The 230686-nt window shown below is 54.2% G+C and carries 197 protein-coding genes and 11 pseudogenes (2 of these 208 running past the window's edge); 150 read left to right on the forward strand and 58 right to left on the reverse strand.

Annotated features, from left to right (window positions below):
• Positions 1 to 86, reverse strand: partial view of an alpha/beta fold hydrolase gene (locus tag D3H35_RS04205; protein WP_119147894.1) — the beginning only. Its footprint begins 727 nt before the window's first position; only the first 86 of its 813 coding nucleotides appear in the window; it begins with the start codon at positions 84 to 86; its stop codon lies off the left edge, out of view.
• An 87-nt stretch (positions 87 to 173) separates the two neighbouring features.
• Between D3H35_RS04205 and D3H35_RS04210 the strand changes: the two genes are divergently transcribed.
• On the forward strand, positions 174 to 638 hold the full coding sequence (locus tag D3H35_RS04210; protein ID WP_325050001.1) for a DUF2500 domain-containing protein: 465 nt from the start codon (positions 174 to 176) through the stop codon (positions 636 to 638).
• A gap of 114 nt (positions 639 to 752) precedes the next feature.
• On the opposite strand, the gene mtnB is transcribed toward D3H35_RS04210, so the two are convergent.
• From mtnB to D3H35_RS04250, 7 genes and pseudogenes are all read right to left on the reverse strand, one after another.
• Positions 753 to 1406, reverse strand: a complete 654-nt coding sequence (mtnB, locus tag D3H35_RS04215) for a methylthioribulose 1-phosphate dehydratase (protein ID WP_119147896.1) — start codon at positions 1404 to 1406, stop codon at positions 753 to 755.
• A pseudogene (locus tag D3H35_RS04220) lies at positions 1403 to 2064 on the reverse strand (2-hydroxy-3-keto-5-methylthiopentenyl-1-phosphate phosphatase). The gene mtnB and the pseudogene D3H35_RS04220 overlap by 4 nt, the downstream one beginning before the upstream one ends.
• Positions 2061 to 3290 carry a 2,3-diketo-5-methylthiopentyl-1-phosphate enolase gene (locus tag D3H35_RS04225; RefSeq protein WP_119147897.1) on the reverse strand — a complete coding sequence of 410 codons (1230 nt, stop codon included), beginning with the start codon at positions 3288 to 3290 and terminating at the stop codon, positions 2061 to 2063. Before D3H35_RS04225 ends, D3H35_RS04220 begins: the two are co-directional and overlap by 4 nt.
• Before the next feature lie 27 nt (positions 3291 to 3317).
• On the reverse strand, positions 3318 to 4190 hold the full coding sequence (gene proC, locus D3H35_RS04230) for a pyrroline-5-carboxylate reductase (RefSeq protein ID WP_119147898.1): 873 nt from the start codon (positions 4188 to 4190) through the stop codon (positions 3318 to 3320).
• Positions 4191 to 4210: 20 nt separating this feature from the next.
• Positions 4211 to 5458, reverse strand: a complete 1248-nt coding sequence (locus tag D3H35_RS04235; protein WP_119147899.1) for a glutamate-5-semialdehyde dehydrogenase — start codon at positions 5456 to 5458, stop codon at positions 4211 to 4213.
• The gene (proB, locus tag D3H35_RS04240) at positions 5455 to 6579 is read right to left on the reverse strand and encodes a glutamate 5-kinase (protein WP_119147900.1); all 1125 of its coding nucleotides are present in this window, start codon (positions 6577 to 6579) and stop codon (positions 5455 to 5457) included. The genes D3H35_RS04235 and proB overlap by 4 nt, the downstream gene beginning before the upstream one ends.
• Positions 6580 to 7704: 1125 nt before the next feature.
• Positions 7705 to 8918 (reverse strand): annotated as a pseudogene (locus D3H35_RS04250) (aminotransferase class I/II-fold pyridoxal phosphate-dependent enzyme).
• A gap of 179 nt (positions 8919 to 9097) precedes the next feature.
• Here D3H35_RS04250 and D3H35_RS04255 point away from each other — a divergent pair.
• Positions 9098 to 9895, forward strand: coding sequence for a carbon-nitrogen family hydrolase (locus D3H35_RS04255; RefSeq protein ID WP_199728460.1), 798 nt, complete (start codon positions 9098 to 9100; stop codon positions 9893 to 9895).
• A gap of 46 nt (positions 9896 to 9941) precedes the next feature.
• Here the strand turns inward: D3H35_RS04255 and D3H35_RS04260 are convergent, their stop codons facing one another.
• A complete protein-coding gene (locus tag D3H35_RS04260) occupies positions 9942 to 10853 on the reverse strand; it encodes a LysR family transcriptional regulator (RefSeq protein WP_119147902.1) in 912 nt (303 codons plus the stop codon).
• Between the two features lie 152 nt (positions 10854 to 11005).
• Between D3H35_RS04260 and leuC the strand changes: the two genes are divergently transcribed.
• The 13 genes from leuC (at position 11006) to gyrA (ending at position 36039) form a co-directional block, all read left to right on the forward strand.
• Entirely contained in the window at positions 11006 to 12427 is a 1422-nt protein-coding gene (leuC, locus tag D3H35_RS04265) for a 3-isopropylmalate dehydratase large subunit (protein WP_119147903.1), read from the forward strand.
• A 17-nt stretch (positions 12428 to 12444) separates the two neighbouring features.
• Positions 12445 to 13044, forward strand: a complete 600-nt coding sequence (gene leuD, locus D3H35_RS04270) for a 3-isopropylmalate dehydratase small subunit (protein WP_119147904.1) — start codon at positions 12445 to 12447, stop codon at positions 13042 to 13044.
• Positions 13045 to 13238: 194 nt separating this feature from the next.
• On the forward strand, positions 13239 to 14762 hold the full coding sequence (locus D3H35_RS04275) for an N-acetylmuramoyl-L-alanine amidase (protein WP_119147905.1): 1524 nt from the start codon (positions 13239 to 13241) through the stop codon (positions 14760 to 14762).
• Positions 14763 to 14843: 81 nt separating this feature from the next.
• Positions 14844 to 17549 carry an S-layer homology domain-containing protein gene (locus D3H35_RS04280; protein ID WP_119147906.1) on the forward strand — a complete coding sequence of 902 codons (2706 nt, stop codon included), beginning with the start codon at positions 14844 to 14846 and terminating at the stop codon, positions 17547 to 17549.
• A 759-nt stretch (positions 17550 to 18308) separates the two neighbouring features.
• A complete protein-coding gene (nth, locus tag D3H35_RS04290) occupies positions 18309 to 19052 on the forward strand; it encodes an endonuclease III (RefSeq protein ID WP_119148096.1) in 744 nt (247 codons plus the stop codon).
• Positions 19049 to 22810 (forward strand): dynamin family protein, encoded by a 3762-nt coding sequence (locus D3H35_RS04295; protein WP_119147908.1) that lies wholly within the window; start codon positions 19049 to 19051, stop codon positions 22808 to 22810. Before nth ends, D3H35_RS04295 begins: the two co-directional genes overlap by 4 nt.
• Before the next feature lie 297 nt (positions 22811 to 23107).
• Entirely contained in the window at positions 23108 to 24910 is a 1803-nt protein-coding gene (locus D3H35_RS04300) for an ABC transporter ATP-binding protein (RefSeq protein ID WP_119147909.1), read from the forward strand.
• Positions 24907 to 26709, forward strand: coding sequence for an ABC transporter ATP-binding protein (locus D3H35_RS04305; protein WP_119147910.1), 1803 nt, complete (start codon positions 24907 to 24909; stop codon positions 26707 to 26709). Before D3H35_RS04300 ends, D3H35_RS04305 begins: the two co-directional genes overlap by 4 nt.
• Positions 26710 to 26842: 133 nt before the next feature.
• The gene (locus D3H35_RS04310; RefSeq protein WP_119147911.1) at positions 26843 to 27664 is read left to right on the forward strand and encodes a GDSL-type esterase/lipase family protein; all 822 of its coding nucleotides are present in this window, start codon (positions 26843 to 26845) and stop codon (positions 27662 to 27664) included.
• 14 nt (positions 27665 to 27678) lie between these two features.
• The gene (locus D3H35_RS04315) at positions 27679 to 28632 is read left to right on the forward strand and encodes an ABC transporter ATP-binding protein (RefSeq protein ID WP_119147912.1); all 954 of its coding nucleotides are present in this window, start codon (positions 27679 to 27681) and stop codon (positions 28630 to 28632) included.
• Position 28633: 1 nt separating this feature from the next.
• Positions 28634 to 29614, forward strand: a complete 981-nt coding sequence (locus tag D3H35_RS04320; RefSeq protein ID WP_119147913.1) for an ABC transporter permease — start codon at positions 28634 to 28636, stop codon at positions 29612 to 29614.
• Between the two features lie 1909 nt (positions 29615 to 31523).
• Positions 31524 to 33497 carry a DNA topoisomerase IV subunit B gene (parE, locus tag D3H35_RS04330; protein ID WP_119147915.1) on the forward strand — a complete coding sequence of 658 codons (1974 nt, stop codon included), beginning with the start codon at positions 31524 to 31526 and terminating at the stop codon, positions 33495 to 33497.
• Between the two features lie 64 nt (positions 33498 to 33561).
• Positions 33562 to 36039 (forward strand): DNA gyrase subunit A, encoded by a 2478-nt coding sequence (gene gyrA / locus D3H35_RS04335; protein ID WP_119147916.1) that lies wholly within the window; start codon positions 33562 to 33564, stop codon positions 36037 to 36039.
• A 31-nt stretch (positions 36040 to 36070) separates the two neighbouring features.
• Here gyrA and D3H35_RS31245 read toward each other — a convergent pair whose 3' ends face one another.
• On the reverse strand, positions 36071 to 36247 hold the full coding sequence (locus tag D3H35_RS31245; protein ID WP_199728461.1) for a hypothetical protein: 177 nt from the start codon (positions 36245 to 36247) through the stop codon (positions 36071 to 36073).
• A 199-nt stretch (positions 36248 to 36446) separates the two neighbouring features.
• Between D3H35_RS31245 and D3H35_RS04345 the strand changes: the two genes are divergently transcribed.
• Positions 36447 to 36941, forward strand: a complete 495-nt coding sequence (locus D3H35_RS04345; protein ID WP_119147918.1) for a MarR family winged helix-turn-helix transcriptional regulator — start codon at positions 36447 to 36449, stop codon at positions 36939 to 36941.
• A 382-nt stretch (positions 36942 to 37323) separates the two neighbouring features.
• Here the strand turns inward: D3H35_RS04345 and D3H35_RS04350 are convergent.
• A pseudogene (locus D3H35_RS04350) lies at positions 37324 to 38342 on the reverse strand (CapA family protein).
• 31 nt (positions 38343 to 38373) lie between these two features.
• Between D3H35_RS04350 and D3H35_RS04355 the strand changes: the two are divergent.
• On the forward strand, positions 38374 to 38649 hold the full coding sequence (locus D3H35_RS04355) for a hypothetical protein (RefSeq protein ID WP_147355737.1): 276 nt from the start codon (positions 38374 to 38376) through the stop codon (positions 38647 to 38649).
• Here the strand turns inward: D3H35_RS04355 and D3H35_RS04360 are convergent.
• Entirely contained in the window at positions 38646 to 39515 is an 870-nt protein-coding gene (locus tag D3H35_RS04360) for a class I SAM-dependent methyltransferase (RefSeq protein WP_119147921.1), read from the reverse strand. The two genes, D3H35_RS04355 and D3H35_RS04360, sit on opposite strands and share 4 nt — an antisense overlap.
• 24 nt (positions 39516 to 39539) lie before the next feature.
• Entirely contained in the window at positions 39540 to 40280 is a 741-nt protein-coding gene (locus D3H35_RS04365) for a response regulator transcription factor (protein ID WP_119147922.1), read from the reverse strand.
• Between the two features lie 136 nt (positions 40281 to 40416).
• On the opposite strand from D3H35_RS04365, the gene D3H35_RS04370 reads away from it, so the two are divergent.
• Positions 40417 to 42435, forward strand: coding sequence for a sensor histidine kinase (locus tag D3H35_RS04370; protein ID WP_158593941.1), 2019 nt, complete (start codon positions 40417 to 40419; stop codon positions 42433 to 42435).
• A 56-nt stretch (positions 42436 to 42491) separates the two neighbouring features.
• On the opposite strand, the gene D3H35_RS04375 is transcribed toward D3H35_RS04370, so the two are convergent.
• Positions 42492 to 42830 (reverse strand): helix-turn-helix domain-containing protein, encoded by a 339-nt coding sequence (locus tag D3H35_RS04375; RefSeq protein ID WP_119147924.1) that lies wholly within the window; start codon positions 42828 to 42830, stop codon positions 42492 to 42494.
• Between the two features lie 178 nt (positions 42831 to 43008).
• Here D3H35_RS04375 and D3H35_RS04380 point away from each other — a divergent pair, with 178 nt between their 5' ends.
• The 3 genes from D3H35_RS04380 to D3H35_RS04390 all read left to right on the forward strand — a co-directional run bounded on the left by D3H35_RS04380 (position 43009) and on the right by D3H35_RS04390 (position 45275).
• Positions 43009 to 43284: a hypothetical protein gene (locus tag D3H35_RS04380; protein WP_119147925.1), complete on the forward strand. Its 276-nt coding sequence runs from the start codon at positions 43009 to 43011 to the stop codon at positions 43282 to 43284.
• 152 nt (positions 43285 to 43436) lie between these two features.
• Positions 43437 to 43910 (forward strand): ferritin-like domain-containing protein, encoded by a 474-nt coding sequence (locus D3H35_RS04385; RefSeq protein ID WP_119148097.1) that lies wholly within the window; start codon positions 43437 to 43439, stop codon positions 43908 to 43910.
• Positions 43911 to 44042: 132 nt separating this feature from the next.
• Positions 44043 to 45275 (forward strand): aminopeptidase, encoded by a 1233-nt coding sequence (locus D3H35_RS04390; protein WP_119147926.1) that lies wholly within the window; start codon positions 44043 to 44045, stop codon positions 45273 to 45275.
• Here D3H35_RS04390 and D3H35_RS04395 read toward each other — a convergent pair whose 3' ends face one another.
• Genes D3H35_RS04395 through D3H35_RS04405 form a run of 3 tightly spaced genes read right to left on the reverse strand, consistent with a single transcriptional unit; the run spans position 45276 to position 48348 of the window.
• Positions 45276 to 46418 (reverse strand): DHHW family protein, encoded by a 1143-nt coding sequence (locus tag D3H35_RS04395; protein WP_119147927.1) that lies wholly within the window; start codon positions 46416 to 46418, stop codon positions 45276 to 45278.
• A 24-nt stretch (positions 46419 to 46442) separates the two neighbouring features.
• On the reverse strand, positions 46443 to 47825 hold the full coding sequence (locus D3H35_RS04400; RefSeq protein WP_119147928.1) for an MBOAT family O-acyltransferase: 1383 nt from the start codon (positions 47823 to 47825) through the stop codon (positions 46443 to 46445).
• Between the two features lie 4 nt (positions 47826 to 47829).
• Positions 47830 to 48348: a DUF4358 domain-containing protein gene (locus D3H35_RS04405; protein ID WP_119147929.1), complete on the reverse strand. Its 519-nt coding sequence runs from the start codon at positions 48346 to 48348 to the stop codon at positions 47830 to 47832.
• 409 nt (positions 48349 to 48757) lie between these two features.
• Here D3H35_RS04405 and D3H35_RS04410 point away from each other — a divergent pair, with 409 nt between their 5' ends.
• Together D3H35_RS04410 and D3H35_RS04415 are read left to right on the forward strand one after the other, a co-directional pair.
• Positions 48758 to 49642, forward strand: a complete 885-nt coding sequence (locus D3H35_RS04410; RefSeq protein WP_147355738.1) for a hypothetical protein — start codon at positions 48758 to 48760, stop codon at positions 49640 to 49642.
• Between the two features lie 162 nt (positions 49643 to 49804).
• Complete coding sequence (locus tag D3H35_RS04415) at positions 49805 to 50503, forward strand: helix-turn-helix domain-containing protein (protein ID WP_233567756.1); 699 nt, start codon at positions 49805 to 49807, stop codon at positions 50501 to 50503.
• A 92-nt stretch (positions 50504 to 50595) separates the two neighbouring features.
• On the opposite strand, the gene D3H35_RS04420 is transcribed toward D3H35_RS04415, so the two are convergent.
• Complete coding sequence (locus tag D3H35_RS04420) at positions 50596 to 51024, reverse strand: VOC family protein (protein WP_119147931.1); 429 nt, start codon at positions 51022 to 51024, stop codon at positions 50596 to 50598.
• 225 nt (positions 51025 to 51249) lie between these two features.
• Here D3H35_RS04420 and D3H35_RS04425 point away from each other — a divergent pair, with 225 nt between their 5' ends.
• From D3H35_RS04425 to D3H35_RS04435, 3 genes are all read left to right on the forward strand, one after another.
• Positions 51250 to 51966, forward strand: a complete 717-nt coding sequence (locus tag D3H35_RS04425; protein WP_158593942.1) for a stalk domain-containing protein — start codon at positions 51250 to 51252, stop codon at positions 51964 to 51966.
• Positions 51967 to 52158: 192 nt separating this feature from the next.
• Positions 52159 to 53100 (forward strand): PAS domain-containing protein, encoded by a 942-nt coding sequence (locus D3H35_RS04430; protein WP_119147933.1) that lies wholly within the window; start codon positions 52159 to 52161, stop codon positions 53098 to 53100.
• A 17-nt stretch (positions 53101 to 53117) separates the two neighbouring features.
• Positions 53118 to 53708, forward strand: coding sequence for a GGDEF domain-containing protein (locus D3H35_RS04435; protein WP_119147934.1), 591 nt, complete (start codon positions 53118 to 53120; stop codon positions 53706 to 53708).
• Between the two features lie 866 nt (positions 53709 to 54574).
• On the opposite strand, the gene ssuD is transcribed toward D3H35_RS04435, so the two are convergent.
• On the reverse strand, positions 54575 to 55693 hold the full coding sequence (gene ssuD / locus D3H35_RS04440) for an FMNH2-dependent alkanesulfonate monooxygenase (protein WP_119147935.1): 1119 nt from the start codon (positions 55691 to 55693) through the stop codon (positions 54575 to 54577).
• Positions 55694 to 55830: 137 nt separating this feature from the next.
• The gene (locus D3H35_RS04445) at positions 55831 to 56439 is read right to left on the reverse strand and encodes a TetR/AcrR family transcriptional regulator (protein ID WP_119147936.1); all 609 of its coding nucleotides are present in this window, start codon (positions 56437 to 56439) and stop codon (positions 55831 to 55833) included.
• A 233-nt stretch (positions 56440 to 56672) separates the two neighbouring features.
• On the opposite strand from D3H35_RS04445, the gene D3H35_RS04450 reads away from it, so the two are divergent.
• From D3H35_RS04450 to D3H35_RS04490, 9 genes are all read left to right on the forward strand, one after another.
• A complete protein-coding gene (locus tag D3H35_RS04450) occupies positions 56673 to 57131 on the forward strand; it encodes a DUF2269 family protein (RefSeq protein ID WP_119147937.1) in 459 nt (152 codons plus the stop codon).
• 59 nt (positions 57132 to 57190) lie between these two features.
• Complete coding sequence (locus tag D3H35_RS04455; RefSeq protein WP_119147938.1) at positions 57191 to 57940, forward strand: SDR family oxidoreductase; 750 nt, start codon at positions 57191 to 57193, stop codon at positions 57938 to 57940.
• Positions 57941 to 57991: 51 nt separating this feature from the next.
• Entirely contained in the window at positions 57992 to 60040 is a 2049-nt protein-coding gene (locus D3H35_RS32045; protein ID WP_233567757.1) for a helix-turn-helix transcriptional regulator, read from the forward strand.
• Positions 60041 to 60291: 251 nt separating this feature from the next.
• Positions 60292 to 64440, forward strand: coding sequence for a hypothetical protein (locus tag D3H35_RS04465; protein WP_119147939.1), 4149 nt, complete (start codon positions 60292 to 60294; stop codon positions 64438 to 64440).
• Between the two features lie 21 nt (positions 64441 to 64461).
• Complete coding sequence (locus D3H35_RS04470; protein ID WP_119147940.1) at positions 64462 to 65184, forward strand: exonuclease/endonuclease/phosphatase family protein; 723 nt, start codon at positions 64462 to 64464, stop codon at positions 65182 to 65184.
• Positions 65185 to 65224: 40 nt separating this feature from the next.
• Positions 65225 to 67231, forward strand: a complete 2007-nt coding sequence (locus tag D3H35_RS04475) for a radical SAM protein (protein WP_119147941.1) — start codon at positions 65225 to 65227, stop codon at positions 67229 to 67231.
• Between the two features lie 36 nt (positions 67232 to 67267).
• On the forward strand, positions 67268 to 68557 hold the full coding sequence (locus D3H35_RS04480; RefSeq protein WP_119147942.1) for an insecticidal delta-endotoxin Cry8Ea1 family protein: 1290 nt from the start codon (positions 67268 to 67270) through the stop codon (positions 68555 to 68557).
• 385 nt (positions 68558 to 68942) lie between these two features.
• Complete coding sequence (locus tag D3H35_RS04485; RefSeq protein WP_119147943.1) at positions 68943 to 72563, forward strand: starch-binding protein; 3621 nt, start codon at positions 68943 to 68945, stop codon at positions 72561 to 72563.
• A 322-nt stretch (positions 72564 to 72885) separates the two neighbouring features.
• Positions 72886 to 73647 (forward strand): carbohydrate-binding protein, encoded by a 762-nt coding sequence (locus tag D3H35_RS04490; protein WP_119147944.1) that lies wholly within the window; start codon positions 72886 to 72888, stop codon positions 73645 to 73647.
• 191 nt (positions 73648 to 73838) lie between these two features.
• Here the strand turns inward: D3H35_RS04490 and alr are convergent, their stop codons facing one another.
• The 5 genes from alr to D3H35_RS04515 all read right to left on the reverse strand — a co-directional run bounded on the left by alr (position 73839) and on the right by D3H35_RS04515 (position 78429).
• Positions 73839 to 75032 carry an alanine racemase gene (gene alr, locus D3H35_RS04495; protein WP_119147945.1) on the reverse strand — a complete coding sequence of 398 codons (1194 nt, stop codon included), beginning with the start codon at positions 75030 to 75032 and terminating at the stop codon, positions 73839 to 73841.
• On the reverse strand, positions 75016 to 76449 hold the full coding sequence (locus tag D3H35_RS04500) for a UDP-N-acetylmuramoyl-tripeptide--D-alanyl-D-alanine ligase (RefSeq protein ID WP_119147946.1): 1434 nt from the start codon (positions 76447 to 76449) through the stop codon (positions 75016 to 75018). Before D3H35_RS04500 ends, alr begins: the two co-directional genes overlap by 17 nt.
• A complete protein-coding gene (locus D3H35_RS04505; protein ID WP_233567759.1) occupies positions 76446 to 77531 on the reverse strand; it encodes a D-alanine--D-alanine ligase family protein in 1086 nt (361 codons plus the stop codon). The genes D3H35_RS04500 and D3H35_RS04505 overlap by 4 nt, the downstream gene beginning before the upstream one ends.
• A 169-nt stretch (positions 77532 to 77700) precedes the next feature.
• The gene (locus tag D3H35_RS04510; protein ID WP_119147947.1) at positions 77701 to 77982 is read right to left on the reverse strand and encodes a DUF2653 family protein; all 282 of its coding nucleotides are present in this window, start codon (positions 77980 to 77982) and stop codon (positions 77701 to 77703) included.
• A 6-nt stretch (positions 77983 to 77988) separates the two neighbouring features.
• Positions 77989 to 78429, reverse strand: coding sequence for a hypothetical protein (locus D3H35_RS04515; RefSeq protein ID WP_119147948.1), 441 nt, complete (start codon positions 78427 to 78429; stop codon positions 77989 to 77991).
• A 165-nt stretch (positions 78430 to 78594) separates the two neighbouring features.
• Here D3H35_RS04515 and D3H35_RS04520 point away from each other — a divergent pair, with 165 nt between their 5' ends.
• Entirely contained in the window at positions 78595 to 79134 is a 540-nt protein-coding gene (locus D3H35_RS04520; RefSeq protein ID WP_158593943.1) for a DUF309 domain-containing protein, read from the forward strand.
• 396 nt (positions 79135 to 79530) lie between these two features.
• On the opposite strand, the gene D3H35_RS04525 is transcribed toward D3H35_RS04520, so the two are convergent.
• Both D3H35_RS04525 and D3H35_RS04530 read right to left on the reverse strand, forming a co-directional pair.
• Positions 79531 to 80124 carry a beta-class carbonic anhydrase gene (locus D3H35_RS04525; RefSeq protein ID WP_119147950.1) on the reverse strand — a complete coding sequence of 198 codons (594 nt, stop codon included), beginning with the start codon at positions 80122 to 80124 and terminating at the stop codon, positions 79531 to 79533.
• A gap of 48 nt (positions 80125 to 80172) precedes the next feature.
• Complete coding sequence (locus tag D3H35_RS04530) at positions 80173 to 80496, reverse strand: iron-sulfur cluster biosynthesis family protein (protein WP_158593944.1); 324 nt, start codon at positions 80494 to 80496, stop codon at positions 80173 to 80175.
• Between the two features lie 97 nt (positions 80497 to 80593).
• Between D3H35_RS04530 and D3H35_RS04535 the strand changes: the two genes are divergently transcribed.
• The 20 genes and pseudogenes from D3H35_RS04535 (at position 80594) to glnA (ending at position 105772) form a co-directional block, all read left to right on the forward strand.
• Positions 80594 to 82126: a carboxypeptidase M32 gene (locus D3H35_RS04535; RefSeq protein ID WP_411675126.1), complete on the forward strand. Its 1533-nt coding sequence runs from the start codon at positions 80594 to 80596 to the stop codon at positions 82124 to 82126.
• A 171-nt stretch (positions 82127 to 82297) separates the two neighbouring features.
• The gene (locus tag D3H35_RS04540) at positions 82298 to 83812 is read left to right on the forward strand and encodes a methyl-accepting chemotaxis protein (protein WP_119147952.1); all 1515 of its coding nucleotides are present in this window, start codon (positions 82298 to 82300) and stop codon (positions 83810 to 83812) included.
• 12 nt (positions 83813 to 83824) lie between these two features.
• Entirely contained in the window at positions 83825 to 84928 is a 1104-nt protein-coding gene (locus D3H35_RS04545; RefSeq protein ID WP_233567760.1) for an aromatic acid exporter family protein, read from the forward strand.
• 144 nt (positions 84929 to 85072) lie between these two features.
• Complete coding sequence (locus tag D3H35_RS04550; protein WP_119147953.1) at positions 85073 to 85633, forward strand: outer spore coat protein CotE; 561 nt, start codon at positions 85073 to 85075, stop codon at positions 85631 to 85633.
• A 242-nt stretch (positions 85634 to 85875) separates the two neighbouring features.
• Positions 85876 to 86514 (forward strand): hypothetical protein, encoded by a 639-nt coding sequence (locus D3H35_RS04555; protein WP_119147954.1) that lies wholly within the window; start codon positions 85876 to 85878, stop codon positions 86512 to 86514.
• A complete protein-coding gene (locus D3H35_RS04560) occupies positions 86487 to 87326 on the forward strand; it encodes a putative amidoligase domain-containing protein (protein WP_158593945.1) in 840 nt (279 codons plus the stop codon). Before D3H35_RS04555 ends, D3H35_RS04560 begins: the two co-directional genes overlap by 28 nt.
• Before the next feature lie 599 nt (positions 87327 to 87925).
• A pseudogene (mutS, locus tag D3H35_RS04565) lies at positions 87926 to 90644 on the forward strand (DNA mismatch repair protein MutS).
• 4 nt (positions 90645 to 90648) lie between these two features.
• Complete coding sequence (locus D3H35_RS04570) at positions 90649 to 92097, forward strand: S41 family peptidase (protein WP_119147956.1); 1449 nt, start codon at positions 90649 to 90651, stop codon at positions 92095 to 92097.
• A gap of 44 nt (positions 92098 to 92141) precedes the next feature.
• A complete protein-coding gene (gene mutL / locus D3H35_RS04575) occupies positions 92142 to 94100 on the forward strand; it encodes a DNA mismatch repair endonuclease MutL (RefSeq protein ID WP_119147957.1) in 1959 nt (652 codons plus the stop codon).
• The gene (locus D3H35_RS04580) at positions 94100 to 94879 is read left to right on the forward strand and encodes a class I SAM-dependent methyltransferase (protein WP_119147958.1); all 780 of its coding nucleotides are present in this window, start codon (positions 94100 to 94102) and stop codon (positions 94877 to 94879) included. Before mutL ends, D3H35_RS04580 begins: the two co-directional genes overlap by 1 nt.
• Positions 94872 to 95864 (forward strand): tRNA (adenosine(37)-N6)-dimethylallyltransferase MiaA, encoded by a 993-nt coding sequence (gene miaA, locus D3H35_RS04585; RefSeq protein WP_119147959.1) that lies wholly within the window; start codon positions 94872 to 94874, stop codon positions 95862 to 95864. Before D3H35_RS04580 ends, miaA begins: the two co-directional genes overlap by 8 nt.
• Positions 95865 to 95919: 55 nt before the next feature.
• The gene (hfq, locus tag D3H35_RS04590; protein ID WP_119147960.1) at positions 95920 to 96162 is read left to right on the forward strand and encodes an RNA chaperone Hfq; all 243 of its coding nucleotides are present in this window, start codon (positions 95920 to 95922) and stop codon (positions 96160 to 96162) included.
• Positions 96163 to 96312: 150 nt separating this feature from the next.
• Complete coding sequence (locus D3H35_RS04595; protein ID WP_119147961.1) at positions 96313 to 98751, forward strand: transglycosylase domain-containing protein; 2439 nt, start codon at positions 96313 to 96315, stop codon at positions 98749 to 98751.
• Positions 98752 to 98938: 187 nt separating this feature from the next.
• Positions 98939 to 99499, forward strand: a complete 561-nt coding sequence (locus D3H35_RS04600; RefSeq protein ID WP_119147962.1) for a ribonuclease FAU-1 family protein — start codon at positions 98939 to 98941, stop codon at positions 99497 to 99499.
• 1 nt (position 99500) lies between these two features.
• Complete coding sequence (locus D3H35_RS04605; protein ID WP_233567761.1) at positions 99501 to 100175, forward strand: YdcF family protein; 675 nt, start codon at positions 99501 to 99503, stop codon at positions 100173 to 100175.
• 73 nt (positions 100176 to 100248) lie between these two features.
• Complete coding sequence (locus D3H35_RS04610; RefSeq protein WP_119147963.1) at positions 100249 to 101241, forward strand: AAA family ATPase; 993 nt, start codon at positions 100249 to 100251, stop codon at positions 101239 to 101241.
• A 46-nt stretch (positions 101242 to 101287) separates the two neighbouring features.
• A complete protein-coding gene (gene hflX, locus D3H35_RS04615) occupies positions 101288 to 102574 on the forward strand; it encodes a GTPase HflX (protein ID WP_119147964.1) in 1287 nt (428 codons plus the stop codon).
• Between the two features lie 51 nt (positions 102575 to 102625).
• Positions 102626 to 103894, forward strand: coding sequence for a methionine gamma-lyase family protein (locus tag D3H35_RS04620; RefSeq protein WP_378124713.1), 1269 nt, complete (start codon positions 102626 to 102628; stop codon positions 103892 to 103894).
• A 98-nt stretch (positions 103895 to 103992) separates the two neighbouring features.
• Positions 103993 to 104412: a MerR family transcriptional regulator gene (locus D3H35_RS04625; protein ID WP_119147966.1), complete on the forward strand. Its 420-nt coding sequence runs from the start codon at positions 103993 to 103995 to the stop codon at positions 104410 to 104412.
• 31 nt (positions 104413 to 104443) lie between these two features.
• The gene (gene glnA, locus D3H35_RS04630; protein WP_119147967.1) at positions 104444 to 105772 is read left to right on the forward strand and encodes a type I glutamate--ammonia ligase; all 1329 of its coding nucleotides are present in this window, start codon (positions 104444 to 104446) and stop codon (positions 105770 to 105772) included.
• 561 nt (positions 105773 to 106333) lie between these two features.
• On the opposite strand, the gene lexA is transcribed toward glnA, so the two are convergent.
• Entirely contained in the window at positions 106334 to 106954 is a 621-nt protein-coding gene (gene lexA, locus D3H35_RS04635; protein WP_119147968.1) for a transcriptional repressor LexA, read from the reverse strand.
• A gap of 162 nt (positions 106955 to 107116) precedes the next feature.
• On the opposite strand from lexA, the gene yneA reads away from it, so the two are divergent.
• The 4 genes from yneA (at position 107117) to D3H35_RS04655 (ending at position 109295) form a co-directional block, all read left to right on the forward strand.
• Complete coding sequence (gene yneA, locus D3H35_RS04640) at positions 107117 to 107560, forward strand: cell division suppressor protein YneA (RefSeq protein ID WP_119147969.1); 444 nt, start codon at positions 107117 to 107119, stop codon at positions 107558 to 107560.
• A 123-nt stretch (positions 107561 to 107683) separates the two neighbouring features.
• Entirely contained in the window at positions 107684 to 107878 is a 195-nt protein-coding gene (locus D3H35_RS04645; RefSeq protein WP_378124714.1) for a DUF896 domain-containing protein, read from the forward strand.
• A 59-nt stretch (positions 107879 to 107937) separates the two neighbouring features.
• Positions 107938 to 108471, forward strand: coding sequence for a hypothetical protein (locus tag D3H35_RS04650; RefSeq protein ID WP_119147970.1), 534 nt, complete (start codon positions 107938 to 107940; stop codon positions 108469 to 108471).
• Positions 108472 to 108503: 32 nt separating this feature from the next.
• Positions 108504 to 109295, forward strand: coding sequence for an HAD family hydrolase (locus D3H35_RS04655; protein ID WP_119147971.1), 792 nt, complete (start codon positions 108504 to 108506; stop codon positions 109293 to 109295).
• 68 nt (positions 109296 to 109363) lie between these two features.
• Here D3H35_RS04655 and D3H35_RS04660 read toward each other — a convergent pair whose 3' ends face one another.
• On the reverse strand, positions 109364 to 109903 hold the full coding sequence (locus D3H35_RS04660) for a 1,2-dihydroxy-3-keto-5-methylthiopentene dioxygenase (RefSeq protein ID WP_119147972.1): 540 nt from the start codon (positions 109901 to 109903) through the stop codon (positions 109364 to 109366).
• Positions 109904 to 110047: 144 nt separating this feature from the next.
• Between D3H35_RS04660 and metH the strand changes: the two genes are divergently transcribed.
• The 15 genes from metH to D3H35_RS32055 all read left to right on the forward strand — a co-directional run bounded on the left by metH (position 110048) and on the right by D3H35_RS32055 (position 127731).
• On the forward strand, positions 110048 to 113500 hold the full coding sequence (gene metH / locus D3H35_RS04665) for a methionine synthase (RefSeq protein WP_119147973.1): 3453 nt from the start codon (positions 110048 to 110050) through the stop codon (positions 113498 to 113500).
• Between the two features lie 197 nt (positions 113501 to 113697).
• Positions 113698 to 114666 carry a metal-dependent hydrolase gene (locus D3H35_RS04670; protein ID WP_119147974.1) on the forward strand — a complete coding sequence of 323 codons (969 nt, stop codon included), beginning with the start codon at positions 113698 to 113700 and terminating at the stop codon, positions 114664 to 114666.
• Positions 114667 to 114905: 239 nt separating this feature from the next.
• Positions 114906 to 117191: a DEAD/DEAH box helicase gene (locus tag D3H35_RS04675; protein ID WP_119148102.1), complete on the forward strand. Its 2286-nt coding sequence runs from the start codon at positions 114906 to 114908 to the stop codon at positions 117189 to 117191.
• The gene (locus tag D3H35_RS04680) at positions 117188 to 118684 is read left to right on the forward strand and encodes a ribonuclease H-like domain-containing protein (protein WP_119147975.1); all 1497 of its coding nucleotides are present in this window, start codon (positions 117188 to 117190) and stop codon (positions 118682 to 118684) included. The genes D3H35_RS04675 and D3H35_RS04680 overlap by 4 nt, the downstream gene beginning before the upstream one ends.
• Positions 118685 to 118800: 116 nt before the next feature.
• A complete protein-coding gene (locus D3H35_RS04685; protein ID WP_119147976.1) occupies positions 118801 to 119667 on the forward strand; it encodes an HAD-IIA family hydrolase in 867 nt (288 codons plus the stop codon).
• Between the two features lie 25 nt (positions 119668 to 119692).
• Positions 119693 to 120511 carry a DNA-formamidopyrimidine glycosylase gene (mutM, locus tag D3H35_RS04690; protein WP_119147977.1) on the forward strand — a complete coding sequence of 273 codons (819 nt, stop codon included), beginning with the start codon at positions 119693 to 119695 and terminating at the stop codon, positions 120509 to 120511.
• Between the two features lie 3 nt (positions 120512 to 120514).
• On the forward strand, positions 120515 to 121357 hold the full coding sequence (locus D3H35_RS04695; protein ID WP_119147978.1) for a deoxyribonuclease IV: 843 nt from the start codon (positions 120515 to 120517) through the stop codon (positions 121355 to 121357).
• Complete coding sequence (locus D3H35_RS04700; protein ID WP_119147979.1) at positions 121354 to 121701, forward strand: cyclic-phosphate processing receiver domain-containing protein; 348 nt, start codon at positions 121354 to 121356, stop codon at positions 121699 to 121701. Before D3H35_RS04695 ends, D3H35_RS04700 begins: the two co-directional genes overlap by 4 nt.
• A complete protein-coding gene (locus D3H35_RS04705) occupies positions 121694 to 121921 on the forward strand; it encodes a thioredoxin domain-containing protein (protein ID WP_119147980.1) in 228 nt (75 codons plus the stop codon). The genes D3H35_RS04700 and D3H35_RS04705 overlap by 8 nt, the downstream gene beginning before the upstream one ends.
• 102 nt (positions 121922 to 122023) lie before the next feature.
• Complete coding sequence (locus tag D3H35_RS04710) at positions 122024 to 122806, forward strand: ABC transporter ATP-binding protein (RefSeq protein WP_119147981.1); 783 nt, start codon at positions 122024 to 122026, stop codon at positions 122804 to 122806.
• A complete protein-coding gene (locus D3H35_RS04715) occupies positions 122803 to 123828 on the forward strand; it encodes an SAM-dependent methyltransferase (RefSeq protein ID WP_119147982.1) in 1026 nt (341 codons plus the stop codon). The genes D3H35_RS04710 and D3H35_RS04715 overlap by 4 nt, the downstream gene beginning before the upstream one ends.
• Before the next feature lie 120 nt (positions 123829 to 123948).
• The gene (locus D3H35_RS04720; RefSeq protein ID WP_119147983.1) at positions 123949 to 125598 is read left to right on the forward strand and encodes a serine/threonine-protein kinase; all 1650 of its coding nucleotides are present in this window, start codon (positions 123949 to 123951) and stop codon (positions 125596 to 125598) included.
• A 74-nt stretch (positions 125599 to 125672) separates the two neighbouring features.
• Complete coding sequence (locus D3H35_RS04725; RefSeq protein WP_119148103.1) at positions 125673 to 126368, forward strand: response regulator transcription factor; 696 nt, start codon at positions 125673 to 125675, stop codon at positions 126366 to 126368.
• Entirely contained in the window at positions 126365 to 126973 is a 609-nt protein-coding gene (locus tag D3H35_RS32050) for a hypothetical protein (RefSeq protein WP_233567762.1), read from the forward strand. Before D3H35_RS04725 ends, D3H35_RS32050 begins: the two co-directional genes overlap by 4 nt.
• Complete coding sequence (locus tag D3H35_RS32055) at positions 126916 to 127731, forward strand: sensor histidine kinase (RefSeq protein ID WP_233567763.1); 816 nt, start codon at positions 126916 to 126918, stop codon at positions 127729 to 127731. Before D3H35_RS32050 ends, D3H35_RS32055 begins: the two co-directional genes overlap by 58 nt.
• A gap of 106 nt (positions 127732 to 127837) precedes the next feature.
• On the opposite strand, the gene D3H35_RS04735 is transcribed toward D3H35_RS32055, so the two are convergent.
• From D3H35_RS04735 to D3H35_RS04745, 3 genes are all read right to left on the reverse strand, one after another.
• Positions 127838 to 128326, reverse strand: coding sequence for a C40 family peptidase (locus D3H35_RS04735; RefSeq protein ID WP_119147984.1), 489 nt, complete (start codon positions 128324 to 128326; stop codon positions 127838 to 127840).
• A 449-nt stretch (positions 128327 to 128775) separates the two neighbouring features.
• Positions 128776 to 129531: a hypothetical protein gene (locus D3H35_RS04740; RefSeq protein ID WP_158593946.1), complete on the reverse strand. Its 756-nt coding sequence runs from the start codon at positions 129529 to 129531 to the stop codon at positions 128776 to 128778.
• A complete protein-coding gene (locus D3H35_RS04745; RefSeq protein WP_119147986.1) occupies positions 129471 to 129704 on the reverse strand; it encodes a transposase in 234 nt (77 codons plus the stop codon). Before D3H35_RS04745 ends, D3H35_RS04740 begins: the two co-directional genes overlap by 61 nt.
• Positions 129705 to 130063: 359 nt before the next feature.
• On the opposite strand from D3H35_RS04745, the gene D3H35_RS04750 reads away from it, so the two are divergent.
• Genes D3H35_RS04750 through D3H35_RS04765 form a run of 4 tightly spaced genes read left to right on the forward strand, consistent with a single transcriptional unit; the run spans position 130064 to position 133134 of the window.
• Positions 130064 to 130927, forward strand: coding sequence for a carbon-nitrogen hydrolase family protein (locus tag D3H35_RS04750; RefSeq protein WP_199728462.1), 864 nt, complete (start codon positions 130064 to 130066; stop codon positions 130925 to 130927).
• Positions 130928 to 130954: 27 nt separating this feature from the next.
• Positions 130955 to 131635: a GNAT family N-acetyltransferase gene (locus D3H35_RS04755; protein ID WP_119147987.1), complete on the forward strand. Its 681-nt coding sequence runs from the start codon at positions 130955 to 130957 to the stop codon at positions 131633 to 131635.
• Entirely contained in the window at positions 131635 to 132312 is a 678-nt protein-coding gene (locus tag D3H35_RS04760) for a GNAT family N-acetyltransferase (protein ID WP_119147988.1), read from the forward strand. The genes D3H35_RS04755 and D3H35_RS04760 overlap by 1 nt, the downstream gene beginning before the upstream one ends.
• A 48-nt stretch (positions 132313 to 132360) precedes the next feature.
• Positions 132361 to 133134 (forward strand): MBL fold metallo-hydrolase, encoded by a 774-nt coding sequence (locus D3H35_RS04765; RefSeq protein WP_119147989.1) that lies wholly within the window; start codon positions 132361 to 132363, stop codon positions 133132 to 133134.
• Here the strand turns inward: D3H35_RS04765 and D3H35_RS04770 are convergent.
• Complete coding sequence (locus D3H35_RS04770) at positions 133131 to 133817, reverse strand: thiamine diphosphokinase (protein ID WP_233567764.1); 687 nt, start codon at positions 133815 to 133817, stop codon at positions 133131 to 133133. The genes D3H35_RS04765 and D3H35_RS04770 overlap by 4 nt on opposite strands.
• 139 nt (positions 133818 to 133956) lie before the next feature.
• Here D3H35_RS04770 and D3H35_RS04775 point away from each other — a divergent pair.
• From D3H35_RS04775 to D3H35_RS04785, 3 genes and pseudogenes are all read left to right on the forward strand, one after another.
• Positions 133957 to 134582: pseudogene (locus D3H35_RS04775) on the forward strand (trimeric intracellular cation channel family protein).
• Positions 134579 to 135055 carry a low molecular weight protein-tyrosine-phosphatase gene (locus tag D3H35_RS04780; protein ID WP_119147990.1) on the forward strand — a complete coding sequence of 159 codons (477 nt, stop codon included), beginning with the start codon at positions 134579 to 134581 and terminating at the stop codon, positions 135053 to 135055. Before D3H35_RS04775 ends, D3H35_RS04780 begins: the two are co-directional and overlap by 4 nt.
• Before the next feature lie 23 nt (positions 135056 to 135078).
• Positions 135079 to 135588, forward strand: a complete 510-nt coding sequence (locus D3H35_RS04785) for a hypothetical protein (RefSeq protein WP_147355739.1) — start codon at positions 135079 to 135081, stop codon at positions 135586 to 135588.
• Between the two features lie 75 nt (positions 135589 to 135663).
• Here D3H35_RS04785 and D3H35_RS04790 read toward each other — a convergent pair whose 3' ends face one another.
• Entirely contained in the window at positions 135664 to 136410 is a 747-nt protein-coding gene (locus tag D3H35_RS04790) for an alpha/beta hydrolase (RefSeq protein WP_119147992.1), read from the reverse strand.
• A gap of 246 nt (positions 136411 to 136656) precedes the next feature.
• Here D3H35_RS04790 and pdhA point away from each other — a divergent pair.
• The 10 genes and pseudogenes from pdhA to D3H35_RS04840 all read left to right on the forward strand — a co-directional run bounded on the left by pdhA (position 136657) and on the right by D3H35_RS04840 (position 147003).
• Positions 136657 to 137759: pseudogene (pdhA, locus tag D3H35_RS04795) on the forward strand (pyruvate dehydrogenase (acetyl-transferring) E1 component subunit alpha).
• A gap of 52 nt (positions 137760 to 137811) precedes the next feature.
• Positions 137812 to 138789, forward strand: a complete 978-nt coding sequence (locus tag D3H35_RS04800; protein ID WP_119147993.1) for an alpha-ketoacid dehydrogenase subunit beta — start codon at positions 137812 to 137814, stop codon at positions 138787 to 138789.
• Between the two features lie 23 nt (positions 138790 to 138812).
• Positions 138813 to 140126, forward strand: a complete 1314-nt coding sequence (locus D3H35_RS04805) for a dihydrolipoamide acetyltransferase family protein (protein ID WP_119147994.1) — start codon at positions 138813 to 138815, stop codon at positions 140124 to 140126.
• Positions 140127 to 140129: 3 nt separating this feature from the next.
• Entirely contained in the window at positions 140130 to 141551 is a 1422-nt protein-coding gene (gene lpdA, locus D3H35_RS04810; RefSeq protein ID WP_119147995.1) for a dihydrolipoyl dehydrogenase, read from the forward strand.
• A gap of 114 nt (positions 141552 to 141665) precedes the next feature.
• The gene (locus D3H35_RS04815) at positions 141666 to 142172 is read left to right on the forward strand and encodes an acyl-CoA thioesterase (RefSeq protein WP_119147996.1); all 507 of its coding nucleotides are present in this window, start codon (positions 141666 to 141668) and stop codon (positions 142170 to 142172) included.
• A gap of 42 nt (positions 142173 to 142214) precedes the next feature.
• Positions 142215 to 143008, forward strand: a pseudogene (gene thyA / locus D3H35_RS04820) (thymidylate synthase).
• A gap of 271 nt (positions 143009 to 143279) precedes the next feature.
• Positions 143280 to 143714 (forward strand): dihydrofolate reductase, encoded by a 435-nt coding sequence (locus tag D3H35_RS04825; RefSeq protein ID WP_233567765.1) that lies wholly within the window; start codon positions 143280 to 143282, stop codon positions 143712 to 143714.
• Positions 143715 to 143892: 178 nt separating this feature from the next.
• Positions 143893 to 145382, forward strand: a pseudogene (locus D3H35_RS04830) (glutamate synthase subunit beta).
• 92 nt (positions 145383 to 145474) lie between these two features.
• A complete protein-coding gene (locus D3H35_RS04835) occupies positions 145475 to 145801 on the forward strand; it encodes a hypothetical protein (protein ID WP_119147997.1) in 327 nt (108 codons plus the stop codon).
• Between the two features lie 176 nt (positions 145802 to 145977).
• The gene (locus D3H35_RS04840) at positions 145978 to 147003 is read left to right on the forward strand and encodes a hypothetical protein (RefSeq protein WP_119147998.1); all 1026 of its coding nucleotides are present in this window, start codon (positions 145978 to 145980) and stop codon (positions 147001 to 147003) included.
• Between the two features lie 54 nt (positions 147004 to 147057).
• On the opposite strand, the gene D3H35_RS04845 is transcribed toward D3H35_RS04840, so the two are convergent.
• Complete coding sequence (locus tag D3H35_RS04845; RefSeq protein ID WP_119147999.1) at positions 147058 to 147810, reverse strand: HAD family hydrolase; 753 nt, start codon at positions 147808 to 147810, stop codon at positions 147058 to 147060.
• A 200-nt stretch (positions 147811 to 148010) separates the two neighbouring features.
• Here D3H35_RS04845 and D3H35_RS31250 point away from each other — a divergent pair, with 200 nt between their 5' ends.
• Positions 148011 to 148148 carry a hypothetical protein gene (locus tag D3H35_RS31250; protein ID WP_199728463.1) on the forward strand — a complete coding sequence of 46 codons (138 nt, stop codon included), beginning with the start codon at positions 148011 to 148013 and terminating at the stop codon, positions 148146 to 148148.
• A 39-nt stretch (positions 148149 to 148187) separates the two neighbouring features.
• Here the strand turns inward: D3H35_RS31250 and D3H35_RS04855 are convergent, their stop codons facing one another.
• A complete protein-coding gene (locus D3H35_RS04855; protein ID WP_119148001.1) occupies positions 148188 to 148418 on the reverse strand; it encodes a hypothetical protein in 231 nt (76 codons plus the stop codon).
• Between the two features lie 141 nt (positions 148419 to 148559).
• Here D3H35_RS04855 and D3H35_RS04860 point away from each other — a divergent pair.
• A pseudogene (locus D3H35_RS04860) lies at positions 148560 to 149287 on the forward strand (phosphonate ABC transporter ATP-binding protein).
• A 90-nt stretch (positions 149288 to 149377) separates the two neighbouring features.
• Here the strand turns inward: D3H35_RS04860 and D3H35_RS32060 are convergent.
• Complete coding sequence (locus D3H35_RS32060) at positions 149378 to 149512, reverse strand: DUF6254 family protein (RefSeq protein ID WP_233567766.1); 135 nt, start codon at positions 149510 to 149512, stop codon at positions 149378 to 149380.
• A 90-nt stretch (positions 149513 to 149602) separates the two neighbouring features.
• On the opposite strand from D3H35_RS32060, the gene D3H35_RS04865 reads away from it, so the two are divergent.
• From D3H35_RS04865 to D3H35_RS04880, 4 genes are all read left to right on the forward strand, one after another.
• Positions 149603 to 150295, forward strand: a complete 693-nt coding sequence (locus tag D3H35_RS04865) for an MOSC domain-containing protein (protein ID WP_119148002.1) — start codon at positions 149603 to 149605, stop codon at positions 150293 to 150295.
• Positions 150296 to 150617: 322 nt separating this feature from the next.
• Positions 150618 to 151625: a 2-oxoacid:acceptor oxidoreductase family protein gene (locus D3H35_RS04870; protein ID WP_119148003.1), complete on the forward strand. Its 1008-nt coding sequence runs from the start codon at positions 150618 to 150620 to the stop codon at positions 151623 to 151625.
• A 20-nt stretch (positions 151626 to 151645) separates the two neighbouring features.
• Positions 151646 to 153955, forward strand: a complete 2310-nt coding sequence (locus D3H35_RS04875) for a thiamine pyrophosphate-dependent enzyme (RefSeq protein ID WP_119148004.1) — start codon at positions 151646 to 151648, stop codon at positions 153953 to 153955.
• A gap of 18 nt (positions 153956 to 153973) precedes the next feature.
• Positions 153974 to 154264: a hypothetical protein gene (locus D3H35_RS04880; protein WP_119148005.1), complete on the forward strand. Its 291-nt coding sequence runs from the start codon at positions 153974 to 153976 to the stop codon at positions 154262 to 154264.
• Positions 154265 to 154694: 430 nt separating this feature from the next.
• Here the strand turns inward: D3H35_RS04880 and D3H35_RS04885 are convergent, their stop codons facing one another.
• Together D3H35_RS04885 and D3H35_RS04890 are read right to left on the reverse strand one after the other, a co-directional pair.
• The gene (locus D3H35_RS04885) at positions 154695 to 155639 is read right to left on the reverse strand and encodes a serine hydrolase domain-containing protein (protein WP_119148006.1); all 945 of its coding nucleotides are present in this window, start codon (positions 155637 to 155639) and stop codon (positions 154695 to 154697) included.
• 32 nt (positions 155640 to 155671) lie between these two features.
• Complete coding sequence (locus tag D3H35_RS04890) at positions 155672 to 156184, reverse strand: hypothetical protein (RefSeq protein WP_119148007.1); 513 nt, start codon at positions 156182 to 156184, stop codon at positions 155672 to 155674.
• A gap of 144 nt (positions 156185 to 156328) precedes the next feature.
• Here D3H35_RS04890 and D3H35_RS04895 point away from each other — a divergent pair, with 144 nt between their 5' ends.
• The 11 genes from D3H35_RS04895 to D3H35_RS04945 all read left to right on the forward strand — a co-directional run bounded on the left by D3H35_RS04895 (position 156329) and on the right by D3H35_RS04945 (position 166508).
• Positions 156329 to 156856 carry an ADP-heptose synthase gene (locus D3H35_RS04895; RefSeq protein WP_119148008.1) on the forward strand — a complete coding sequence of 176 codons (528 nt, stop codon included), beginning with the start codon at positions 156329 to 156331 and terminating at the stop codon, positions 156854 to 156856.
• Between the two features lie 80 nt (positions 156857 to 156936).
• Positions 156937 to 159090 carry a tetratricopeptide repeat protein gene (locus D3H35_RS04900; protein WP_147355740.1) on the forward strand — a complete coding sequence of 718 codons (2154 nt, stop codon included), beginning with the start codon at positions 156937 to 156939 and terminating at the stop codon, positions 159088 to 159090.
• On the forward strand, positions 159027 to 159344 hold the full coding sequence (locus D3H35_RS04905) for a YbjQ family protein (RefSeq protein ID WP_119148010.1): 318 nt from the start codon (positions 159027 to 159029) through the stop codon (positions 159342 to 159344). The genes D3H35_RS04900 and D3H35_RS04905 overlap by 64 nt, the downstream gene beginning before the upstream one ends.
• A gap of 28 nt (positions 159345 to 159372) precedes the next feature.
• Positions 159373 to 160287, forward strand: a complete 915-nt coding sequence (locus tag D3H35_RS04910) for an aldo/keto reductase (RefSeq protein WP_119148011.1) — start codon at positions 159373 to 159375, stop codon at positions 160285 to 160287.
• A gap of 15 nt (positions 160288 to 160302) precedes the next feature.
• Positions 160303 to 161337, forward strand: a complete 1035-nt coding sequence (locus D3H35_RS04915) for a CobW family GTP-binding protein (RefSeq protein ID WP_119148012.1) — start codon at positions 160303 to 160305, stop codon at positions 161335 to 161337.
• A gap of 165 nt (positions 161338 to 161502) precedes the next feature.
• Positions 161503 to 162330 (forward strand): GerAB/ArcD/ProY family transporter, encoded by an 828-nt coding sequence (locus D3H35_RS04920; protein WP_158593947.1) that lies wholly within the window; start codon positions 161503 to 161505, stop codon positions 162328 to 162330.
• A 38-nt stretch (positions 162331 to 162368) separates the two neighbouring features.
• Positions 162369 to 162605 carry a hypothetical protein gene (locus D3H35_RS04925; RefSeq protein ID WP_147355741.1) on the forward strand — a complete coding sequence of 79 codons (237 nt, stop codon included), beginning with the start codon at positions 162369 to 162371 and terminating at the stop codon, positions 162603 to 162605.
• Positions 162586 to 164013, forward strand: a complete 1428-nt coding sequence (locus tag D3H35_RS04930; protein ID WP_119148015.1) for a spore germination protein — start codon at positions 162586 to 162588, stop codon at positions 164011 to 164013. Before D3H35_RS04925 ends, D3H35_RS04930 begins: the two co-directional genes overlap by 20 nt.
• Positions 164010 to 165158 (forward strand): Ger(x)C family spore germination protein, encoded by a 1149-nt coding sequence (locus tag D3H35_RS04935; protein WP_119148016.1) that lies wholly within the window; start codon positions 164010 to 164012, stop codon positions 165156 to 165158. The genes D3H35_RS04930 and D3H35_RS04935 overlap by 4 nt, the downstream gene beginning before the upstream one ends.
• A 26-nt stretch (positions 165159 to 165184) precedes the next feature.
• The gene (locus D3H35_RS04940) at positions 165185 to 165631 is read left to right on the forward strand and encodes a GNAT family N-acetyltransferase (RefSeq protein WP_119148017.1); all 447 of its coding nucleotides are present in this window, start codon (positions 165185 to 165187) and stop codon (positions 165629 to 165631) included.
• 82 nt (positions 165632 to 165713) lie between these two features.
• Positions 165714 to 166508, forward strand: a complete 795-nt coding sequence (locus D3H35_RS04945; protein WP_119148018.1) for a hypothetical protein — start codon at positions 165714 to 165716, stop codon at positions 166506 to 166508.
• Positions 166509 to 167446: 938 nt separating this feature from the next.
• Here the strand turns inward: D3H35_RS04945 and D3H35_RS04955 are convergent.
• The 3 genes and pseudogenes from D3H35_RS04955 to D3H35_RS04960 form a co-directional block, all read right to left on the reverse strand.
• Positions 167447 to 168415 (reverse strand): sensor histidine kinase, encoded by a 969-nt coding sequence (locus D3H35_RS04955; protein WP_233567767.1) that lies wholly within the window; start codon positions 168413 to 168415, stop codon positions 167447 to 167449.
• Between the two features lie 37 nt (positions 168416 to 168452).
• A complete protein-coding gene (locus D3H35_RS32065) occupies positions 168453 to 168920 on the reverse strand; it encodes a hypothetical protein (protein ID WP_233567768.1) in 468 nt (155 codons plus the stop codon).
• Positions 168917 to 169599, reverse strand: a pseudogene (locus D3H35_RS04960) (response regulator transcription factor). The gene D3H35_RS32065 and the pseudogene D3H35_RS04960 overlap by 4 nt, the downstream one beginning before the upstream one ends.
• Positions 169600 to 169751: 152 nt before the next feature.
• On the opposite strand from D3H35_RS04960, the gene D3H35_RS04965 reads away from it, so the two are divergent.
• From D3H35_RS04965 to D3H35_RS05005, 9 genes are all read left to right on the forward strand, one after another.
• Complete coding sequence (locus tag D3H35_RS04965; protein WP_119148020.1) at positions 169752 to 171473, forward strand: efflux RND transporter periplasmic adaptor subunit; 1722 nt, start codon at positions 169752 to 169754, stop codon at positions 171471 to 171473.
• Entirely contained in the window at positions 171473 to 172201 is a 729-nt protein-coding gene (locus tag D3H35_RS04970) for an ABC transporter ATP-binding protein (RefSeq protein WP_119148021.1), read from the forward strand. Before D3H35_RS04965 ends, D3H35_RS04970 begins: the two co-directional genes overlap by 1 nt.
• Complete coding sequence (locus D3H35_RS04975) at positions 172179 to 173354, forward strand: ABC transporter permease (protein WP_119148022.1); 1176 nt, start codon at positions 172179 to 172181, stop codon at positions 173352 to 173354. Before D3H35_RS04970 ends, D3H35_RS04975 begins: the two co-directional genes overlap by 23 nt.
• A gap of 29 nt (positions 173355 to 173383) precedes the next feature.
• Positions 173384 to 173971, forward strand: coding sequence for an RNA polymerase sigma factor (locus tag D3H35_RS04980; RefSeq protein ID WP_119148023.1), 588 nt, complete (start codon positions 173384 to 173386; stop codon positions 173969 to 173971).
• Between the two features lie 99 nt (positions 173972 to 174070).
• A complete protein-coding gene (locus D3H35_RS04985; RefSeq protein ID WP_119148024.1) occupies positions 174071 to 175231 on the forward strand; it encodes a metallophosphoesterase in 1161 nt (386 codons plus the stop codon).
• 43 nt (positions 175232 to 175274) lie between these two features.
• Positions 175275 to 176333, forward strand: coding sequence for a histidinol-phosphate transaminase (hisC, locus tag D3H35_RS04990; RefSeq protein WP_119148025.1), 1059 nt, complete (start codon positions 175275 to 175277; stop codon positions 176331 to 176333).
• 16 nt (positions 176334 to 176349) lie between these two features.
• Positions 176350 to 176805: a GNAT family N-acetyltransferase gene (locus tag D3H35_RS04995; protein ID WP_233567769.1), complete on the forward strand. Its 456-nt coding sequence runs from the start codon at positions 176350 to 176352 to the stop codon at positions 176803 to 176805.
• 63 nt (positions 176806 to 176868) lie between these two features.
• On the forward strand, positions 176869 to 177264 hold the full coding sequence (locus D3H35_RS05000) for a RidA family protein (RefSeq protein ID WP_119148026.1): 396 nt from the start codon (positions 176869 to 176871) through the stop codon (positions 177262 to 177264).
• Positions 177265 to 177266: 2 nt separating this feature from the next.
• A complete protein-coding gene (locus tag D3H35_RS05005; protein ID WP_119148027.1) occupies positions 177267 to 177797 on the forward strand; it encodes a YfiT family bacillithiol transferase in 531 nt (176 codons plus the stop codon).
• A gap of 347 nt (positions 177798 to 178144) precedes the next feature.
• On the opposite strand, the gene D3H35_RS05010 is transcribed toward D3H35_RS05005, so the two are convergent.
• The 6 genes and pseudogenes from D3H35_RS05010 to D3H35_RS05030 form a co-directional block, all read right to left on the reverse strand.
• The gene (locus D3H35_RS05010) at positions 178145 to 180013 is read right to left on the reverse strand and encodes an EAL domain-containing protein (RefSeq protein WP_158593948.1); all 1869 of its coding nucleotides are present in this window, start codon (positions 180011 to 180013) and stop codon (positions 178145 to 178147) included.
• Positions 180014 to 180115: 102 nt separating this feature from the next.
• Positions 180116 to 180271: a winged helix-turn-helix domain-containing protein gene (locus D3H35_RS33985; protein ID WP_325050002.1), complete on the reverse strand. Its 156-nt coding sequence runs from the start codon at positions 180269 to 180271 to the stop codon at positions 180116 to 180118.
• A complete protein-coding gene (locus D3H35_RS05015; RefSeq protein WP_325050003.1) occupies positions 180268 to 180831 on the reverse strand; it encodes a response regulator transcription factor in 564 nt (187 codons plus the stop codon). The genes D3H35_RS33985 and D3H35_RS05015 overlap by 4 nt, the downstream gene beginning before the upstream one ends.
• A gap of 68 nt (positions 180832 to 180899) precedes the next feature.
• A complete protein-coding gene (locus D3H35_RS34620; protein ID WP_411675127.1) occupies positions 180900 to 181301 on the reverse strand; it encodes an Hpt domain-containing protein in 402 nt (133 codons plus the stop codon).
• Between the two features lie 68 nt (positions 181302 to 181369).
• Positions 181370 to 181846 (reverse strand): annotated as a pseudogene (locus tag D3H35_RS34625) (response regulator); the annotation flags it as partial.
• Positions 181831 to 184746 carry an ATP-binding protein gene (locus tag D3H35_RS05030; RefSeq protein ID WP_158593950.1) on the reverse strand — a complete coding sequence of 972 codons (2916 nt, stop codon included), beginning with the start codon at positions 184744 to 184746 and terminating at the stop codon, positions 181831 to 181833. The gene D3H35_RS05030 and the pseudogene D3H35_RS34625, both read right to left, overlap by 16 nt.
• 141 nt (positions 184747 to 184887) lie before the next feature.
• On the opposite strand from D3H35_RS05030, the gene D3H35_RS05035 reads away from it, so the two are divergent.
• A complete protein-coding gene (locus tag D3H35_RS05035) occupies positions 184888 to 185238 on the forward strand; it encodes a response regulator transcription factor (RefSeq protein WP_119148031.1) in 351 nt (116 codons plus the stop codon).
• A 23-nt stretch (positions 185239 to 185261) separates the two neighbouring features.
• Here D3H35_RS05035 and D3H35_RS05040 read toward each other — a convergent pair whose 3' ends face one another.
• The 3 genes from D3H35_RS05040 to D3H35_RS05050 are packed head-to-tail and all read right to left on the reverse strand — an operon-like array spanning position 185262 to position 188994.
• Positions 185262 to 186515 (reverse strand): sensor histidine kinase, encoded by a 1254-nt coding sequence (locus tag D3H35_RS05040; RefSeq protein ID WP_119148032.1) that lies wholly within the window; start codon positions 186513 to 186515, stop codon positions 185262 to 185264.
• Complete coding sequence (locus D3H35_RS05045) at positions 186512 to 187186, reverse strand: response regulator transcription factor (RefSeq protein WP_119148033.1); 675 nt, start codon at positions 187184 to 187186, stop codon at positions 186512 to 186514. Before D3H35_RS05045 ends, D3H35_RS05040 begins: the two co-directional genes overlap by 4 nt.
• 17 nt (positions 187187 to 187203) lie before the next feature.
• Positions 187204 to 188994, reverse strand: coding sequence for an ABC transporter ATP-binding protein (locus D3H35_RS05050; RefSeq protein ID WP_119148034.1), 1791 nt, complete (start codon positions 188992 to 188994; stop codon positions 187204 to 187206).
• A 167-nt stretch (positions 188995 to 189161) separates the two neighbouring features.
• Between D3H35_RS05050 and D3H35_RS05055 the strand changes: the two genes are divergently transcribed.
• The 5 genes from D3H35_RS05055 to D3H35_RS05075 all read left to right on the forward strand — a co-directional run bounded on the left by D3H35_RS05055 (position 189162) and on the right by D3H35_RS05075 (position 193144).
• A complete protein-coding gene (locus D3H35_RS05055) occupies positions 189162 to 189779 on the forward strand; it encodes an HD domain-containing protein (protein WP_119148035.1) in 618 nt (205 codons plus the stop codon).
• A gap of 33 nt (positions 189780 to 189812) precedes the next feature.
• The gene (locus D3H35_RS05060; RefSeq protein ID WP_119148036.1) at positions 189813 to 190382 is read left to right on the forward strand and encodes a GNAT family N-acetyltransferase; all 570 of its coding nucleotides are present in this window, start codon (positions 189813 to 189815) and stop codon (positions 190380 to 190382) included.
• Between the two features lie 511 nt (positions 190383 to 190893).
• Positions 190894 to 192192, forward strand: a complete 1299-nt coding sequence (locus D3H35_RS05065) for a stalk domain-containing protein (RefSeq protein WP_119148037.1) — start codon at positions 190894 to 190896, stop codon at positions 192190 to 192192.
• Between the two features lie 78 nt (positions 192193 to 192270).
• A complete protein-coding gene (locus D3H35_RS05070) occupies positions 192271 to 192879 on the forward strand; it encodes a DUF3990 domain-containing protein (protein WP_119148038.1) in 609 nt (202 codons plus the stop codon).
• Positions 192848 to 193144, forward strand: a complete 297-nt coding sequence (locus D3H35_RS05075; RefSeq protein ID WP_147355743.1) for a hypothetical protein — start codon at positions 192848 to 192850, stop codon at positions 193142 to 193144. The genes D3H35_RS05070 and D3H35_RS05075 overlap by 32 nt, the downstream gene beginning before the upstream one ends.
• Before the next feature lie 49 nt (positions 193145 to 193193).
• On the opposite strand, the gene D3H35_RS05080 is transcribed toward D3H35_RS05075, so the two are convergent.
• On the reverse strand, positions 193194 to 194786 hold the full coding sequence (locus D3H35_RS05080; RefSeq protein WP_158593951.1) for a helix-turn-helix domain-containing protein: 1593 nt from the start codon (positions 194784 to 194786) through the stop codon (positions 193194 to 193196).
• A 226-nt stretch (positions 194787 to 195012) separates the two neighbouring features.
• Here D3H35_RS05080 and D3H35_RS05085 point away from each other — a divergent pair, with 226 nt between their 5' ends.
• The 7 genes from D3H35_RS05085 to nrdF all read left to right on the forward strand — a co-directional run bounded on the left by D3H35_RS05085 (position 195013) and on the right by nrdF (position 202618).
• The gene (locus D3H35_RS05085; protein WP_119148041.1) at positions 195013 to 195486 is read left to right on the forward strand and encodes a hypothetical protein; all 474 of its coding nucleotides are present in this window, start codon (positions 195013 to 195015) and stop codon (positions 195484 to 195486) included.
• Positions 195487 to 195513: 27 nt separating this feature from the next.
• Positions 195514 to 196797, forward strand: a complete 1284-nt coding sequence (locus tag D3H35_RS05090; protein WP_119148042.1) for a stalk domain-containing protein — start codon at positions 195514 to 195516, stop codon at positions 196795 to 196797.
• Positions 196798 to 196802: 5 nt separating this feature from the next.
• Positions 196803 to 197822, forward strand: a complete 1020-nt coding sequence (locus tag D3H35_RS05095) for a FecCD family ABC transporter permease (RefSeq protein ID WP_119148043.1) — start codon at positions 196803 to 196805, stop codon at positions 197820 to 197822.
• On the forward strand, positions 197819 to 198811 hold the full coding sequence (locus D3H35_RS05100) for a FecCD family ABC transporter permease (RefSeq protein WP_119148044.1): 993 nt from the start codon (positions 197819 to 197821) through the stop codon (positions 198809 to 198811). Before D3H35_RS05095 ends, D3H35_RS05100 begins: the two co-directional genes overlap by 4 nt.
• A gap of 350 nt (positions 198812 to 199161) precedes the next feature.
• On the forward strand, positions 199162 to 199521 hold the full coding sequence (gene nrdI / locus D3H35_RS05105) for a class Ib ribonucleoside-diphosphate reductase assembly flavoprotein NrdI (RefSeq protein ID WP_119148045.1): 360 nt from the start codon (positions 199162 to 199164) through the stop codon (positions 199519 to 199521).
• Positions 199508 to 201592 carry a class 1b ribonucleoside-diphosphate reductase subunit alpha gene (gene nrdE, locus D3H35_RS05110; RefSeq protein WP_119148046.1) on the forward strand — a complete coding sequence of 695 codons (2085 nt, stop codon included), beginning with the start codon at positions 199508 to 199510 and terminating at the stop codon, positions 201590 to 201592. The genes nrdI and nrdE overlap by 14 nt, the downstream gene beginning before the upstream one ends.
• 57 nt (positions 201593 to 201649) lie before the next feature.
• Positions 201650 to 202618, forward strand: a complete 969-nt coding sequence (gene nrdF, locus D3H35_RS05115; RefSeq protein WP_119148047.1) for a class 1b ribonucleoside-diphosphate reductase subunit beta — start codon at positions 201650 to 201652, stop codon at positions 202616 to 202618.
• A 464-nt stretch (positions 202619 to 203082) separates the two neighbouring features.
• Here nrdF and xerS read toward each other — a convergent pair whose 3' ends face one another.
• From xerS to D3H35_RS05130, 3 genes are all read right to left on the reverse strand, one after another.
• Entirely contained in the window at positions 203083 to 204156 is a 1074-nt protein-coding gene (gene xerS / locus D3H35_RS05120) for a tyrosine recombinase XerS (protein WP_119148048.1), read from the reverse strand.
• Between the two features lie 120 nt (positions 204157 to 204276).
• Positions 204277 to 205665 (reverse strand): class II fumarate hydratase, encoded by a 1389-nt coding sequence (fumC, locus tag D3H35_RS05125; RefSeq protein ID WP_119148049.1) that lies wholly within the window; start codon positions 205663 to 205665, stop codon positions 204277 to 204279.
• A 146-nt stretch (positions 205666 to 205811) separates the two neighbouring features.
• Complete coding sequence (locus tag D3H35_RS05130) at positions 205812 to 206882, reverse strand: PdaC/SigV domain-containing protein (protein ID WP_119148050.1); 1071 nt, start codon at positions 206880 to 206882, stop codon at positions 205812 to 205814.
• 351 nt (positions 206883 to 207233) lie between these two features.
• Between D3H35_RS05130 and D3H35_RS05135 the strand changes: the two genes are divergently transcribed.
• The 13 genes from D3H35_RS05135 (at position 207234) to D3H35_RS05185 (ending at position 220671) form a co-directional block, all read left to right on the forward strand.
• Positions 207234 to 209300 (forward strand): DUF7408 domain-containing protein, encoded by a 2067-nt coding sequence (locus D3H35_RS05135; RefSeq protein ID WP_119148051.1) that lies wholly within the window; start codon positions 207234 to 207236, stop codon positions 209298 to 209300.
• Complete coding sequence (locus tag D3H35_RS30250; protein WP_147355744.1) at positions 209273 to 209506, forward strand: hypothetical protein; 234 nt, start codon at positions 209273 to 209275, stop codon at positions 209504 to 209506. Before D3H35_RS05135 ends, D3H35_RS30250 begins: the two co-directional genes overlap by 28 nt.
• Before the next feature lie 113 nt (positions 209507 to 209619).
• Entirely contained in the window at positions 209620 to 210552 is a 933-nt protein-coding gene (locus D3H35_RS05140) for an ABC transporter ATP-binding protein (RefSeq protein WP_119148107.1), read from the forward strand.
• Positions 210549 to 211475, forward strand: coding sequence for an ABC transporter permease (locus D3H35_RS05145; protein WP_119148052.1), 927 nt, complete (start codon positions 210549 to 210551; stop codon positions 211473 to 211475). Before D3H35_RS05140 ends, D3H35_RS05145 begins: the two co-directional genes overlap by 4 nt.
• 56 nt (positions 211476 to 211531) lie before the next feature.
• Positions 211532 to 212986: a hypothetical protein gene (locus D3H35_RS33400; protein ID WP_158593952.1), complete on the forward strand. Its 1455-nt coding sequence runs from the start codon at positions 211532 to 211534 to the stop codon at positions 212984 to 212986.
• Positions 212983 to 213261, forward strand: a complete 279-nt coding sequence (locus D3H35_RS05155; protein ID WP_119148053.1) for a hypothetical protein — start codon at positions 212983 to 212985, stop codon at positions 213259 to 213261. The genes D3H35_RS33400 and D3H35_RS05155 overlap by 4 nt, the downstream gene beginning before the upstream one ends.
• A 30-nt stretch (positions 213262 to 213291) precedes the next feature.
• Positions 213292 to 214281: an AAA family ATPase gene (locus D3H35_RS05160; protein ID WP_119148054.1), complete on the forward strand. Its 990-nt coding sequence runs from the start codon at positions 213292 to 213294 to the stop codon at positions 214279 to 214281.
• Positions 214278 to 214523, forward strand: a complete 246-nt coding sequence (locus D3H35_RS32075) for a hypothetical protein (protein WP_233567770.1) — start codon at positions 214278 to 214280, stop codon at positions 214521 to 214523. The genes D3H35_RS05160 and D3H35_RS32075 overlap by 4 nt, the downstream gene beginning before the upstream one ends.
• Positions 214454 to 215188 (forward strand): DUF58 domain-containing protein, encoded by a 735-nt coding sequence (locus tag D3H35_RS05165; protein ID WP_233567774.1) that lies wholly within the window; start codon positions 214454 to 214456, stop codon positions 215186 to 215188. The genes D3H35_RS32075 and D3H35_RS05165 overlap by 70 nt, the downstream gene beginning before the upstream one ends.
• Before the next feature lie 55 nt (positions 215189 to 215243).
• The gene (locus tag D3H35_RS05170; RefSeq protein ID WP_158593953.1) at positions 215244 to 217205 is read left to right on the forward strand and encodes a vWA domain-containing protein; all 1962 of its coding nucleotides are present in this window, start codon (positions 215244 to 215246) and stop codon (positions 217203 to 217205) included.
• On the forward strand, positions 217189 to 220017 hold the full coding sequence (locus D3H35_RS05175) for a VWA domain-containing protein (protein ID WP_119148056.1): 2829 nt from the start codon (positions 217189 to 217191) through the stop codon (positions 220015 to 220017). The genes D3H35_RS05170 and D3H35_RS05175 overlap by 17 nt, the downstream gene beginning before the upstream one ends.
• Before the next feature lie 79 nt (positions 220018 to 220096).
• Positions 220097 to 220414: an MTH1187 family thiamine-binding protein gene (locus tag D3H35_RS05180; protein WP_119148057.1), complete on the forward strand. Its 318-nt coding sequence runs from the start codon at positions 220097 to 220099 to the stop codon at positions 220412 to 220414.
• Complete coding sequence (locus D3H35_RS05185) at positions 220411 to 220671, forward strand: hypothetical protein (RefSeq protein ID WP_119148058.1); 261 nt, start codon at positions 220411 to 220413, stop codon at positions 220669 to 220671. Before D3H35_RS05180 ends, D3H35_RS05185 begins: the two co-directional genes overlap by 4 nt.
• 162 nt (positions 220672 to 220833) lie before the next feature.
• Here the strand turns inward: D3H35_RS05185 and D3H35_RS05190 are convergent, their stop codons facing one another.
• A complete protein-coding gene (locus tag D3H35_RS05190) occupies positions 220834 to 222435 on the reverse strand; it encodes a response regulator (RefSeq protein ID WP_119148059.1) in 1602 nt (533 codons plus the stop codon).
• Entirely contained in the window at positions 222416 to 224092 is a 1677-nt protein-coding gene (locus D3H35_RS05195) for a sensor histidine kinase (protein ID WP_147355745.1), read from the reverse strand. The genes D3H35_RS05190 and D3H35_RS05195 overlap by 20 nt, the downstream gene beginning before the upstream one ends.
• Before the next feature lie 331 nt (positions 224093 to 224423).
• Here D3H35_RS05195 and D3H35_RS05200 point away from each other — a divergent pair, with 331 nt between their 5' ends.
• The 6 genes from D3H35_RS05200 (at position 224424) to D3H35_RS05225 (ending at position 229983) form a co-directional block, all read left to right on the forward strand.
• Positions 224424 to 225797, forward strand: a complete 1374-nt coding sequence (locus D3H35_RS05200) for an ABC transporter substrate-binding protein (RefSeq protein ID WP_158593954.1) — start codon at positions 224424 to 224426, stop codon at positions 225795 to 225797.
• Positions 225798 to 225891: 94 nt separating this feature from the next.
• Positions 225892 to 226782, forward strand: coding sequence for a carbohydrate ABC transporter permease (locus D3H35_RS05205; RefSeq protein WP_158593955.1), 891 nt, complete (start codon positions 225892 to 225894; stop codon positions 226780 to 226782).
• A gap of 14 nt (positions 226783 to 226796) precedes the next feature.
• Positions 226797 to 227636: a carbohydrate ABC transporter permease gene (locus tag D3H35_RS05210; RefSeq protein ID WP_119148063.1), complete on the forward strand. Its 840-nt coding sequence runs from the start codon at positions 226797 to 226799 to the stop codon at positions 227634 to 227636.
• Positions 227637 to 227677: 41 nt separating this feature from the next.
• On the forward strand, positions 227678 to 228589 hold the full coding sequence (locus D3H35_RS05215) for a dihydrodipicolinate synthase family protein (protein ID WP_119148064.1): 912 nt from the start codon (positions 227678 to 227680) through the stop codon (positions 228587 to 228589).
• A 28-nt stretch (positions 228590 to 228617) separates the two neighbouring features.
• A complete protein-coding gene (locus D3H35_RS05220; RefSeq protein ID WP_119148065.1) occupies positions 228618 to 229454 on the forward strand; it encodes an SDR family NAD(P)-dependent oxidoreductase in 837 nt (278 codons plus the stop codon).
• A gap of 46 nt (positions 229455 to 229500) precedes the next feature.
• Entirely contained in the window at positions 229501 to 229983 is a 483-nt protein-coding gene (locus tag D3H35_RS05225; protein ID WP_119148066.1) for a YhcH/YjgK/YiaL family protein, read from the forward strand.
• 370 nt (positions 229984 to 230353) lie between these two features.
• Here D3H35_RS05225 and D3H35_RS05230 read toward each other — a convergent pair whose 3' ends face one another.
• Positions 230354 to 230686: the 3' portion of an IS110 family transposase gene (locus D3H35_RS05230; protein ID WP_233567771.1), read on the reverse strand. It continues 99 nt past the right edge of the window; only the last 333 of its 432 coding nucleotides appear in the window; the start codon falls outside the window, past its right edge — the gene reads right to left on this strand; the stop codon is at positions 230354 to 230356.

Here is a 230686-nt window from a genome sequence, read left to right on the forward strand (position 1 = left end):
CCATGCACGAACAGGATCGGTCTGCCGGCTCCGATATCTTCCACGAACAGCTTGACTCCTTGCTCCACTTGAACGTAGTAGCCCACATTCAGCCCTCCTTTTGACTAACGCGGTTCTCCCAACCATCGTATGAGCCGGTGCCCAATAAAATAATTCAGGAGGGAAGTAACTTTTTGGGAAATAGGTCGTACAAATGGAATAGAGAGAAAAAGCGGGCACAACCGGACAGGGAGTGGTGGCTCATGGGGACGGGATTTTCGGATATGTCGGGATTCGGGGCGATGGGCGGACTGTTTACGGTGTTTTTTGTCGTCGTTATCGGATTTGTCGCATTCAGAATGATAAGAGGAGTCGCGCAGTGGCAGCGGAACAACGATTCGCCGCAGCTGTCCGTCGACGCTAGAATCGTAAGCAAGCGGACGAACGTCAACCATCACCATCATGCGGGAGACGCCGCGCACCATTCGACGACGACGAGCTACTACGTCACATTCGAAGTCGAGAGCGGGGACCGGATGGAGTTTCACGTGAACGGCCAGGAATTCGGCATGCTGGCAGAGGGCGACTTCGGCAAGCTGTCGTTCCAGGGGACTCGTTATTTGGGCTTCATGCGAAACAGGCGAGCGGAAGCCTATTAGTGAGAATAGCACAGCAAAAAAGAAGGCCGGTTCCCGGACAATATCCGTGGAGCGGCCTTTTTGTTTTGGCTCGGTGCCGTACAGTCGTCGAATCGTTGCCAAAAGACATTGCGATTAGGCGCGGCCTTTCAGCAGCTCCCACCGATAGACGTATTCGAACAGAAATTCAAACGCTTCGAGATGCTTCTTCGCCTCGAATGCGTCCTTGCCCCAAGCGCAGATACCGTGTTTGCGAATGAGAAGGCCGGGGATGCGGGGATCAAGCCGTTCGGTAATTTCGGGAACGATGCGCGGCACGTCCGCATAATTGGTCACAATCGGCACGTCGATGGCGGCATCCTCGTCCCAAATGTTGAACGCCTTGATTAGCTCGACGCCTTCGATCGGAACGGAGCGCCGCTCCCAGAACCATTCGGAGACGATATTGTTGAATACGCTATGAATATGGAAAATGGCGCCGGCGCCCGTCAGGCGGTAAATTTCGCGATGAAGCGACGTTTCGGCCGATGGACGGAGGGAGGTCGTCTCGCATGCTTTGCCGTCCTGATCGACGAAGAGAAAGTCTTCCGGCGTCGACCGGGTTTTGTCCTTGCCGCTGGCGGTGACGGCGAAGAAGAATTCGTCCGGCGAATAGGGGCCGATTCGCATCGACAGGTTGCCGCCCGTTCCGGCGAACCAGCCGCGCGACGCGAAGTCCGCTTTGATCGCGGTGAATTCCTCCAGCACGCGCCGTTTCTCTTCCAAGGGAATGCTCGCGAAGGCGCTCATGCTTCAAATCCTCCTTCGTTCAGATGACGAATAATGTCGTGGAACGTCTCGAACGGAACGTGCGGAAGGCCGAGCTCGCGGCATCTCTCGGTCAGGTGCGATCTTGAATAGACGAGATCGACAAGCTTCGCTCCCGCGAAATCGGTAATGCTGTCGCCGATCAATATCCGATAGTAGCGGTCGGAAGGAAAGCGCCGGATAACCGCCGTCTTGCACATGCCGCAATCGTTCGAGCATTCGCCGTCGCAAGCGTGCGGCCATGTGATGCGAATATTTTCGCCGCTGAAGTCGCTACCGTTGCAGTAAATATGATCGGCGGGAATGCCGAACGGCTCAAGCAGCGGATAGACGAAAAAATCAATGCCGCCGCTCGTGACGAAAAATTCAACCTCGTGCTCCTTGCACCATTCGAGCAGCTCGGGAAGCCGGGGCGTATGCCCGCCGTTTCCAGCACGTAACGACGAACGTCCTCTTTGCTGGAAGAAGGGAGGAGCGCGAACATTTCACCGACGCCCTGGCGGATCGATTTTGTCTCCGAGACGATGCCCCTGACGATCTCCTCCCAGCCCGGAGGGTTGAAATGCTTCATTAACGATACGATATTGTCGCTCAGCGTGATGGTGCCGTCAAAATCGCAAAACAAGACGGGCTTTCTCATGATGTATGTACCCCCCAGCGCTCGATGGCAAGGCGCAGCTGTTCGTTGTTTTTCGCATACTCTTCAAGCGATTGTCCGGCGAGAACGGCGTCTACGGCTTGGCGAAAAGCTTGTCCGCCCGCGGCAGCTCCGTTCGGATGACCGTGCACGCCGCCGCCCGCGTTAACGACCACTTCCGTTCCGAAATCGCTCAGTATAAGAGGCGTTAGTCCCGGATGAATGCCGGCCGAAGGAACCGGAAACGCCTTCTTCTGCGGCAGTTCGTCGGTGACGAGCGCTTGCTGAACCGCCAGATTCTCTTCCTTCGGCATGACGACCGAGCCGTAAGGGGAAGGGAACAGCGATAGATCGGCTCCCGCGATCCGCATGAGCTTGCCGAGCAGCAACGGAGCCGCGATGCCGTGGTGCGCGGAAGGATAGTACGCTCCGGCCATAGCCGGGTGGGCCGCGATCGGCACATTAATGGCCGAATCGGCTGCCAGCTCGGCGAGGGCGTCGAAGCCGTAGGCGAGGACGTTGAACAGCAAGCCGTTCGCTCCGGCATCGATGGCGCGCAGCGCATTTTCGCGGAGCTTGAACGTCGAGCCCGTCAGGTTGGCGAAATAGATCAGCTTCTGGCCGGTCGCTCTCTCCGCTTCGCGAGCGGCGTCCATGCATGCTTCGACGCGCTTTTCCAGAGGCGTAAGCGGGTTTTCGAACAAAATTTCGTCATCCTTGATCAGGTCGACCCCGCCGAGAGCCTGTTGTAAAAATTGCTCGCGAAGACCGGCCAGATCATGGCCTATGACGGATTTGAAAATGCTCATGACGAGCGGACGATGCGGGACTCCGAGCAAGCCGCGAACGCCTTCGATTCCGAATTTCGGCCCCGGGAACGCGGACAGGAATTCGGCGGAAGGCTGCAAATCGAGCAGCTTGATTCGTCCGTCCATCGACAGCTTGCCGAAGACGGTGACGAGCAGGGCGGGAATGTCGCGGCTGAAGTTCGCGTCCGGATAAGCGATCGTAATGTCCGCATAGCGCTCTCCAGGCTGTGCGCCGTCCGGCTCGTGTACGTCTACCGACACGACTTCCCCGAGATGCTTCTTCATATGCTGCTTGGCCGCTTCGGGCAGCTCGGTCCAACTGCCTACGGTCAGACCGACGGCGATGCCGGTCGCTTTTTTGTTGAAATCGGCTTTATCGTCATAGAGGCGGTAAGTCGCCTTCGAATAGGAGGAGTTCATCTTCTCGCAATCCTTCTTTCCTGATCTTTACGATTTGGACGCTTCTTCGCGGATGGCGGCGCCCAGCTCCCGCGCGCGCTCGGCGCAGCGGACGATCGCTTTGTTCATGCCTTCCTGAAAAGAGAACGACTCCAGCGTCTCGATAGCCGCTTGCGTCGTTCCGTTCGGCGACGTCACTTTGCGGCGAAGCTCGGCGGGATCTTCACCCGTCAGGCGAACCATCTCGGATGCGCCGCGAACCGTTTGGATCGTAAGATCGCGCGCCGCTTCAGGCGTGAGACCAAGCTCCACGCCGGCCTGGATCATCGCTTCCATTAAGTAATAGACATAAGCAGGCCCGCTTCCGGACACGCCGTTCACCGCTTCGATGAGAGGCTCCTCTACGACGGATGTCATGCCGACGGCGTCAAACATCGCCAGCGTCAGCTCGCGATGCGTGGAGGTGACGGAGTCGGAGAAGCTAATGCCCGTAGCGCCAAGGCCGATCGTACTGGACGTGTTCGGCATCGTACGCGCAATCGGCCTTTTGCCGCCCAGCAGCTGTTCGATCGTAGCGATCGGGAGACCCGCGATGACGGAGACGATCAATTGGTCGGGACGAAGCAGCGGAGCAAGCGAACGAATGGCTGCAGCCGCATCCTTCGGCTTCATGCCGAGGACGACGACATCCGCTTCTTTCAAGCCGCGCTGTTTGGCCGTATCGTCTCCGGCGCCGATGACGCCGTAGCGGCTCTCCAGCTCGCGAAGACGTTCGGCGTTCTGGCGGTTCGAGACGGTAATCCGCTCGGGAGCGGTCAGCTTGCCTTCCACGAGCCCGCGGAAAATCGCTTCCGCCATCGAACCGGCTCCATAAAAATAAATCGTCGCATTCCCCAGCGGGGAAGAAGTAACAGCGCTCATCGGTTTAATCTCCTTCTTGATCAGCCTCGGGTTTGTCCGGTTCCGACGACTTTATATTTCGTAGAAGTCAGCGCAGGCAGCCCCATCGGTCCGCGAGCGTGAAGCTTCTGGGTGCTAATGCCGATTTCGGCGCCGAAGCCGAATTCGAAGCCGTCGGTAAATCGCGTAGATGCATTATGGTAGACGGCCGCGGCGTCGACTTCCTGCAGGAAGCGGTCTGCGTTCGCTTGCGACTCGGTCACGATACATTCGGAATGCATCGTTCCAAAGCGGCGAATATGGGCAAGAGCCTCATCCAAACCGTCCACTACTTTGATGTTCAAAATGTAGTCGTTATATTCCGTTGCGTAATTTTCGTCGGTTGCGGGCTTGATTTCCGGAGCGAGCTTCGCCGTTATTTCGCAGCCGCGCAGCTCGACGTTCAGCTCGCGGAATTTGGCCGCGAGGGCGGGGAGATGACCGGCTGCGAAGCCGGATTCGAGCAGCAGCGTTTCCATTGAATTGCAGACGGAAGGGCGCTGAACCTTGGCATTGACGGCAATCGCTTCGGCCATTCCGTAATCGGCCGAGTTCTCGACGTAAGTATGGCAAATACCGGCTCCCGTCTCGATGACGGGCACGGTTGCGTTTTGGACGACGTTTTGGATGAGGGATGCGCCGCCTCTTGGAATGATGACGTCCAGCAGTCCGTTCAGCTTGAGCATTTCGTCGACGGAGCTGCGCGAGGCGTCTTCGATCATTTGCAGCGATTCGGGCGGCATAGCCGTCGCGGACATCGCGCCGCGCAGCACCTCGGCAATGCGGCGATTGGACGAAAGGGCGGCGGAGCCTCCGCGCAGAACGACGGCATTGCCCGTCTTCAGGCAGAGAGCGGCGGCATCTACGGTAACGTTGGGACGAGCCTCGTAGATCATGCCGATGACGCCGAGCGGAACGCGGCTTTTGACGATGCGAAGACCGTTCGGACGTTCGAACGCTTCGAGCACATCGCCGACCGGATCGGGCAGCTCGACGACTTGCCTTACGCCGTCCGCGATGGCGGCGATTCTGTCGGGCGTGAGCCTCAGCCGGTCGAGCATGGACGGAGACGTTCCGTTCGCCCGTCCGCGCTCCAAATCCTCCTCGTTCGCAGCAATCAAGGAAGCTTGCTCGGTTATTAGCGCATCGGCCATATGCAGCAGCGCTTCGTTCTTCTGTTCGGTCGTCAAGCGGTTCAACACGGCTGCCGCTTCTTTGGCCAGCGTCGCTTTCGTTACGACTTCGCTCATTTGCTCTCCGCCTCCTTCATAATAGGGGTCGCGACCCATTCGTCGCGATGAATGACTTCAATGCGGGTTGTTTCGATGCGCCGTCTGGCTTCCTCGCTCGAAAGTCCGGCTACGGCTGTAATTTGCCAGGAGGCGTAATTGGATAGTCCGCGTCCAAGCACTCTGCCGTCGGCATCGACGACTTCGACGACGTCTCCGGGATGGAAGTCGCCCTCCGCAGAGGAGACGCCGGCCGGGAGCAGGCTGCGCCCTCCGTGCAGCAGCGCTTCTTCCGCTCCGTTGTCGACGACGATCCGTCCTTGCGGAACGGAGAGGAAGCCGATCCACTGTTTTTTGGAGGACAGGGAGTGGAGGGAGGAGGAGAAATACGTTCCTCGACCGGATCCCGCGAAAGCGGCTTTCAGATCGCCTTCGTCGGCTACGCTTCCGATGAAGGTGCTGACGCCGCCTTGCATCGCGATGCGTGCCGCCTCGATTTTCGAGCGCATGCCGCCTGTTCCTACGGATGACCCGGCTCCTCCTGCGATCCGGTACAGCTCGTCGGAGATGACGTCGACTCTCTCGATCTTGACCGCTTCCGGCGATATGCGCGGGTCTGCGGTGTACAGACCGTCCATATCCGTCAATATGTACAGTCCGTCGGCTTTGACGAGGTTGGCGACGAGAGCGGATAGCGAATCGTTTTCCCCGAACTTGAGCTCGTCTATCGCTACCGTGTCGTTTTCGTTAATGATAGGAACGACTCGCTGCTTCAGCAGCTCCTCGATCGTGCGATGGGCGTTCTGCGCGCGCCCACGATTGCTGAAATCAGGACGAGTCAGCAAAATTTGAGCGACGGCGATTCCTTCTGCTCCGAACGCTTCTTGATAGGCTTCCATGAGCAGCGCTTGACCGACTGCGGCTGCCGCTTGCTTTTCGTGCATGAGCTTCGGTCTTGAGGTATACCCAATCCGGCGAAATCCTGCGGCTACAGCGCCGGACGTAACTAACAGCACCTGATTGTCCGCTGCCTGCAAAGCCCCGAGCTCGCGGGCGAAAAATCGGACCTTGTCGCGATTAAGACCGCCTTCGTCGGAAGTCAGAGAGCTGCTGCCGATTTTGACTACGATTCGCTTGGCCATCGTAACTTTTCATCCTTTCGCAGTTCCGGGAAAATACAAAAAGCTTCCGTCCGATAAAGGACGGAAGCTGAGCATCCGCGGTACCACCTTCATTGACGACGCATCGCTCCCGCGAGGTCGTCCACTCTTGCTCCCGGTAACAGCGGGCGCTGTCCGGCTCGTCGCCGGCCGCTCAGGGTCTGGGGGGCGGGGTCATGGCAAATTCTCGCAGCCTGTCGGAATTTGCTCTCTGGTCATGCCCGGTTCCGCTTTGTTTCCCGTCGAAGCGTTTCGTTCGGTTGCGCCTCGTTGCCGGGGCGCGAATTAACCTAAGAATACCATGCGCCGCCCGCTATTGTAAAGGAACGATAGCCGTCTCCGAAGGGAGCGAACCGCATGGAGTCCGTGCTCGGCAGTCATTTGGAAAGTCAGCGCAGCTCTTGAGCGGAGGTGTCAAAGCCAAAGTGCGCCAACAGCGGTACCACGTACCATACATCGAACAGAGAAAGCGCGCCAACAGTGGTACCACGTACCATACATCAAGCGAAAGTTAGCCAAAGCGCGCCAACAGTGGTACCACGTACCATACATCAAGCGAGAGTTAGTCAAAGCGCGCCAACAGTGGTACCCAGTACCATACATCGAACAGAAGTTAGTCAAAGCGCGCCAACAGTGGTACCCAGTACCATACATCGAACAGAAGTTAGCCAAAGCACGCCGACAGTGGTACCCAGTACCATACATCGAACAGAAGTTAGCGAAAGCGCACCAACAGTGGTACCCAGTACCATACATCAAGCGAAAGTTAGCGAAAGCGCGCCAACAGCGGTACCACGTACCATACATCAAGCGAAAGTTAGCGAAAGCGCGCCAACAGCGGTACCACGTACCATACATCGAACGGAAGTTAGCGAAAGCGCGCCAACAGCGGTACCACGTACCATACATCGAACGGAAGTTAGCGAAAGCGCGCCAACAGCGGTACCACGTACCATACATCGATCGGAAGTTAGCGAAAGCGCGCCAACAGCGGTACCACGTACCATACATCAAGCGAAAGTTAGCGAAAGCGTACCAACAGTGGTACCCCGTACCGTACATCAAGCGAAAGTTAGCCAAAGCGCGCCAACAGCGGTACCCAGTACCCTACGTCGAACGTTGAGCCGCCTTGGCGGGCTCATTCCGAAAATGTAAGCCAAGCCGCCCGATCCGTTCCGCGGCTTCGCGCAAGCGGCTTTCCGGGGCAAGAAGCCCGAGACGGACGTAGCCTTCGCCGCTGGTGCCGAAGCCGTTGCCCGGCGCGACGACGATGTCGGCTTTTTCGAGGAGCAGGTCGGAGAACTCCATCGACGTGTAGCCCGCCGGTACGGGAAGCCAGCAGAAGAACGAGCCGGCCGGCTTGTCGGCATGCCAGCCGATGGACGCAAGCGCGTCGTACAACGTGTTCCGGCGCCGCTCGTAAGTGGCGACCAGCTCTTCCACCGACTGCTGCGGACCCGTCAGCGCTTCGGCCGCGGCTTCCTGAATGCCGCCGAACAGGCTGCAATAGTAATGATCCTGAATGAGATTGATCATTTCGACGATCTGGCTGTTGCCCAGAGCGAAGCCGACGCGCCAGCCCGCCATGTTGTACGTTTTGGACAGTGTGTAGAACTCGACGCCGACTTCCTTCGCGCCAGGCGTCTCCAGGAAGCTGATTGGCTTGACATCGTCGAACCCGAGGGCACCGTATGCAAAATCGCTTGCGACGACAACGCCGTTTTCGCGGGCGAAGGCGACCGTTTCTTCGTAAAATTCACGGGAAGCCGTCGCAGCCGTCGGATTGTTCGGATAATTAAGGAACATGAGCTTGGCGCGCTTGACCGCTTCCGGATCGAGCGCTTTATAATCCGGTAAAAATCCGTTTTTCGCGAGAAGAGGCATGAAGGACATTTCCGCGCCCGCCAGCGCGACGCCGGACCAATAGTCGGGATAGCCGGGGTCGGGAACGAGACAGACGTCGCCGGGATTGAGCAGGCATTGGCTTATTTCCACCAATCCCGTTTTGCCTCCAAACAAGATGGCGACTTCTTTGACCGGATCGAGCTCGACGCCGTAATCCTCCTTGTAGCGCTTGGCGACGGCTTCCTTCAGGAACGGAAATCCGCGAAACGGGGATACTTATGGTAGAGAGGATTGTCCGATGCGGCTTTCATTCGATCGACGATGTTCGCAGGCGTCGGCAAATCCGGGTTGCCCTGCCCGAGATTGATGACATCGTGGCCTAAGGCGATACGAGCGCTCGCTTTGGCGGCGAGAGCGGCGAAAAACTGCTCCGGCAGCGTATTCAGCCGGGAAGCGGGAGTAATGGCGAAAGACATGTATCGATTCACGCTCCGATTAATTTGATAGGGATAGATTGAATGTAGCATACAAAAGCGGCAATCGGCAACGGATTCGCGCACCTGTCCGTATTGCCTCAATGTCATCCATCGGGTACGATAGTTTCATAATTATGCTCGCATTTGAGTCCCGCGACGACAAAGGAATGATTAATTCGATGAACAGTGTCTTGAAGCTGGCCGTTATCCAGATGAATATTGAAGCGGGAAATCCCGACGCCAACTACGCGAAGGCGCAGCGCTATCTTGACGAAGCGGTGGCGGCCGAGTCGAAGCCGGACGTCATTGTCCTTCCCGAAATGTGGAATACCGGCTATGCGCTGACTGAAATTCAACAGTTGGCCGACCCGCGCGGACAACGAACGAAAGCGATGATTTCCGAATTTTGCCGTCGACATGCCGTTAACGTCATTGCGGGCTCGATCTCCGAACACCGCGGCGACGGCGTTACGAATACGATCTACGCGTTCGACCGCGAAGGGAAAGAAGTGCTGGAATATTCGAAAATCCATCTGTTCCAGCTGATGAACGAGCATTTGCACTTGCAAGCCGGAGATGCAGCTGGAGCTTTCACGCTTGAGAGCGCACCGGCCGCCGCTATGATTTGTTACGATATCCGGTTTCCGGAGCTTGCCCGCAAGCTTGCTCTCGGCGGAGCCAAAATTTTGTTCGTGCCCGCCGAGTGGCCTCACCCAAGGCTTCACCACTGGAGAACGCTTCTTCAAGCGAGAGCGATCGAAAATCAAATGTATGTCGTCTCGTGCAACACGGTCGGAGAAAGCGGCGGAACGTCCTTCTTCGGGCATTCGATGGTAATCGACCCATGGGGCGAAGTTCTTGCGGAAGCGGCCGAGGAAGAAACCATCGTTCGGGCCGAAGTCGATCTGGGTCTGGCCGACGAAGTGCGCGGACGCATTCCCGTGTTTTCCGATCGCAGACCGGCTTTATATGAATGAATAATGAAAAAGGGGTGACCGGCGCGTCTCCCTCTTTTTTTGCCCATCAAGGCTTTACTCGTTCTATCGTTTCAAGGAAGGTCGAGATGAACGCTTCCGCGGCGTTGGACAGATAGCGTCCCTTTCGGTAAGCGATGACGAGCGTTCTCGTCGGGCGGCCTTCGAGGGGAAGGTAGACCGGGGAACCTTCGGCGCCGTTCTTGCGCGCGATCATGCGAGGCACGAACGAGATCCCCATTCCCGCGCCGACAAGCGCCTGCACCGTTTCGATATTCGTGCTCTCGAATACGGTTCGCGGCTCAAACCCGGCTTGCCGGCAGATGTTGTAGGCGATGTAACGAAAGCCCTGTCCTCGTTTGAGCAGCACGAACGGTTCGCTGCGCAGATCGGAGACGGCGACGGCGGAGGGAGAGCCTTCGGCATGTCGCCGCGCTAGTGGGTGATCGGGCGGCACGGCGAGGCAAATTTCTTCGTCCAGAATAGGCTCGTAGGCGAGCGCGGGTTCCTCAAGAGGCAAGGAGAGAAGGCTGACGTCGGTGCCGCCGCTGGCCGTCAATTGTTCAAGCTTCTTGGTCGATTCCTCGATCAGGGCGACTTCGATTTCCGGATAGGCCGCGCGAAAAGCGGGCAAAACGTGCGGGAGCACCTGTGCACCCGTCGTAGGCAAGCTCCCGACGACGAGGCGTCCTTTGCGCAAATCGGCAATATCCTCCATCTCGCGCCGCAATTGCTCGGTCATATCGACGATTTGCTGCGCTTTGTCCACGAAGACGGAGCCGGCATAGGTCATCTCGACGGAATTGGTGCTTCTTTTGAAGAGCAGGACACCCAGTTCCTTCTCTAGCTTTGAGAGCTGTTGGCTAAGAGAGGGCTGAGCGATATGAAGCTTCTCCGCCGCGCGGGAGAAGTTGCGTTCGGCGGCGATCTGGATGGCGTATAGCAGTTGACGGAATTCCACGGAGATCGGCTCCTTCGATTTCGATGATTATTCGTTATGGCATATTATAGCTTGGAACTATTAACCTTATAGATATTATATCTTGGAACAATGAAAGATGAAATGGTATGATGGGTTCATTAGAAAGCAGTTATTCATGGGGTGAATATGACATGAGCAAAAAGACAATGTTCGAGAAAATTTGGGACAATCACGTCATCGTGTCGGAAGAGGGCAAGCCGAGCATTCTGTACATCGACCTGCATCTCGTCCACGAGGTAACGTCCCCGCAAGCGTTCGAAGGGCTGCGCATGACCGGCCGCAAAGTACGTCGTCCGGATCTGACGTTCGCAACGATGGACCATAACGTTCCGACCAAAGACCGCTTCAACATCGCGGACCCGATTTCCAAGCAGCAAGTCGACACGCTGACGAGCAACTGCCGCGAATTCGGCGTCACGTTGTACGATCTGGACTCGCTCGATCAAGGCGTCGTCCACGTTATGGGACCTGAGCTGGGCTTGACTCACCCGGGCAAAACGATCGTCTGCGGCGACAGCCACACGTCCACCCACGGCGCTTTCGGCGCTCTCGCTTTCGGGATCGGTACGTCCGAGGTTGAGCACGTTATGGCTACCCAATGCTTGCAGCAAGCGAAGCCTAAGACGATGGAAGTCCGTTTCAACGGCAAGCGCAAGCCGGGCATTACGGCGAAGGATCTGATTCTCGGTCTGATCGCCAAATACGGCACCGATTTCGCAACCGGCTACGTTATCGAGTATACGGGCGAAGCGATCCGCGGTCTGTCCATGGAAGAGCGCATGACCGTCTGCAACATGTCGATCGAGGGCGGAGCCCGCGCAGGTCTGATCGCACCGGACCAAACGACATTCGACTACTTGAAGGGCCGCGAGCACGCGCCGCAAGGCGAAGCGTTCGAAGCAGCCGTCAAGCGTTGGGAAGCTCTCGGCACCGACGAAGGCGCCACGTACGACACGACGGTCGACTTCGACGTCGATTCCCTCGTTCCGCAAGTAACGTGGGGCACGAGCCCGGGAATGGGCACCGACATAACGTCCAAAGTGCCGGTTCCTGCCGAGCTGCCGACCGAGAACGAACGCAAAGCCGCCGAGAAGGCGCTTGAATACATGGATTTGCAGCCGGGCACACCGATGCAGGAAATTCCGATCGACTACGTGTTTATCGGCTCCTGCACGAACGGCCGGATCGAGGATTTGCGCGCGGCGGCAGCCGTGGCGCGCGGCTATCAAGTAAGCTCCAACGTGACGGCGATTGTCGTTCCGGGCTCCGGACGCGTCAAGATCCAGGCGGAGAAGGAAGGGCTCGACCAAATCTTCACCGCTGCCGGCTTCGAATGGCGCGACGCGGGCTGCAGCATGTGCCTCGCGATGAATCCGGACTATTTGCTGCCGGGTCAGCGCTGCGCTTCGACGTCGAACCGCAACTTCGAGGGTCGTCAAGGCCGCGGCGGCCGCACGCACCTCGTATCGCCGGAAATGGCCGCAGCAGCAGCCGTTAAAGGCAAGTTCACCGACGTTCGCAACTGGGAATTCAAGTCCGAAGTGACGGCATAACAAAGGAGACGACCATCATGCAACCATTTACGAAACTGACGGGTCTCGTCACTCCGGTCGACCGGGTGAACGTCGATACCGACGCTATTATTCCTAAGCAATTTTTGAAACGGATCGAGCGGAGCGGCTTCGGCCAGTTTCTGTTCTTCGAATGGCGCTGGGACGAGAAGGGGAACGTCATTCCCGAATTCAGCCTGAACCAGCCGCGTTACCAAGGCTCTTCCGTTCTCATTTCCCGCGCCAACTTCGGCTGCGGCTCCTCCCGCGAGCATGCGCCATGGGCGATATTGGACTACGGCTTCCGCTGCGTCATCGCGCCGTCGTTCGCCGATATTTTCTACAACAACTGCTTCAAAAACGGAATTTTGCCGATCAAGCTGAGCGAAGAGCAGGTCGAAGAGCTGTTCCAACGGACGAACGCGAACGAAGGCTACGAGCTTAACGTCGATCTTGAGAGCAAAGTTTTGTCCGACGGCAAAGGCTTGACGATCGCATTCGAGCTGGACGAGCACCGTCGTCAATTTTTGCTTCAAGGGCTGGACGATATCGGTCTTACTCTTAAGCACGAAGCGGCGATTTCCGAATATGAAGCGAAGCGGGCGGCAGCCGGCGTATAACGGTTAGATTGCAAGCTATTCGACAAATTTGAAGGCTTTTAGACTCCGAAACGGGAACTTTCGGGTCTAAGAGCCTTTTTTCCTTTTTATTCGCAACTTTTTCCTGAAACTTACGTCTAAAATGTCGTGGACAAGCCGGATTCGCAAGCGCGGACCGGTGCGGTCGCAACTTATTTTTCGCATCGAGGTGAAGCATGAAGAAGTGGTCTTTCTTGTTGTTCGTCGTCGCATTCGCACTGTTCCTGAACGCGGGCGTTATTCATGCCGCCGTTAAAGCGCCGGTCGAGCCTCCCGCTCCGCCTACGCTTGTTCTGGACGGCACCGTTCTGAAGCCCGTTACCGCTCCGATCATCCTGAACGATTACACGATGGTTCCCGTACGCACGGTAGCGGATAATTTGGGGTACTTAATCGATTACGACAACAAGAAAAAACAAGTGACGGTAACGAAGGACAGCACCAAAATTCTTATGACGATCGACGATAAGACGGCGTTCGTGAACGGCGCGAAGCTGACGCTTCAACAAGCGCCGACGATCAGATCCTCTTATACGCTCGTTCCGCTGCGGTTCATCGAATCGTTCGGCGTACAAGTATATTGGGACAGTCCGACGAGATCGGTATTCATGTTCAGCGGCAAAAGCAACGGCAACGGAAATTCCGGATCGGGAGACGGCGGCCTGATCGGCGTAGTCGACCCGGACGAAGACGGATCTTCCGGCGGCGTCGTCGACGGAGGCAACCCTTCGGATGGCGGCGAAAGCGGCAATCCTTCGGATGGAGGCAATCCGCCGGACGGCAACGGAACGGTTACGACGCCTGATCTTAAAGGGCAAATTCACGAGATTCGCTACGATGCGGACACGATTACGGTCAAATACGACGGCTCGCTTACGCCTGTTACGTCCGTATTGAAAAGTCCGGACCGAATCGTCATCGATTTGCCAAGCTCCGAGTTCGCGGCGGATTTCGTTCCCGCGCTTCCCGTAACGGCGTCCGCATCCAAATCGGGAGAGCTTGCGGTAACCGGACACGAGGCGCTGCAAAAAATCCGCTACGCCATCAACACGGTTAATCCGCTGACGATGCGCATCGTGCTCGATTTGAACCAGCAATGGAACTTTAGCGTGACGGACGATGCTGCGGCCCATGAATTGAAGATCGCGCTGAAGAAGCCTGATCCTCAGGTGTACACGGTCGTTCTGGACGCGGGTCACGGAGGCTCGGATCCGGGCGCGAAGAGCATTACCGGCAAATGGGAGAAGCAGTTCAATCTGTCCGTCGTATTGAAGGTGCAGGCGCTGCTCGCGAAGGAATCGCGGATCAATCTCGTGCTTACCCGCCAGGGAGATACATATCCGTCGTTGGACGATAGGGTCAATCTAGCGAACAGCCTGAAGGCGAACTTATTTTTATCCGTTCATGCCAATAGCTACAAGCCGGAAATCAACGGTACGGAGACGTATTACAACCGCGCCGACAGCCTCGAATTCGCCAAACTGCTTCATAAGAACGCCGTCGCGGCGGCCGGGCTGAAAGATAACGGCGTTCGAACGGCCGGCTACAAAGTAATCAAGTATACGACGATGCCCGCGGTTCTGCTCGAAGTCGGCTACCTCTCGAACAAGAACGACGAGAAGCAGCTGTACGACGATGCATTCCAGAATCGCGTCGCCCAAGCGATAGCCGCATCGATCAAGCAATATTTCGGTTTATAGGATTGGACTTGCGCATCCGGCCTTTCGAGCTTCATTCGAAGGCCGGCTTGCTCTTATTCGGAGAGAGGAGACTGGTAGGCAATGAATAAGGAAACGTCACGATTGAAGCAAGGCATGATCGGTCTTACGGCCGCTGCGCTTATTACGACGGGTGTTCTCGGCACGGGAGCTTCCTCCTTTGCGGCATCGAATCCGTTCAGCGACGTAGCAGCCGGACATTGGGCGGAGAAGCACATTACGAAGCTGGCGCTGCAAGGTATCGTCCTTGGGAGCAACGGCAAGTTCCGACCAAGCGACAAAGTAACCCGCCAGGAAGCGATTATTATCGCGTTGAAGTTCATGGGACTGGCCGATCAGGTAGACGACAGCGGCGTCTTGGCGTTTCCAAGCAGTCTCGTCATCAAGGACGATTACAAGAAATTTTTGAAGGCGGCTTTCCTGAACAAGCTTCTTATTCCCGAAGAGGAAATCGCTTTGGCTGAATCGGAAAAAGGCAAGAAATGGGGATACGAGCCGGCTTCCCGCGAATGGTTGACCCGCTTGCTCGTGAGAGCTATAGGCAAGCAAGAAGAGGCGGCTTCCAATACGGGCAGCACAGCCTTTGCAGACGATTCCTCGATTGACGACGCGCTTCGCGGCTATGTCAAAGTGGCTGTGTCCGAAGGGCTGGTCAGCGGGATGACGGCGACGACGTTCGAGCCGAAAACCGCGGTTAATCGCGCCATGATCGCAAGGCTGTTCAGCTTGGCCGAAGCGAAAACGAAGGTTGCGTATTCCGGTCAAGCGTCGGGAACGATTATCGATGTGTCGGATACGAGCATCACGGTGCTTCACGATGACGGCACGATCAATGAGCGCGTATTGACGCCGGACACGGTTTTTTATCGCTTCGATTCCGATAAGCCGATAACGATAGCCGATTTGAAGCTGTTCGGAAAAGCGAGCTTGATCAGTGACGGCGACGGAGCGATCGGTTATGTGGAGCAAACGGACGATACGCCGCAGGTTAAGTCGTACGACGGAACGCTGACTTTGAAAAATACGACAACCGGGAAGCTTACTCTTCTCATTGGCGAAGAATATAAGCCTTTTACCTACGATCTTTTGCATCCTCCTGTCATTAAGGATTTCACCGGCAAGACGATTTCGGCGGCCGATCTTCCGGTCAATGTGGACGTTTCGGTTCAAGTGGATACGATTCGCGCGGAAGGGAAAGTTTTGACGGTAACCGTCAAACAAGCCGTCGAGAACAAATCCGGCAGCGGAACGGTTGTCGCATGGGATCCTGCGGCGCTGTCGCTGGAAGTGAAGGACGCCGTATCCGGCGTAACGGAGAAGCTGAAAGTTTCCACGCAAGCGACGTACGTCAGAGGCGACGTGCCGGTCAAAGCCGACAATTTGAAGGTCGGCGACGCCATCTCCTACGACGTGAAGCTTGGCGCAGTCTCAAGCGTCCAAATCGCCCAAGCTGCGGTTACGTCCGTAACGGGCAAATTCGTATCGCTCAACAAGTCGGAGAAGATCATTACGTATAACGACGGCAAAGGGCTCGCTTCCAAGTACGTGATTGACTACCCTTCGGTCAAAATCGACGGAATGACAGACGCAACGGTGGAAGATTTGCAAAAAGACGATCAAGTGACGCTGTCGTTGAACGACGCCGACAAGGTGACGCAAATCGCTGTGAACGATCGGTCGGTTATCGTCACTTCCGCTACGGTCGCCGGTTATATCGCCGATACGAGAACGCTGTCGCTCATCGATGCCGCAGGCAAAACGCGCAATCTCATATTGCCGAGCAACGTCCGTTACGATATGAACGGGACGAGCTTGACGGAAGCAAGTGCGCTGGCGCTAGTCGGCGTCAAAGGCAAAAAAATCGTAGTCGCCTACAGCGGCGAAAATGTCGTCTATGTGTCGATCGTCGCCAAATACAACGGAACGGTCGTCGAGAACAATACTTCTTCCCGCACTCTTAAAATCAGTCTGACTGGAACGACGAATCAAACGGTCACCGTTCCTTACAGCTACCCGGCTGTCGAATGGTTCGGCACGAACGCCAAAACGTACGCAGACGTTAAAGTCGGCGACGTGGTGTCGGTTCTGCTGAACGGCAACCAGGATCAGGCTTCTATCATTCAAATGCAAAAGACGGTTCAGTTGGAGATCGTCTCGGTAGACGCTATTAATAACAAAATCCGGACGAAACGCGCGGACGGCGTTCTCGACGATTGGTACATTGCTACGTCCATCGGCTTGCAGGACGAGAGCGGTAACGCCGCCTCGCTTGGCGCCTTTACGGCGGGAGCCGTCGCGAACGTTACGTTCGTCGGCAATACGCCGGTCAAATTCAAGCAGGTAAGCGTCCAATACGGCACCATCAAATCGGTTAATACAGCCGCTTCGACGGTCGAGCTGACGCTTCCGAACGGGTCGACGGTTACGAAATCGGTCGGCGCTTCGCCGCTGATTACAATTAACGGCGCCACCTCCTCGACGCTAAGCAGCGTCCAGGCGAACGACCGGGTCGAAATTCGCAAGGACGAGAGCGAGCGTACCGTCATTCAAGTCGTTCCGGCTCTATCCAAGGTAGTGTGGACCGTCGAGCTCTCCACGCGCACGCTGAACGTCAAACGTGCCAATTTGACCGAGAACTACTCGTTCCCGGTTCCGGCGCAAGCCTACATTCATCAAGGCGCCACGACGCTGACATTGAGCGATTTGAAGCCGGACGACACGATCAAGCTGTACATCCTCCGCGGCGTTGTCGTCGAAGTGTCCAAATAGGATTCGTCTTAATGGGGGTCGCCTTCGGGCGGCCTCTTTATGTTGCGCGGCGCGGTTGGTCGGAACACGCTCGCATGGCACGAATAGCCCTACGCAGAAAGGCTAAATGGTTGGAACACGCTCACATGGTACGAATAGCCCTACGCACAAAGGCTAATTGGTCGGAACACGCTCAGGTGGTACGAATAGCCCTGCACAGAAAGGCTAATTGGTCGGAACACGCTCGCTTGGCACGAATAGCCCTACGCACAAAGGCTAATTGGTTCGAACACGCTCGCATGGCACGAATAGCCCTACGCAGAAAGGCTAAATGGTCGGAACACGCTCGCATGGCACGAATAGCCCTACGCAGAAAGGCTAATTGGTCGGAACTCGCTCGCATGGCACGAATAGCCCTACGCAGAAAGGCTAAATGGTTGGAACACGCTCACATGGTACGAATAGCCCTACGCAGAAAGGCTAATTGGTTCGAACACGCTCAGGTGGTACGAATAGCCCTGCGCAGAAAGGCTAATTGGTTCGAACACGCTCGCATGGCACGAATAGCCCTACGTAGAATGGCTAATTGGTCGGAACACACTCACATGGTACGAATAGCCCTGCACAGAAAGGCTAATTGGTCTTGGTCTTATTTGCCTCCGAATGGTTTCGGAGTTGCCCATTTGCGGTTGGGGCCGATTGCCGGAGGATGACCTATTGCCGAAAGACAGGCAATTCCGGTACACTTGGAATGACTTTTACGTTGTGGGGAGTATGCTTATGAACGCCAAAACGATGCGTCACACGCTCGATATTATTGCCGAAATGTTTCCCGACGCGCATTGCGAGCTGAATCATCGCAATCCGTTCGAGCTGACCATAGCGGTATTGTTAAGCGCGCAATGCACGGATGTGTTAGTGAACAAGGTAACGGCGGACTTATTCGAAAAATATCGAAGTCCGGAAGATTACTTGCGCGTTCCGCTCGAAGAGCTGGAGAACGATATTCGCCGAATCGGTTTGTTCCGGAATAAAGCCGCGAACATCCAGAAGCTTTGCCGGATATTGATAGAAAAGTACGACGGAGAAGTGCCGCGCGAGCACGAAGCGCTGACCGGTCTGCCCGGAGTCGGACGCAAGACGGCGAATGTCGTCGTCTCCAATGCGTTCGGAGTGCCTGCGATCGCCGTCGATACGCACGTGGAGCGGGTGTCGAAGAGGCTCGGGGCCGCGAAGCCGGACGATTCCGTCCTTGAGGTGGAGAAGAAGCTGATGAAGCTCGTTCCCCGCGAGGAGTGGACGCTTACTCATCACCGCCTTATTTTTTTCGGGCGATATCATTGCAAGGCGCAAAATCCCCAATGCGAGGTATGTCCGTTAATGGAGCATTGCAAAGAGGGAAAGGCACGCATGAAGGCGGCGCTTCGCGCGCCGACCCAGCCGAAATCGAGGTCGTCTTCGGCAACGAAGAAGGCTGCGGTCAATGCGGATAATAAAAAGAACAAAAGGAGCGTTTCGTCTTGAGCAGTCGTCTTACGGATCGCGGAACGGAGGGGCTCTCCTTGCCGGGAACAGCCGCTGCCGATCCGCTCGTTGCAAAATATAGATTAGCTTTGGAAGAGATGGCGAGACATACGGAGGAAATGGGCGATGCCGTGCAGGCGGAAAAATTCGCCGAGCTCGTCGCCAAGCTGGCCAAGGAACGGCTGACTTGCGCATTTTGCGGCCATTTTTCGGCAGGGAAGTCGACGCTCGTCAACGCGCTATGCGGCGCGGAGCTGCTGCCGTCCTCGCCGATTCCGACGAGCGCGAACGTCGTTACGATCGCAAGCGGCGAACCGTCCGCCCGCATGGTTTTCCGCGACAAGGACGGGCATGTGTCCGAGCCGGAGACGTTCCCCGTCGATCGGCTGCACGGCTTTGCCGTCGATGGAGAAGGAGTCGCTTCTATTGAAGTGACCTATCCGATTCCGCTGCTTGGCGATCACGTGGCAATCGTCGATACGCCAGGCGTCGATTCCACCGACGGAGCTCATCGCGCGGCGACGGAATCCGCGCTGCATTTGGCCGATGTCGTTTTTTACGTGACGGATTACAACCATGTGCTGTCCGAGGTGAATTTCCGGTTTTTGCGCAGCTTGGCGAAGTGGGGAAAGCCGACCTACGTTATTGTCAATCAAGTGGACAAACACCGAGAGGAAGAAGTGTCGTTCGCCGCTTTCCGCGCGGGATTGAACGACGCCATGGAGCAGTGGCGAATCGAGCCGGCCGGCATTCTGTTCTTGTCGCTGCGAGAGAAAGATCATCCGTTGTCGCAATGGCGGGAGCTTACGGGGCTGTTCGCCCGATTGGCTCCTTATCGGACGGAGCTTGCGGTCGCTAGCGCGGAGCGGTCCGCTCGTTACTTGAGCGACCAATTTCGGGAGACGCTGCATAACCGCCGCCATTCGGAGCGTGAAAAGCTGCAGCTTGTTCTCGGAGCTGAAGGAGCGGAGCTCGTGGCAGCGCGCAAGTCAGAGCTGACGGCAAAGCTTGCTGCTGTGAAATCCGCCTCAGATCTTAGACGCGAAGCGTTGAAGCGGGAGCTGGACCGGCTGCTTGGCAATGCAAGCTTGACTCCCGCGGAGACGCGCGATAAGGTTCGGGACGTGCTCGAGGGCATGCAGCCCGGCTTCAAGATCGGCTGGATTGGCAGCGCCGCCAAGACGCAAGCGGAACGGGAACGCCGCTTGAGCGTGCTGACCGCCGATTTGAACCGCCAAATATCGGCTAACGTCAACGGTCACGTGCGCACGCTGCTTCGGCAAACGGCGAAGGAAGCCGGTTTGAATGGGACGGATGAAGCGAACATGGAAGCGTCGCTCGAAGCCGCATTTCCCGAGCTGACGGACGAATGGATCAGACAGAGAATCAAGCCGGGCGCAGGAGCGGACGGACAGGCGACGCTAACGTTTTCCTCTGAGCTGAGCTCCGACATCAAGGCGATGTACCGCAAGCAATCGATGGAATGGAACGATCGCTTGGAGGAGAGCCGCAAGCCGGAACGCGAGGCGGCCGAGCGCGAGCTGCTTCAACAGCTTAAGGAGCTTGAGCCTCAATCGGCGGCGGCAGCCGAGCTTGCCGCCATGTCGGATGAAGAGCGCGAGGAGCAGCGGAAGCTGCTCTTGCGGCTTCCGGTGCTCGACGAAGCCGTCGTTTCGAAGCTGGCGGAGCTTCCTTCGCCTCAGCCGCTGAACGCGGAAGCTCTCGCGAAGATTGCAGGCGAGAACGAGCGCGGGGCTGCGGCACTTAGTTGGTCCGACGCGGCCGGCTCGCGCCGGATGGATGAGGGGCTGGAGGAAGCCGCAGAGATTGCGGCGGACGGGACGACGGAGCGGCAACCGGACGAGGCGCTCGGGGTGCCGAACGGAGCGGCTGAGCGCCTCGGGAAAGCGGCGGAGCTGCTCTCCCGCATTCCGGCGCTCGCCCGGACGGCGGAAGGCTTGGCCGCGAAGGCGGAGAGGCTTCGCCGGAGCCGGTTCACGATTGCGCTGTTCGGCGCGTTCAGCGCAGGCAAGTCGTCTTTCGCCAATGCGTTGGTCGGAGCGCCGGCGCTTCCCGTGTCGCCTAATCCGACGACGGCGACGATCAATCGGATTTTGGCGCCGGAAGAAGGCAAGCCTCACGGGACTGCGCTCGTAACGATGAAGGCGATGGAAGCGATGCTGGAAGATATTCGGCATTCACTTGGGCGTCTCGGCATTGCCCGGGATGCGGTGGAAGCCGCCGGCAACGATGCGTCTGCGCTGTTCGCGCTTGCCGCGAAAATGTCACCGGACGAGGTTCACCCGCGCGGCAGACCTCATCTCGCTTTTCTCCGGGCGGCTTCGAATGGCTGGCCGAAATTCTCGGAGCTGCTGGATACGAAGTTTTTGGCCGATCACGCCGATTATCGCCGATATGCGGCAGAGGAAGAGACGTCGTGCTTTGTCGCCGAAATCGATCTGTTCGTCGATTCCCCGCTTACCCGGAGCGGAGCGGTTCTCGTCGATACGCCGGGCGCCGATTCCATCAATGCGCGGCATACCGGAGTGTCCTTCGAATATATCAAGAACGCCGATGCCGTCTTGTTCGTTACCTATTACAACCATGCTTTCACGGAGGCGGACCGGCAATTTCTCAATCAGCTCGGCAGCGTGAAGGACGTTTTCGAGCTCGATAAAATGTTTTTCGTCATTAACGCCGCGGACCTCGCTTCGTCGGAGACGGAGCTGAAGGCGGTCGAGGAGCACGTCGCAACCCAGTTGTTGAAGCACGGCATCCGGAAGCCGCGTCTGTTCCCGGTATCCAGCTTGCACGGTCTGAAAGCGAAGCTGGCCAGAGACGCCGGAACGCTGGAATCGTCGGGCTTAACGGCTTTCGAACGGGAATTCCGCCATTTTGCGGCCTCCGAGCTGGGTGGTCTTGCCTTGAATGCCGCCAACAAGGAGCTCGAACGGGCCGGCTTGCTGCTCGAAGGCTTCGCGCGTTCCGCCGAGGAAGACGGCGTGTCCCGCGCCGCCAAAGCGGATCGGTTGCTTGCAAAAGCGCGCGCGTGGAGGGAGGAAGGCTCTTCCTCCGCCATTCCGGAGACGGCGGTTCAGCCGCTCGTTCAAGAAATAGGGGAGCAGTTGTACCATTTGAGACAAAGGGTTTACTACCGATTTAACGAGCACTTCCAATCCGCCTTTCATCCGTCGGCGCTGCAGGACGACGGCCGCGATTTGAAGGCGATGCTAACCGCTTGCGGCGATGATTTGACTCGGTCGCTCGGCGAAGACTTCCAGCAGGAGCTTCGCTCTTCGGGGCTAAGGCTCGAAATAACGGTGCAAAAGCTGCTCGAAGAGCGAATCGCGCTGGGCGCGGCGGCTCTTGCGGAGGAAGGCTTCGTCCCCGAGCAGCCCGATCGCGGACCGTTAACCTTGCCGATCGGCGATCCGTTCGCCGATCGCCCCGTATCGGACGGCCGCAAGCTGTGGAGCGCATTCCGTTCTCCCAAGCATTTTTTCGAGAAGGATGGAAAAAAAGCGATGCGGGAAGAGCTGGAGTCGATCTATTTTCAAGCTGCGGACGACTATTTGGCAAAGCTGAAAAACGAGTGGAACGACTCGGCGATAGATGGATACCGCTCTTCGCTGAAGGAAGCCTCGGAACGTCTTGCGGCCGAGCTGTCGGCCTTCGCCCAAAGCCTCGGCGAATCCATGAGCAAGCCGGGCGAAGAAGCCATTCTGTCGGACGTTCGCGCCGCATGGAATAACCTTTAAAACGGGAAATCCGTACCATCGCGCAAAATGCGATATTCGTTCATAATCGGCTCCTTTCCATCGTCTAAGCGATGAGAAGGGGCCTTTTCTTTTGTTCATATCGTTATTCTTCGCTATTCGTTAAGAGTAGGGGATGTTGGGTACGATGCCGGACTATTAAGGAGATATAGGAAGGAATTCCCGTTCTCCCGACACCATCGCCCGGTTGAGTGGCCTGTAGAAGGCGTTAAGACGATTGCCGTATTTGTGACAATTCGGTTAAAATGCCGTGGAATGCACCGAGGGGGAGGCCTAATTTTGGACATTTTTCGCAATTTGAAAGCGTATTTTTGGCAGGATAAAGGGTTTATGTTCGGCTCGGTGTTCGGATTGGCCGTCGCGACGGCGCTTGGTATGGTCTACCCGCTTCTGCTTCGAACGCTTATCGATGACATGATCGTGCCGGGCAAGTTCGACGGTGTTCTCGGTTTGGCGCTGCTGGCGGTCGGAATTATCGTCGTCAAAGCCGCTTTCCAATTTTTGCACGGCTTCAGCGGGGGCAGGCTGGGCAATCGGCTCGCCTATCGACTTCGAAACGCCTGCTATTCCAAGCTTCAGGAATTGTCCTTCTCATTCTACGATACGGCGAGGACGGGAGATTTGATGTCGCGGCTGACGGCGGACATCGAAGGGATTCGAAATTTTATCGGCTTCGGTCTCGCTCAATTGATGAACACCGTATTCCTCGTCATTTTCGGCTTCTCCATGATGTTCGCCATCGATTGGCAGCTGGCGCTTATGACCTTCGTTATGATTCCGATTCTAGGCTTCGTGGCTATCCGGTTCGAGCAGCAGATCCATCCCGTTTTCCGTGCGATCCGCAGCTCGGTCGGCAAGCTGACCGTTAGCGTGCAAGAGAACATAATGGGGGTTCGGACGGTGAAATCGTTCGCGCGCGAGCCGTTCGAGGTAAAGAAGTTTTCGGTCAACAACGACGAGTACAAACGTTATAACGTCGAAATATCGGGCGTGTGGGCGAGATTTTTTCCGCTTATGGAGTTCATCGCCAATTTCAGCGTGGCGATTCTCATTCTTGTCGGCGGCTGGCGCGTCATCGAAGCTTCGTTGACGCTGGGCGAGCTGGTCGCCTTGAACGGCATGCTCGGACTTATCGTAGCTCCGCTGTGGACGCTGGGATTCCAAATTAACAACTACACCCAATCCAAAGCGTCCGGGGAACGGCTTCTCGAGCTGCTGAATCAGCCGATATCGGTGCGCGATGATTCGCATAGCATGCCGCTGGACGAAAATGCCGTAACCGGACATCTTAAATTCAACGATGTCCGGTTCCGTTACGCGAACCGGGAGGACCATCCTTCCGCGCTCGTCGGCTTCAATCTCGACGCTCCCGCCGGATCGGTCATCGGTCTGCTCGGAGGAACGGGGGCCGGCAAGTCTAGCGCGGTAAGCCTTCTATTTCGCGCATACGACGTAACGGAAGGAGCCATTACGCTTGACGGCATCGACATCCGGCATATCGAGCTGGAAAGCTTGCGGAGCCGGACGGCTATCGTCTTCCAGGAGTCGTTTCTGTTCTCGACGACGATTCAAGAAAATATTTCCTATGGCTGTCCCGGCGCAACGATGGACGAAATCGTGGAAGCAGCGCGTCTCGCTCAGGCGGACGGGTTCATCCGAGAGCTTCCGCTAGGCTACGATACAGTCGTCGGAGAGCGGGGCATGGGGCTGTCCGGCGGACAGAAGCAGCGGATCGCCATCGCAAGGGCGCTGCTCCGCAAGCCGAAGGTGCTCATTCTGGACGACGCGACGAGCGCGCTGGATATGGAGACCGAGCAAGAGATCCAAAAAGCGCTGCTTACCGTCATGAAAGGTCGGACGACCTTTATTATCGCCCATCGGATATCGTCACTGCGCCACGCCGACGAAATCGTCGTGCTCGACCGGGGAAGAGTCGCCCAGAGGGGCAATCATGAGAAGCTGCTTCGTCAGCCGGGCTTGTACAGAGAGACGTTCCGCATCCAGTTCGCCGACCGTCCGGAGGAACTGGACAGCTCACCTGTTGCTTCTGGCGGCGAGAACGATAGGAGAGTGACGGGATGAGCCGCAAATTCGTATATCAAGACGACGAGTTGATCGAAAAGCCGTTTAACTGGAAGCAGGTCGGCAGACTGTTCTCGTTCTTCCGTCCTTACCGCGCTGGCGTCGCCAAGGTCGTGTTCGTCATGACGGTATTCGGCATGCTGTCCCGATTGGCTATTCCGTTCTTGATGAGCAAAGCCATCGACGGCGCAATCAGTCCCGGAGACGGGCAAAAGGGCGACTTTACGCTGCTCGCCGCTCTGGTAGCGGCCATGCTCGTCTTGTACGGCTTGCGATGGTGGGCGCAGCATTATACGATCGCCCACACGAATCTCATCGGGCAGAAGGTCGTATTCGACCTCCGTACCGCGTTGTTCAAGCATATTCAATCGCTGTCGTTCCGATTCTTCGATAAGAGGCCGGCCGGCTCCGTGCTCGTTCGGGTAACGAACGACGTCAACTCCTTGCAGGACATGTTCTCCAACGGCGTCGTCAACACGGTCATCGACATTTTGCAATTGATCGGCATCTCGATTATTTTGCTTGTGCTGGAGCCGAAGCTCGGTCTTGCGGTCATGATAACGGTACCGCTCATGTTCATCGTATCGACTTCGCTCCGAAAGCGGATCCGGTTCGCCTGGCAAGTCGTTCGGATTAAGCAATCGCGAATCAATTCGCACTTGAACGAATCGATTCAGGGGATGCGCGTCACGCAATCTTTCGTGCAGGAAAAGGAAAACAAGCAGTTTTTCGAGAGCATGAACCATGGCAACATCCGTTCGTGGAACACCGCTTCCGCGCTTAACCAGCTGTTCGGGCCCGTGATCGAGGTAACTTCGGCTGTCGGGACGTTGATCTTGCTGGCCTACGGTACTTACTTGATTCAATCGGATGCCATGACGGTCGGCGTTCTGGTCGCGTTCATTACTTACGTCGGCAGCTTCTGGGAGCCGATCAACCGGCTTGGCATGATGTATTCGCAGCTGCTGATCGCCATGTCGTCCTCGGAGCGCATTTTCGAATATTTGGACGAGAAGTCCGCCGTTCCGGAAAAACCGGATGCCATAGCGATGCCTCCGATACGAGGAGCCGTTCGATTCGAAGGAGTTACGTTCGGCTACGAAACGGACCGACCGGCGCTCAAAGGAATCGATTTGGACATCCAACCGGGCATGTCGGTCGCGTTGGTCGGACATACGGGCTCGGGCAAGAGTACGATCGTCAATCTGTTATGCCGATTCTACGATACCGTGGAAGGCAAAGTCCTTCTGGACGGAATCGATGTGCGGGACGTGACCATCGAAAGCTTGCGCTCCCAGGTCGGCATTGTGCTGCAGGATACGTTCATCTTCTCGGGCACGATTCGCGACAATATCCGTTACGGACGTCCGTCCGCGTCGGATGCGGAGGTCGAGGCCGCCGCCCGGTCGGTTCTTGCGCATGATTTTATTACCCATCTTCCGGATGGCTACGACACGCAAGTAGAGGAGAGGGGGAGCGCTTTGTCCGTCGGGCAGAGACAGCTGATTTCCTTCGCGCGCGCGCTGTTGGCGAATCCCCGGGTGCTCATTCTCGACGAAGCTACCGCAAGCATAGACACCGAGACCGAAATGCGCATTCAGGAAGCGCTCGGCACGCTGCTCGAAGGGCGCACCTCCTTCATCGTTGCTCATCGGCTGTCCACGATCCGGCATGCGGATAGGATCGTCGTTCTCGATCACGGCGTTATCGTCGAGCAGGGCAACCACGAAGAGCTCATGCAGCGTCCCGGCCACTACCGCAATTTGGTCGATGCGCAATATCGCGTTCTTTCCGCATAATTGCAAGAGTAAGGACGTCTTCCGGCCGGGCCGGAGGGCGTCTTTTTTTCGCGCCGCCAAGCGTTAATTTGAAAAATGTCGGTAGAACCGTTATCGTGGAGAAAAGCGGTAATTCGGGAGGAGGGGCGGCGAATTGAGATCGAACGTATGGCTGTGGCGCATATTGGGGCTAACGACGCTTGTTTGTACGATCGCGCTGGTCGGCGGCTTCGGATGGGCTCTCAAGGACAACTGGTTTCCGTCGTCCGGCTTGTTGATATCCGATACGGGACAAGCCGAATCGCCAACGGCAACGGGCGGAGCGTGGACGGACAAGAAGGAATTGATCGTCACGGCGCTCGGCGATTCGCTGACGGTCGGGACCGGGGACGTTAACGGCGAAGGGTACGTCCGCGATGTAACGGACGGATTGTCGAAGGCGTTGGACAAGCCGGTGCGGTTGCTCAACAATATGGCGGTCGGCGGTTTAAGGGCCGACGAATTGGCAGAGCTGTTGGACGAGAAAGGATACCGGAACGGAGTCGGTCAAGCGGATATCGTACTGCTCACGATCGGCGGCAACGACATGTTCCAGATCGCGGGCAGCGGAGGCTCCGTAGCGGAAGGCAGCGATTTATCTCCGGAGCTGCTTCAGCAGCGTCTGCCCGAAGCCGAACGGCGGCTTGCGTCCGTGTTCAAGAAGCTGCGAGCTATAAATCCGAACGCGCGAATCGTCTATATTGGGCTGTATAATCCTTTTTACGATTTGCCGGCTATGAGACCGGCCAGCGATATTATTTTGGATTGGAATGCGGTTGCGCACAAGCTCGCAGAGGCGGACGGCAACGCGACGGTTGTGCCGACATACGATTTGTTCGAGACTCGCATTACCGATTATTTGTCTTCGGATCATTTTCATCCCAACACGTTCGGATACGCCAGAATCGCGCAGCGCGTCGTGCAAGCGCTGCATTGAAGGAGGCTCGTCGCATGACCGTAGTGCTGTCGGTAGAAGGATTGAAAAAAAAGATTGGACGAAAAACGATCATTCGCAATGTCTCCTTCGACGTTCGCGCAGGCGAAATATTCGGCTTTCTTGGTCCGAACGGCTCGGGAAAAACGACGACGATCCGTATGCTCGTCGATCTGATCAAGCCGACCGAGGGTCGGATTCTCGTCTGCGGGGAAGACGTCAACCGCCATCCCGAAAGAGCGCTGAAGCATGTAGGCTGCATCGTCGAAAACCCGGAAATGTACGGCTATATGACAGGCTGGGAGAATCTCGAGCATTTTGCCGGGATGCAGGCGGGCATTACGCCGGAGCGGATCGGAGAGGTCGTCGGCATCGTCGGAATGGATAACCGGATTCACGACAAGGTGAAGACGTATTCCCTCGGCATGCGCCAGCGTCTGGGCATTGCCCAGGCATTGCTCAACAGACCTAAACTGCTCATCCTGGACGAGCCGACGAACGGGCTGGATCCGAAAGGGATCAAGGAGCTGCGGGAATTCATCCGGATGCTTGCGGAGAGCGGGATGAGCCTGTTTATTTCCAGCCATTTGCTCAGCGAGATTCAACTGATGTGCGACCGCGTCGCCATTATCGCCCACGGCGAGGTTCTGGCGGTCGGAGAAGTCGACGAGCTCGTATCGCAAGCGGGGACGTATACGGTTTGGCAGCTCGACAAGCCTGACGAAGGGCGGCGATTGTTCGGAGCGGCGTCCAGCGAGCCGATTCTCGTGCCCGACTCCGAGCATCGCATCGACGAAGCGCTCCTGTCGTCCATTCGCGATCCGATCGTCACAACGATGGATGAGGAGAGCATTCCGTCCTGGGTCGAGACGTTCGTGAGCGCCGGCATCGGTGTATTGTCGGTGCAGCGGGTCGCGCCGACGCTGGAGGAGCTGTTCCTGACGCTTACGGAAGGGGAGGACATCGACTGATATGCTAGCGCTCATAAGGAACGAAACGATCAAGGTGTGGAAAAAGAAACGGTTTGCCGTCATCGTACTTATTTTGTGCGTGCTCATTCCCGTCTTCGTCTATGCCCAAATAAAGATCGCCGAGAATAACCGGGAGAAATTCAACGAGGACTGGCGAACGCAGCTGCAGAACCGGATTACCGACAATACGAGAGCGCTCGGCAGCGACCGGATTCCCGAAGAGTGGAAAAAATGGCGCAGAGCTCTCGTTCAACAGCTGCAATACTATTTGGATCATGACATTAACCCCGAGACGCCTAACGGAGTCACGTTTACGAAAAATTTCATGGACAACGCCGTGACGCTCTTTATTCCTCTTATGGTGCTTGCGATCGCATCAGATCTCGTCTCCTCGGAGCGGTCGACCGGAACGATCAAGATGCTGCTGACGCGTCCGGTCAGGCGATGGCGGATTCTCTTCTCGAAGCTGGCGGCTTTGACGTTGTACGTATCGCTCGTCGTCGCCACTACCTACGTGCTCGCGTATTTGATATCGGGACTCGCATTCGGCTTCGCCGGGTGGGGCGAACCCGTCTTCGTAGGGTTTCGGGTGAACGGAGGAGACGTCGATACGTCGGGCGTTCACGCGATTACTCAGGCCGCCTATTTGCTCATGCAAGCGGGGCTTGTCTGGTTCTCTTCGATGGTCGTCGCGATCATTGCGCTCATGGTGTCCGTGCTCGTGCGAAGCACGGCGGCTAGCTTCGTCACGATGATGGCGACGATTATCGCCGGTACGATATTGGCGAACATGGCCTCCTCGTGGCAAAGCGCGAAATATTTGTTCAACGTAAACATGGAATTGACCACGTATTTGCGCGGAACGCCTCCTCCCGTCGAAGGGATGACGCTGGGTTTTTCGCTGATTGTGCTGGCAATTTGGGCGGCTGCCGCATTGACTACCGCATTCGCCGTCTTTACGAAGCAAGATATATTGAATTAGCAGTCCTCGAAAATGGGGCAGGTCACGCTGCGATTGAGCATCATCGAAAAATAGTAATGCAGGAACGAGTTTTGCACCACTTTTCACGATGGCCTGGCGGCCACCGCCATGAATGAAAATGAACTTGGCCTGTGAGCCTGCGTGTTCCATACTGGAACTGCAGGTCACAGGCCGATACTTTTTTGGTAGGACAATCACTCTGAGTCTCAAACTGGCTGAATGTACGGTACCTGTCCCACTGATGCGCGCTTGACCGCACTTCTCGCCGAAAGTACGGTACCTCGTCCCACTGATGCGCGCTTGACCGCACTTTTCGCCGAAAGTATGGTACCCCGTCCCACTGATGAGCGCTCGACCGCAATTCCCGCCGAAAGTATGGTACCTCGTCCCACTGATGCGCGCTTGACCGCACTTTTCGCCGAAAGTATAGTACCTCGTCCCACTGATGAGCGCTTGACCGCACTTCCCGCCGAAAGTATGGTACCTCGTCCCACTGAAGCGCGCTTGACCGCACTTTTCGCCGAAAGTATAGTACCTCGTCCCACTGATGAGCGCTTGACCGCACTTCCCGCCGAAAGTATGGTACCTCGTCCCACTGAAGCGCGCTTGACCGCACTTTTCGCCGAAAGTATGGTACCTCGTCCCACTGATGCGCGCTTGACCGCACTTCCCGCTGAAAGTAAGGTACCTCATCCCACTGTTGCGCGCTTGACCGCACTTCTCGCCGAGAGTATGGTACCTCGTCCCACTGATGCGCGCTTGACCGCACTTTTCGCCGAAAGTAAGGTACCTCATCCCACTGATGCGCGCTTGACCGCACTTTTCGCCGAAAGTATAGTACCTCGTCCCACTGATGCGCGCTTGACCGCACTTCCCGCCGAAAGTAAGGTACCTCATCCCACTGATGCGCGCTTGACCGCACTTTTCGCCGAAAGTATAGTACCTCGTCCCACTGATGCGCGCTTGACCGCACTTCCCGCCGAAAGTAGGGTACCTCGTCCCACTGATGCACGCTCGACCGCACTTTTCGCCGAAAGTATGGTACCTCGTCCCACTGATGCGCGCTCAACCGCACTTTTCGCCGAAAGTACGGTACCTCGTCCCACTGATGCACGCTCGACCGCACTTCCCGCCGAAAGTACGGTACCTCATCCCACTGATGCGCGCTTGACCGCACTTTTCGCCGAAAGTAAGGTACCTCGTCCCACTGATGCGCGCTCGCCCGCACTTTTCGCCGAATGTAAGGTACCTCGTTCCACTGATGCGCGCTTGACCGCACTTCCCGCCGAAAGTATGGTACCTCGTCCCACTGATGCACGCTCGACCGCACTTCCCGCCGAAAGTATACATTTCATCCCCGCTGGAGGAAATCCGCTAGTGCTGTGGGCATTGCAAGGCAAGCTTTATCCGGAGAACGTAATCGTCCTGGGAAGCGTCTAAGCGGCTGAGGGAGCCGGCAAAGGATTTGGGACAAAGTTCCTGATTCATTGATGAGGTATGTTTTAATCCTTATTTTTTTGTCATTAAAACCAAGTAAACGACTTGATTAACAATTATTTCGCAGCTTCCTAAACCTTATGGTCGGGGGGCTGTTTCTATATAATAAGAAAATGATTTTAGGCGAAACGGGGGAGCAATCCGTCCGTTGAAAAATGGATGCCGGAACATGAATTCGAACGAAACTGCACGGACCTTCCGCGAATAAAGGCAGAGTATGTTTGCGCTTATGTCCAGCCATCCTGTGAGTGAGCAATCTTTGTTGAATAGGGATGAATATCTATGAACATCGAGTTTCCGCACATAAAATAGTTTGAACACCTTTGGACAAGAATTACCTTTTGAATTAGAATGAACAAATGACAAGCCTTTGCAGAAGGCTCTTATAGAGAGAACGTAAGGAGGTCCATTCGTGACCGATCAACTAGACCTGTTCGCGAAGAACGCGGTTCGGGGAGAAACGGAATACGGCGCGGACGATATCCAGGTGCTCGAAGGATTGACAGCGGTACGGAAGCGTCCGGGCATGTACATCGGAAGTACGACGGCATCGGGCCTTCATCATCTGGTATGGGAAATCGTAGACAACGCGGTCGACGAGCATTTGGCCAAGTACTGCTCCAAAATCGACGTTACCGTCCATTCCGACAATTCGATCACCGTATTCGACAACGGCCGGGGCATTCCGACGGGCATGCACAAAACCGGAATACCGACCCCGCAGGTCGTGTACACGATCCTGCACGCAGGCGGCAAATTTGGCGGCGGGGGCTACAAAAAGTCCGGAGGACTGCATGGCGTAGGGGCTTCCGTAACGAACGCCTTGTCCGAATGGCTGGAGGTTGAAATCTACCGCGAGGGCAAAATACATAAAATGCGGTTCGAGACGTGGACGGACGCGGACGGCAAAGAGCATGTCGGCGAGCCGGTCGGCGGCTTGCAGGTGACGGGCAACACGAACCGGACCGGCACGAAGGTGACGTTCAAGCCGGATCGCAAAGTTTTCCACGGCCACGTGAGCTTGAACTACGATACGCTGTCCGAGCGGCTTCAGGAGATCGCTTTCCTGAATTCGGGACTGAAGGTTACGCTGACCGACAAGCGCAGCGGCAAAGATGACGTCTTTCATTATGAAGGCGGAGCTCGCCAGTTCGTTCAGTTTCTGAACGAAGAGAAGACGGTGCTGCACGATGTCATTCATTTCTCCGCGGAGCGGGACGACATCGAGGTAGAGGTTGCCTTGCAATACAACGACGGCTATACGGAGACGCTTGCATCGTTCGTTAACGCCATTCCGACGCGGGGCGGCGGTACGCACGAGACCGGCTTCAAGACGGCGTATACCCGGATTATGAACGAATACGCGCGCAAGACGGGCCAGCTCAAGGAGAAGGAAAAGAATCTCGAGGGCAACGATCTGCGGGAAGGCATGATGGCCGTCATCAACATCAAGATGTCGGACGTCGAATTCGTCGGTCAGACGAAGGATCAACTAGGCAGCGCATCGGCGCGCGGCGTCGTCGACGCCATCGTCGCGGAGAAGATGGCCGTCTTTCTCGAGGAGAATCCGCAAGTGGCCGGCATGCTGCTGAAGAAGTCGATCCAGGCGTCGAAAGCTCGCGAAGCGGCGCGCAAGGCGCGCGAGGAAATTCGCAGCGGCAAGAAGCGCAGCGAGAGCGCGAGTCTGGGCGGCAAGCTGTCTCCCGCGCAGTCCAAGGACGCTTCCCGCAACGAGCTGTTCATTGTCGAAGGCGATTCGGCTGGCGGCTCGGCGAAGCAAGGGCGCGATTCGAAGCATCAGGCCATCCTCCCGTTGAAGGGGAAGCCGATGAATCCCGAGAAGTCCAAGCTGCTGGATATATTGAAGAACGACGAGTACAAGGCGATTATTGCCGCTATCGGAGCCGGGATCGGCTCGGAGTTTGACGTCGAGGAATGCAATTATTCGAAGATCGTCATCATGACCGATGCCGACACTGACGGAGCGCACATTCAGGTGCTGCTTTTGACGTTCTTTTATCGTTATATGAAGCCGCTTATCGACGCGGGACGGGTATTTATCGCCCAGCCTCCGCTCTATAAGATTACCCGCAAGTCCGGCAAGCTGGAGACCGTGCGGTATGCGTGGACGGACGATCAGTTGAACAATTACCTCAAGGAAATCGGCAAAGGCGCCGAACTGCAACGATACAAAGGGCTCGGAGAGATGAATCCGGACCAGCTGTGGGAGACGACGATGAACCCGGAGACGCGCACTTTTTTGCAGGTGCAGATCGAAGATGCGGCCAAGGCGGAGCGCCGGGTGTCGACGCTTATGGGAGACAAGGTCGATCCGCGCAAGCGCTGGATTATCGAGAACGTCGATTTCACCGAGTACGCGGAGTGAAATTAGCGGTACCTTCGGCTCCGCTCCGAAACAGATTCAGCCGAAAGAGTGAACGGGGGATAAAATGAGTCTTCTAGAACAGTTCTTGCCGGCGTTCCTCGAAGAAGTTGTCGGGGACCGCTTCGGACGCTATTCCAAATATATTATTCAAGACAGGGCGATACCCGATGTTAGGGATGGCCTGAAGCCGGTGCAACGCCGAATCTTGTACGCGATGTACGATTCGGGCAATACACCGGACAAACCGTATCGCAAATCGGCCAAGACGGTCGGCGACGTAATGGGGAATTATCATCCGCATGGCGATTCGTCGATTTATGACGGCATGGTGAGGATGGCGCAGCCTTGGAAGCTCGCGCATATGCTTATCGACGGCCACGGCAACTGGGGATCGATGGACGACGATCCTCCGGCGGCGATGCGTTATACGGAGGCGCGCTTATCGACGATTGCAATGGAAATGCTGCGCGATATCGAGAAAAGAACCGTTCAGTTCAAGGACAACTTCGATAACTCGACCAAGGAACCCGTCGTTCTGCCTTCGCGTTATCCGAACCTGCTTGTGAACGGGGTCAGCGGCATTTCGGCAGGCTTTGCGACGGAAATTCCGACGCATAACCTGCGCGAAATTATCGATGCGTGCATTGCCGTTATGAACAAGCCGGATATTACGGTAGCGGAGCTCATGACGATTGTCAAAGGGCCGGATTTGCCGACCGGCGGCATCATTATGGGCGAGGAAGGAATCCGTGAAGCTTATGAGACGGGAAAAGGACGTATGTACGTTCGTTCGAAGACCGCGATTGAGGATCTTCGCGGCGGCAAGCAGCAAATCGTCGTAACCGAAATCCCTTATCAGATCGTCAAGTCGAAGCTGGTTAACGCCATCGATAACCTGCGCATCGAGAAAAAGGTCGAGGGCATCGCCGAGGTGCGCGACGAAAGCGGCCGCAACGGCTTGCGAATCGTCATCGAGCTGAAGAAGGATGCCGATCCGCACGGAATACTCGCTTACTTGCTGAAGAAGACCGATCTGCAAATTACTTATAGTTTCAATATGGTCGCTATCGTCAACAAAGCGCCGCGCCAGCTAGGCATCAAGCCCATTCTGGAAGCGTACGTCGAGCATCAGAAGGAAGTCGTCACGCACCGGACCCAATATGATTTGGAGAAGGCGGAAGACCGCGCCCACGTGCTCGAAGGGCTCGTCAAAGCGCTGAATCTGCTGGATGCCGTCATCGAGACGATCAAAGCATCCAAAAACCGTCAAGATGCGCAAAACAATCTCGTCGCCAAGTTCGGCTTCTCCGAGCGGCAAGCCGATTCGATTTTGACGTTGCAGCTGTACCGATTGACCAATCTCGAAATTACGTCGCTCGAAAAAGAACATGCCGATACGCTCAAGAAAATTGCGCAGCTTCGCTCCATTTTGGACAGTCCGCGCAAGCTGCTCGGCGTCATCAAGGACGAGTTGACCGAAATTCGCGACAAATACGGCATCGATCGCCGTTCCGTCATTCAGGGCGAAGTGGAAGAAATTAAAGTCAACCTGGAAGTAACTGTACCGGCCGAGGATGTGCTCGTCACGCTGAGCCGGGAAGGCTATGTGAAACGGACGAGCTTGCTCTCGTTCACTCGTTCGGGCGGCGAGCTTGGCAGCGCCGGGGTGAAGGAAGGCGACGTTATCCGCTGGAGCCTCGGGGTAAGCACGCTTGATCCGCTCTTGCTGTTCACGCAGAAGGGGTCCTATTTTCTGCTTCCGGTCCATCAGATTCCGGAGTTCAAGTGGAAGGATACCGGAACGGCTGTCGTCAATTTGCTGCCGCTCGCGAAGGACGACCGGATCGTAGGCATTATTCCCGTCAAGCCGGCCGAGTTTGCCGCAGCTCCATCCGCCGGTGAAGACGCAGCCGGTCCAGCTCTCGTATTCGTGACGAAGCGCGGCCAAGTGAAGCGCACGCTTCTTACGGATTACGCAACGACGCGAAGCATGGCCATAGCCGCTTGCAAAGTCGCGGAGGGCGATGAAATTATTAAAGTGTTCCGCAGCAGCGATTCGTCGGAAGATTTGATGCTTGTAACCGAGCAAGGAATGAGCATCAAGTTCGGCTTAGGCGAGGTAAGCCTGCAAGGGCGAGTCGCTGGCGGTGTCCGCGGCATCGCGCTTAAGGAGAACGACGCGATTGCGGATGCGATTCCGGTTGCCGGGGACGAAGGCGAGATTATGGTGCTGTCCGATTACGGCTATGCGAAACGGACGCTGCTTCTTGACTATCCCGTTCAAGGACGGGGAGGAAAAGGCATTCAGACGTTCGAATTCAAGGAAGGCAAGCGAGTTCGTCCGAACGGAACGAAGCTCGTCTCGGCGTTCCACGTTAAGGAGGCCGTCACCGTGCAAGCGATGACGGCCGGAGGAACGCTGACCGAATTCCATTCGGAATCCGCTCCGATCGAGGATCGAAGGGGACAAGGGAAAGCGGTCGCGGCCGCGGAACGGTCCGATCTGTTGGTCGAATCCTTCCTGAAGCCGTTGCAATCCTGATCGACGCTTCAGGGCGGATTGGAACGAATTCTTAGTCGAACGGCTCGTTCTGCGAATCCGACTGGTCGATCCAGCGGAGCAGCATATCCAAGACGACCCACAGGGGCACCGGCTCTTCGAGCCGTTCCAGCCACTGGGGGTCTTCTATTAAGCCGGCGTTGCGGGCCATCTGACCGATCATTTTGATGCGGCTGTCCAAAGAATTCATGAAGCTCGCCTCCTCGCGAAGCAGAGTTGTTCTGTCGCGTTTCACCATTTTTTTCGATAGTATATGTCGTAGGCAGTCGCCTTGTTCGTCCTTTTGCAGATTTATGTCGTAAATATTTAATTGCATTAAACTATCTTTCGACAGGGGCTCTGCGTATAATTAAAGTGAAGGCATCGTTCGGGATGAAAGGGGCGTACCTATGGAGCCGGCAGCGGATTTTGTGAAAAGCTGGATGAAGCTAACGAAGGATTGGAATGCGCTTCTCGAAGCGGAGCTGGCTCCGCAGCTGACGGCCGGTCAGCTCGAGGTGCTTGAGCTGCTGCTCGCGCACGAGCCGATGAAGCCGTCCGATTTGCTTCCCTATTTGGAGACGACTCCGGCGGCCATTACGACGCTTCTCGACCGGATGGAACGCGCGGGTCTGGTCGTGAGAAATCGGAACGAGGGCGATCGGCGCATCGTCTGGGTCACCATGACGGAGCTCGGCCGTTCGGAAGTGGAGAGAGGCGTCAAGGTTCGGACGGATGTGGCGAACCGATCGCTTGATCGGCTGTCCTCCCATAACCGTCAATTGCTCGTTTATTTGATCAGCAAAGTCGCGGGCACAAGAGATGCAGCTGCTGCCGCTGAACGTCAGGCGTCCGCCAAGCCCCAATCGGAGGACGAGACGGAAGTCGGAACGAACGCTTCTTGATGGGAGGCTGAGCTGCAGCTTTGGCACGATAATTGAAACGCTCTGCGGGACCACGGAATTGTCGGTCGCCTCAGAGCGTTTTTTGGTATCGTGTTGGCGGAGCAAGCTAAAGCGATGTTGTTGATTGATCCCGGTGTGGCTGTAAGATCTTCCCGGCAAACCTAACTGTATTTCATACAGGCAATTTGCACAGATAAGGGATAGCTTTGTAATTTCCCGCAAAATGTGCAGTTAACTAAGAAGGATTTCATTATGCCGGTCTTCTTTAGCTCGAATAACGGTACGCAATGCAGGTATTGTTCAACGCAGAGGAAGCGATCCTCCAATTAACGGCAGCTTTTGCAGCTAGTCGATTTCGTGTACATCGTCTATTCATGAAACGCTACTTTACCAAGCTTTGCAGATGTTTATTCAAGCTTTCGAGCTGTTTGGTCATGCGAGTGTAATCTTGAGCGGTTAGCTTCGGATTATTATGAGCTTTAATCGACTGTTCCATCGGCAGAATCGTATAATACTTCTTTTTGTTCACGCGCTGCATATGGACTTTGGTGGGAGTTAAGCTGATCGCGTCCCATTCCGTGCGGGACTCTCCGTTCGCATCGGTCGTCTTCGTTAGCTTGATGCCAAAAATAAGTCCGACGTCCTGCCACTCCTCGGACTGGTTGGATATGAAGTTGCCGAGCGAGTAAATGACGACGCCTCGATGCGGCTCTCCGTCCGCGCTGTCGGCTGCGGATACTTCAATGATGTCGTAAGGCTGAACGACATGAGGATGAGAGCCGAGCACGACATCGGCGCCTGCGGCGACGACATCATGTGCGATTGCGATTTGCTGTTCGTTCGGCATTCGCTGGTATTCCGTACCGAAATGAAGCGATACCGATACGGCGTCGGCTCCCGCTTCCCGCAGTCTGTGTATATGCTCCCGAATCGCAGGCAAGTCGATGAGGTCTACCGCGTATTTCTTATCCTCGGGCACCGGAATGCCGTTCGTCCCGTAGGTGCAAGCGAGCAGGCCAAGCTTGATGCCGTTTCTTTCTTCGATAACGAGGCGCTCGGCGTCTTCGGGAGACGAGGATGTGCCGAACGGCACCAAACCTGCCTGGCGCACGTTGCGGAGCGTACGGACGATGCCGGTGAAACCCCGATCCATCGAATGATTGTTGGCGGTAGATACGAGCTGCACCCCGCGCCTTTCAAGGCATCGGCCAATTCCGCCGGTGCATTGAACCTGGGAAAGCCTGTATACTTCAGGTCCGCGCCGGCCAGAGGCGTCTCCAGATTGGCGATTACCCAGTCGGCTTGCATGAAGATCGGGGCGACCCGCTCGAACCAGGGAGACATATCGTATGTGTTGCTCTTGGCATCATAATAAGCCGGAAGCTGGGGAGAATGGACCATAACGTCTCCGACAGCCAGCAGCGTCGCGGTATTGATTTCGGGAGGTCTGACGTCTTCAGGTTTGGAATCGTCCGAAGACGAGGCCGTCGGAGGAGCGGACACGGAGCCGGAAGGAGCGGGGGAAGCCGCTGGCTTCCCGGAGGGAGAAGAGGAAGGGGAGAGGGGGGATGAAGTCGCCGAACAAGCCGTCAACAGTCCCACGGACAAATACATAGCCAGCAAGTACGTCTTTCGCGGCCCCCTCATTCTCCCACCTCTTTCAACCGTCCGCTGCTTGCGGTCTTTTTCTAATTTGCGCATACGTTAACGATCGCTTTCCCAACGTCCATAGATGCCGCACGGCAGAGTTAGTCCGCTCTTCGTAATGGGCAGCCCGATTTCTCCGCAATCCGATTTGCCGCCGAACTTGCGGCCGATGGCCATATCCAGCAAGTTGTTCAGCACCGTAGGGGACAACCCGGTCGTGTACGAATTGACAAGTATGAAGAGCGGATTGTCCGATAAAATCTCGGTGCACGACTGCAGGAACGGGAACAGGTTTTCTTCCAGCTTCCACATTTCGCCGTTCGGGCCTCGTCCGTATGACGGAGGGTCCATGATGATGGCGTCGTATTTGCGTCCGCGCCGCTGTTCGCGTTGCACGAATTTGAATACATCGTCCGTAATGTAACGAACGGAAGCATCGGCAAGCCCCGACAGCTGGGCGTTCTCCTTGGCCCATTGAACCATCCCTTTGGAAGCGTCGACGTGGCAGACGTCCGCTCCGGCCGCGGCGGACGCGACCGTCGCTCCGCCTGTGTACGCGAACAAATTAAGGACGGAAATCGGACGGTTCGCGCTCCGAATTTTGTCCATCATCCAGCTCCAATTGACCGCTTGCTCGGGGAACAAGCCCGTATGCTTGAAGCTCGTCGGCTTAATGTGGAAACGGAGCGGTCCGTAGGAGATGCTCCACCGCTCAGGCAGCGTCTTCCGGAACGTCCATTGGCCGCCTCCAGAGGAGCTTCTGTGATAATGGCCGTCGGCCTGCTTCCAAGCGCCGGACTCGGATGCGATCGGCCAAATGATTTGGGGATCCGGACGCCGCAGGATGACGTCACCCCAGCGTTCCAGTTTTTCACCGTTGCCGGTATCGAGCAGTTCGTAATCTTTCCAATCGCGTGCCATTCTCATGAGGGGGCGTTCTTCCTTTTGTCGTCAGATAGGTAGCTTGTCGTCCGGCTGCGATAGCAGTCCGGGGCAAAAACGGTAGCCGAAGCCGCGAACGGTCTGAATCCATACGGGATTGGACGGATCCGCTTCGATTTTTTTGCGAAGATTGCTGATGTGCACCATCAGCGTGCGGGTATCTCCCATGCTGTCGGTGTTCCATACTTTGCGGTAGAGCTCTTCGAGAGAGAAGACTCGGTTCGGCTGGCGGCCAAGAACGACGAGCAGCTCGAACTCCTTGACGGACAGCGTGACGAGCTCGCCGTTCATTCTAACCTCGTGATTGCGAAAATCGATGTCCAGCCCTTCGAACGAAAGCGAGTCGGACGGCTCGTCGGCCAATCTCTCCCGCTGCCTTCTTCGGCGAATGTGAGCTTGAACCCGCGCGACCAATTGGCTCGGACTGAACGGCTTCGTGATGTAGTCGTCTCCGCCTTCGGACAAGCCGCGGATAATGTCGCAGTCCTCGCTTTTGCAACTGAGGAATAAAATCGGAACATCGGCGCAAGCGCTTGCGCGAAGCGATCGGCATACTTCGATGCCGTCCGGCTTCCCTAGCAATATGTCTAAAATAATCAAGTCGGGACGAAGCGAATCGGCCAATAGCAATGCTTCTTCGCCATTCGATGCCGTATGGACGACGAACCCCGATTTCTCTAAATAGAGGGTAATCAATTCGGTAATTTCGCGCTCGTCGTCAACGACAAGCACGGATCCGCTTTCACCCATTTGTCTCGATCCCCCAAACGACTGTTCTCCCAAGGTCATTACCTATTATAACGAAAGCGTTGACGAGGAAGCAATGCACCGTTACAATGGCGTACGAATGGGGGCGGTTCTGTTGCATAGGTGGTTATTGCTCGTAATGGCATTTGGAATATTATTGACCGGCTGCTCCTTCAAGGAAGAACCCCGGTCTTATCCGAAGGCGCAGAACGGCAGATTGGATTTGACCGACTGGTCGTGGGAAAAAGGCGGCATCATGCCGCTTGACGGAGAATGGAGTTTCGAATGGCACGAAAGCCGCAGCGCCGACGCACGGGAGATGAAAATCGAGGTTCCGGGAATGTGGGGAGCGATGCGCGACGACCGGCACCCGGGCTTGAAGGATCAAGGCTTCGGCATTTACCGGCTGACTCTTGTTCACCTTCCTACATATGAGATTATGGCGATTCGGCTGCCTAACATTTCTACCGCTTATTCATTGATTATTAACGGGTATCGTGTTATGACCAAGGGGATCCCGGGTATGGAAGCGGAGGAAACAATCCCGAGCCAAAAGCCGGAAATCGTCTTCTATATGACGAAAGGCAGACAGACGGATATCGAAATCCGCGTTGCCAATTTCGATCATCGCAACGGCGGAATCCGCACTCCGATCATTCTCGGAAAAGCGAAGCAAATCGAAAAGCTGCAAGCAAGTCACTCCCGGATGGAATTCATCGTGTTCGGCTCTCTGTGCATGATCGGCATCTATCATTTGGGACTATACCTGCTGCGCAGAAAGGAAGGAACGAATCTCTTTCTGGCGCTTCTCTGCTTATTCGTCGCGCTTCGGGCCGGTCTGATCGGAGAAGGCGTAATCGTTCAATGGTTTCCTTTCATCGATTGGCAAATCGCTACCAAGCTTGAATATATCGCGTTCGCGGCCGCGGGCTGGTCCGGCTTCGCCTTTCTCGGGCATATGTTCCCGAGAGAGTTCGGGAAGCGTTGGCTGCAAGCCTCGAACGCGCTGGTTCTCTCATTAAGCGTATTTACAGCCGTACTGCCTACGTTATGGTTTACGTCGTGCCTGGTCGTATTCCAGCTGTATGCGCTTGTATTCGGCTTGCGCGCGCTCATCGGCCTCATTGCCAGCACATTTCGCAATCGAGAGGGAGCCAAGCTGGCATTGATCGGAATGGCGGGCTTCCTGCTCACCATCGTGAATGACATTTTGTTCTACAACGGCTGGTGGCGGTCGCTCGATCTCGTTCCTTTCGGCCTCTTGTTTCTGATCGTAATGAACGCTTTCATCATATCCATACGTTCTTCCCGTACGTTCGAAAGAGCCGAGCATCTGTCCGCGGAGCTGAAGGAATGGAACGACAGGCTGGAAGGAAGAATCGCGGAAAGAACCGAGGAGCTTCGCCATTCCTATATGACATTGGAGGAAGCGAAAATCGGCCTGGAAAGAATGGAGCAGTCGAGACGTCATTTGGTCAGCAATATTTCGCACGATTTGCGAACTCCGATCACTCTGCTGCAGGGCTACTTGGAGGCGTTGAGGGACGGGGTTATCGATGAGCCGGAACGCCGCGACGCAACGATTCGGCTCATGCTCGGCAAGGTGGAAGGGCTGGGGCGGTTGATCCAGGATTTGTTCGAGCTTTCCGTGCTGGAGGCTAGAAGGGTAGAGCTATCCCTCGAGACAATTACGCTAGGCGAATGGACGGAGCGGCTCGCCGAGCAATACGGACTGGAAATGCCGGAGAGCGAAGTCGACTTCCGATGCGAAACGGCCAGCCTCGATGCGGCATCAGCAACCGTATCGGTCGACGTTCACCGGATGGACAGGGTGTTCGCCAACCTCATCTACAACGCGGTTCGCTACACGCCCAAAGGAGGGACCATCGCCGTCAAGTTCGATATGGAGGAGGATGGGAGTCATGCCCTTATTTCATTATCGGACAACGGCTCGGGCATACATCCCGACGATTTGCCCCACATTTTCGACCGGTTCTACAAAAAGGATAAGTCCCGGCACTCCTCCTCGGGAGGCAGCGGGTTGGGTCTCTCCATAACGAAGGAAATAGTCGAGCTTCACGGCGGTGTGATAACTGTCGTAAACTTGCCGGAAGGAGGAAGCGAGTTTCGCATCAGGCTTCCTATCGCGGCAGTCTGAAGACGCGCGTACGACGAATGACCCCGGAATGAATTCCGGGGTTTCTTTGCGTCCGGTCAAGCTCCGTTTTCGGCCCGATTGTTATGAATCAAATCGTTCATAAGTCGAATCGATGCTTGACGCTGCTCGGGGTCCATCGTCTGCAGCATCCGGAGAATGTGCAGGACATCCTTCGTCTCTGTCGTCTCCGACGCGGCGGGTACCCCTCCGACGATATAATCCAAGCTTACATCAAAAAACGTGGCCAGCTTGATCAACGTTTCGTAAATCGGCTGTCGGTTGTTGATCTCGTAATGACTGTAAGCCGAACGGGTGATCCCGATGTTGCGGGCCACTTCCTCCTGCGAAATATTGCGGCGAAGCCGCAATTCCCTCAGGCGCTCTCCCATTTTCATAAGCAAAACTCCTTGAAACATATTTCGTTCTATAAGTAATCTATGATACAAATTGTATCGATGTCAAGTGTTTTGCAACCGTTTTCTCAGACTATTTCGATAATAGATACAAATTGCGGTGCAAAAGCGGCAATTATGATAAAATGATCATAAACTACGAAGAAACGGAAGGGTCAACGTGAACATTCGCATCCTGGCAGCAACGATGAAACACGACGAATCTAACGGCTATTTGGGTCATGTTCGCTTCGAGGCGGAAGGTCATAAGCAGCCTTACGAATTAACGCTTCAGAGCGATAAGCGCATCGACGATTGGAATTACGCCCTCAACTTTCTGGACGAATCCGGAAGCGAGCAGCAGATCGAAGCCGTCGAGAAAGCGCTGGAGGAAGACGACGACATATTCGATTCCTTGGTCGACGCGGCGCTTGCAAGCTTGGATGACGCGAAATAGCGAATAGTGATTATCGGGAACCTTCGCGAGGCCATTAGGCTCGCGGAGGTTTTTTTGTCGATCGGCGAAGAGGTTAGGGACGTTCACCCACTTGCCTTCAACGGCATACTTTGCCTTATCAACGTTGAACAGGAGGGGAGTCTGTGCTGCCGATGTATTACGTATGGTACGCGCCGTTATACCGGAATTCGATTGTTTCTGCCGATTCCGCCTGTCTCCAGACTGCCATTCAGCTCATAGCGGAAGCGGTGGGCGGGGAACGGGAGGATGAATTGTTTTATCAATATTTGATATCGATTGCTCCCGCAAAGGACGAGAAGGAAATCATCGCTTCGATCCAAGCCGACGAAAAAAAGCATAATCGGATGTTTCGTTCGATTTACCGCGAGCTGACGGGGCAAGAAGCGGTCCCGAAAAACGAGGAGCCTTTTGTGCAACCGGCAAATTATGCGGACGGCATCCGAAAAGCTTTGTTCGGGGAGCTGCGCGCTGTCGAGAAATATCGGAAAATCCGAGAGTGTTTGCCTCGCGAAGGACCTTACAGGGATATGCTGTTCGAGATCATCACAGACGAGTTGAAGCATGCGGACAAATACAATTTTTTGTTTACTTTAAACCATGTGTAGAGGGAATCGGCACTTTAGTTCCTAAAGGAATCGATCAAGGTCTCGAAGCGTTGAGCGCGCTTCGGCCTTTTTTGATATTGGGCGATTATACGTTTAAGATAAGAGGAAACCGATTAGCTGGAGGAAACCGATATGGAACAATTCGCAGAACGATTGAAGCAATATGCGGCTCTTGCCGTCGAAGTGGGAGTGAACGTTCAGCCGGGTCAGACGTTATGCATCGTTTCTCCGGTAGCAGCAGCCGAATTTACCCGTCACGCGGCAAGACGCGCTTATGAGCTCGGAGTCAAGTATGTGCATGTGGAGTGGAGCGACGAGCAAATTACGCGAGCCCGCTTCGAGCTTGCGCCGGAGGAAGCGTTCGCGGAATTCCCGTCATGGCTGGCGCAAGGACGGGTCGAGATGGCGGAAGGGGGGGCCGCATTCCTGTTCGTTATTGCGGACAATCCGGATTTGTTGACCGGGATCGATTCCAAGCGCATTGCCGCCTCGACGAAAGCGGCGCAGGAAGCGCTGCAGCCGTTCCGTCAATTCACGCAGTTCAACAAGGTCGCTTGGTCGATTGTGGCCGTTCCTTCGCAGGCATGGGCGGACAAGGTGTTCCCTGGCACCGTGGAGTCGGAGCGGGTCGATGCGCTGTGGAACGCCATTTTCTCGGCGACACGCGTATACGAGGCCGATCCGGTCGCGAACTGGCGCGGACACGCGGAGACGCTGCAGAGCAAAGCGTCGCGTCTCAACGAGCGCAAGTACCGCTCGCTTCGTTATCGGGCTCCGGGCACGGATTTGACGATCGGCCTGCCGGAAGGCCATCTGTGGGTTAGCGCCGGTTCCCGCAACGCGAACGGCACGGCATTCATTCCGAACATGCCGACCGAAGAGGTGTTCACGTCTCCTTCGCGGGAAAGCGTGAACGGAACCGTGTCGAGCAGCAAGCCGTTAAGCTACAGCGGCAATCTCATTGACAACTTCTCGCTTACGTTCGAAAACGGCAAAATCGTCGATTTCAGCGCGGAGCAAGGCTACGATGCGCTCAAGCGGCTGGTCGAGACCGACGAGGGCTCCCGCTATTTGGGCGAAGTCGCGCTCGTTCCTCATCGCTCTCCGATTTCGGATATGAATCTCGTCTTTTACAATACGCTGTTCGACGAGAACGCAGCCTGCCACTTGGCGATCGGCTTCTCGTTCCCGTTCTGCCTTGAGGGCGGCACCGCTTTGAGCAAGGAAGAGCTGAGCGAACGCGGCTTGAATCAAAGCTTGACTCATGTCGACTTCATGATCGGACGAGCGGATCTGGATATTGACGGAGTGCTGGCGGACGGCAGCGAGGAGCCTGTGTTCCGTTCCGGCAACTGGGCATTCTGATCAGTCGTTCAGCTTGAGCAGGCTCGCATTGTCGACGAAGGTTGCCGTATTGAACAACAGCAGCACGTTCCGGATTCCATGCTCCTTCATATAGCCGTCGATACTGCCGTTATAATAACGAATGTCGATGACGTGGATGTCCGGCACGTGCAGCGTCAGAAAAGGAATAACGCTATGCGCGTACGAGTCCTTAATAACGAGCAGCTTGTCCAGGCTGGAGGCTTCGGGCGCCAGCTCCGTTTTGATTTCCATTAACGCATGGACGCCTCCGAGAAAATAGGAATACTTGTCTTTTTTGTCCAAATACTCGGGGGCGTACAAGCTGTCGAACGTTTCATCGGTATCCGCAACATAAGCGGTCGTCTTCACAGGCTGCTTGGGCAAGTAAGCTTGAATAGAATCGGGCGATAGTCCGCTGAACTGGCTCTTCGTATGATAGCTGCCCAGGAATGAGCTGGTGACCGTTCGAATGTCGAACTCGGACTCGGGTTTCGGCTTCCAGCCCATTTCCTTGGCGTAAGCGCGGTAAGCCAAGTAGGCGCCGTAGGTCGTCCAGTGATGATCCGTTCGATAATAAAGCGGTTTGTCCGAATCTGGGGAAAGGAAATCGTCCCCGTTCAGAAACGTTGGGCCGCCTTCCGTTTTATTCGCTATATACGCATTCACTTTGCTCTGGGGGTAGGCGGAAGCCAGCCAGGGAAGCCGTTCGGCATAGACTCCTATGGATGTGGGAGCGAGCACAAAGGTTGCATTGGCTTGTGGATTGCGTTCGGCGAATCGTTTGATCGCCTCCGCGTATTTGGCGGCCTTCTCGTAATCGGGCTCCGCGAATTTTTCGAACAAATAACCGTCTTTGCCTTTGTAGATGCCGTTGTTCTCCTGCTGCAGACGGATTTGCTCCAAGCCCGACTTCATCCAGACCCAGCGATCCCGGAACGGAAAGTGATCGGTTACGTAATTTTCAGCCTCCTCGGCGAATTTCTTGGACCACAGATTGCTCCACGTCAGCTTCGGAGACGATTGCAGAGTACGGTTTTCCGTCTCGGAGAACGCTTGATTCGGCAATGCGACGAAAGCGAAGGACATGGAGAACAGAGCGGCAATGAAGCCGTAAGCAAGAGCACGATCCGTCTTTTTGTTCATTGGTTGGTTCAATCTCCTCACAAGCTAGAAGCGAAAATATAAGAACGGGTTGAAGGTCGCATCGACCAAGTAGGCGAGGGACATGACGAACAAAGCGGCATACCAGCCAAGCTGCAACGGAGCGAATCGACTTCGGAGGCGATCGTCCAGCGAGATGGACGCAACGGCCAAAATACAAAGAAGAATAGCGTTCGTGTAGAGCAGGTACAACGTGTCGTCGTTCCAGATCGGCTGATCGTTCCGCCCGAACATCGCCGCAAAATAGCTTACGACGTTCGACAGCTGATCGAAGGCGAAAAATACCCAGCCGACGAGGATGAGCAACAGGGAATAGACATGTCTCATCCATCGAGGCAGCCGCTTCAGCCGTTTCAGCACCCACATTTTCTCCACAATTAGAACGATCCCGAAATACAGCCCCCATAAGACGAAATTCCAGCTTGCCCCATGCCAAAATCCGGTCAAAAGCCAGACAATGAGAATATTTCGGAGCTGCAGCCACTTGCCTTTGCGGTTGCCGCCTAGCGGAATGTAGACATAATCGCGAAACCAACTGCTTAGCGATATGTGCCATCTGCGCCAGAAGTCCGTTATGCTCTGAGAAACATAAGGCTTGTTGAAGTTCTCGTTGAAACGAAAGCCGAACATGAGACCGAGGCCGATCGCCATGTCGGAGTAGCCGCTGAAGTCGAAGTAAATTTGAAAAGCGAAGGCGATGATGCCCAGCCATGCGGTGAGAGCGGGCATCGTATCCAAATTCGAGCTCGATACGGTATGCCAGAGCATTCCGATGTTATTGGCAAGCAGCACCTTCTTGGCTAGTCCAATGACGAAGCGCCGAACGCCTGCAGCGAACATCTCCACGTTGACGGTCCGGTGACGCAGCTGCTCCGCCACGACCGAGTACTGCACGATAGGTCCGGCGACAAGCTGCGGGAACAGGGCGACGAACGTTCCGAAGTCGATCCAGTTGCGCTGAGCTTTGGCTTTGCCCTTGTACACGTCGATAATGTATGACATCGATTGAAACGTATAGAACGAGATGCCGATCGGCAGCGGGAGATCGGTCAGCGGTATGCTCGTTCCAAGCGATGAATTAACGTTGTTAATTAAAAAATCAGCATACTTGAAATAAGAGAGCAGTCCGAGGTTCACGACGACGGAAACGGCGACAATCGTCTTGCGCTGCCGGTCGTTCAGCGTCGGTCGGCTTAGAAGCAATCCGAAGCTGTAATCGGTAACGGTCGACAGCAGCATGATGACGATGTAGACAGGCTCTCCCCAAGCGTAGAAGACGAGACTCGTTAGGAAGAGAATCAGGTTCTTGATTCGCCATGGCGCGCCATAGTAGAGAGCGAGTACGGCGGGCAAAAACAGAAATAGGAAGAGCAGGCTGCTGAATACCATGCCGTCAGCTTTGGGCGAACAATTCGTCGAAGGCTGCCGCTAGCTGATCGGCCGATTCCGAAATGACGTAAAGGACATAAACACCTTTGACGATGATTTTGAAGTTTTGGGCGTTCTCGTACTGATCGGGCAAATATGTTTCGAATTGCTTCTGAACGTCGGCAGCGCGTTGCTTAAGAGCGGTTTCGACAGCCGGAATATCTTTAATGTCATTAATTTTGAGAATAGCGATTTCGTTCGATTTGACGTTCATGAGCGGCATTTTTATCGAATAGTCGGCGAGCAGCGAGGCGTCCAAATGAAATTGATCCTTAACCGAAGCGGCATCGATATCCATGAGCTGCGGCTGTTCCACTTGCGCGAGCAGCTTGTCGGTCATCTCCTTAGCGGATAAGCTTGATTCGTACGTCGGCTGTTTGCCGGCTGTGTCTGAATCGGTGTTGTTATTCGTCTTATTGGAGCATGCGGACACGAGCAGACCGATTACGACAATAAGCAGTAGAAGAGAATAGCGTTTTTTCATGATGTTTAATCTCCTTGGTGTGTGTGGTAGGTAGGTAGGCGTTACAGTTACTAGAAACGCGATAGCTGCGGAATAGGTTGCAGCAGGCGCCATGCAAAACTTGGCATTCTTATGATTGCAATTCAATATGGAGAAAAGTAGAATATCCAAAGGCTGGAAACATCGCCTGCTATAGAATCGGCGGAATGTAATTGAATGCAGGGGAGAGCAGGACATGAAATCATTAATGCTATTAATTATGTTATTTTTAAGTGTTGTTGCGGGTTGTGCGCGACATGATGCGGATGCTCCCGGTAAGACAGGAGAATTGTATGCAGCTTCGCCCGAACCGCCGTCATCCATTCCTTCCTTGTCCGCAGCTGCAAGCGAAACGTCATCGGCCCCCGCTTCGAACTCAGCAGACCTAAGCTTGTCTTCGTTTTTGGATTCTATAAAAGAAGATCCGAAGGATGTGCTGCTCTTCAACGAGTCGGCCGACTTGGACGGGGACGGCATAGAGGAGAGGGTCGTCGCTTTCGGACAATCCGATGACATCAAAGATCCGGATATAAACGATTCGTATATTAATCAAATTTATATGATCAGCGAACAAAATGGAAAGTTCGAGCGATTGGGCGGTAACTTGGCCGGAGAGACTTATTATTCTTACTCTATCGATATCGTTCGGCTTCAGGACAGCCCCCAAAAATATGTTTATACGCGGGTTACGAACGGGGCGTCGTTGTCCGGTTTTATTTTGTACGAATTAAAAGAGCTTCAGCCCGAGGTGATAGAAGCGAGCTCATCCGCAACCGGCGTCGGCGGTGACGAGCTAATCGATTCCGATGACGACGGTCGTTATGACTCGTTTATACAAATGCGGGACAGTTACGATGTTCTATACTATCCGGTTACGCGAAGCTTTATTTGGAAGCAGGGGAAATTCGTCTATGAAGGAGCGAGCGTGGCGCTGCCCGATTATCCGACCGCTGTTCGTGAAATCATTACCCAGTATATTGGCTTAAAACTCATCGATGCGGCGAACTCTCCGGAACGCGAAGAGCGGCTTAAGGAGCTTTGCATTAACGAGAGCGCCGTTAAGGCGGAATTCACATGGAATGATTGGTCGCTTCCAGCGACTGTTCTCGGCTTTGAAGACTCGGAAGACTTTAAGATCGACATCGAGGAACAAGCCGACTCCGCTCGCGCGATCGTTACCATTTCGGCAGATTCAGGCAACAAACATGAGTATAAGTTTCAATTGAAGAAGACGGAGAATAAATGGCGGATCGTTTCGATCTCGGATGGCAGATAAATTAGCGCTCCTTTATACTATATTCATTAGAGCCGTAAGGAAGCGGGGGGAAACAATGGATTCGACCGTTGGCACGACCGGCAAGGGGATTCTGAATGCAAAAGCGGGAGAGCAAAAATACTCTTTATCCCGCATCAACCGTCAGAGGAATTAAGCGGCTTCGTGCAACATTATTGGGTTGTCCGTTGGGATTTGCGCGGACAGGAGCCTTATCGGCAAACCGTTCTTACGCACCCTAACGTAAATCTCGTCTTTGAAAAAGATTCGACGCGAATATACGGCATATCGAGAGCGACAACGACACGTCTTGTCGAAGGTTTCGGAGGCGTCGTGGGTATCAAATTCAAGCCGGCAGGCTTTTATCCTTTTTGGAAAACTTCGATGTCGGAGCTTACGGATCGTTCGATCAGTCTGAAAGAAGCGTTCGGCGTAGAGAGCGGGCAATTGGAGGATGAAATATTATCCCATGACGAAATAGAGCCTGCGATCGAAAGAGCGGAATCGTTTCTAATCGAACGTTTGCCCGAGCCGGATTCTAACGCTGAACTTATCAATGAGATTGTTCGCACGATACGGGACGATCGGAAAATCGTTAAAGTGGAGGATGCCGCGAGTCGTGCCGGTATGCATATCCGAACGATGCAGCGTCTATTCGACAGGTATGTAGGCGTTAGTCCAAAGTGGGTCATTAAGCGCTATCGGCTTCACGAAGCCGCGGAAGCGCTGGAGAAGGGCGAGGCTCAGGATTGGGTTCAGCTGTCCTTGGAGCTTGGCTATTACGATCAGTCCCACTTTATTAGAGATTTCAAAGCGGTCGTTGCCCGTTCGCCGGAGGAGTATATACGCGGACTCCATGCGTGATTAACGATTGCTTCCGATACAACAAAGACGCGATGCTCCTCTTCGAGCACCGCGTCTTTTCGCATTCTTAACACCGGATCGGGTCCGGCTATCTACATGCCCGACTCGCCGTCGTCATGGCTGAACTGCCAATGGATTCCGAATTTATCGATTGCGCTGCCGTAGCATTTGCTCCAGAACGTTTCTTGGAGCTCCATCGTCACTTTGCCGCCTTCTTTCAGTTGGTGAAAGTAAGTCTTCAAGTTGTCCGGGTTTTTGTCGACGACAGCTAGACTAATGTTATTGCCTTCGATGAAAGGCATGCCTGGAAATACGTCGGAGAACATAACCGTACTGCCGCTTATTTCCAAGCGAGTATGCATAACCAAATCTTTAGCTTCCTCGGGGAGCGTGAAGTTCGGATCGGGCGGCGTTTGACCGAATGTCATGATTTGCGGGCTTTCCGTACCGAACACTTTCGCGTAGTACTCGACAACTTCTCGACAATTCCCATTGAAATTAAGATACACATTAACGGCCAATTCAGTCACTCCTTTGGATTAGGTGGCGCACGAATACAGTTTATCATTTCTTTCTGAATGTTAATATATACCGCCGGAACTAGTTGTCATATCGAACAATGACAGCGCCAATTTAAATGATGACAACTTCCATAACCGCAGTAACTATTCTCATAAGCGATGATTGATTACTATTGGGGGAGGTTTCGCTAAGAAACGTTATTACGAATGTGGAGGTTGTCGGAAGTGAAACGATTGAAAACGAAACAAGGATTCGTAACGGCTATGCTCGTTGCGGCTTTATCGGTGAGCGTGCCTATGAATGTGTTCGGCGCGGGAGCATTGACGGAAATCAAAGTATTTCTTAACACGGGCATTAAGGTCATCGTGGAGGGCAAATCTTTCAACCCCGCTTTGGAAGACGGAACGAAGCTCGTACCGATCACTTACAAGGGTTCCACTTATTTGCCTCTAAGAGCGGTAGCCGAAGCAACCGGACTCAAGGTATCCTGGGATCCTAATACGTCGACGGCTTATCTGGGCAAAGTCGAGGGCGACATTGCGAAGGAAGAAACAAGTTATATTCGGGCATCTTCCGAATTTGTCTATAACGGGGAGGCCACTTACCGATTGTCCAGCAGAACGCCTGAGCAGCTAACGACGGACGATGGCACGGTTTTCGGATTTGGATACGTTACGGGAGGCAGCCGATCCGTCACTATCGAAGTCGAAACGAAGTTCGCATACAGCAAATTCAAGGCAAAAATATGGTCGGCGGACTCGTTGACCAAAGACGATCTGAAAATTGAGATTCGCGATGAAAACAATATTTCCGTTAAAGAGCTGAAGGTGAAAAACGGCGGGATTACGGAGCTGGAGTTGGACATCAAAGATACGAACGCTTTAAGAATCTACGTTCAAGGCGACAAGAGTATTATTGGCGAGCCTATGCTGCGCAAATAGATGCTTAATCCTATAAATCAAAAACGGAAGTTGCAGCGCAGTTCAACAGGCGCTTCGACTTCTTTTTTGTGCGCTATTGAATACTGTAATAACTTGACGAAAATAATCTTATTTTGACACAAAACTAATTAAATACGCTAATATTAGTGAAGAGATCGCCATACGAACGATGGAAAGAGAAGTGGTTGTCGCTTGAGTCTATCTCAGGTTATCATTCCGTTATTTACGCACTTATTGCCTGTTCTCTTTTTTGTTTATATGGGCGTCGATGTGTTGCTGCGAAACCCGGGCAAAGTCGAGCATCGCTTGGTAAGCGCCATTATTTTGTGCTGTATGTTGTTGTTTATGGAAGAGTATGTTAGAAATCTGCTTCCGATCGAGTACAGTCCAACGCTGGCCGCCGCCTGGTTCAGCACCGTCGGCATTATGATCCCCGGATTGGGCTTTCATTTATTTATCAAGCTTGCGCGTCTGAAAGAGAAGATGCCTAGAATAGTCTATCCGTATTTTTTTTATTTGCCGGCGATTATTATTTTGATTAATCTCCTTGTAGACGACAGCATCATCTCAGCGAACGAATTCTATCAAGAGGGTCTGTGGAAGGTTCCGGTCTATAATCAGTCCTATTACATAGCCATGATTTCGAGCAATGTCATTAATTTCTTGTACATGATTCCGCTTGCGAAGGGGAGAGCGAAGGCCGGAACTCGCGAGCTTAAAGCAATATATAACCAGTTGATTCTAGGTGTGACGCTCTCCACGTTATGCAACATGGTGTTCGGTTTGATTGATTATGGAAGCAGCTTGCCTCCATACCCTTATCTCTATGGGTGCGTGGTCTGGTGCTTCATTCTTCGGCACACGATGAAGACGTACGATTTTCTGAACTTCATGGACAAGCGGTACGAGAAATTGTTTAATCTTAATCCGGCTGCGATTATGCTCGTCGACCTTCAAGGCAACATTAAGGAAGCCAATCCGAGCGCCAAGCAGTTTTTCGATAGCATCGGTCTCGAACAAGCGAATTTTTATGCGACCTTGCACGACGATTTCAAAAATCGAATTCAGGCGAGGGAAGCGATTGCGAATTGCGAGATGACGATCTGGAATGAAAAAAAAGGCGGGACGTTCTGATCAACGGCGATTACGTCATGGTCGAATATCAGCCTCATCTCATTCTCATCGTGCGCGATGTAACGGCTCAGAAGGAAAATCAAAGAGAAATTACTTTTTTGGCCTATCATGATCCTTTGACGCGATTGCCGAACCGAAGGTATTTCTATGAGAAGCTGGAAGCGGCCCTCAAGGATGCCGACAATCAAAGCCATAAGCTTGCGGTCGTCCTGTTCGACCTCGATCATTTCAAAGAAATCAATGACAGGTACGGGCATCAGATCGGCGACAAAGTGCTGCTGCACGTTGCCAATATTGTTCGCGAGATCGTCTCGTCCCAGGGGATGGCGGCAAGGCTGGGCGGGGACGAGTTCGTATTTTTCCTTCATCCCGTTGCATCCGAGAATCTTGTTCTGGAGCTGATCCATCGGCTGCGACAAGTCATCGAACGGAACAAGCTGCTGGTGGACAATGAAGCGATTCCGATTACCTTAAGCATTGGAGCAAGCTTTTATCCGGTGAACGGGGTAGACGGGGATGGGCTGTTGAATAGCGCGGATAAGGCTTTGTACGAGGTCAAGCGCAAAGGAAGGAACGCTTATCGGATGCTGTCCGAAGGCAAGGTGTAAGCTATTATCGGCTTGTTGTATTACGAAACGTACTTACTTTACAAAGGCGTCGCTTCCGCGAGATGGGTGCGAAGCCTTTTCTTCAAATATGAAAGTGTAAAATTCTCGATACTTTTCGGAATGAGAGGCGTTTTTGCGAGCAAATGAAAGCTGGGGTCCGAATTTGCCGAGCTAAATGGTTCCGTCGTACCGCCGTAATGCTTCAATTCGTTTCGATGGGGAGCAGTTTGTATTTCGCCACCTCAAAAAAACGAATGAAAGGGATGGAGAAGATCAATAACCTCGAAGCCCCAATAGACCGTCAGGATGAGCTTTCCTGACGGTCTTTCTTATCATATAAGAAAGTATAAAATCACCACCCTATTTCAGCGTCTACACAACAAATTCGCCGAAAGAGTGGGATGGCGTCCTATTGTTGAGCCTCTACACAACAAATTCGCCGAAAGAGTGGGATGGCGTCCCATTGTTGAGCGTCTACACAACAAATTCGCCGAAAGAGTGGGATGGCGTCCCATTGTTGAGCGTCTACACAACAAATTCGCCGAAAGAGTGGGATGGCGTCCCATTGTTGAGCGTCTACACAACAAATTCGCCGAAAGAGTGGGATGGCGTCCCATTGTTGAGCGTCTACACAACAAATTCGCCGAAAGAGTGGGATGGCGTCCCATTGTTGAGCGTCTACACAACAAATTCGCCGAAAGAGTGGGATGGCGTCCCATTGTTGAGCGTCTACACAACAAATTCGCCGAAAGTGTGGGATGGCGTCCTATTGTTACACGACCATAAGGGCTGCCTGTCTACGACAAAAACGCGATTCTTCGTCCAAAGGACGCTGAAGGCGTTTTTGCTTGAAGACTTTCTCTCGATTAACGGCTATCGGGTTTGTAATGATAGGCGACAATTTCACCCTTCGGAATCGAGGATTCCTGCTGCGATTGCAGCTGCAGCTTGGGAAACAGAAGCTCCGCGACCCGATAGGCTTCCTCCAGGTGAGGGTAGCCGGATAGAATGAAGGACTCGATTCCGAGATCGGCATACTCCCGAATTCGAGCGGCGACATTGTCTGCGCTGCCTACCAATGCTGTACCGGCGCCTCCGCGAACGAGCCCGATTCCGGTCCACAGATTGGGACCGATGACTAGATTGGACCGGCTTCCGTTGTGGAGCTGAGTCATTCGCTTCTGTCCGTGCGAATCCATTCTCGCATAAATCTGCTGGGCGCGGGCAATGGTTTCGTCGTCCAAATGGCGAATTAAATCGTCCGCTGCGGCCCAGGCTTCGTCCTCGGTTTCTCTGACAATGACGTGGAGACGAATGCCGAAGCGGATCGTGCGACCTTCCTCTTCGGCACGCGCTCTAACGTGAGCGATTTTCTCCGCGACCTGCTCCAGAGGCTCGCCCCATGTCAGGTAGTGATCGGCGTGCTTCAAAGCCGTGTCGATTGCGGCGGGAGACGAACCTCCAAAAAAGACAGGAGGGTGCGGACGCTGCAGAGCGGGGTAGAAGTTGACCGCATCCTTGATCCGAATGTGGTTACCGTCGAAATTGACCGATTGCTGCTGCAGCAGCTCGCGCCAAACCGTCATGAACTCATCCGTCAGCGCGTAGCGTTCGTCGTGCTCCAGATGAATGCCGTCGGCTTCCAGCTCGGCGGGATCGCCCCCAGCTACGACGTTAATGAGCAATCTTCCGTTGGAATGGCGGTCGAAAGTCGAGGCCATACGCGCGGCAAGCGTAGGGGACATGAGACCGGGACGGACGGCGATCAAATACTTGAGCTTGCGCGTCACCGGCACGAGCATCGATGCCAATACCCACGAATCTTCGCACGAGCGGCCGGTAGGCAGCAGAACGCCATGGAAGCCCAGGTCGTCCGCCGCCATCGCGACCTGCTGGTAATAGGAGAGGGAGGCGTTGCGCGAACCGAGGCCGCTTCCGATATAGCGGCCATCGCCGTAAGAAGGAACAAACCAGAACAATTCCATAGGAGACACCCTTTGCAATGTGGAGTTTCGATAGTGCGGAAAGATATTGTGAATAAATGTTCACTTTGTGGGAATATCATATGGGATTTATCGGATTTAAGTCAACACATTTTTCAATTCTCCTTCGGCAATGCCGCCTAGCTTGGATCGTGTTCCCGTAGAAGAAGCAGTCCCAACGCCTTGTCGGGAGTTCCCGCATTGATCTCTTGCACGCCCGGAAGATTGTGGAGCGTCAAGCCTTCCATCAGGGAAACGTAGAGCAGTGCAAGCTCAAGCGCATCTCCGGCTACGAATGTGCCTTCCGATTGGCCGTCCTTAATAATATCCGCCAACGGCTTCAGATTATCGAGGAAACGGCGGCTGACCTCCAGCTTAAAATGTTCCGGCACCGCTTCCGAAGTGCGGGCGTATTGAAGAAGGATCGTTATTGCCCATTCCTTTTTGCCTAACCATTGCTGCGTATACCATCGCATCCGTTCCAGAGCGGATCCCGACCGCGCTCTTACCTCTGCGACGAACTCCCGATAGCGAAGCTGCCCTTCTTCTACGAGTTCCATGAACAGCTGTTCCTTCGATTCGAAATACTTATAGACATAGCCGACGCTGACTCCGGCCGAGGAAGCGATATCGGCAACTTTGGCAGCAGAGAGCCCGCGGCGGGCAATGACTTCCAATGCAGCCTCCCTAAGCTGCTCCCGTCGTTCTTCTCTAAGCAGCCGGTCACGATCGGCGTTTCTTGGCGACATGACGGTGAACCCTCCGCTTCCATTGAAAATTGCTTTCTTCTTTTGCACTATCGCATGAAAGGTTCTCTTCACGCAACCGTTCGTACCGAAAGTATCGAGACGTCGAATGCGGTCGCTACTACCTTTTTACTACCTGAGGATAATACCGCCCTCCGTAACTCGAATGATAAAGTAAAGAGGTTCTTGGATGACGCGTCTGCGGAACGAATGATAAAGCTTGGGAGTGGACGAAGATGGAATGGCTTGTTGCAGTTCACGTAATATCGGCGATCGTTGGCATTGGGCCGACGTATTTCGGTCATGTGTTGTTTAGAAAGAGGCAGCGGATGGAGCAGCTTCGGCAATCGCTTGCGTTGTTTGATCTGCTCAACTATTTTCCCAAAATAGGCGGTTCGATTGCCGTCGTGTCGGGTGTGGCGCTCGTTGGTTTCTCCGGCTGGGAATTCGCGGATTTATGGATTTGGATTTCCCTCGTGCTCTATGTACTCATTCAGATTGTTGCGGTAGGGATTCTCGGTCCGGTTGTCGGACAATTAATACATGCACTGAACGGCGGGGATGAACAAGAAGCCGGATCGGCTGCTGTGACGAACAAGGCAGCGTTTCTTCTGGCGAAAGCCAACCGACTCTTCAATATCGTGTCGTTCTTAGGGCTCGTATTAATTGTTCTAATGATTGTAAAACCGATGTAATGAACGGCAAAACGTTCGCCAAGAACGATAGCGTCTATTAATGAGGAGGAAACAAGGAAATGAACTTACAAGGAAAAGTAGCTTTCGTCTCGGGCGGCGCGCGAGGAATCGGAGCGGCCGCAGCGCTGTTGCTGGCCGAGCGGGGAGCCCGCGTAGCGGTAAATTATATTCAACAGGAGGATTCCGCCCAGGCAATCGTGGATCTTATCCGGAGTGCCGGGGGTACCGCAGAGCTGGCAAGAGCGGATGTGCGCGATCCCGACCAGGTGCATAGTGCAATATCCCATATTCAGTCTACGCTTGGCGGCATCGACATTTTGGTTAGCAATGCGAATATGTCCTTTGTAATGAAGCCGCTGCTCGCGATGCCATGGGAGGAATTCGCCCAGAAGCTGAATGATGAGATGAAGGCTACATTTACGTTGACACAAGCCGCATTGCCTGCTATGATTGCCCAAAAATATGGAAGAATCATCTATATTTCCAGCAATGCGGCAGATGTCGCCTTGCCTTATTTTGCCGCACACGGCTCTGCCAAGGCAGCGCTTAATGCGTTCGCGAAATACGTTGCGCTGGAAAGCGCCCCCTACGGAGTTACGGCGAACGTCGTTTCTCCGGGGCTTGTCCAGACAGACGCATCAAGCTCTACGCCGGAATCGGTCAAGCAACAAATTGCGGCCATGACGCCTTTGCAGCGAGTAGCCGTGCCGGATGACGTGTCTGGCGCAATCGCTTTCCTGGCAAGTGAAGAAAGCCGCTTCTTAACGGGAACTTGTACGTATGTGAACGGCGGATTGCTTATGGCGTAGAAGCTCACCGCAGCGGCGGTACTTAGAGGAAGAAGGGTGCGTTTCGGAGGCATGTCGAAGGACAAGGACAGCGCTAGTGACGTCGGGGCTCGATTCGTTCATGAAATCGATCAGATTGAACGGCATTTTCTGGTGGGCAGGCAGAAGGAGGTTCAATTTTTCCGTGAACAGCTTGCGGAGAAGAGGCATAGAGGACGTATTCTCAATATTTATGGCACTGGCGGCGTCGGCAAAAGCTACCTCCTCGACGAATTCCGCCGAATTGCCCATCATGCATGTACGCGATTCCTGCTGCTCGACAGCAGGGATTTTCCGCATACCCCTCATGATTTTTGCCTTCATCTGCTCCGGCTGCTTCGTTACGACATCTCTAATGTTGAACAAACGGATCATTTGAACGGCTTGATAGAGCTTTGTCAGGAAGCGATCCGGCATATACCGGAGTCGGGCGGAGCCATTCTGGCGCTGGATACGTTCGAGGAGCTGGGGGAACTGGAATACTGGTTCCGCGAAGAGTTTCTGACGCAGCTGCACTCCAAGGTGTTCGTTGTTATATCCGGCCGCTATCCGATTCAAGGCGCTTGGCTGTCCTCGCCCGCATGGCGCCAGTTGATCAATCATATGCCTATCGGGGATCTGGATTATTTCTCGGTCAAGGAATATTTGCACCGTTCCGGAATTACGGCAGAAGACGATATCCATCGGATTTGGAGCAAGACCAAGGGGCACCCGCTGACCTTGTCCCTATTCTTGTCTACGCCGCTTTCCCATGCGAATCAGTTCATTCTGTTCGAAGAAAATAGCAACGTGTTCGCTCAAGTGGTGCATGCCTGGCTGAAAGAGCTGCCGGATCCGCAGCTACGCGAGCTAGTCGAAGTGGCTGCCGTACTGCGTCATTTCAATCAGGAGTTTCTCGCCAATGCTATTGGAAGTCCGGTCCCGACGGAGCATTTTCTTAAGCTGGTCGGACTTTCCTTTGTCCGTCGGGTGGAGCGGGGGTGGCTGCTGCACGATCTCATGCGGGACGCGATCACTCACGAGCTCCGAGTGCGCGCGCCGGAGCAATACCGCGGCATTCGGAAGCGCTGCGTCCTCTACTATTACGATCGGATCAAGAAATCGGTACACAAGAAATCGGTCGCTTGGGAGACGGCTGAATGGTTCTATTATATTGGCGATCCGGCGATCCTTGCCTTTTTCTATCAGAATTCGGGCATCCATCGGTGGGAGCCGCTTAACGAATCCAACTGGCTTGAGGCGGAGCTTTACATCGAGAACAGACGTTCCTCAGCCAAAGAAGCGAAAATCACTTATACCCATCCGGAAACCTCGGAACGATACGATTACGTCATTTCTGCCGAAGAAAACTTGTACACGTTGAAGCATATTCATCTTCGAGAGCTGTACGAGCTGGATACGAGCATCGTCAAGCTCATCCGCAACAGCAAAGGCGATTTGTCGGGCCTTTCGGTCATTATTCCGATTAACGCGCACACGTTGGACTATCTGCTTACGCAGCCTCTGTCCTCGGCTTATTTTACCGGCTTGTCTGAGCAGAGGATAAAGGAAATGAAAGTACCGAAGGAGACGAAAGCGGGATATTTCGTCAAGACGATCGATATTCCCGATTTCTCCGACCAGTCGATGCGTGCGGCTGCCGGCTTAACGTTCATTACGCATATCATTTCAGCCGGGTTCATCCTCGCTTCGCCTCCAGCCAATCCGTTGTTCGGAGAAATCCACTTAGGACTCGGGTGTCAGATTGCCGGACATGTTGTCCATTTCGATTATGACGGGGTAACGCCGACACCCTATTATGTGATTGATACGAGAGGCAACAAATTGCAGAGCTACCTGAACAAAATGCTCGCGAGCTTCGGCATGCCGGACGAACAGAGAGAAGCGCAAGAGGAGCTAGCCTCGCTGTCAAATCGCGAGAAGGAAGTTGTCGAGCTTATTATTAAAGGGCATACCAATATGGAAATTGCCAGTCTTCTCTACCTCAGCGAGGTGACGGTGAAGAAGCATCTAACGAATATTTTCAGAAAGCTGGACATTAAAAATAGAAGTCAATTGGTTATTCTGATGGGGAAGCGTTAATAGAACAAAACAAACCGGAGCGCGATCGTATTGCGCCCCGGTTTTTTATTTTGTCATAATTCAAACGAAAGTGTCGAAAATTAGGAAATAAGAAGGAAGACTAGCAATTTTGTCGAATTATGAGAGGGAGAATGGGCGAAGGAGTGATAATGAATAGAGGAAATAAGACAAAATTTCCTTGCAGGTCTAAATCAAGAAGATTCATATCCGCATGAAGAACTAAATATGTAGTCATGAAGAAGGAGGAAATAATGGATATTAATGCGCTGGATCAAGCTCTGGTCATCAATGCCGGGTCTCTGACATTAACGGGAACAACGCTTCAAGGGTGCCCGTTGCAGGACATTCTGACTACTTACAATGCAGGCGCACCGCTTACGATTGAGAATGCTCAAAAGCAGCTTACGTCGGATGCGGTAATTGTAACGGGAGCCGCAAGCTTCCTAAACGTTCCAAACCTGAAGGTCGAAGCTGCTTTTACGCTCGATAGCGCGGGCAATCCGATCGGTTCATTCGTTTTCCTATTAATTGAAAACGGCTCGGTGACTTCAAATCCGTGGACGTTCGGCACGAGCTTTCCCAATCTCCCCGATTTCCCTAACTTCACCGAGTCTTCATATGCCGCCAACTATAGCGTATTAAATCGTTTGGTCTTCTCGGAAGCATCGTTTATTCTTCAAACAGCCGCCGGAATAGACAGCAAAACGAATGTTCCTCTAGCATACGGACTGAATTTCGTATCCCGCGTAAATCCTGCCAGCTTGCTAGGGCTAATGGCGCCTTTGCTTGGAAGCGGCACGACGATTCTCTACGGAACGATTACATTGCCGACGCCCGCTCAGCAGACACGGCCTCTTCCCGTGCTGAAAGAACCGTGGAATGAACTCGGATGGACCGTTCCCGGCATACATCTTCAATCGGCGCTCGATTTTGATTTTACGTTAGGAAAGTTAACGGTTGAAAAGCCCTTATTTCGAATTTATAGTCCTATATCCACCGATTGGTTGGCGAACAACCGTACATACCAGCCGGAGTTTGCCTTGACGAGCACAATGACCGTGCCGAGCGCAGACATCAAGCTGGATCTGACAACGCTGTTTAATCCGAATCAGATTAGCATCGGCGGAATATTCTCCGGCATTCAGTTGGACAATCTGGCTCACCTGACCGATTTCGTTCAAGGCAGCGATTTGTTCAGCCGGCTCCCAGCCGATGTGCAAAGCATCGTATCCGGGCTTGGCGGGCTAAGTCTGACAGCCGCAGGCCTATCGCTGAGCGGAGGCATCTCTAGCTCTTCGGTAGATTCGGTCTACGCGACCGTCGGTTTTCCTGATGTCAAATGGACCGTCTTCCCCGGAATCGATATCGAAGCCGTATCCGCTCAGTTCACCGTACTGGAGCCGTTCAATCAGGCGGGAAGATCCGTCAACGTCACGCTGCAAGGAACGATCAGCTTTGGCGGGGCTTCTTTCGATGTGTTCACTATGTATCCGGGCTTTACGGTTCAAGCCGATTTGCAGCACTCCACTCCGGTTTCCTTGAGCGGCCTGTTCCAGCAAGTTTTGCCAGAGCTTCCCGTGCCTCCGGACTTGACGATCAGCGATATGCAAATTTTCGTCGATCCGGGCAAGTCCTACTTTTTCACGGCGACGATGCTGGACAAGCCTGCCTGGCAATTCGATCTGGGGCCGTTCGGTCTTTCGATCGGCAATGTTCAGCTTACGTTGAACAAACAGACGGGAAGCCCCGCGAGCGGAAGCTTCTCGGGAAGGCTGCGAATCGGCAGCCAGCTTATCGTAGATGCGGTGTACGATCTTCCGGGCCATTTCTTTGTGCGGGCCGAGCTTCCGGATTTGAAGTTGTCGCAAATGATCGCCTTGTTCGATCAAATCGGCATTAAGCTGCCATCCGGCTTTGAGATTGAGCTTAAGCAGTCCTATGTGCTTCTTTCCACCGAATCCGGCGGCTTTACTTTTACGGCGGCGACTTACATATCGGATATCGGCTTGCTTGCCATTACCGCGCAGAAGGAAGGCGGCCGTACGGGCGTTGCTTTCGGCATCCAACTGGACGTTGCAAGGCTATGCGCCGTGACGGGCTTGGAGGCGTTGAAGGCGCTGGACGAGCTGGTAGGTTTGGAACAAGTGATGCTGCTCGTATCGTCGCTCGATCAGCCCGGCTTTCAATTTCCCGATATGGCGCATTTTCAAGCGCCACCTCTCGCCGGCAAAAACTTGAAGCTGCCGGCTCAAGCCAGCGGCGTCGTGCGCGGCTTGAATTTCTACGCCCGCTTGAACACGACGAAGAGCCAAGGGTTTCAGGCGTTGGCGAACTATTTGGATATTCCGCTTGACGGCTCGATCGGCATAACGGTTGCGGTCAGCATGCCCGATCCGTCTTCGAACTCCAAGCTGTTCCTGTCCGTCACGAATAGAATCGATTCGGTAACGACGTTGACGGGCGATTTCGGCATACTTATGCTGCACGGCCAGCCGGGCGCCTTTTTGACGGGTCACGTGGATACGCAATTGCAAGGCAGCCCGATCCGCTTCGATGTAACGGCTATGGTGCTGGCAAATGGCGTATTGATTTCCGGCACGATGCTCGGGTCTATCCAATTCGGCGACCTGCCCGTCCATCTTTCCAACGTGGCGCTCGTCATCGGAATGGACTGGGAAGGAATTCCGAGCTTCGGCTTTGCCGCGACGTTGGACGTGCAAGATTTCAACAGCTCGATCGCGGTGTTCTTCGATTCCGTCGATCCATCGCAATCGATGTTCGCCGGGGCGATCAGCGATTTGTCCTTGCGTGATGTGGCCACGACGTTGGCCGGGCAAGATACGCTGCCTTCGGAGCTGACCGACGTGCTGACGCTAATCGGGCTCAAAAGCCTCAAATCGTTCACGATGCCATCTTCGTGCGCCGCCGATTTGGACGGACGCAACCTGTCCGCCATCGCAAGCGCCTTCCAGCAGTACGGAAGCAAATCGATTCCTTCCGGCAGCAACTCCATCCTGCTGACGATCAATTCGGCCGGGTCGGTCTGGAGCTTGACGGATATGACGACAATGACGCATTATCGTCTGACGCTTGAAGGCGACCGGATCTCGGTCGGTCTGGAGCCGCAAATTTATTTCGCCCCGACCGACACGCGAATCGGCTCTATACCGTTTAATGCGGGTTTTCACGTGGAAGCCGCTATCGACTATTTGGTCATTCATGCGCAACTAAAAATTTCGATCGATACGAGCAAGGGCATTGCCGCTGACGCTTCGATCAATCCGATTACGATATTTAACGACACATTCTTCTCCGTTACTTCGGCGGACGGTAAAACCGGGCCATCGCTTTCCTTGGCGACTTACTCCCAGCCCGATTTGCCCAAGGAGCTGCAAGGTCCTCATTTTCTCGTTAGCGGCAATATTCGTTTGCTGGGCTTGGATATATCCAGAACGTATATTTCGGTTGGCGAGGACGGACTGGCCTTCCGTGTAACCGAGCAAGTATCGCCTGTAGTGAAGCTCGATGTACAAGGCGCCTTCAACAGCTTGACGAATCTTGGCGTGAACGGCGGTATCGTCGTCGGCTTTGACGAGCACCTGGATTTGGGCCAGCTCGGCAATATCCATTTCGCGGCGAACGTGGACGGACAATTGTCCATTGGTTATAAGAACGATTCCGCTTTCGCTTCGATACAAGGCGGCTTTCATTTTGGCGGGGTGGATTGCTCCATACCGGCGCTCACATTGGATGTTAGCGGCCCCGCGCTTGCGAACATCGCGTCGACGCTGTGGGAGCAAGTCAAGGACATTATCGAGAAGCTGCTGACCAATCCCGATCAGTGGCTGAGCTGGGTCAAAGGCGGCGCTGTTCAACTGGCGGATCAAAGCGCGCAGGCGATCGGTAAAATTCTCGGCGACTGCTACGATTATTTATCGGCCAACGACATCGCTAGCAAGACTAAGGAAATTATGGACTACGGCATCGATGAAGTGACCGCAGCGTTAAAAGGAGCGGGGGAGACGGCCGAAGAGGCCGTTCAGGCGCTGGCCAGCGTCGGATTCGCGGCCGAGGAAATCGGAAAGGCGATCGTATCCGTCTTTTCGGGCATTCATGTCGACACCAGCTTTGGCCATATCGACCAGTCGGCCCCGCATTTGGATACGCCGCAAATTCATGCGGATGTCCCTTCCATCCATACGGACGCGAGTACGCACGCGGACATCGGAGGTCATATCGACAAAGGGAGCGGCTGGCTTCATATCGACACCGGCGCTCCCCACGCAGATACGACTCCGCATGTGGACCAGACGATTACGCCGCATGTCGATACCGACACGCCGCATGTCGACACGACTCCGCACGTGGATACGGGAACTCACATCGATGTAAGCAGCTAACTTATTCGGGAGGATGCGAAGATGGATAACAGCTTTATGTTCTGGAACTTGCAGCGATTGGGAGCCAGCACCGATGCCGAAGTCGTGACGGGCATTACGGCTATTGCGAGCGCCCAACAAGCAAACGCCGAAGGCTATTGCGAGCTGACGACGGCTTGTACCGCCATGACGCCTCACAATATTACGTACCGCAAGGAAACCTCGCATCAGCTATGCTATAGCGCAAGAGATTACGCACAATTGCCGAGTCCGATCGTATATCCGATTCCGACCCAGCTCGCGCTTACCAGAATCGAGCCCGAATCGACGGCGGCGTACGAGCAAGCCGGCTACGACGGAGGCAAGAACTTCAAAAACTTGTGCGACCGCGCTCCAGCCTATGTCGGCGGCGGGCTTATTGGCGGAGTCAACGTCTTCATTTTTCACGCTCCTGCCCATGCGGATTCGGCGGAGAGAGCGGTTGCGTTCATCGCCTGCTACTTGCAAGATTACTACACCACAAATCCGGCCCCCTGGCTATTGATCGGGGATCTGAACGTGGAGCCGAAGCAGCTTGCGGGCTCCAAGGTCGGCATTTCGTTGGAAGACTACATCATTAGTTCGGGGCAGCCCACCCATAAAAAAGGGAAAGAGCTCGATTACGCTTTGACCAACTACCCGAACGCTATCAAGCTGAAACGGGTTCATGCCAATAAGCGATTCGAATATTCGGATCATATTCCTATCGTAGCCGTTTGGGGGTAATACAGCTCATAGAGGCCAATAGGCAAGGAGGGAACGCATCATAGCCGTAGAATTAAGACCGCTTGGCGTCGCATGCAACATTTCTTGTCACTACTGCTATCAGAATCCGCAGCGGGAAGCCGGCAACGTGCCCCATTCGTACGATTTGGAGCGAATGAAGAAAGCCGTCGAACGGGAAGGGGGTCCCTTCACGCTGTTCGGCGGAGAAGCGCTGCTTATCCCGATCAAAGATTTGGAGGAGCTGTTTCGCTGGGGACAGGAGAAATACGGACACACATCGCTTCAGACGAACGGCGTCCTCATTGACGACGAACGGCTTGCACTGTTCAAAAAATACAACGTATACGTGGGCGTCTCGATCGACGGCCCCGACGAGCTCAACGATTTGCGCTGGCAAATCAATCAGGAGCGAACCCGCCGCAGCACGGAACGCACGATAGCCAACATTATTCGATTGTGCCGCGAGCACAGACCGCCCGGACTAATCGTTACGCTGCATCGGATCAACGCATCGGCAGAGCGGCTGCCGCGGCTTCATGAGTGGATTCGCGAGCTGGACGCTCACGGAATTCGCTCGGTTAGACTTCATTTGCTGGAGTCGGAAACGGAAAGCATACGCGAGAAATACGGCTTAACCGACGAGGAGAACGTGCAAGCGCTCCTTGGCTTTGCAGAGCTGCAAAAAGAGCTGAAAAACATTCGCTTCGACGTGCTGGACGAGATGGAACGCGGGCTTATGGGACGCGACGGTGCGACCTCCTGCGTCTGGCACGCATGCGATCCTTACTCGACAATGGCCGTTCGCGGAGTGGAAGGAAACGGGCAATCGAGCAATTGCGGCCGAACGAACAAGGACGGCATCGATTTTATTAAAGCGGACAAGCCCGGATTTGAACGGTATACGGCGCTCTATAACACGCCGCAAGAAGAGGGCGGCTGCAAAGGCTGCCGGTTTTTCCTCATGTGCAAAGGCCAGTGTCCGGGGACGGCCATCGATGGAGATTGGCGCAACCGTTCGGAATTGTGCGAGGTATGGACACAATTGTTCATCCATGCGGAAAAGCAGCTCATTGCAAGCGGTCAGGTTCCTCTCTCCATCGATCCGAGACGACCGCGGCTGGAGCGTCAGATGGTAGCGTTGTGGAAGCGGGGAAAGAATAGTTCGATTCAGCAGCTTCTAAAGCTGCAACAGCCTTCATTGGACGATCTTCCAGACTGCGAGAGCATGGAGAAGGAAGCGTCGTCACTGGAACGATTTTTCCGCTTTGCATTTGTGGGCGAATCGCAAAGGGCAGTATGGGCTCCCCGTCTAACGGCGATTCGATCGGCGCTTGCCCGGATTGAAGTTCTCGCTGTAGCGAAAAAAATGGCGAATGCCGTGATCGTTCATTTAGAGCCTGCGGAAGTGTTTCAATTTCATCAATATGCCGCAGAGCATGGACTGCATTGCCGACTGCTGAACGAAGGGCGCAGGGAACGCTGGGCACGGCTAATCGTCGGCAGTCAGGAAGTCGTTGCGGCTGGCGAACGTTGGACTTCAAACGCGACGGAAAGCCGCTTGCCGCAGCTGCCGATTATGCCGATCTGCTGCCGACAGGCGAATGAAGAGAGGCTTCGTGCGGGCATTATCGATCCCGTCTGGCATGCCGCCGCTAGTGTTGGCTCGGACGAGGAGGCCGTAGATCAAGTAGATGTGAAAGGCCGGAATGCTCTCAATCCATTCCTTCGTCCGCTGGGAGCGAATTTGCTAGGTTATCAGCCTTGCTCGTTCGCTTGCGAAGAAAGCCGCTCCGTGGAGTCGGCCAAGCTTGCACTGGGAAGAGAAGCCGGGCTGCACGAGGAGATGGACTGGCTGGAAGAGATGCTGCAATGGCCTGTCGAATGGAAATCGCTGCACGGCATTGCGGAAGTAAAGACAGGGATTCTTCGGTACCAATACCATACCGACTACTCGTCCAAAGCTTTGAAGATCCGATACCACGGAAGCTCGCTCGCTTCCGATGCGGCCCAAGGACTGTCTTTTGCTTACAGGCGTCCGCGCAGATAAATCGAATACCATTTCACGAAAAAGGCGGTTGAACGAATGGAAACGAACGAGGAATTGAAATTGGGCTTTAGCATCGATTGGAATACCGCAATGAAAGAAATTAGCGTCGATTTTTCCGCAGCCATACCGGCAATTGGCGGCGCGATCAGCTTGTTGCTAAAGATTTTTTGGCCGGCAAGCAGCGAGAATATTTGGGACGCTATCAAGGATCAAGTTAAGAGCTTGGTTGACGAAGCAATTCTGAACAAAGAGATGGAAGAACGCAACGCGGAGCTGAACGGCTTGCGCGATACGATGACCCACTACACAGCCGCCAAAAGTAATGAAAAAGGCGCATTGATGGCCAATTTAATCGGCAAGACGGACGATTTGTACGAAAAGCTAACGAAATCGTCCAACCAAATTCATCTTATTCCTTTTACGGTTGCCGCATCGCAGCTGCACCTTATTATTCTTCGGGAAAGACTGGAACATGGCATCGAAATGTATAAGGAGGACAACACGCAGCAGTGGGAAGAAGAGTTGAAAACGATGTACAACAACTACTTTGAATTTTTCAAGAAAATTTACCCTCAATGGCTTTCCTGGAGAAGCAGTAAAATTGTAGTAAATTGCTATACCGATAAAAATCCGACCACAATCCCGCCGTTTTTTTATTGGACTTCGCATGGAGAAGTTTCCGACCAAATAACGGGTGAGCATCTGAGCTTTTCGAAAGATTGGCTGGATAGCGCGGAATATTTTAGACCCGCCTGCAACGCTCACGCCGAAAGAATGAGGAATCAGGCCATAGCGCAAATGGCGGGAACGCTTACGACTACGTTCGGGCTGCACCGTTATCTAAAGGGAAGAGAGAACGATCCGCCCATTGTGGACGAAAATTTGAAGGTGATTTACCAAGGTCCATACGGCGGCAGCAAGCTGGACGTTACCGACCAGCCGGGAAAAATAATCGAAATTAATGTAAGAGAATGGAATTCAATCGATTGCATTCAGTTTATCTATTCGGACCATCAGGGCCATTCTATCGGAAATCCGGGAGGCGGGGCTCCTCATTCGTTCAGCGCTACAGACAGCAAATATTTTAACGGAATCAAGATGAAGTTTGATAAGGGCGTTATGTGTCAAATCGAATTGGTCTATTCGGACGGGACTTCTTCAGGGCCGCTAGGGAATAGAGGGGGATGGTCCGGCCAAGATTATGACTCTACGGTCGACTCCGCGTATCGATTAAGCGGAGGGAGCTTTACCAAAGGAAACGGACCGTCAGGCACTGTCGGACCATCGGCCATTAGATTGGAATATCGACATCATTCGACACTTTAGGTTATTTGATATTGTGGAAAGAACCGGTTATTTAGACGGTTCTTTCCTATTTATTCATCAAATTGCGATAAAAGTAGTTCGTATTTCATGTGCCTAAGGTCATGTTTTTTATTGTTTGTAGTTGACAACATATTCCTTTCGATGAGATAATGACTTCGACATAATAATTCAATTTGTGCAAACGTTTTACCAAAGTTGCGCACTTGTACTAGAAGGTGATTTGTAAGCGTTTAAGAGAGAGCTGGAAGCTTTTTTTTAGACTTGAATTGTAAGCGGATACATTACATTTTTTATGGCACGTTGGAATGAAATTTTAGTTTTTTACAGCCAATTCACTGCTCGTTGGCTGCAAAAATAAACTTTTATTTTGTAAAGGAGTGTTGTTATGAAGAAAAAAACAAGATCGTTATGGAGCATAGTTCTATTTCTAGCCTTAGTGCTGCAAGCTTTGAACTTTACTCCAGCAGTTCAGGGAAGCGCATCCGCGGCTGCGTCCGAGGAATACGGACTCCCGGCAAATACGAAAGACGGGCTTATCTTCCACGCTTGGAACTGGTCGTTCGACACGATCAAGGCAAATATGCCAGCTATTGCGGCGGCAGGCTACAAATCCGTACAAACTTCTCCGATTCAAGGCAACAAAGAGAATTTGATGGAAGGAAGCAAATGGTGGGTTCTGTACCAACCTACCAACTTCAAAATCGGCAATGCGCAGCTCGGCAATAGAGATCAATTCAAGGCGATGTGCGATGTAGCCGAGCAGTACGGCATCAGCGTTATCGTCGACGTAGTAGCGAACCATACAGGCAACGCGGGCGGCGGCAGCTTGGAGTACACTCCGGCAACCAATGTCGATCCGGTTATTCGAAACAACCCGTCTTTCTGGCATGAGGCAAGAGGAGTCAGCGACTGGGGCAAGAGATGGGAAGTTACCCATTGGGGCATCGGTCTTCCCGACCTGAACACGTCCAACCAAGATTTGCAAAACATAATCATCGGTTTCTTGAACGATGCAATCGCGCTCGGCGCGGACGGCTTCCGGTTTGACGCCGCCAAACATATCGAGCTTCCTAACGAAGACGGCGGTTCGAACTTCTGGCCTCGCGTGCTCGGCAGCTTGAGCAAACAAAACCTTTATATCTACGGCGAGGTGCTCCAAGGGGGAGCGGACAACTTTGCCGGCTATGCGGGTTACATGAATTTGACAGCTTCTGCCTACGGACATGATCTCATCAAAGCGGTAGGCTTCGGCGCCAACAAAAACGTTGACCTTGCTAGATCCTACAGCTCTGCCGGAGTCAGCTCCTCCAAGCTCGTAACGTGGGTTGAATCGCATGATACTTATGCGAACGACAAAAGCGAAACGACGTATATGACCGACTGGCAAATTAAAATGGGATGGGCTCTCATTGCATCCCGCGCTGAGACAACTTCGCTGTTCCTGGCCCGTCCGGGCGGAAGCGGCAAGTTCGGAACGGGTCTCGGCCAGGCTGGCAAAGAAACGTGGAAAGATGCGGACGTTGCCGCAGTCAACAAATTCCACAATGCAATGGTAGGTCAAGGCGAGTATTTGAGAACGATCAGCAGCGATCTTATGTTGATCGAGCGCGGAACGAAAGGGATGACGATCGTCAACCTTGGCGGCGACGCTTCTATCAACTCCGTAACAAATCTCGCAAGCGGCACTTACGTCAACCAAGCTACGGGCGGCGGCACGTTCACCGTAGCGAACGGTAGAATTACCGGCAACATCGGCGGCGGCAAAATCGCTGTTCTATATCAAGAAGTGAAGCCTACTCCTAAGGTTTCAATCGACGCTCAAGAAGGCGGATTCTACACCGATTCTTTGACCGTTAAGATGACCTATTCGGATACTGTCAGCGCTTCGTACTCGCTTAACAACGGAACGCAAACGGCTCTTAACTCGGGCGATACCGTTACCTTCGGCGCAGGCGCAGCATTCGGTACGACATACTCGTTGAAAATCGTTGCGAACAATGCAGCAGGCCAAACGACGAAAACGTATACATTTACGAAAGAAGATCCGAATGCAGCACTGAAAGTTCATTTCTACAAGCCTTCCGGCTGGGGAACTCCTGGCATGTATTACTACGACGATTCCGTAACGCCGACCAAAATTGGCGCAGCATGGCCGGGAACGGCGATGACGGATGAAGGCAACGGCTGGTACAGCACTCAAGTCGCTGGCTGGAAGCAAGCAAAAGTGATTTTCACCTCCGGCTCCAACCAAATTCCGGGCGCAAGCCAGCCGGGATACACTGTAACAGGTGAAAAATGGATCAAGGACGGCGTCATTCACACTTCGAATCCAGACGTAGTAATCAAGACTCCAACCGTTTCTATCGACAAGGCTGAAGGCGCTTTCTACACGGATAGTCTGGACGTCACGATCAGCTACAACGATGCGACTGCAGCAACTTATTCGTTGAATGGCGGCGCTCCGGTAAGCTTTACTTCCGGACAAAAAGCTACCTTCGGCGCAGGAGCCGCATACGGCACGACGTACACGTTGAACGTAACCGCTTCCAATGCGGACAAAACGACAACGAAATCGTACTCGTTCACCAAAACGAAAACGGCTCTTCCTGCTCCGACGATTTCCATCGACAAAGCGGAAGGCACTTTCTACGGCAACAGCCTGGAAGTTACCGTCAGCTACGCGAATGCCGACGGTGCGACCTACACGTTGAACGGCGGAGCGCAAACGAATGTTGCTTCCGGTCAGAAGATTACGATCGGCGCAGACGGCGCGTTCGGCACGAAGTATACGCTGATCGTCACTGCATCCAATGAAGACAAATCGACGACCAAAACGTTCACGTTCACCAAAGAAGATCCGAACGCTGGCTTAAGCATCCATTTCTACAAGCCATCCGGTTGGGGCACGCCTAACATCTATTACTACAACGATTCCGTAACGCCGACTAAAATTGGCGTAGCATGGCCTGGAGTAGCAATGACGGATGAAGGCAACGGCTGGTACGTATTCCGTGTAACGGGCTGGACGCAAGGCAAAGTGATTTTCAACTCCGGAAGCAACCAAATTCCGGGCGCAAGCCAGCCTGGCTATGCGGTAACGGGCGAAAAATGGATCAAGAACGGCGTTATCTACCAATCCAACCCTGATACCGTCATTCCGGAGAACAAAACTCCGACAATAACGATTGACAAATCGGAAGGTTCTTTCAACAGCGACAGTTTGAACGTCGCGATCACCTTGAAGGATGCAACGTCTGCAACTTACTCGCTTAACGGCGGCGCACCGGTATCGTTCACGTCCGGTCAACAAGTTGCTATCGGCGCAGGCGATGCGTTTGGAACCACTTATACGTTGTCTGTGACTGCTATCAACATTGACAAAACAGCGACGAAAACGTACACGTTTAAGAAAGAAGAAGAACAAGCCATTACGGTTCGTTATTACAAACCGGACGGCTGGGGCACTCCTAACATCTATTACTACGACGAGTCCGTAACGCCGACTAAAATTGGCGTGGCATGGCCTGGAGTTGCTATGCAGAACGAAGGCAACGGCTGGTACTCCTACAAGTTGACCGGCTGGAGCAAAGCGAACGTCATTTTCAACAGCGGCGGGCAACAAACTCCTGCTTCTGGCCAAGCCGGCTATCTCGTAACGAAGAGCGTCTGGATCAAAAACGGCGTGATCACCGATCAAGAGCCTGTTCAAAAAACGGTCGCCGTCACGTTTACTATTAAGAACGCTACGACTGTTTCTGGACAAAGCATCTATCTGGTAGGCAACGTTGCGGAGCTTGGCAATTGGGCTCCAGCTAGTGCAATCGCGACTACGGCCTCGACTTATCCGACTTGGAAGGTTACGGTCAACCTGGTTGAAGGTACGAAGATCGAGTTCAAAGCGATTAAGAAGAACGCTAGCAACGGTGTTGTGTGGGAAAGCGGTCAAAATCGCAGCTATACCGTATCATCCAGCAATCCTACAGTAGAGTTTAATTTCAACAATTAAACCGAATTTGCAGAAATACAAAAGACACTAACCTTGCGTTAGTGTCTTTTGTCATGTAATCGTTAACACGCATAATTCGACATCGTTCAACATAAATACTGTCTTTTTTACTATATACAGTAAATTCCACTAAAGTTATAGTGACAGTAGGAATCAATTTTCCAAATCGTTTGTTTAAATTTAAGGAATTGGTTCCGCTCATTCATAGGAGGGAGGGAAGATTTACTCGCTGTTGTTTTGTTGCAAGGAGTTGTTTTTTGCGCCGTGTCAGACTCGGTGTGAAGTAGAGAAAAAAAATATGGATTAAGAGGAGAGACTACACATGAAAGCAATGAAAAAACTGGTAGCCAGCTTAATGATGTTCACTGTTATTTTCGGTATTTCCTTCGTAGGATCGGCGTTTGCATCCGGCAATGAGGTTAAACTTATCGACTCCACTGTTTTCACTTACAAATATGGCTATGTCTCGTTTAACGGCAATGTTGAAGTTGAAAACTTGGGCTATTCGAAACAAGTTACCATTCATTACACGACGGACAACGTCACCTGGTACGATACAAGCGCCAGCTACGTGGGACCTACGGATGGCACCCATGAAAAATGGAGCTTCAATATTTCCACGAGCTCTTTTACAACGGATCATCCGGAATTGAAAACTCTCACTTTCATAAAGTTCGCAGTTAAGTATGAAGTGAATGGCAACACGTACTGGGACAACAACGGCGGTTCCGACTATTACAACGAACCGTATAGCTTTGGTTCGACTTCCCTTATTCTTGCCAAACCGAACCTGCTCGGCAACTACGGCGAACTGACTAGCAGCGGAACTTTCGTAGGCAACGTATATGTTAAAGACTTGAGCCCGTCCAAGACGGTAAAAGTCAGATACTCAACCGACAACTGGGCAACTTACACAGAGGGATATGCAACTTATACCAGCGATGTCAATAATTTCGGCTCCGTGGAGCTCTGGAGCTTCAGCTTCAGCGTTCCTGGTGCAACCCATCTCGAGTATGCCTTTGCTGTAACGGTAGGCAGCACAACGTATTGGGATAACAACTATGGAAATAACTACTCGCAATAACTACTCGCTAACTTAATTATTTCAGCAAAAGCAGGGTCAGAGGCGGTCTATTCCGCTTTTGATCCTGCTTTTTTGCTTGTCTCCTGCCCCTGCAAAATTCAAAATCAAAAAAATGGGGGTAAAGTACGCAAACTATACGTTTGAATTACCTGGATTTGTGAAAATGAAAAAAGTGTTGTGCGGTAGAAAGTCTATTCGCCCAGCTTGGAGAGCGCAGCCGATAACGAGGAGCTTCGAGACGCCCGGACGAACCGGTCGGCTCGGAGCTCTTGTTTGTCATAGATGCGGCATATTCGGTCTGACAGAGACGTTGACAGCTCCTGCGGGACGCTGTCGAGATGACCCGCCAGTTCGGCACAGGTGATCCGTTCGTTGCCTTGTTTGCCGATCAGCGTTACCTTCGTGCCTTCGGGAACGTAGTGAGGCAACCGGATCATCAATTGATCCATGCCGATCTTGCCGATGACGGATACCCGTTGACCCTCGACAAGGACATCGGAGTCTCGAAGGCTTTGCGCCCAACCGTCCGCATACCCGATCGGTACGGTGCCGATCCATTCCTCTCCATTGGTCCGGTAAGCAAGATCGTAGCCGACAAATTCGCCTTTCGATAGCTTTTTTGTCTGGACGATTCGGCTATGCAAGCTCAATGCCGGCTCCAGATCGACGGACGGAACGAGCCTTCCCGGGTAAAAGCCGTACATCGCAGCGCCGATCCTCACTATGTCCATGGCAAGCTCCGGGAATCGCAGGGCGGCAGCGCTGTTGGCGCAATGAAACCGTCCAAAGGCAAGGCCGGATTGTTTGACCCAAGCTTTCATCTCCTCGAAACGGGCAGCTTGTTTACGAAGAAATGTCGTCTCCGGCTGAGAAGCCGTCGCAAAATGAGTGTAGACCCCATCGACAACAACGTCATCCTCAAGCAGCCAGGGAAGCAGCCTTTCCCAATCCTGCTTTTCCCGAATACCGATTCTTCCAAGTCCCGTATCCATTTTCACATGTACAGCCAGCTTATGAGAAGACCGCATGGACTTGTAACGTCGCGCTTGCTCGAACCAGTCGGCGGAAGCGACAGTCAGCATAAGCCCGGATCGGACAGCGAGAGGTACATCTTCCGGCCGGATGGGCGTCAAAACCAGCATCGGCTGCTCGAAGCCCTGATTCCTTAACCGAAGCGCTTCGCTTAAGTAGGCCACCGCCAAATAATCGGCACCCGCACGAATGGCGGCTCGCGCCGTCTCCGCATCCCCGTGTCCGTAACCGTTCGCTTTGACGACTGCCATAAGCTTGACCGCAGGAGGAAGCTTTCTCTTGATCGCCTCAACGTTGCGGCGGATGCACGAGAGATCGACTTCCGCCCAGGTATCCCTATACGTTCGCTTCATGGAAGTCCCAGCCTTTCTTCGCCGAATCCAAGGATTTGCTCTGCAGCAGGGCTGCGACGACCTCCTCCAGCATCAGCTCGCGCGAAGCCTTAACGAGAACGACGGAATTCGGATCGATATGCCGGAGCAGATCGCGAATCATTTCTTGCTTGTCGGAGTAATGAAACACTCGGCCCGGCGGCATGAGCTTTCGCGCGCAATCGGCTGTCGAAGCGGAGCGGGGACCGTATGCAAATAAATAGTCCAATTGCGCTGGATCGGCGAACGAGCCGACATGGGCGTGAAGAGAAGTCTCTTCCTGTCCCAAATCGAGCATGTCGCCGAGAACCGCGATTTTTTGTCGATAATCCTGCAAGCCGTACAGCGTATCCAAGGCGGCGACCGCGCTGGCCGGATTCGATTTGTAAGTATCGTTAATGATCGTCATGCCATCCGTTCGGATTACCTCGTTACGCATTCCCGAAATCCGGACATTCGCCAGGCCGTTGCGAATTTGGTGCAGCTCCATGCCGAGGAGGAGCGCCGTTTCGACGGCAGCCAAGGCGTTCAGCACTTGGTGCTGGCCGTGAAGCGGGACGAACAGACGGATAGAAGGGTCGCTTGCCACGAAAAAGGACGAACCTCGCTTCTCCCGCACCATCGAGAGTCCTTGGCAATCGTTCGACGGCTCCATTCCGAACGTTCGCGTCCGAAAAGGCCATTCTTTCCCGGCAAGCGCCGCCGATAGATAGGGATCGTCCCCGTTGTAGATGAGCGTGCCATTGTTTTTCAATCCATGCATAATTTCAAGCTTCGCCCGCAAAATGTTATCCTTGCTGCCCAGATCGCCCAGATGAGCATCGCCGATATTCGTGACGATGGCATAGTCTGGCATAACGAGCGAAGACAATAGCGCGATTTCTCCGAAGCCGGACATGCCCATCTCGACGACTGCAACCTCCGTATCTTCGGCTAATTGCAGCAGAGTGAGCGGAACGCCCAGATGATTGTTAAGGTTTCCTGGCGTTTTGTGAGTTTTGAATCGTTCGCCCAGCATCCAGGCCAGCATATCCTTCGTTGACGTTTTTCCATTGCTTCCCGTGATGGCGACTACTGTGCAGGGGAGCTGCGAACGATAAGTGCTGGCAAGCAACTGGAGTGCGGACAGCGTGTCGTCCACTCGGATAACGGGAACGTCCTGGGGAGCATGAGGCTCATTGCGGTTCCAGAGTACGGCCGATGCGCCGTTATCGATAGCCTGACGAACGAAGGCATGTCCATTGAATCGGTCGCCGACAATCGGAACGTAAAGATTGCCCGGCCGCAAAGTACGAGTGTCGATCGATACTCCCGAGATCGCGACGCTTGCTTCCAGCTCGGAAAAGGGACAAGGCACGATCAGCATGTCGGTTAATTGCTTAATCGTTCGTTGGATCATTCAGGCTCACCTCTCGTAGCGGATAGATTGCTTTTCCATATGCCGGGCAAAAGCGAAGTCGACGAGCTTGTCGATAAGCTCCGGGAACGTCGTGCCGTCCGTCGACTCCCACATTCGGGATACATGCTGAACGCGGTAAACCCGGGAAACGTGTTAATTTCGTTGAGCAGCACCCGTCCGTCCTTCGTCACGAAAAAATCGACGCGAGCGAGTCCCGAGCCGTTCACCGCTTCAAAAGCGAGAACAGCGTTCTGTCTGATCTGACGGGATACCGATTCCGGCAAGTCGGCGGGAATTGACATCCTAAGCTTGCCGTCCACATACTTGGCGTCGAAATCGAAGAATGCCTTCTCCTGTATGAATTCGCCGGGAAGGGAAACAAGAGGGGCGTCGTTGCCCAGCACGGCTACCTGAATTTCCCGGGCGTCGGCGTCCTTCTCGACGACAATCTTGCGGTCGAAGCGGAAAGCTTCCGCCACACCGTCCAAAAGCTGCTCCCGAGTGTCGCATCGACTAATGCCGATACTGGAGCCAAGAGACGCCGGCTTGACGTAGCAAGGATAGCCGATAGCGTCTTCGACGGTTCTGATCAAGCCGTCCGGGTCCGCTTCCCATTGCCGAAATCGGAACGACCGATAGTCGACTTGGTCAATGGCTGCGTGCGAGATCAATTGCTTGCAGACGTCCTTGTCGAGACAGGCTGCGGAAGGCAAAACCCCGTTGCCGACGTAGGGAATGTCCAGCAGCTCCAGCAAGCCTTGCATCGTTCCGTCTTCTCCGTAGGAGCCATGAAGGAGCGGCAGCGCCGCTTTGCGTCCTTCAAGAGCGAACAGCCGAATCAATATGTCGCCTAACGAGCCGATGACGTCGCGATGCCCGGCGCGCAGAATCAGCTCGTCCGGCTCTTCCGGAGGCTTCGTCAACTGGCCGAGGCTAAGCCAAACGCCGTCGCGATTAATATAGATGGGGTATACGTCGAACCGGGCAGGATCGATCGAACGAATGACCGCAAAAGCGGTTTTCAGCGAAATATCGTGCTCGACGGATTTGCCGCCGTAGAGGACGAACAGCTTGGTGTTCATGGGTTTGACCTCCGTATGGGTTTGTCTATAACCAACATAAACGCCAAAGCTAAAGACGCTAAAAATAAAAACTTAAAGAATTGTAAAGAATTCAAACGAAAATCTTAAATGAACGCAAAAAAGCCTTTCCCCGGATGAAAGGCACCCAGAGAAAGGCTTGCTGACCAGCTTATGCGGACTCGATGTCCGCCCATATTTCGTCTTCCACGTCGAGAGTGATCTGCGAAGGGTAGACGCGTTCGTTGTATTGCGTGAGCATGTAGCGCATGATCGCTTCTTTGAGGTTCGCTTCGATGAGAATCCGGCTGCGGCCTTGAACCCACACCTCGGCGGAAAATCCTTGCTCCTCGTCATACAGCAATTCCACTTCGACGGACGTCGGAGGAACCTCGTGCCTCTCGGCCAAATTCAGACAGACGGCGTTGACGATTTCATCCATTCCAATTCTCATAGACGATTAATACCGGTTGTTCGTATGAGGATTGTTGCGATCGCGTCTGCGCTTGTAGGCGTCGTACACCATACGGAACACCATGAACAAGGCGAACAGGGCGATTACGTTGATCATAAGGCCGAGAATGTTGCCCAGCGCGCCCATTCCTCCGAACAGACCTCCGAACAGCATGCCGGCGAGACCGCCGATCATCAAACCTTTCATTAAGCCGCCGCCGCTGAAAAATCCGCGATTAGCGGTTGTTCCGGCCGTGGAGGACGCTTTGGAGGACGTCGTGCTGTCGCTTTTGTTAACGTTCGATTGCGACTGCGCGGGAGTTTTGCTGAACGATTTTTTACCCGAGCTGAACGATCTTGGCTTGGCGTCGGCGTAATCGGCGAAAGGTACGGTCACCGTCGCGACGAACGCGAACAGACTGAATACGAGCAATGCTTTTTTCCACATGGACGATTACCCTTCTGTTAGTGCATCTTAGATTTGTTACATGTATTCATACGTGATGGTTGCTGGATGGTTTCAGTTTTTTTTCAGGATGCCGGGAAGGAAAAATTAAGTTATGCTGGAGAAGCGGCGCACATACGAGACTGGCGCCATGCAAGGAGCTCGGCTATGAACGTTTCTAACATTTATCCTGCGCCTTATTTGGCTTATTTATCCGAATATCACGGATCGCGCGACTACTTCGAATGCCATGAAATTATGGAGGAATATTGGAAGGAACGCACGGGAGATCCCTATTCCGGCTGCTGGCTTGTATTCATACGGATCGCCGTCGCTTGCTACCATGCCCGCAGAAGCAACTGGTCCGGAGCGCTCAAGATGCTGAACAAAGCAGCGGCCGAAATCGAACCGGAACGGATGGACGAGCTCGGTTTGGACGGTCGGCGGTTATCCGCTATGGTTCATGAACGCGCGGCGGAGTGGGCGGATGAGGACAATCGTAGTTATTCCGATTTGGATTTCCCTTTCGCGGATTCGAGCCTTGAAGAGGAGTGCAAACGGATTTGCGAGCGAAAAGGGTGGAAGTGGCGGCGCGACGATCATTTATCCGAGGACGATCTTGTTCACCGTCATTCCCGCCGCGATCGCTCGGACGTGATCGAAGCGCGCCAAATAGCGGCCGCCGCCAAAAGCCAATCTCGAAGCTAGGGAAGTATTCGGTGCGAGGAGAGAGTAACCATAGAATGTAAGGCTACAGCGCACAGGTGAGGCAGCGAGGAGAGAGTAGCCATAGAAAGTAAGGTTACAGCGCTCGAATGAGGCGACGAGTAAAAAGTAGCCGTAGAAAGTGAGGCTATGGCGCTCGGATGAGGCCGAGAGGAGAGAGTAGCCGTAGAGAGTAGGGCTATAGTGCTCGGATGAGGCAGCGAGTAGAGAGTAGCCGTAGAGAGTAAGGCTACAGCGCTCGAACGAGGCGACGAAAAAGAGCAGCCTCAAACAATACGGCTGCATCGACCGTGCGAATTGCCGAGCCATCAGCGAAAAAGCAAAAAACCAAGCTGCCCGATCGCATTGAGCGGGCAGCTTGGTTGCTTCGCATGACAATTATTCGGAAGCGAGATCGTCAAATTCGGGCTCTACCGAGTATCCATCGCTCACAAGCTCTAGATGTCCGGTTTCCGGATGGATGATCAGGCCGTGAACCGGTGTTCCGGGAGGCAACAGCGGGTGGTCGCGAACGATCTTGGCGCTGTTCACGACGCTGTCCCGTACGCTGTCGAACCCTTTCAGCCAGCGGTTGAAGTTGACGCCCGAATTGCGGAGCGTATGGATAACGTGGTCGGGAACGCCCCGATCGGTCATTTTGCCGACGACTACCTCGGGCTCGATCGCCGTCATGCCGCATTCGTGATGCCCGATGATCATAACCTCGTTCGCCTTCAGCTCATACAAGGCAACCAGAATACTCCTCATAATGTTGCCGAACGGAGAGGTGATGATGGCCCCTGCGTTCTTAATAATTTTGGCGTCGCCGTTCTTAAGGTTCATCGCTTTCGGGAGAAGCTCGGTCAGGCGCGTGTCCATGCAAGTGACGATTACGAGCTTCTTCTCGGGAAATTTGGTCGTCAAATATTGCTCGTATTCTTTGTTCTCCACAAAGCTCTGGTTGAAATTCAAAATCTCTTCGAGTTTATGCATCGATTGATCCTCCATCCATTTAAACTTCCATTAGCGGCCAGCGACTAGTTATCTACGATCGGCCAAAACTAGCCGGGACGTATAGATTTGCCCGTCGCTGGCGAGGCTGAAGCTCATTTTCTCGCTATTGAACGATACTCTCAGTTCGTCGTCGAAAAAGACCGCTTGCCGAGGATCGTGCCACAGCTTGAAAGGCGTGCTGTCGGCAGCCGAATCGTCGGGCTCGGGTCCGGTTACGGCCCATAAGGCCGGAACGCCGTTGACGGCGCAGCCGCAGCCTTCCGTATCGTAAACGAGCCGCCACTCCACCGCATCGTCTCCATAACGGCGGAGAAGCTCGTCCGAAGCTTCGGGACTCCACGATATTTTCAAACCAATCACTCCAATATCCTTTGTAGGCTTAGGTTGATTATAGATTTTACCGAGAGTATGATCAAGAGGTTAGGCAAGCAGCAGAAAGGACGGAGAAATGATGAGCGAACAAAAAATCGGCACGCGGAGCGAGCTTAAGCGCTTTCGGGAGCTGGCGCAACAAATGAAGCAGTACGATGAAATTCTTGGCGTCGTGTATTGGGATATGCGGACCGGCGCTCCCCGCAAAGGCATCGGACTCCGTTCCGAAGCGGTAGGCGCTCTGTCGTCCGAGATTTTCCGCATATCCACGTCGGACGAAATGGGACAGCTTCTGGATACGTTATCCGCTCCCGAACAGGCGGAAGCGCTAAGTCCGGTCGACAAGCGTCTGGTCGAAGAGCAGAAGAAGGAATACGATCGCAACAAGAAAATTCCTGCCGATATGCATCGCGAGTACGTCGTGCTCTCCTCCCAGTCCGAATCGGCTTGGGAAGAAGCGAAGGAAAAGGACGATTTCGAAGGCTTCGTGCCTTACTTGGAAAAAATCATCGATTATAACCGGAAGTTCATCGACCTTTGGGGAGTCAAAAGCACTCCGTACGACACGTTGCTCGACTTGTACGAGCCGGGGCTGACGACGACCGAGCTGGATCGGTTGTTCGGGGAGCTCCGTTCGCGGCTCGTTCCACTAGCCGAAGCGATTGCTTCGTCCGACAATCGTCCGGATACGAGCTTTCTGGAAGGAACGTTCGACAAGGAAGCGCAAAAGAAATTCAGTCGATTCATCTTGAATGAAATGGGCTACGACTTCGAGGCCGGACGTCTCGACGAGAGCGTTCATCCGTTCGCGACGGGGCTCAGTCCGGGCGACGTACGGATTACGACCCGGTATTTGCCGCACGATGTAACGAGCGCATTATTCGGCACGATCCATGAAGGCGGGCACGCCCTCTACGAACAGAACATCGCCGAAGAATTAGCCGGAACTCCGTTATGCACGGGCACCTCGATGGGCATACACGAGTCCCAGTCGCGCTTGTGGGAGAACATGGTCGGAAGAAGCCGCGGCTTCTGGCAGCGGTACTTCCCGGAGCTTCAGAAGCATTTTCCGGGACAGCTCGACCATGTGACGGCAGAGCAGTTTTACAGAGGCATTAACGTCGTGGAGCCTTCGTTGATCCGAATCGAAGCGGACGAATTGACGTACAACCTGCACATTATGATTCGGTACGAAATCGAGCGGATGATTTTTAACGAAGGGCTTGAAGCCCGCGATCTCCCCGAGGTGTGGAATGCCAAATATAAGGAAGCGCTCGGATTAACGCCGCCGACTAACGCGTTGGGCGTTCTGCAGGACGTGCACTGGTCCGGCGGGGCGTTCGGCTATTTTCCATCCTATTCGCTAGGCAATATGTACGGCGCGCAAATGATGAACGTCGCGAAGCGGAAGCTTCCCAATCTGGATGAACGAATTGCGGAAGGACAGCTGCTGCCTCTGAAGGAATGGCTGACGGGGCAAGTGTATACGCACGGGAAGCTGCTGCTGCCGGCCGAAATTATCGAGCGAGTAAGCGGAGAGCCTTTGCGTTCAACGTACTTGTGCGACTATTTGGAGCAGAAATACCGCGATATTTATCGTTTGGGATAACGCTCGATCTCCTCCGCCTTCCAGGCGGAGTTTTTTTATGGCTTGCCCTTTTTCTTTACTAAATTATTAATCAAAAACAGGTCTTAAGAACTGCTAATCGAGCAGGAAAATACCGAAATTCGTCGAATATCAACATCCTTAGCTTAATTTACAAGTAATGGAGGATGCGTCTTGAGCCAACTTTCGAATCAGCCTTTTTTTTCGCGCCAACCGTACGGGAACTTAACGCATCAAGAGCAAGACATCCATAGGCGGAATTTCGTCGTCCTGATCGCTATGGCGGTGACGACGCTGCTCATTCTGGCCAGTTTGGCGACGAGCGGCACGGGTGAGACGGATTCGTCCACCTTAGCGGTACTCATCATGCAGCCAGTGGGAGTTCTTTTATATGGAACGGGCTTTTATTTGCGAAAATTTATTCCTTACATGGGTTACTTGGCAATAGTGCTCACGGCTGCTTCGACGTTGTCGACCGTCTTAATGAGTCCTTCCTTGCAAAATGTTTTTTCCGTGTACTACATGGTCGTCATGGCCCTTATCTTCATGAACTTGCGTATTTTGCTCATTACCACGATATATGGGCTTGGACTCATGATTACGATTCTTTATTACCAATTGGACAGCGCTCAAGCGCCCGATGAGGTCAAGTCCACGTACATTATCTATTACTTGCTCATTTGCACGCTGTTTTTCTGCCTGTACACCGTGTCGAGACAAATGATGCGCAAGATGGAGCAATCGCGCTCCCAGACGGAAGATCTCCTGCGTCAACAGAAGGAACAGAAGGAAGAGCTCGTTCGCGGAATCGCCGCCGTTACTCATCTGATGAACGGGATTTCCAAAGCCGGGGAAGAAACGAGCAGCTCGTTCGAGGAGATGAATTCCGCGTTCCAGGAAATCGCGGAAGGATCGAACGTTCAGGCTGATTCTACGTCTTCCATCAACGATTCGATCTATCAGCTCAACCAACTCGTGAAGGAAATGACGGCGTCGATTGCGACTTTGCTCGATCAGACGCAAGGAGCGGCGCGCCTGTCCGGAGAAGGCAGGCAGAAGATGCATGAATTGTCGGAGACGACGGCGGAGTTCAAGCGGGAAATGGACGGCATGTCGGTCGAAATCCAGCAGCTGATCGAGCGGATCGGCGAGACGGGCAAGTTCAGCGACACGATTCAGGAAATTGCCAACCAGACGAATCTGCTGTCGCTCAACGCAAGCATCGAAGCCGCGAGGGCGGGCGAGCAAGGCAAGGGCTTTGCCGTTGTCGCATCGGAAATTCGCAAGCTGGCGGATATGACGGCCCGTTCGGCGGAGCAAATATCCGAGCACTTGAACCAGTTCATGCTTCAGACGAACTCGACCAAGCAAAAAATCGCAACCGTGGCGCGCAGCATGCAAAAGAGCAACGAGATTACGGAAGAAACGCTGGTCGCCTTCGATTCGATCTCCAACGCGGTAGAGACGCTTCGCGAATTGTCGGTCGGTCAAGACGAGCTCATGAGTCACGTGAACGGTTCGGCCGGCCACATCGGCGACTCGACGAGCCATCTGGCATCGGTAAGCCAGCAAGCGTCCGCTACTCTGGAGCAGCTGTCGGCGACGTTGCAATCGTTGTTCGAAACGAATCGTTCGAGTCTCGCAAGCATCAAGCAAGCGGAATCGAATTTGATGGCCATTGCAAAATAATAAAAGGCGGCTTTGACGGGGCGCCGTACAATTGATACGATCGATTCGGATGGAAGGGCGGATGCCCCGACGTTCGAATCGTTCTTTTTATCGGGGGTATTATTCGTGCTGCTGCGCCGCTGGTTTTATTCTATTCGCGCTTTTCTTGGCTTCCGCGTTCTTAAGACGGCGGCCGCCACGCTTGCCGCCATTTATACGGCTATGCTGTTCGGCGTAACGGGTCCGCTCGGCGCGGGACTGCTCGCGATTCTCGGAGTCGACACGACGAGGTGGCGGGGACTCAAAACCGTATTCGCGCGGCTGATGGCGTCCGTGTTCGCGCTCGCTTTGGCGTCGGTTCTGTTTCAATTTATCGGCTTCTATATATGGGTCGTGGCTCTGTATATACTCCTTTCATTTCCGCTGCTTGCGAGATCCGGTCTGAAGGACGGCATCGTATCCGGATCGGTCGTCGTCTTCCATCTGTTCGCGAAAGGGGAGGTCAGCTTCATCGTCATCTGGACGGAGCTCCAGCTTCTATTCATCGGTCTCGGTTGGGCGACCGTGTTCAACCTGATTTATATGCCGAAGGAAAAAAAGACGTTGGAGAGGCTTCGGCTGCGGACGGAGGATAGCTTCGCGGCCGTATTCGATGGCTTGTCCCGCCATCTGCGGTACCCGGAAACGGTATGGGCAGGAGAAGAGCTGCTGCAAGCTGCGGACGCGATCGAGGCCGGAATCGAAGCTGCCATTCGCGCGAGGGAAAATCGGTTCATTCCGCAGGACGAGCCTTGGCTGCTTTATTTTCGAATGCGGCAGGAGCAGCTCGACTCGATCCAATTAATGATGGAATCCGTCGCCTTCATCTCGCGGAAGGTGCCCCAGGCCGATTTGCTGGCGGACTTGTTCGATCGTCTGGCATTAGACGTCAAATCGGAGTACTACGAAGGGGAGACGGAGAGAATGCTCGAATCGCTGCAAGAGACGTTCCCCCGAATGCCGCTTCCCGCGTCCCGCGACGAATTCGAGACGAGAGCGGCGCTTCTGCAGCTTTCGCGAGAGCTTAAGCGTTGTCTGGCGATTGCCAAACGCGAAAAAAGACGGAAGTCTTCTTCCGTACCGACGGTCATACAATGAAGCGTAAAGGCTGTGCCCGCGAGTAACCGGCCGCAACGATCGCTGCCGGGCAACGGCTGCGGTGTAGGATACATTTTTGTCACTCTAGACGAATGTCCTGCATAGACTTTAAGTGAATTGATCGTATGGAGGAGGTCTACCGAAATGGCTATTGCGGATAAACGGCTGCAGGCTAGGGAAATCATCACGAAAGCGGTTTGCGGCAAAGGCCGGAAGTTCTCGACGATTACCCACACCGTGACGCCGCCGCACCATCCTTCCAGCATACTGGGGGCATGGATCATCAACCACCAGTACGAGGCGGTTAGATCGGGGGACGGCATCGAGGTCATTGGGTCTTACGACGTTAACATCTGGTATTCTTACAACAAGAACTCGCAAACCGATGTCGCGAAAGAAACGCTCTCTTACGTGGAGCTCGTTCCTCTATCGTATGTAGACCCGAAGCATCGCTCTTCCACCGAAGAGGTTTCCGCGGATGCGACGCAGGAACCCAATTGCGTGGAAGCGACGATCAGCTCGGGCGGCTCCTCGGTGCTGATCCGAGTCGAGCGGGAGTTTGCCGTCGAAATGGTCGCGGAGACGAAGGTTTTCGTCGCGGTGTACCCGGGCGGGGTCGACGACGATAAAGACCAGGATTTCGGACTCGTTGACGACGGCGATTACGAAAACCTCGACGCCGACTTGCTGGAAGACGAATTGTAATCGGCGGGTTTCGGCCGGTACTTAAGTCTATGTCGACACGTGGGCAATGTCGAGGGCGAATGCCCTGTCTGAGCAGCGGGATAAGCCCGATTTTTAGCGGAGGATTGCCGGGCGGAGCATGTCGAGCGCCCGGAAAGGCAATAGCCGCCAAGGGGCTGCACAAAGGAAGGGTCATTCGGCTTCGGCGTACACTCGCCGGCGGGACGGCCCTTCCTGTTTTGCATGGGGGGAGGCGCGTAAGGATGGGCTCGGATAGGGGCGAGGTATGGTTATGGTTCGTGGACGGCGAACGCCCGGATTGGATCGAGGGGACGGGGCTGCCCATCCTCTCCGAACGAGGGGTGGCGGGTCCGAACGATTGCGTTCTGCATGTCGGTCGTCCGCCCAAGCGGCACAAAGCGGTTACGGGGGCCGGTGCCGCACGCGGCAGCGGCTTGTCTGCCTGGAGAATGAACGCGGCGACCAGAGCGATTCTCGCCTTGCGGCCGGAGGAGATCGAACGGAGGCTCCGACGCGAAGGCTTGGCCGCGAGAATCTCCGAGCCGAAGCGGGGCGGCGGTTTTGGGAACGGCAAAGGGGCGATGCTTCCGTTTGCCGCGTCCAGAAGGTACGCGGCGACGGTGTTCGGACTCGATGCGGTCGAAATTCGCCGAGCGCATGTCTTCGGGCCAACCTATGATCGGGAGCTGGGCGATAGAGTGCGATGGCTGTTGGCGAAGGCGGCGGCGAGAGCGCTTTACGTGCTTGGCCTTGATTTCGGGCAGGTCGAGCTGGAGCTTACCGATCAAGGACGAGTCGTTATCGTATCGGTAAGCCCCGATATGCGTCCGTCGCCGGGCGGGGAGAGCAACTTTTGGCGCAAACGATTCGTATATTTGTAAAGAGCTGGAAGTCGGAGGCGGAGTCGGGAGTAACGGTCAAGCTCGGCGCAGATCCCGAATTTGTTCTGCTTTCTCCGGAAGGCAAGGTTGTGCCTGCTTCCCGTTATTTTCCTCCGGATGGCGCGGCTGGCTGCGATTCGGTCGTCGTTCGCGGCGTTCGCCGTTGGCCGCTGGCCGAGCTTCGTCCCGAACCGGCGGCTGAGCCGGATGCGCTGGCGGCCGACGTTCGGCGGCTGCTGGCGACGGCCGCCAGAATGACCTCCGGCGAGCCGCTGTCTTGGCTCGCCGGAGGAGCGCCCGTGCGCGGTCTGCCGCTGGGCGGGCATATTCATTTGAGCGGCGCGGCATTGACGGGTGAGCGGCTGCGTGCTTTGGACAACGCGGTAGCGCTTCCGCTCCGTCTGCTTGAGCCTCCTTCGGCGGAGTCGCGGCGGCCGAGGTACGGCTCACTCGGCGATTTTCGCAAGCAGCCTCACGGGGGGTTCGAATATCGGACACCGCCGAGCTGGCTCGTGTCGCGTTTGGTCGCGCGCGGCGTCATGGCGCTATCTAAGGTAGCGGCGGAGCATGCGAGGGAGCTGTCGGCTTTTCGTCCTCTCGACGAGGAAGCGGTTCGGGAAGCCTTTTACGGCGGGGATAGAGAGGTGCTCTCGGCCGCCTGCGAGCGCGTCTATGCGGGTATCGTCCGAACGTCCGGCTACCGCAGCTATGCGGCGTTGATCGATCCGCTGTTCGACGCGATCCGCGATCGCCGCACGTGGAACGAGACGGACGATTTTCGGCGTAAGTGGGGGATCGTCGTGAAGCTTTAGATGTACTGAGCTCCTATTTGCGGGCTAATCGGCGAAGGAGAGGTACAGCGTCCCACTGATATGCGATTGTGCGGATGAAGCGGCGAAAGAGAGGTACCACATCCCACTGATTAGCGATTGTGCTGGCGAAGCGGCGAAAGAGAGGTACAGCGTCCCACTGATTAGCGATGGTGCGGTGAGACGACGAAAGAGAGGTACCACATCCTACTGATTAGCGATGGTGCGGGTGAGACGACGAAAGAGAGGTACCACATCCTACTGATTTGCGATTGTGCGGGCGAAGCGGCGAAAGAGAGGTACCACATCCCACTGATTTGCGATTGTGCGGGTGAGACGGCGAAAGAGAGGCACCACATCCCACTGATTAGCGATGGTGCGGGTGAAGCGGCGAAAGAGAGGTACCACATCCCACTGATTAGCGATTGTGCTGGCGAAGCGGCGAAAGAGAGGTACAGCGTCCCACCAGTGAGCGCAAAAGCGGTTTTTATTTCCAAATATTGGATTGAGTCGCGCTACTGGCTGCCGGGTGAGACACTCGCTGCCGATTTTGATATAATGAGTTGCTAGAGTAGAGGGTTTACGCAATCGGGAGGATCGACATGGCCGGATACACACCCATGATGGAGCAATATCTCGCCGTTAAGGCGGAGGCGCGCGACGCGCTGCTGTTTTTTTCGTAGGCGACTTCTACGAAATGTTTTTCGAGGACGCGATCACCGCTTCGCGCGAGTTGGAAATTACTCTCACGGGGCGAGGCCCGGGCAAGAGGAACGCGTGCCGATGTGCGGCGTTCCCTATCACGCGGCGGAAGGGTACATAGCCCGTTTAATAAAAAGGATACAAAGTCGCGGTGTGCGAGCAGGTGGAGGACCCGAAGGCGACCAAGGGCGTCGTCAAGCGCGAGATCGTCAGGATCGTCACGCCCGGCACCGTCATGGAAGCCAAGTCGCTCGGCGAAGCGGCGAATAACTTCATTGTCGGGGTTGCCGAACGCGATGGCCGTTATGGAGTCGCAGCATGCGACTTAACGACCGGAGAGCTGTACGTCACTTCATTCGCCGCTTCTGCGGAAGCGGTCAAAAATATTTTGAACGTCTACCGCCCGGCCGAGGCAGTCGGGGATGAATCCGCGATCGGCTTCGTCGAACGGGAATCGGCGTCGGGTGTTATGAAGAGCGTATTGTGCACCGTACGAATGCAGGACGACGAACCGCTGCTGCAGGCTCAGTTCCCGGACGAGTCTTGGCAGGCGCACGAGCCGATACGACGAATCGCGGTTGCGCGTATTATCGGCTACTTGAGCGATACCCAGAAGAGATCGCTCGCGCACGTCAGATCGATCAAAGCCTATGAGCCCCAGCAATATATGGCGTTGGACGCGTTCACGAGACGCAATCTCGAGCTGACCGAGACGGTCCGGGACCGCTCCCGCAAAGGCACGCTTCTGTGGCTGCTCGACCGGACGCGGACGGCGATGGGCTCGCGCTTGCTCAAGCGGTGGATCGACCAGCCGCTGCTCGATCGGGGAGCGGTCGAAAGACGGCTCGACGCCGTCGAAGCGCTGCACAGCGATTGGATTCGGCGAGAGGAGCTGCGCAGCGAGCTTCAGGAGGTATACGATCTCGAACGATTAGTCGGACGAATCTCTTACGGTACCGCGAACGCGCGCGATTTGAACGCGCTGAAGGCATCTCTGCAGCGGGTGCCCGCGATTCGTTCGCTATGCAGAGAGCTCGGTACCGGTACGCTGGAACAATTGCGGAATTCGCTGGACCCTTGCGACGACATCGCAAGCGCGATTGAGAGCGCGATCGCCGACGAGCCGCCCGTTACGGTTCGCGAAGGCGGGCTCATTCGGGCCGGCTTCGATGCCAAGCTGGACGAGCTGAGGGAAGCGGGCCAGAACGGAAAGCGCTGGATTGCGGAGCTGGAGAGGAAAGAGCGCGAGGCGACCGGGATCAAATCGCTCAAGATCGGCTTCAACAAGGTGTTCGGCTACTACTTGGAAGTGACGAGATCGAACCTGACGGCTTTGCCGGAAGGGCGTTACGAGAGAAAGCAGACGCTTGCTAACGCAGAGCGGTTCGTTACGCCGGAGCTCAAAGAGAAGGAAGCTCTCATTCTCGAAGCCGAAGACCGGATGATCGATCTCGAATACGAGACATTCATACGTCTTCGCGACGAAATCGCGGCCCAGATTCCGCGGCTTCAAAAGCTGGCCGAAGGGCTGGCGTCGCTGGATTCGCTGCAATCGTTCGCGGAGGCGAGCGCGGAGCGCAGGTTCATCCGCCCGAGCTGGACGGATGGCGAAGGATACGAGCTGCAGATCGACGAAGGCCGTCATCCGGTCGTCGAGGCGGTAACCGACAACGGCGCGTTCATCGCGAACGAGACAAGCCTGCGGTCGGACAGCTCCATCCTTCTGATTACAGGACCGAACATGGCGGGTAAGAGCACCTATATGCGCCAGGTAGCCATCATTTCCATCATGGCGCAAATCGGATGCTTCGTTCCGGCCAAGAGAGCGGTGCTGCCGTTCATCGACCGTATTTTTACGAGAATCGGCGCGGCTGACGATTTGGTCGGGGGACAGAGTACGTTCATGGTGGAGATGAAGGATATTCAGGTCATGACCGAGCAGGCGACAAGCCGAAGCCTCGTCATTATCGACGAGCTTGGACGAGGAACCTCGACGGACGAAGGAATGGCGATAGCGCAAGCGGTCATCGAATACGTGCACGATCATGTGGGCTGCAAAGCGCTTGTTTCGACCCATTTTCACGAGTTGGCTCATTTGGAGAGCTCTTTGCCAAGGCTTCGCAACGGCTGCATGGCGGTGAAGGAAAGCGGAGACGGCGTTACTTTTCTCCGCAAGCTTGTGCCGGGGCCGCGGACTCGAGCTACGGAATTTATTGCGCCCAGCTGGCCGGGCTGCCGGATACGATCGTAAGCCGAGCTTACTCGCTTCTCGAACGATCCGGGTCGGACGAGTCCAGCTTGTCGGTCAAGGAGACGGCGGCTTCGTATTCCGCTCCAACCTCCATTGCCGATGCAGCAGTTCAAGCCGTCTCGACCGAACCGCCCGTCATTGAGGCCGCAACGGCAGCAAAGGAGCCCGAATCGGGCTCGCCGATCGTGCAAATGTCGATGTTCGGTGAGTTGTCCGCTCGTACGGAAGCGACGAAGAAGCCTCTGCCTCCTGTCGGCGAAAAGCTGTTGAACAAGCTTCGCAAGCTGGATGTCATGCGAATGACGCCGCTGCAAGCGCTGGAATGGTTGAACGATGCGAGAAATCAATTGACAGAGAGCGGGGATTAACCGGATGGCGAGTGGACGGAAGCCGACGGCAGCATGGCGCGTATGGCGCATTATATTTGCATTTATTTTAACCGCCGCTATTGCAGGTACGTGGTTTCCGGCGGCTAACGCGAGCGCCGAAACGGCGGAACAGGTGGAGGAAGTCCGCCAACTGCTCGAAAAATATCATCTTAGCAATCCCGACGACAACGATCTTAACCAGAATGCCATCCAAGGGATGGTCGAGTCGCTGAAGGATCCGTACACGCAATATTTCGATGACGACGAGTGGAACGAGTTCAGCAACCAGATGGAGCAGAAATTTACCGGTATCGGAATCGTTATGGTCGAGGACAACGGTGTCGTTTACGTCGAGGATACGATTCCGGGAAGTCCCGCCGAAAAGGCGGGCATTCTTCCCGGCGACGCGCTCGTTACCGCAGACGGGAAAAATCTGAAAGGCCTCTCCACAACCGAGATGCAAGCTCAGTTGCTCGGCGAGGAAGGAACGACGCTTGCGCTTGGAGTTTCCCGCGACGGCAAATTGCTGAAATTCAGAGTCGTTAGAAAAGACATTCAAGTGCCGACGGCGACGAACAAGATGCTGCCCGACGGGATCGGCTACTTGTCATTAACCTCCTTCAGCTCGGATGCGGGCTCCGAATTCGCCAAACAGCTGGCGATTCTGGAGAAGCAAGGGATGAGCTCGCTCATTATCGATCTGAGAGGCAACGGCGGAGGGTACGTCACGGCCGCACAGCAAATCGCGGGGATGTTCGTCGAGGACGGCGTGCTGGCCCACATGAAGGATCGCGACAATAACGACGATCCGCTTACGGTCAAAGGAACGACTAAGCCGTATCCGGTTCGCATTCTCGTCAACGGTCATTCCGCGAGCGCTTCGGAACTGCTATCGGGAGCGCTGCAAGATTACGGCGTCGCCAAGCTGATCGGTACGACGACATACGGCAAAGGCGTCGTACAGTCGATTATTCCCGTCAGCAGCGGAGGCGTGCTGAAAGTGACGATTCAGGAATATTACACGCCGACCGGACGCAAGGTTGACAAGGTCGGGCTTAAACCCGATATTACTATCGAAGGCACCGCAGCGGAGCAGTTGATCGGAGCGATCAAAGACGCCGGAGGCAAGAAGATTACGGTTTCCACGGGCAAGGGTGTCGTGAACGTCGACGGAATCCGCAATGCTCAGACGGATGCGGCCATCTCGAAAAACAACGGCTGGTATGTGAATCTAAGGCTCGGAGCGGCTCTTGCCGGTGCTAAAGTCTCTTACAACAGCAAATCCCATACTATTTCGCTGACCCGCAACGGCAAGTCATACAGCATAACGACGACCGATGCGTCCATCGTCATGAAGAATGGCAAATCGCTCATCGATGTCAAGAAGCTGCAAGGCTGGTTTCCCGAATTGACAGCCTCGGCTTCGGGCGGATCGCTGACGTTGACCAACTAGCCTCCGTATAAGGAAGGCGTACCAGTAAAAGGAGGAATTCCACAATGGGCATCATCCGTCCGCTTGACGAACATTTGGCGAACCAAATCGCAGCCGGCGAGGTGGTGGAACGGCCGGCATCCGTACTTAAGGAATTGATCGAGAACGCGGTGGACGCGGGGAGCAGCCGAATTGACGTCGTGGCTGAAGAAGGGGGGCTTTCGCTTCTGCGTATTACCGACGACGGCGCGGGCATCCAGTCCGACGATATGCTGATCGCCTTCCAGCGGCATGCCACAAGCAAGATCGCCGCCGCCAAGGATTTGTTCCAAATTAGCACGCTTGGCTTTCGCGGCGAAGCGCTGCCCAGTATCGCGGCCGTAGCGAAAATTCGTTGCGTAAGCGCGACGGACAACGGCGGACTCGCGCGCATCGTCGAGATCGAAGGCGGGGCGATCCGGAAGGACGGGGAGACGAACGCGCCGAAAGGAACGGAAATGACCGTCCGCGACCTTTTCTTCAATACGCCGGCTCGTCTGAAATACATGAAGACCGTTCAAACGGAGCTAGGCCATTTATCCGACGTCGTCTACAGGCAGGCGCTGGCCCATCCGGACATCGCGTTTACGTTCCAACACAACGGCTCGACGCTGCTTCGCACACCGGGGAACGGGGATTTGCGGCAGGTCGTCGCCGCGATTTACGGTTCCTCGGCCGCCAAATCGATGGTGGAAATTCAAGGGAGCGACCCGGATTATTCGATTGCCGGCTTAACCGCGTTGCCGGTCGAAACCCGCGCAAACCGGAACGCCGTCACCGTTCTGGTGAACGGACGGTACGTCCGCAGCCAAGCGGTCATGCAGCCTCTTCTGCAGGCGTATCACACGCTGCTGCCTGTTCATCGCTTTCCGCTGTCGGTCGTTCATTTGCGCATGCATCCTTCGCTGCTGGACGTGAACGTGCACCCCGCCAAGCTGGAGGTTCGCTTCAGCAAGGAAGCGGAATTGAGGACGTTCGTCGAAGAGACGGTCAAGCGGGCATTGTCTGCGCAAGCCTATATTCCATCGGGTTCCTCGACGACGTCCCGGACAGCGAAGCCGCAGACATGGACGCAGGAGCAGATCCGGTTCCAATTGCCTCCTGCCGGAGCGCAGGCAGAAACGGCGGCGGCAGGCTATGCGAATTCGCTGCCGAATACCGCCTCTCCGATTGCCGGTCACAATCCGCCCGGCATCGGGGAGTCGTCCGCCCAATACGATGCTCCTTCTCCCGATCGCCGCGCCGAACAGCGTGCCGATCAATCTGCTGATCAACGTGATGAGCGTGGGCAACGATTCGATTCCCGATCGGACTTTCGCTCTGCTTCTCTGCCTGGATCGCCTGTGCCGGAGCGCGTCTGGCAGGCGGCGTTCGAGCCGCCGGCATCGGCGTCTGCGAAGCCGACTTTTCCCGAGCTGAGCTGGATCGGGCAGCTGCACGGCACATACATCGTCGCACAGAACGAGAACGGTCTCTATCTCATCGACCAGCACGCCGCGCACGAAAGAATCAATTACGAATATTACTACGAAAAATTCGGCAAGCCGGAGGAAGCGAGCCAGGAGCTGCTGCTGCCGGTAACGCTCGAATTTGCCCCGGACGAGCATGCGGTCATTCGCGACCGAATTGCATCCTTCGAAAGCGCTGGCGTATACTTGGAGGAATTCGGAGGCAATACCTTTATCGTGAGGGCGGTCCCGCATTGGTTTCCCGAAGGCGACGAAGCCGACATTGTCCGCGAAATGGCGGAATGGGTGCTTCGGGAACGGAAGGTAGACCTGCACGCGCTTCGAGAGAAAGCGGCAATCATGTGTTCCTGCAAAGCGTCCATCAAGGCAAATCAATCGCAATCAAGGGAAGCCGGGGAAAAGCTGCTCGAACGGCTCGGCGCTTGCGGCCAGCCTTATACGTGTCCTCACGGCCGGCCGATTGTCGTCAGCTTCAGCACGTACGAGCTCGAAAAAATGTTCAAGCGGGTGATGTAGTGATCGTTACGACGGCGGAGCGGCCGAGCGCCGTTCTTCTCGCGCGTGCGGAGGCGCTTGCCAAGGAGTTGGGAGCCGACTGTGTGCCGCGGCGCAACGAAACGCTTCGGGGAATGGAACGAATTTACGGGGACGATGGCGTCCTCGTCGTGAGCGAAGGGGGCTTGCGTTACGTCAGGGAGGACGATTCTCCTCTCTTTTTTCATCCGAGCATGGGACTTGTACGAATTAAACGGCTGCGCGACGGCGGAACCGACGTCATGATCGACGTGTCGGGCGCGCAGCCGGGCGATCGGGTGCTCGATTGCACGGCGGGGCTATGCTCCGATGCAATCGTGTTCAGCTATGCGGTAGGCGCCGAGGGAAGCGTGACGGCACTGGAAGCTTCCAAGCTGCTCCACGTCATCGTGCGCGAAGGGCTTGGAGAGCACGATACAGGGCTTGAGGACGTCAATGCGGCGCTGCGTTCGGTCGAACCCGTATTGGGCAATCACGAGCAATGGCTGCGGGGGATGGAGGATCGAAGCGTCGATATCGTTTATTTCGACCCGATGTTCCAGCGGCCGGTGACGACGTCAACCTCGCTTAGACCTCTTCGAGGCCATGCGCATCACGGCACAATCAGCGAAGAGACCGTCAAGCATGCCGTGAGAGTCGCCCGCAAGGCGGTCGTGCTCAAGGATCATCGCGACAGCGGAGAGTTCCGGCGCCTTGGATTTACAGTGCCGAGAAAGACGACGAAGGCCGTCAACTACGGAGTGATCAGAACGAATGAATGAACCGCAACCGGATAACAGGCCGCCGCTGCTTGTCCTCGTCGGACCGACTGCAGTCGGAAAAACCGCGCTAAGCCTGCAAATCGCCAAAGCGTTCAATTGCGAAATCATCAGCGGCGATTCGATGCAGGTGTATCGAGGCATGGATATCGGAACGGCGAAGCTGCCGTTGGACGACCGCGAAGATGTGCCGCACCATTTGATCGACATTTGCTCCCCCGAGCACCCGTTTTCCGTCTCCGAATTCCAAAGTCTTTGCACGGAGAAAATCCGCGACATTCATTCGAGAGGCAAGCTCCCGTTCATCGTAGGCGGAACGGGGCTCTACGTTGAATCGGTCTGTTACGGCTTTCGGTTTCAGGAGCGGGGAGCGGACGAGAAGTTTCGGAACGAAATGGCCGCTTTTGCCAGAGAGAATGGGGCGGAAGCTTTGCATGCCAAGCTCGCCGAGGTGGATCCGGTATCCGCAAGCAAGCTTCATCCCAACGACGAAAGGCGGGTCATCCGCGCCCTTGAAGTGTACAACGAGACGGGAAAGCCGCTGTCCGAAATCCAGGAGCAAAGCCGGGGAGACGAGAGGCGATCGCCTTATCGCCTCTGTCTGATCGGACTGACGATGGATCGGGCGAAGCTGTACGAAAGAATTAACGAACGGGTCGACCAAATGCTGGAAGACGGCCTGGTTCAGGAAGTGAAGACCCTTTTATCCCAAAATGTTCCACGTGGAGCGGTGTCGATGCAAGGGCTGGGCTACAAGGAGATCGCAGCCTACCTTGAAGGCGAGACCGATCTGGAGACGGCGGTATCCACGCTAAAGCAAGATACTCGCCGTTTTGCCAAGAGACAGCTCTCCTGGTTCCGTCATATGAGAGGGCTCGAATGGGCGGACGTTGGCGCTGTGCCAAAAAACAGCGAACTTTTCCGCATGATTTGTGCTATAATAGCAGGAAAGTTTCACTGCGACATGGAATATATTTTTCAAGAATAGACGGCGAATCATTCACGAATATCACTTTTCAATAGGCGATGGGGGTTTTAAGCCAATGAACAAATCCATTAACATCCAGGATACGTTTCTCAATCAACTTCGCAAAGACAGCATCCCGGTTACCGTATATTTGACCAACGGATTTCAAATTCGCGGCGTCGTCCGTGCGTTCGACAATTTCACGATCGTCATCGATAGCGACGGACGTCAGCAAATGGTGTACAAACACGCCATCAGCACGTTCATGCCGCAGCGCAACGTCTCTCTGATGCAGCAGGATCACTCGTCCGACAGCTAGCATTCTGAAGCGATCAAGGTGATTTATGAAACTTTTCACCCCCAAGAAGCGTCTAACGGAATAGCGCGAACCGGAGCAACCCGATTTCGGGTTGTTCTTCTTTTCGCGGGTAAAGTATAGAGAGCAGCATGGAAAGAAGGGGAGAGAAAGATGAACAAACCCGAAACGAACAGGAAGCAACGGGGGAGCAAGGGCAAAAGCAAGCGCCCGAAAAGCCGGAAACGGATCGGGCTTATCTGGCTGTTTTTCGTCGTGCTGGTCGGCGTCGTGTGCGCCGTCGTCGGTTACTTGCTCGTCATTCTGAACGGAGAAAGGATTTTGAGCAACAATGTCAACAAGCTCGACCTCGAGACGGCTACCATTATCGTGGACAAGAGCGACAAGCAGATCGCCAAGCTGTCCGGCGAAGGAAGCAATCGCGAATACGTCAAGTTCAACGACATTCCGAAAAAGGTGACGGACGCGTTCGTGGCGACGGAGGACAAGCGGTTCTATGAGCACGGCGGAGTCGATCTCTTCGGCATCGGCAGGGCGCTGGTCAAAGATATAATCGCGAGAAGCGCGGTCGAAGGCGCAAGCACGATTACCCAGCAGGTTGCCAAAAACCTTTTCCTTAACTCGGACAAAACGCTTTTCCGCAAAGGCACCGAAGCTTCCATCGCATTGGCGTTGGAAAATAATTATAGCAAGGAACAAATTCTCGAGCTCTACTTGAACCGGATTTATTTCGGCAAAAACCAGTATGGCATTAAGACAGCCGCGAAATATTATTTCGGGGTTACTGATCTTAACAAGCTTGAGACGTGGCAAATCGCGACTTTGGCGGGAATTCCGAAAGCTCCGAACGTCTACAATCCGGTAAACAATCCGGACAAGTCGATGGATCGGCGCGCTGTCGTCCTCTCCCTCATGGAGGATCAAGGACTTATTACGGAGCAGGAAAAGCTGGCGGCCGCTGTCGTGCCGTTCGATCCGGATAAAGTGCCAACGAAAAGCAGCCAATACCAAACCTATATCGATTACGTGTTCGACGAAGCCCAGGAAGTGACGGGCTTGTCGGAGGACCAGTTCCTAAGAAGCGGCTATACGATCAAGGTGTCGATCGATACGAAGGCGCAGAAGGCGATGGAAGACGCGTTCGCCAAAGAGTCGATGTTCGAGAAGAGCAAGGACGAGACCAAGATGCAGGGCGCTATGGTCATCATGGACCAGCACGACGGCACGCTCGTCGCGATGGTCGGCGGCCGCGACTACAGCAGGCAAGGCTGGAACCGCGTTACGAAGCAGCGCCAGCCCGGTTCTTCTTTTAAGCCGATCGTCTCCTACGGAGCGGCTATCGAGACGGGCAACTACTTCCCATGGTCGACGCTGCGGGATGACAAAACGTGCTACGACAAGGGCAAATATTGTCCTACCGACTCGAACAGAGTGAAATACGTTGGACCGATCGCCATGACGCAGGCAATCAAGGAGTCGCGCAACCAACCGGCCGTATGGCTGTTGAATGAAATCGGAGTGAGCAAAGGCGTGTCGTTCGCCGGCAAGCTCGGTATCGAACTCGACAAGAGCGACCGCAACCTCGCGATCGCGTTGGGCGGTCTGACCAACGGCGTAACACCGCTGGAGATGGTTACGGCTTACGGCGCTTTCGCGAATGGCGGAACGCTCCAGAATCCGCACAGCGTACTGGAAATCAAAGATAAGAACAACAAGACGATTTACACGTATGATCCTCCGAAGGCGAAGCAGGTTATGGCACAGGAGACATCCTATTACGTTACGCAAATTATGCAGGGCGTTACTCAAACGGGAGGAACGGGCGTCAAAGCCAAAATATCCGGCCGCCCGGTAGCCGGGAAGACGGGGACGACGCAGCTCGGCATCAAGGGCGTAAGCTCGAGCGGCAACCGCGACGTCTGGTTCGTCGGCTACACACCGGAATGGACGGCTGCGGTATGGATGGGCTACGACAAAACGGACGAAAATCATTACGTGAAGCAAAGCAGCGGACAAGCGGCCGCCATGTTCGCGGCCGTCATGTCCAAAGGGCTCGAAGGCAAAGCGAAGAAATCGTTCCCTAAGCCGGGCAACGTGCAGGACGAAGAGAAGCTGCCCGCGGTTTCCGGCTTCACCGCCGCTTACGTTCCGGAGCAAGTATCCATTGAGCTTAAGTGGGGAGCCGTTTCAGCGGAAAACGTCACTTACAGGGTATACAGGAAAGCCGATGGAGAAGCCGACTTCAAGCTTCTCGCCGAGGTCGGCCTGCCGCTGTTCGACGATTTGGCTATCTTGCCGGAGCAGACGTTTACGTACTATGTAACGGCCTACCAAGCATCTAAGAAAAAGGAAAGCGAACCTTCGCCTCAAGCGACCGTGACGGTAACGACGGACTTGAGCGGCGAACCTTCCCCCGGAGACAATGGGCAGCAATCGCCGCCTCCGAACGAATCGGAGCCGCCGGTGGAAGGAGGCGGCGGAGAGTCTCCGTCTCCTACGCCATCGCCATCGCCAAGCGCGAGTCCTTCGCCAGGCGGCGAAGCTTCGCCTGGTTCAAGTCCGACTCCTCCGGTCGAGAGCGCCCAGCCTTAGGCCGCCGCAGTATGCGAAAATACGAACAGAAGCGTTTAAGCGGGAGAGTCCCGGCTTAGGCGCTTCTTTTTTTCGCAAACGTCTGTAATTGCGTCATCTGGTGACAAGAGGCAACTTGTGGTAAGCTTTGTGTACATTGTTTAAGCTCCCCGGACCGAGGACCGGATGGAAAGGATCGTACGAGTGGATGAAACGTAAATTTTCCGACCGAGCCAACTGGCGCCGCATTTTGAAAAAAAGCTATGCCTGCTTCCCGATGGACGATGCCCAATTCCGAGGTTTCGTGACTCTTTACCGAATTCATGATCTGCGGGATCCTTTATGGAAAGATTATAACGGTCGCCGGATGTGCCTGGCCGATCGAGGCTACTTGTGGATGCAGCATTTTCCGAAGGGTGAGCATTTTATCGTTACGACCATGTTCGATAACAACGGGAACGTCGTTCAGTGGTACATCGACATCTGCAAGACGCAAGGACTGACCGATCAGCAGGTGCCATGGTTCGATGACTTGTTTCTCGACATCGTCGTCTTGCCGACCGGCGAGACGCTGCTGCTCGACGAAGACGAGCTGGAGGAAGCGCTTGACGAAGGACAGATTACCGCGCGCGATTCGGCTATGGCGCAGCGGACGGCGGCAAGGCTGCTCGATCTGATCAAGCAGAAGAAATTCCCTTATTTCGACATGAGCTTGCAGCATCGGAAGCACTATCTCGATAAGCTCGGCTGGGAGAAAGGAACTCTCTAGGATGAGGCAGCTTCGGAGCTCGCGGCGGGTTGCGCCGTTTTCGATGTCATCGGGCAAAAAGAAGAACGTGTGGCTGAAGCGATTCGCCTGGTTGGCGGCGGTAGGAATATTGGCTATCGCCGTTTGGTGCGGAACGCTTTATTCGATCATCGTACGGTTCGACGGAATTCCCAATTCGGGTACTCCCGTCCAGGCGGACGTCGGCATCGTGCTCGGCGCAACGCTCTGGAACGACAAGCCGAGCCCGGGGCTGCAGGAGCGCCTTGACCATGCTTTGACTCTTTATCGGCAAGGAGCTTTCAAGCAGTTCATCGTAACCGGCGGTCTTGACGACAACGGAGCGACGCTGACGGAAGCTGCGGGAATGCGCAATTATCTCGTTCTCCAAGGAGTGCCGGAGGCAGATATTGCGCTGGATACCGAATCGCGCAGCACCTACGAAAATTTATTGTTCGCCAAGGCGATCATGGATAAAAGACAGTGGAAATCCGCGGTCATCGTTACACATCGATATCATGGCTCCAGAGCCGGCAGCATTGCCAAGCAGCTTGGCTATTCGCCGGTTCAAGTAAGCGTAACGGATTCCAAAGTGCTGAAGCTTTCGTATCACAAGACAAGGGAAGTTCTCGCGTATACGAAATGGCTGTTGGACAAGGCAAGGATGAGTTTCGGATGACTAGCGCTCGCTTGGCCGGAATATATTGATATTGCGGCTATTTCGTCGACAAATCCACTTGGGGTGAATTGCGATGAATGCGAGGGCGGGTAGTTCCGGCATCCGCGAACCGGCTGCGGCGGCGCTGAGACCGTCCCGGCAAATCAATATCGTGCTGCGCAAAGCCGACTCGGCTGCGGACGCAGCGCAAGGATTGGCCGATTCGGCAGCAGCGGCCAGCGGCGTCAAGGCGATGCCTCAGACAGGGCCATGGTCCGATTGGCACAAAGAGCTCGACAAGATGGTCGGACTCGAGAACGTGAAGGATCTCGTCTACGAAATTTACGCGCTGCTGCAAATTTCCCAATTTCGCAGCGAAGCGGGGCTTCATGCTCACGCACACGTGTATCACATGATTTTCAAAGGGAATCCCGGCACCGGCAAGACGACAGTAGCAAGGCTGCTCGCCAAACTGTTTCAGAACATGGGTCTGCTGACCAAGGGCCATCTTGTCGAAGTGGAACGCGCCGATCTCGTCGGCGAATACATCGGCCATACGGCCCAGAAGACGAGAGAGCTGGTCAAGAAGGCGCTCGGCGGCGTGTTGTTCGTAGACGAGGCATACAGCTTGGCCAGAGGCGGGGAGAAAGATTTCGGCAAGGAAGCGATCGATACTCTCGTCAAAGCGATGGAAGATTACAAAAACCAGTTCGTTCTCATTTTGGCCGGTTACACGATGGAGATCGACGCTTTTCTGCTGACAAATCCGGGCTTGCCGTCGCGGTTTCCGATTGCGATGGAATTTCCCGATTACACGGCGGATCAATTGATTCAGATCGCGGAAGGGATGGCCAAGGATAGGGATTATTCCTTGCTTCCCCAATCCTTGTTCAAGCTTAGAGATTTGATTCTGCAGGAAAAGACGGAATCGATCTATCCCTTCAGCAATGCGCGTTACGTCCGGAACGTCATCGAGAGAGCGATTCGCAATCAAGCAGTCAGACTTCTTGCCGTTTATCCGACGGGTGCTTCTCCCGGCCGGCAAGAGCTGATGGCGCTTAGAGCAGAAGATATTAAAAGTATTTAATGCCGTTAATTGATGAATGAACCGAGAGGGTTGAATGGGTGCTGCTATGATACCAAACACGTATGAGACAGGAGCTGGCGCGGCGGAGAAAGCCATTCTCGTTAGTCTCGTCACCGATCAGGTCAAACGTTCCGGAGCCGATCCGAAGCATTCGCTTGAAGAGCTCGTGTCGCTGACGGAGACGGCAGGGGTTGAAGTTATTGCGACCCTTATGCAGCAGCGCGAGGTTCCCGATTCCAGATGGTTCGTTGGCAAAGGGAAGGCGCAGGAAATCAAAGAAATGGCGGCGGAGACAGGCGCGACTACGGCCGTCTTCGACCAGGAGCTGTCGGGAGCGCAAGTGCGCAACCTGGAGGAAGAGCTGGATTTGAAAATCATTGACCGAACCCAGCTCATCCTCGATATTTTTGCCGGGCGCGCCAAAACCCGCGAAGGCATTCTTCAGGTCGAGCTGGCGCAGCTGTCGTATTTGCTGCCTCGGCTATCGGGACATGGCAAAAATTTGTCGCGGCTCGGCGGCGGGATCGGGACAAGAGGGCCCGGGGAGACGAAGCTGGAAACCGATCGCCGGCACATTCGCGACAGGATCACCGAATTGAAGCGGCAGCTTGAAGCGGTGACGCAGCATCGCACCTTGCATCGCGAACGCCGGCGCAAAGCCGGCGTCGTGCAGGTGGCGCTCGTCGGTTACACCAACGCGGGCAAGTCGACCTTGCTTCGGCAATTGACGGCGGCGGACGTGCTTGTCGAGGACAAGCTGTTCGCGACTCTCGATCCGACGTCCCGTACGCTTACGCTGCCAAGCGGCAAAGAAGTTTTGCTGACCGACACGGTTGGTTTCATCCAGAATTTGCCTCACGATCTGGTCGCGGCTTTCCGGGCGACGCTCGAGGAAGCTAACGAAGCGGACTTGCTGCTCCACATTTCCGATGCGTCTTCTCCTATGCGGGAGCGGCAACAGAAGGTTGTGGAGGAAGTGCTCGGCGAGCTCGGCGCGGCGGGGAAGACAACGGTGCACGTGTGGAACAAGATCGATCTCTGTTCTTCTGCGTCGCTGTCGCTTTTGCCGGGAGGTAACGACTCCTTGCGCATAAGCGCATTTAAACCGAACGATTTGGACAAATTAAAAGAAGCTGTCGAGGACAAAATTCTCGGCGGCGTTTGCATGCTTCGAATACCGGCTTCAAGAGGTGATCTGGCATCTCTGGCTTACCGTGTCGGCGAGGTGATCTTGCAAGAAACCGAGGACGACTGGCTGGTTATGACGGTTCGACTCAATCCGGCGGATATGGAAAAGTGGGGGCATCCGCTGGTTCCTTTTCAAGTTTCGTAAACAATTGTCAAGCACATGCGCGCAAGGCTGAGACAGAGGAGAGACGGCAAGGTGGAAGTAAGGGTAACCGATTGGGAGCGCAAGTGGGAGCAGCTGGCGAAAGAAGCGGAGACGATCGCCGCAGATCGACTGCGAGCGATGGACAGTATCGTCGAACGGAATCAATGGAAAGTGATTCAAGCTTTCCAGAAGCAAAAAGTGAGCGATTATCATTTCGCCGGATCGACGGGTTACGGGTACAACGACAGAGGACGAGAAGTTCTCGATCTCGTCTATGCCGACGTATTCGGCGCGGAAGCGGCGATCGTTCGTCCGCATCTCGTATCGGGCACGCATACGATATCCGCTGCGTTGTTCGGCTGCCTTCGTCCGGGGGATGAGCTGTTGTTCGTAACCGGCAAGCCTTACGATACGCTGCACAAAGTGATCGGGAGCGCCGGGGACGGAACAGGCTCCTTATCGGATTGGGGAGTATCGGTCAAAATGGTGGCGTTGCTTCCGGATGGCCGCGTCGATTGGGACAGCGTAGCGGCAGCCGTAACGGACAAGACGAAAATGTTCGGCATCCAGAGGTCCCGAGGATACGATTGGCGCCCTTCGTTCACGATCGCGCAGCTTCGGGAAATGACCGCGAGACTGAAAGAGCTCAAGCCGGAAGCGATCGTGTTCGCCGATAATTGCTACGGCGAATTTACGGAAGAGCTTGAGCCGCCGCATGTAGGCGTAGATCTTATCGCCGGCTCTTTGATCAAAAATCCGGGAGGCGGCCTTGCCTCCAGCGGGGGATATATTGCGGGGCGCGCCGATTTGGTCGAGCTGGCCGCCTATCGGATTACCGCACCCGGAATCGGCGGCGAAGTTGGCGCGATGTTAGGCACGACGCGATCGATCTATCAAGGGCTGTTCCTCGCTCCGCTGCTTGTCGGACAAGCGGTCAAAGGGAGCATTTTTGCCGCCTGCATGTTCGAAAGCCTCGGTTTTGAAACGCACCCGCGATGGAACGACCCGCGAACCGATCTTATTCAGGCTATTCGGTTCCAATCTGCGGAGCCGTTGATCGCCTTCGTTCAGGCGATTCAAAAAGCGGCCGCCGTAGACGCCCACGTCGTGCCAGAGCCATGGGATATGCCGGGCTACGAGCATCCCGTCATTATGGCTGCTGGAACGTTCATCCAGGGCGGCAGCCTGGAGCTGTCCGCGGATGCGCCGATTCGCGAGCCTTATATTGCTTACATGCAGGGCGGTTTGACATATGCGCATGTGAAGTATGCCGTCAAGCTGGCCATTTCGGAGCTGGGTATCCGAGGATATCTATCATAAACAAATCAAAAACCTAACATTCCTTGACACGTTTTTGGAAGAACGCTACAATGAAAGTGATTTCAAAAACACAAGTCAAGATGGAAGGTTGATACGACATGGCTGGCGATGAGATACGCAGGAATATGGCGCTGTTTCCGATCGGCATCGTTATGAAGCTTACCGATCTGACTGCCCGTCAAATCCGATATTACGAGCAGCACGAGCTGATTCAGCCCGCGCGGACTTCGGGGAACCAACGGCTGTTCTCTTTTAACGACGTCGAGCGTCTGCTCGAGATCAAGTCGCTTATCGAGAAGGGCGTCAATATCGCTGGCATCAAGCAGGTAATGAATCCGGTTGGCGAGAACGAAGACGATTCGACCATCATCAACGAGCAATCCGAGGTTAAGCGTCGCGAGCTGACCGATTCGCAGCTTCATCGGATGCTGAAGCAGCAATTAATGACCGGCAACAAACGGCCGGGACAGGTATCGTTGATCCAAGGGGAGCTATCGCGCTTTTTCAAGCACAAATAAGCCGGCTGCGGCATAATCCGAGGAGGCAATCATGAGTTACTCACGCGAAGATATCGTAAGGATCGCCAAGGAAGAGAACGTTCGTTTCATTCGTCTCCAATTTACCGATTTGCTTGGGACGATCAAAAACGTGGAAATTCCGGTAAGCCAATTGGAGAAAGCGCTCGACAACAAAATGATGTTCGACGGCTCTTCGATCGAAGGATACGTCCGGATCGAAGAATCCGATATGTATTTATACCCGGATCTGGATACATGGGTTATTTTCCCATGGGTTAACCAGAATAAAGTCGCCCGTCTTATTTGCGACATTTACATGCCGGACGGCACACCGTTCGCGGGAGATCCGCGCGGAATTCTGAAGCGTGCTCTTCAAGAAGCCGAAGAAATGGGCTATAGCGCTTTGAACGTCGGTCCGGAGCCTGAATTTTTCCTGTTCCAAACGGACGACAAAGGGAATCCGACGACTGATCTGAACGACCAAGGCGGCTACTTCGATTTGGCGCCTACCGATTTGGGAGAGAACTGCCGCCGGGATATCGTTCTTACGCTCGAGGAAATGGGCTTTGAAATCGAAGCTTCTCACCATGAGGTAGCGCCCGGACAACACGAAATCGACTTCAAATACGCGAAAGCGATCAAAGCGGCCGACCAAATCCAGACGTTCAAGCTCGTCGTTAAGACGATCGCCCGTCAGCACGGTCTGCATGCAACCTTTATGCCTAAGCCATTGTTCGGTATGAACGGATCGGGCATGCACTGCCACCAATCGTTGTTCAAAGGCAAAGAGAACGCGTTCTACGATGCCAACGACAAGTTGGGACTGAGCACCGTTGCGCGTCAATATATGGCAGGAATGCTGCATCACGCTCGCGGTATAGCGGCGATCACGAATCCAACCGTTAACTCGTACAAACGCCTGGTGCCTGGCTACGAAGCTCCGGTCTATGTTGCATGGTCGGCAAGCAATCGCAGTCCGATGATCCGTATTCCGGCTTCTCGCGGACTGAGCACGCGGATCGAGGTCCGCAACCCGGATCCGGCAGCCAATCCATATTTGGCTCTGGCGGTCATGCTCAAAGCAGGACTTGACGGCATCAAGAACAAGCTGTCGCTTCCGGCTCCTGTAGACCGCAATATCTATGTCATGAGCGAAGAAGAGCGTATCGAAGCGGGTATTCCAAGCCTTCCGATCAACCTTCAGGACGCTCTCAACGAGATGCTTCGCGACAATGTCATCTGCGACGCTCTCGGCGATCATGCGTTGAGCCACTTCTACGAGCTCAAGGAAATCGAGTGGGATATGTACCGGACACAGGTTCATCAGTGGGAACGCGATCAATATTTGACCAACTACTAATCGCTACTTATCAGATAAGGCACCGCCTGGGGCGTTTTACCGGGCTGTGCCTTTTTTTGTTTCATCGACTTTTTTGTAAGTTGTGCCAATATCCCCTGGTTCAGAAAATAGGGACTCTTTTGAAAGTGGTGCCATTATCCCTTCGGATCAGAAATAGGTGCTCTTTACGAAAGCGGTACCATTATCCTTCTGTTCAGAATTGAAGATGTTGCGATAAATTGAGCTTGAGAGCAGGCGAGGCTGTTAATGAGAAGAAGGTCTGTCGCTTGTCATTTTGGAGCATGCCTTGGTTTGAAGTGCCTATAAGACGAATAGAGATGCGAATGAGTATTGCGAAAGTGCGACTGTTTGTGATGCTGCCTTTTGAGTGTGAGCTCTTAGGGTACTGTAACGATTTTTCTTGCTGGTTGATTCCTTGCTCCTCGCTTTTCTGAATAAAAGGGATAATGGGACGTTGTGAGTAAGAGGGGGAATCGAATCGTTGAAGGGGGGGTAAATAAAAAGGCGTTCCGCAAGGTCGAGTTGACCAGTGGAACGCCTTTGAAGCGCAGATGCAGAGAATTAGGCGAAGGAGCGGATCAAGCCGATGACTTTGCCGAGGATGCTGACGTTCTTCAGGCGGATCGGCTGCATGGACTCGTTCTCCGGCTGGAGGCGGATATGGTCGCGTTCCTTGTAGAACGTCTTGACCGTCGCTTCGTTCTCCTCGGTCATGGCTACGACGATCTCGCCGTTCGTAGCTGTCGGCTGCTGACGGACGATAACGAAATCTCCGTCATGGATACCGGCTTCAATCATGCTGTCTCCTCTTACGGAAAGCATGAAGACGGTCTGGTCGCCAACCATATGGACGGGGAGAGGGAAATATTCTTCGATGTTTTCCGTAGCGGTGATAGGTACGCCGGCGGTTACTTTGCCAACGACAGGAATTTGGCGTACGTTGGACGTGAAATAGGGAGCGACGACATCGTCATCCAATATTTCGATGGCGCGAGGCTTGGTCGGATCGCGGCGAATGAGCCCTTTCTTCTCCAAACGGTCCAGGTGACCGTGAACGGTAGAGCTGGAAGCGAGTCCGACGGCTTCGCCGATTTCACGAACGGAAGGCGGGTAGCCTTTCTCTCTAACTTCAGTCTTTATGAATTCTAAGATGGCATTCTGACGATTGGACATCTTGGACACTTGAGGCCCTCCTATAGTACGAGTTCATGATGACAAATTATAGCACAGAACCCGAGTTCGCACAAACATTCGTTCCACAGAACAAATGTTCTAAAAAACGTTGACTGGAAACATTTGTTCGTGTTAAGATAACACCAGAACAAATGTTTGGGGTGGCTAATCATGGTACACGCATGGGTAATCGGATCAGCTTCGAAGATGACGACGAATCAATCTGCTGCAACACAGCAACAGGCTCGTTCCTATAGGAAAAATCAATCGACATCGTTGAAAAAAGCGGCGGCGAACAGGGGCGAGAATGCGACGATTAGCGGAATTCGGGTTGTTCGTATTGTGTTCGTACTGGTTGCTTTCCTCATTTTGTTCAGCGGATTTACTCTCGTTCATTCCTTCGCATCGCCGAATGCAAACGTACCGGCGTCGGCAGAGGAAACGGTCGTGTTGGTAGACTCGGGCGACTCCTTGTGGTCGATCGCAAGTTCATATAAGAAGAAAGAGATGGACACTCGCAAAGCCGTTCATCATATTATGAAGCGTAACGGACTTGAAGAGTCTTCGCTGACAACCGGACAGAAGCTTATTATTCCGGTTGAAGTTCATTCGTGATTATTAGAATTCAATCGCAAGAAGACCGGGGCTCCCGGTCTTTTTTGTTTGCCTGTTTCTTGACAATCCCATCGGTAAAATGTCAAAGTAGAAAGGGCAAAACGGAAGGGGGAGACAGCGCAGATGGAAATGGAAAAAATTATCGCTAGAATTAACGAACTATCGCGTAAAAACAAATCGGCGGGTTTAACCGAAGACGAGATCGCGGAACGCGATTCGCTTCGTCGACAATATATCGCCATTTTTAAGGGCAACTTCAAGCAGCAGCTAGACAGCATCGAGTGGACGGACGATAAGCCGCCGTCGCTTCCTCATTAACGATTGCTTGGACACCGAAGCCGGAACTTATCGGCTCGAATAGATGAAGGAGGAACGTCATGTCCCGATCATGGGAACGGATGGTACAGAAAAACTCGAAATCGATTAACAATCGCAGGCGCAAAGAAGGCAAAGACGCCATCGGCTCGACTTCCAAGGTCAAGCCCGACCGTTATCAAGGCCGCAACTATTATGTTCCGGCGTTGCTGCTTTTGTTAATTCTTTTCTATGTCGTCATGCTCCAGCCTTGGAGAGAGCCGAAAGCCGGTGAGCCTACGCCCGATCTGACGATGACATGGGTTACGGTAGGATGCTACGTGTTATTGGCCGTGTTCTATTGGTTCCGGCGTCCGTATTTGGCGGTAACGCGGGATACTTTGGAAACTCGCAAGTTTTCGGGCTATAAGCGGCTTGGCCCGGCCGACATTCGCAAAATCGTTCTTATGCCGGGCTATGTGACGGTGGAGACGGTAAAAGGTGCGAACTGGGTGTTTTCTCGAATGATGACCCGTTATCCGACTGAACAAATGGGAGAACGTCTGAAAGTATTTTCCGAAGTCAACCATATCGAATTGGAAATTAAAGAAAAATAAATCAGAAGAATATCAGGGGAGCAGAAATTATCATGTCGCTTAAAGCTGTGCTGTTCGATCTGGACGATACGTTGCTGTGGGACGACCGTTCCGTCAAGGAAGCATTCGAGGATACTTGCCGTGTAGCGGCGGAAGAGACGGGAGTCGATCCGTCCGCTCTGGAGGACGCCGTCCGTCAAGAAGCGCGTGCGTTATACGAGACTTACGAGACGTTCCCGTTCACTCAAATGATCGGGATTAATCCGTTCGAAGGCTTGTGGGGCCACTTTACGAAGGGCGAGCATCCGATGTTTCGCAAAATGCAGGAGATCGTTCCCGGCTATCGTCGCCAGGCTTGGACCCGCGGTCTGGCCGCCCTTGGCGTTGACGACGCCGGGTTAGGTGAGCGGCTGGCGGAAAGCTTTCCTGCCAAACGCCGTGAGTTATCCCACGTGTATGAAGAAACGTTCCGCGTGCTTGACGAGCTGAAAGGTAAGTATAAGCTTCTGTTGCTCACGAACGGCTCTCCCGATTTGCAGCAGGAGAAGCTCGATGGCGTGCCTTCGCTTATTCCGTACTTTGACGCGATCGTTATTTCGGGCAGCTTCGGGGAAGGCAAGCCTTCTCCGCGCCTATTCGCCCATGCGATGGAGAAGATCGGCATTACGGCAGAAGAAGGCATCATGGTCGGCGACAAGCTGACGACTGACATTAAGGGCGCCAACGGTGTTGGGATGACTTCCGTCTGGATCAACCATCATGGAGCAGAGCCTACCGGGGATATAAAGCCTAGCCATATTATTTCCAGACTTGCCGAGCTTCCGGACTTGATCAAAAAACTGTAACGAGCGATATGCGACAAAAACCACCTCGGAGGAGGTGGTTTTTGTATATGGCTATATGCGATTATGAGTTATTTTATGAATGCAGGATCCTCGTAAGGGGAAGCGACCCAGCCGGCCGGTTCGATGAATAGGCGAACGGCGACGATTTGGCGGTCTTCCATCAGAGTGAAGAAGTGGGGTTGGCCTTCCGGAACGGAAATAACGTCGCCGGGTTCGAGCTCGACGTCGAAATAACCGGTTTCTTCGTCGCCCTTAATGATGAAAATACCGTGTCCGGAAGCGATGTAACGGACTTCGTCTTCCGTATGGGTGTGAACTTGCTCGAATTTTTTCAAAAGCGCCTCGATGTCGGGAGTCGCTTCGGAAAGGGCGACGATGTCCCATGTTTTGTAACCACGACGGCCGGCAATTTCGACGATTTCTTCGTTGTAAGTGGAGAGAATCAACTCTTTCTCTTCGTCGGTTAGAACGTATTTGCCGCGGAGAGACTCAGGCAGCTTGGAAGCGTCCCAGTGCTCGTAAAGTACGTTTTGTTGGGCCAGGAACGAACCGACGTTCTCTTCTCCGGAAATACGTTCGTTCGTGTTGCGGATGCGAATTTCAGCCATTGTAATTCCCTCTTTTCCAATCAGATTATTTGTTGTTATTATAGTCCAAAAAAAGCCGGGTGTCGACACTGCATCTTTCCGACACGGTTCTATTCTGGTACTATAAAGCTTAAACGCTATACACGGGGGAAGATGAATCTAATTATGACTTTAACCGATCTGAAACCGTCTCTGCAAGCCGCGCTAAAAGAGCGTATTTTATTTCTCGACGGCGCAATGGGGACGATGATCCAGCAAGAAAATTTAACGGAGGACGATTTCGGCGGCGCGGAGCTCGACGGCTGCAACGAAATACTTGTTCTGACTCGTCCCGACGTTATTTCCCGCATACATGAAGCTTATCTTGAGGCCGGCTCGGATTTGATCGAAACGAATACGTTCGGAGCGACCAGCGTAGTGCTGGCGGAATACGATATCCCGGAAAAAGCGCGGGAAATCAATTTGGCGGCGACGAAACTTGCGCGCGAAGCTTGCGACAAATATTCGACTCCGGACAAGCCTCGTTTCGTGGCAGGCGCGCTCGGGCCGACGACGAAGACGCTGTCCGTTACCGGGGGCGTGACGTTCGAGGAGCTCGTGGACAGCTACTATGAGCAAGTTGCGGCATTGATCGAAGGGGGCGCCGATTGCATCCTGATCGAGACTTGCCAGGATACGCTGAACGTCAAAGCGGCCAGCATCGGCGTGCGACAGGCGTTCGAGGAAGCGGGAGTGGAGCTTCCGATCATGATCAGCGGCACGATCGAGCCGATGGGGACTACGCTCGCGGGTCAGAACATCGAATCGTTCTACGTTTCGCTCGAGCATTTGAAGCCGGTATCCGTCGGTCTGAACTGCGCAACCGGTCCGGAATTCATGCGCGATCATATCCGGACGTTGTCCGGCATCGCCGACACGGCCGTCAGCTGTTATCCGAACGCCGGTCTGCCGGACGAGAACGGCCATTACCACGAATCGCCCGATTCTCTGGCGAGAAAGCTGCGCGCATTCGCCGAGCAGGGCTGGATTAACATAGCTGGCGGTTGCTGCGGGACGACGCCGGCACATATCGCCGCAATGGCGGAGGCGATGAAGGATCTTCCGCCGCGCAAGCAGGAGGGGCAGCACCCTCCTGCCGTATCCGGTATCGAGACGGTCTTCATCGAGGACGATAACCGTCCGATTATGATCGGCGAGAGGACAAATATTTCGGGTTCGCGGAAATTCAAGAGGCTGATCAAGGAAGGCAAGTTCGACGAAGCGTCCGAAATCGCCCGCTCGCAAGTGAAGGGCGGCGCACATATTATCGATATCAACCTGCAGGATACGGATATCGACGAAGCGTTTGCCGTCAACAACTTTTTGCCGATGGTGACGAAGAAGATCAAAGTACCGCTTATGCTCGATTCGACTTACGATCACATCATCGAGCTAGGTCTGAAATATTCGCAAGGCAAGGCGATCATCAACTCGATTAACCTCGAGGACGGCGAATCGAAGTTCGAGCAAATTTTGCCGCTGATTCACCGCTACGGCGCCGCAGTCGTCTGCATTCTGATCGACGAACGGGGCCAGGCCGTTTCCCGCGAAGCCAAAATGGAAGTTGCCACCCGCTCGTACGAGCTGCTCGTGAACAAGTACGGCATGGTTCCCGACGATATTATTTTCGATCCGAATATGTTCCCGGTCGGCTCCGGCGATCCTCAATATATCGGTTCCGCCGTCGAGACGATCGAGGGCATTCGGATGATCAAGGAGAAATATCCGAGGGCGAAGACGATTCTCGGCTTGAGCAACATCTCCTTCGGCCTGCCGGACGCCGGACGCGAAGTGCTCAACTCCGTCTACTTGTACCATTGCACGAAAGCGGGTCTCGACTACGCCATCGTCAACACGGAGAAGCTGGAGCGTTACGCTTCCATACCGGAAGAGGAGCGCCGCCTTGCGGAAGAGCTGATTTACAACACGAACGACGATACTTTGGCCGCTTTTGTGGCCGCCTTCCGCGAGAAGAAGGTCGAGAAAAAGGTTAAAATAAGCAACCTGTCATTGGAAGAACGGCTGGCGGGTTATGTGGTTGAAGGCTCGAAGGAGGGGCTCGCGGCCGATCTGGACGAGGCGCTGGGCAAATATGCTCCGCTGGAAGTCATTAACGGTCCTCTTATGAGCGGGATGGAAGAAGTCGGCCGTTTGTTCAACGGCAACGAGCTGATCGTAGCGGAAGTTCTGCAAAGCGCGGAAGTTATGAAGGCTGCGGTCGCTCAGCTTGAGCCACACATGGAAGTGAACGAATCGGCGGTTAAGGGCAAAATTATGCTTGCCACCGTCAAGGGCGATGTGCATGACATCGGCAAAAATCTCGTCGAGATCATTTTGTCCAACAACGGATATAAGATTATTAATCTGGGCATCAAAGTTCCGCCGGAGCAGATTATCGAAGCGTACCGGTCGGAGAAGCCGGACGCGATCGGCTTGTCCGGTCTGCTTGTCAAATCCGCGCAGCAGATGGTTCTTACCGCGCAAGATTTGCGCACGGCCGGAATCGATGCGCCTATTCTTGTGGGCGGAGCCGCTCTGACGAGAAAATTCACGAAGACGAGAATCGCGCCGGAATATGAAGGAGTCGTCTTGTACGCAAAAGACGCGATGGACGGCTTGGATATCGCCAACAAGCTGACCGATCCGACTCACCGGGCGCGCATCGAGGAAGATCATTGGGCGGGGCAAGCGGCGCTGGCGGAAGAGGGAGAAAAGCAGCAGGAGAAGCCTACGCTTACGAGAGCGCGCAAGTCCGACATTTCGCAGGACGCTCCGATCTTCACGCCGCCGGATTACGATCGTCACGTGCTGCGGGATTACCCGTTGACCCACGTGCTGCCTTATGTGAACTTGCAAATGCTGATGGGACATCATCTGGGCCTCAAAGGAAACGTGGACGAGCTGCTCGCCGCCGGAGACGAGAGAACCGTTCAGCTGAAGGCGACGATCGACGAAATTATGCGAGAGGCGCAAGTCCACGGCTGGTTGAAGCCGCAGGCGATGTACCGGTTTTTCCCGGCGCAGGCGGACGGCAACGACGTCGTCATCTACGATCCCGCCGACACGTCGCGCGTATTGAAGCGGTTCTCGTTCCCTCGCCAGCAGGTAGATCCTTTCCTCTGCTTGTCGGACTTTCTCAAGACGGTGGAGAGCGGCATTATGGATTCCGTCGGCTTCCTCGTCGTTACGGCCGGCCGGGGAACCCGCGATCAGGCGGAGAAGTGGAAGGAGAGCGGAGACTATTTGCGCTCCCACGTCTTGCTTGCGACGGCGCTTGAAGTCGCCGAAGGAATGGCGGAGCGCGTTCATCACATGATGCGCGACATCTGGGGATTCCCGGATTCGGCTGAATTGACGATGAAGCAGCGGTTTGGCGCTCGGTACCAAGGCATTCGCGTGTCGTTCGGCTACCCGGCGTGCCCGGATCTTGAAGATCAAGGGCCGTTGTTCGAGCTCATGCAGCCGGAGGATATCGGAGTCGAGCTGACGGAAGGATTCATGATGGAGCCGGAAGCTTCGGTATCCGCGATGGTGTTCGCCCATCCGGAAGCGAAATATTTCAATGTCGAAAAAGCTTAATGTCATTAACTAGTGCAATCCCCGAAACGACCTTTGCCTCGGCAAGGGACTCGTAGAGGGGATTGTTTGCTTTTGCGGTACGTTACGGGCGGCGATTCGGCACATCCACACGAAATAACGGCGGCGTAACGCCGCGATGACATCATCTTTACGCATATCCTGTATCGTATTAGTAAAAGAACAGGAGGCGTTGAGCGATGGACACGGGATCACATTTGCTGTTCGGGGCTACGATCGCGGGCCTCTCCCATTTGCAGCCGGAAATTGCGGCGGACCAGACTTTGGCGACAGTCGTGTTGATCGCGGCGCTGGCAGGCTCTCACGCACCGGATTTGGATGCCGTATTCAAGCTGCGAAGCGGCGACGCTTATTTGCGGCATCACCGGGAGTGGAGCCATTCCCTTCCCGCGATGCTCCTATGGCCGGCGGCGATCGGCTCCGCTGCGGCATGGGCGTTCGGCGTTTGGGAGCATTTGCCGACCATCTGCTTATGGACGTTCGCGGCCGTCGTTCTCCATATCTTGTTCGATTGGACGAATGCCTACGGAGTCAAATTGCTGCTGCCCTTCAAGCGAAAATGGTATCATCTCGATGCGCTCTGCTTAACGGATCCAATGTTGATGGGAATGCACGGATTGATCGTCGTCGGATGGGCGGTCGGCTTGTGGTCGAATCCGGCGCGGCTTTGCCTCTGGGCATGGGCTATAACCGCCGTCTATGCCGGTTGGCGAATCGTGCATCACAGGCTCGTGCTGAGGCGGGTTCGCCGAAGATTCCGCAAAGCGCTTGCGATTCACGTTTTGCCCGGCTTATGGTGGTTTCGATGGAGCTACGTCGCCGAAACCCCGGAAGGGTTCGAAATGGGAGGCATTGCTGGAAAACGGATGCTGCCGGCCATGAAGCTGCCTGCCGCGCAAATTCATGAGTGCGTGAATGCGACTCTGCGGTCTTCGGCAGTCAAAACTTTGCGATTATTTTCGAAACGAACTTATTTTTCATGGAATAGAGAGCCCGACGGAGGCTATCTCGTCACTTGGACGGATTTGCGTTTTTGGCGGGAGAAGGATTGGCCGTATCGAGCGGAAATTAGACTGGACGGACAATTGAACGTCGTCGACCAATCGATCGGCTGGTACAAAAAAATGTGGGAAGCTCCTTACGTCTAACCGCCTGAATCAAGGCGGTTTTCTTTTCGCCGTTGGAATTGTCTGACGATTGCTACTTTTCCCGGGAAAGCGCACAACCCGACAACGAATGTCTATCCGGAAAGAATGTAAGCGGATTCAATCATAGGCTGACGATTTCCGGTCGAAAAAGTGTCGAAACGGCATTCAAACGTTCCGTTGCTGGGCGAACGTATATTCTGTACAATGAGAGAAATGGGAAATACCGAGGTGAGGACGTTTTGAACCGTTTGACGGGTAAAACCGAGTCGGTGGAGGAATGGCTGCAGGTGCTGCGCGGGAAACCGGAAATTATGGAGAACGTGACTCATTGGCATACAAAGCCGGCGAGTCCGGCCCGCACTGTGCCGTTCCCGGAGCGAATCCATCCGAAGCTGGCGGAAGCGTTGAGGGCGAAAGGCATCGAAAAGCTCTACACGCATCAAGCCGCTTCTTTCGGCGCCGTCGCGGAAGGCAATCACGTGGTAACGGTTACGCCGACCGCTTCGGGGAAGACGCTGTGCTACAACCTGCCGGTCGTTCAGACGCTGCTCGAGGACGACAGCGCCCGGGCGCTGTATTTATTTCCGACTAAGGCGCTCGCTCAAGACCAGGTGGCCGAATTGCAGGAGCTGGCGAACTTGATGGAGGCTGACATCAAGACGCATACGTACGACGGCGATACGCCTCCGACGGTGCGGCAAGCGATCCGGAACGCCGGGCACATCGTCGTTACTAATCCGGATATGCTGCATTCCGCCATTTTGCCTCATCATACGAAATGGGTAAAGCTGTTCGAAAATATACGCTACGTCATTATAGACGAGCTGCATGCTTATCGGGGTGTGTTCGGAAGCCATGTGGCGAACGTCGTTCGGCGATTGAAGCGGATTTGCCAGTTTTACGGTAGCAACCCGCAATTTTTGTGCGCTTCCGCGACGATTCGCAATCCTCGGGAGCACGCCGAAAGGCTTGTCGGCGAGACGGTCGCACTGGTCGACGACAACGGGGCCCCGACGGGCGAGAAGCATCTCGTGTTCTACAATCCGCCGGTCGTCAATCAGCAGCTCGGCATTCGCCGCAGCAGCGTGCTCGAGTCGCAGAAACTGGCAGCCCTGCTGCTTCGCAACGGCATTCAGACGATCGTGTTCGCCAGAAGCCGCGTGCGAGTAGAGCTGCTGCTAACTTATTTGCAAGAGCAGGTTAAGCACGAGCTAGGCGCGAAATCGATCCGCGGGTATCGGGGAGGCTACCTGCCCAAGCTGCGCCGCGAAATCGAGCGTGGACTGCGCAGCGGAGAAATTCGAGGGGTCGTGAGCACGAACGCGCTTGAGCTTGGCATCGACATCGGGCAATTGCAAGCCTGTGTTCTGAACGGCTATCCGGGTTCGATCGCCAGCACCTGGCAGCAGTCCGGACGCGCCGGACGCAGGCACGGCAGCTCCGTGACTTTTCTCGTGGCCAGCAGCAATCCTCTCGATCAATATTTGATTCAGCATCCGGACTATTTTCTCGGCACTCCGGCAGAGGAAGCGCGCATTCATCCGGACAATCTGCTCATCTTGCTGGATCACGTGAAGTGCGCCGCTTACGAGCTTCCCTTCGAGGAGGGGGATTCGTTCGGCGAGGAGAAGCTGACCGATCTGCTGGAGTTTCTTGCGGAAGAGAGAGTGCTTCACCGGGTAGGCAGCCGCTGGTATTGGATGGAGCAAGCTTTTCCGGCGCACAACATATCGCTTCGTTCCGCCGCCCAGGAAAACTTTGTTATCGTCGACATGACGGAAGGGCACAAGGTGATCGGAGAGGTCGACCGGTTCAGCGCTCCGACGCTCATCCACGAAGAAGCGATCTATATCCATGAGGGCGTGCAATACCAGGTGGAAAAGCTCGACTATCCCGAGAAGAAGGCGTTCGTGCGAGAGGTCAACGTCGATTATTATACGGACGCGAGCCAAGCGGTTGAGCTTAAAGTGCTGCATTCCGATCTCGAAGCTCGGAGCGGGCCGCTGACGAGGCAATACGGGGAAGTCATGATTACGGCGAAGCCAACCATTTTCAAAAAAATTCGGCTGAGGACGCACGAGAACATCGGTTCGGGGCCCATTCATCTTCCCGAGGAAGAGCTTCATACGAGCGGTTATTGGTTTTCTTTTTCGGAAGAGGAGACGGCGAAGCGATCGGCGAACGACATGCAGATGGCGCTGCTCGGCGTTGCGAACGTACTCATCCATCTAGCGCCGCTCCATCTGATGTGCGACCCGTTCGATATTAGAGTCGTGCCGCAGGTGAAGGCGCTCCATACGAAGCGGCCTACGATTTATTTTTACGACCGGTACCCGGGCGGAATCGGTCTGAGCCGCAGACTGTACGATTTGCACGACACGCTGCTGGAGGAAGCCGAGCGGCTCATCCACGGCTGCGGCTGCTTGAGCGGGTGCCCGGCTTGCGTCGGCCCGATCGAAGAGGTCGGCTTGCTCGGCAAGGATCTTGCGCTCGGAATGATTGAAGGGCTGAGGGCGGAGCCATGAGCAGCTTGAAGGAACGGCTGGAGCGGCTGAAGGCTGCGGCAAAAAGTGCGGAACAAGAAGCTAGGAACGAGGCCGCACAAAGTGAAGAGGCTTGCGATATCGGCGATGGTGCCAGCGGAGTTCGAAACGTTAACGTTGCGCTGGAGGCCGGCCATGCTAGCGGCGATTCAGGCGACAAGTGCAGTGCGAACCATGGCAGCGAAGGCGCCGCGGTGTTGCATCCGGACTTTTCGGACTTTGGAATCGAGCAGGTCGAGAACGAGTACGGGACGTTTCTGCTGAGGCGCTTGGAGTATCGGTTTCCTTTTCGACATGGACATTATGGATTGGAGCAGCTGGCGGATTGCGCCGAACGGCTGGCTCCATTGGCCAGAAGGCAGAACAAGAAAAACTTGAAGATCGGCGACCCGGAAGTCGCCGTCGAACCGCAGGGATTGTTATTTCTCGATACGGAGACGACCGGACTTGGCGTAGGAGCGGGCAACGTCCCCTTCATGATCGGAATGGGCACTTACACCGAATGTTCTTTCATTGTGGAGCAGACGCTTATTCGGCATCCGGGGGAGGAGCGGGCGATGCTCGCTTTTTTGGCGGAAAAGCTGAAAAGCCGTACCCATATCGCGTCGTATAACGGAAAAACTTTCGATTGGCCGCTTATTGAGGGCCGCTTCATTATGAACGGCTGGCGTCCGACCGGCGCGGGGCCGGGACATCTCGATTTCCTTCATCCGGCGCGGGCGATATGGCGGAGCACGCTGCCTTCCTGCAAGCTTAGCGTGGTGGAGGGAGCCCGGCTCGGTCTCGCCAGAGAGGAAGACGTACCGGGCTCGATGGCGCCGGAGCTGTATATTCGTTTTCTCGGCGACAATGATCCGCGCCATTTGTACGGCGTATTTGAGCATAATGAGAAGGACGTGCTGTCGCTGGCCGCTTTGGCGATTCACTTCGGCCATCTGCTGGGGGGGCGGCTCGGATCGGAAGCGGCTTGGCCGGAAGAGACGGAGGAGCTGTATCGCGTCGCTCTCTGGCTGGAAAGCTTGGGCCGAGAGGCTGAGGCGGAACGATTGTTCGGCAGCTTGGCCGAGCGCCGATGGGAAGAAGGCTCGGCTTCGTTCGTCTGGCGCATGGCGCTTGCCGTTCGGTTCAAACGGGCGGGTGCTCTTGATCGGGCGATTGAGCTGTGGGAAGAAGCGGCCCGGCTTGCGGAGAAGTCGCGCATTCCTTCTTGGGAAGCTCATGTGGAGCTTGCCAAGCATTACGAGCACCGGATCAAGGATTTCCGTATCGCATTGTTTAATGCGGAGAGCGCCTTGGAGATCGCGCACCGGCGATATTCGTTGATGCGTGAGACGGAAGCCGTTCGCTTGATTAAGACTAGGCTGTTGCATCGCTGCGACAGACTGCGTAAAAGACTGGAGCGGTTGCGGGAGGCGAATGAGACGGCTGAGGGTGTAGCGCATTCATCCGGCCGGGATATGAATTTATGCGAATAGGTTCGTCTATTCGGGTAAAATCGTGTTAAACTGGCGATGTGCGTACATATTCGTTAAGTTATAGATATCGAAAATAGCAAAAATAGCTGGAATGGCAAGGAAGGGGAAACGCGGCGATGATTGACGGCTTGCGCAAGCTGCCGGAGGCGCTGTTGTTCGATTTGGACGGAACTCTGTATCGAGGAGACGAAAGAGTGCCGGGAGCGGATCGGCTCGTGCGAGCGCTGGAAGAGCGCGGCGTGCGATGCTGGTTCGTGACGAACAACTCCAGCCGGACTCCGGAAGAAGTGGCGCTTCATCTCGAAGCGATGGGAATACCGGCAACGCCGGATCAGGTCGTTACGTCGGCGACCGCGGCGGCCGATTACGTTCGTCGTACATATCCCGAAGCCGGCGTTTACGTTATAGGCGAGAGAGGCCTTAAGATGGCGATGGCGGAAGCGGTAGCGTTCGTCGCAAACGAAAGCGGAGAGGCGGCTGGGGCGGAAGCGCCGGATCGCAAGGTCGATATCGTCGTTCAAGGCATCGACCGGGAATTCACTTATGAGCGAATGACGACCGCTGTTCGGCATATTCTGAACGGGGCGGCTTATATTCAGACGAACCCGGACCGGCTTCTTCCTGTCAGCGGCGGGTTTTTGCCCGGAGCGGGAAGCTTGGGCGCCGCGATCGAAGCGGCGACCGGGGTAAAGCCGATCGTTATCGGCAAGCCTTCCCCAATCATTATGGACTACGCGCTTAGGCTTGCCGGCGCTGCGGCCGAAAGGGCATGGGTCATCGGAGACAATCCGCACACGGATCTTGCGGCAGCGCGCGACTCCGGCTGTCCTTCGATTCTCGTTCTGACGGGATTGTGCAGCCGGGACGATTGGCGTTCGCGCTGTGAGGCGGCGGATGTGACTCCGGATGCCGTATGCGCGGGGCCGGACGAATTGGCGGAGCTGCTGCTGCCGCTGCTTGATGGAGCCGATCAGGCTCTTTAATCGATTAATCGGAAGGAAGATCCTCATGCCGGAATGGCCGGAAATGGAAACGTACCGAACCTTGTTATCTCCTCTAGTATGCGGTCGAACGATTCAAAATGTCGAAATTAGCCGCGAGAAGACGATCAATATGCCTGAGAATGAATTCCGGGACTCGATCCTCGGCAAAAAGATTTTGTTCGTGGAACGTCGCGGCAAGCAGCTGCTTTTCCATTTGGACGACGGGTATCGGTTGATGCTGCACCTTATGCTCGGCGGGTACGTGAACTATGGCGAGCAAGGAGCAAAAACCGACGATCACTATCAGGTCATTATCGGACTCGACGACGGGAACCGACTCTTTTTCGGCGGATTGCGGCTCGGCTATTTGCATAGAGTGTCGGCCAAAGCGGTTATCGAGCAGCTGAGGGACTTGGGGCCGGACCCGTTCGATCCGCGGCTGACTCTCGAAGCGTTCCGCAAAAAGCTCGGCACCCGCAGAGGGAAGCTCAAGCCGGTATTGACGGATCAAAAGTTTCTATCCGGCATCGGAAATTGCTACAGCGACGAAATCGCCTTCGATGCGCGCATTCATCCCGAAACGACGATTGCGTCGTTGGATGAAAATGCGTCGGCGCGTCTCTATCAATCGATGCGATCCGTGCTTGAAGAAGCCGCATCGGCCGGAGGCTACATGGAAATACCTTTGACGGCTGACGATGAGCTGACCGGCGGCTATAACGATCAGTGCAAAGTGTATGACCGCGGCGGAGAACCGTGCGTTCGTTGCGGCACGCCGATCGTACTTGAGACACTGTCGTCCCGGAAAATGTTTTATTGCCCCGAGTGCCAGAGGAAAGCGTAACGAGTGCGGATCGGGAGTCATGTAAGCACTCGCCGCGGCTATCGCGAAGCGGCTAAAGCGGTTGCTGCGATGGGCGGCAACGCTTTTCAATACTTTCCAAAAAATCCGCGCAGCCTTCAGCTCAAAGCGTTCGACAGCCGGGATGCGAAAAGCTGCGCCGCTTGGTGCGAAGAGAACCGAATCGTATCGATCGCCCATGGTCCGTACGGCGTTAACCCGGCGGCGGAGGGAGAGGCGGCGCGTCTAATGGCGGCTTGCACGCTCAACGATCTTGAAATCGCGGAAGCGTGCGGGTCGCTGGGCGTTGTCGTCCATTTTGGCGTATTCAAAGGCTCGGATCCGTTGCAGGGCTATCGCAATGTTATACAATGGATCAATACGGTTACGGCGGCTTGGCAGGGCAAATCGAAAGTGCTGCTTGAAAATCAGGCGGGCGATCACGGGCCTTCCGGGACGACCCCGGAAGAGCTGGCTCAAATTCGGGCGTTGTGCCGGGAGCCGGAGAAGGTCGGCTTTTGCCTCGATACGTGCCATCTGTTTGCGAGCGGGGAGTGGGCGCCGGATCGTTGGGCGACATTTGTTGAGCGTGCCACGAAATGCGGTTTTTTCGATGGTTTGGAAGCCGTTCATCTGAACGATTCGCGCTTCCCGTCCGGCTCGCGCAAGGACAGACACGCTCCGATCGGTGAAGGCTGCATCGGGCTCGACGGCTTCAAGCCGATGCTCGCGTCTCCCGAAATCCGCGGAATTCCGCTTTTTTTGGAAACGCCCGCAGGACAGGACGGAACTCACAGGGATCAAATTGAGCTAGTCAGACGATTGGGAAAGGAGGCGGGAGCGGAATGATCAACGTATTTTTGGACGATGTTCGTCCGATTCCGCGAGGGTTTGCGGCTGCGCGCTCGGCGGAAGAATGCATTCTGTTGCTTCGGCACTCGGACGTTGCAGTGCTGTCGCTGGATTTCGAGCTTGGTTACGACCAGCCGAACGGATTGGCGGTCGTTCACGCGATTATCGTCAGCGGACGTTATCCCCGCGAGGTGTATGTTCATTCTTCCAGCCTTATGGGACGTGCCGAGATGGTACGAGCGCTTCGCGAATCCGCTCCGCTGGACGTCGTCATCCACGACGGCCCGATGCCCGAACAAGTAAAAGAGGCAATTGCCGAAGGAAAAATCCGCGATGCGTGAATGGGAGCCGGAAAGCTGGCGAAGGGAATGGACGGCGACAAGGGGACCGTTGGCGGTCTTTATTCATACTCCGTTATGCGGAACGTGCAAGCTGGCCCGCAAAATGCTGGACGTCGTACGCGAGGTGCTGCCGGAAGCGCCGTTGGTCGCCGCGAACTTGAATGCGATGCCGAGCTTGCTCAGTTATTTCGGATTGAAAGCGTTCCGTGCCTGCTTATGAAAAGCGCGGACGGTCATATTGGCAAAATTTACGGCTTCTCGAATGTAGTTGATTTGACGGCCGCATTGAAGCCGCTTTGCAACGGGGAGGAACACGGACATCATGATCCATTTGAACAGCTTAACGCTCCGCAGAGGTGAACGCGACATCTTGCGAGGCGTCGATCTGCATGTGAATGCGGGAGAACACTGGACGCTGCTCGGCCGCAACGGCTGCGGGAAAACGACGATACTCGAAATGATTACCGGATATATGTTTCCGACGAGCGGAACGGTCGATGTGCTTGGCAACCGCTACGGAACGGTCGACGTGCGGGAAGTTCGCAAAAAAATCGGCTACATCGGGCCGACGCTTATCGAAAAGCTGACACTGCGCGATCCGGTATGGGAAATCGTCGTCGGCGGAGCGTTCGCTTATTTGCGTATCTATGAGAAAGTGGAGGACGAGCTCATCGAGAAAGCGTACGAGGAGCTTGACCGTGTCGGTCTTCGTTCGCTCGCCGAGCAGCCTTTCGGTACGCTTTCGCAAGGCGAGAGGAAGAAGGTGCTGCTTGCCCGAACGATGATGGCAAATCCCGAGCTTCTCATCCTGGACGAGCCTTGCGCGGGTCTGGATCTGTATGAGCGCGAGAAGTTCTTGCAAGCGCTGGACAGCTTGGCCGATCGCAAGCTGTCCATTTTGTACGTCACCCATCATATTGAAGAGATCGCACCGCTATTTACGCACGTGGCGCTAATGACGGATGGCCGGATTACAGCTTCCGGTCGCAAGGGCGAGGTGCTGACGCCGCAATTGTTGGAATCGGCTTACGACCTTCCTATCGAAGTCGATTGGGTTGACGATAGACCGTGGATTCGCGTTGGAAAGGGTGGAGCCTCTAGATGACAACTTATATTGGTACGGCGAATCCGGGCTTTGCTCCGTATGCGATGGAGGAACTGCGCAAACGGATACCGGGCTCCGCCGTATCGGGGCTTGCCCCGGGCGAGACTTTCCGTTTTACATCGGGAGGGATGGACGACGCCGCGCTTCTAAAGGAATTGCGGAGGGACGAGCCGGTGTTTTTGCGGCATCTGTTTCCGATCGAAGCGGAAGCTCAATTGACGTCTGATCCGGCTTCGACGGCGGATTCTCTTCGACGTTACGCGGAGACGTTGGCCGACCGTGTAAAAGGACGCAAAATCGCCGTTCAAGTGAGAAAATCGCACGGAAGCCCGTTCCCGTTCACTTCCGTGGAGGGACGAGACTTCGTCGCGGAAGTCATTCGCGAGGCGGGAGCCGAATTGGTCGCCCGCGAAGCGGATTTGATCGTGTCGGTGTACGCCGCGCATAAGACGTTGTATACAGGTTGCTCGGCGCCGAAGGACAACCTGTCCGACTGGCCGGGCGGCGCCGTCCGTTTTCGTCGCGAGGAGGGACTTATTTCTCGCGCCGCGTTCAAGCTGCTGGAAGCGGAACAGGCATTCCGCCTTCCGTTGGACAAATTTACAAATGCGCTCGATCTCGGAGCTGCGCCGGGCGGTTGGACTTCCGTTCTGCTGGAACGAGGGCTTAAGGTGACGGCCGTCGATCCGGCACAGCTAGACCCCGCCCTCGAAGATCATCCGATGCTGCGCCACATCCAGAAGAATGCGTCGGAGATTTCTTTTTCACCGGGCACATTCGACCTTCTCGTTTGCGATATGAGCTGGGACCCTTACAATACTTGCCGCCTCGTTTCCGAGCTTGCTTCTTCCATGACGGCGGGAGCTTCCGGCATTATTACATTGAAGCTCATGTATCGCAAGCCTTTTAACACGCTTCAAGAGCTAAGCCGCGCGTATGGCGAAGTATTCGATATCCGCAGGATCAAGCAGTTGTTCCATAACCGTGAAGAAGTTACAATGTGGGTAAGAAGAAAACCGTAGCTCATTAACCGGGAAAGCATCCCGCGTCGAAGAGGGCCTCGACCTAGCGTCGATAGCCGCTCTCTAATCGATGCGGGATTTTTTATTTTTTAATGTGCAAGCTGGGAGGAGAGACGCAATATGTCAGGGAAAACGCTGCTAGTGGAGCCGGGAGCCATCTTCGCAAATCGGTATCGAGTTGTGGAGCCTATCGGACAAGGGGGAATGGGAAGGGTTTATATGGCGGAGGATCTCCGGCTGGAAGGCAGGCTGCGCGCGCTTAAGCTGATCGCCACTCTCCCCGAAGAACGCGAAGCGTTCATCCGGGAGGCGCGAATGCTATGCCGTCTGACACATCCGAATATTCCGGAAATCGTCGATTATTATTCACCGAATGAAGACGGTGTAGCCGCGATCGTTATGGATTATATCGCTGGTGACACGCTGGCGCAGCGGTTCGATAAATTTGGGCGCAAGCTTTCCTTTGGACAAGTGCTGCAAATGACGATTCAGTTATGCGAGGTGCTCCAGTATTTGCACGGGCAAGCCCCTGCCATCGTGTACCGCGATTTGAAGCCCTCCAATGTTATTATAGATAGCCGTGATCGGGCGGTACTCGTCGATTTTGGCATCGCCCGGTGGCATCGTCCTAATGCCGTTTCGGATACGCTGCAGCTAGGAACGCCAGGCTTCGCTTCGCCGGAGCAGCTGTTAGGGAAGCAAAGCGACGAAAGAAGCGATTTATACGGGCTGGGAGCGCTCGTCTATTTTTTGTTGACCGGAGGATTTTTTGCCATTCGCCGTAACCGTCACTCGGAAAAGTTCGTCGTGGAAGCCGTTCCCCGGGCATTCAGAGAAATGGTGGAGCTTCTTTTGTCGGAAGATCCTTCTCACCGTCCCAAGAGCGCTGCTTCGGTATTGGAACATTTGTTGAACATAAGGGAATTAGGCGCCTCAGGTGAAGGAAGTTTTCGATTCGATGCATCAAAAGGGGGTGGAAATTCGTTTATTAAACGAGACGTAACGATTGCAGCCGTGCTATCCGCATATCCGGGGGCAGGAGCGACTTTCGTAACGCTTGCCCTTTCTTCGGCGTTATCGATTGCGGGAGTCGACCATGCGGTTGTGGAATGTCCTGGCGGCGAAGCAGAGATGTACGGATTGCTGGACGGGGCTCGCAAAATGCCGGCGAGAGCTCAATTCGCGAATGGCGCCTGTCAGCGAGTCGCCGGTCCAATATGGAGGGAAGGACGGGCAAGCTATGTGCCGCTTGATCCTTTTCGTGCAGCCCAAGCTCAATGCCATTGTGTTTTGGACGAGTCGTTTGTAAGCTTTCTGCAAAAGCTCGGCGCGCCTCTCGTACTGCTGGACGTTTCGTCCAGATGGGAACATCCGGATGCGAAGGAGTGGATCGGCAACATTGCAGACTCCATCATTTGGGTAGCCGATTGTTATCCTTCCAAGTGGTCGTTGAAGCGTCAGCAAGAAGGCGCGAGCCTATATCAAGCCATAGAGGGGAGACAAGCGGCTGCGATCTGGATAGCCAATCGCGACCATTCATTCGCCGAGCGTAAGGAATGGTTATCCATGTTCCCCGTTGCTCCGCTAACGGCCCTGCCGCGCTTTTCGGAGGATGCTGTGCTGAAAGCGATTTGGGACGGCGCCGGAGTGCCGAGCGCCAAGAAGGATAAGGAGTTGTATTTTCGTTCGCTTAAGACTGTTTTAAAGCGAATCGTGCCTGCGGGAGTCGCGAAAGACGTTCTTACCGCTAATACCGCCTATTTTTCATGATTTGGCGAGTCGTGATACAATAGTCGAGTGAGAAAAGATGCGCCGAAGGATTAATAAGCAGTGAGGTGACGATTATGAAACAACATATACTCATTATCGAAGACGAGGATGGCATCGCTCGAATTCTTCAGTTGGAGCTTGAGCATGAAGGCTATGAGGTGGGGAGGGCCGCTGACGGCCGTACAGGACTGGAGCTGGCGCTGTCCGGCAGCTGGGACCTGCTTCTTCTTGACGTCATGCTGCCGGAGTTGAACGGTATCGAGGTGCTGCGTCGATTGCGGCAAAATGACTTCGCATCGCCGGTCATTTTGTTAACCGCGCGCGATACGGTACCGGATAAGGTGAGCGGATTCGAGCATGGTGCCAACGATTACGTAACCAAGCCGTTTGCGATGGAAGAGCTTTTGGCCAGAATCCGGAACATCCTTAGGATGTCGAAAGCGTCTCGGGAAGGCGAGAGCGAGGACGTTCTGCGGATCGGCGATTTAACGATTGAGCTCCTGACGCGCAAGGTGTTCCGCAAAGATCATTCGATCGAGCTCACCCCGCGCGAATTCGAGCTGCTGCTTTACTTGGCCAAGCATAAAAACGGAGAAAAGACGCGAGATGAAATATTGTCTGACGTTTGGGGATACGAATATATTGGAGATACGAATGTCGTCGACGTCTATATTCGATATTTGCGCCAAAAGATGGACAAGGGCTACCGGCATAAGCTGCTTCATACCGTGCGCGGAGTCGGATATATGCTGAAGGAGCCGGATGCATGACGCTTCGTTCGCGATTTACTCTTTTCACCGTATTTTGGTTTATTTTTATATTGATTCTCTATAACATTTTCGTTTACTTTTTTGTGATCCGTGTAACGACGCGTGGCGAGCTGCAATTGCTGGCCAACAAAGCGGATCTGGTCGTGGAGTCGCTGAGAAAACATTCAATGCGAGGGATGGAAGACGCAAAGCTGCTCAGCGACATGTACAATTACAGTGAAATGATGCGTGTTGTGGCGGTCGGCGGCAAAGTCGTCAATGCGGTCGGGATCGACAAGGAGCTTCTATCCATCCCTCCGTCCGTCAATCCGATCTTAACATCCGAGACTCGTCATATTAACGGGCAACGGGTCATTTATTTGTCCGTTCCTCTCTTCGATCAAGGACAACTGATCGGAGTCGTTGAGAGCGCGCGTAGATTGACAGTGCTGGACAGCTATCTCCAAATACTGGTGGGAGCGCTAAGCGTCACGAGCATCGGAGCGATCGTGTTTGCCATTTTCGGACCTATTGGTTTACATCAAGGCTCACAGGGCCGATCGGTCAAATGGTTCAAACGATGCGCGAAATCGATCGCAGCGGTAAGCTGCATCGCGTTCGCCTGAATGGAAGAGAAGAGTCCGTTGAGCTTCAGCAGCTGGTTCGGGCGTTCAATCAAATGATCGAACGCCTAGACCGCACCTTCGAGCGTCAAAAGCAGTTCGTAGCGGATGCTTCCCACGAGCTCAAGACGCCGCTGACGGTCATAAGCAGCTACGCAGATATGTTAAAGCGATGGGGAAGGGATAACTCGGAGGTACGGGACGAAGCAATTGATGCTATCGCCAAAGAAACGGAGCGGTTGCAAAGGCTGACTCGTTCAATGCTGGCACTGGCAGAAGCGGAGCAGGACGACTGGATGAATGCCGTTCGTTTTGACGTATCCTCCGTCGTCAAAGAACTTTCAGCTGTGTTAGGCAAAACTTTCGGCCGTGAAATCCGCGTCCATTCCTCGAATAATTCCGTTCAGATGGTCGGAGACAAAGAGAAAATACGTCAAATGCTGCTTATTCTGATCGACAACGCGATCAAATACAGCAAGGAACCTATCGATGTCCGAATTCGTCATGACAAGGCCGGTGTTAAGCTGGAAGTTACGGATTACGGAATCGGAATCCCCGAAAGCGAGATTCCTTATCTGTTCGAGCGTTTTTATCGGGTAGACGAAGCTCGTCATCGTTCGACGGGCGGCAGCGGTCTAGGCCTCTCCATCGCCAAACGCATCGTCGATCTTCATGAAGGTCATGTAGAAGTGTTCAGCAAGCCGGGAAGCGGGACGACGGTGGCGATTCAGTTTCCCCGTCATCTACAGGCGCATTCTTGAGATTAACGAAATCAAGGCACTTCGGTCATCGCCGAAGTGCCTTGATTTTCCTATTATTGCTTTTCCGTTCATCGCAACTTTATGGAGCGTTTAAACGTTAGTATGATTAGATAACGCGTCGAGCGGTGACGTAGTGGCTCTTCCAGTAGCTGGAATTAATCGAGGAATACATGACTCCGGGCTTGCCATACGTGTGAAGCATTTTGCCATTGCCGACATAAACGCCGACATGCCCGATCTTTTTCCCGGTGCGAGCGGTTGTGAAGAAAACAAGATCGCCTTTTTTCAAATTCGCTTTGGCGACTTTATAGCCTTTAGTAGCTTGCGTGCTGGAGATCCGAGGCAGCTTAACGCCATACTTGCCGAATATATATTGCGTAAAGCTTGAGCAGTCGAATGCATAGGTTACTCCGGAAGGTGCTCCAAACCGATATTTGACTCCCATATATTTTTTTCCTAACGAGATGATTTTGTCTGCTTTCGTAGCGGCCGACGCGGATGGGGCTTGTCCAGCCAACGCGAATCCAGTCAATCCAATTACGGCGCTCATGCTTGCGATAATGATTTTTTTGAAGAAGTTACGTTTGAAGTTCATGATGTGTTGTTACCTCCATCTGCTGAGTTATTTTTCTCTTGGGGCTAGTATAGCAAAGCCGAAAGCCCCTACATTTTCCCAAGGAGAGAAAAAAGTTGGTCGCATGACGGCTTTGAAGCGCTTTCTTAGAAAACCATGAGAAATCTCTCAGACTTAATCTGCTTTTCATATGTCATAAAAGAACCCCGTTATCAAAGACAATACGTCTTTGATAACGGGGTTTTGGTTGCTTATGCTATGAGCAGTCCAGCAGGTATTATGGGTCTAATAAATTGGTGCCATTATCCCTTTGCCTCAGAAAAAATAGGTGGATGCATTAGTAGTTGTTGAATTGAACCAGAAATCAGAGCACGGGCAGTTTGGAATTGTAAATAAGTGATTTGAAAGACATTAGCCGCCTGAAGCGCTTAGATCCTTGTTCTCAAGGCTAACTAGTGAGAGTATTAAAACTACCCGGCATTCCAAAGGCTAAGATAGTTGCCTTTCCACTTGGCTTTGCTGCCCCATGCATGCCACGGGACGGCGAGTACCGGTTTGTCACGGGTTAGCTCATCGTAAATTAATGTCGGCGTAATAGCGCACCATTGAAGCAATTGACCTACAATCGGGATTTGCCGGAAGTCCAAGTTCAGCCGGAAACAATATTCGTCCAAATAAGCTTGTAAATGTTTTGCGCCGATGCCGTGAAAAGTGTCGTTCAGCCAGGAGGTCACCTTTTTTTCGATATGATACAAGTGCGGATGACGGGGGGCGATGGGAGCCGAAACCGAAACATTGAGCCCTTTGGTATGCTCGTCGACGAATGCTTGAACGCCGGACTTTGCGATTCTTCTGGATTGCGGATTCACGTGAGCGGGATCGGGCTGTTTGATTTTGACATGCTGCAGCTCATCGGGTTCATTGAAAGCGCCGCCTATTAGAAGAGGCTGCTGGGCATCCTGGTAATAGCTGTAGCCGTATTTCATATGATTGACTCTCACAAGACCGGACAAAGGATCGTACTGATCGGCCCTTTGCATGGCATGACGGATTTTTCTTGCGATTAGCCAGGCGGTTTTATAGGTAACTTGAATGATTTTCGATAATTTGGACGAGCTGATGCCGGAAGGGCTGGCAATGAGAAAAAGAGCCTGAAACCAACGGGTTAAAGAGTCGAGCTGCCTTCCATAATCGTACCGGCGATAACGGATGTCTGCACGCGACAAGAGCGGCACTCGTAGAGAGGCAGCCTGCGTGTGCGGGTCAAATAGTAGTGAGGGTGACGGCAAGTCGGGCACCGAAAGCCGTCCGGCCATCGGGCATGAAACAACGCTTCGGCGCAAGCCTGTTCGGAACTGTACTGGTGACAGAAAGACTCGAAGGTCGAATGGTCCAACATCGGCCGATACCCTCCATTTGCAATAAAGGAACATACGTTCTTATTTTATTATAGCGAACGGTTGTTCCTTTTTCAATAGAAATTAATTATTTAACTGCATTAAATTTCGAAAAACGAGTAATCCTATTTTTTCTGAACGGAAGGGATAGTGGTACCGTTTTTGAAAACAGGTAGCTAGGAGGGGGAGAAAGGCGTTTTAGAAAATTTAGAGGTGAAATCGAGAAAAAGAGAGATTTCTATAGAGGCGACTGGATCGGGAATCGAAGGTTCGTGCGACCGTTATTGAAAAAGCACTTAAACTTTCTAGTCGAGGATGTTATTTTAATAAGGGGCTTCTGTGCTGAAGGGGGATGAAACGTTTGAAAATGAGAGTATCCGCGGTCCAATTCCGGCTTCGGGATTGCGACGGAATTGATAAATTTCGCGAGCAAGTGACCCATTACGTTCGCAATGCCTCCGAATATGGAACCCGGTTTTTGCTGTTCCCGGAATTCGTGACGACGCCGTTGCTTGCGATCGGCGCGACGGAAGGCTCCGGCGGCCAGCCGGTCGATAAGCTATTGGAATATACGGACGATTATGTTTCGTTATTTTCCGGGCTTGCTGTGCAATATGATATGTACTTGCTTGGAGGCACTCACATTACCCGGGCGGAGGATGGGACGTTGAGGAACACGGCGTTCATGTTCGGACCAGACGGGTCGGTCGCTACCCAGGACAAACTGCATATTACTCCGACGGAGAAGGAAGAGTGGAACGTATCGGGGGGGCAGTCGGTTCAAGTGTTTCCGACCCCATTCGGAACGATAGGGCTGCTCACCTGCTATGACATCGAATTTCCAGAGATCGTAAGGATGGTTCGCGCCAAAGGGGCCGACGTTATTTTTTGTCCGTCTTGCACGGACGATCGGCATGGCTTTTATCGGGTTCGTTATTGCTGCCATGCCCGTGCGGTGGAAAATCAGGTGTATATCGTAACGACAGGAACGGTCGGTTCGCTCGAAAAAGTCGATTTCATGCGAGCTAACTACGGACAAGCTGCGGTTATTACCCCGAACGATATTCCGTTCCCTCCTCGCGGGATATTGTGTGAAGGAGAAATCAACGCGGACATGCTTATTACGGCGGATCTCGATTTGACGCTGCTCGCCGAAGTGAGGGAGAAAGGCTCCGTAACGACGTGGCGGGATCGAAGAACGGATTTGTATACCGATTGGAGCTAATTAATATGTAAGGAAGGCGGGAGCGCGATGTTCAAGCGTCTATTCGTGACGGACGGGGTTCGAATGGTTCCGGCCGTCATTCGATCCTACGGCTTCGAGGATTTCGAAGGTCTTATCGACGTCCAGGCGAAAAGCTTTCCGCCTCCGTATCCGTCCGAGCTATGGTGGAACGAAAAGCAGCTTGCCGAGCACGTTCAAAGATTTCCCGAAGGGGCGTTATGCGTGGAAATCGGAGGAGCAATCGTCGGCTCCATGACCGGCTTGAGGTTAACGATGACGGACGGGGACGAGCACGATTGGGCGACCGTCTCGGACGATGGATACATACGTAATCATGAGCCTGATGGAGATACGTTGTACGTGATCGATATTTGTGTCGTGCCGGAGTATAGGAAGTTCGGTCTCGGCAAATGGCTCATGCAGTCGATGTACGAGACGGTCGTCCATGTCGGCTGTCGGCGTTTGCTTGGCGGCGGAAGGATGCCGGGTTACAGCCGGGCGGCGAGCGAACTGACGCCTGAGCAATACGTGGCGCAAGTAACGGCAGGAGAACGCACGGATCCGGTATTGACGTTTTTGCTCCGCTGCGGAAGAGTTCCCGTCGGCGTAGTCGCGAACTACTTGGATGACGAGCAGTCTTGCGGCTATGCGGCGTTAATGGAATGGCGAAATCCTTTCATCGATAACGACAATGAGGAGGCTACATAATGCAGTACGTACGTATTCGTTCGATTGAAGACAAGCTGTTCGCCGCTATGCATAGGTTGATGGGCGTCGTTTTCCCCCCGGAGGAGGTACTGGCGTTCGAACTGTGGAAGGAGCCGATCGAGGATCCTGCAATTCATGTCTATGTCGCGATTCACGAGGGCGAGGTCGTCGGAGCGACAGAATATCGTTACGATCCGAAGCTGCGGGTCGCAATGACGGATTTTACGATTATCGGCAGGCCGGATTTGGGAATCGGCCGTTTCTTGTACGCGAACAGGGAGAAGGACTTGAGCCGACTTCAGAAGGAATCGGGCACGATTGCGATCGGGATGTTCGCCGAAATATACGATCCTCGTAAGGATGAGGCGGCATTGCCGGGAGCCGGAAACGTTAATCCGATGCATCCTGCCGTTCGCCGGGAGGTTCTGTCGCATCTCGGTTATCGCAGACTGGATATCGACTACGTCCATCCGTCTTGGGATCATGAAGGAAAAGCGGTGCAAGGTCTCGATTTCTGTTTTCGGCCTGCAGATGACGAGATAGTCTCCATTCCTGCGGCGCTCGTCACGACGTTTCTTCGGCAGTACTATTCGGCGCTGCCTAATAAACCGCAAGAATGGTTTGATATGATGGCGAATATTGAATTGCGGACCGATATCGCGTTATTGCCTATTTAAAATGCGACCTTGCAGCCAGTGGACAGGGAAAAGGAGCCGTCGAGACTAATGCGCATTACGTTTTTGGGACAGGGAGACTCGCTCGGCACGCCTCGCGTCTATTGCGAATGCGAGGTGTGCGAAGAAGCGAGGAGTACGGGGCGGAACCGACGCTTTCGATCGTCATTGTGGATCGAAACGGAAGGGGAGGAGCCGTTGCTGCTCGATTGCGGACCGGATTTCCGAACGCAAATGGAACAATTGGGGGAACGGTTCGTCGGCAAGGGCTTGCTCACCCACGCGCATTTCGATCATATCGGAGGTATGGTGGAATGGGCGGATGCTTGCCGGTGGCGAGACTCATATGCTGACGTTTTCGGCCCTCGAGAGGTGTTGGACGAGGTAAGAGCCCGCTTTCCATGGTTGGAATCGCGGCTACGGATGAAGGATAACGACGGGGGAATGAGCTATGGGGAGTGGACGATTTATCCGTGGAAGGTCAATCATGGAAAGAACGGCTATTCCTATGCTTACCGCTTCGAGCATTCGGCCACAGGTCGCGCGTGGGCTTATTGTTCGGACTCGATCAATCTGAATGCCAAAGAGAAGGAGCCGCTCAATGGTTTGAATCTGCTCATACTAGGAACGAGCTATGTTGTGGAGCCTTTTCCGATGGAAACGAGGTCTCTGTACGATATGAAGGAAGGGCTTCTGCTCGTTGCGGAAGTCGGAGCTGAAACGGCGTTATTCACTCATTTGTCCCACGATGTGGACGTTCGCCGCAATTATGGTCTTCCGAATCATGTGAAGCTGGCCGAAACCGGTATGAAAGTCGATGTTTAGTCTCGACTTTTAATAACGAAAAGCTCGCCGCTGTCTATCTTAACCACTCCGGTGTTTTCCGCGATGACGTTGCTGATTCCGAGCGTCCAGCCGATTCGAAGAGTTGCGTTATGGAGCGGGTATTGGAATCCTTGCAGCTCGATGCCGGTTACTTCGGATGTCAGCGGCAAGAGCGATACGTACGGAAAACGTTCGTCCTGCGGAAGACGGCACTCGGACGTGCAAAGAAAAATTTCATTGTGTTCGTCGATTAACGAGGCATCGCAGCCGACAGAAACAGCTTGACGAAGCAGATGCACGTTGGCTAAGCTGTGGTCAAAGCGTGTCCCAAGTCCTCCGATTATTGCGATCTGGCGGTAACCGCGTGAAAGCGCTTCGTTAAGCGCGAGCTCGGTGTCCGTCCAGTCCTTGTCGATCGCATCGAAGATGAGCAGCTCTTTGGCCGATTGGCGGATCCGCGTCATCTGGTTCGCGTCCACGGAATCGAAATCGCCGAGAGCAAGATCGGGAGCATAGCCATGCTCGACCAAAAAAGAGGCGCCGCGGTCCGCACCGATCAAAAAGTCGCTATCGCCAATATGGGGAAACGCCCAAGAACCCAGACGTCCGCCGGTAAATATGACGGCGCGCTCGGATGGTTGTCGTTCGGAATGGTTGATTAGGCTTTCGTTCTGTTCGGTCACGATGGGAATCCTCCAGCTAAGCAATAATTTCTAGTTGTCAGTATTATTCAGTATAACGGGAAAGGTTTTCGAAAGGTAGCTACAGTATCAGCTCAAGGAAATTGAGCCTTGTCGGAGGTCGTCAGCGTTGGAGTTGGACATGTTTCACATCTTTAGCCTCATTGGCACGATCGCGTTCGCCGTAAGCGGCGCAATTGTGGCTATGGAAGAGGAATACGATATATTGGGAGTATTCGTTCTGGGGCTTATTACGGCATTCGGCGGCGGAGTCGTTCGAAACTTATTGATCGGCGTTCCGGTTACGACGCTTTGGAGTCAGGGCATCTTCATCAAAACGGCGGTTATTTCCATTATTATCGTCTTTTTTTTGCCGCTCAGTTGGATTCATCATTGGAAAAAGAGCGAAGCGTTCTTCGATGCTATCGGATTGGCCGCGTTCGCGATCCAAGGCGGTCTGTACGCAGTTGAAGCGGATTTGCCGGTTAGCGCCGTCATGGTCGCGGCCATGCTAACCGGTATCGGGGCGGGATGATCCGCGACATTATGGCAGGACGCAAGCCTCTCGTGCTTCGGGATGAAATTTACGCGGTTTGGGCGCTCCTCGCGGGGCTGTCCGTCGGCGTCGGTCCCTACCAGCGCACGTGGTTTCTGTTCGCGCTTTTTCTGTTCGTCGTCGTCTTTCGGATGCTGTCGGTTCAATATAAATGGAAGCTGCCTCGTCGGTCGTTGCGTCCGACGCAGAGCGATACGGGAGGGGAATCATGAGTTATTCCGTCTTGTTCGTTTGTCTTGGTAACATTTGTCGTTCGCCGATGGCGGAAGCGGTTTTCCGGGATTTGGTCGTCCACGAAAAATTAGAGAACGTCATAGCAATCGACTCCGCCGGTACGGGCGATTGGCATATTGGAAAGCCTCCTCATGAAGGAACGCGCAAAACGCTCGATCTGCACGGCATTTCATACGATGGATTGCGGGCGCGAACGCTTGCGACGGAGGACGGAGGAAGGTTCGATCTGATCATAGCGATGGATACTCGCAATGAGCAGGATATCCGCGAACGCCTTGGGCTGTCGGCTCGTTCGGAAATCATTCGCTTTTTGTCGCTGCTGCCGGAAAGGGGTATGGACGACGTTCCCGATCCTTATTTCACCGGCAATTTCGATGAGGTGTACGAGCTGGTGAAGGCCGGCTGCGAAAAACTACTCGACCGGGTCAAAAGCCGGCTGGCTCAACGTTAAGCGACGAGGGGGTGCATAAACCAGTGGATCCATCATCGCAGATGGCAGGAATACCGCTGTCGAACATTAGGCTTGTAAGCGAGGAGCTTCTTGCTTCAAGGTTGGAGCAAGTGAAGCTGGTTCGCGAAGACGAGAACGAATGTTATCGGTTAGTCAAGGATTCCGATACAGGCGAGCATTATTTGCATTTCGCATCGCGCCATTTGAACCTGTCCGGGGGCTTGTCGGAAGAGCATTATCATCACCTGATGCCGCTCGATCACGACGACGTTATTTCATATGCGCTGGGAGCGGAAGTGCCTTCATACCCGGATCATTGGGAGCGCCCGTTTTTGCGCAATGGACCTCATGGCGGTTATGTGTGGTACGATCCAGGCGGATCAACCGTCGACGAGTCTGCTTATGAAGAAGCGACTGCGGCGCTGCGTGAGAAGCTGCTGAATATGAAACGAGACGGCAAAACGTCAGAGGAAGACATCAAAAAGCTATTCGAGGATGCCGAGCGGTTGTTCCCGGAGAATAGGAACGAATAGTCGAAGTGGGACGGAAATAAAAAAGGGCGAGCCTTGTCGAAGCTTCGTTGCTTCGCGGCTCGCCTTTTTCTTTGCTTAGAGCCAGCCATCAGGGCCGACAAATTCTCTTAACCCGCCGGGTATCTCATTTTGCCAAAAGCCCCACTTATGCTCGCCGGGTTTTTCGGAGTAGGAAATCGTGGCCCCTTTTTGCTCCAGAAGGGCACTCATCTTCCTGTTCAATTCGACGAAGTTATAAATTCCCGTATCGGTTTCATACGCGGTTTCCTGCAAGCCGACGACCATCCAAATCGACAGCCAAGACAAATCGGTCTTTTCCGTCGCTTGTGCTTGCGAGCTTGCGTAAAACGCTCCGGATAAGGACAGGATTCGGGTGAACAGATCGGGCCTCTGGAGCGCGATCGACAAGCTGACCGTTCCCCCGAGCGAATCGCCAGCAAGCAAGCGGTCTTCGACCGTACGTCTTACCGCCACTTGCGCTTCAACAAAAGGAAGAAGCTCTTCCGTAAAAAAACGGGTATATAAAAAGTGTCGTTGACCGTCGGGAGCGTACTCGGACGTTCGCAGCTTTTTGTCGACATCGACACCGACCACGATGAAGGGCTCCCAGTCTTCGTCCAAAATGAGCCGCTGCGCATGAGTGGCTATGCGTCCGAAATTGAAAAAATCTTCTCCGTCCTGGCAATAAACGACGGGGTAGCTGAGAACCTCCTGATAGCCGGGCGGCAAATAAACCCGGATATCGCGTTTGCCTTCCGGCAGCAGACGGCTCGGTACTTCGAATTTAATAATCGTGCGGCGAACGACAGGCGAATCGGACATGGGATCTCTTCCTTCTCTCAGGTATGGGAGTTTGCGGTCATGGGAAAACCATATGAAGGTCTTTCCGATCACATTGTATCACTTTGTTATACAAATAATTATTATCTGTACTACAAACATCGAATGGCATAAACATAAGTAAACAAAGGAAAATCCGTATTTTTCTTTGACCAAAACACTTAAACAGCGTTATAATAATTCTATAACAGAAAGCCCTCTTCCACAATTCAGAATGAGGTGAATCGAATGAGCAAAGTATCTATCGACGCGCCGGTTGCCAAATCCGGTTATGCGCCGCACGAAGTCCATTCGGACGACGTCACTCCGCTTCAAGTATTGTCTCTGGACGGAGAAGTGATCAACCAAGAAAGATTGCCTAACCTTACCGACGAACAACTGAAGGAAATCATGTACCGCATGGTATTTACGCGTACGTGGGACGATCGCGCGGTCAATCTTGGCCGTCAAGGACGTCTCGGCTTTTACGCGCCGGTATCCGGCCAAGAAGCGACAATGGTCGGCAGCGAGTACGCTCTGATCAAGGAAGATTTCGTATGTCCGGGTTACCGCGACATGCCGCAGCTCGTCTGGCATGGATTGCCGCTGTATCAGGCGTTTCTGTATTCCCGCGGTCACCAGCACGGCGGCCAAATTCCGGAAGGCGTCAACGTCCTCATGCCGCAAATTATTATCGGCGCGCAAATTTTGCACGCTACAGGCATTGCGATGGGCTTCAAGCTGAAGAACGAAAAACGCGTAGCCATTACTTACACCGGAGACGGCGGATCTTCGGAAGGCGACTTCTACGAAGGTCTTAACTTCGCGGGGCGTTCAAGCTTCCGGTTATTTACTTCGTTCAGAACAACGGCTACGCCATTACGACTCCGTTCGCCAAGCAAACCGCGGCGCAATCGATCGCTCACAAGGCTCTGGCCGCCGGTATTCGCGGCGTTCAAGTCGACGGAATGGACGTACTGGCCGTTATTTCCGCCGTTCAAGAAGCAGCCGAGATCGGCCGCAACGGCGGCGGCGCCACTCTGATCGAAGGTCTTACGTACCGTTTCCGCCCGCACTCGATGGCGGACGACGCCACGAAGTACCGTACGAAAGACGAAGAGCAGCTCTGGAGCGAGAAGGATCCTCTCGTTCGCTTCGGCAAATACCTCGAGAAAAAAGGGCTCTGGTCCGATGAAGATACGGCTCGCGTGAAGGAAGAAGCGAAAGCTGCCGTCAACGAGCACATCAAAAAAGCGGAGCAAACGGAGAAAATGACCGTAGCGGGCTTGATCGATTCGATGTTCGAGCAGACACCGGCCCACTTGGAAGAACAAAAAGCGGATTTCCAATAAACGATCGGATCTTTCGTTCGGTTGAAATATCAATGACGGGGGAGTTAACAGCATGGCGCAAATGACGATGATAGACGCAATCAAGGACGCGATGCGGGTCGAGCTTAAACGCGACCCGAACGTGCTTGTTTTCGGCGAAGACGTCGGCAAGGTTGGCGGCGTATTCCGTGCGACGGAAGGACTGCAAAACGAATTCGGCGAACAGCGGGTATTCGATACGCCGCTGGCCGAATCCGCTATCGGCGGTCTCGCCGTCGGTCTCGGCACGCAAGGCTTCCGGCCTATCGCCGAAATTCAGTTCGTAGGCTTCATCTACGAAGCGCTCGACCAAATGTTCGTCCAAGCCGCACGGATGCGTTACCGTTCCGGCGGCCGTTACAACTCTCCGATCGTGTTCCGCACGCCGTTCGGCGGCGGCGTCAAAGCGGCGGAGCTGCATACCGATTCGCTCGAAGGGCTCGCCATTCAGACTCCGGGCATCAAGGTCATCGTGCCTTCGAATCCCTACGATGCCAAAGGGCTTCTTATTTCGGCTATCCGCGATAACGATCCCGTCTTTTTCATGGAGCATTTGAACTTGTACCGGGCGTTCCGCGACGAAGTTCCGGAAGGGGAATACACCGTTCCGATCGGCAAAGCCAAAGTCGTCCGCGAAGGCAAGGACGTCACGATCATTTCTTACGGACTTATGGTTCATACGGCCGTCAAGGCCGCCGAAGAGCTGGAGAAAAACGGCGTATCGGCCGAGGTCATCGACCTTCGCACGCTTTTGCCGCTCGATATCGATACGATCGTCGCTTCGATTCAAAAGACGAATCGCGCCATCGTCGTGCAGGAAGCTCAAAAAACGTCCGGCGCCGCGGCGGAAATTATCGCTCAAATTAACGAGAAGGCTATTCTGCACTTGGAAGCTCCCGTGCTTCGCGTTGCCGGACCGGATACGGTATATCCGTTCGCGCAAGTCGAGGACGCTTGGCTGCCGACTCCGGCGCGCATCGTTAAAGCCGTCAACCAGGTGTTGCAGTTCTAATCGGACGATAAGGAGGATTCCAGGTGGCCAGATTCGAATATCGGTTCCCGGAGCTCGGCGAAGGGCTGCATGAAGGCGAAATCGTCAAAATGCACATTGCGCCGGGCCAAACGGTAACGGACGAAGATATTATTATGGAAGTTCAGAACGACAAGGCAATCGTCGAGGTTCCTTGTCCCGTAAACGGTAAAGTGCTTGAAGTGTTGGCAAAAGACGGACAAGTCATGCACGTCGGTGAAGTCGTCGCCATCATCGAGGCGGAAGGCGAGATTCCGGATCAAGGTCCGGCTGCCGAAGCGCATGGCAACGCGGCGACAGGCGGAGCGGACACGAAGGGTGAGCCGGCTCAAGCTCCGGCAGCGGCGGCGCAGGAAGCTCCCGCAGCGGCACCAGCTCCGGCTGCTTCCAACGCTTTAGTGCTGGCGACACCGAGCGTTCGGAAGCTGGCTCGCGAGAAAGGTCTTAACATCGCCGAGGTCGGCGGCTCCGGCAAAAATGGCCGCATTACGAAGGAAGACGTACTTGCGTACGCTTCCGGCGGCGCTCCTAAGGCAGAAGCTCAAGCTCCGGCTGCCGAAGGCGCAACGGCTGCGGCATCGACTAAGCCGGCATCCGTCTCCGTATCTTCCGGGGCGGGCGTCGAAGAGCGCGTGCCGTTCAAGGGCATTCGCAAAGCGATCGCGAACGCCATGGTCAAGTCGATGTACACCGCGCCTCACGTAACGTTGATGGACGAAGTAGACGTGACCGCGCTCGTCGCGCTGCGCAACCGCGCGAAGCCGGTCGCCGAGAAGAAGGGCGTCAAGCTGACGTATTTGCCTTTCATCGTGAAGGCGCTCGTCGCCGCGTGCCGCGAGTTCCCGGCGCTGAACGCGACGATCGACGAAGCCGCGAACGAAATCGTCTACAAAAAGTACTACAACATCGGCATCGCTGCCGATACGGATAACGGTCTTGTCGTTCCGGTCGTTTCGGACGCCGACCGCAAAAACGTCTGGACGATCGCGAACGAAATCCGCGAGCTCGCAGGCCGCGCCCGCGACGGCAAGCTCGCTCCGGCTGACATGAAGGGCGGCACGATCACGATCACGAATATCGGATCGGCCGGCGGCATGTTCTTCACTCCGGTCATCAATTTCCCGGAAGTGGCTATTCTTGGAACGGGCCGGATCAGCGAGAAGGCTGTCGTCAAGAACGGCGAAATCGTAATCGCTCCGGTCATGGCTTTGTCGCTTAGCTTCGATCACCGAATCATTGACGGCGCAACAGCTCAGAATTTCGTTAACTACATTAAACAACTGCTCAGCGATCCTGAGCTGCTTGTCATGGAGGTGTAATCCATGGTCGTAGGAGATGCTTCTTTAGATATCGATCTTCTCGTCATCGGAGCAGGACCTGGAGGATACGTGGCCGCTATTCGCGCCGCGCAGCTCGGTCAGAAAGTCATTATCGCGGACAAAGCCAAATGGGGCGGCGTTTGCTTGAACGTCGGTTGCATTCCATCCAAGGCATTAATTAACGCGGCTCATCACTTTGAATCGATGCAGCACGCGTCGGATTACGGCTTGTCCGCCGACAACGTCAGCGTCGATTTCGCTAAAGTGCAGGAATACAAAGGCTCCGTCGTCAACAAAATGACGAGCGGCGTCGAGATGCTGCTCAAAGCGAACAAAGTCCAGCTGTTCAGCGGCGAAGTCATGTTCATCAACGAGCATGAAGCTCGTCTGTTCAACGATCAGGAAGCTCCTCGCTACCGCTTCAAGAACTGCATCATCGCGACGGGCTCCCGCCCGATCGAGCTGAAGCCGTTCCCGTTCGGCGGACGCATTCTGTCTTCGACCGAAGCGCTGTCGCTGCCGGAAGTTCCGAAAAGTCTTGTCGTTATCGGCGGCGGTTACATCGGCATCGAGCTTGGGCAAATGTACAGCAAGTTCGGCACGCAAGTGACTGTGCTTGAAGGCGCGGACACCATTTTGCCGGGCTTCGACAAAGACATGAGCAATCTCGTCGTGAAGAAGTTGAAAAAAGCGAACGTCGAAATCGTAAACGGAGCGCTCGCGAAGAGCGCCGAGCAAACCGACAAAGACGTCACCGTTACTTATGAAGTGAACGGCGAGACGAAAACCGTCACTGCCGACTACTTGCTCGTTACCGTCGGACGTCGTCCGAATACGGATGGAGAGCTCGGCCTCGACCTGATCGGCGTCAAAGTAACCGATCGCGGCCTTATCGAAGTCGACGACCAATGCCGTACGAGCATCCCGCACATCTATGCGATCGGAGACATCGTTCCGGGCGCCGCTCTCGCTCACAAAGCTTCCTACGAAGCGAAAGTGGCTGCCGAGGCGATTGCGGGCTTGCCTTCGAAGGTCGACTACAAGTGCATTCCGGCGGTCGCATTCTCCGATCCCGAATGCGCAAGCGTCGGCTACACGGAGAAGGAAGCGAAGGAAAAAGGATTGACCGTCAAGTCCAGCAAATTCCCGTTCGGCGGCAACGGACGCGCTGTAACGTTGAACGGAGCCGACGGCTTCATGAAGATCATTCACGAGGTCGAGAGCGGCCTTGTCGTCGGCGCTCAAATCGCCGGCGTCGAAGCATCCAACATGATCGCCGAAATCGGTCTCGCAATCGAGATGGGAGCAACGATCGAAGACATCGCGCTTACGATTCACGCCCACCCTACGCTTGCTGAAATTACGATGGATACGGCGGAGTTGGCCATGGGCCATCCGATCCATACGATCGCACCGAAAGCATAAGAGTGCGCCAAAAGAGAGCCCTCCGAATTCCTTCTGGAATGGGAGGGCTTCTTTCTATCCACACTATAGCGTACGAATACGCATACGTATTAAGAAGAGGAAAGGGGAATTTGCATGTCCGATGCGCCCAAGCCAATGAGCCATTCCCGCTCGCTCATGACCGAGCTGGTATTTCCGGGGGACACCAATCATCACGGAACGATGTTCGGCGGAACGCTCATGCAGTATATCGATAAAATAGCGGCGATTTCCTCCATACGGCATTGCGGCAAGGCCGTCGTTACGGCTTCTCAGGACAGCCTGGACTTTTTGTCGCCGATCAAGGTCGGCGAAGCCGTCGAATTGGAAGCGGTCGTCACGTGGACGCACCGGAGCTCGATGGAGGTCTATGTCGTCGTCCGAGCGGAAAATTTGTTCACTAGAGAGCGTCGAGTGACGGTGACCGCCTTTTCCACGTTTGTCGCCCTCGACGAGAACGGCAAGCCGACCCCGGTACCTTCCGTCTATCCCGACAACGACGAGGAGCGGAAGCTGCACGAAAGCGCCGATGAGCGGTATGAGCAACGGATGAAAAGAAGAGGGCAGCGCTACTCCTCGTCGACAGGTCATGAGACGAAGTGATACAATAATGATTACATTCTAACGGTTGAGGTGTCTGCCGACGTGCGCAATTATTTGGATTTGCTTCAGGATATATTGGACAACGGTGCCGAAAAGACCGACCGGACGGGCACAGGCACGTTCAGCGTGTTCGGACGCCAGCTTCGCTTCGATTTGTCGCAAGGATTCCCTCTCGTGACGACGAAGCGTCTTCATTTGAAATCGATCGTTCATGAGCTGCTCTGGTTTCTTAAGGGGAAACCAACACCCGTTACTTGAAGGAGAACGGAGTGTCGATCTGGGACGAATGGGCGGACGAAAACGGCGATCTTGGCCCCGTGTACGGCTCGCAGTGGAGAGCTTGGGAGACGCCTGACGGCCGGCAAATCGATCAGATTTCCCAGGTCGTGGACGCGATCAAGAAGAACCCCGATTCCCGCCGCCATATCGTAAGCGCGTGGAACGTCTCAGTGATCGACGAGATGAAGCTTCCGCCTTGTCATTTCGTCTTTCAATTCTATGTCGCGCAAGGCAAGCTGAGCTGTATGCTTACGATGCGATCCGTCGATACGTTCCTCGGATTGCCGTTCAATATCGCGTCTTACGCTTTGCTAACCCATATGATGGCGCAACAGTGCGGTCTAGAGCCGGGTGAATTCATATGGTCCGGCGGAGACGTTCATATCTACAGCAACCACCTGGAGCAAGTGAAGCTGCAGCTCACTCGCGAGCCGTTGCCGCTTCCCAAGCTCCATATCAAACGGAAGCCGGATTCGATTTTTGATTACGTCTTCGAGGATTTCGAGTTCGTCGGTTACGAATTTCATCCGACAATCAAAGCACCCGTAGCTGTGTAATTTCAACATTAAGAATAAGGAAGAGAGTCGATGCTGCGTCTGTACGGTTAACCGGACGGGCGCTTCTTCGTTTTCGCGGCTTTAATTTGCGAATTATTTTTGTGAATTTGCCACAAACTGTTCGCGATTGGTTGGGTAGGCATCGGATTCCGCATATGGTATGATGAGAAAAAGCGAATTTTATCGCAGCCAAGATAGGATATGGTTCGGAAATGAGCGTCACATTGATAGCGGCAGCCGCTTCTAACGGCATTATCGGGCTAATAACGGAATGCCTTGGAAATTGAAGTCCGAAATGGCTTATTTCAAGGCGCAGACTCTTCACAAAACCGTGCTGATGGGGCGAAAGACGTTCGAGTCCTTGAAGAGTCCACTGAAGGATCGTACGAACGTCATTTTGTCGAGAACGATGGACGAGGCTCCGGAACCGTGCGTTCTCGTCAGATCGATCGAGGAAGCGCTGGAGAAATTCGGCGGCGAAGAGCTGATGGTTATCGGCGGCGCCGAAATTTACCGTCAAGCGCTCCCGTTCGCGAATCGAATTCTGCTTACCGAAATCGACCGCGAATACGAAGGAGATACTTATTTTCCCGACTTCGATCGCAACGTCTGGAAGCTTGTGTCCCGAACGCAAGGGGTTCAGGATGATGAGCACAATAACGTGCCTTTTTCGTTTTGCGTTTATGAACGAACATCCGACAAATAGTGCAAACAATTGAACGGATAATCCATTCAGACCGCCTTCGTTCTTTGATAGGATGTTTTTTAATCTATGTACAAAAGTTGCAAAGCTAGCTCTTGCAACGGCAAATATTTGCGGATATAGTGAAGGATACGGCAGTAGCTTCGAACGTGCGAAACAGCGATAGATGGGGGAATAGAAGATGTCGACACCTACGGGATTTATGGAATACAAACGCGAGCTCCCGAACGATCGCGATCCCTTAGAGCGCATCAAGGATTGGAACGAGTTCCATAAGATGTTCTCCGAGGAGCAACTGCGCACGCAAGGCGCGCGTTGCATGGATTGCGGTACTCCTTATTGTCATACGGGCATGGAATTGGCGGGCAACGCTTCCGGCTGCCCGATCAACAACCTTATTCCCGAATGGAACAACCTTGTTTATCGCGGTCTTTGGAAGGAAGCTTACGAGCGTCTGGCCAAGACGAACAACTTCCCGGAATGGACGGGACGGGTATGCCCGGCGCCTTGCGAAGGCTCGTGCACCGTCGGTTTGATCGGGGATGCCGTTACGATCAAGACGATTGAACAGGCGATTATCGACCGTGCGTTCGAGGAAGGCTGGGTCGTTCCGCAGCCTCCGAAGGCTCGCACAGGCAAGAAGGTTGCCGTCGTCGGTTCCGGTCCGCCGGACTTGCGGCAGCCGCTCAGCTTAATAAAGCGGGGCACACGGTGACCGTATTCGAAAGAGCCGACCGGATCGGCGGACTGCTCATGTACGGCATTCCGACGATGAAGCTGGAGAAGGAAGTCGTTCAGCGCCGCGTCGATCTGCTTGCCGCGGAAGGCATTGAATTCGTTACGAATACGGAAATCGGCAAAGATATTAGCACCAAGCAGCTTGCCGAGCAATTCGATTCGATCGTTCTGTGCGGCGGGGCAACGAAAGCCCGCGGCGTAGGCAACGTGGAAGGCGCCGAGCTGAAAGGCATTTATCCGGCGATGGATTTCCTGAACAGCTCGATCAAGAGCTACCTCGATAACGGTCTTCAAGAAGGCACTTATATTTCCGCGAAAGACAAGCATGTCATCGTAATCGGCGGCGGGGACACCGGAACCGACTGCGTGGCAACGGCGCTTCGTCACGGCTGCAAGTCGATTACGCAGTTCGGCACCCATGCGAAGGCTCCTCTGGAGCGCGATTCGATCAGCAATCCATGGCCGGAGTTCCCGAATGTGTACACGCTTGACTACGCGCATGAAGAAGCGAAAGCAATCTATGGCGAAGACCCGCGGGCGTTCTCCGTTCTGACGAAGAAATTCGTCGGCGACGAGAACGGCAACCTGAAGGAGCTTCACACCGTGCAAATCCACCGTTACGTGGACGAGCAAGGCCGCAAAGTGTACGAGGAAATTGCCGGAACCGAGAAAGTTTGGCCGGCCGATATCGTACTCGTAGCCGTTGGCTTCGAAGGACCGGAAAGCACGCTGATCGAGCAGTTCGGACTTGAGACCGACCGTCGCACGAATGTCAAAGCGGCGAAAGGCAAATACAAAACGAACGTCGAGAACGTGTTCGCCGCAGGCGATATGAGACGCGGACAAAGCTTGATCGTCTGGGCGATCAACGAAGGACGCGAAGCGGCTCGCGAAGTCGACAAGCATCTGATGGGAAGCACGATGCTTCCATAAGCAGCAATCAGAACGATAGAGGGTTGTTCCCCGCACGGCTATGCCGTTGTCCGGGAGCAGCCCTTTTTTGCAAAAAGGAGAGATCGACAAACATGATCAGGTACGCCGACGAAAAATGGGACGAGCTGCGATTCGTGAATTTCCGGCCGGAAGTGGACAAACGGGACGGTCAATGGATCGACGTGGCGCTTGAGGTGGAGACGGATTCAAATACTCCTCTTCCTGAAGATATTATCGAATTTTCGATTGTTATCGTATGTACTCATAAAGGTCATCCGATTCAGGCGGTGACGTTGGAGCAAGGGTGCGACAGCGAGTATCAGCTGACCGCAGCCGAAAAAGAGCAAATTTTTGCGTATATCGCAACGGAAGAAATGCAGCGAGCTATCGTTGCCGCGGCGGGGGAAGACGTCAAATAACGTATGAAAGCAGTCGCTAAACGGCGATACTCGCGACATGGATAAGCCCTATGGCATGCTTCCCGAGCTTCTTACCTCTGTGGTACACTGTTGGCGAAATGATTTAAGGTACGATGATAGGACGCACTCAAACCCGTTGTGCGGGGGCGAGAGGGGAGAGGAGCGAGGCTCGAAGGATGGAAAATACGGCATTGCTGTCGCCGGCGGATGTCACCGTTATTAGGCGGTACGTCCATACGAAATACGCTCCTCTCCCCGGAGGCCGCCGGGCGGAGATTGTTGCAGATGCAATTCGTCGCACGCTCGAGAAGCGGCTTCCCGACTTGCCGCCCGAAATTAAAGGGCCGATGACGGACGAGCTCATCCGACGTTGTCTCGTCGCCGAGCAAAGGGACGTTCGTCCGGATGACGTTTTCGATATTTGCGCGGAGATGGACATTGAGAACGATAAGATGGAGCTTATATCGAATTCCTTGCTGCGATGGCTGGACGACCGTGCTCCAGGAGGGCGGTGGAGTCCGGAGCAAATTGCGTCGCGCATCGCCAGACGAAAAGCCGCAGGTTTAGAATCGGCAATCGGTGTAATCGAGCCGAATCGTTCGAGTTCAAGCATGCGGCTGCGAAGCTGGGCGTGGGCGGCTGTTACCGCGCTCGCAACGGCTGTAGCCGCAGTGTCCATTCTGTTGTGGCCGAATGCCGAGCCGGTACCGAAGACGGTCTCTCCCGAGCCGCAGGCGATAGTGAGCTCCCAGCCCGCTTCCGATATCGGCATGCCAAAGGAATTGCAATTTGCCGCAATCGATTCCAAAGCGGTAAAGGAGTATTTGCGAGGAAGGGATGCCTTGATCGCGGAAGAGCCTTATTTCGGTGCCATTGTCGAAAGCGCTCGGGCGCACAACGTCCATCCATTGTTGTTATTCGCAATCGTTGGGCAAGAGCAAGGCTTCGTGCCGAAGACGAACAAGAAAGCGAAGGAAATCGCCAACAATCCTTTTAATGTGTTTCATAGCTGGGAGGAGTATAACACCGACATCGGCGATTCATCCAATATTGCGGCCAAGCTCATTGCGCGATTGGGACGTGAACGTCCAGAAGGGCAGGAGCCGTTTTCCTGGTTCAACGAAACGTATGCGGAAGATCCGGCATGGTCGGACGGAGTGCGAAACCTGTTCGTGAAGCTGAACAGCTTGCCGCAACGGTAAAAGGGCGCCCCTCTCTTGGAGGGACGCCCTTTCCAAAGCTATTTGACCTGCCGGTCAGCTTGGTTCCTTGAGCGAGATCTGCTGCAAATAGCTGTGGATGGCAGGCGGCACTTCCGGAAGCGACCCGATCGTCAGGAACGCGCCGCTAGGCTTGGTCTCGATAGGGAGTACATTGTAAGTCCATTCCGTCTGCTGCTTCAAATAGACGGCATGAATTCCGCAGTGAAGAGCGGGCAGCACATCGGTTCGGACAGAATTGCCGATCATCCAAGTCAAGGCGCGGTCGAACGATCCTTCCGACAAAATTTGTTCGAGCGCTTGCTCGTTTTTGTGTTTTCGCACATAGATCCGATCCTCGAAATAACGATCCAGCTTCAGCTTGTCGATTTTACGGCGTTGCACGACCGGATCTCCGCCCGTATAGAGATGAAGCTCATTCTCGCTGCGTTTCAAAACTTCCAACGTCTCCTCCATATGAGGATAAGGCTCGAATTCGAGCTCGTATACGCTATTGCCGATCTTCCATAGCTTATCTTCCTCGTACGTCGAAGAGGAGCGCCCCGTAACCGTCTGGTAGTAGCGATACGTATCGATGAACGATTGGGGAAAATGATCTGGTTCGAATCCAAGCACATGAACGCCGGCGATGTCGATTTCGGTCTGCTTGTCGAGAATGCTTCCGCGAGAAATGCCGTACGGACCGTACCAACCAGTCATTTCGTCGGCGAACTGCTCGAGAACCAAATTAAAATATTTGTTGCAGTGAATCAGCGTATCGTCCAGATCGAACAGAATGGTTTGTTTCATGCGCAGTCAGACTCCTTCGTCCGTGCAAACGGTAACGGTTGCGGTAACCTTATCCAGCATATCCCGTCTGTTGCCGAATGGTGAAAACCCGGCGGAGCCAAGCTCGAAACCGAGTATTTTCATTATCGCGTCCGGCCGTACGTTTGTAAACCATAGGAAAGAGGAAAAATACGAATAGTACCGGATCAGGAGGTGAGCCAATGCCGAAAAACCGCAGCACGAAAACGGACGACAAACGCAACGAGTCTCGATTCAATGAAAAAGCCCAGTCAATTGCACTGGGCAAAATGTCGCGACTTCCGGCCAGCTTGAATGGAATAAATAAAAACTTGCCTTAAGAGGATCATGCTCAAGAGGAGAGAAGAAAGCCAGATTCGTTAGGCGTACTTGGCGATCTTCGAATGAAGGTCGCGTTTGATGAACGCGATTCGCTGGCGAACGTAGAAGTCATAGCTGCCCCCGCTCAATTCGCGGGGGTTCATTGTATGTCCGGAATCGTTGTCGATAATTTCCAGAGAGCCGTCGGTGAAAAATTTGAAAGTAAAATCCCTAGACGGTCTGGGTCCCCTTGAAGGCTCCAAATAGCGGAAATGTTCGCAGTTAACCATCCATCATCCCACCTAATCATTGGATTTTATCGGAACGTTTGTTCCTATATCCATTATAGCAAACGTTTGTTCGTATGGAAAGGGATTCCTGAATGAAATACAATGAATTTCATATACGTCTGAAGGAGATTCGAAGCAGCCATGATCATCATATCCGGATTGACACGTCAATTGCCCGAAGGACAACGAATTTTGCATCAAATCGACGCTCGGCTTGAGCCGGCACTTTCGTGGCGGTCGTAGGAGCGAGCGGAAGCGGAAAAACGACGCTGTTGCGCTGCCTGGCGCTGCGCGAGCCCTGGGAGTCGGGATCATATAAGGAAGACGGCAAGGATATACTGAAATCCGGCTTTCTCGGCAAGCTCCGATTTCGCCGCAAAGTGGCCTATCTGGAGCAAAAGCCAATGCTGCTCGACCGAAAAAAAGCGCTCAAAAATGTGCTTATCGGTTCCGTGGAGCAGACGCCACTATGGCGTCGCATTACGGGCATGATTCGCAATGACGATTATATGGGCGCGATGGACATGCTAGAAAAGGTAGGCTTGCTCGATAAAGCGCATCAGGTGGTCGATAAAATGAGCGGCGGCGAACGACAGCGCGTGGCGATCGCCCGCGCGCTCGTGCATGGCGCGAAGCTGCTGCTGGCGGACGAGCCGGTGTCGGGTCTCGATCCGCACAAATCGGAGGAAATGATGGCGACGCTCAAGGAGCTGTGCAAGCTGAACGGAACGACGATCGTAGCCGCGCTCCATCGGGTGGAGCTGGCGGAAAAATACGCCGACGAGATTTGGGGCATGCAGGACGGGCGTCTCGTCTTGCAGGTGCGCGGCCGCAGGCTGACCGCAGCGGAAAAAATCCGGCTGTCATAGGCAAGAGCTGAGCTTTAGCCGTGCGCAAAAAGCGCCTTCCTCCGCTATCGGTGCGGAAGAAGGCGCTTGTGTGCAAAAAAACGCTGACCGTCAGAATGGACCGGGCTTGCCTTCCGAGTCGGCATCGTTGGACAACCCGTTCAGCGAAGGCACTTTCCCGTGCGGACGCTGATTTTGCTTGCGGCTTTTCCAAGCGCTTTCGCGCCGCCTTTTGGATGTGGTCACGGCTCGAGCTCCTTTCGGTTAGCGTTCGTCTTTAGATTGTCGGGCAGCCGTCTCGTTTATTCGTAGGGCTGCAAAGGAGGAGAGAACAAAATGTCTGAACAAGTTTGTTCGCTTGCGATTCCGTTGCTGTCCGTTAATGTCGGGCCTGCGCGTCCGATGCTCTACAAAGGAAAGGAAGCACGTTCCGGCATCGGCAAGCTGCCGGTCGACGGCTCCGCCGAGTTAGGGCTTGTCGGCATCGACGGGGACGAGCAGGCGGACTTGGTCAATCACGGCGGCGAGGATAAGGCCGTATGCGTGTACAGTCACGATCATTACGCCCACTGGGAATCGGTGTTGGGGCGGACGTTAGGCTTTGGCGCGTTCGGCGAAAATTTTACGACGAACGGGCTGTTGGAGCCGGAAACGCATATCGGAGACGTATTTCGGGTCGGTACCGCCGTCGTTCAGGTTAGCCAGCCCCGTCAGCCCTGCTGGAAGCTCTCGATGAAGTGGGGGCTCGACGAGCTGCCCGCGCTCGTCACGCAAACGGGCGCCACCGGCTTTTATTTTCGCGTTCTGCAAGCCGGATCGGTGAAGGCGGGAGACACATTGACGCTCGTCTCCAGCTATTCGGCTGCTATTACGGTTGCCGAAGCGAATCGGGTCATGCACACGGATAAGAACGATATAGAAGGCATACAACGGCTCCTTGGCGTCGATGCGTTGTCGGACAGCTGGGTCAAACAGCTTCGATCGAGGCTCGAACGGCTGGAGAGCAGTTCACCGGGTTTATTGCTGTAACCGACCGTCTCTAGGCTTAAATCATAACCGTCCCTGCATGCCGCCTCGACGAGCATGGGGACGGTTTTTCAGTTTTGGGCAAGCGCCGAAAGCTTGCGTCATACAATGAAAAGGGAGGAGGGCATTTGCCGGGGCTGGCGCGAATTGAAGCGGTTGCAGAAAAGCTTATCCGTCTGACAGACGCGTCTTCGCGACATCCGCCGGATTTATGGCGAAAAGAAGGAATTTTGTAAATGATCACGAAATTATAAATATTTACAATAGTCTTATTTTTTCGAAACGGCATTGCCATCTTGAGCGCGAAAGGGGACGAATCGGCACCATGACGATGTTACCCAAAGTGAACGAGCTAGGCTTTTTCGAAATCCGCTTGGAGTCGATCGGTGGACTCGGCGCCAATCTCGCGGGCAAAATGCTTGCGGAAGCAGGCGTTATGGGCGTAGGACTGAACGGAGTGAGCTTCAGCTCGTACGGCTCCGAGAAGAAAGGGTCGCCGGTCAAGGCGCATATCCGCTTTTGCGACCTGAACGCGTTGATCAGAGACACGTCGCCTGTCGAACGGCCGCATGTGATCGGTGTTTTTCACGAAAATTTGTCGAAAACCACCAACGTCGTATCCGGCATGTACGAAGACAGCATCGTTCTCGTCAATTCGAAAAAAATGCCGGAAACGCTAAAGGAGCAGTTGAAGCTGAAAGGCGGAACGATTGCGGTCGTCGACGCGACTGGCATTTCCATGGCGGAAAATAACCGGGTCAATATGGCCATGCTCGGAGGGCTGTTCCGGTTGTGCGGTTTTCTCGATCCCGAGTTCATGAAAGGCGTTATCCGCAAATCGCTGGAGAAAAAATATCCCGGGGCCGTTCAGCCGGCATTGAATACGTTCCAAAGGGGCTACGACGAAATGCGTGTTCAGACGTTCGAGCTGCCTTCCGGCGACGAGATGCCCGCTTACGTGAGGATGGACACGCCGGTGCTCGGCTACGAGACGCAGCCTCTCGGCGGTACGATCACGAATCCGGGCAACAGCATACTGAAGGATTTGAGCATTTCCCGAGCCGGGATGATGCCGCATTTTGCCGATGACAAATGTATTCATTGCGCGGCATGCGACAACGTCTGTCCGGATTTTTGTTTTGTCTGGGAAGAGCAGCCCGATAAGAAGGGCAGGCCCCAGATGTTCTTGCAGGGCATAGACTATCAATATTGCAAGGGCTGCCTGAAGTGCGTACAAGCGTGTCCAACGGAAGCGCTCGCTAGCGAATATGAGGAAGAAGGTTATGCCGAAACGAATCGGGTAGCGCATAAATTCAATCTCGCGATCGGTTAAAGAGAAGGGTGGAGAATCGAATGGCGATTGACATTCGCAAGGAAATGGGTCCCAAAGGAACCGTTGAACAACGAATCGTCTATGAATCGGGCAATGAAATGGCCGCTTACGCCGCTCACCAGATCAACTATCACGTAATGGGATATTTTCCGATCTCTCCTTCGACCGAGGTGGCGCAATTTCTCGATTTGATGAAGGCGAACGGCCAGCATGATATCGTTCTCATTCCGGCGGACGGCGAGCACGGCTCCGCGGGCGTCTGTTACGGCGCTTCCGTAGCGGGCGGACGCGTATTCAACGCGACGAGCGCCAACGGCTACTTGTACATGCTGGAGCAAATGCCGGTCCAATCGGGGACCCGGTTTCCGATGGTCATGAATTTGGTTTGCCGCTCCGTATCCGGTCCGCTTGACATTCACGGCGACCATTCGGATTTGTACTTTGCTCTCAATACGGGATGGCCGATTATTTTGTGCCGCGATCCGCAAGCGGTATACGACATGAACATCATCGCTTTAAAACTTGCCGAAGACCCGGAAGTGCGTCTGCCTGTGCTCGTCGCCTCAGACGGTTATTTTACTAGCCATCAGAAGCGAAGGGTGCATACGTTTGCACATCGCGAGGACGTGCTGAGTTTCGTCGGAGAAAAGCCGCCCGAAGGGTTCGTGCACGTGCTTGACAGAGACAATCCGATTACGGTCGGGCCATACATGAACGAGCCGGATTACATCAACAACTGCTATCAGCAGTCGATGGCGATGTACCGGGCGGAAGGCGTGTACGACCGCATTCGTCAGGAATATGCGGCGCTGACCGGACGCGACTACCCGTTGCTGGAGCTTTACCGAATGGAAGACGCCGAGGTTGCGGTATTTCTCCTCAATTCATCGGCCGAAATTATTAAAGACGTCGTCGATCAGCTTCGCGCCAAAGGCGTGAAAGCCGGATCGATTTCGCCAAACATTATTCGGCCGTTTCCGGCCAAAGCGATCGCGGAAGCTCTTGCTAACGTCAAGGCAGTCACGGTCGGCGACCGTGCCGACGCTTTCGGCAGCCACGGCGGCAACATGGTGCTCGAAATTAAGGCCGCGCTGCAAACTTACCGCAATCATTCGACATTGGTAGTCAGCCGCATATACGGTCTTGGAGGCAAAGACTTCTATGCCGAGGACGGCTTGCAAATGTTCGAATACGCCCTCGACGCGGTGGCGAAAGGGGTCGTGGAAAAGCCTTTCGATTATCACGGGCATACGCCCGGCGATCCGTCCAAAGCTCCGAAACGGGTTCTCGAGCCTATGAAGTACGAGGAATTGAAGACTGGCCTTATTACAGTCACTCCCGATGAAGAGACGGGCAAGGTGAACGTACGCGTACCGCCGCTCAGGCAACTGACGAAGAAGCCGAAGCGGATCGCGCCCGGTCACGGAGCTTGTCCCGGCTGCGGTATTTTCTCCGGGCTGGAATTGTTCTTCAAAGGAATCGAAGGCGATATGATCGCATTGTTCCATACGGGCTGCGCGATGGTCGTCACTACGGGCTATCCTTACTCCGCTCATAAAGCGACGTACATCCACAACCTGTTTCAGAACGGTGCGGCGACGCTGTCTGGCGTCGTGGAAATGTTCCATGAACGCAAGCGGCGCGGCGAGCTCGATTATCTCGGTCTCAAGGACGACTTTACATTCGTCATGATCACGGGAGACGGAGGAATGGACATCGGCATGGGGCCGGCCATCGGCGCCGCCCTTCGCAACCATAAAATGATCATCCTGGAATATGATAACGAGGGCTATATGAACACTGGCGCGCAGCTTTCCTATTCGACGCCGATCGGACATCGCACCTCGACCTCGAACGTAGGCAAGCAGCAGGGAGGCAAGGTGTTCCACCATAAGGATACGGCGCAAATTATGGCCGCGACGAACATCCCTTACGTCTTCACGGGCAGCGAAGCGAACGCGCCGGATCTTGTGAAGAAGGGGGCGAAAGCTCAATGGTACGCGCAAAACGTCGGCATGGTATACGGAAAAATTCTCATTACGTGCCCGCTCAATTGGTTGTCCGATGACAAGGACGGCGCTACGATCATCGACCAAGCCGTTAATTCTTGCTTCTTTCCTTTGTACGAAGTAGAACGCGGCGTGACGACGATTACGTACAATCCCGAGGAAAAAGGCAAGCGAGTACCCGTGTCCGACTGGCTGAAGACGATGGGCAAGACGAAGCACCTGTCCAGACCGGAATACGTCGATACGCTGCGGGATTTCGAAGGCGAAATCGAGCGCCGCTGGAACATGCTCAAGGCCAAGCACGAAAATCCTTATTTGTGACGGGAGGCGGACGGCTTTATGCCCTACGCGCTCAAGCGGTCGGACACGGGGCAGCTGCTCGCCAGCAGACAGGTGAACGGCTATGGTCTCCCTTATTATGGAATCGTGCTTTGGGAGGAAGCTCCGACGTCGCTGCGAATAACCGAATCTCTCGCGTTCGCCGGGTTGACGCCGGACGACCCCATTGGAAGCCTATCCGGCTGGGAAACGGTAGAGTTGACGGAGCATCAGGCAAAGATGGCGAACGTCAAGCTTCGCAATGACCCTCTCAGAACGGTTAAGATGCTGGACGGCACTGTTTTTTCTTAAGCTTCTTTCCCGATGGTTCTTGCCGAGGTTATCAGGAGCATCTCTTGCCGTCTGCGAAGTTGTACCAATATCCCCTTCGATCAGAAAAAGGCATTTTGTGCGCTGGCCCCACTGTAGTGAAATTACAGTAATTTTGTTCTGAGCCGAGGGGACAGTGGCAAAAGGGTTCGTTTCCGTATTCTGATTCGAAGGGATAGTGGCACTCGTTTCCATATTCTGAGTTGAGGGGATAGCGATACCTGATTCCAAGTGCATGGCTGTCGTAAAAGTGGTCTTGCTGCCGTTTTCTGAATCGAGGGGATAGTGGTACCCGATTGGATAACGGTGCAGCTGCCGAGGAAGAGGAAAACTCGCAGTGAGAGTAAGGAATTCTGAAAAGCACCTTCCATGCGAGGTTTGCGGAGGAGGGTGCTTTTCTTTGCAAGAGGGCCTATTTACGCTCGAAAGCGGGCAGAAGCTGGCTAAGAAAAAGCCGATGAGGGAGGAACGAATCTTTGTATAAGCTGCTGGCGAAAGCGGCGACGAGACGATGCTCAGGTACGACGTAGAGAAATTGACCGCCATATCCCATAGCGAAAAATACGGTCGGAATGCGAGGTGCGCCGCCGTTCGGAGCGGGGAGAACCCACCAATGATAGCCGTAATGACCAACGTGCGGATAAGTCAAATAGAGCGGACGAGTGGACTGGCCGATCCATTCGGAGGAGACGACCGAACGACCGTTCCACCGGCCATTATTCAGGGCAAGCAGGCCGAGCTTGGTTATGTCCGCAGCGGGAAGTTCAAGGCTGAAGCCGCCGATAACGATACCTTGGGGATCGCTTTGCCAACGGTATTCTTCGATGCCAAGAGGGCCGAACAAATGACGCTCGGCATATTTGTCCGTCGTCATGCCGGTTGCCTTTTGCAAAATAGCGCTAAGAAGATGGGAGCTGCCGGAGCTGTAAGCCATATGACGGCCTGCCGGATGAACAATTTCCCGATCGACGATGTAGCGGATCCAATTCGGACTGCCGGTCATCGGCTTCGGAAGTCCACCCCAATCGCCCCATTCGCGCCAGTCCCAGCCGTCCGTCATCGTAAGCAAGTGCTCAATCGTAAGGTCTTGACGTTCGCAAGAAGGAATATAATCGCTTACAGCGGTATGTACGTTCTCAAGCTCGCCTCTATCGATGGCGATTCCTATGAGCAAGGAAACTACGCTTTTCGTTATGGAGTTTACTTTATGAAGCTTGCCCGGGTTATGCGGATCTCGGCAATGCGCGAAAAGGACGGCGTCGCCTTGTCTAATTTCGCAGTAATCGATTTTGGCTTTGGACACTTCGTTCGCGAAGCTGTCCAGAAAGCGGGAATCGGGCGAGGAGACGGGGTGCATCGATCGGAAGCCTCCTTTATTGAGCGGCTGTTCTAAGAGGTCGGGAAGACGGAGGCATGCCGATTGCCGGTTCGGACAAGAAACGGGGTTATCTTCTGAAGACGAAGATGCTCGTTCGGCTTAAGATCACGCAGAAAATAAGCGTACAAGTAGACGGCGTCCACAAAAGCGAGGGCAGGGTAACAGACGACCTGTTGAGGCAAATAAGGGTTGTCGATGAGAACTTGCCATTCTCCTTCGCGTTCGGAAGGAGCAATTGCAGCCAGCGTTTCGTTCTTGGCCATGCAAACGCTCTCTAGTTCGTCCCAAAGTGCGTCCCACGATGGGCTGAAACGTCCCGGCTCGGGGAATAATCGACGACCCCTGTCGATGAGGAGCAGCACGCCAGCCGCGCTGTGATCGGTATAGGCTTGCAATTCTCGGCGGAATTGCTCGACGAACGAGTAGAAGGAGGAATAGCCGGCTGATTCCATTTTTTCGCGAAATTCCTGCCCCTCTTCCAAAGCCGACAATTCGCGGAAACGGTCAAAATTCAGCGCATACATCCGCCGTCCTCCCTCCATTAGCTCAAGATTCGGTCACATCTTTTGAATATTATACCCTAACGGTTGGCATCACGTCCGTCATTTTATGATATAATGGGAAACAATGCGCAAGACGGCTGATAGCTTTTGGGAGGGACAGGGAAGATGAGTCGGCGTTTTGTCATCGAGGCGGTTATGATCGCCATCTACGGGCAGCTGCTTCTGCCGAAACGGCCGGTCGAGTATCGGATACCGTATTCGACGATCATGGAGCTTTACGATATGAAAGATAGCTCGGATCCGGTCATGCCGGAGGCGGAAGACGATCGTCACGTAAAAGAAAAGATCGGAGAAATGATAGCGTTCTTCGAGGATCCGTTTAATAAGAAGAAGCTGGAGAGGGCGCTCCAAGGCCCTTGGAAGGAAAGCCCGCCGCTGCCGATCAACGAGCATGTTACGTTCGTTGTAATCAATGCGGTCGAGAACATGCAATACGGGGAAGCGCTTGATCCGATCGAAACGGAGCTTGTTCTGACGTCGCTGCGGCTGCAGTGCCCGATATTGTCCGATCAGATTGAGTTTCAAGATAAGGTCGTACAGAACGCGGTTCCGGTTCAGCTCTATGACATCGACGACTACGAATTCGCCGTCGAGGAAGGAATCGAAGCTCCGACAGACGGATATTCGCAATAAGGAAGCTGCCGAGATTGCTCGGCAGCTTTTGCTTAACGGAGGGGCGAATCGGGTTTCGACAAGGAGAAGGAGGGAGTATCGTGAATGTTGAGTATGTTTCGATAATAATGAAATTAGCCGTCTTCGTCGTTCTGATCGCCTTCCTTATCCGTGGAAATCGAATGCGCGATTCCGGAAGGCGCAAGCCCTTCCGCTTGTTCGCCGATTGGCGTACGAAGCGCCTTAAGCCTGAGGAGAAGGTCGAATACTCTCTCTTGCTTCACGAATCCGGCCGTACGGAGGAAGCGCTTCGCTTGCTGGACGACGTCGTTCGTTCTTCCTCTTTTGCTTATGCCTATGAAAGACGGGCCCATATTTATAACGAGCTGGGTCGAGAAGAAGAAGCGATTGCCGATTTGGATGAAGCGATTAAGCTTAATCCCGAGCCGTACATCGTATGGTATACGAGAGCTATCGCCCACAACGACCGGGGCGAGCTGGAGGAAGCAGCCCGGGATTTTCAAGAAGCTCTCAAGCGTCGGGACGATTCGAAGGCTTCGACTTACTACGAGCTAGGGAATGTCTATATGAAGATGAACGATTACGAAAAAGCGGAGGCCGCCTACTCCTTGTCATTGAAGGATACTTCGAAAGCGATCCCGCATTTTTATTATCGGCTTGCGGTCGTTCTCGAGCAGCTGGACCGGGATGAGGAGGCCCTCGCTGCCGCTCGCAGCGCGGTGAAGCTGCACGTTCAATTCATGAAGGCGAATGACCGCGGCGCGGCTGCGATAAAAGAACGGACGAATTATTCGACGGTTGCGGTAGGGAGCTTCATTCGCAGCGCGAAGGAAGAATATGGGTTCCGTCTGTACGAGTCGGGCTTGCTTGAACGTATGGGAAAGCAGGAGGACGCTTTGGAGGCAGTTGAACAGGCGCTTCTCGAGTATCCGAACAACCGGGAATTGGAGCTTCGAAAAGGTGTTCTGCTTCGCCAGCTTGGCAAATTCGAAGCTTCTGAACAATTGATTAACGGCATTAAGAATATGCATCCATCCTGGATTCCCGTCTACATGGAGCTATGTACAACGTACCGCTTGCAAGAAAAAACGGAAGAAGCCGTCTCCGTCTTGCAGCAAGCGAAGAGGCGCTTTCCCGACAATACCGTTGTCAGGTATTGGCTGGCCGATGCTTATCGGGAAGCGGGCAAAACGGAGGAGGCCATCGAGGAAAACCGATCGCTTCTCGAAGTTGAGCCCGAGGATCCTCTGAATTGGAAGCAGCGCGGAGAGCTGGCGATTGATGCGGATCTTTACGAGGAAGCCGATGAGGCGTATTCGAAGGCGCTGGAATTGGTCGACAGCTCCGAATACTTCATGAGACGAAGCTTTGTCCGCTATATGGCCGATCGGTTCGAGGATGCCTTGCTGGATATTCAGTCCGCGTTGAAAAGAGACGGAAGCCTGCTGCAGGAAAGCCGCACTTCCTACGCGATGGGAGAGCTGTACGTCGGGATGGAAAATTGGGAATTGGCGGAGGCCGAATATTCGAGAGCTATCGCGCTTGAACCGGACAATCCGCAAATTTACGACCGGCGCGCGCGATGCCGTTACGCTTCGGAGCGTTTGCCCGAAGCGCTGGAAGATTGCGACCGGGGACTTGCGCTCGATCCGCATAACGCCAAGCTTCTTTGGCTTCGCGGCTTCATTTCCTTCCGTCTGGACGATTTCGAAGCCGCTTTGGCCGATTCTCTCGTCTACACGCGGATGCTTCCGGACGATCCGCAGGGGCATTACAACATTGGACTCGTATACAATCAGTTGGATCGGCACGATGACGCTATCCGAGCCTTTTCCAGAACAATTGATTTAAATCCGTTCGAAGCGCAAGCTTACCTGGAACGAGCGAAGCTCCGTTACCATTATTCGTTCGACCGGGGCAGGGCTGCTGACGATTTGGCACAGTGGCTGCTGTACGCGGGCGGGGAAAAAACGGACAACGACCGGTTCGCGCTGCTTGGCGAGCTGTCAGGGTTCGACGACGAAATGCGCGATAGAGCCAAGGAGCAGTTCGTGAGCACTTACGGCATTCCGTATCCCGCTACTTATCATGAAACCGGTCATTGCAGGGGAACGTATAGCAACGTATTAATCAAATTAAAATCGATCCGTATCGATTGGGAGGAATTCACATGCTCGTCACGACTACACCGAACGTGGAAGGGTACCGCATTACGCAATACAAAGGAATTGTGAATGGCGAAACGATTATGGGAGCTAACATTTTTCGCGATTTTCTTGCATCGATTACCGACGTTGTAGGCGGCCGCTCGGGCTCATACGAAAGCAAGCTGAAAGAAGCGCGGGATATCGCGTTGTCGGAAATGGTCGCGCAGGCTCAGCAGCTAGGAGCGAACGGAATAGTAGGCGTCGACATCGATTACGAAGTGGTGCGCGAAGGTATGCTGATGGTTGCCGTTAGCGGAACGGCCGTTCTGGTCGAACCTTAATGACGTTAAATAGTTGGGAGATGACGTTTTGAAGTATAGAAAGCTTGGTAAAACCGGATTGCAAGTGTCCGTCGTCGGTGTGGGCACTTGGCAGTTCGGCGGCGAATGGGGTAGAACGTACGAGCAGAGCGAAGCCGATGCGATTCTTGGCCGCGCCGCCGAGCTCGGCATCAATCTGATCGATACGGCGGAGTGCTACGGCGATCATTTGTCCGAGTCGCTTATCGGCAACTACATACAGGGCAACAGATCGGACTGGATTGTAGCGACGAAGTTCGGCCATCGCTTTCACAATCGGTTCGAGCGAACGGACGAGGGCGATCCCGCCGAAGTGATCCTGCAGTTGGAGCGGTCTTTACAAGCGCTGAGAACGGATTACATCGATCTGTATCAGTTCCATTCCTTGCCGAACGTCGTATTCGATCGGGATGCGTTATGGGAAGCTCTGGACCGTCAGGTTCAAGCGGGGAAAATTCGTCATCTCGGCATTTCCATCGGCTCGAACGAGAACATCCACCAGACGTCTCGCGCCGAGGCCGTCGGAGCCGAAGCGATTCAAGTCGTCTATAACAGGCTCGACCGCAAGCCCGAAGCGGAAGTGTTCCCTTCATGTCTGGAGCAGAACCTCGGGGTTCTGGCACGCGTTCCGCTCGCCAGCGGACTGTTAAGCGGCAAGTATAAGCCGGGCGCCGCCTTCGCAACCGACGATGTTCGTTCGCGGAGGGATCGGGCCGCGGTCGAGGCGCAGCTCGTCGAAGCGGAACGAATCAAGCGCGAAGAGGTTCCTTCCGGAACGGATATGGCCGCTTGGGCGCTTGCCTGGTGCTTGAAGCATCCGGCGGTCACAAGCGTTATCCCGGGCTGCAAGGATCCGGCTCAAGTGGAAGCGAATGCGGCAGCGGTCGATTTGGTGGAAGCCGGACACCCGCAGGACGTTCGATAGTAAAGGAGTCGCGCGATGAATGACAACGTTATTCCCGTTTACGTATTGAGCGGCTTTCTCGGAAGCGGCAAAACGACCTTGCTGAACCTGCTCCTCGATGACGCCAAGGAGCGAGGCTGGAAGCCGGCCGTTCTTATGAACGAAGTCGGGGACATTCATATCGAAGGGGCGGTCGCGAGAGAAGACGTGCCGATGACGGAGCTGTTGGGCGGCTGTATTTGCTGCTCCAGCCGCGGCGATCTGGGCTTGGAGCTAGTGAAGCTGGCGCAAGAGCATCAGCCGGACGTGATTTGGATCGAATCGACCGGAATCGCCCAGCCGTTCGAAATCATGGACTCGGTCACCGAGGCGTCATTATACGCGAAGATCGAGTTAAGAGGGGTTATTACGGTCGTAGATGCCCGTCATCTTCTCGATCGGCTGCGGATCGGCTCGGGCAAAACGTTCAAGCTGATGAAGGAGCAAATCCGGGTCGCCTCCCATCTGGTGCTCAACAAAATCGATTTGGTCAGGGAAGAGGAGCTGGGAGAAGTCGAGGCCGCTCTCTCCGACTGGAATGCGCATGCTAAGCTGGCCGCCACGGTCAAAAGCCGCATCGAGCCGGACTGGGTATATGCGGACTGGACGAATCCGAATACGAATGAGCTTGCGATTCGTTCGGCCTGCAACAACGACGACCCCGATCACGAGCACGACGATTCCTGCGCATCGGCGCCATATTCGCCGCACGCTCATCATCATGCTCACGAAGAGAACGAGGCTCACGATCATGTGAACGCAGTCACCCACTATTTGCCGGGCGCAGCGGATAGTCACGCATTCGAAGCTTTCTTGAAACGATTGCCGGACGGCGTCTACAGAGCCAAAGGAATCGTCCGCTTTCACGACACGGCCAATCGGTATTTGTTTCAGTATGCGTACAAGGAAACCGATTTTTTGCCCATCACGCCTCAGAAGACGGTTCACGACGTCGCCGTTTTTATCGGGGAAGGCTTCTCGAAAACAGAGCTTCGAAAGCAGCTCGACGATCTGTTCGAGGCTCAAGATTAGTAACTTAATCATCAACCCATTATGACAGCCCTCGGTCCTTGACGGATTCCGGGGGCTGTTTTGTCATGCTTACGGCTTTGCTATCAAGGGGCTTGAACGATGAAAGCCTCTCCTTTCCGCATAGTTTCCTGCCTTGCCGGAAAAAGTAAGGCGGGGGGTGAGAGGATGTCCATGCCAATCGGAAAAACGAGCATTGCTCCTATCATTATGGTCATTATGCTGTCGATCGGTCTGCTTAATCACGTCATCATTATGCCTCTGCTGCTCGGAGCGGCCGGCCGCGACGCCTGGCTCTCGATCTTGCTGTGCAGCGCCTTGCTGCCTCTATGGCTGCTTATCGTGCATCGCGTTGTTCAAGCGGTCAGGCAGCAGCCGATGCTGGCATGGATAGAATCCGTCTCCGGAAAAGCCAGCCGAATGACGGTTGCCTTCATTTTCGGAGTTCTATTGGTTATGGACATCGTCATTACGTCTACGGATACGCTGACATGGGCTACAACGACCTATTTGCCCAAAACGCCGATGGTCGTTACGACTTCCGTCTTTTTGATTTTATGCGGCTTCGCGGCGTATGTCGGCTTCCGAACGATCGCTATCGTATCCGGCATATTGCTCCCCTTCGTCGTTCTGCTCGGCTTTTTCGTCGCCGGCGCGAATACCGGACGCAAAAATTACAACGAGCTGTTCCCGATATTGGAGCATGGCTGGAGCCCCGTTTTGCGCGGAATGTTGATCGTCGGCGGTGGATTCGCCGAATTGATCCTGTTCATCCTCCTCCAGCAATATGCGAACAGCCCGTTCAAACGCAAGCAAGTTTTGTTGACGGGGGTCATCATAAGCGTGCTGTGCATGGGCCGACGGTCGCGGCGCTTGCCGAATTCGGTCCGGCGGAGGCCAGTCTCCAACGGTACCCGGCCTTTTCTCAATGGCGTCTCGTACAGATCGGCAAATATATCGAGCATCTCGATTTTTTTGCGATCTACCAATGGCTGAGCGGTGCATTCGTGCGTACGGCGTCGGCGCTGTGTCTTTTGGCGGACATGTTCGGCGTTCGTTCCAACAAACATAGAGGGGCGTTCATCGCCTTAATAATTTTTCTCGTTCTGTTTGTAAACGTCTATCCGACGGGAGACTCCTTGCAATATTTTCTCGTTTCCTGGTATACGCCATCGATGCTTCCGATCGCCTTGTTGCTGTCCATGTACTTGTTCCTGCTCGCCGTCGTTTCGCGGAAGGGAGGAAAATCGAATGCTCAAAACGGGGCATAGCTGGTTCGACGATGCTATCGAAGGCTGCTCGGACGTAAGGCTTGAGCACCTCGCTGCCGAAGCCGGTTCAATCGTAATTGCATTCGAAGAAGCAATGATCGATTATCGGCTGCTGTATGAGACTATCGTGCCGAAGTGGTTGGCCGAAGAAAGAAAAGAAGACGGTCGGCGCAAGCCGCCTTACCAAACGAGCGAGCTCCATCAAGAGACGGATGCGGACAAAAAAGCGCTGCTTTCCATACTGTTCTCGGGCGCTATTCTGCTATTTGCGGATGGTCGCGTCTTCGCTGCCGGATTGTCGCAAATTCCCGGAAGAAGTCCGGAGGAATCGAGCACCGAAATATCGGTCAAAGGGCCGAAGGACGGACTGATCGAAGAGCTGTCGGTCAACATTGCCCTGATTCGAAAGAGGTTGCGCTCCGTCGATTTGAAGGTACAAAGATTTGCGGTCGGCTCCGTTACGCAGACGCCTGTGGCGCTTCTATACGTAGCAAGCCGAGCGAAGCCGGAATTAATCGAGGAGGCTTGCCGCCGAATCCGATCCATCAAGGTGGATGCATTGGAAGGTGCGGCTATCGAGGGGCTGCTGCAGGACAATCCGTCCAGCCTGTTTCCCGAGCTCGATTATAGCGGACGGCCCGATTACTTGTTTGAAGCGTTAATGAAGGGAAGAGTCGTCTTCCTGGTTGAAGGAACTCCCCAAGGCTTCGTAGCCCCAATTAATATGTTCCTGCTGCTGAAATCGCCCGAAGACAGCAGCATGCCTTACTATTTCGTAACGTTCGAAAGGATTATTCGTCTCGTCGGCCTGGTGTGTACATTGCTTCTGCCTGGATTCTGGGTAGCGCTCTCCGCGTACAACCCCGACCAAATCCCGTTTCCTCTGCTGGCAACGGTCATCCAGTCCCGCAACGGGTTGCCGTTATCGACAACGATGGAAATGACGCTTATGCTCCTTATGTTCGAGCTGTTCCGGGAGGCGGGGGTCCGGCTGCCGCGCGCGGTCGGTCAAACGGTAGCCGTCGTAGGGGGACTTATCGTGGGGGACGCTGCCATTCGCGCCGGGATGACTTCTCCGACGATGCTCGTCGTATCAGCGATTACGGCGGTCACATCGTTCACCTTGGTCAATCAGACTTTGATCGGCGCGGTTACCGTCTTGCGTTTTGGCGTTCTCCTCCTTAGTTCGGTACTTGGTATGTTCGGCTTTTTTATTGGGCTATTCTCGCTCATTTTGTATGTGTCGACGCTTAATTCCTTCGGCCATCCTTATTTGTCGCCGGTTTCTCCGATCCGTTGGAAAGACGTGCTGCCCGCGCTCATACGTCTGCCTATCCGCAGCAGGAGAGGAGCATTCTCGCCCAAGCGGCCGGAATCGGGATCGTCCCAATCGGAGGGAAAGCGATGAGAGAGAAGCTGAGGCGTATACTTCTATCGGGAGTGTGCCTTGTCATTCTATCGACGATGCTATCGGCTTGCTGGGACGAGGTTACGATTCAAGACGTCAATTACGTCACGGCGCTCGGAGTCGATTATGACGCGCAATCGGAGCAATTCACGTTATACGTCCAATTGATCGATATGTCGACCGTCGCTAAAAGCGAAGCAAACTCGGCTACGAGCAATGCGCCGGCCTCTTTCACTGGCATAGCCAAAGGCCATACGGTTTATTTGGCGATGCAGGACTTGCTCAATACGATTCAGGAACCACCTTCGCTGGAGCAATTGATGGCGGTCATCGTCAACGAGAGGGCGCTTTCCCAAATGAGCGATATATTGGACGCCCTTAATCGCAACCGCGCCGTTCGTTATACGACGCAATTGACTGCAACGGATATCGATATTCCGGAGCTGTTCAATGCCGATCGCTATTTCAACAAATCGCCGCTCATGAATGTCTACTACAACCCCGGTTACAACGTGGAGAAGCGGCCTCACAGTCCGATAGCGGACGTTCAGCATTTCGTCCGCGAATATCGGAACCCGACCTTGACGGCGCTCATTCCGCGAATGGTCATGTCCGACAAGCATTGGCTGGCGGAAGGCAAGCCTGCCCGGTTCCCCTACGTAGAAGGTGCCTATGCGTTCAAGAAGGGCAAATGGATCGGCGAAATCAAGGACGAAGAAATTCGCGGAATGAAATGGTTCAAAGCATCGATGCTGCAATCGACTATCCCTATCATGAAGGACGGTTCTTATGCGGCAAGCTTGTCCGTCATTTCGAACAAGGGGCAAATCAAGTACGTTCCCGGCGTTAACGGCGGCTCGTACGTATTTACGCTCAACGTTCAGTCCGTCGTCAAGGAGCAGATGGAGAAGCTCGGAATGCGGCAAATGATGCAACTGGCCGAGAAAGCGGTCAAGGATGATTTGCAACGCTCCATCCAATATTCGGCGAAGAAGGGAATAGACCTGTATAATGTAGAGGAGCAAGCCTACCGGTATCATCACAAAAGTTGGGTAAAGGCTAAGGCGGAAGGAATCGAGTTTGAGCGGCTTCCGGTGAAAATGATCGTGAACGTTAAAATTATGAGCACCGGTAAGCTGAAGTGACCTCAGGGAAGGAGAATCGCTGCAACATGGAATGCAAAAGGATCGATACCGAAGATGAACTGAAGCAAGCTTTCGCCATCCGAATGGAAGTGTTCGTCGACGAGCAGGGCGTGCCCGAATCGGAGGAAATGGACGAATACGACGTTTTGTCGGCACCGTGCACACATTTTCTCTTATGGCAGGACGGCGTCCCGATCGCGACGGGGCGCTGGCGCGAATACGACGACCGTCCCGGGGCCGTGAAAATACAGCGGTTTGCCGTTCGGGCGCGTTACAGAGGGACGGGGGCCGGCCGTGTTCTGATGGAGGGGATGGAGCGAGATGCGCGCACGCGAGGATTCACGCAGGCTGTGTTGGACGCGCAATGTACAGCCGAGCCGTTCTACCTGAAGCTCGGATATGTGACAGAATCGGAAGAAGCATTCCTCGATGCGGGCATTCTTCACGTCAGAATGAGCAGATCTCTGAAATAGTTTCCATTCCTTTATTGACATTGATAATCGTTATCATTAAAATGAGAACAAACCGATATCCCGAAAGGAGCTGACGTTTGTTTTGCACGAGCATTCGGATTCCACTCCCAGATTGGCGTTTCATTTTTCAACGGTCAAGCTCTTGTCGCCGGATTCCATGCTGGCCGTGCCTCTAGGACAAGGCATCATGCACAAGGCGCCCGAAAGCGAATGGGTGCAGCTGGACGAAGGACTTCCCGACGATACGCACGTGAACCGCTTGCAAGTATACGGTGAAGATATATACGCCTGCACGAATCAAGGCTTGTTCAAGAGAGAAGAGAATTGGTGGACTCCCGGCGGTCTCGGAGCGTTCTGCTATCAATTCAAGCAGGTTGGCCGAGTATCGCTGGCCGGCACGTCCAATGGATTATGGTGCAAGGACGGGAATGAATGGCGGGCGCTCTCCTGCTCGGGCAGAGTCGTTTACGATTTTTTATATTTGCCTCATTTTATAGTCATCGGAATGGATTTGGGATTATCGATCTACGATAGGCTCGCTCAAGCCTGGATGAATTTCCGGTTGAACGTAGCGGTGACGAGCCTCATCGTTTCGCAGGGCGTTATCATGGGAGCGACGGAAAAAGGCGAGCTTCTGATCGGCAATCGGAAAGGCGGCTTCGAGCGGTACAAATTCGGCAGCTTGTTCGTCTTCAACGTCGTTAATGCGGGCAACGAGTCCTTCGCCTGCACCGACAAGGGACTGTACCGGATCAGCCGGTTCCGCAATGCGCCGCGCCTTATGGCCGTGAAGCTCGGCTGTCAGGTAACCGACGTCGACTCCGACGGCGAGAGCCTCTACATCGCAACCTTGTTTCAAGGCGTGCAAAAAATATAAAGGCGAGCATAACGAGGGGCTGTCCCAAAAGGTCATAAAATGGACCTAAGGGGCAGCCCCTGTTTCAGTGTGGTCGAGAGCGCAACAGTGGTACGAGGTACCGTACAATCGGCTCGAAGTGGTGTTCGAGTGCGCAACAGTGGTACGAGGTACCGTACAATCGGCCGAAAGTGCGGTCGAGCGCGTAACAGTGGGAAGAGGTACCATACAATCAGCCGAGAGTGCTGTCGAGAACGCAACAGTGGGACGAGGTACCATACATTCGGTGGGATGTGCGGTCGAGAGCGCAACAGTGGGACGAGGTACTATACAATCAGCCGTGAGTGCTGTCGAGAACGCAACAGTGGGAAGAGGTACCATACAATCGGCGGGAAGTGCGGTCGAGAGCGCAGCAGTGGGACGAGGTACCATACTTTCGGCGGGAAGTGCGGTCGAGAGCGCAGCAGTGGGACGAGGTACCGTACAATCGGCCGAAAGTGCGGTCGAGAGCGCAACAGTGGGACGAGGTACCATACAATCGGCCGAAGGTGCGGTCGAGAACGCAACAGTGGGACGAGGTACCATACTTTCGGCCGAAGGTGCGGTCGAGAGCGCAGCAGTGGGACGAGGTACCATACTTTCGGCGGGAAGTGCGGTCGAGAGCGCAGCAGTGGGACGAGGTACCGTACAATCGGCCGAAAGTGCGGTCGAGCGCGTAACAGTGGGACGAGGTACCATACAATCGGCCAAAAGTGTGGTCGAGAGCGCAACAATGGGACGAGGTACCATACAATCGGCGGGAAGTGCGGTCGAGAGCGCAACAGAGGGGCTGTCCCAAAAGGTCATAAAATGGACCTAAGGGGCAGCCCCTTCATTTGGCAAGATGGAAGCGTCGAATAACCACTTTTTACATCCAACTTGCATGGACTAACCGTGAATGTTGTTAATGCCGCTGTGAATTAACTAAGCGAAAGCACCTTCGTCATGTTGTCGGGCAGCCTGATGCGGAACACCGTTCCTTCGCCGACCCGGCTGTCGACAGTGATGCTGCCTCCGTGCAAATCGACGATCGATTTCGTAATGGAGAGGCCGAGCCCCGCTCCGCCGGATTTTCTCGTGCGGGAGGAATCGATGCGATAGAACCTTTCGAACAAATGGGGCAAATGATCGGGCAAGATGCCCGACCCGTTATCGGCGACGGACAATTCGATACCTTGCGCAACCGGTCTTACGAGCAGACGAATTTTGCCCCGCTCGGGGTCCGTATGCTGAATAGAGTTGTGGAAGAGGTTCAATATCACTTGCTTGATCTTATCGATGTCAAGCAATCGATAAGATCCGAAGTGAAGATCGAACTCGACTTTTCTTCGATCCGCAAGCAGCTGTAGCTGAGGCTCCATCTCTTCGACAATTGAGGAGAGATCGGCTTCGGTCCATTGTACGGTAGGAGCGCGGTCAAGCCTGGCGAGAGTAAGCAAATCGCGGACGAGCTTGTTCATGCGCTCGGATTCCCCATGCATGCTTTCCAGCGATTTGCGAAGCTGCTCCGGATTCGAAGCTGCTCCGCGGAGCAGAACCTCCAGAAAGCCGTGGATGGAAGTCAGCGGAGTGCGCAGCTCGTGGGAAGCGTCCGCTACGAATCGGCGCATCTGCTCCTTCGCTTCCTGCTCCGCCAGGAACGAAGCTTCCAGCCGACCGAGCATCAGGTTGAAGGAATGGGCGAGACGATCGATTTCCGTCTGCCCATGCTCTTCCGGCAGCCGCTCGTTCAATCTCTCCGAGTCCATCCGCTCCATCGTGCCGACGATATTCGATAAAGGAATAAGCGTCTTTCGCAGCACGGGACGGAACGTAAGCAGTCCGAGAACGAGGGCGAACACGGCGAGTCCGACGAACAGCAGCAGCTGGCGAAGCAAATCCTCTTTCATCGGCGCGGTTCGCGTGCTGATTTGGACGATTCCGCCGTTACCTCGGTCGAAGCTTCGAACCTGCCCTAGAACGACAAGCTGTTCCGACCCGCGTCGTCGACGACAATTTCGTAACCGCCGTTTTTATTGCGAGGAACGTTCCGGGCTTCTCGTAAGCATCGGCTTCCAAGCGGGGAATGGAGCCGGATTGCTTGTCCGAGCTGATCTCGTGGAACGTTCCGTCCGCTTCGATGTAGGCGACGGAAGTGCCGGGAAAAAACAGGAACGGATCGTTGCGCCCTCTTCGCGCTATAGAATCGAAGCGCTCCCACATGTCGCCGGGTATCGATTCGATCTGGCGCAGCAGCGTGGAAGCTTTATTTTGATATACGAAAGATTTTATGAACACATATTGAAGCATCCCTACGAGAACGAGCACCGCCGCCAAAACCGCAAGCGATCGGGTCAGCAATTGGAATTGGAGGGAGCGCGGCAGCCATCGGAGCCAAGGACGGAGCCGCTTCATCGGATGTCGACCCGGTAGCCGGCTCCTCGAATCGTGCGGATAATTTTATGCTCGCGATCAAGTATTTTGTCACGCAGCGACCGAATGTACACTTCCACTATATTTTCTTCTCCCCCGAAGTCGTATCCCCAAACCCGCTCCAAAATGACGCTTTTGCTCAGTACCGCTCCGTGGTTCAGAACGAGACATTTCAACAGCTCGTATTCCGTCGGAGACAGCTCCAGCTCCCGTTCCTGGAACATGATCCTCTTGCTGGTGTTATCGATCCGGAACGGGCCGATGTGCATTTCCTCCAGCAGTTGAGGGAATTGATTGCGAATGCGGGCATGAACGCGGGCGAGCAGCTCCGAGAAGCTGAACGGCTTGGGCATATAATCGTCGGCACCTACCGTTAATCCCCTTACCCGGTCGTCGATATCTTCTTTGGCTGTCAGCATGATCACAGCAACGGGCTGCATTCTTTTGAGCCTGCTGCACACTTCGAAGCCGTCCATCTCCGCATCATGACGTCCAGAATGACGACGTGCGGGCGGAACTGCTCCGCGGCGGCCAATCCTGCTACTCCATCCGGAGCCGTCTGCACCTGAAATCCCTCATTCGAGAGCCCCAGCTCCAGAAATTGCAAAATATTCGGCTCGTCGTCTATCAATAAAATTTTGATTCCTTTGTTCTGCTGCATGCTCTTATTCCTCCTCGATGGTATTCCTATTATGCTCTAACCGCCTTAACTCCTGCTGAGAGAAAGCTGAAAAAATGCTGAAAGCTCGCAAGTTTTTTCGTTCAGAAATCTTTCAGCTAGCTTTCATATCGGACTAAGGTTTGCCAGACATAATGACGCTATGCAACATTATCGCGAACGAAATTACGGTTGAAAGCGGGGCACGCGGAATGAAGGAAGGGCGGGGCGCATCGGTGAGATGGAAAAAATGGACGCTGATCGGACTGTCGGTCATCGTCGTCGGAGGAGGGGCAACCGGGGGGTGGATTTATTGGAAGAAAGACGATAAGCCTCTCGCAGCCGGCTACTCGACGACTGTCGTACGCAAAGGAACGCTTGAAGTGAAAGTAAGCGGCACCGGAACGATCGAACCAGCCAACCGGCAATCGATCAAAGCTTCGTCCGGCAACTCGACTATTAAGAGTGTTCTGCACAAGGAAGGCGACACGGTCAAAAAGGGTGACGTTCTTGCCACGTTCGAGCAGACGGACGTGTCTAGCCAAGTGAAGAGCAAGCAATTGGAGCTGAAAAGCAAAAAGCTCGATTTGACCGATCTGCAGACGAAATACAAAACCGCAGAGGATGACGATAGCCGAGCCAGCATCGCGCTTAGCATCCAGAAGCAGCAGCTCAACATTGAGATGGCGGAGGCGGACATCGAATCGCTTCAGGAAGACAATTCGATAGACCCGATCGTCGCGCCGATTGACGGTCAGCTGACGGGCTTCGATCTAACTGCCGGAGACGCGTTGGGACAGAACACGGATCTCGGCGAAGTTGTCGATTACACGAATTTGCAGATGGTTGTCGGCGTGGACGAATTGGACATTTCCACGATCAAGAAGGGCCAGAAAGCGCAAATCAGCGTCGAAGCGATATCGGAGAAGACTTACGAGGGCGAAGTTGTGGCGATTGCCGATGAAGGCACCGCCAGCAACGGCGTCTCGTCCTTCGACGTGACGATTTCCGTCTCCGAGCCGGTTAACTTGAAAGCGGGAATGTCCGCGGAAGCGAACATTCTGACGGAGAGTAAGGAAAACGCGCTCTATCTTCCTATCGAAGCCGTGCAATCTCTTCAGGGACAATACTATGTTATGGTGCCGGCTTCGGGAAGCTCGCAGGGAACGGGAACCGGTCCGAGCGGCGGCCAAGGGGCAGGGCAAGGCGCAGCGAATGGCGCGAACGGTCAAGCTGGACAGACAGGCCAAACCGGTCAAGCGGGGCAATCCGGTCAAGGCACCCAAGCGGCGCAAAGCGGCCAAGGAGCGAAAACGGACAATCAGACCGGCACGGCTCCGCAGAACGGCCAAACCGGTCAAGCGGCTCCATCCGGCGGGGCAGGTCAATCCGGCCAAGCGGGCGGCGCAGGCGGTCAAGGCGGACCGGGCGGCGGCTTCGGCAATATGACGGACGAAGAGCGCCAGGCAATGCGCGAACAGTTCCAGAACATGTCGGATGAGGATAGGCAGTCGATGCGCTCGCAGTTTTCCGGCGGCAGAGGAGCCGGTGCAGGCGTTGCGGCAACGACAACGGGCGTGACGGCTACGAGCCGGGTCAACGTCGAAATCGGAATCAAGAACGAAGACAGCATCGAGATCGTGTCCGGCTTGACGGAAGGACAGCAGGTCGTGCTTCCGACGGTTACGAGCAGCAGCAGCTCGCAGCAAAACCAAGGCTTCCCGGGCGGCGGCTTCGGCGTAGGCGGCATTACCGGCGGCGCTATCGGAGGCGGAGGCATGCCAGGCGGCGGATTCCAAGGCGGACAAGGCGGTCAGCGCCAAACGACCACGACCACAAGGCAATCCAGCGGAGGTACGGGAGGCGGGAGCCGTTGATGGCAAACTCAGTCGAGCCGTTAATCCAAATAACGAATCTCTCCAAGCAGTATCGGATGGGAGGCGAGCTCGTCAAAGCGTTGGACGACGTCTCGCTTACCGTCTACCCGGGAGATTTTCTCGCCATCGTCGGACCTTCCGGCTCAGGCAAATCGACGCTTATGAACGTGGTCGGCTGCCTGGATTCGCCGACCTCCGGAGATTACTGGCTGGACGGCGAAGAAGTCAGCCGATTGAAGGAGAACAAGCTGGCAGATATCCGCAATAAGAAAATCGGCTTTATTTTTCAAGGATTCAACCTGCTGAACAAGCTCAGCGCGATCGAGAACGTCGAGCTTCCGCTCATCTATCGCGGCATCCCGGCCAAAGCACGCCGGGAGCTGGCGGCAGCGGCGCTAGTAAAGGTCGGCTTGGACGGAAGGATGGACCATCGTCCCTCCGAGCTGTCGGGCGGGCAGCAGCAGCGCGTTGCCATTGCCCGTGCGCTTGCCGGCAATCCGCCGATTTTGCTGGCGGACGAGCCGACAGGCGCGCTCGATACGAAGACCGGCAAAGAAGTAATGGGATTCATTCGCGAGCTGAACGGCCTCGGCCATACGATCGTGTTAATTACTCACGATCCGGGCATCTCCCTGCAAGCGAAGCGCGTCGTCCGCATTCAGGACGGCCGGCTGAGCGAGGAAGAGAAAGGAGGCGCGTTGCCGGATGAACTTCATGCAGGGGTTTAAGATGGCTCTCAAGAGCATTTTGTCCAACAAGCTTCGTTCGCTTCTGACGATGCTCGGAATCATCATCGGCGTTACCGCCGTCATCGCGCTCGTCTCTCTGGGCCAGGGCGCGACGAAATCCGTTCAAGAGCAGGTGCAAGGACTCGGCACGAATTTGCTGACAGTCAACATTACCGGTCGCGGAGCCAGCAATTCGCTATCGATCGAAGATGTGAACGGCTTGTCGTCCATCTCGGGGATACAGTATATTTCGCCGACAAGCTCGTCGAACGCATCGATCAAATACGATTCGAAAACCGAAGACAGCGTCAGCGTAGTCGGAACAAATACGGATTACATGAAGGTCAGAGGGTATGAGCTCGCTTCGGGACGGTTTCTGTCGCAAATCGATCTGGATTTCCGGCAGAAGGTCGCCGTGCTCGGCTCGGATACGGCTACGTCGCTGTTCGGCTTCAGCAATCCGGTCGGCGAGTACATTCTCGTCAACGGCAACCGCTACAAGGTCGTGGGGCTGCTCGCTTCCAAGGGGAGTACGACCAACGGCTCCAACGACGAGGTCGTCATGATTCCGTTTACGGCCGCAGAGAGGCTGTTCAAGTCCAAGGGAGCAAGAACGGTATACGTTCAGGTGGAAAAAGACGATCAGATCGACAAGGTCGTAACCGAACTGGAGACGGCGCTTAGCAAAAAGTTCAGGGGAAGCACCAACAGCTACCGCGTGTTCAATCAAAGCGACATTCTGGAAACTTTAAGCTCGGTATCCGATACGCTTACTCTCGCGCTGGCGGGAATCGCGTCGATCTCTCTGCTCGTCGGCGGCATAGGCATCATGAACATTATGCTCGTGTCCGTTACCGAGCGTACGAGGGAAATCGGCATCCGCAAAGCGATCGGAGCGAAAAAGCGAGACATTCTCGTGCAGTTTCTGATCGAATCAATGGTACTCAGCGGGCTGGGCGGGCTGCTTGGCATAGGAATCGGAATGGGGGCCGCGAAGGTTGCATCGGCCACTCTCGATATGGGAATCGAATTTTCGATGCAAATCATCGTTATTGCGTTCGTCTTTTCCGTCGTTATCGGGGTCGTATTCGGAATGTTCCCGGCTAACAAAGCCGCCAAGCTCAAACCGATCGAGGCACTCAGATTCGAATAATCAAGGCATGAAGGAAAGGAGGCGGCGGCATGAGCGCGGCGCTTACGTACGAAGAGCTTGTCGTTCCACATCTGGAAGATTTGCGCAAATACTGTTATTTTCTAACGAACTCCAAATGGGACGGAGAAGATTTGTGCCAGGAGGCGTTGCTCAAGTCGCTTATTTATTTTCTTCATTCCGAGCCCCGGCTGGACGTTAAGCCCTTCCTTATCCGGGTTGCCCGAAACTTGTGGATCGACGATTGCCGGGCGAAAAAGAGGAGGCAGCGCGCCGGTCTTCATCATTTCGCGTCGTGCTACACCGATACGAATTACGCGGAAGTGAGGGGGACGATGGAGTGGCTCTCCGAGCGTCTGCCAAGCCGCAACATTGAGATGTGGCTGCTGTCCGAATATTTCGGTTACACGATGCAAGAAATTTCGGACGAGCTGGACAGCTCCGTGCCGGCGGTCAAATCCGTTCTATTCCGGACAAGGGGGCTGATCCGTATGCACAAGGAGCTAAGCCAGCGCAAAGAAACCAAAGACCGCAAGCCTCCCCGGCAAGCGGTCAATTGGGAAGTGGAACGTTGGTCCCGCGCCGTTATTGCGGATCGGCCCCATATGATATTGAATTAGTCGGCGGAAACGGGTAACCGGGCAGGAATGCTCCGGAACCCGTTTTTTGCTATAATAGAGCCTATCTTGCCATCCTAACGATACTAGAGGTACTGCCGCATGAAATCTCGCCTGAATATCCGTACGATTGTTTTCATCTCCGCTCTGCTCTTGCTTCTGACAGCACTCAATGTCTACATCGGATGGCACGGTTCCGTACTGCTCGGAACAGTCGTTCCGGCATTTCCGCAAGCCGTCTACTGGCCGGTATTCCTACTGTTTTCTTTCGGCTATCTTTTTGGTCGGCTCGTTCCGCTGCCCAAACCGCTTAAGCCGACAGGCCGCCTGCTTAAAGTGCTCGGATCCTATTACATCGGCATATTGGAAATGTCGGTGATTCTGCTGCCGCTTGTCGACATTGCCGCCTGGATCGGGTGGGCGAACGGTGCGGATAAGGATACGTTCGTGAGCTGGGCAGGCGGAATCGTCGTCGGGCTGCTCACGATATTCCTCCTCGTCGGGTCGCGCAATGCGTGGAGTACGGTCACAAGAACCTTCGACGTTCGCGTGGACAAGAAGGCAGGAGCTATCGAAAAAATACGAATCGCCGCCGCTTCCGATTTGCATCTCGGCAATGTTGTCGGAAACAGGCATCTTGGTCGGCTCGTCGAACGGATAAACGCGATGGAGCCTGACGTTATTTTGCTTCCGGGGGATGTGCTCGACGACGCGATCGAGCCGTTTGTTCGCAACGATATGGCTTCGGTGCTCGGCAAGCTGAAAGCCCGATTCGGCGTCTATGCGGTACTCGGCAACCATGAATATTTTGGAGGCGATATCGAAGAGTACGTTAAGCGAATGTCGGATGTCGGAATTACGGTGCTTCGGGACGAGAAGGCGATTGTCGCCGATTCGTTCGTCGTAGCGGGCCGCAAGGACCGATCGGCGGAACAGATGGACAGCAGCGGAAGACTGGAGACTCGGGATTTGCTTGCCGATGTCGAGTCCGCCATGCCGATCATTCTGATGGATCATCAGCCGTATCAGTTCGATCTTGCGGAAGCGGCGGGAGCCGACGTTCTGCTGTGCGGCCATACGCACCGGGGACAGTTCGCGCCCAACCATTGGGTAACGAAAAGACTGTTCGAGCTCGATTGGGGGTATTTGCGCAAAGGGGCGCTGCACGTCATCGTCTCGTCGGGCTATGGTACATGGGGGCCGCCGCTTAGAATAGCAAGCCGATCCGAAGTCATTCGCGTCAATGTGGAATTTGCCCGATAAGAGGAATAGTGCGTGAAATCAACGATATAGGAGATAACCTACGATGAGCCGATATTGGAATGAACGAACCGCGTCGCTGGTTCCTTATGTGCCGGGCGAGCAGCCTAAAGACCAAACGTATATCAAGCTGAATACGAACGAGAATCCTTACCCGCCGTCTCCAGCCGTACTGGAGGCGATACGGAGTGCGACCGGCGATCAACTGAGATTGTATCCCGACCCGACCTGCGAGGATCTCACGCGCGCCATTGCGATTCGTTACGGCGTATCGGAGAAGGAAGTGTTCGTCGGCAACGGCTCGGATGAAATTCTGGCTTTTGCATTCGCCGGATTTTTCACCCCCGGCAGCCCGATTTTGTTCCCTGACATTACTTACAGCTTCTATCCGGTATATGCCCAGCTGTACGGTCTCGATTACGAAACGATCGCCTTGGACGAGAGCTTCGGCGTTCCGATCGAGGACTTTCGCCGACCGAACGGCGGTATCGTGCTGCCGAACCCCAACGCTCCGACCGCCCAAGCTATCCCATTGGCTCAGATTCGCAAGCTGCTGGATTCCAGTCCGGATCGGGTCGTCGTCATCGACGAAGCTTATATCGATTTCGGAGGAGAATCCGCAATCGGCTTGGTCGGGCAATATCCGAACCTGCTCGTCGTGCAGACGCTCTCCAAGTCGAGGTCTCTTGCCGGGCTGCGCGTCGGCTTCGCCATCGGAAGCGAGGAATTGATCGAGGGTCTCAACCGAATTAAAAATTCTTTCAATTCCTACACAATCGACCGTCTTGCGCTTGCAGGAGCCATCGCGGCCATCGAGGACAACGACTACTTCGAGACGACTCGACAAGCTGTAATCGCAACGCGCGAAAGAACGGTGCGGCAGCTCGTTCGACTAGGCTTCAACGTCACCGATTCAAAAGCGAACTTCGTTTTCGTCGCACATCCCGAGAAGAACGCGGCCGATCTGTTCGCTCAGTTGAAGCGAGACGGCATTCTCGTTCGGTACTTCAACAAACCGAGAATCGATAACTATTTGAGGGTGAGCATCGGCACGGACGAAGAAATGGACGCCTTTCTCGCTGCCATCGAGAAGATCGTTGCTTAGGGGAGGATGAGGGGGCATGAAGGAAGGAATTCAAATCGTCCGCGCGGAGAGCGCCCATTTGGACGAGCTTGCTCCGTTGTTTGATTTGTACAGGCAATTTTACGGACAATCCTCGAACGAGGCGGCGGCTCGCGAATATTTGGAGCAGCGGATGCATGCAGCCGAGTCGGTCGTTTTTATCGCTATGGAAAATGGGCGAGGAGTCGGCTTTACGCAGCTCTATCCGACCTTCTCGTCGATATCGATTAAGCGCTCCTTGATTTTGAACGATTTGTTCGTTCATTCCGATTTTCGCCGTCGAGGGATAGCGGAAAAACTGCTTCATGCGGCAAAAAGCTATGCTATCGAGACGGGGGCGAAAGCTCTTTCCTTGTCGACAGCCTCGGACAATGAGTCGGCACAGCGGTTGTACGAGTCGTTCGGCTTCGAGAAGGATACATCGTTTTTTCACTATGACCTTCTCGTTAATTAATGTCATTAATCAACTGATGGAATTCGATAATCTATGAAATCGAACTTTCGATGGGGGATTCGTATGAGCAGACGAACGCAAGTGTCGACCGGTTCTCCATGGGAACCGATCGTCGGTTATAGCCGCGCGGTGCGGGTAGGTAATCAGATCGAGGTTGCGGGAACGACGGCGATGAAGGATGGGGAAGTCGTTGGAGAAGGGGATGCCTATGCTCAAACCGTCCATATCCTCGAAATTATCGATGCCGCTATTCGGGAGCTTGGCGGACAGTTGAAAGATGTCGTTCGAACGAGGATGTTTGTGACCGATATGTCCAGGTGGGAAGAGATAGGCAAAGCTCACGGCGAAGCGTTCGGAGATATTCGACCGGCTGCCACGATGGTGGAAGTTAAGGCGCTGATCGATCCGAGGCTGCTCGTAGAGATCGAAGCGCAAGCGATATTGACTGAGGAGGAATAGGGATGTCGACAGATATGCGTTTTCCGATCGGACCGTTTCTGCACGAGGGCGCAATCGATTCCACGCAGCGCGATGCTTGGATAAGCGACATCGAAGAGCTTCCGGAGAAGCTGGCGACAGCGCTGATCGGGCTGAACGACGACCAACTCGATACTCCTTACCGGGACGGAGGGTGGACGGTGCGGCAAGTCGCTCACCATTTGGCGGACAGCCACATGAACAGCTTCATAAGATTCAAGCTGGCGCTTACGGAGGAGCATCCGTCCATTAAACCCTATTTCGAAGAAAAATGGGCGTTGCTCGAAGATACAGTGAAAGCTCCCCTCGCGTTATCGTTGGAATTGCTTCGCGGGCTGCACGGCCGCTGGGCGCTGCTGCTTCGATCCCTGACGGAAGATGATTTCTCGCGTACGTTTTTTCATCCGGGATCGCAGACCATCGTCCCGCTTTCCGAAGCGCTTGGTACGTACAGCTGGCACGGCAAGCATCACGTCGCGCACATTACGAAACTGCGAGAAAAGATGGGCTGGTAGGGGGCCGTGTGGAGCAGAGTCCGTAACGGTCACCGCGGTCAGCTCCACCCGGATGCATCTAGCAGTTGGTAACCTGAACCTGAAGCGCCCACAGCCTGCCGACTAGAATCGGCAGCGCTTAGAGCGGAGCGACTCGGAGTTGCATTGCTGGCTTCCTCGGCTCAGCCAAGGAATAACGCGAAAATATCGTCTTACTACTCACCACTTAAGCCGCATCAGCCCAATACGGCGAAAGAATCGTCTTATTGCGCAGCATCAGATCCCCGCATAATACGAAAACGAAAACCCTCCCCGGAATGGATATGATATCCGTTACGAGGAGGGTTTTTATGTGCCCGGAGGAGGTACTATGCTTCGCTGAAGGAAGTCGTGTTTCTCGCAATAAAGGCGTGAAGCTCCGATTCCGGCATCGGTCGTCCGAGCAAATAGCCTTGGGCGATGTCGCAGCCCCATTCCTGCAAGCGCATAAGCTGGTCGTAGGACTCCAATCCTTCCGCGACAACGTCAAGATGCAGCTGGCGAACGAGCCGGATGATCGCTTCGGCCAGCTCGTCGTCCTTGCTTGTGCCGATATCCTGTATGAAGCTGCGATCGATTTTCACGCGGTGAAACGGGAGTTTCCGCAAATAATTGAGCGACGAATAGCCGACTCCGAAATCGTCCAACGCCAGCCTGACTCCTGCTTCGCTAAGGCGCGTCAATTGCTCTTGCGCGGAGTCCAGCGAAGTCATGAGCTCGCTTTCGGTCAGCTCTAGCTCCAATCGATCGAGCGGCAACCCGGTTAACATCGCCGTCTCAAGCACCATATCCGGAAATTGCTCGGGTATTAGCTGCAGCGCCGAGATGTTCACCCCGATCGTCGAGGAGGGGCATAAAGGGAGAATTCGTTGCATCGTCTCGCAGGCCGACCTGAGCACCCATTGCCCGATCGGCACTATCAAGCCCGTTTCCTCTGCTATAGGAATAAATTCGTCGGGAGAAACGGCACCGAGTTCGGGATGGTGCCAACGCAAGAGAGCCTCGAAGCCTTTGAGCTTGCCGGATTTCAGTTCGAACTGCGGCTGGAAATGAAGGGATAGCTGCTTGCGTTCCAAGGCGAACCGCAGCTCTTCCTCCAGAAGAGTCCGCTGCTTGAGCCGTTCGGTCATTCGCTGCTCGTAAGGGCTGATCATGTTGAGTCCGCGTGTCTTGGCATCCTTAAGCGCCATATCCGCTTGCCGCAGCAGCTCTTCGACGGGAATTTCGTTGTTCTCGGACAAAGCGAGCCCTGTGCTGAACGAAAGATGCACTAGCTTGCCGTCGGGCTTTACCGTGTAAGGAGACGTAAGCTCCTTTTTCGCATTTTCGAGCCATTGGAGAGCGTCTTTCCTATCCGCAATAGGAAGGGAGAGCAAATATTCGTCGCCGTTAATTCGGGCAGACCAGCCTTGCTCCGGCAGCAAGGCGTTAAGGCGTTTGCGCACTTCTTCAAGCAGCTCGTCGCCGAAAGAGAAGCCGTACATTTCGTTAACGGCTTTGAATTGGTCGATATTCATAACGACCAGAGAGAAGGGGCGTCCTTTGGCCGCTTGTCTTTCCAATCGCGCCTGCACCGTCTGGAAGGAGAGCGAGGTATTTCGTTTGTGAAGAAGGCTGTACCATTCCTCTGCCATTAAATAATAGAAGACGACGGCGGAGAGAGGGTAGAGCGTGAAAAAAGGTATCGCGTAATCATGGAGCAACTCCAAACGAACGCGCACGGGAAACAGAAGCGTCCATGCAAAGCTGTCGATGGCGATTATTACTCCGAACATGACAGGCATCCATAACCTTCGCATGCTCGGAAAACCTTTTCCACGCATGTATAGATGTAAGAGCGCTCCAATGAAAGCCGCTACGAGCATGACGCCGATGCCCGCTACGGCGCCGATTCCTCCGAGCATGGCTCGATAGCTTGCGGCCATCGTGAACGTGATCGCTCCCGCGATCGGACCGCCCAGAAATCCTGACATGCCGGCCAGAACATCATTTAGATTGACTAGAATTCCTTTTTGGGCAACGATGGGAAACTTCAACGATATTAAGCTCGCGATGCCGAATAGGAAGCCGATGATCACTTTACGACGGTAACTGCTCCAATGAATGATAAAGGGGTATATTCGATTGCAGATCAGGATGAAGACGATCATGTTGATGATAGTTTGCAACAAGCTGAATACAATCTCGGAGCCGAACATGGTCCCGTCCTCCTTTTTACCATAGACATTCCAATTATGAGTCATAATCATTAGGAAAGTTCCCGGTAAATTGAAAAAAAGAGACTCCCTGGGGAGTCCTTCTTACTGCTTGATAAACTTATAGCCAACGCCCCATACCGTCTTTATGTATTGCGGCTCCTTCGGGTTGTTCTCGATCTTGCGGCGTAAATTCGTGACGTGCACATCGATGGCGCGATCGTTAACGAAGGAGTCGATCCCTCTTACGGCGTTGATCAATTCTTCCCGACTGAACACCTTGCCGGATATTGGTAGAACAGCTTCATAATCTCGTATTCGGAAAATGTGGTCTCAATGTGCTTGCCTTCAAGAACGATCGTCCGGCGCTCCAAGTCGAGAGCAAGACCGGCTTGGACGGCTATCGCAGCAGAAGGCGGGGAGGACGGAGCGGTCGCCTGATAATGGGGCGAAGCCGAGGCGTAAGTGCGGCGTAGCACGGCGCCTATTCTTACTTTGAGTTCCTGCATGCTGAACGGCTTGCACAAATAATCGTCGGCTCCCGCGCTGATGGCCTGAATGCGATCGGCGACGGCGGACTTCATGGATATGACAATGATCGGCAAAGGAGTATGCTGGCGGAACCGGGCGCAAATCTCCGTTCCTTCTGCGTCGGGAAGCATCAGATCGAGCAGAATGACTTCAGGCTGAAAGTCGGAGACGGCTTTCAGGCCATCGGCGGCCGTCTCTGCGCGCATAATGGTAAACCCTTCCTCCGAAAGATAGAGGGTTAACATTTCCCCGATAATGTGATCGTCTTCTACCACGAGGACTCTAGTCAAACAAAATCATCCTCTCGGTTAATTGTTAAGAAAACACACATTTTACTAACATTTTCTACGTTAATTCATTATATCGTGTCGGATTGTGTACGTCTAACATCTTTTTTGTCAAATTCGATTTCCAATGGAAGCTCCTGAATGGAACAAACAAGAGTATTCAGCTGGTCCTCGAACAAACGGAGCAGTGCCGCATCCGGCTCGTTCGGATGCTCTTCGACGGCTTGCTCCAGAAGAGTTGCCGTATGCTGCAGTTCGAAAGCACCGAGATGGCCAGCTGCTCCGCGCAAGGAATGAAGCAGCTTAACGGAGCCTGCATAATCGCTAGCTTCAAGCTGCTTGCGCAGCCGTTCGGCGCAATCGGCATACTGCTCGCGGAAAGTATGCAGAAGCTTAACGTACAGCGGCCATTTGCCATCGAGCCGTCGGAGCGCCGTCCTCGCGTCCAATCCCGGGACGTCCGGGGGAGCCACTCCGTTCCAGCAGCTATTTGCGGCTGCGCGGACAAAGGCGGTGGCAGCCAGCGATAGAGCACTTCGAGCAGCCGATCAGGCATGATTGGTTTCAGCAGAACCTCGTTCATGCCCGCTATCAGGCACCGGCTGCGTTGCTCGGGCATCGTATCCGCGGTCAGCGCGACAATCGGTACGTTGCGGCTGTTCTCGTCGGATCTAATTCGCATCGTCGTCTCCAATCCGTCCATTTCAGGCATGTGCAAGTCCATTAAAATTAGCGAGAACGGATGGAGCTTGACCATCTCGATGGCCTGAGCACCGCTTTCTGCGGTTAATGCCTGAAGGCCGTATTGCGACAAAAGCTCGCCGGCAACGAGCCGGTTAACAGGCTGATCGTCGACGACCAGAACAAGTCCCTGGAATTGAACGGCGTCCAAAGCGTCCCGAAGCTTTCTTTGACCGTTCCAATGGTCGTTCCGCTGCAAGGAAACTAAGCATTTCCGTAGCTGGCCGGGCGCGATAGGCATCATCATGACGGCGGCGGGCTTCAGTGATTCCGGCATGCGAAGCAGCGCGTCGCGCCCCGGGAGCGACGTGAACGACACGATGCGCACGCCTCGCGAATCCGCGATCCGTTTCCACTCGATCCACGTTTCTTCTCCGTGCATATCTCCGGTTTCCATATCGACAAACAAGACGTCCCAAGACCTGCTCTCCAACAGGGAGAGGGTATCTCTCCAACGGAAGGACGTTGCGACTTCGCATCCGAACGATTCCAGCATGCTGCTCCAATGTTTGAGCATTCGGGAGTCGTCCTCGAGCACGAGCACTTTGAGCCCGAGCGGCTTGGAAGCCGCCTCTTGCGAAGCCGTACCGCCTTCGGGCAAGCCAAAAGGAAGGTCGAAGGAAAGGAGCTTCCGGCTCCGTACTCGCTGTGAACCGAAATCGTGCCGCCCATATTTTCGATCAAGGCTTTACATATGACAAGCCCGAGACCCGTACCGCCGTATTTCCGGCTAGTCTTGTCATCCGCTTGAACGAATGGCTGAAACAGCCGCGTTATTTGCTCCCCGGTCATGCCGATTCCCGTGTCGCTGACGGTAAATCTCACCCGGATTTCTTCTTCGTTGTTGCCGCTGTCTTGAGTAAAAGGCGCGGGCTCGATCCGCAGCTCGATAACTCCTTGCTTCGTAAATTTAACGGCGTTGCTGCCCAGATTAAGCAATACCTGTTCAAGCCGCGATGGATCCCCAATCCAAGCTGCGGGGAGCTTCGGATCGACATTCACGATGAAATCGACCGGATTCGAACCAAGCAGCACGGCGAAGGTTGCCGTAAGCCTTTGCAGCGATTCCTCCGGCAAAAATGGAACCTTTTCGATGGACAACTTGTCGGCTTCCAGCTTGGAGAAATCGAGAACTTCGTTAAGCATTTGAAGGAGGCTTTGGGAAGAAAGCCCGATTTGCTCCAAATATTCATGCTGGAGCTCCGATAGCTCCGATCGGCGAAGCAGCTGGGTCAGACCGATGATTCCGGACAGAGGCGTGCGAATCTCGTGGCTCATTCGGGCGAGGAACGAGCTCTTCGCCTCATTCGCTTCGTCGGCCGCGTGCTTGGCATGAACGATCTCGCGTTCGATTTCCTTTTGCGCCGAAATATCCCGGACGATAGTCGAAAAGAAAGGCTCTCCGCCATCCTTAGGCGCATGGGCAACGACAATCATCGAAGTCATGAAAGACAGGCCGTCCGCCCGCACCATCTCGACTTCTCCTTGCCAGAATCCTTTGTCCCGCGCCGACTTCAGTCCATTGGCGAATTGGAAGGTCGTCGTCACGTTCATGTATCGGCTCAGCAATTCGGTATGCTCGTTCAATTCCAGAATATCCATGAATTTGCGGCCTTGCTGGTTCAAGTAGAAAATTCGGCCGCGAAAATCGAAGGAAGCGATCATGTCGTGAGCGGATTCCAAAATTTCGAGAAGTCTCACGTTCGTATCGGCGGCGCTCTTGATTTCCGTTACGTCGCGGGCGATTACGACGTAGCCCTTGGTCGAGCCGTCCGAGTTTTTCATAATGCTTGTGTTAAGAGAGACGGGGATGCGGGCGCCGTCCCTATTGATCCATATCCATTCCCATTCCGGCAAATAGCCGCGCTGCGACAAGACGAACAAGGCGTTTTCGTCGTTTGGAACATGCGTGCCCAGCTTCTCGGAATACGACCTGGCCCGTTCCTTGATCTGATCCGGGTCGTGCCATCGCAGAAGCGATCTCGTGCCGATTACTTCCGCGGCCGAATAGCCAAGCAGCTGAACGGCTCTATCGTTGAAGGAGGTAATGACGAAGCGAGTGTCCACGACGAGCATCGCGAAATCGTTGTGCTTAATAAACGTGTTGAACGGTTCGAACAAATCCCGCAAGTTCTCTGTCATCCGGTTGACGGATACGGAAATGGCCCCCAGTTCGTCCCGGCTTCCCGTCGGAAGCGGAGAGAGCTGCAAATCGCCGGAAGCGACCTTCTCGGTCTGGGACAAAATTCGCTTCAGCCGCTTCATCATGATGACATCGGAAGCGACAAAAAGAAGAATGCCGAGCAGCAGCTCGGTAAGCGCAACCAGAGCCAACGTCCAGCTTAGCGAAGAGCGGAGAGGATGCATGAATTCCGCCCGGTTCACGGAATACGTAATAATCCAATTTGTGTTGGGAACGTGCGCAAAATAAACCTTTTGCACCCGGCCTCGGATGAATTGATCCCCGTGTCCGTAATTTTGCTTCTGGATAAGGTCGAACAACGCATTGGAATTGGGCGTGTTGGCGTGGTAGTTGTAGCCGATCAAATCCGGTTCGTTGCTGTGGTACAGCAGCGTCGTGCTTCTGTCGAGCAATGTAATCGTAAAATCCTTGTAATCGAACGAATCGAAATAGAGATGCTGCTTTAACGCGGCATCCGAATCAAGGGCAAGGCCGAGAACGCCGCTCACTTGCCGGGACAGATCGAAGATGGGAACGAACGTCCACAACAAATTCGGTTCGTCGGGCTTGGATTTTTTGAGCGGATCGGCGATATTCGAAACTCCGTTCAATGCGGCGCGATAGGCGAACATGCCGTTCATCTCGATCGTGCTGCCGTCGGTCAGCCTCATCTTACCGGTCCGGTCGCCGATTCCAATTCGTACGTATTCCATCGTACGGGAAGTCAGCTGACGCAAATAGGCGAGCTTGTCCTCCGTCGTTCCGGTGCGAATATTGTCGGATCTGGCCAGAAGCGAGCCTTCCGTTTGCCGGAGATTGAGCCAATCGTCCAAGTTGCGGGCCGCCGTCGTCAAATTCCCTTTCATGTTGCGTTCCATTTCGTCGGTTAGCTTTTTGGTGGACATTTGATAATTGAAATAAGCCATCAGCGAAAAAGAGACCCCGTGCAAGGCAAGAAGAACGACGATTAGTTTGAATCGAAGGGAACGAAACATAGCTTCCTCCCAAGTAGTAAGGGTCATCTTCATACAAAACAAACAAATAATAGCCAAAAACGCTAACATCTCGCCTTTATCATAACGAATATAGACTCAATTCGACAGCCCTAACTTTTGCAGAGTGGAGAGAATAATGAAATGGATACCCGTATAACGACCCCTCTTGCCGTCAAACCGGCATCGTCGGCCGAGCTTACGCTCGAGCCGTCTATTTACCATTTCGGCGTTCGTTACGGCATGACGCCCAGGGAACGGGACGTGCTTCGGCTGCTCATCCTGTACGGATTTAAAAACGACGACATGGCCGGTATTCTCCATATCGCGGTCAAAACGATAAAAAATCATTTGGCATGCATGATGGGAAAGACGAGGACCCGCTCCAGCCGCGAGCTGCAGGCGCTCTTCCTCCGATTCATGATTCAGCAGTCAATCGAAAAAAAGCGGGTCTCGACAGAATCGAGACCCGCTCTTGGCGAATGGGACGCATGAACGAAGCGAACGGACAGGGGAGGCTACGTGAGCCGGCTGCGAGCTTCGCCCGGCTTCTGGACCGGCGCCTGTAGCGAGGAGGCGAGCTTCGGCAAGACGACTGTGAAGGCGGCACCTTCCATCGGACGGCTGTGCACCGACACTTCGCCGCCGTGAAGCTCGACGATTTTTCTGACGATCGACAGCCCTAACCCGCTGCCGCCGTTCACGCGGCTCCTCGCTTTGTCGACTTTGTAAAAGCGGTCGAACAAGTAGGGAAGCGATTGTTCGGCGATTCCGACTCCCGTGTCTTCAATGACTATCCGAAGGTGCCGTTCGTTCTCCGTCAGTCGAATCCGTACGGTTCCGCCTTCGGGAGTAAATTTAATGGCGTTATGAAGCAGGTTGATCCACGTCTGGCTAAGCAGCTCCTCGTCCGCTTCAATCGTCGCGGCCGGGAGGTCGACGTCCATTTCGAGCTTTTTGTCCCGCCAGATCGGCTCGATGGAGAGGACGATTTGCCGAAGCTGCCGGTCGAGACGGAACGATTTCGGTTCGAACGGATGATGATCGGATTCGAGCGAAGTCAGCTTGAGAAGATTGTCGCTCAGCTTCGACAGCCGCGAGCATTCCGTTTCGATAATGCGCAAGTAATGAAGCCGCGTTTCCGGCGTCAAATCCTCGCTCTGAAGCGCGCGCGCAAAGCCGCCGATCGAGGTGAGCGGAGATTGAAATTCGTGAGAGACGTTCGATATGAACTCCTGCCGCACTTTTTCCATATTGCTAAGTCCGCTGGCCATTTCGTTGAAGCTCTTGATCAATACGCCGAATTGGCCGCCATGGCGGGGATTCGAATCCAGCGTAACGGAAAAATCGCCTTTGGCCATGCGGCGCATCGCGTCCATCATCGAGATGAACAAATGCAGCTGATGACGGCCGGGATCGAAAATGACGCGGATGAGCGTCATCATGAGCCCGAATATGAACAGCATCAACACGACGGTAATCAGCTGCCGTCCGATCGTATGCCCCATCTCCGGAAACCAATAGTCGTAGACGAACGTCATTAGCCATTGCGCGAACAAATAATTGGCCAGCATGACGACGTATACCATCGCAAGGCCGAAGAACAACCATCTTTTGGGCCGAGCGGGGACTTTATCGTTCGAGCCCTCGACCTTGTTTCTAATTTGCGTGCGGAAATATTCCTCCTGAAAGGCCAGCATTCTCTCCCGGCGGGCCTCCCGCTTGTCACGAAACCGCTTCAGCAAGCTTTCTCCCGAACGTCGCCGGCTCATTCAAGCGCCTCCAATCGATAGCCAAGACCGCGTATCGTCGTTATTCGAATGCCGCTTCGTTCCTCCGGAAACCTTTCGCGGAGCCGCTTGATATGAACGTCGACGGTTCTTTCATCCCCTTCGTAATCGTATCCCCATATTTGTTCGATCAATTGTTCGCGGGAAAAGGTTTTGCCGGGGTAGCTGGCAAGCTTGAACAGCAGCTCGAATTCCTTCAGCGGAAGAGTAAGCCTGTCTTCGCTCGCCGTCACCTGAAAAGTTTGCCGGTCCAATTGCAAGTCTCCCGCCGTTACTTGCTGCGATATGGCGATTCGGTAACGCTTGAGCAGCGCCTTTACACGCGCAATGAGCTCAATCGGCTCGAACGGCTTCACCATGTAATCGTCCGTTCCAAGCTGGAAGCCTTTGACCTTCTGAGCCGTTTCTCCCTTGGCCGTCAGCATGAGCAGCGGCATATCGTACAGCCTCCGCAGCTCGCGGCAAAGCTCCCAACCGTCCATCCCCGGCATCATAATATCGAGGATGACCAAATCCGCCAGCGCGTTTTCCAGCAGGCGGAGCGCCTCGTCGCCGCTCTCGGCCGCTATCGCTTCGAACCCTTCGCGAACGAGGAAGACGGCGACCAGCTCGCGAATGTGCGGATCGTCGTCCACAATTAATATTTTAGTCATAACCGTTGTTCCACCCCTTATTGAGAGCTTGTCGATTGGTCGCGATAGCGAAGCTGCTGGGCGGCGAACTCGCGGTACAGCTCATGGGTCGCGACTAATTGCTCGTGCGTGCCTTGCCCGGTAACGACTCCCTTGTCCATGAAGACGAGCTGGTCGGCATCCACGACCGTGGACAGCCGGTGGGCGATGACGAGCGTTGTTCGTCCTTGCATGAGATTGTCTAGCGCTTCTTGTACGACAACCTCGGATTTGCTGTCGAGACTGGAGGTCGCTTCGTCGAGCATGAGAATGCGCGGATTGCGAAGCAGGGCGCGGGCGATCGCGATTCGTTGCCGTTGTCCGCCGGACAGCTTCATGCCCCGTTCGCCCACTTGCGTATCGAACCCTTGGGGGAGCTCGTCGATGAAGCCTTCGGCGTAAGCCATTCTCGCCACCTCGCGCAATTGTCCGTCGCTGACTTCGCGGTTTAAGCCGTAAGTGATATTTTCTCTGATCGTGCCCGCCATCAAGGGGCTTTCCTGGGACACATAGCCGATCTGGCTGCGCCAGGACGAGAGCGAATAATTGTCGATCGGATCAGCGTCTCCGTACAGAATACGTCCCGAAGTCGGCTCGTAATAACGTTCGAGAAGAGAGAACAGCGTCGTTTTTCCGCTTCCGCTCGGGCCGACGAGAGCCGTCACCTTGCCGGGAGCAATCGTGAAGCTGACGCCCTTGAGCACTGCTTCGTCGGTTCCTTCGTACTCGAACGTCAGATGGTCCAGCACGATTGGTTTATCGACGGAGGGGACGCTCGGTCCGGAATCAAAACGTTCTTCTTCCAATGCCAGCGTTACGATTAAATTATCGGATGCTCCCATCGCTTTTTGCAATTGAGTGAGGAAGCCGGTAATTTGACCGAGAGGCATAATAATTTGGATCAAATACAAAATGAAAGCTACAAGCTCTCCCGCAGAAAGAGCGCCGGACGATACCCGCAGGCCTCCGTAGCCGATGACGACGACAAGCAGCATCATCACGACCAAGCCCATAAGCGGGGCTATGAGCGCCTGAATCTTCGCTTCGCGGATACCGAGCTTGAACAGGTTCCCGATACCGGATATGCCGCGCTTGTATTCGACCGGCTCGGACCCGGACGATTTGACGAGGCGGATTTCGGACAGGACCTGCTGCAGCACCGAGGTAAAGTTCGCCGTCTCCTCTTGCATGCCTTTGGATATCGTGTACATTCGTTTGCCGAGCGGGACCAGAATGGCCATCGTGAGCGGAACCGCGATCAGAAGCACAAGCGTCATTCGCCAATCCAAAGAGAGCAAAATGACGACGGAGCCGATAATCGAGATGATTCCCGTAATGAATCCGGATAACTGATCGGAGACGACTTGCTTGATCACATTCGTATCGTTCGTGACTCTGCTGATCATCGCTCCGGTCTCGTTCTTATCGTAGTGGGAGACGGGGAGACCGAGAAGCTTGCTCCAAATCAAGTCCCTCAGCCCGCGCAAAATCCGTTGGCCGAACTGGTTGAACAGATAGATCGAGAAAGCTCCGGCTACGGTCTGTACGACAAAGGCTCCTGCAATAAGGGCGATTTGGAAGCCTTGCAAGCTGTTGAGCGAAAAGCCGTCGACCAAATCCTTCGTAAATAGAGGGACCAACAAACTGACGACCGTATTAATCAAGCTTAGCGCAAGGGCGACAGCGAACATTGAATAGGCTGGCTTCGCTCGGCGAATAAGCGCTAAAAAAGACTTCCAATCGCCGCCTCGGCTCGTCTGTCGACTGGTTTTCTCTGAATTGGAGTTCATCGCATGCACCTCTTTCCGTTCGTTTGCTGATTGGTTTCATTATGCCGAATGATGGTCTCTATGATGAACGATCGATATGAACGGAATATGAACGACTGCCGCCCGGCATGGTACAATGTAAAAAAGTTTGAATAGAAGACTAGATTGCGCCGGAGGGAACAACCAGCATGGAACAATGGAGCAACGAGCGGCTGTCGCGGCAGATCGCGTTCATAACGGAAATCGACAAGCTGAAAACGGTGCTCAGGCACAGCTATTTAATGGATGGATCGCGAAGGGAAAATACCGCCGAGCATAGCTGGCACGTCTCGGTTATTGCGATGGCGCTGCTGGAGCACGCGGGCGATCCCGCACCCGACTTGAATCGTGTGATTAAGCTGTTGCTTCTGCATGATTTGGTAGAGATCGATGCGGGCGACACGTTCGCCTACGACGACAAAGGCTACGCAGACAAGGAGGAGCGGGAAAATGCGGCGGCAAGACGGCTGTTCGGCATCCTTCCCGACGACCAACGGGACGAATGGCTCGCGCTGTGGCGAGAGTTCGAGGACGGCGTCACGATCGAGTCGCGATACGCGGCTGCGCTGGACCGACTTCATCCGGTCATTCACAATTATTATACGGGAGGCGTGAGCTGGAAGAAAAACGGGATCGTAAGAGCGCAGGTGATCCGCCGTCTTGACCCGCTTCGGACCGTATCGGAGCCGCTGTGGCATTTTGCGCTGGACATGCTGGAACGGGCCGTCGCTCTAGGCTTATTGCTGGACGATGAGGCCGCGGAGTAACTTCGGAACGATGAGGAAGGAGGCGGTCGCTAGATGCCGCATTTGATCGGGGATCGAATCGTACTCAGGGAATACCGTCGAGAAGACTTGGAGCCGATCCGGGCGTGGGTGAACAATCCGGAAATCGTCTGCCATCTGTCGGATATTTTTCTGTATCCCCAGGCGATGGATTCGACGGAAGCATATCTGGAATCGATGGTGGAAGGCAAGTCCGACTGCCTGGGCTTCGTCATAGCCGATCCGGCGGACGGAAGCTATATCGGTCAGATTAATCTGGACAGCGTCGACTGGAAAAACCGGGTCGGCAAAATCGGCGTCGTCATCGGCTCCGTTCGGCACTTGGGACAAGGCTTCGGCACCGAGGCGATGCTGCTTCTGATCGATTTCTCGTTCCGGGAGATGAACTTGAACCGTCTGGAGCTCGAAGTGTACGACTTCAACGACCGGGCGCGCAGCTGCTACCGGAAGTGCGGCTTCCAGGAAGAAGGACGGCTTCGCGAGCGCCAGTACAAAAACGGGCGATACGTGGATGTTATTCAGATGGGACTGCTTCGCTCGGAATGGGAGGCGCAAGGCCGGATACAGGGCGGGGGAGAGGATTGATACCATTATCCCTTTCGCTCAGTTCTGGCTGCATCTCAACCATAATCCGCTTCGTTCCGTGCTGGCATTGTTCAAAACTATTATCCCTTTCACTCAGAGAGGACCGGAAATAGAGTGATTTTTTCGTTCTATTTTTGAAGCAAAACGGTTTTTCGTTAGTATAAGGTGATTATTTCGTCTTATTGGTCGTCCATCTGCGAAAATCGGGCCATCATGCGCAGAATAAGGTGGTTTTTTCGCTTTATTTGCCAATTGAACAAACAAAGCAGGGGAATAAGACGATATTATCGCGCTATGAGTCCCGTGTCATCCACGATAATCGCACATTTATTACATAACAATAATTATGTAAACGAATCGACGCGAGGTCCAGGTGTATCAACTATCGGCACGAGGTCCAGGGGAAACCTGGATCTTTTTTTGAACATTTTTTAAACTTAATAGGGTGCTAGGTTTGGTATAATTCTCGTAGACTGCTAACATCTACAACATCATGAGGAGATCTGCGAGAATGGGCAAATGGGGAAAAGCAACCTTAACGGCATTAATTAGTTTGAGCATCGGCGCTTCTGTGCCGCAAGGCGCCTCGGAGGCCGCGGGCTCCAGCGCGGCGGCTAGTGCCTCAGTCGTTAACAAAGTGAATGTTCTATTGGACGATGTGGCACTTGGCTTCGACTCGGCGCCTCGAATCGAGAATAGCGTAACGATCGTTCCTTTTCGGACGTTGGCCGAGGCGCTTGGAATTAACGTGCAATGGGAGGAAAAGAGCCAGACCGTGACGGCAACCGGAACCGTTAACGGAAAAGCGGTCAAAGTCGTGCTCCGAGTCGGAAGCGCGACCGCGAGCGTGAACGGCCAGTCGATGAAGCTGCTTACAGCTTCTGTGAAGAGGGAAGGCCGCGTCCTGATTCCGCTTAATTTTTTCAGCACGCAGTTCGGAGCCGTCGTAGGCTGGGACAGCAAGACGCGAACCGTCTCGATCGTATCCCCGAAGCGGGAGATGCATTTGCGCTCGTTTTACGCGCTCGGCTCATTCAAGCAGCGAGGGCTTATCTCGTCGATGAATTCGGTCGCGTTCGGCTGGAGCCGCATCGATTCGAACGGCGAATGGGTGTTGGACGGAGCCGATTATAACTGGCCGGAAGCGGCCGGCGATATTACGCCGGAATCGATCGTCGCCGACGCATCCGCGGCGAAGGCCGCTCCGTATTTGATGGTCTATTCCGTCGACGGCAATAACGAGCTGACCCGCATGCTGGGCGATGCGAAGCTGCGAACGCGTTCTATCGATTCGATTACGAAGCTTGTGAAGGAAAAAGGGTTCGGAGGAGTCGTGCTCGATTTCGAAGGGTTGGGGCTAAAGCTCGATCCGTTGGGACAGCAGAAGCTTTTGAACGATTATGTAAGCCTTCTTGCGGATAAACTGTCTACAGACGGGGTCAAATTGTCGCTGGCGGTTCCGCCTCCCAACGGTTCCTACAAAGGTTACGATTACAAGAGATTGGCGGAGCTCGCCGACGACCTCGTGCTGATGGCCTACGATTACAAAGCGCCGGGCGCTCCGACCGCACCCGAGCCAAATGCCAAGGTTGACGCCGCTATCGCTCTTATGCTCAAAGCCGGCGTTCCCAAACAAAAGCTGCTTCTGGGCATCAACTTGAACAGCGAAACGCCGACGACGCTAGATGACAAGCTGGGTCTGGCTAAGCGTTACGATTTGAAAGGCGCGGCATTCTGGGCGCTTCGTTACTTCGGCAAAGAAGGCATGACCGAAGCGATGAACGCCTCGGTGACCAAGAAAGGTAATTAGTCAATACGCAGAATGGGACTTGCGCAGTAGAAAACGTCACTCTAATCGTTAACGTACGGGAGGATAGAAGCCGCGAATATGGAAATTATGACTCCGCAGCTGCTTTATCACGGTACGACGGATACGGTCGTCGCCGGCTTTCAGTCCAAGCTGCTTAACAGCAAGTATTGGAAGCCGGGCAGAGATTTCGGAGAAGGCTTCTATACGACGATATCCGCCGCTCAAGCTCGCAAATGGGCGCATCGTTCGGTGGATCGATCCGTAGAGCCCGCCAAGCCTTGCGTTCTGACCGTCGAACTGACGTCGATGCCGAAAAAATACGAGCCTCGCGTTTTTTTGTCCGAATCGCCGGCATGGTCGCAGTTCATTTTCGATCATCGTACGATCGCGATCAAGGGAGAAGATCCTTGCGATAAGCATCCGGATATTGTTATTGGTCCGATGGCGGACAACGACACTGGCAAAATCGTGCTGCAAGCGGTACAATTAAAGAAAGATGCCGATTGGTTCTACGATCAGATTACTCGCACCGGGAAGGGCAGACGACTGGATTCGCTCCGATTGGGCAATCAGGTTGTTTTTTCGTCGGAGCGATGGGAATCGTCCCTTCGGCTTGTCGGCTATTCTATATTCGCGGGAGGAAGGTGGATCTATCATGAAAACGCGAGTCAGATTGAATCTCTATGAGCGAAGCATCGTTGAACTGCTGTCGAGCGAATTCGGATATTCCGCCGGCGACGCCCGCGCTCTTGTCGTCAGATACATACAGGTGATCCGCAAGCTCGGAGCCTATGACAACAGCCGCGATCAGGCGGAAAGGCTTGCGGAAGCCGATGCCAAGAGCTATTCTCCGGAAGCATGGCTGGAGCGGCTGGCCGCAAGCGAACGCGAGCGCGCATACGACAAGGGCCTGCCGCACGAGAAGGGCACCATTTTCGCGAACGTCAGATAACAGGCTCTTCGGCCGACGCCTAACGGACTTTTTATTCCCTTCATCACTGTCAGCCGATCGATCGAAAATATTTCGTCATTTCGCGAATCATATATTGTCTTCCGATGGGACCCCAAGGGTCCCATTGTTTGCTGTCCGGGCAAAAAACCTTCTTTTCCCTTACCGCCTTCAATCGCTGCCAAAGCGGCTGCTCGGAGAAAGAAGCGATGTCGGCGGGTTCGCTCCAGATGAGCAGCAGATTGCTCGGATCCAAGGCGGCGAGCCGCTCCAGAGCGTTTCCTGCGTAAGAGACAAACTCCAATCCGTCGTCCGGACGGAAGCCCAGATCGCGATAGAACAGGTCGGATAGCGCATGTCCCGACCGCCCGTACATTCGACAATCTCCGGCCAGAAGCCGGACGATCGTCCATTTGCCATCCTTTGCAATCGACTCCAGCCGCTTGCGCCCCCATTTCTCTGTTTTTTTGACGTCTCGGACAACCTTTTCGGCTTCAGGTTCCTTGCCGATGCTTACCGCGACGTCCATCAAATAACGGTCCCAGCTATTGTGCGCGTCGATAATGACGGTATTGTTCGCTCCCAGCCATTCGACGTCGTTCGGATTATCGGGAAATTCGGTTTTCAGAATCAAATCCGGAGACAGCCGGAGAATATCGCGGGAAGACACCGTTTTCTCGGAATTGATCGGCATTGTGGCCGCCAGCCTATCCTGCAAATAGGAAGGAAAGCCCGAAGCGTTGCGGTAAAAAGTAGGAAAACCGGAAGCGGCGGACGGCTTGACGCCGAGCGACAGCAGATGGTCTTGGAGCAGGTGACCGCTTACGACGGCGATCTTTTTTTCGTATTTCTTCATATAAACGGTGGGAGGAATGCCTTCCCACTTTTTGAACAATCGGCTGAAATAGAGCTCGTCCTGAAATCCGATCCATTCCGCGACTTCCTTAAGCTTCGAACGGGGCTCGGCCAACATCGTCTTGGCGAGATCCAACCGTATTTGGGTCAAATAGGTTCCCGGAGTCATTCCCATGGCTTGCTTGAACGCCCGGCAGTAGGAGCTTGGCGTCAATCCGGCCATTCCCGCGAGTGCGGCCAGCGGTATCGATTCGGCAAAATGATCGTTCATATAATCGATTGTTCGCTGAAGCGACTCGGAGACGGCATCACGGCTTTCCTCATGCTCGTTTACCCAATCCAACATTTCGCATAACACCGCCTGCTTGCGATCGGAAGGCTCTTGAGAACGATCCTTCATGGCCGTGCGAAGCTTCGAGAGCAGCGCGGTCATATGGGAAGGGGAGCGCAACGGCGCGGCGAAGCCGTCGGCCTCGCGCTCAAGCCATGCGGCTTGAAGCCGCTCGCCGTCGCATTGAATAGACATCGTTCGGTATTGAACGAAATCGATGCAAAGCTCCGATTTGTCGTCTGCTTCGAGCTCGATTGTCGCAGGAGCTCCAAGCTTGACGCATAAATCCGGGCGAAGCGAATGTGCGTTGCCGTCGACGAGCAAGCGGCCGCGTCCCCCGGTTACGTAGAGCAAGGATGCGGAACGCAGCATGGCCGGCTTCAGGCGGGAGCCGGGGGAGTACCGATGAGATTTCAGGCTGATCGGCACGCGGTGAAAAGTCCGAAAGGTCGTATTCAAAAGCGGAGCATCCCTTCTTTTAAGGTGGAGGCACCTTTGATACAGTCTATTGAGAATTATTATCACGCTAATCTTATCAAAAAAATCCATTTGCTCGCAACCGAAAACTATGCACATATTGTCCATGCGAATCGGACAATTTCGTGTATAGCTACAGGCATTGCCGACGTTTAGAATGTTATTGATAATGATTATCACTATATAGAGAAGAGACGGAGGATCGGGATTGAAGAAGGGAATGCACCAGCGAGCGTCGGTATCCGCGATGCTTCTTCTAATAGCCGCGTTGTTGGTCGGATGCTCCTCTGAGGACGGCAACAAAGCGGAAACGGCTTCCAAGGCGGGAGAAAGCGCAGCGAAGGCGGATCCGTTCGCGGACGCCCCCAGTGTAGAGGTAGCCGATCTTCAGTCGGGACTCGCTCTCCTGAACGACATGGTTAAATCGTTCAAGCAATCCGTCGAGTCGGACGATGCCGGCTCGCTGACGGAACTGACAGGCCAAATGTCCGGGGTGTGGGTCAAGATCGGAACGGAAGTAAAAAGCGGCAATCCTCAGCTGTTCGAGTCGGTTAACGACTTGCTGGCAAAGCTTGCGGAACAAGCTCGCTCCGACAAGCCGGATAGGGATGCGTTAATCGAGCAGTCCTATTCGCTCTACCAACAAATTCGCGATGCCAGGAAACAATTGCAGGTCCAATAACATACGAAAAGGCAAGGTGCCCCATTTATGAATTTCTCAACGAAACGACTATTCGGTCTTTTTCTCGCAATTGCGCTCGTTTTTTCCATAGTGCCTCTATCCGTCGCAGCGGCGAAATCTCCCATTACCGTTAAGCTCGACGGCAAAACGGTCGAATTCGGTGTCGCTCCTCAATCTATCGGCGGACGCACCTTCGTGCCTTACCGAGCGCTTGCCGAAAAATTAAAAGCAACCGTCAAGTGGAACGAAGCGGCCAAAAAAGCGACGATCGTCAAAGGAAGCAAGACAATTGAGCTTACGATCGGCAGCAAGACGGCTAAGATCAACGGCAAATCGGTGACGCTTGACGCGGCTCCCGTGACGAAGAGCGGAACGACGCTTGTGCCGCTGCGCTTTGTGGGCGAATCTCTCGGCTTATGGGTAACGTGGAACGCGGCTGCTTCGACAGCAAATCTGGAAAGCACGAGAACGATCGCCCATGCCATGGGCACAACGAAGCTGGATCACGTGCCGGAGCGAGTCGTTGTCCTCTTCAACGGCATGGTCGACATTTCCGTGCTGCTCGGAGTGAAGCCGGTAGGCGCGGTCGAATCTTATGTGCAGCAGCCTTTCTACTATTACTTGCGCAGCTCCATGACCGGCGTAACGGTTCTCGGCGACGAGACGCAGCCGAACCTGGAGGCTATCGTCAGCCTGAAGCCCGACATTATTATTACGACCAAAGAAAGACATGAGAAAATTTACGACCAGTTGAACAAAATCGCTCCGACGATCATGACGGAAAAGCTTGCCAATTGGCAGGACAACCTGAAGATCGCATCCAGAATCTACAATAAAGAAACGATTGCGGACGCTTTTCTGGCCGATTGGAAAGATCGCGTAGCCGATTTCAAGCAAAAAATCGGTTCCCGCGCGAAAAACACCGAAGTATCGCTTATCCGGTTCAACGGCGGCACGACCGCTCGCGCTTACCAAGCGGGCTTCGCTTACAACATCTTCAAGGAGCTCGGCTTCTCGTTCCCTAAGCAGCAGGTTGCGACAGGCAAGGAGTTCATAACGGTCGAAACTCTCGAGCAAGTATCGATGCTGGACGGAGACGTTATTTTCGACTTCACGACGGATTGGACGGAGGACGGAAGCATCACGAAAAACCAATCGACTTGGCTCGCTAGCCCGCTGTGGAAAAATCTCGGCGCCGTCAAAAACAAAAAGTACTACAAAGTAAACGTCGTCACCTGGAACATGTCCGGCGGAGCGATGGCGGCCAAAGAATTGCTTGACGATCTGTATTTCTACTTCGATCTGGACTAATACGAATGATAGAGAAAAAAACAACTTCATGGCTATCGATTAAATGGGCGGGGCTTCTCTTGGGAAGCCTCCTCTTGTTGCTTATATTCTGCTGCAGCATCGTTTACGGGGCGACGCCGACCGGATGGGACGATGCTATATCGTCAATCGTTCGTTACGACGAATCCGTGAACGAGCAAATCGTCGTACGCACGACCCGCATTCCGCGAGCGCTAATGGCCGCGTCCATCGGAGCAAGCCTTGCCGTGGCGGGGTCGGTCATGCAAGCCGTGACTAGAAATCCGCTCGCTTCTCCGTCCATACTCGGAATTAACGGGGGAGCTTCCTTCGCTGTCGTATTCGCTATTACCGTCCTTCATGTCGGGCAGCAAGGAGCGCTCGTCTGGATTTCGTTCGCGGGAGCGGCCTTCGGTGCGGCATCCGTCTATACGATGGGGGCTATGGGCAGGGGAGGATTATCTCCGCTTAAGATCGTAATGGCCGGAGCCGCGATGTCGGCGCTGTTCATGTCCTTCACGCAAGGGCTGCTCGCGGGCAACGAGAGCGGTCTTCAAGATGTCTTGTTCTGGCTTGCCGGATCCGTGGCCGGACGTCCGATCGAGCTTCTGACCGCCGTCATTCCTTACATGACGGCAGGATGGCTCGGCTCATTGCTGTTAGCCAGACATCTTAACATTCTCGCTTCGGGAGAAGAGACGGCCAAAGGACTCGGGCAGCGAACGACGGCGGTCAAGCTCGCGGCCGGAGCCATTGTCGTATTGCTTGCGGGGAGCGCGGTTGCCGTTGCCGGTCCTATCGGCTTTATCGGAATTGTCATTCCTTGCATTGCCAGGTTTTTCGCCGGAACGGACTACCGGTGGAGCATTCCGTATTGCGCCATTCTCGGCGCTGCGCTGCTGCTGTCGGCGGATCTCGCCGCCCGGTTTATCATCATGCCGGAGGAAGTGCCCGTCGGCGTTATGACGGCGGTAATCGGAACACCTTTCTTCATCTATATCGCGAGAAAGGGAGGCGTGAAAGCATGACTACGACGATTCGCTGGTGTTTGCTATTAGGAGGAATGCTGGCGTTAGCTATAATGGCGAGTCTAACGTTCGGCGATGCATTCGTAAGCCCGATCCGAGCAATGGAGGCGGTGATAGGCAAAGGGACGATCGAAGAGGGGCTGCTCGTCCGGACGCTCCGATTGCCGAGAACGGTCGTCGCGCTGCTGGTCGGAGCTTCGCTTGCGGCAGCGGGGACTTTGCTGCAGGGGGCGTTTCGCAATCCGCTGGCGGCTCCGGATCTGATCGGTGTAACGGGAGGCGCGTCAGTCGCCGCCGTTGCCTTCGTCGTCCTGAGGCCTGCGACGTTAAGCATCGCATGGCTTCCGGCCGTCACTATGGCGGGAGCCGCCGTCGTCTCTGCGCTCGTTCTTGCGCTGGCGCGGAAGGGAGGAACCCTATCTCCGACACGGCTTATTCTTGTCGGTATCGGAGTCGGAGCCTTCATGTCCGCTATGACGACAATGCTGGTCGTATTCAGTCCTATGCATACGGCAACGGAGGCTTATATTTGGCTTACCGGCACCGTATACGGCTCGTCGTGGAAGCATGTGTCGACGCTGCTGCCGTGGACGGTCGTTTTTCTCTCGCTCGCTATTATGAACGGCAGAAGATTGAACGCGCTTATGCTGGGCGACGAGCTGGCTACGGGAATAGGCAACGCCGTGGAGCGGAGCCGCCTGTCGGTAGTCGCATTAAGCGTCGCGCTGGCGGGCTCGGCGGTTTCAATGGGAGGCGTCATCGGCTTCGTCGGGCTGCTGGCCCCGCATGTGGCGCGCAAGCTCGTCGGGCCGCTCTCGTCGCGCGCCATACCGGTGTCCGCTCTCCTTGGCGGAATCATCGTCGTAACGGCGGATCTGGCCGCAAGAACGCTGTTTCTCCCTTTGGATATCCCTGTTGGCGTTTTCACCTCGGGGGTAGGAGCGCCTTTTTTTATTTACTTGTTGTTCCGAACGCGAAATATACGATAAAAAGGGTCTCAAAATGTCATCAACCACTAGATATAGACCGCCCGCTTCCGCAGCGGGCTTTTTAATGTCGTTAATTCAACACAAATTATTTTCGTGATCGGCCCGAATTTTGGGGTGTCATGGCGCCGGAAAAGCGCATCCTGATGCGGGCCGGACGCTGTCAATAGGACGTTTTGACGATTGCAAAAGCGCCTCTTTTGTCGAATGTCCAAGCCATTTTCTGCCTTGACAACCACTATATCTTGACTTAAATTTATTTAAGAGTTCTACATATGGTTGATACAGGCCGCCGATGTCGAAACACGGCGCCTTCGGATTTGCGCGATATAAAGAGAGGAGCGACCGCGAGGATGTTAATCGCTTACGATTCCAAGACGGGCAACGTACGACGCTTCGTGAACAAGCTTAACTTGCCTTCCGTTCAAATCGACGAGAGTATGACTGTTAACGAGCCGTTCGTGCTCGTTACGTATACGACCGGTTTCGGGCAAGCGCCCGATAAGGTGCTCCACTTCCTGGAGCGCAACCACGGCAAGCTCATGGGCGTGTCCGCAAGCGGGAATCGCAATTGGGGCGAAGGCTTCGCGCGGAGCGCGGATCGCATCTCCGAGAAATACGGCGTTCCGGTCATTTGCAAGTTCGAGCTGTCCGGCACGACGAAAGACGTGGAAAGATTCGTGAAGGAGGTAGGAGCAGTTGCGGCATATTGAACTTAATAACTTGCTCATGCAGCGCGATTCGGAAGGTTTCTTCCAATTGGATAAAGACCGCGAAGCGGTCGAAGCGTTCATGGCGGACGTTTATCGCAAGAGCCGTACGTTCGGAAGCACGGCCGAGAAAGTCCGGTACATGATCGACGAGAACTTCTACGAGAACGTATATGAGTTTTATTCCGAGTCCGATGTTGAAGCTATTTACGCCATTACCCACGGATATGACTTCAAGTTCCAGTCCTACATGGCCGCTTCTAAATTTTATACGGATTACGCCGTTAAAACCGATGACAAGAAGCTGTTCCTGGAGCATTACGCCGACCGCGTGGCCATTGTTGCGCTTCATCTGGCCAAAGGGGATGTGACGGCGGCGCGCGCGCTCGCATCGTCGATGATGGAGCAACGGCTTCAACCGGCAACTCCGACGTTCCTGAACGCAGGCAAAAGCCGGCGGGGCGAAATGGTATCCTGTTTCCTCTTGGAAATGGACGACGCGCTCAATTCGATCAACCACGTTCTGGGCACTTGCATGCAATTGTCCAAAATCGGCGGCGGCGTAGCCGTCAACCTGTCCAAGCTTCGCGGACGCGGCGAGCCGATCAAGGGCGTGGAGGGTGCGGCCAAAGGCATTATGCCGGTTCTGAAGCTGATGGAGGACGCGTTCTCCTACGCGGATCAGATGGGGCAGCGCAAAGGGTCCGGCGCAGGCTATTACAATATTTTCGGATGGGACATCATGGAGTTCCTCGACAGCAAAAAGATCAACGCGGACGAAAAAACGCGCATCAAAACGCTGTCCATCGGGCTTATCGTTCCCAACGTGTTCTACCAATTGGCGGAACGCAACGAGCCGCTTAACGTGTTCGCTCCGTATTCCGTATACAAAGCTTACGGCGTTCACATGGACGACATGGACATGGACGACATGTACGACAAGCTGATGGCCGACGATCGAGTCAAAAAGAAAGTCGTCATGAGCGCTCGCGACATGCTTGTGAAGATTGCGACGATTCAGCTCGAGTCCGGCTATCCTTATATTATGAACCGCACGAACGCGAACCGCGAGCACGCTCTGAAGGAGCTTGGCACGATCAAGATGTCGAACCTGTGCACGGAAATTTTCCAACTGCAGGAGACTTCGGACATCGGCGATTACGGTCAACCGGACGTCATTCGCCGCGATATTAGCTGCAACCTGGCTTCGCTTAACATCGCGAACGTCATGGAATTGAAAAAAATTCGCGAATCGGTTCACGAAGGCATCGTCGGCCTCACCTCCGTCAGCGACATGACGACGGTAGCCAACGCTCCGGGTGTCGCGAAAGCGAACTCCGAGCTGCATTCGGTAGGTCTCGGTGCGATGAATCTTCACGGCTTTTTCGCGAAAAACAAGATTGCCTTCGAGAGCGACGAAGCGAAAGATTTCGTGCGTACGTTCTTCATGATGATGAACTTCCATTCGCTTGAGAAGAGCATGGAAATCGCTCGCGACCGCGGCGTCACTTTCCAAGGCTTCGAGCGCTCTGAGTATGCGAAAGGTACTTACTTCGATCGTTATACGACGACAGACTATCGTCCGACGACAGCGCGCGCGAAGGAGCTGTTCGCTGGGATCGACGTTCCGTCTCCGATGGATTGGGCAAGCTTGAAGCTGGACGTTCAAAGCCATGGCTTGTATCACGCTTATCGTTTGGCTATCGCTCCGACGCAAAGCATCTCTTACGTTCAGAACGCAACGAGCAGCGTCATGCCGATCGTCGAACCGATCGAGACGCGTACGTACGCCAATTCGACTACGTATTATCCGATGCCGTTCCTGAGCCGCGACAATTTCTTTTTCTACAAATCGGCTTACCAGATGAACCAATTCAAGGTCATCGATTTGATCGCCGAAATCGTGCCGCATATCGATCAAGGAATTTCGACGGTTTTGCACGTCAACAGTGACGTTACTACGCGAGATTTGGCGCGGTACTACATTTATGCAGCCAAAAAAGGACTCAAATCCCTTTATTATACCCGCACGAACCGACTGTCCGTGGAAGAATGCATTAGCTGCGCGATCTAACGACCGACGCGGCGGCAGCTTTTCCGGCCCCTCGGCAATAGAGAGGAGACTGGCGCAATGGCCGTCATGAAAGCCGTCAACTGGAATCGGCCGGACGACGATTTCACGATTACGTTCTGGAACCAAAATATTATGCAGTTCTGGACGGATGAAGAGATTCCGTTGTCCGACGACAAAATGTCCTGGATGACGTTAAGCGATACCGAGCGCGATCTGTACATGAAAGTGCTCGGCGGATTGACGCTGCTCGATACGGTGCAGGGCGGAATCGGCATGCCGAAAATTCTCGAGCACGTAGACGGCTTGCAGCGCAAGGCGGTGCTCGGCTTCATGGGCATGATGGAGCAAATTCATGCCAAGTCGTACAGCAGCATTTTCACGACACTCGCGACGACCGAGGAAATCGACGGCGTGTTCCGCTGGGTCGAGCAAAACGAGTATTTGCAGACGAAGGCGGATACGATCGCGCAATATTACCGTCGGATCGAGACGAAGAAGGATCTTTACTTGGCAATGGCCGCGTCCGTTCTTCTGGAAAGCTACTTGTTCTACAGCGGATTCTTCTATCCGTTGTACTTGGCCGGACAAGGAAAAATGACGAGCAGCGGCGAGATCATCGACCTCATCCTTCGCGACGAGAGCATACACGGCTTGTACGTGGGCGTGCTGGCTCAAGAGGTGTACGCAGAACTTAGCGACGACGAGCGCCAAGACGCATATGAGACGCTGTGCGGATTGCTTCAGTTCCTGAATCAGAACGAAGAGGGCTATACCGATTCGCTTTATTCCGATGTCGGTCTGGCGGACGAGGTGAAGAAATTCGTTCGTTACAACGCGAACAAAGCTTTCATGAACCTTGGGCTGGATCCTCAGTACCCGGAGGAAGAAGTTAACCCGATCGTCTTCAACGGTATCAGCACGCGTACGAAGCAGCATGACTTCTTCTCGAAGAAGGGGAACGGCTACATTCGGACGTTGAACGTCGAGCCTTTGACGGATAAAGATTTTGTCTTTGATTTCGAATAAATGATTGCGATGCAGAAACCGCGGTGCCGAAGGGCTCGCGGTTTTTGTATGCCTATTTTGTTTTTGTACCATTATCCCCTCGGATCAGAAAAGACAACCTATTTTCAAAGTGGTGCCATTATCCCTTTGTCTCAGAACTTTAGCTTTATGGAGTAATTCTGAGTGGAAGGGATAATGGTACAGAAAAGCGTGCAGCAGCGAGTATTCTGAGTCAGAGGGATGGTGGTACAGAAAAGCGCGAAACAGTGAGTTTCTGAGTAGATGGGATAATGGCACCGTTTGAAGGAAGTGAATAGCTTCGTGGGACGGGATGAGCAAAAAAATCTCGACACAATCCGGGAACCTTAGAGGCTGCTGGGAAGTCTGTTTCGTAAAGGGGGGAGGGCAAAGCGACGAAAGCCGAGCGAAAAAGTAAAAAGGGAGTCCGACGGACAACCGCCGGGGCAAAGCGCTAACGTTAAACGTTAGCGCTTATCTATCGCTTCCGCCATCGTCTTGTCGGTCAGATGGGCGTAAATTTGCGTCGTCTCCGGAGAGGCGTGGCCGAGCTGCTCCTGCGTTTTGTACAGATCGTTGCGCAAGTAGTAGTCGGTCGCGAACGAATGGCGCAGCTTATGAACGGATAGGTACGGCTTGCCGAACCGCTTGGCGTACTTGATAACCATCTCCTGAATCGCCCGTTTCGTCATGCGGGAGCCTTCTTTCTTGCCGTTGGCTATGGCGAGGAAGAGGGCTTTTTCGCGTTTGGGCGCTTTGTAGCGGGTGTCTCGCTGCCCCATATAAAGGAGAAGGTCCTCAATGGCGTCGTTGCGGAAATAGACCGGCGTCTTGAACGCATCGTCGTTTTTACCTTTGCGGTAAACGTACAACAGCTGCTTTTTCATGTCCAGGTCGTCCGTATTCAAATTCACGAGCTCGGATACGCGAAGTCCGGAGTTCAGCACGAGGCTGACGATGCAGCAATCCCGAATGCGGTTGAGCTCATGGGAATACAACGCTTGCTTGTTCGTCGCTACGTCATGACCGTAATCTTGTTTGATATAGGCGATGAACTCGAGAATCTCCTGCTCCTGAAGCAGCTTGCCTTCGAGCTTGGCGGCGGTATCCTTCGGCTTGTGCGTTCGTTTGATCGTCACTTTGGCCATGACATTGCGCTTCAGAAGCGGATAGAAGTCGTCGTCCTCGGCGATTTGGCTCAAGTAATGGAACAGCGAGCGGAGAGACGACAGCTTCCGGGAAATCGTCGTTTTGCCGTTGGCGTATTCGCGCTTCGTCGCTAGAAACATTCGAAAGTTATCTACGCTCTCCATATGAAGCTTCTCCAAATCCTCGAGAGGGATGGCGCTCATTTTTTCGGCTTTCGTCAGCGCTTCGCTCATGAGCCATTTGAAGAAAGTCTCGTAATCCCGCACATATTCGAGCAAGGAGGAAGGAGACAGGTCGGGAAGCTTAAAATTGACGAATTTCTCGACATACCAAGGCATGAGCGGGATATGCCTGTCGAGCTCTTCGCGGTCTTTGATTTTCTGGATATTCAAGTCCTTCACCTCGTTCGCGGCATCTACTCTCACTGTAACGGGGAAGGAAGGCTGTGGCAAGCCGAAAACGGAAGTTCGCGCAAGAGCGCTGGCTTTGGTGGAACGAAGCAGCTCGTACCGCTACGCTTTTGGTTGAATCATCTCTTCCGGCCGGACGATCGAATCGAATTGTTGTTCCGTCAGAAGGCCGCTGCGCAGCGCCGCTTCCTTAAGCGTTATTCCTTCCTTGTGAGCCGTCTTGGCAATAGAAGCGGCGTTCTCATAACCGATGTGGGGATTCAAGGCGGTGACGAGCATGAGCGAGCGTTCGAGATGACCTCTAATGACCGCTGCGTCCGGTTCGATGCCTACGGCGCAATGGTCGTTAAAGGAATGCATGACGTCTGCCAGCAATCGCGCCGACTGAAGGAAGTTATAAGCGATAACCGGCTTGAACACGTTCAGCTCGAAATTTCCTTGACTGGCCGCGAACCCGATAGCCGCATCGTTGCCCATCACCTGACAGACGACCATCGTCATCGCCTCCGATTGGGTCGGATTGACTTTGCCCGGCATAATGGAGCTGCCCGGCTCGTTGGCGGGAATCGTAATTTCACCGAGCCCGCTGCGAGGACCGCTGGCGAGCCAGCGCACGTCGTTCGCAATCTTCATCAAATCGGCGGCGAGCGCTTTGAACGCGCCGTGCACGAACACGATTTCATCGTGGCTGGTGAGCGCGTGAAATTTGTTCTTCGCCGAGACGAAGGCAAGGCCGGTCTGCCGACTAATTTCTTCCGCAGCCAGCTCGCCGAACTTCGGATGGGCGTTAATGCCCGTTCCGACGGCAGTTCCGCCGATTGCAAGCTCCCGCAGCGACTCCGCGGCGAGGCGGATCATCGTTTCCGATTTTTCCAGCATCCTATGCCAGCCGCTTATTTCCTGGCCTAGCGTAATCGGGGTAGCGTCCTGAAGGTGGGTGCGGCCGATCTTAATAATATTTGCGAATTGACGGGCTTTGTCGTCCAGCGTAGCTTTCAATGCGACTATGGCGGGCAGAACTTGCCGCTCGACGGCTGTCAAAGCGGCCATGTGCAAAGCGGTTGGAAACGTATCGTTCGAGCTCTGGGACCGGTTGACGTCATCGTTCGCATGAACGCGTTCGGCACGGCCTTGACGCTCGAGCTTCTGATTGGCGAGCCGAGCGATGACTTCGTTCACGTTCATATTGGATTGCGTTCCGCTGCCCGTCTGCCAGACGACAAGAGGAAAGTGGTCATCCCATTTGCCCTCCAGCACTTCGTCCGCCGAGGCTTCGATAGCTTCGGCCTTCTCGATTTCCAGCTTTCCTAAGCTCCGGTTAACGGTCGCAGCACTGCGCTTCAGAACGGCGAAGGCGCGAATAAGCTCGATAGGCATCTTCTCCGTTCCGATGCGGAAATTTTCCGAGCTGCGCTGCGTCTGGGCTCCCCAAAGCTTTTCGCCGGGCACCCGAATTTCGCCGATCGTATCTTTTTCGATACGGTAGTCCATAGCAATGTCAACCTCCCCGATATCATCTGCGCTTCATCAAATTCAAGTGTATCCCATCATTGGTAAATCCATGACGGCGCAAAGAAAAAGAGAGCCGCTCACCATGAAAGGCAAGAGGCTCATCGTTCATTATTCCGATACGGTCATTATCCTTGATCCGATATGGACACTTTAAGTTCGAGGATTCGCGATAGAAAATCGGCCGGGACGTATACGATTCCTTGAAGCATCGAGGGCGCCGCCGAAAGCTTAACCGGAGCAGACTTGTTCAAGGAGAAGCTGTTTTTGCGAAGAACGATTTGCGTCGATTTGTCGCCTCTTGCGAGCTGGACGGTCGATGCTTTGCCGTTCCAGGTTACTTGATAGCCGAAGGCAGAGGCAACCGCGCGCAGAGGAACCATCCGTACGCCCTTCGTTGTCGCATAATATCCCGTGCTGCCGGCTTTGCCCGCTTTGGACGGCTTCAACGACAAAGCGGAGCGAACCGGTATTTCAATGATTCCCGCCGCATATGGCGCAAGATCGTATTGCTGAAACAAGACGTAAACGATGCCTTTGCTTACGTAGAACGTTTGGTCGGCGGAGATCGACTTGAACGTCTTGACCGAGTCGGCGTAATAGTTGTCCGGATTTGCTCGCAACTCCTCGCGAACGGCCGCATTCGCTTTCTCTTTGGCCCCTGCTCCAAGCAGCTTATCAAGCGTCAACGTTTGGGCGGCTGCGCCGTTGCTGACGTTGTACGTATCGACGAAAGCCGAACCGTGCGCGCCGCCGGTATACGTATAGGTCGTGACGGTAAAAGAGAGCACGCCTTTGCTTGCCGAGCCGCCGTCCGATTTCAATTCATAGCTCACGTCGAGGTAATAGGGACGGAACTCGTAACCGTCTTTTTCGGCTTCCGTCTTGTCGGTTGCCGATTGCTCCTTCAGTTCGGCTAGCGCGTTCATCGCTTGTTCCTCGATCGAAGCGTTAAGCTTGGCCTCGAATTTTTTGTCCAGCAATCCGGATGCGACCGGAATTTGAAGCTTCGCTTCGAATGCTTCGTTCTTCTCCTCGATTTGTTTGGAGGTAAAAGTAACGGCCTTCAAAGAGTCTGCGAGCTTCGCGGAAGCAGCGACGGGCGCGCTCGTTGCGGACTGCGCGGATGCCAAAGGGATTGCGGACAGCAGCAAGCTGCCTGCGATTGCGGTAGATACGAGTCGCAGCCGAATTTTCATGTGTAAACGCTCCTTATGATTCTGTCTATTCAAGCTCGTTGATATGGACGATTCAAAGACGAAAAAGTTGGAAAAAAGTCCGCGTCCGTTCGTTTTTATTTAACCAAACTTAAGAAACTTTTAACACCTTGCATACGTTCCATTTAGTAGAATGTTTTGGAGAATGATGGGAATGAGAGGGGCTGCAGAAGTGGTACGCACCAATAAAAGCACGACGCGAATGCTGACTATTGCCTTGCTTGCGGTATTAACGGCACTGGCGTTCTGCTAGGAAAGCAGTCGGTTCCGGCATTCGCCGCTTCTTCGCAAGACGGCATCGAGCTGCGCGCGGACATCGGCTTTTCGAATGTAGTGAAGGAAGGCAAGTGGACCAGGCTTCGCACGACGGTTACGAACTTGACGGATCGGGATTTGAAGGGCGAGCTGTCGATAACCGTTGTCTTGCCTAACGGCGGGTATAATCAGAGATATGCCGTGCCGGCCGAGCTTCCGAAAGGGTCGCCGATCGAAATCGAGATCACGGTTCCCGGCATGAGCTACAACAAGCAAAACAATCGGATCGCTTTCACCGACTCGTCAGGCAAGGACGTTCCCGTTGCAATCGGGAAAGAATACGTCGAAGCTTCATCTATTGGGATGTCGACGGTCGGAGTGGTGGCGCGAGATCCGGACACGCTCAATTTCTTGCCGATTCTTAATCAAAAGGGCTATAACTTGAAAATGGTTCCGATAGCGGAAAAAGATATTCCGAATACGCTGCAGCTGCTGGAGGGGCTCGACATTCTTTTGTTAAACGATGTGGCAACCGCCGACTGGACCGATCTTCGGAAGAACGCCTTGCGCTCATGGGTTCAGCAAGGCGGCACGTTGATCGTAGCCGGCGGCGCCGGTTACGCCAAGACGGCAGAAGGGCTCGGCGATCTCGTTCCCGTTGCAGCGGAAGGGACGACCAAGCTCGATGCGACGAAGGGCTTGGAGCAATGGGGCGACGGCAAACCGCTCGCTGCGGGATATCCCGTAACCGTCTCGACGGGCAAGCTGCAAGCCGGGAATGCGACCGCGGTATCCGATGGAACTATCGTAGCTGCCGAGAGAGACTATGGAAAAGGGAAGGTAGCTTACGCCGCTTTCGATCCGTCGCTTGAACCATTCGTCTCGTGGACAGGCAGTCCGGTTTTCTGGTCGCACTTTTTAAGCGGCTCGGTAAATCCTTACTCTCAGACAGGCATCCCGGGCTTCGGTTCAAATAACGAAAATTGGGAGATCAGCAATGCGCTGAATCAATTTCCGTCGATCAAGACGCCTTCGTACTCCTTGCTGTTGATCTTTTTTATCGCTTATTTGCTAATCGTAGCGCCGGGGCTGTTCTTATTGCTTCGCAAGCTCGATCGGAGAGAATGGGCTTGGTGGATTATCCCGATTGTGTCGATCGTCAGCAGCGTCGTCATTTTTACAATCGGTTCCTCGGACAAGAACAGCACGCTAACGCACAGCTTGCGGACGATGGAGCTGTCCGGAACCGGCGAAGCGGTCCGCTCCGCTTCCGTAGCCGTTTTCGTTCCTCGCGGCGGCGATGTGACGGCCACCTTCGACGCGGGCGCGATCGCGCTCCCTTATCAGTCCGATGGAAGCGGCAGCACGGGCAACGTCCTGACTAATTCGACCGAACAAGCAATACGTTTGCTTCCGGGCAATACGGAAGTTGAATGGAAGGACGTCCCCTACTGGTCCATCCGGAAAACATGGATGCAATACAGCTCCGCATCAAGCGGGCACGGGCAATTCAACGTTGCATTGAACAAACAAGCGGCGACGTACGAAGTGGATGTGCGCAACGACACGGAAGCGGATCTGACTAGTGTCGCCTTGCTGCTCTCCGGGAACGTATATCCTATCGGAGATTTGAAAAAAGGGGAGAGCGGCAAAGTCGTTGTGCCGATTACCCGCCCTGTGCAGGTTAGCTTCTATTCCGACTACGGAAATCAGCTATTTCAGCAGAACGTCCGCAACGGACAGGATCGCTACGCCAGAGAGCGCGGCTTGTTGAACGGGTACATGAACCAATTAGCGAACAAAGGCTCATTGACGAAGCCGGTTATCGTCGGATACAGCAACGACAAGACCGGTTGGTTCGAAGTCAACGGCAAAAAAGCGAAATCCGATAATTTGACGCTGTGGGTTCAATCGTTCGAGCTTAACGATCCGAACGGCAATGCTTCCGGCGATATTTTGCCGGGACGGTACAGCCGGTCATTACGAATCAGGCGATGCAAGGCTTCGGCTACGAATCGGGCTCGGGGCGGTTGGATTTGTACAACGGCAGCCTGGAGTTCGAATATGCCATCCCTCAAGCCGCAGTCGCAAACGGAGAAAATTCCGGTGCCGGGAAAGTGTCCGTTTACCAGAATGAACCCCTAAAAAGCTCGCAGGCGAAGCTGTTCGTCTGGAACGGCATGAAGCAGCAATGGGAAGAGATCGACGGGAGCTTGACGACAATCGTCTTGCCGGAACCGGCGGCCTCGTACTTGGGCGGCACGAAAGCGCTCCGCTTCAAAATCGAATCGAAAGATCAGATGAACTATTACTTGCCTTCGATTGGCGTGGAAGGAAAGGTGAAGCCATGATGGACGCAAGTCATACTCTGCCGACAGACGAGCAGCACGAAGCGGCATCGGAGACGGAAGCGACGGCTATGACGGCGGCGGGAGCTCCGGCAAGCCGCTACGCAGAGACGCCCATGATCGAAATTCGCGCGTTGTCCAAGCAATTCGGAACGTTCCATGCGCTGAAAGCGATCGATCTCACCATTCGAAAAGGGACCGTGTTCGGCTTCGTCGGACCTAACGGAGCGGGCAAATCGACGACGATGTCGATATTGGCGACGTTGCTTGCGCCCACCTCGGGCATCGCGAAGGTCGACGGAATCGACGTCACGCAAAATCCGGAAGCGGTCCGGAAAAAAATCGGCTACATGCCGGATTTCTTCGGCGTGTACGACCGATTCAAGGCGACGGAGTATTTGCACTTCTACGGAGCCAGCTACGGAATTCCGAAGGCGGAGCGCAACAAGCTCATCCCGCAGCTGCTGCAGCTCGTCAACTTGACCGATAAAAAAGACGCTTATGTCGATACGCTGTCGCGCGGAATGAAGCAGAGGCTTTGTCTCGCCCGCTGCCTTGTCCACGATCCGGACCTGCTCATTCTTGACGAACCGGCATCCGGACTCGATCCGAGAGCGAGAATCGAAATGCGGGAAATATTGAAGGAACTGAAGGAAATGGGCAAGACGATTATCATTTCCTCGCATATTCTTCCGGAGCTGGCGGAGATGGTCGACGAAATCGGCGTCATTGAGCACGGCCGGATGGTCGCGCACGGCAACGTTCAGGAAATTCAGAGCAGGCTGCGAGTCAAGCGGATTTTGCTCATTCGAACGGCGGGCCGCGATGCGGAAGCTGAAGAGTATATGGCGAATCGTCCGCACGTGAACCGGATATTGCGGGACGACAAGGGCATCCATGTTCATTTCGGCGGTCAGGACGAGGAACAATCCGAGCTGCTTCACGATTTGATCGGCCATGGGTTCCGACTCATTTCGTTCAGCGAAGCGCAGACGAACCTCGAGGACGTCTTTCTGGAAATTACGCGAGGAAACGAGGGAGACGAATGAGCGCGCAAAATGTAAAGAAAGAGATCGGATTCGATTGGCGCAAGCTGTTCATTAATCCGGTATTGAACAAGGAAATTACGCTGCGAATGCGGACGCTGCGCTCGATGTGGGCCTTGTTCTTCTATTTGCTCGCAATCGGCATCGGCGCGCTTGGCTTTTTGTACATTACTCAAATGGACGGCGGCCGATCGGGATTCAATCCTGACGCCAGTCGGACGATGTTTATGTTCATCAGCATGGCGCAGCTTGGGCTCATCGCATTCATGGCTCCCGGGCTGACCGCGGGAATCGTCAGCGGCGAACGGGAGCGGCAAACGCTCAATTTGCTGCTGACGACGCAGCAGACGTCCGCCAACATCATTCTGAGCAAGCTCGCCGCGGCGCTCGCTTTCATGGTGCTGATCGTCGTGGCGACGATGCCCGTCTACAGTATTGTATTTCTATACGGTGGTATTTCGCCTTCGCAATTGACGATGGTTTTCTTGTTTTACTTGTTCGTCATGATCGTGTTCGGATCGCTGGGAATTCTGTTCTCGACATTGCTCAAGCGAACGATGATTTCCGTTATCGTAACGTACGGAGTGACTTTGTTCTCCTTCGGAGGGACGGCGTTCATTTATTTGATCCTTAATTCGATTATGGATAATACGTATCGGGGAAGCGCGAATATTCCCGATTACGGCTGGATCGGTTACATTATGGGCTTGAATCCGATCGCGGCGCTGTACAGTGTGTTCGATTCGGAAATATCCCGTTCCGTGTTTCGGGCTGGCTATTCTTCCGCCAACTACCAAAAGGACGCTCCTATCGAGCTGTGGCAAGAATTCCTGATCGTCTACACGATAATAGCGGTAGGCGCCGTGCTGCTGAGCATTCGCAAAATTCGTCCGGCGTTGAAGAAACGGTCGACTTCGGCTGACTGAGCATTAATTAACTTCATTAAATATTAGCAAAGATATATTTTCGGGAGGAATCGGACATGGGCGGATACAGCGAGCTGGAGATCAAGATGCAGCCTGTCAAAAAGAGACTATTCGCTTTGTCCGTCCTACGCGGAACGATTGTCGGAGCGTTAGCCGGAAGCGGACTCGCCGTGTTATTGTTGATAGCTTCGAGGCTCTATCCGATTCCGTACGTCCGATGGATAGCGCTAGGAATAGCGATAATGGGCGTTCTGGCGGGATTTATTAACCAGGCTGGAAAAAGAGTGACGGCGAAGGAAGCCGCCCGAGTCATGGACAGGGCGGTGACGGGTGACGCGGTCGCTACCGCGCTGGGCATGCTGGGCGACGATCGTCCTATCGTTCGTATGCAGCGAGAGGATGCCCTAATCGCCGCCGATCGTTACGTAAGCCGACTGAAGACGCATTTGCCGGGTCCCGGCAAGCGCTGGCTATGGCGTTTCGGCGGAGGAATGGCGGCGCTATGGATCGGCGCTGCCGTTCTGCTGTTCATTCCGAATCCGCAGGATGGCGTCATCGAAGCTCGTTCGGCTGCCCAACGGGAGCTTGGCAAGCTGGAGCAGTCGGTGGAGCAATTGAAATCGGAGCTGACCAAGCGAAATATCGACGATGCTGCAAAAGAGCTGTTAACGGTTCCTCTCGATAAGCTCAAAGAGAAGCTGGCCGGACTATCCGATCCGGCGGAAGCGCTCAAAGAGATCGAGGATGCGAAGCGCGAAATGGAGAAGCTTGCTTCCGATCTCAAGAGACAGGATCAGGCATTGCGGGAATTGGCGCAGCCGATGCAATCGACGCCTTCCCTTCGAGAACTGGGCCAAGCGGTGGAGAGCTCCGATAAGGACGGCATGAAGAAGGCGCTGGACGATCTGAGAAGCTCGCTCAAGACGATGACCGTGGAAGAGCGGAAGGCGTTGGCGGACAAAATGCGTGAATTGGCCGAACGGATTCCGCAGCCGGGCAGCGAAGCGGACGGCGCGAACAAAGCCGAGGCGCTGAAAAAAGCATGGGAGGCCGCGGCCAAACAAGCGGAAAGCGGCAAGGAGGGCGAATCGGCGAAAGAGGCCGATGGGCTGGCTGAGCTGGAGAAGCAGCTTGCGCGCGAAATGTCCGCGAAGGAGCTGGCTTCCTTGGCGGAGCAAATGGCAGGGCAGTTGGAGGGCGGCGCCCAGTCGCTGGCCGGTATGGCTAACGGCGGATCGTTATCGGGCGAGCCTTCCGGTTGGACCGGATCGAGCGGCGCCGGGGGCAAACGGGCGAAGACCCTTGGAGTGACGGAGAAGGTTCCGCTGGCAGCGGAGCTGCAGGCGACGGGCAAGGAAGCTCGCCGGGCTCCTCCGGACAAGGTTCGGGAACGGGAAGCGGCAATGGCTCGGGGTCAGGCGCGGGGAGCGGTTCAGGTCAAGGTGCAGGTCAAGGTTCAGGTCAAGGCTCCGGCTCGGGCAGCGGTGCCGGCGGAGGTGTCGGCGGCTTGACCGGCGGTACCGGAAACGGCGGACGAAATCTCGTGACGACGCCCAGATCGCTACAAGGCTCGGGCAACGTTCAGAAGGACGGCGGCCCGTCGAGCGGCGGTCAAGCGACCGAGGGCGGTCAATCTCCTATGCTGGACGGAGGGTCCCAATCCTATGAGGACGTCTACTCGACGTATGCGTCCGAAGCCAGGCAATCTCTTAATCGCAACCAGCTTCCCCAGTCGATGCAGCAGAAGGTTAGAGACTACTTCGATGAAATTCAACCGAACCGGTAGAGCCGGATAAGCGGAGCGCGGAGGAAAACGATGATCGAAACGAAAGCTCAGTTAGAAGATGCGATCGCGCAATTCGAGACGTTGCGCCAAGAAGTCGGCCGCGTGATCGTAGGCCAGGGCGAAGTGGTCGAGCAATTGCTATGGTGCGTCGTTGCCGGCGGACATGCTCTGCTTGAAGGCATTCCCGGGCTAGGCAAAACGATGCTCGTCCGCACAGTAGCCGACGCACTGGATTTACGTTTTTCTCGTATCCAATTTACGCCCGATTTGATGCCTGCGGACATTACAGGGACGCAGCTCGTCGAATTCGGGCCGCAGGGTCAAACCTCTTATCGGTTCCAGCCCGGTCCGATATTCGGCAATCTCATTCTGGCCGACGAAATTAACCGCGCAACGCCGAAGACGCAGAGCGCGCTTCTCGAAGCGATGCAGGAACGTACGGTGACGGCCGGAGGACAAACGCATCTTCTTCCGGCTCCGTTCTTTGTATTGGCGACCCAAAACCCTGTCGAGCAGGAAGGAACGTATCCTCTCCCCGAAGCGCAGCTGGACCGTTTTTTGCTGAAAATCAACGTTACCTATCCGACACCCGAAGAGCTTAAGGAAATCGTACGACGAACGACTTCGCCGTCGCTCTCCCAGGCTCAGACGATCGCAGACGCCAATCTGCTTCTGAAGCTGCAAGGTTATGCCAAGGAAGTTCTCGTTTCGGACGAAGTGCTCGATCTAGCCGTTCGCGTGTTGATGGCGACTCATCCGACGGAGGCGGGAGCTCCCGAGGCGATTGTCCGTTATGTGCGATACGGCTCCGGTCCGCGAGGCATTCAATCTATCATTTCCATAGCAAAAGTGAAAGCTTTGCTGGAGGGGCGACTTCACGTGTCTTGGTCGGACGTGCGTTCGGTCGCAATTCCCGCGTTAAGGCACCGTCTCGTTCTTGGCTACGAAGGCCAAGCAGCCGGCGTAAGCCCGGACGAGCTGGCCTTGGCCGCGATCGATGCGGTCGAAGCGACGCGATGAGTAAGCCGCCATTTCTGGAAGCGGAGCTGATGCGCAAGCTTGAGCGTCTGACGATTGCCTCCAAAGGGCGGGTACGGGGACGCTGCAAGGAAAAAGAAGATCCCGCCTGCTTGGAAGCTCCCTGGAGTTCGCGGACTTCCGGCCGTATGCGCCGGGTGACGATATTCGCCGAATCGATTGGAACGTCTATGGCAGGACGGGGAAGGCGTTCATACGGCAATATTGGGACGAACAGGAATTGACCGTCCGCCTCTACGTCGACGAAAGCCGTTCGATGCGGTTCGGCGAGATCGGCGGCCCGAACAAGCTAGCCTGCGCGTTGCGGTTGGCTGCGTGCGTCGGCTACTCCGCTTTGTCGGGGGAGGATCTTGTATCCGCACATTCATTTGCCGACCGTATGACGGCAACGCTGCCGCCGATAAGAGGGAAGGGCTCCGCCGGTCGTTTGTTCGAATATTTCGAACGCCGATTGGAGGACAACTCTGAAGATCGGATCGGCAGCGACGATTTGAGCGATGCCTTCCTGCAACCGGGCGCGCTTCCTCGCAAGCCGGGCCAATCGTGGCTGTTCACGGACGGGCTGTACGGTTCGGGTCTTGAACAAACCTTGAACGCCTTCGCATCCGCCAGACAGCATCTCGTCTTTGTGCAGCTGCTCAGTCCCGATGAGCTTGCCCCCTCGCTCTCCGGCGAACTCAAGCTTATCGACTCGGAATCCGGGGCTGCCAAGGAAGTGGCTATCGGCCGCGGAGTCATGGCTGCATATTATGCCGTTCTTCGGGAGCATACCGAGTCGATCCGGCAATTGTGCGCAGAGAGAGGTTTTGCTTATTTGTTAGTCGATACGTCGGTGCCTGTAGCGGATACCGCTGTAAGAGCGCTGCTTTCTGAAGGATTATTAATGTAGTTAATTAACTTGAAATCGTTGCATGACGCAGCAACGGCATGAAGGAGGCGGAGCCGTGTTTTTTCAATCGTTGGCATCCCTGTGGTTCGCGCTGTCTTTGCCGCTAATCGCGCTCATGTACATTTTGAAAAAAAAGTATACCGATACGCAAATTGCGAGCAGTCTGCTGTGGAGACGCACATTGCGCGAGCAGGAAGCGAATCGTCCGTGGCAAAGGCTTCGAAGGCAGCTTCTGCTCGCCATGCAGCTGCTAGTAGCGGCGCTTCTCGTCTTGGCGTTGACGGGGCCGTACTTGCGAGGCGCGGCAGCGAACGGCAGCCGCCACATTGCCGTCGTACTGGACAATTCGGCCAGCATGACAGCTTTAACGGCCGAAGGAGGCGGCACCGTATTCGAGCAAGCGAAGCATACGCTTCGCGATTGGCTGTCCGAGCAAGCTTCCTCGATGTCCGTAACTTTGCTTACGACCGGAGCGGATCCTGAGGTCGTCGTGTCCGGTCAATCGAACGGCAAAGAATTGCTGGAAGCGATCGACCGCATCCCGCTTAATTTCGGAAACGCGGATGTCGGCGCATCTCTTTCGCTCGCTGATGCGATTCTAAGGAACCAAACCGACGGAGAAATCAGGCTATATACAGACGGAAGGCTGCGGTCAGCATCTTTGCCGGCAACAGCCAGTCCCTTGAAGGTCGTTCAACTCGATGGAGTCGCAAATAATACGGCAATTGCCGGTTTTGGAGTGCGACAGTTGACGAATGAGGACGGACAATCCGCCGTCGTTACGCTTATTAACCGGGGAGCGTCCGCTCAGTCGGGCTCGCTCAAGGTTGAAGCTGCTGCTGAGGCCGATGTCGATGCCGACAATCCGTATAAGCTCGATTATACGCTCCAACCCGGCGAGCAGCGCTCATACACGGTTGACAAGCTGACTTCGGCTGAGTATTATCGGGCTTCGATCGCAGCATCGGACGGTTACGCAGCCGATAACGTTGCCTTTGCTTTTCCTTCATCGGGAGGTGAAGAACGACGCGCGCTTCTTGTCGGCCATGGCAATCTGTTTCTGGACAAAGCGCTCCAGCTTGCGGGAGTGAAGACGGTTTGGGCCGATCCGGAACGAGTCGAGCCCGATGAAGAACTCGCTAAAGCGATCGATTGGGTCATACTTGACGGAGGCGACGAGAATAAAATTCGAAGCTTGAAAGGTTGGGAACGATTGCTATCCTCCAAGCCGATTTGGCGCATTTGGTCGGCCGAATCTCCGCCTGCCAACGGCAAGGCTGCAACGCCCGACAGCAGCGGTCCGGTAGTACGGGATCATCCGGTAACGCGCTATTTGACGTTCGGGGAAACCCATATTTCCCGCTTGGTGAAAGCCGATTCCTTCGGCCTCGGCGACTCTGTCGTCACCTATGGGGGCGTACCCGCTATATATGCCGGCAAAAGCGACGGAAAGCCGGGAATCGTTTTCGCGTTCGACCTGCATGACTCCGACTTGCCGCTGCGTTCCGAGTTTCCGATTCTGATCGGACAAGCGGCTGATTGGATGAGCGGCGGCATGACGGCAAGCCTCGGACAATCCGTCGCTAACGAGCGAATCGACTTGCAGCATCATTTGTCGGCCAATTCGGCGGAATGGGTTCCGGTTAGAATTGAAGACTCGTACGAGAACGAGAATACCAATCCGAAGCAGGCCGTTCGCCTGGAGAGCGGCAGCTTGTCGAGCGAGCAGCCCGCACCCGCCGTGCCCGGCTTGTACAAGTACGCCGAATATGACGAGAGCAAGCAATTGGTGGCAAGCCGGTTGTTGTCGGTCGTATCCGCCCCCGAAGAAGGAGAGCTTCGATTGAATAGCGATCCAGCGAACGCCCTTCCTATCGGTCCTTCTACGACTGGCACACACGACATCGATCAAAAGTCTGCCGACTATCGCAAGTCCATCATTCCTTGGATTGCGGCGCTTCTGTTGCTGCTGATGGCGGCCGAATGGGGGGTGTACCGGCGTGGGACTGCAATTTGATCATCCTTGGGCGTTAACTCTGCTTCTCCCTTGTACGTGTTTCATTCTATGGATGCTGGCCAAAACGCCGAGATTGACGGGCGGCCGAAAAATTGCTTCAATAGCTGTTCGCTCGGTTATTTTGCTATTGCTGGTAGCGTTAGTTTCCGGATTGACGCCCTATGTCCGTATGGAACAAAGGGATGTCGTTTTTGCAGCGGATCGTTCCGCAAGCTTGAACTCCGATGACAGAATGGCCGATTGGATCGGCGATGCAATCGCTTCCAAGGAGAACGATGACCGTGCAGCTGTCGTTTCATTCGGATTGAATGCCTCCGTTGATAGAGCATTGTCCAAGGAAGGCGAACAATCCTTTTCCCTGCGCACTAACGTCAACAAGTCGTTCAGCAACGCCGCCGGAGCTATTCAGCTTGGAGCCGGTCTCCTCGAACGAGGCGGTCGGATCGTGCTGCTCTCGGACGGCGAAGAAAACGTCGGCGACCTGCTTCGGCAAGGAAAACGGCTGAAGGAGCTCGGTATCGCCGTTGACGTCGTCAGCGTTCCGAAAAAGCAGTTAAACGACGCTTCAATCGATTCTCTGGAAGTGCCGGCCTCTTTGAAGTCCGGAGAGAAGTTTTCCTTCGAAATAAAAGTAACGAGCTCTTTTGCCGGTCAAGCGGAGCTTCGCCTATACGAGGACGAGACCGAGAAAGTGCGCGAAACCGTCGCCTTGGAGCGAGGAGAAAATCGTTTTGCATTAGAGAGCGTTGCAATCGATACCGGATTGCATCGATACCGTGCGGAAATTTACGCTGCCGACGACCAAAGAGCGGAGAACAATACCGCCTTTGCTTTCAGCAGAGTGGACGGACCTCCGCGTGTTCTCGTTATCGAAGGCGAACCTGAAAGCTCGGGCAATATTACGGCTTCGCTTCAAGCCTCCTTGATTCCATTCGATGTCATTGCTCCCGAACAGCTTCCGGTAGAATTGGCCGATTACGCGAAGTACGACAGTCTCGTTCTGAACAACGTTCCCGCTACGCGCATCGCGGAAGCACCTATGCGCAATTTGGGCGCGGCGGTCAGCGATTACGGAATTGGACTTGTTATGGTCGGAGGCAAGGAAAGCTACGGACTCGGAGGATATTTTAAGACTCCCGTTGAAAAAGCTTTGCCCGTCTATATGGATTTGAAGGGCAAGCGCCAGATGCCTTCGCTTGGACTCATTCTGGTCATCGACAAATCGGGCAGCATGGCGGACGGAAAGCTTGAGCTGGCCAAGGAAGCTGCGCTGCGAACGGTCGAGCTGATGCGCGATCAAGATACGGTCGGCGTCGTCGCGTTCGACGGTTCGCCTTGGTGGGTTATGGAGCCGACGAAGCTGACCGAAAGGGAGAGCGTCGTTAGCGCTATCCAAGGGATACAGCCCAACGGCGGAACGGAAATATACGAAGCCGTTAATGCCGCTCTTGCCCGAATGCTCGACGTCGACGCGCAAAGAAAGCACATCATCCTTCTCACGGACGGGCAATCGTCCAGCAATCCGGGGTATTCGAATTTAACGAGTACGATGGTCGATAACGACATTACGATGTCTACGGTAGCAGTCGGCGACGGAGCGGATACGGTCTTGCTCGAGCGATTGGCCAACGATGCCAAAGGAAGATTTTATTTTTCGAACGATCAAAGCACGCTGCCGGCGATTTTCAGCCGGGAAACGACTCTTATGTCGAGAACGTACATCGTGGAAAACCGATTCATTCCTGCAATCGGCCAAGCTGGGAATTGGGCTTCTTCTTTCTCCGAAGGAATTCCGGCTGTTGACGCCTATGTCGCAACGACGGCCAAAGAAACCGCCGAAACGGTTCTCTTGACTCCGATGGGAGATCCGTTGCTGGCCAGATGGCAATACGGGTCGGGCAGAACGGTTGCCTGGACGAGCGATTTGACCGGCAAGTGGGCAAAAGACTGGATCGGTTGGAGCAAGCTTCCGGACTTGTTCACACAGTGGCTCAAATGGACGTTCCCTCAATTTTCGGGCAGTCCCTATGACGTTCAGGCGGATTGGACTGGCGGCGAAGCAAAGCTGCGAATACGCGAAACGTCTTCCGGAAGCGGAGGTACGGCGAACTTAAGCGCGATCGTAACGGATGAACAGGGAAACCGGGCCGACATCACCCCGATACCGGTAGCTCCGGGTGAATATACCGGCTCCGTTCCGATTGCAGGACCCGGCGTGTATTTGACGCAAATCGGCTCGGGAAACGGCCAAAATGGCTCTGTCGCCGGATTCGTCGTTCCTTATTCGCCGGAATACCGTCTTACGGATGGCGGTGGAGCGGACAAGCTCGCCAAGCTCGCCGATCTTACCGGCGGAAGAGTGATCGATCCGTCACGTCCGGAAGATGCTTTTCAAGGAGCGCTTACGGTTCGACGAAATCTGCACGATGTGACTCGAAGCCTCCTTGTAGCGGCCATTCTGTTATGGATAGTCGACATTGCGATTAGAAGAATATCCGTTCCTTGGAGAAGATTTACCACGCGAATAATTAATATCATTAATTATAGAGAGAAGACAAAAACGAAAGCGGCCGAACCGATTGCGGCAATCTCTCGATTACAGCAGCGTAAGCAGCGTACGGGCGAGTTTTATGCAGGCAACGATCCGATTAGATCGGAAAAAGCGCATATTGCCGAAAAGCCGGTAGTAACGAAGGCGCAAACTCCGACTTCCGTTGATCCGTCGAACAGCCCGATTTCGCAGCCGATGCCGTCCTCCAATTCGATCAACCGACTGCTTGAAGCAAAGAAACGTTCGAATAGAAGAGAGTAGAATAGCCGCAAAAGCGAATCTTTCGGTATACTAGGAGAGAATCACTAAAAAGATACTTTTGCGGGGAGCGTGATCGCTGTTGGCTATCGTACAAGTAACCGTCGTACCTATCGGGACCGGAACGACAAGCCTAAGCGGCTATGTGGCCGCTTTGCAGCAAGTGTTGGATCAGACGAAGGAGTCGATTCATTACGAGCTGACTCCCATGAGCACGATAATCGAAGGCGATCTGGACGTTCTTCTTCGCGTCGTGAAAGAGCTTCACGAAAAGCCGTTCGAGCAGGGCGCTTGGAGAGTTTCCACAAGTATTACTATTGACGACAGGCGCGACAAAGCAGGGACGATGGCGCAAAAATTGGAATCGGTCAAAAAACGCCGAAACGAGGGATCGGTATGAGCGCTGTCGGATATGCGACGATTTGGGCGATACTGCTGCTGTTTCCGGCATTGGCGGCATGGCGGCGCAAATGGTGGCCGGTCGCTCTGTATGTCATCGGCCTCTTAATCTTTTTGTATTCCGTATTGCAGGATAATACCGGCTGGGACGACTTGGCCGATTTCGCCATGCTCATCATCGTAGTCGCACCTTTGTACGTCATCGCGACGGTCGTGTGGGTGCTGCAGCTGATTTGGAGGAAAACTCGGGATTCGTGAAGTGACGGTAAAGTTAACATAATTATTATTATGGTAATCACTAAATGTTTGTGGCGGGCTAACCACGAATAAAGGGGAAACCGGATGTGATGGCCCGAACGTCCGGCTCTGTGAGAGACCTATGCGCTTGCGCATAGGTCTGTTTGATTAGCGGTTGTTGCGTCAGCTTTGCGATCGGAATTCCGACGGGGTCATGCCGACCCGTTTCTTGAAAATGCGCGCGAAATATTTGTCGTCCTGGTAACCGACGAGTCCGGCGATTTCGTAGGTTTTGCTGTTCGTCGTCAATAGCAGCGCCTTGGCTCGGTCGATGCGCACCTGCGTGATGAAATCCGTAATATTCATAGCTTCGACCTGCTTGAACAGGAAGCTGAGATAGACCGGAGAGAGGAACACCTCTGCTGCGATCGTCTCGAGCGTCAGGTTGCGGGCGTAGTTGTCTTGAATATAGGCTTTAATCTTTTCGACGACGGAATTTTTCCCAGACTTGCGCAAGCTTTGCGTCGTCGCGAGCAAACCGTACAGAAATTCCCGCAGCAGGCCGGAGAGCTCCTCGATCGTGTTGGCCCGGAAGATCCTCGCGATGTCGTCGGCCGACAGAAGCTCGTCCAGCTGCAGCTGCGGATGCATCTCCGCGAGAACGTGGGTCGACGCGATCATCTGTTGGAGGCTTAACGTCTTCGTTTCATGTTGGTTGAACGACCGACTTTTCAGAAACGCGATGAACGACGACAGCCAGGCATCCAGGTCGTTCTCGTTGCAAACCCGCAGCGACATGAGAAGATCCTCCTCGTTCACGGCGGAACGATTCTGGCTTCCCGCGTCCGTCGGGCCCGGGCCGCTGTCGAGGTCGTCCATACAGATCGCTTGATTCGCGCCCGTGTAATATTTGTAGCGGAGGGCGGTTTTTGCGTTCTCATAGGCGCTTCTGCAATCGTTCAGCAGGAGGGGATAACGTTTTGAAACGCCGACGGTAGCGCCAAGCTTCAAGGTCGTCCGCAGATTGACGATCAACTGCTTCAGCAGCGAACGGAGGGTGGTCGGCTGTTCCGCATCCCCGTCTTCGTCGTTCAACAGAAGGATGAACCTGCGGGACTGTTCCTGAAGCAGCGCTTTGGCGTGCCATTCCCCGAACGTCTCCTCGATGATGTTGGCGACTGCAAAGTGGATGAGGTGATGATCTTCCACGGAGTATCGATCCAGACTTCCCGTCTCGTCCTCGATTTCCAGCAGGCAAACACGAAAGGGCCCGGGATGGATCGGAAGGCGCAAATACTTCGTTTTCTCAACGAATATGTCTTCCTTCTGCCGCGTCCCGTCGACGATGCTGTGAAGAAACCGCTCCACCATGACCGGGAAGTTGTCCTTCATCTGCTGCTTAAGCGCTCTCTCGGTTTCCCATTCCTTCTTCACGCGCAAAATGACTTCCAGAAACCGATCGAGGTCGGGCGGCTTTAGCAAGTAATCCGATGCCCCAAGCTGAAGCGCCTGCTGCGCGTACATAAACTCGTCGTGGCTGCTAAGGATTACGGACTTGATCGGGATTTGGCGAGAACCGATTTCCCTCAGCAGTTGGAGTCCATCCATGATAGGCATCCGACAATCAACGATAATCAAATCCGGCGGTTTAGATTCGATCATGCGCAGCGCTTCCATGCCGTTTTCCGCAGCGCCCAGCCATTCGAAGCCGTGCTCCTCCCAAGGGACCAGCTTGCGCAGTCCGACGCTTACGATGGGCTCGTCGTCAATGACCATGATTTTCATATAAGCTCACCCATTCCTCTTCGTTGTGAATGATCGGCAGCCGGATCGTGACGGTCGTTCCCTTACCGATCTTGCTCGCGATGCGAAGCCGGTATTCCTCGCCGAACAGCATCGTCAGCCGCTCGTTGACATTCTTAATGCCGTAGCCCCCGCTGCCGTTCGGAGATACTTGCAGGAGCGCGGCCACTTGTTCCTCTGTCATGCCTTTGCCGTTGTCTTCGACGACGAAGACGATGCCGTCCTCCGATAGGCCGCCGGAGATGCGCAGCACGCCTTCGCCTTTCTCCTTGTGATCGAACGAGTGAATGATCGCGTTTTCGACGATCGGTTGCAGGAGCAGCTTGGAGGTCAAGTAAGGCTCCACCTTCGGATCGATCTCGTACTCGACCTTGAAGCGGCTAGGAAACCGGGCTTGTTGAATGTTGACGTAAGCTTTGATCTGATTGATCTCGTTCTCCATGCTGTAATAATCGCTTCCCCGATTCAGCGAGATGCGGAACAGCTGGCTGAGCGACCGGACGACTTCCGCCGTCTCGTCGTCTCCGTTGATCTTGGAATTCAGAAAGATGTAGTCGAGCGTGTTGTAGAGAAAGTGCGGTTCGATTTGCGCCTGAAGCGTCTTTAGTTCGATCATCTTCTGATTGGTCTGGCTAATGTACACTTTCTGGATCAACTCGTTCAGCTCGGCGACCATTTGATTGTATTTTTGCGTCAGCAGGCCGACTTCGTCCTTGGATTCGACCGCCACCTTCTGGTTGAAGTCGCCCCGCTTGAAGTCGTTCATCGACCGCAGCAGCTTCCGGATCGGCGAAGTGACGTTGCGGGACAGGAAAATGGACAGCAAAGCGACGATTAGCATAACGGACACCGAAGCGATCAACGTGAATTTCAGCAGCACCTGATGCTGCTCGCGGATTTCCTTAAGCGGCGTCAAGCTGACGACCATCCACTCGTAAGGCTCCACCTTCGCGGTCGAGATATAGAAATCTTGACCGTTCACGCGAATGACCGGATTGTCGCCCGGGTGGATCAGCCTTTTTTTGAATTCGAGATCGCTTTCCCGGTAGTAATCGACGTCCCGGTTTTTTTGATTGCTGGCCACGAGATTGTAATTGTCGTCCACGAGCAGAAGCTGAGTGGAGTCGCTGAGTTCGACATCCTGAATGGAGGCGAGGAACGCTTCGCGGCCGATGCCCATGAAGAGCATGCCCAGCTTTTCCTCCGAGTCGTAAATATTCGTTATCCGCCGGCCTACCATCACTTCGTTGTACTGCTGTAAATACGGGAATAGAGGATCGCTTGAGAACATCCAATTGGCTTCTCCTTCTTTGGCCGCCGTGGCGATGTAAGTCGGAGACTCGTTGAGTTGCTGGTAGGGAACCACTTCCCGGTAGAAATCCTTGAAGTCCCGAAAGACAAACCCGTTCTCTCCGTAGACAATGATGAAGGATATATAGCTCTTGGCCGTCTTCAGATTGGACAAATAACTGAGCATCGTCTGCTGCGCGCGATTGTACTCTTCCGGCTTCGGCTGGTTCAGCAGGTTCTGGAAGGTCTCGTTGTTCATGATATAGGAGGAGATATCCTGGGCATCGTCCAGCATCATCTTGATGTTATTCTCAATCAGGCCGATCGTCTGGTGCTGATGACCGATCACCTGTTTTTCCAATAGGCTTGTGGAGTTGAAGTAGGAGAAGATACCCAGGCTAAGCAGGGGATGAGAACGACAAGAATAAAGTAGAGGAATATTTTCGTTTGCAGCTTCTGGAACAGCTTCATGCTCGGTTCAACTCCTGTTGTCATACACGGATGCTTATGGTGGAAGCTTATCAGAAAAAAAATAGGGTGACAATTGCCCGCGGCATTCGGGTCGAGACTTCTAGATTCAGTCCACCAAATCTTGAAGTTGTCTCATTGTGAGGCGGCGGCGGGAGAGACTATGATAAATGGGCAAGCAACGAAATTCACTGACAACAGGGGGCGGAAGAATGAGCATTCGAAAGGCGAGAGCGGCAAAATGGATGGGGTCTCTGTTGGCAATCAGCCTGGTTTTTGCGGGGTGTTCCAATGGGAATAAAGAGGAGGCTTCCCCGACAAGCAGCCAGACAGACGGAAGCGGCGGCTCCGGTACAGAGATCGATTGGAAAACGGTAAAGGCGGACATACGCTTCGTCTACCCGGGCACATCCGAATCCGAGAAGCTGTTCGCCGAAAACTTCAAAACGGCCATGAAAGAAAAGTATCCGAACGTCAACATCGAGTACATGTACTTATCCTGGGCGGACATGGAGAAGAAAATATCCGTTATGATCAGCACGGGTGACGTTCCCGACATCGCCACGACCCAGGATGTCACGAACTTCGTGCAGATGGATGGACTTGAGGATCTGACGCCTTACATGCAGCGCGAGACCACTAGCGTAAAACCGGACAATTTTCTTCCGGGCACGCTCGATTACTCGACGATCGATGGCAAAATCTATGCGGCTCCCGCCACGGCAAACGCGTTTAACTTGATGGTCAACGAGAAAATGCTGAACGATGCCGGAATGAAGCTGGAAGAGCTGCAAACGTGGGAAGACGTGGAGAAAGCGGCTCAGCTGATGACCAAGGACGGCAAGTATGGCTTCGGCTATCCGCTCGGCGTAGCGCGTTTCGCGTTCCGCGTGCCGTTTACGGCAGGCTACAGCAACGATCTGCTCCTATCGGACACGTCCGAGACGAGTAAAGCGAAGTATATCGAACTGCTGAACCACTTCAAAAAGCTGGAAGCGTTCCAACCTAAGGCGCACCTGACCTGGGGATACCCGGAAATGTTTCGGGCCTACAGCAACGGCGAAGTCGGCATGATCCCGGCTGGCACGTTCTTCTCTGCGAACGTGTACAGCATCAATCCGGATATCATCAACGTTTCCCGCGCGATTTCTTATCCGAAGGGGCCGTCGGGCTCCGCGGCCAAGACGCCGGTCGCGAACTCCGGATTCGGCATTTACAAGGGCAGCAAGAACAAGGAAGTCGCATGGAGATTAATAGAGGAGCTGCTGTCGCCCGAGTTCAACAGCACGCAAGCAGCCATTCTAAACATTTCGGCGGAGAAAGCGACGAGCTTGGACGAAGTCATCAAAAAAGCGGAAGACGTGTATCCCAAAGCGATCGACGGACACAAGCGAGTCATCGAGGATTTCCTTGCCATGGTCGACAAGTCGGGCGTACCGATGAATACGATCGTCGGTCAGCCGGAGATGGAGACGGTCGTACAGGATATTATGGTCAAATTCCTGACGAATAAGCTTGATGCGGAAGAAGCGTACGGCGAGATCAAGAAAGGCATCGACTCCGTCACCGCCAAATACGCCAAGTAGATAAAAAAAGCAGTCTGGGGGGCTCCGAGGGCCGATCGACCGGGAGTCCCCTTTCTTGTTCACGCTAACGGGGATGGGGAGAGGAGAAGACACCATGCTAACCCGCAAGTTTATTAAGTCTTACGGCTTCGGCTATCTGTTGCTGGCGCCTGCCGTGCTTTATTTGGTCGCTTTTCAGTTTTATCCTCTGTTCGAGACGGTGCGGTTGAGCTTGTTCGACTATTCCTTGATCTCGAACCGAGCGATGTCGTTCATCGGACTCGACCATTACACTTATTTCCTAACGGAAGACGATAGATTTTGGAAAATCATGCGGAACAGCCTCGTCTGGGTCATCGGCTCGACGGTGTTCCAATTCGCGGTCGCCATTCCGGCGGCTCTAATATTAAACGCGAAGATCCGATCCCGGGGCTTATGGCGGGGGTTGATGATGGTGCCGTGGGTGTCTCCCGTAGTCATCATCGGCATCGTATGGAAATGGATTTACGACGGGCATAACGGAATCGCCAACCATTACTTGTCCGAGTGGGGCATCATCCGGGAAAGCATCGTCTGGTTGGGCGACGACTTCTGGGTGTGGCCGGCGTTGCTGCTGACTTCCGTGTGGAAAGGCTTTCCCTACATTGCTTTAATGCTGCTGTCCGGCTTGACGGGCATCTCCAAGGAAATGATGGAAGCCGCGGAGGTAGACGGTGCGACGGGTTGGCAACGGCTTGTTCGTATCGTGCTGCCGCTCTTGAAGCCGATCATGTACGTGACGGGCATGGTCTCGATCGTCTCTTCATGGACGAAGTTCGAGATGATCTGGGCGCTGACCAACGGAGGGCCGGGCTTCGAGACGAGCATCTTGCCGACGTACGTCTATACGAATGCTTTCGTCTATTACGATCTGGGACGCGGGTCGGCCATCGCGACGCTGTCGATGCTATTCGTGCTCGTCCTCGTGGCGATCTACGCAGGGCTGTTCGGCAGGGATAACGAATAGAAGGGGGTGAAGTCATGAGAGAGACGCTTTCGTTCCGTACGTTCAAATACGCAAGTCTGGCGATTCTGATGCTGTTCACCCTCTTTCCTTTCCTGTGGCTGGTGGATACGACGTTCAAGAGCACCGAAGAGATGTTCGCTTCGATACCCACCTGGCTGATCTCGAACTTCACGTTCGAGCATTACGTGTGGGCAACCGGCGAGCAAGGGATGAATATCGGCAAGCTGCTGTCCAACTCCATCATCGTGTGCGCGCTTACGGCGCTCTGCACCGGACTTATCGCCTGTGTAAGCGGATACGGCCTGGCCAGGTTCAAAGTACCGGGAATCGGGCTGGTTATCGTGCTGTTCGTGCTCGCACAGATGATCCAAGGTCCGCTCATCATGATCCCATGGTACAAGCTGGCTTCCGCCTTCTCGATCTTGAACACGAAGACGGTGCTGGTGCTCATTTACAACACGATGACGATACCGGTGGCCGTATGGATCATGAGCGGATTTTTCAAGAGTGTGCCTAAGGAGCTGGAAGAAGCAGCTTACATGGACGGTTCCGGCAAGCTGAAGACGCTGTTTAAGATCATGGTTCCGATGGCTCTGCCGGGGTTGGTATCGGTTAGCTTATATTCGTTCATCCTCGGATGGAACGATTACCAATATTCGCTGATTCTGACCAACTCACTGGCCGCCAAGACCGTTCAGGTCGGCATCGCGGAAGTGATGGAAAGCATGGGGGCCGCGAACTGGGGAGGCATTCTCGCCAGCGGCGTCATCGTCATTCTGCCGATCATACTGATTTTCTCGCTCATTCAGAAATTGCTGATCGAAGGCCTAACTGCCGGAGGAATTAAAGGTTAATGGGGTTAATTCCAATCTACTAAAGACAGGAGCATACACTTATGAGTTCAAACCGAAAAAAATACGTGCAGCTGCAAGGCATCATTCCCGCTCTTATTACGCCCTACGAAGATGACGGCCGGATTAGCGACAAGAGAACGCGCGAGTTAGTTCGGCATTTGATCTCCCAGGGAGTCGCCGGGTTTTACTTGAGCGGCAGCACGGGCGAAGGCTTTCTTCAGACGGTCGAGGAAAGGCAAAGCTTCCTGGAAATCGTCATGGACGAGGTGAAAAGCGAGGTGCCCGTCATCGCCCACGTCGGCGCCATGGATACGGCGACCGCCGTCGTTCTGACGAAGCATGCTTACGGAGCTGGAGCTACGGCGGTGTCAGCCGTTACGCCGTTTTATTACAAGCACGGCTCGGAGCAAATCAAGCGGCATTATATCGATATTGCGGAAGCTGCCGACATTCCGCTCATCGCGTACCATTTTCCAGATATGACGGGATCCAAGCAGTCGGCGGATTTCTATCGGGAACTGTCTGCTGTAGACGGCATTATCGGTTTGAAGTTTACTTCGATGAACACTTACGAGATGCAACAGATTATGGACGTTTGCGGCGAGGATTTCCTCGTCTTCAACGGCCCGGACGAAAGCTGCTTGGCGGGTCTGGCGATGGGCGCTTTCGGGGCGATCGGCTCGACCTACAATATTATGCCGGCCAAGTTCGTAGAGATGCATCGGCTGTTCCGGCAAGGCCGGATCGACGAGGCTAGGGCCGTACAATACGAGGTTAACAGGGTGATCAATGAGCTGATGAAGTACGATTTTATCGCTTTCGAACGGGAGATACTCAGGCTGCAGGGCTTCGATACCGGGCTTCCGCGAAAGCCGATCCAACAGCTGAGCGACGCCCAGCGCGCGGATATTCGCGAGACGGCTGCTCGGTTCCCGTTTTTGAATATCAGTTAAGCAACGTAAGCGAAGGAGGCGCTGAACGATGAACGAGAGAGTGAACGTAAAGACGCTGTTCGATCTCACCGGCAAGGTTGCGTTGGTAACGGGAGGCAGCAACTTGGGCTACGACGCGGCCGAAGCGTTGGCGGAGCTTGGGGCGACCGTCGCGGTCACACGGAGGCGGAAAGAGGAGGCGGACGCCACGGCGGCGCTTCTCGCTAAGGATACAGGATCAGAAGTCGTCGGAATCGAGTTGGAAGTCACCGACGAGGCGAGCTGGAAAAGGGCGGTGGACGAGCTCATCGGCCGGTACAGCAAGATCGACATTCTCGTTAACAACGCCGGAGGACGCCAGGTGTCCGTCGTACCCGAGACTATCGAGGACGATCCTTCGTTCGAATTTCTGGAGACGCGGCTGCTGGAAGACTGGAAGTATACGATGGACGCGAATCTGACCAGCGTATTTCTAGGCTGCCGTTCCGTTGCTCCTTATATGAAGAAAGCCCACTCGGGGAAGATCATCAACATGGCCTCCATCGACGGAATCGTCGGGCGCGATCTGCGGATTTATCCGGGCTCCGGACTGTCTCCGACCGTACCGGATTATCTCGCCAGCAAAGCAGGTGTCATCAATCTGACTAAGGGGATCGGCGTATCGCTCGCGCCGTTCGGCATATACGTGAACGCCATATCTCCCGGAGGATTTTACCGTCAGCAGCCTGAACGGTTCGTCGAAAACTACACGAAGCTGGTTCCGCTCGGACGAATGGGGCGGGATCGGATCGACCTGAAAGGCTCGATTGCCTATCTGGCTTCCGGAGCTTCCGATTACACGGTGGGACATAACTTGGTCATTGATGGCGGCTTGACTTCGTGGTAGAACGGAAGCCTGTGAATAAGGGACTTGAGAAAACGGAGAGACGCTGATGATATTTGGAGACACCGGAATGACGAAGACAGGAGAGTTCGGCGCGCTTCATCCCGTTTTGCGCGATGCTTTGCTGCGTTTAGAGAGAACGGATCTTAAAGGCATGGAACCGGGGAAGTACGAATGGGACGGTGATCGCTTGTTCCTACTCGTGCAGGAGTCCGTCACGGCGCCAAAGACGGCCAAGAAGCCGGAATCCCATCGCAGATACGTCGATATTCAGCTTCTGATCGAAGGAGAGGAATGGATCGGGTACGCTCGCAAGTCGGTGAGCCACCTCAGCTGCGAAGACGAGCTGGACGCTAAGGATTACGCGTTATACGAGGATCCGGAAGACGAAATTGGCTTGATCCTAAGGCCGGGCAAGTTTGCGATTTTCTTTCCGGACGAGCTGCATCGCCCGTGCGTCTGCCTTGAAGCTCCGGTTCGGATCAAAAAGGCGGTCGTAAAGATCGATCTGATCTTGCTCGAAAAGGAATAATGCGCGAGTAAATGAGGGGCTGACTCAAAAGCAACTAACAGAGAGAAACAGAGAGAAACAGAGAGAAACTTCATGTCCATAAAAGGATAATCTTTATGTCACTAGACAAAGGCGAGTTATAACTAACTCGCTTTTTCTCCTTATATACTTTTACACAAAACCCGTATTTTATACATATGTATTCAATCTTGCTTAGAGCCATATGGATCAATGGCTTTATAATGTTGTTACACAATATGACTTTGGATTTATAGTGCTTAGAAATATCATTTATCATTTTGCAACTCCCCACTGTCCAGTCAGTGAAATTAAATATGCTAAATAAAAGCCAACACGACCATCAGTGTTGGCTTTTATTTAGCATAACCGATTACATTGAATAGTTTTTATATACAGTGACAACTAATACCGAGGTAATGAATTCGTGTTGCCTTGTTACGCGCTGAAGTTCCGTGAAACACGCTTCCCAGTCACGATGTGGTTTTACATCGCCGCGATAATACATTTCGGCTAAATGCCAAGTATCTGCTGCATCTGTTTTTACTTTTCGGAGTTGTGCGCTCTTTGTGCGCTTAGACAAAAGCGGGTTGATAATGAAATGCTTAACCCCAATACTCGTTAGATGCGCGACCACAATGCGATGATAGTGACCTGTTGCCTCGAGAATGACAACGGACTCCATGTCCGTACGCTCCTTAAGCTG

Origin of the sequence: Cohnella faecalis, assembly GCF_003570905.1 — a bacterium.
Classification (GTDB): domain Bacteria; phylum Bacillota; class Bacilli; order Paenibacillales; family Paenibacillaceae; genus Cohnella; species Cohnella faecalis.

What these genes read in the sequence shown, in the direction of transcription:
- mtnB (WP_119147896.1), bottom strand. Translation starts at nt 1,406, where the DNA reads ATGAGCGCCTTCGCGAGCATTCCCTTGGAAGAGAAACGGCGCGTGCTG.
- D3H35_RS04225 (WP_119147897.1), bottom strand. Translation starts at nt 3,290, where the DNA reads ATGAACTCCTCCTATTCGAAGGCGACTTACCGCCTCTATGACGATAAA.
- proC (WP_119147898.1), bottom strand. Translation starts at nt 4,190, where the DNA reads ATGAGCGCTGTTACTTCTTCCCCGCTGGGGAATGCGACGATTTATTTT.
- D3H35_RS04235 (WP_119147899.1), bottom strand. Translation starts at nt 5,458, where the DNA reads ATGAGCGAAGTCGTAACGAAAGCGACGCTGGCCAAAGAAGCGGCAGCC.
- proB (WP_119147900.1), bottom strand. Translation starts at nt 6,579, where the DNA reads ATGGCCAAGCGAATCGTAGTCAAAATCGGCAGCAGCTCTCTGACTTCC.
- D3H35_RS04255 (WP_199728460.1), top strand. Translation starts at nt 9,098, where the DNA reads ATGAACAGTGTCTTGAAGCTGGCCGTTATCCAGATGAATATTGAAGCG.
- leuC (WP_119147903.1), top strand. Translation starts at nt 11,006, where the DNA reads ATGAGCAAAAAGACAATGTTCGAGAAAATTTGGGACAATCACGTCATC.
- leuD (WP_119147904.1), top strand. Translation starts at nt 12,445, where the DNA reads ATGCAACCATTTACGAAACTGACGGGTCTCGTCACTCCGGTCGACCGG.
- D3H35_RS04275 (WP_119147905.1), top strand. Translation starts at nt 13,239, where the DNA reads ATGAAGAAGTGGTCTTTCTTGTTGTTCGTCGTCGCATTCGCACTGTTC.
- D3H35_RS04280 (WP_119147906.1), top strand. Translation starts at nt 14,844, where the DNA reads ATGAATAAGGAAACGTCACGATTGAAGCAAGGCATGATCGGTCTTACG.
- nth (WP_119148096.1), top strand. Translation starts at nt 18,309, where the DNA reads ATGAACGCCAAAACGATGCGTCACACGCTCGATATTATTGCCGAAATG.
- D3H35_RS04305 (WP_119147910.1), top strand. Translation starts at nt 24,907, where the DNA reads ATGAGCCGCAAATTCGTATATCAAGACGACGAGTTGATCGAAAAGCCG.
- D3H35_RS04315 (WP_119147912.1), top strand. Translation starts at nt 27,679, where the DNA reads ATGACCGTAGTGCTGTCGGTAGAAGGATTGAAAAAAAAGATTGGACGA.
- D3H35_RS04320 (WP_119147913.1), top strand. Translation starts at nt 28,634, where the DNA reads ATGCTAGCGCTCATAAGGAACGAAACGATCAAGGTGTGGAAAAAGAAA.
- gyrA (WP_119147916.1), top strand. Translation starts at nt 33,562, where the DNA reads ATGAGTCTTCTAGAACAGTTCTTGCCGGCGTTCCTCGAAGAAGTTGTC.
- D3H35_RS31245 (WP_199728461.1), bottom strand. Translation starts at nt 36,247, where the DNA reads ATGAATTCTTTGGACAGCCGCATCAAAATGATCGGTCAGATGGCCCGC.
- D3H35_RS04345 (WP_119147918.1), top strand. Translation starts at nt 36,447, where the DNA reads ATGGAGCCGGCAGCGGATTTTGTGAAAAGCTGGATGAAGCTAACGAAG.
- D3H35_RS04360 (WP_119147921.1), bottom strand. Translation starts at nt 39,515, where the DNA reads ATGAGAATGGCACGCGATTGGAAAGATTACGAACTGCTCGATACCGGC.
- D3H35_RS04365 (WP_119147922.1), bottom strand. Translation starts at nt 40,280, where the DNA reads ATGGGTGAAAGCGGATCCGTGCTTGTCGTTGACGACGAGCGCGAAATT.
- D3H35_RS04370 (WP_158593941.1), top strand. Translation starts at nt 40,417, where the DNA reads ATGGCATTTGGAATATTATTGACCGGCTGCTCCTTCAAGGAAGAACCC.
- D3H35_RS04375 (WP_119147924.1), bottom strand. Translation starts at nt 42,830, where the DNA reads ATGAAAATGGGAGAGCGCCTGAGGGAATTGCGGCTTCGCCGCAATATT.
- D3H35_RS04385 (WP_119148097.1), top strand. Translation starts at nt 43,437, where the DNA reads ATGTATTACGTATGGTACGCGCCGTTATACCGGAATTCGATTGTTTCT.
- D3H35_RS04390 (WP_119147926.1), top strand. Translation starts at nt 44,043, where the DNA reads ATGGAACAATTCGCAGAACGATTGAAGCAATATGCGGCTCTTGCCGTC.
- D3H35_RS04395 (WP_119147927.1), bottom strand. Translation starts at nt 46,418, where the DNA reads ATGAACAAAAAGACGGATCGTGCTCTTGCTTACGGCTTCATTGCCGCT.
- D3H35_RS04400 (WP_119147928.1), bottom strand. Translation starts at nt 47,825, where the DNA reads ATGGTATTCAGCAGCCTGCTCTTCCTATTTCTGTTTTTGCCCGCCGTA.
- D3H35_RS04405 (WP_119147929.1), bottom strand. Translation starts at nt 48,348, where the DNA reads ATGAAAAAACGCTATTCTCTTCTACTGCTTATTGTCGTAATCGGTCTG.
- D3H35_RS04435 (WP_119147934.1), top strand. Translation starts at nt 53,118, where the DNA reads ATGGTCGAATATCAGCCTCATCTCATTCTCATCGTGCGCGATGTAACG.
- ssuD (WP_119147935.1), bottom strand. Translation starts at nt 55,693, where the DNA reads ATGGAATTGTTCTGGTTTGTTCCTTCTTACGGCGATGGCCGCTATATC.
- D3H35_RS04445 (WP_119147936.1), bottom strand. Translation starts at nt 56,439, where the DNA reads ATGTCGCCAAGAAACGCCGATCGTGACCGGCTGCTTAGAGAAGAACGA.
- D3H35_RS04450 (WP_119147937.1), top strand. Translation starts at nt 56,673, where the DNA reads ATGGAATGGCTTGTTGCAGTTCACGTAATATCGGCGATCGTTGGCATT.
- D3H35_RS04455 (WP_119147938.1), top strand. Translation starts at nt 57,191, where the DNA reads ATGAACTTACAAGGAAAAGTAGCTTTCGTCTCGGGCGGCGCGCGAGGA.
- D3H35_RS32045 (WP_233567757.1), top strand. Translation starts at nt 57,992, where the DNA reads ATGTCGAAGGACAAGGACAGCGCTAGTGACGTCGGGGCTCGATTCGTT.
- D3H35_RS04465 (WP_119147939.1), top strand. Translation starts at nt 60,292, where the DNA reads ATGGATATTAATGCGCTGGATCAAGCTCTGGTCATCAATGCCGGGTCT.
- D3H35_RS04470 (WP_119147940.1), top strand. Translation starts at nt 64,462, where the DNA reads ATGGATAACAGCTTTATGTTCTGGAACTTGCAGCGATTGGGAGCCAGC.
- D3H35_RS04480 (WP_119147942.1), top strand. Translation starts at nt 67,268, where the DNA reads ATGGAAACGAACGAGGAATTGAAATTGGGCTTTAGCATCGATTGGAAT.
- D3H35_RS04485 (WP_119147943.1), top strand. Translation starts at nt 68,943, where the DNA reads ATGAAGAAAAAAACAAGATCGTTATGGAGCATAGTTCTATTTCTAGCC.
- D3H35_RS04490 (WP_119147944.1), top strand. Translation starts at nt 72,886, where the DNA reads ATGAAAGCAATGAAAAAACTGGTAGCCAGCTTAATGATGTTCACTGTT.
- alr (WP_119147945.1), bottom strand. Translation starts at nt 75,032, where the DNA reads ATGAAGCGAACGTATAGGGATACCTGGGCGGAAGTCGATCTCTCGTGC.
- D3H35_RS04500 (WP_119147946.1), bottom strand. Translation starts at nt 76,449, where the DNA reads ATGATCCAACGAACGATTAAGCAATTAACCGACATGCTGATCGTGCCT.
- D3H35_RS04505 (WP_233567759.1), bottom strand. Translation starts at nt 77,531, where the DNA reads ATGAACACCAAGCTGTTCGTCCTCTACGGCGGCAAATCCGTCGAGCAC.
- D3H35_RS04510 (WP_119147947.1), bottom strand. Translation starts at nt 77,982, where the DNA reads ATGAGAATTGGAATGGATGAAATCGTCAACGCCGTCTGTCTGAATTTG.
- D3H35_RS04515 (WP_119147948.1), bottom strand. Translation starts at nt 78,429, where the DNA reads ATGTGGAAAAAAGCATTGCTCGTATTCAGTCTGTTCGCGTTCGTCGCG.
- D3H35_RS04520 (WP_158593943.1), top strand. Translation starts at nt 78,595, where the DNA reads ATGAACGTTTCTAACATTTATCCTGCGCCTTATTTGGCTTATTTATCC.
- D3H35_RS04525 (WP_119147950.1), bottom strand. Translation starts at nt 80,124, where the DNA reads ATGCATAAACTCGAAGAGATTTTGAATTTCAACCAGAGCTTTGTGGAG.
- D3H35_RS04535 (WP_411675126.1), top strand. Translation starts at nt 80,594, where the DNA reads ATGATGAGCGAACAAAAAATCGGCACGCGGAGCGAGCTTAAGCGCTTT.
- D3H35_RS04550 (WP_119147953.1), top strand. Translation starts at nt 85,073, where the DNA reads ATGGCTATTGCGGATAAACGGCTGCAGGCTAGGGAAATCATCACGAAA.
- D3H35_RS04555 (WP_119147954.1), top strand. Translation starts at nt 85,876, where the DNA reads ATGGGCTCGGATAGGGGCGAGGTATGGTTATGGTTCGTGGACGGCGAA.
- D3H35_RS04570 (WP_119147956.1), top strand. Translation starts at nt 90,649, where the DNA reads ATGGCGAGTGGACGGAAGCCGACGGCAGCATGGCGCGTATGGCGCATT.
- mutL (WP_119147957.1), top strand. Translation starts at nt 92,142, where the DNA reads ATGGGCATCATCCGTCCGCTTGACGAACATTTGGCGAACCAAATCGCA.
- miaA (WP_119147959.1), top strand. Translation starts at nt 94,872, where the DNA reads ATGAATGAACCGCAACCGGATAACAGGCCGCCGCTGCTTGTCCTCGTC.
- hfq (WP_119147960.1), top strand. Translation starts at nt 95,920, where the DNA reads ATGAACAAATCCATTAACATCCAGGATACGTTTCTCAATCAACTTCGC.
- D3H35_RS04595 (WP_119147961.1), top strand. Translation starts at nt 96,313, where the DNA reads ATGAACAAACCCGAAACGAACAGGAAGCAACGGGGGAGCAAGGGCAAA.
- D3H35_RS04600 (WP_119147962.1), top strand. Translation starts at nt 98,939, where the DNA reads ATGAAACGTAAATTTTCCGACCGAGCCAACTGGCGCCGCATTTTGAAA.
- D3H35_RS04605 (WP_233567761.1), top strand. Translation starts at nt 99,501, where the DNA reads ATGAGGCAGCTTCGGAGCTCGCGGCGGGTTGCGCCGTTTTCGATGTCA.
- D3H35_RS04610 (WP_119147963.1), top strand. Translation starts at nt 100,249, where the DNA reads ATGAATGCGAGGGCGGGTAGTTCCGGCATCCGCGAACCGGCTGCGGCG.
- hflX (WP_119147964.1), top strand. Translation starts at nt 101,288, where the DNA reads ATGATACCAAACACGTATGAGACAGGAGCTGGCGCGGCGGAGAAAGCC.
- D3H35_RS04625 (WP_119147966.1), top strand. Translation starts at nt 103,993, where the DNA reads ATGGCTGGCGATGAGATACGCAGGAATATGGCGCTGTTTCCGATCGGC.
- glnA (WP_119147967.1), top strand. Translation starts at nt 104,444, where the DNA reads ATGAGTTACTCACGCGAAGATATCGTAAGGATCGCCAAGGAAGAGAAC.
- yneA (WP_119147969.1), top strand. Translation starts at nt 107,117, where the DNA reads ATGGTACACGCATGGGTAATCGGATCAGCTTCGAAGATGACGACGAAT.
- D3H35_RS04645 (WP_378124714.1), top strand. Translation starts at nt 107,684, where the DNA reads ATGGAAATGGAAAAAATTATCGCTAGAATTAACGAACTATCGCGTAAA.
- D3H35_RS04650 (WP_119147970.1), top strand. Translation starts at nt 107,938, where the DNA reads ATGTCCCGATCATGGGAACGGATGGTACAGAAAAACTCGAAATCGATT.
- D3H35_RS04655 (WP_119147971.1), top strand. Translation starts at nt 108,504, where the DNA reads ATGTCGCTTAAAGCTGTGCTGTTCGATCTGGACGATACGTTGCTGTGG.
- D3H35_RS04660 (WP_119147972.1), bottom strand. Translation starts at nt 109,903, where the DNA reads ATGGCTGAAATTCGCATCCGCAACACGAACGAACGTATTTCCGGAGAA.
- metH (WP_119147973.1), top strand. Translation starts at nt 110,048, where the DNA reads ATGACTTTAACCGATCTGAAACCGTCTCTGCAAGCCGCGCTAAAAGAG.
- D3H35_RS04670 (WP_119147974.1), top strand. Translation starts at nt 113,698, where the DNA reads ATGGACACGGGATCACATTTGCTGTTCGGGGCTACGATCGCGGGCCTC.
- D3H35_RS04680 (WP_119147975.1), top strand. Translation starts at nt 117,188, where the DNA reads ATGAGCAGCTTGAAGGAACGGCTGGAGCGGCTGAAGGCTGCGGCAAAA.
- D3H35_RS04685 (WP_119147976.1), top strand. Translation starts at nt 118,801, where the DNA reads ATGATTGACGGCTTGCGCAAGCTGCCGGAGGCGCTGTTGTTCGATTTG.
- mutM (WP_119147977.1), top strand. Translation starts at nt 119,693, where the DNA reads ATGCCGGAATGGCCGGAAATGGAAACGTACCGAACCTTGTTATCTCCT.
- D3H35_RS04700 (WP_119147979.1), top strand. Translation starts at nt 121,354, where the DNA reads ATGATCAACGTATTTTTGGACGATGTTCGTCCGATTCCGCGAGGGTTT.
- D3H35_RS04705 (WP_119147980.1), top strand. Translation starts at nt 121,694, where the DNA reads ATGCGTGAATGGGAGCCGGAAAGCTGGCGAAGGGAATGGACGGCGACA.
- D3H35_RS04710 (WP_119147981.1), top strand. Translation starts at nt 122,024, where the DNA reads ATGATCCATTTGAACAGCTTAACGCTCCGCAGAGGTGAACGCGACATC.
- D3H35_RS04715 (WP_119147982.1), top strand. Translation starts at nt 122,803, where the DNA reads ATGACAACTTATATTGGTACGGCGAATCCGGGCTTTGCTCCGTATGCG.
- D3H35_RS04720 (WP_119147983.1), top strand. Translation starts at nt 123,949, where the DNA reads ATGTCAGGGAAAACGCTGCTAGTGGAGCCGGGAGCCATCTTCGCAAAT.
- D3H35_RS04725 (WP_119148103.1), top strand. Translation starts at nt 125,673, where the DNA reads ATGAAACAACATATACTCATTATCGAAGACGAGGATGGCATCGCTCGA.
- D3H35_RS32050 (WP_233567762.1), top strand. Translation starts at nt 126,365, where the DNA reads ATGACGCTTCGTTCGCGATTTACTCTTTTCACCGTATTTTGGTTTATT.
- D3H35_RS32055 (WP_233567763.1), top strand. Translation starts at nt 126,916, where the DNA reads ATGGTTCAAACGATGCGCGAAATCGATCGCAGCGGTAAGCTGCATCGC.
- D3H35_RS04735 (WP_119147984.1), bottom strand. Translation starts at nt 128,326, where the DNA reads ATGAACTTCAAACGTAACTTCTTCAAAAAAATCATTATCGCAAGCATG.
- D3H35_RS04745 (WP_119147986.1), bottom strand. Translation starts at nt 129,704, where the DNA reads ATGTTGGACCATTCGACCTTCGAGTCTTTCTGTCACCAGTACAGTTCC.
- D3H35_RS04755 (WP_119147987.1), top strand. Translation starts at nt 130,955, where the DNA reads ATGTTCAAGCGTCTATTCGTGACGGACGGGGTTCGAATGGTTCCGGCC.
- D3H35_RS04760 (WP_119147988.1), top strand. Translation starts at nt 131,635, where the DNA reads ATGCAGTACGTACGTATTCGTTCGATTGAAGACAAGCTGTTCGCCGCT.
- D3H35_RS04765 (WP_119147989.1), top strand. Translation starts at nt 132,361, where the DNA reads ATGCGCATTACGTTTTTGGGACAGGGAGACTCGCTCGGCACGCCTCGC.
- D3H35_RS04780 (WP_119147990.1), top strand. Translation starts at nt 134,579, where the DNA reads ATGAGTTATTCCGTCTTGTTCGTTTGTCTTGGTAACATTTGTCGTTCG.
- D3H35_RS04790 (WP_119147992.1), bottom strand. Translation starts at nt 136,410, where the DNA reads ATGTCCGATTCGCCTGTCGTTCGCCGCACGATTATTAAATTCGAAGTA.
- D3H35_RS04800 (WP_119147993.1), top strand. Translation starts at nt 137,812, where the DNA reads ATGGCGCAAATGACGATGATAGACGCAATCAAGGACGCGATGCGGGTC.
- lpdA (WP_119147995.1), top strand. Translation starts at nt 140,130, where the DNA reads ATGGTCGTAGGAGATGCTTCTTTAGATATCGATCTTCTCGTCATCGGA.
- D3H35_RS04815 (WP_119147996.1), top strand. Translation starts at nt 141,666, where the DNA reads ATGTCCGATGCGCCCAAGCCAATGAGCCATTCCCGCTCGCTCATGACC.
- D3H35_RS04825 (WP_233567765.1), top strand. Translation starts at nt 143,280, where the DNA reads ATGCCTTGGAAATTGAAGTCCGAAATGGCTTATTTCAAGGCGCAGACT.
- D3H35_RS04835 (WP_119147997.1), top strand. Translation starts at nt 145,475, where the DNA reads ATGATCAGGTACGCCGACGAAAAATGGGACGAGCTGCGATTCGTGAAT.
- D3H35_RS04840 (WP_119147998.1), top strand. Translation starts at nt 145,978, where the DNA reads ATGGAAAATACGGCATTGCTGTCGCCGGCGGATGTCACCGTTATTAGG.
- D3H35_RS04845 (WP_119147999.1), bottom strand. Translation starts at nt 147,810, where the DNA reads ATGAAACAAACCATTCTGTTCGATCTGGACGATACGCTGATTCACTGC.
- D3H35_RS31250 (WP_199728463.1), top strand. Translation starts at nt 148,011, where the DNA reads ATGCCGAAAAACCGCAGCACGAAAACGGACGACAAACGCAACGAGTCT.
- D3H35_RS04855 (WP_119148001.1), bottom strand. Translation starts at nt 148,418, where the DNA reads ATGGTTAACTGCGAACATTTCCGCTATTTGGAGCCTTCAAGGGGACCC.
- D3H35_RS04865 (WP_119148002.1), top strand. Translation starts at nt 149,603, where the DNA reads ATGTCTGAACAAGTTTGTTCGCTTGCGATTCCGTTGCTGTCCGTTAAT.
- D3H35_RS04870 (WP_119148003.1), top strand. Translation starts at nt 150,618, where the DNA reads ATGACGATGTTACCCAAAGTGAACGAGCTAGGCTTTTTCGAAATCCGC.
- D3H35_RS04875 (WP_119148004.1), top strand. Translation starts at nt 151,646, where the DNA reads ATGGCGATTGACATTCGCAAGGAAATGGGTCCCAAAGGAACCGTTGAA.
- D3H35_RS04880 (WP_119148005.1), top strand. Translation starts at nt 153,974, where the DNA reads ATGCCCTACGCGCTCAAGCGGTCGGACACGGGGCAGCTGCTCGCCAGC.
- D3H35_RS04885 (WP_119148006.1), bottom strand. Translation starts at nt 155,639, where the DNA reads ATGCACCCCGTCTCCTCGCCCGATTCCCGCTTTCTGGACAGCTTCGCG.
- D3H35_RS04890 (WP_119148007.1), bottom strand. Translation starts at nt 156,184, where the DNA reads ATGTATGCGCTGAATTTTGACCGTTTCCGCGAATTGTCGGCTTTGGAA.
- D3H35_RS04895 (WP_119148008.1), top strand. Translation starts at nt 156,329, where the DNA reads ATGAGTCGGCGTTTTGTCATCGAGGCGGTTATGATCGCCATCTACGGG.
- D3H35_RS04905 (WP_119148010.1), top strand. Translation starts at nt 159,027, where the DNA reads ATGCTCGTCACGACTACACCGAACGTGGAAGGGTACCGCATTACGCAA.
- D3H35_RS04915 (WP_119148012.1), top strand. Translation starts at nt 160,303, where the DNA reads ATGAATGACAACGTTATTCCCGTTTACGTATTGAGCGGCTTTCTCGGA.
- D3H35_RS04920 (WP_158593947.1), top strand. Translation starts at nt 161,503, where the DNA reads ATGTCCATGCCAATCGGAAAAACGAGCATTGCTCCTATCATTATGGTC.
- D3H35_RS04930 (WP_119148015.1), top strand. Translation starts at nt 162,586, where the DNA reads ATGCTCAAAACGGGGCATAGCTGGTTCGACGATGCTATCGAAGGCTGC.
- D3H35_RS04935 (WP_119148016.1), top strand. Translation starts at nt 164,010, where the DNA reads ATGAGAGAGAAGCTGAGGCGTATACTTCTATCGGGAGTGTGCCTTGTC.
- D3H35_RS04940 (WP_119148017.1), top strand. Translation starts at nt 165,185, where the DNA reads ATGGAATGCAAAAGGATCGATACCGAAGATGAACTGAAGCAAGCTTTC.
- D3H35_RS04955 (WP_233567767.1), bottom strand. Translation starts at nt 168,415, where the DNA reads ATGAAAGAGGATTTGCTTCGCCAGCTGCTGCTGTTCGTCGGACTCGCC.
- D3H35_RS32065 (WP_233567768.1), bottom strand. Translation starts at nt 168,920, where the DNA reads ATGAAGCGGCTCCGTCCTTGGCTCCGATGGCTGCCGCGCTCCCTCCAA.
- D3H35_RS04965 (WP_119148020.1), top strand. Translation starts at nt 169,752, where the DNA reads ATGACGCTATGCAACATTATCGCGAACGAAATTACGGTTGAAAGCGGG.
- D3H35_RS04970 (WP_119148021.1), top strand. Translation starts at nt 171,473, where the DNA reads ATGGCAAACTCAGTCGAGCCGTTAATCCAAATAACGAATCTCTCCAAG.
- D3H35_RS04975 (WP_119148022.1), top strand. Translation starts at nt 172,179, where the DNA reads ATGAACTTCATGCAGGGGTTTAAGATGGCTCTCAAGAGCATTTTGTCC.
- D3H35_RS04980 (WP_119148023.1), top strand. Translation starts at nt 173,384, where the DNA reads ATGAGCGCGGCGCTTACGTACGAAGAGCTTGTCGTTCCACATCTGGAA.
- D3H35_RS04985 (WP_119148024.1), top strand. Translation starts at nt 174,071, where the DNA reads ATGAAATCTCGCCTGAATATCCGTACGATTGTTTTCATCTCCGCTCTG.
- hisC (WP_119148025.1), top strand. Translation starts at nt 175,275, where the DNA reads ATGAGCCGATATTGGAATGAACGAACCGCGTCGCTGGTTCCTTATGTG.
- D3H35_RS04995 (WP_233567769.1), top strand. Translation starts at nt 176,350, where the DNA reads ATGAAGGAAGGAATTCAAATCGTCCGCGCGGAGAGCGCCCATTTGGAC.
- D3H35_RS05000 (WP_119148026.1), top strand. Translation starts at nt 176,869, where the DNA reads ATGAGCAGACGAACGCAAGTGTCGACCGGTTCTCCATGGGAACCGATC.
- D3H35_RS05005 (WP_119148027.1), top strand. Translation starts at nt 177,267, where the DNA reads ATGTCGACAGATATGCGTTTTCCGATCGGACCGTTTCTGCACGAGGGC.
- D3H35_RS05010 (WP_158593948.1), bottom strand. Translation starts at nt 180,013, where the DNA reads ATGTTCGGCTCCGAGATTGTATTCAGCTTGTTGCAAACTATCATCAAC.
- D3H35_RS05030 (WP_158593950.1), bottom strand. Translation starts at nt 184,746, where the DNA reads ATGTTTCGTTCCCTTCGATTCAAACTAATCGTCGTTCTTCTTGCCTTG.
- D3H35_RS05035 (WP_119148031.1), top strand. Translation starts at nt 184,888, where the DNA reads ATGGATACCCGTATAACGACCCCTCTTGCCGTCAAACCGGCATCGTCG.
- D3H35_RS05040 (WP_119148032.1), bottom strand. Translation starts at nt 186,515, where the DNA reads ATGAGCCGGCGACGTTCGGGAGAAAGCTTGCTGAAGCGGTTTCGTGAC.
- D3H35_RS05045 (WP_119148033.1), bottom strand. Translation starts at nt 187,186, where the DNA reads ATGACTAAAATATTAATTGTGGACGACGATCCGCACATTCGCGAGCTG.
- D3H35_RS05050 (WP_119148034.1), bottom strand. Translation starts at nt 188,994, where the DNA reads ATGAACTCCAATTCAGAGAAAACCAGTCGACAGACGAGCCGAGGCGGC.
- D3H35_RS05055 (WP_119148035.1), top strand. Translation starts at nt 189,162, where the DNA reads ATGGAACAATGGAGCAACGAGCGGCTGTCGCGGCAGATCGCGTTCATA.
- D3H35_RS05060 (WP_119148036.1), top strand. Translation starts at nt 189,813, where the DNA reads ATGCCGCATTTGATCGGGGATCGAATCGTACTCAGGGAATACCGTCGA.
- D3H35_RS05065 (WP_119148037.1), top strand. Translation starts at nt 190,894, where the DNA reads ATGGGCAAATGGGGAAAAGCAACCTTAACGGCATTAATTAGTTTGAGC.
- D3H35_RS05070 (WP_119148038.1), top strand. Translation starts at nt 192,271, where the DNA reads ATGGAAATTATGACTCCGCAGCTGCTTTATCACGGTACGACGGATACG.
- D3H35_RS05075 (WP_147355743.1), top strand. Translation starts at nt 192,848, where the DNA reads ATGAAAACGCGAGTCAGATTGAATCTCTATGAGCGAAGCATCGTTGAA.
- D3H35_RS05090 (WP_119148042.1), top strand. Translation starts at nt 195,514, where the DNA reads ATGAATTTCTCAACGAAACGACTATTCGGTCTTTTTCTCGCAATTGCG.
- D3H35_RS05095 (WP_119148043.1), top strand. Translation starts at nt 196,803, where the DNA reads ATGATAGAGAAAAAAACAACTTCATGGCTATCGATTAAATGGGCGGGG.
- D3H35_RS05100 (WP_119148044.1), top strand. Translation starts at nt 197,819, where the DNA reads ATGACTACGACGATTCGCTGGTGTTTGCTATTAGGAGGAATGCTGGCG.
- nrdI (WP_119148045.1), top strand. Translation starts at nt 199,162, where the DNA reads ATGTTAATCGCTTACGATTCCAAGACGGGCAACGTACGACGCTTCGTG.
- nrdF (WP_119148047.1), top strand. Translation starts at nt 201,650, where the DNA reads ATGGCCGTCATGAAAGCCGTCAACTGGAATCGGCCGGACGACGATTTC.
- fumC (WP_119148049.1), bottom strand. Translation starts at nt 205,665, where the DNA reads ATGGACTACCGTATCGAAAAAGATACGATCGGCGAAATTCGGGTGCCC.
- D3H35_RS05130 (WP_119148050.1), bottom strand. Translation starts at nt 206,882, where the DNA reads ATGAAAATTCGGCTGCGACTCGTATCTACCGCAATCGCAGGCAGCTTG.
- D3H35_RS05140 (WP_119148107.1), top strand. Translation starts at nt 209,620, where the DNA reads ATGATCGAAATTCGCGCGTTGTCCAAGCAATTCGGAACGTTCCATGCG.
- D3H35_RS05145 (WP_119148052.1), top strand. Translation starts at nt 210,549, where the DNA reads ATGAGCGCGCAAAATGTAAAGAAAGAGATCGGATTCGATTGGCGCAAG.
- D3H35_RS33400 (WP_158593952.1), top strand. Translation starts at nt 211,532, where the DNA reads ATGGGCGGATACAGCGAGCTGGAGATCAAGATGCAGCCTGTCAAAAAG.
- D3H35_RS05160 (WP_119148054.1), top strand. Translation starts at nt 213,292, where the DNA reads ATGATCGAAACGAAAGCTCAGTTAGAAGATGCGATCGCGCAATTCGAG.
- D3H35_RS32075 (WP_233567770.1), top strand. Translation starts at nt 214,278, where the DNA reads ATGAGTAAGCCGCCATTTCTGGAAGCGGAGCTGATGCGCAAGCTTGAG.
- D3H35_RS05185 (WP_119148058.1), top strand. Translation starts at nt 220,411, where the DNA reads ATGAGCGCTGTCGGATATGCGACGATTTGGGCGATACTGCTGCTGTTT.
- D3H35_RS05190 (WP_119148059.1), bottom strand. Translation starts at nt 222,435, where the DNA reads ATGAAAATCATGGTCATTGACGACGAGCCCATCGTAAGCGTCGGACTG.
- D3H35_RS05200 (WP_158593954.1), top strand. Translation starts at nt 224,424, where the DNA reads ATGAGCATTCGAAAGGCGAGAGCGGCAAAATGGATGGGGTCTCTGTTG.
- D3H35_RS05205 (WP_158593955.1), top strand. Translation starts at nt 225,892, where the DNA reads ATGCTAACCCGCAAGTTTATTAAGTCTTACGGCTTCGGCTATCTGTTG.
- D3H35_RS05210 (WP_119148063.1), top strand. Translation starts at nt 226,797, where the DNA reads ATGAGAGAGACGCTTTCGTTCCGTACGTTCAAATACGCAAGTCTGGCG.
- D3H35_RS05215 (WP_119148064.1), top strand. Translation starts at nt 227,678, where the DNA reads ATGAGTTCAAACCGAAAAAAATACGTGCAGCTGCAAGGCATCATTCCC.
- D3H35_RS05220 (WP_119148065.1), top strand. Translation starts at nt 228,618, where the DNA reads ATGAACGAGAGAGTGAACGTAAAGACGCTGTTCGATCTCACCGGCAAG.
- D3H35_RS05225 (WP_119148066.1), top strand. Translation starts at nt 229,501, where the DNA reads ATGATATTTGGAGACACCGGAATGACGAAGACAGGAGAGTTCGGCGCG.